Source organism: Streptomyces sp. NPDC049915 (genome assembly GCF_040656475.1).
In the GTDB taxonomy this organism is placed as follows: Bacteria; Actinomycetota; Actinomycetes; order Streptomycetales; family Streptomycetaceae; genus Streptomyces.
This window is the reverse complement of record NZ_JBFAMH010000002.1, coordinates 1-230,686: the sequence shown is the minus strand read 5'-3', so window position 1 is coordinate 230,686 and position 230,686 is coordinate 1. Positions and strand designations below refer to the sequence as shown.

General features: G+C 71.4%; 192 protein-coding genes, 2 pseudogenes and 1 riboswitch. Of the genes and pseudogenes, 107 read left to right on the top strand and 87 right to left on the bottom strand.

Features of this window, described 5'->3' with window-relative positions:
• The first annotated feature begins 138 nt into the window (after window positions 1-138).
• From AB0J12_RS03425 to AB0J12_RS03415, 3 genes are all read left to right on the top strand, one after another.
• A complete protein-coding gene (locus tag AB0J12_RS03425; protein WP_363262474.1) occupies window positions 139-987 on the top strand; it encodes a 3-hydroxyacyl-CoA dehydrogenase family protein in 849 nt (282 codons plus the stop codon).
• A 146-nt stretch (window positions 988-1,133) separates the two neighbouring features.
• Entirely contained in the window at window positions 1,134-1,457 is a 324-nt protein-coding gene (locus tag AB0J12_RS03420; protein WP_247463973.1) for an STAS domain-containing protein, read from the top strand.
• Window positions 1,458-1,709: 252 nt separating this feature from the next.
• A complete protein-coding gene (locus tag AB0J12_RS03415; protein ID WP_363262473.1) occupies window positions 1,710-4,232 on the top strand; it encodes an ATP-binding protein in 2,523 nt (840 codons plus the stop codon).
• 68 nt (window positions 4,233-4,300) lie between these two features.
• Here the strand turns inward: AB0J12_RS03415 and nucS are convergent, their stop codons facing one another.
• A complete protein-coding gene (gene nucS, locus AB0J12_RS03410; protein WP_363262472.1) occupies window positions 4,301-4,972 on the bottom strand; it encodes an endonuclease NucS in 672 nt (223 codons plus the stop codon).
• 274 nt (window positions 4,973-5,246) lie between these two features.
• Between nucS and AB0J12_RS03405 the strand changes: the two genes are divergently transcribed.
• On the top strand, window positions 5,247-5,639 hold the full coding sequence (locus tag AB0J12_RS03405; protein ID WP_363262471.1) for an SCO5389 family protein: 393 nt from the start codon (window positions 5,247-5,249) through the stop codon (window positions 5,637-5,639).
• A gap of 81 nt (window positions 5,640-5,720) precedes the next feature.
• Here AB0J12_RS03405 and AB0J12_RS03400 read toward each other — a convergent pair whose 3' ends face one another.
• Window positions 5,721-6,749 (bottom strand): LLM class flavin-dependent oxidoreductase, encoded by a 1,029-nt coding sequence (locus tag AB0J12_RS03400; protein ID WP_363262470.1) that lies wholly within the window; start codon window positions 6,747-6,749, stop codon window positions 5,721-5,723.
• A gap of 244 nt (window positions 6,750-6,993) precedes the next feature.
• On the opposite strand from AB0J12_RS03400, the gene AB0J12_RS03395 reads away from it, so the two are divergent.
• Complete coding sequence (locus tag AB0J12_RS03395) at window positions 6,994-7,326, top strand: ATP/GTP-binding protein (RefSeq protein WP_363262469.1); 333 nt, start codon at window positions 6,994-6,996, stop codon at window positions 7,324-7,326.
• 7 nt (window positions 7,327-7,333) lie between these two features.
• On the opposite strand, the gene AB0J12_RS03390 is transcribed toward AB0J12_RS03395, so the two are convergent.
• The 7 genes from AB0J12_RS03390 to mce all read right to left on the bottom strand — a co-directional run bounded on the left by AB0J12_RS03390 (window position 7,334) and on the right by mce (window position 17,490).
• Entirely contained in the window at window positions 7,334-8,197 is an 864-nt protein-coding gene (locus tag AB0J12_RS03390; RefSeq protein ID WP_363262468.1) for an ABC transporter permease subunit, read from the bottom strand.
• Entirely contained in the window at window positions 8,194-9,507 is a 1,314-nt protein-coding gene (locus tag AB0J12_RS03385) for an ABC transporter ATP-binding protein (RefSeq protein ID WP_363262467.1), read from the bottom strand. Before AB0J12_RS03385 ends, AB0J12_RS03390 begins: the two co-directional genes overlap by 4 nt.
• 102 nt (window positions 9,508-9,609) lie before the next feature.
• The gene (locus AB0J12_RS03380) at window positions 9,610-10,380 is read right to left on the bottom strand and encodes an ABC transporter permease (protein WP_363262466.1); all 771 of its coding nucleotides are present in this window, start codon (window positions 10,378-10,380) and stop codon (window positions 9,610-9,612) included.
• A gap of 3 nt (window positions 10,381-10,383) precedes the next feature.
• A complete protein-coding gene (locus tag AB0J12_RS03375; RefSeq protein WP_363262465.1) occupies window positions 10,384-11,343 on the bottom strand; it encodes an ABC transporter ATP-binding protein in 960 nt (319 codons plus the stop codon).
• A 96-nt stretch (window positions 11,344-11,439) separates the two neighbouring features.
• Entirely contained in the window at window positions 11,440-12,375 is a 936-nt protein-coding gene (locus AB0J12_RS03370; RefSeq protein WP_363262464.1) for a cellulose-binding protein, read from the bottom strand.
• 240 nt (window positions 12,376-12,615) lie between these two features.
• Window positions 12,616-16,815: a polarized growth protein Scy gene (gene scy / locus AB0J12_RS03365; RefSeq protein WP_363262463.1), complete on the bottom strand. Its 4,200-nt coding sequence runs from the start codon at window positions 16,813-16,815 to the stop codon at window positions 12,616-12,618.
• 234 nt (window positions 16,816-17,049) lie between these two features.
• Window positions 17,050-17,490 (bottom strand): methylmalonyl-CoA epimerase, encoded by a 441-nt coding sequence (mce, locus tag AB0J12_RS03360; protein WP_363262462.1) that lies wholly within the window; start codon window positions 17,488-17,490, stop codon window positions 17,050-17,052.
• Between the two features lie 149 nt (window positions 17,491-17,639).
• On the opposite strand from mce, the gene AB0J12_RS03355 reads away from it, so the two are divergent.
• Together AB0J12_RS03355 and meaB are read left to right on the top strand one after the other, a co-directional pair.
• Window positions 17,640-18,839 (top strand): acetyl-CoA C-acetyltransferase, encoded by a 1,200-nt coding sequence (locus AB0J12_RS03355; protein WP_363262461.1) that lies wholly within the window; start codon window positions 17,640-17,642, stop codon window positions 18,837-18,839.
• A 43-nt stretch (window positions 18,840-18,882) separates the two neighbouring features.
• Window positions 18,883-19,839: a methylmalonyl Co-A mutase-associated GTPase MeaB gene (meaB, locus tag AB0J12_RS03350; protein WP_363262460.1), complete on the top strand. Its 957-nt coding sequence runs from the start codon at window positions 18,883-18,885 to the stop codon at window positions 19,837-19,839.
• 129 nt (window positions 19,840-19,968) lie between these two features.
• Here the strand turns inward: meaB and AB0J12_RS03345 are convergent, their stop codons facing one another.
• The 4 genes from AB0J12_RS03345 to AB0J12_RS03330 form a co-directional block, all read right to left on the bottom strand.
• Window positions 19,969-20,445 (bottom strand): MarR family transcriptional regulator, encoded by a 477-nt coding sequence (locus AB0J12_RS03345; RefSeq protein WP_363262459.1) that lies wholly within the window; start codon window positions 20,443-20,445, stop codon window positions 19,969-19,971.
• 92 nt (window positions 20,446-20,537) lie between these two features.
• Complete coding sequence (locus AB0J12_RS03340) at window positions 20,538-21,335, bottom strand: AIM24 family protein (protein ID WP_363262458.1); 798 nt, start codon at window positions 21,333-21,335, stop codon at window positions 20,538-20,540.
• Window positions 21,332-21,982: an AIM24 family protein gene (locus AB0J12_RS03335; protein WP_363262740.1), complete on the bottom strand. Its 651-nt coding sequence runs from the start codon at window positions 21,980-21,982 to the stop codon at window positions 21,332-21,334. The genes AB0J12_RS03340 and AB0J12_RS03335 overlap by 4 nt, the downstream gene beginning before the upstream one ends.
• Before the next feature lies 1 nt (window position 21,983).
• Entirely contained in the window at window positions 21,984-22,616 is a 633-nt protein-coding gene (locus tag AB0J12_RS03330) for an AIM24 family protein (RefSeq protein ID WP_363262739.1), read from the bottom strand.
• 159 nt (window positions 22,617-22,775) lie between these two features.
• Here AB0J12_RS03330 and AB0J12_RS03325 point away from each other — a divergent pair, with 159 nt between their 5' ends.
• Both AB0J12_RS03325 and AB0J12_RS03320 read left to right on the top strand, forming a co-directional pair.
• Window positions 22,776-23,126: a DUF3817 domain-containing protein gene (locus tag AB0J12_RS03325; protein ID WP_363262457.1), complete on the top strand. Its 351-nt coding sequence runs from the start codon at window positions 22,776-22,778 to the stop codon at window positions 23,124-23,126.
• On the top strand, window positions 23,123-23,419 hold the full coding sequence (locus AB0J12_RS03320) for an MTH1187 family thiamine-binding protein (protein ID WP_363262456.1): 297 nt from the start codon (window positions 23,123-23,125) through the stop codon (window positions 23,417-23,419). The genes AB0J12_RS03325 and AB0J12_RS03320 overlap by 4 nt, the downstream gene beginning before the upstream one ends.
• 4 nt (window positions 23,420-23,423) lie before the next feature.
• Here AB0J12_RS03320 and AB0J12_RS03315 read toward each other — a convergent pair whose 3' ends face one another.
• Complete coding sequence (locus tag AB0J12_RS03315) at window positions 23,424-24,407, bottom strand: DUF5937 family protein (protein ID WP_363262455.1); 984 nt, start codon at window positions 24,405-24,407, stop codon at window positions 23,424-23,426.
• A gap of 72 nt (window positions 24,408-24,479) precedes the next feature.
• Between AB0J12_RS03315 and AB0J12_RS03310 the strand changes: the two genes are divergently transcribed.
• The 4 genes from AB0J12_RS03310 to AB0J12_RS03295 all read left to right on the top strand — a co-directional run bounded on the left by AB0J12_RS03310 (window position 24,480) and on the right by AB0J12_RS03295 (window position 28,521).
• On the top strand, window positions 24,480-25,760 hold the full coding sequence (locus AB0J12_RS03310; protein WP_363262454.1) for an MFS transporter: 1,281 nt from the start codon (window positions 24,480-24,482) through the stop codon (window positions 25,758-25,760).
• A gap of 11 nt (window positions 25,761-25,771) precedes the next feature.
• Entirely contained in the window at window positions 25,772-26,281 is a 510-nt protein-coding gene (locus AB0J12_RS03305) for a MarR family transcriptional regulator (protein ID WP_363262453.1), read from the top strand.
• 128 nt (window positions 26,282-26,409) lie between these two features.
• Window positions 26,410-26,748, top strand: a complete 339-nt coding sequence (locus AB0J12_RS03300) for a DUF3817 domain-containing protein (protein ID WP_363262452.1) — start codon at window positions 26,410-26,412, stop codon at window positions 26,746-26,748.
• Window positions 26,749-26,820: 72 nt separating this feature from the next.
• Entirely contained in the window at window positions 26,821-28,521 is a 1,701-nt protein-coding gene (locus AB0J12_RS03295) for a methylmalonyl-CoA mutase family protein (RefSeq protein ID WP_363262451.1), read from the top strand.
• 96 nt (window positions 28,522-28,617) lie between these two features.
• Here the strand turns inward: AB0J12_RS03295 and AB0J12_RS03290 are convergent, their stop codons facing one another.
• Entirely contained in the window at window positions 28,618-29,553 is a 936-nt protein-coding gene (locus AB0J12_RS03290) for a ScbA/BarX family gamma-butyrolactone biosynthesis protein (protein ID WP_363262450.1), read from the bottom strand.
• A 268-nt stretch (window positions 29,554-29,821) separates the two neighbouring features.
• Here AB0J12_RS03290 and AB0J12_RS03285 point away from each other — a divergent pair, with 268 nt between their 5' ends.
• The 5 genes from AB0J12_RS03285 (at window position 29,822) to AB0J12_RS03265 (ending at window position 33,705) form a co-directional block, all read left to right on the top strand.
• Window positions 29,822-30,448, top strand: coding sequence for a ScbR family autoregulator-binding transcription factor (locus AB0J12_RS03285; RefSeq protein ID WP_363262449.1), 627 nt, complete (start codon window positions 29,822-29,824; stop codon window positions 30,446-30,448).
• Complete coding sequence (locus AB0J12_RS03280) at window positions 30,445-31,371, top strand: NAD-dependent epimerase/dehydratase family protein (RefSeq protein WP_363262448.1); 927 nt, start codon at window positions 30,445-30,447, stop codon at window positions 31,369-31,371. Before AB0J12_RS03285 ends, AB0J12_RS03280 begins: the two co-directional genes overlap by 4 nt.
• A gap of 267 nt (window positions 31,372-31,638) precedes the next feature.
• Window positions 31,639-32,229 carry a TetR family transcriptional regulator gene (locus AB0J12_RS03275; protein ID WP_363262447.1) on the top strand — a complete coding sequence of 197 codons (591 nt, stop codon included), beginning with the start codon at window positions 31,639-31,641 and terminating at the stop codon, window positions 32,227-32,229.
• A gap of 191 nt (window positions 32,230-32,420) precedes the next feature.
• Window positions 32,421-33,038: an ATP-binding protein gene (locus AB0J12_RS03270; protein ID WP_363262446.1), complete on the top strand. Its 618-nt coding sequence runs from the start codon at window positions 32,421-32,423 to the stop codon at window positions 33,036-33,038.
• Window positions 33,031-33,705, top strand: a complete 675-nt coding sequence (locus tag AB0J12_RS03265) for a response regulator transcription factor (protein WP_363262445.1) — start codon at window positions 33,031-33,033, stop codon at window positions 33,703-33,705. The genes AB0J12_RS03270 and AB0J12_RS03265 overlap by 8 nt, the downstream gene beginning before the upstream one ends.
• Before the next feature lie 108 nt (window positions 33,706-33,813).
• Here AB0J12_RS03265 and AB0J12_RS03260 read toward each other — a convergent pair whose 3' ends face one another.
• On the bottom strand, window positions 33,814-35,385 hold the full coding sequence (locus tag AB0J12_RS03260) for an FAD-dependent monooxygenase (RefSeq protein ID WP_363262444.1): 1,572 nt from the start codon (window positions 35,383-35,385) through the stop codon (window positions 33,814-33,816).
• 267 nt (window positions 35,386-35,652) lie between these two features.
• On the opposite strand from AB0J12_RS03260, the gene AB0J12_RS03255 reads away from it, so the two are divergent.
• Both AB0J12_RS03255 and AB0J12_RS03250 read left to right on the top strand, forming a co-directional pair.
• Complete coding sequence (locus AB0J12_RS03255; RefSeq protein WP_363262443.1) at window positions 35,653-37,230, top strand: MFS transporter; 1,578 nt, start codon at window positions 35,653-35,655, stop codon at window positions 37,228-37,230.
• Between the two features lie 119 nt (window positions 37,231-37,349).
• Window positions 37,350-37,811, top strand: a complete 462-nt coding sequence (locus AB0J12_RS03250) for a nuclear transport factor 2 family protein (protein WP_363262442.1) — start codon at window positions 37,350-37,352, stop codon at window positions 37,809-37,811.
• Between the two features lie 84 nt (window positions 37,812-37,895).
• Here the strand turns inward: AB0J12_RS03250 and AB0J12_RS03245 are convergent, their stop codons facing one another.
• The 11 genes from AB0J12_RS03245 to dmpI all read right to left on the bottom strand — a co-directional run bounded on the left by AB0J12_RS03245 (window position 37,896) and on the right by dmpI (window position 49,747).
• Window positions 37,896-38,669: an SDR family oxidoreductase gene (locus tag AB0J12_RS03245; RefSeq protein ID WP_363262441.1), complete on the bottom strand. Its 774-nt coding sequence runs from the start codon at window positions 38,667-38,669 to the stop codon at window positions 37,896-37,898.
• Between the two features lie 340 nt (window positions 38,670-39,009).
• Complete coding sequence (locus AB0J12_RS03240) at window positions 39,010-39,816, bottom strand: SDR family oxidoreductase (protein ID WP_363262440.1); 807 nt, start codon at window positions 39,814-39,816, stop codon at window positions 39,010-39,012.
• A complete protein-coding gene (locus AB0J12_RS03235; protein ID WP_363262439.1) occupies window positions 39,813-40,841 on the bottom strand; it encodes a 3-oxoacyl-[acyl-carrier-protein] synthase III C-terminal domain-containing protein in 1,029 nt (342 codons plus the stop codon). Before AB0J12_RS03235 ends, AB0J12_RS03240 begins: the two co-directional genes overlap by 4 nt.
• Window positions 40,831-41,853, bottom strand: a complete 1,023-nt coding sequence (locus tag AB0J12_RS03230; protein ID WP_363262438.1) for an AfsA-related hotdog domain-containing protein — start codon at window positions 41,851-41,853, stop codon at window positions 40,831-40,833. The genes AB0J12_RS03235 and AB0J12_RS03230 overlap by 11 nt, the downstream gene beginning before the upstream one ends.
• A gap of 71 nt (window positions 41,854-41,924) precedes the next feature.
• Window positions 41,925-42,611, bottom strand: coding sequence for an HAD-IA family hydrolase (locus AB0J12_RS03225; RefSeq protein ID WP_363262437.1), 687 nt, complete (start codon window positions 42,609-42,611; stop codon window positions 41,925-41,927).
• Window positions 42,612-42,675: 64 nt separating this feature from the next.
• On the bottom strand, window positions 42,676-43,653 hold the full coding sequence (locus tag AB0J12_RS03220) for a ketoacyl-ACP synthase III (RefSeq protein ID WP_363262435.1): 978 nt from the start codon (window positions 43,651-43,653) through the stop codon (window positions 42,676-42,678).
• Between the two features lie 108 nt (window positions 43,654-43,761).
• Window positions 43,762-45,621 carry a CoA-transferase gene (locus AB0J12_RS03215; RefSeq protein ID WP_363262434.1) on the bottom strand — a complete coding sequence of 620 codons (1,860 nt, stop codon included), beginning with the start codon at window positions 45,619-45,621 and terminating at the stop codon, window positions 43,762-43,764.
• Window positions 45,618-46,940 (bottom strand): beta-ketoacyl-[acyl-carrier-protein] synthase family protein, encoded by a 1,323-nt coding sequence (locus AB0J12_RS03210; RefSeq protein ID WP_363262433.1) that lies wholly within the window; start codon window positions 46,938-46,940, stop codon window positions 45,618-45,620. The genes AB0J12_RS03215 and AB0J12_RS03210 overlap by 4 nt, the downstream gene beginning before the upstream one ends.
• A 177-nt stretch (window positions 46,941-47,117) precedes the next feature.
• Window positions 47,118-48,332 (bottom strand): acyl-CoA dehydrogenase family protein, encoded by a 1,215-nt coding sequence (locus AB0J12_RS03205; RefSeq protein ID WP_363262432.1) that lies wholly within the window; start codon window positions 48,330-48,332, stop codon window positions 47,118-47,120.
• 45 nt (window positions 48,333-48,377) lie between these two features.
• Complete coding sequence (locus tag AB0J12_RS03200) at window positions 48,378-49,430, bottom strand: phosphotransferase family protein (RefSeq protein WP_363262431.1); 1,053 nt, start codon at window positions 49,428-49,430, stop codon at window positions 48,378-48,380.
• 134 nt (window positions 49,431-49,564) lie between these two features.
• A complete protein-coding gene (dmpI, locus tag AB0J12_RS03195) occupies window positions 49,565-49,747 on the bottom strand; it encodes a 4-oxalocrotonate tautomerase DmpI (protein WP_363262430.1) in 183 nt (60 codons plus the stop codon).
• Window positions 49,748-49,949: 202 nt separating this feature from the next.
• On the opposite strand from dmpI, the gene fabG reads away from it, so the two are divergent.
• Complete coding sequence (gene fabG, locus AB0J12_RS03190; protein ID WP_363262428.1) at window positions 49,950-50,714, top strand: 3-oxoacyl-ACP reductase FabG; 765 nt, start codon at window positions 49,950-49,952, stop codon at window positions 50,712-50,714.
• A gap of 100 nt (window positions 50,715-50,814) precedes the next feature.
• Here fabG and AB0J12_RS03185 read toward each other — a convergent pair whose 3' ends face one another.
• Complete coding sequence (locus tag AB0J12_RS03185) at window positions 50,815-51,468, bottom strand: response regulator transcription factor (RefSeq protein ID WP_363262427.1); 654 nt, start codon at window positions 51,466-51,468, stop codon at window positions 50,815-50,817.
• A 302-nt stretch (window positions 51,469-51,770) separates the two neighbouring features.
• On the opposite strand from AB0J12_RS03185, the gene AB0J12_RS03180 reads away from it, so the two are divergent.
• The 3 genes from AB0J12_RS03180 to AB0J12_RS03170 all read left to right on the top strand — a co-directional run bounded on the left by AB0J12_RS03180 (window position 51,771) and on the right by AB0J12_RS03170 (window position 54,677).
• Window positions 51,771-53,315, top strand: a complete 1,545-nt coding sequence (locus AB0J12_RS03180; RefSeq protein WP_363262426.1) for an acyl-CoA carboxylase subunit beta — start codon at window positions 51,771-51,773, stop codon at window positions 53,313-53,315.
• Window positions 53,312-53,536, top strand: coding sequence for an acyl-CoA carboxylase epsilon subunit (locus AB0J12_RS03175; protein ID WP_363262425.1), 225 nt, complete (start codon window positions 53,312-53,314; stop codon window positions 53,534-53,536). The genes AB0J12_RS03180 and AB0J12_RS03175 overlap by 4 nt, the downstream gene beginning before the upstream one ends.
• A gap of 217 nt (window positions 53,537-53,753) precedes the next feature.
• Complete coding sequence (locus tag AB0J12_RS03170) at window positions 53,754-54,677, top strand: zinc-binding dehydrogenase (protein ID WP_363262738.1); 924 nt, start codon at window positions 53,754-53,756, stop codon at window positions 54,675-54,677.
• Window positions 54,678-54,785: 108 nt separating this feature from the next.
• Here the strand turns inward: AB0J12_RS03170 and AB0J12_RS03165 are convergent, their stop codons facing one another.
• Window positions 54,786-55,415, bottom strand: a complete 630-nt coding sequence (locus tag AB0J12_RS03165; protein ID WP_363262424.1) for a TetR/AcrR family transcriptional regulator — start codon at window positions 55,413-55,415, stop codon at window positions 54,786-54,788.
• 260 nt (window positions 55,416-55,675) lie between these two features.
• Here AB0J12_RS03165 and AB0J12_RS03160 point away from each other — a divergent pair, with 260 nt between their 5' ends.
• The 4 genes from AB0J12_RS03160 (at window position 55,676) to AB0J12_RS03145 (ending at window position 59,989) form a co-directional block, all read left to right on the top strand.
• Window positions 55,676-56,647, top strand: coding sequence for a tetratricopeptide repeat protein (locus tag AB0J12_RS03160; protein ID WP_363262423.1), 972 nt, complete (start codon window positions 55,676-55,678; stop codon window positions 56,645-56,647).
• A gap of 642 nt (window positions 56,648-57,289) precedes the next feature.
• Window positions 57,290-57,955, top strand: a complete 666-nt coding sequence (locus AB0J12_RS03155; RefSeq protein WP_363262422.1) for a DUF6230 family protein — start codon at window positions 57,290-57,292, stop codon at window positions 57,953-57,955.
• 131 nt (window positions 57,956-58,086) lie between these two features.
• Window positions 58,087-58,629, top strand: coding sequence for a DUF6114 domain-containing protein (locus AB0J12_RS03150; protein WP_363262421.1), 543 nt, complete (start codon window positions 58,087-58,089; stop codon window positions 58,627-58,629).
• Complete coding sequence (locus AB0J12_RS03145; RefSeq protein ID WP_363262420.1) at window positions 58,619-59,989, top strand: hypothetical protein; 1,371 nt, start codon at window positions 58,619-58,621, stop codon at window positions 59,987-59,989. Before AB0J12_RS03150 ends, AB0J12_RS03145 begins: the two co-directional genes overlap by 11 nt.
• A gap of 94 nt (window positions 59,990-60,083) precedes the next feature.
• Here the strand turns inward: AB0J12_RS03145 and pyk are convergent, their stop codons facing one another.
• From pyk to pta, 3 genes are all read right to left on the bottom strand, one after another.
• Window positions 60,084-61,514 carry a pyruvate kinase gene (gene pyk / locus AB0J12_RS03140; RefSeq protein WP_363262419.1) on the bottom strand — a complete coding sequence of 477 codons (1,431 nt, stop codon included), beginning with the start codon at window positions 61,512-61,514 and terminating at the stop codon, window positions 60,084-60,086.
• A gap of 83 nt (window positions 61,515-61,597) precedes the next feature.
• Window positions 61,598-62,833 carry an acetate kinase gene (locus AB0J12_RS03135; RefSeq protein ID WP_363262418.1) on the bottom strand — a complete coding sequence of 412 codons (1,236 nt, stop codon included), beginning with the start codon at window positions 62,831-62,833 and terminating at the stop codon, window positions 61,598-61,600.
• On the bottom strand, window positions 62,830-64,932 hold the full coding sequence (pta, locus tag AB0J12_RS03130) for a phosphate acetyltransferase (protein ID WP_363262417.1): 2,103 nt from the start codon (window positions 64,930-64,932) through the stop codon (window positions 62,830-62,832). The genes AB0J12_RS03135 and pta overlap by 4 nt, the downstream gene beginning before the upstream one ends.
• Before the next feature lie 217 nt (window positions 64,933-65,149).
• On the opposite strand from pta, the gene AB0J12_RS03125 reads away from it, so the two are divergent.
• Window positions 65,150-66,175 carry an ATP-dependent 6-phosphofructokinase gene (locus AB0J12_RS03125; RefSeq protein ID WP_363262416.1) on the top strand — a complete coding sequence of 342 codons (1,026 nt, stop codon included), beginning with the start codon at window positions 65,150-65,152 and terminating at the stop codon, window positions 66,173-66,175.
• Window positions 66,176-66,213: 38 nt separating this feature from the next.
• On the opposite strand, the gene AB0J12_RS03120 is transcribed toward AB0J12_RS03125, so the two are convergent.
• The 7 genes from AB0J12_RS03120 to AB0J12_RS03090 all read right to left on the bottom strand — a co-directional run bounded on the left by AB0J12_RS03120 (window position 66,214) and on the right by AB0J12_RS03090 (window position 73,529).
• Window positions 66,214-66,930 carry a helix-turn-helix transcriptional regulator gene (locus tag AB0J12_RS03120; protein ID WP_363262737.1) on the bottom strand — a complete coding sequence of 239 codons (717 nt, stop codon included), beginning with the start codon at window positions 66,928-66,930 and terminating at the stop codon, window positions 66,214-66,216.
• Window positions 66,931-67,027: 97 nt separating this feature from the next.
• On the bottom strand, window positions 67,028-67,933 hold the full coding sequence (locus tag AB0J12_RS03115) for a carbohydrate ABC transporter permease (RefSeq protein WP_363262415.1): 906 nt from the start codon (window positions 67,931-67,933) through the stop codon (window positions 67,028-67,030).
• 8 nt (window positions 67,934-67,941) lie between these two features.
• Window positions 67,942-68,802: a sugar ABC transporter permease gene (locus AB0J12_RS03110; RefSeq protein ID WP_363262414.1), complete on the bottom strand. Its 861-nt coding sequence runs from the start codon at window positions 68,800-68,802 to the stop codon at window positions 67,942-67,944.
• The gene (locus AB0J12_RS03105; RefSeq protein ID WP_363262413.1) at window positions 68,799-70,172 is read right to left on the bottom strand and encodes an extracellular solute-binding protein; all 1,374 of its coding nucleotides are present in this window, start codon (window positions 70,170-70,172) and stop codon (window positions 68,799-68,801) included. The genes AB0J12_RS03110 and AB0J12_RS03105 overlap by 4 nt, the downstream gene beginning before the upstream one ends.
• Window positions 70,173-70,247: 75 nt before the next feature.
• Window positions 70,248-71,153 (bottom strand): amidohydrolase family protein, encoded by a 906-nt coding sequence (locus AB0J12_RS03100; protein ID WP_363262412.1) that lies wholly within the window; start codon window positions 71,151-71,153, stop codon window positions 70,248-70,250.
• A 16-nt stretch (window positions 71,154-71,169) separates the two neighbouring features.
• Window positions 71,170-71,904, bottom strand: a complete 735-nt coding sequence (locus AB0J12_RS03095; RefSeq protein WP_363262411.1) for a response regulator — start codon at window positions 71,902-71,904, stop codon at window positions 71,170-71,172.
• Window positions 71,901-73,529 (bottom strand): sensor histidine kinase, encoded by a 1,629-nt coding sequence (locus AB0J12_RS03090; protein WP_363262410.1) that lies wholly within the window; start codon window positions 73,527-73,529, stop codon window positions 71,901-71,903. Before AB0J12_RS03090 ends, AB0J12_RS03095 begins: the two co-directional genes overlap by 4 nt.
• Before the next feature lie 142 nt (window positions 73,530-73,671).
• Between AB0J12_RS03090 and AB0J12_RS03085 the strand changes: the two genes are divergently transcribed.
• Window positions 73,672-75,066 (top strand): cation:dicarboxylase symporter family transporter, encoded by a 1,395-nt coding sequence (locus AB0J12_RS03085; protein WP_363262736.1) that lies wholly within the window; start codon window positions 73,672-73,674, stop codon window positions 75,064-75,066.
• Between the two features lie 172 nt (window positions 75,067-75,238).
• Here AB0J12_RS03085 and AB0J12_RS03080 read toward each other — a convergent pair whose 3' ends face one another.
• A complete protein-coding gene (locus tag AB0J12_RS03080; protein WP_363262409.1) occupies window positions 75,239-75,859 on the bottom strand; it encodes a TetR/AcrR family transcriptional regulator in 621 nt (206 codons plus the stop codon).
• Window positions 75,860-76,023: 164 nt separating this feature from the next.
• Between AB0J12_RS03080 and AB0J12_RS03075 the strand changes: the two genes are divergently transcribed.
• Both AB0J12_RS03075 and AB0J12_RS03070 read left to right on the top strand, forming a co-directional pair.
• Entirely contained in the window at window positions 76,024-77,697 is a 1,674-nt protein-coding gene (locus AB0J12_RS03075; RefSeq protein ID WP_363262408.1) for an MFS transporter, read from the top strand.
• 86 nt (window positions 77,698-77,783) lie between these two features.
• Window positions 77,784-78,557, top strand: a complete 774-nt coding sequence (locus tag AB0J12_RS03070; protein ID WP_363262407.1) for a DUF2127 domain-containing protein — start codon at window positions 77,784-77,786, stop codon at window positions 78,555-78,557.
• 157 nt (window positions 78,558-78,714) lie between these two features.
• Here AB0J12_RS03070 and AB0J12_RS03065 read toward each other — a convergent pair whose 3' ends face one another.
• Together AB0J12_RS03065 and AB0J12_RS03060 are read right to left on the bottom strand one after the other, a co-directional pair.
• Window positions 78,715-79,614: an aldo/keto reductase gene (locus AB0J12_RS03065; protein WP_363262406.1), complete on the bottom strand. Its 900-nt coding sequence runs from the start codon at window positions 79,612-79,614 to the stop codon at window positions 78,715-78,717.
• A 1-nt stretch (window position 79,615) separates the two neighbouring features.
• Window positions 79,616-80,515 (bottom strand): NAD-dependent epimerase/dehydratase family protein, encoded by a 900-nt coding sequence (locus tag AB0J12_RS03060; protein WP_363262405.1) that lies wholly within the window; start codon window positions 80,513-80,515, stop codon window positions 79,616-79,618.
• Between the two features lie 146 nt (window positions 80,516-80,661).
• Between AB0J12_RS03060 and AB0J12_RS03055 the strand changes: the two genes are divergently transcribed.
• The 4 genes from AB0J12_RS03055 (at window position 80,662) to AB0J12_RS03040 (ending at window position 84,314) form a co-directional block, all read left to right on the top strand.
• Window positions 80,662-81,114, top strand: coding sequence for an Lrp/AsnC family transcriptional regulator (locus AB0J12_RS03055; protein WP_363262404.1), 453 nt, complete (start codon window positions 80,662-80,664; stop codon window positions 81,112-81,114).
• 29 nt (window positions 81,115-81,143) lie between these two features.
• Window positions 81,144-81,572 carry a MerR family transcriptional regulator gene (locus AB0J12_RS03050; protein WP_363262403.1) on the top strand — a complete coding sequence of 143 codons (429 nt, stop codon included), beginning with the start codon at window positions 81,144-81,146 and terminating at the stop codon, window positions 81,570-81,572.
• Window positions 81,569-81,901: a thioredoxin domain-containing protein gene (locus AB0J12_RS03045; RefSeq protein ID WP_363262402.1), complete on the top strand. Its 333-nt coding sequence runs from the start codon at window positions 81,569-81,571 to the stop codon at window positions 81,899-81,901. Before AB0J12_RS03050 ends, AB0J12_RS03045 begins: the two co-directional genes overlap by 4 nt.
• Before the next feature lie 145 nt (window positions 81,902-82,046).
• Window positions 82,047-84,314: a UvrD-helicase domain-containing protein gene (locus AB0J12_RS03040; RefSeq protein ID WP_363262400.1), complete on the top strand. Its 2,268-nt coding sequence runs from the start codon at window positions 82,047-82,049 to the stop codon at window positions 84,312-84,314.
• On the opposite strand, the gene glgB is transcribed toward AB0J12_RS03040, so the two are convergent.
• From glgB to AB0J12_RS03020, 4 genes are all read right to left on the bottom strand, one after another.
• On the bottom strand, window positions 84,289-86,703 hold the full coding sequence (glgB, locus tag AB0J12_RS03035; protein ID WP_363262399.1) for a 1,4-alpha-glucan branching enzyme: 2,415 nt from the start codon (window positions 86,701-86,703) through the stop codon (window positions 84,289-84,291). The genes AB0J12_RS03040 and glgB overlap by 26 nt on opposite strands.
• 44 nt (window positions 86,704-86,747) lie before the next feature.
• The gene (locus AB0J12_RS03030; RefSeq protein WP_363262398.1) at window positions 86,748-88,160 is read right to left on the bottom strand and encodes a maltokinase; all 1,413 of its coding nucleotides are present in this window, start codon (window positions 88,158-88,160) and stop codon (window positions 86,748-86,750) included.
• 104 nt (window positions 88,161-88,264) lie between these two features.
• The gene (treS, locus tag AB0J12_RS03025; protein ID WP_363262397.1) at window positions 88,265-89,965 is read right to left on the bottom strand and encodes a maltose alpha-D-glucosyltransferase; all 1,701 of its coding nucleotides are present in this window, start codon (window positions 89,963-89,965) and stop codon (window positions 88,265-88,267) included.
• The gene (locus AB0J12_RS03020; RefSeq protein WP_363262396.1) at window positions 89,962-92,055 is read right to left on the bottom strand and encodes a maltotransferase domain-containing protein; all 2,094 of its coding nucleotides are present in this window, start codon (window positions 92,053-92,055) and stop codon (window positions 89,962-89,964) included. The genes treS and AB0J12_RS03020 overlap by 4 nt, the downstream gene beginning before the upstream one ends.
• 334 nt (window positions 92,056-92,389) lie before the next feature.
• Here AB0J12_RS03020 and AB0J12_RS03015 point away from each other — a divergent pair, with 334 nt between their 5' ends.
• Complete coding sequence (locus AB0J12_RS03015) at window positions 92,390-95,005, top strand: glycosyltransferase family 1 protein (RefSeq protein ID WP_363262395.1); 2,616 nt, start codon at window positions 92,390-92,392, stop codon at window positions 95,003-95,005.
• 82 nt (window positions 95,006-95,087) lie between these two features.
• On the opposite strand, the gene AB0J12_RS03010 is transcribed toward AB0J12_RS03015, so the two are convergent.
• From AB0J12_RS03010 to AB0J12_RS02985, 6 genes are all read right to left on the bottom strand, one after another.
• The gene (locus AB0J12_RS03010) at window positions 95,088-95,600 is read right to left on the bottom strand and encodes a DUF1990 domain-containing protein (RefSeq protein ID WP_363262394.1); all 513 of its coding nucleotides are present in this window, start codon (window positions 95,598-95,600) and stop codon (window positions 95,088-95,090) included.
• A gap of 59 nt (window positions 95,601-95,659) precedes the next feature.
• Entirely contained in the window at window positions 95,660-97,309 is a 1,650-nt protein-coding gene (locus AB0J12_RS03005; RefSeq protein WP_363262393.1) for a M4 family metallopeptidase, read from the bottom strand.
• Between the two features lie 231 nt (window positions 97,310-97,540).
• On the bottom strand, window positions 97,541-99,586 hold the full coding sequence (locus AB0J12_RS03000; RefSeq protein ID WP_363262392.1) for a M4 family metallopeptidase: 2,046 nt from the start codon (window positions 99,584-99,586) through the stop codon (window positions 97,541-97,543).
• Window positions 99,587-99,967: 381 nt separating this feature from the next.
• Complete coding sequence (locus tag AB0J12_RS02995) at window positions 99,968-101,272, bottom strand: MFS transporter (protein WP_363262391.1); 1,305 nt, start codon at window positions 101,270-101,272, stop codon at window positions 99,968-99,970.
• Window positions 101,269-103,125 carry an ABC transporter ATP-binding protein gene (locus AB0J12_RS02990; RefSeq protein WP_363262390.1) on the bottom strand — a complete coding sequence of 619 codons (1,857 nt, stop codon included), beginning with the start codon at window positions 103,123-103,125 and terminating at the stop codon, window positions 101,269-101,271. Before AB0J12_RS02990 ends, AB0J12_RS02995 begins: the two co-directional genes overlap by 4 nt.
• A complete protein-coding gene (locus AB0J12_RS02985) occupies window positions 103,122-104,903 on the bottom strand; it encodes an ABC transporter ATP-binding protein (protein ID WP_363262389.1) in 1,782 nt (593 codons plus the stop codon). The genes AB0J12_RS02990 and AB0J12_RS02985 overlap by 4 nt, the downstream gene beginning before the upstream one ends.
• 286 nt (window positions 104,904-105,189) lie before the next feature.
• On the opposite strand from AB0J12_RS02985, the gene AB0J12_RS02980 reads away from it, so the two are divergent.
• The 4 genes from AB0J12_RS02980 (at window position 105,190) to AB0J12_RS02965 (ending at window position 108,913) form a co-directional block, all read left to right on the top strand.
• Entirely contained in the window at window positions 105,190-106,092 is a 903-nt protein-coding gene (locus AB0J12_RS02980; RefSeq protein WP_363262735.1) for an ABC transporter ATP-binding protein, read from the top strand.
• The gene (locus AB0J12_RS02975; protein WP_363262388.1) at window positions 106,089-106,832 is read left to right on the top strand and encodes an ABC transporter permease; all 744 of its coding nucleotides are present in this window, start codon (window positions 106,089-106,091) and stop codon (window positions 106,830-106,832) included. Before AB0J12_RS02980 ends, AB0J12_RS02975 begins: the two co-directional genes overlap by 4 nt.
• A 166-nt stretch (window positions 106,833-106,998) precedes the next feature.
• Window positions 106,999-108,279, top strand: coding sequence for a sensor histidine kinase (locus AB0J12_RS02970; RefSeq protein WP_363262387.1), 1,281 nt, complete (start codon window positions 106,999-107,001; stop codon window positions 108,277-108,279).
• Window positions 108,269-108,913 (top strand): response regulator transcription factor, encoded by a 645-nt coding sequence (locus AB0J12_RS02965; protein ID WP_363262386.1) that lies wholly within the window; start codon window positions 108,269-108,271, stop codon window positions 108,911-108,913. Before AB0J12_RS02970 ends, AB0J12_RS02965 begins: the two co-directional genes overlap by 11 nt.
• A 179-nt stretch (window positions 108,914-109,092) precedes the next feature.
• Here AB0J12_RS02965 and AB0J12_RS02960 read toward each other — a convergent pair whose 3' ends face one another.
• Both AB0J12_RS02960 and AB0J12_RS02955 read right to left on the bottom strand, forming a co-directional pair.
• Window positions 109,093-109,560: a hypothetical protein gene (locus AB0J12_RS02960; protein ID WP_363262385.1), complete on the bottom strand. Its 468-nt coding sequence runs from the start codon at window positions 109,558-109,560 to the stop codon at window positions 109,093-109,095.
• Window positions 109,539-117,263 carry a ricin-type beta-trefoil lectin domain protein gene (locus AB0J12_RS02955; protein WP_363262734.1) on the bottom strand — a complete coding sequence of 2,575 codons (7,725 nt, stop codon included), beginning with the start codon at window positions 117,261-117,263 and terminating at the stop codon, window positions 109,539-109,541. Before AB0J12_RS02955 ends, AB0J12_RS02960 begins: the two co-directional genes overlap by 22 nt.
• A 539-nt stretch (window positions 117,264-117,802) precedes the next feature.
• Here AB0J12_RS02955 and AB0J12_RS02950 point away from each other — a divergent pair.
• Entirely contained in the window at window positions 117,803-120,964 is a 3,162-nt protein-coding gene (locus AB0J12_RS02950; RefSeq protein WP_363262384.1) for a DNRLRE domain-containing protein, read from the top strand.
• A gap of 99 nt (window positions 120,965-121,063) precedes the next feature.
• Here AB0J12_RS02950 and glgX read toward each other — a convergent pair whose 3' ends face one another.
• Window positions 121,064-123,295 carry a glycogen debranching protein GlgX gene (gene glgX / locus AB0J12_RS02945; RefSeq protein ID WP_363262383.1) on the bottom strand — a complete coding sequence of 744 codons (2,232 nt, stop codon included), beginning with the start codon at window positions 123,293-123,295 and terminating at the stop codon, window positions 121,064-121,066.
• 154 nt (window positions 123,296-123,449) lie between these two features.
• On the opposite strand from glgX, the gene AB0J12_RS02940 reads away from it, so the two are divergent.
• The 4 genes and pseudogenes from AB0J12_RS02940 to AB0J12_RS02925 all read left to right on the top strand — a co-directional run bounded on the left by AB0J12_RS02940 (window position 123,450) and on the right by AB0J12_RS02925 (window position 127,784).
• Window positions 123,450-124,694 (top strand): Ig-like domain-containing protein, encoded by a 1,245-nt coding sequence (locus tag AB0J12_RS02940; RefSeq protein ID WP_363262382.1) that lies wholly within the window; start codon window positions 123,450-123,452, stop codon window positions 124,692-124,694.
• Window positions 124,695-124,836: 142 nt separating this feature from the next.
• Window positions 124,837-126,069, top strand: a complete 1,233-nt coding sequence (locus AB0J12_RS02935; protein ID WP_363262380.1) for an Ig-like domain-containing protein — start codon at window positions 124,837-124,839, stop codon at window positions 126,067-126,069.
• Window positions 126,070-126,202: 133 nt separating this feature from the next.
• Window positions 126,203-126,970 carry an enoyl-CoA hydratase-related protein gene (locus AB0J12_RS02930; protein WP_363262379.1) on the top strand — a complete coding sequence of 256 codons (768 nt, stop codon included), beginning with the start codon at window positions 126,203-126,205 and terminating at the stop codon, window positions 126,968-126,970.
• A 205-nt stretch (window positions 126,971-127,175) separates the two neighbouring features.
• Window positions 127,176-127,784 (top strand): annotated as a pseudogene (locus AB0J12_RS02925) (ATP-binding protein).
• A gap of 553 nt (window positions 127,785-128,337) precedes the next feature.
• On the opposite strand, the gene AB0J12_RS02920 reads toward AB0J12_RS02925, so the two are convergent.
• From AB0J12_RS02920 to AB0J12_RS02910, 3 genes are read right to left on the bottom strand one after another with little or no spacing between them, the layout of a single operon-like run.
• Entirely contained in the window at window positions 128,338-128,913 is a 576-nt protein-coding gene (locus AB0J12_RS02920; protein ID WP_363262378.1) for a hypothetical protein, read from the bottom strand.
• Window positions 128,914-128,952: 39 nt separating this feature from the next.
• Window positions 128,953-133,395, bottom strand: a complete 4,443-nt coding sequence (locus AB0J12_RS02915) for a DUF6531 domain-containing protein (RefSeq protein WP_363262377.1) — start codon at window positions 133,393-133,395, stop codon at window positions 128,953-128,955.
• An 8-nt stretch (window positions 133,396-133,403) separates the two neighbouring features.
• Complete coding sequence (locus AB0J12_RS02910) at window positions 133,404-133,718, bottom strand: hypothetical protein (RefSeq protein ID WP_363262376.1); 315 nt, start codon at window positions 133,716-133,718, stop codon at window positions 133,404-133,406.
• A gap of 235 nt (window positions 133,719-133,953) precedes the next feature.
• On the opposite strand from AB0J12_RS02910, the gene AB0J12_RS02905 reads away from it, so the two are divergent.
• Both AB0J12_RS02905 and AB0J12_RS02900 read left to right on the top strand, forming a co-directional pair.
• Entirely contained in the window at window positions 133,954-134,724 is a 771-nt protein-coding gene (locus AB0J12_RS02905) for a polysaccharide deacetylase family protein (RefSeq protein ID WP_363262374.1), read from the top strand.
• Window positions 134,724-135,902, top strand: a complete 1,179-nt coding sequence (locus tag AB0J12_RS02900; RefSeq protein WP_363262373.1) for a YncE family protein — start codon at window positions 134,724-134,726, stop codon at window positions 135,900-135,902. The genes AB0J12_RS02905 and AB0J12_RS02900 overlap by 1 nt, the downstream gene beginning before the upstream one ends.
• A 7-nt stretch (window positions 135,903-135,909) precedes the next feature.
• On the opposite strand, the gene AB0J12_RS02895 is transcribed toward AB0J12_RS02900, so the two are convergent.
• Complete coding sequence (locus tag AB0J12_RS02895) at window positions 135,910-136,539, bottom strand: GNAT family N-acetyltransferase (RefSeq protein ID WP_363262372.1); 630 nt, start codon at window positions 136,537-136,539, stop codon at window positions 135,910-135,912.
• 49 nt (window positions 136,540-136,588) lie between these two features.
• Between AB0J12_RS02895 and AB0J12_RS02890 the strand changes: the two genes are divergently transcribed.
• Together AB0J12_RS02890 and AB0J12_RS02885 are read left to right on the top strand one after the other, a co-directional pair.
• Window positions 136,589-137,503, top strand: a complete 915-nt coding sequence (locus tag AB0J12_RS02890) for a MerR family transcriptional regulator (RefSeq protein WP_363262371.1) — start codon at window positions 136,589-136,591, stop codon at window positions 137,501-137,503.
• A gap of 58 nt (window positions 137,504-137,561) precedes the next feature.
• The gene (locus AB0J12_RS02885) at window positions 137,562-137,774 is read left to right on the top strand and encodes an EF-hand domain-containing protein (protein ID WP_363262370.1); all 213 of its coding nucleotides are present in this window, start codon (window positions 137,562-137,564) and stop codon (window positions 137,772-137,774) included.
• A 47-nt stretch (window positions 137,775-137,821) separates the two neighbouring features.
• Here AB0J12_RS02885 and AB0J12_RS02880 read toward each other — a convergent pair.
• Window positions 137,822-138,079 (bottom strand): annotated as a pseudogene (locus AB0J12_RS02880) (ABC transporter ATP-binding protein); the annotation flags it as partial.
• Here AB0J12_RS02880 and AB0J12_RS02875 point away from each other — a divergent pair.
• Window positions 138,035-138,223, top strand: a complete 189-nt coding sequence (locus AB0J12_RS02875; protein ID WP_363262761.1) for a hypothetical protein — start codon at window positions 138,035-138,037, stop codon at window positions 138,221-138,223. The pseudogene AB0J12_RS02880 and the gene AB0J12_RS02875 sit on opposite strands and share 45 nt — an antisense overlap.
• Here the strand turns inward: AB0J12_RS02875 and AB0J12_RS02870 are convergent.
• Window positions 138,220-139,146, bottom strand: coding sequence for an AraC family transcriptional regulator (locus tag AB0J12_RS02870; RefSeq protein WP_363262369.1), 927 nt, complete (start codon window positions 139,144-139,146; stop codon window positions 138,220-138,222). The two genes, AB0J12_RS02875 and AB0J12_RS02870, sit on opposite strands and share 4 nt — an antisense overlap.
• Before the next feature lie 103 nt (window positions 139,147-139,249).
• Between AB0J12_RS02870 and AB0J12_RS02865 the strand changes: the two genes are divergently transcribed.
• Window positions 139,250-140,242, top strand: coding sequence for a zinc-dependent alcohol dehydrogenase family protein (locus AB0J12_RS02865; RefSeq protein ID WP_363262368.1), 993 nt, complete (start codon window positions 139,250-139,252; stop codon window positions 140,240-140,242).
• Window positions 140,243-140,342: 100 nt separating this feature from the next.
• Entirely contained in the window at window positions 140,343-141,005 is a 663-nt protein-coding gene (locus tag AB0J12_RS02860; protein ID WP_363262367.1) for an NAD(P)-binding domain-containing protein, read from the top strand.
• Window positions 141,006-141,017: 12 nt separating this feature from the next.
• Here the strand turns inward: AB0J12_RS02860 and AB0J12_RS02855 are convergent, their stop codons facing one another.
• The 6 genes from AB0J12_RS02855 to AB0J12_RS02830 all read right to left on the bottom strand — a co-directional run bounded on the left by AB0J12_RS02855 (window position 141,018) and on the right by AB0J12_RS02830 (window position 146,354).
• Entirely contained in the window at window positions 141,018-141,560 is a 543-nt protein-coding gene (locus tag AB0J12_RS02855; protein ID WP_363262365.1) for an MOSC domain-containing protein, read from the bottom strand.
• Between the two features lie 10 nt (window positions 141,561-141,570).
• Window positions 141,571-142,125 carry a glycoside hydrolase family 25 protein gene (locus AB0J12_RS02850; protein WP_363262364.1) on the bottom strand — a complete coding sequence of 185 codons (555 nt, stop codon included), beginning with the start codon at window positions 142,123-142,125 and terminating at the stop codon, window positions 141,571-141,573.
• Between the two features lie 105 nt (window positions 142,126-142,230).
• Window positions 142,231-142,797: an ATP-binding protein gene (locus AB0J12_RS02845; protein WP_363262362.1), complete on the bottom strand. Its 567-nt coding sequence runs from the start codon at window positions 142,795-142,797 to the stop codon at window positions 142,231-142,233.
• A gap of 271 nt (window positions 142,798-143,068) precedes the next feature.
• The gene (locus tag AB0J12_RS02840; protein WP_363262361.1) at window positions 143,069-143,473 is read right to left on the bottom strand and encodes a DUF779 domain-containing protein; all 405 of its coding nucleotides are present in this window, start codon (window positions 143,471-143,473) and stop codon (window positions 143,069-143,071) included.
• Complete coding sequence (adh, locus tag AB0J12_RS02835; protein WP_363262360.1) at window positions 143,473-144,990, bottom strand: aldehyde dehydrogenase; 1,518 nt, start codon at window positions 144,988-144,990, stop codon at window positions 143,473-143,475. The genes AB0J12_RS02840 and adh overlap by 1 nt, the downstream gene beginning before the upstream one ends.
• Before the next feature lie 125 nt (window positions 144,991-145,115).
• On the bottom strand, window positions 145,116-146,354 hold the full coding sequence (locus AB0J12_RS02830) for a transcriptional regulator (protein ID WP_363262359.1): 1,239 nt from the start codon (window positions 146,352-146,354) through the stop codon (window positions 145,116-145,118).
• 225 nt (window positions 146,355-146,579) lie between these two features.
• Between AB0J12_RS02830 and AB0J12_RS02825 the strand changes: the two genes are divergently transcribed.
• From AB0J12_RS02825 to AB0J12_RS02815, 3 genes are read left to right on the top strand one after another with little or no spacing between them, the layout of a single operon-like run.
• The gene (locus AB0J12_RS02825) at window positions 146,580-147,854 is read left to right on the top strand and encodes an iron-containing alcohol dehydrogenase (protein ID WP_363262358.1); all 1,275 of its coding nucleotides are present in this window, start codon (window positions 146,580-146,582) and stop codon (window positions 147,852-147,854) included.
• Window positions 147,855-147,864: 10 nt separating this feature from the next.
• Window positions 147,865-149,238 carry a histidine kinase gene (locus AB0J12_RS02820; RefSeq protein WP_363262357.1) on the top strand — a complete coding sequence of 458 codons (1,374 nt, stop codon included), beginning with the start codon at window positions 147,865-147,867 and terminating at the stop codon, window positions 149,236-149,238.
• Window positions 149,228-149,893 carry a response regulator transcription factor gene (locus tag AB0J12_RS02815; protein WP_363262356.1) on the top strand — a complete coding sequence of 222 codons (666 nt, stop codon included), beginning with the start codon at window positions 149,228-149,230 and terminating at the stop codon, window positions 149,891-149,893. Before AB0J12_RS02820 ends, AB0J12_RS02815 begins: the two co-directional genes overlap by 11 nt.
• Before the next feature lie 53 nt (window positions 149,894-149,946).
• Here AB0J12_RS02815 and AB0J12_RS02810 read toward each other — a convergent pair whose 3' ends face one another.
• The 5 genes from AB0J12_RS02810 to mdo form a co-directional block, all read right to left on the bottom strand.
• Entirely contained in the window at window positions 149,947-150,600 is a 654-nt protein-coding gene (locus AB0J12_RS02810; RefSeq protein ID WP_363262355.1) for a GPR1/FUN34/YaaH family transporter, read from the bottom strand.
• A gap of 98 nt (window positions 150,601-150,698) precedes the next feature.
• Window positions 150,699-151,625 (bottom strand): mycofactocin oligosaccharide methyltransferase MftM, encoded by a 927-nt coding sequence (gene mftM / locus AB0J12_RS02805; protein ID WP_363262354.1) that lies wholly within the window; start codon window positions 151,623-151,625, stop codon window positions 150,699-150,701.
• Window positions 151,626-151,659: 34 nt separating this feature from the next.
• On the bottom strand, window positions 151,660-153,192 hold the full coding sequence (locus tag AB0J12_RS02800; protein ID WP_363262353.1) for a VWA domain-containing protein: 1,533 nt from the start codon (window positions 153,190-153,192) through the stop codon (window positions 151,660-151,662).
• A gap of 14 nt (window positions 153,193-153,206) precedes the next feature.
• A complete protein-coding gene (locus AB0J12_RS02795) occupies window positions 153,207-154,394 on the bottom strand; it encodes a MoxR family ATPase (RefSeq protein ID WP_363262352.1) in 1,188 nt (395 codons plus the stop codon).
• A gap of 79 nt (window positions 154,395-154,473) precedes the next feature.
• Window positions 154,474-155,766 (bottom strand): NDMA-dependent methanol dehydrogenase, encoded by a 1,293-nt coding sequence (gene mdo, locus AB0J12_RS02790; RefSeq protein ID WP_363262351.1) that lies wholly within the window; start codon window positions 155,764-155,766, stop codon window positions 154,474-154,476.
• A 392-nt stretch (window positions 155,767-156,158) separates the two neighbouring features.
• Between mdo and mftA the strand changes: the two genes are divergently transcribed.
• The 10 genes from mftA (at window position 156,159) to AB0J12_RS02740 (ending at window position 165,534) form a co-directional block, all read left to right on the top strand.
• Window positions 156,159-156,272: a mycofactocin precursor MftA gene (mftA, locus tag AB0J12_RS02785; RefSeq protein ID WP_363262350.1), complete on the top strand. Its 114-nt coding sequence runs from the start codon at window positions 156,159-156,161 to the stop codon at window positions 156,270-156,272.
• Between the two features lie 8 nt (window positions 156,273-156,280).
• Window positions 156,281-156,571, top strand: coding sequence for a mycofactocin biosynthesis chaperone MftB (gene mftB / locus AB0J12_RS02780; RefSeq protein ID WP_363262349.1), 291 nt, complete (start codon window positions 156,281-156,283; stop codon window positions 156,569-156,571).
• Window positions 156,571-157,794 carry a mycofactocin radical SAM maturase gene (gene mftC, locus AB0J12_RS02775; RefSeq protein ID WP_363262348.1) on the top strand — a complete coding sequence of 408 codons (1,224 nt, stop codon included), beginning with the start codon at window positions 156,571-156,573 and terminating at the stop codon, window positions 157,792-157,794. The genes mftB and mftC overlap by 1 nt, the downstream gene beginning before the upstream one ends.
• 62 nt (window positions 157,795-157,856) lie before the next feature.
• On the top strand, window positions 157,857-159,029 hold the full coding sequence (mftD, locus tag AB0J12_RS02770; RefSeq protein WP_363262733.1) for a pre-mycofactocin synthase MftD: 1,173 nt from the start codon (window positions 157,857-157,859) through the stop codon (window positions 159,027-159,029).
• Between the two features lies 1 nt (window position 159,030).
• Window positions 159,031-159,888: a mycofactocin biosynthesis peptidyl-dipeptidase MftE gene (mftE, locus tag AB0J12_RS02765; protein WP_363262347.1), complete on the top strand. Its 858-nt coding sequence runs from the start codon at window positions 159,031-159,033 to the stop codon at window positions 159,886-159,888.
• Window positions 159,885-160,670: a mycofactocin-coupled SDR family oxidoreductase gene (locus AB0J12_RS02760; RefSeq protein ID WP_363262346.1), complete on the top strand. Its 786-nt coding sequence runs from the start codon at window positions 159,885-159,887 to the stop codon at window positions 160,668-160,670. The genes mftE and AB0J12_RS02760 overlap by 4 nt, the downstream gene beginning before the upstream one ends.
• Window positions 160,667-162,145, top strand: a complete 1,479-nt coding sequence (gene mftF / locus AB0J12_RS02755) for a mycofactocin biosynthesis glycosyltransferase MftF (protein ID WP_363262345.1) — start codon at window positions 160,667-160,669, stop codon at window positions 162,143-162,145. The genes AB0J12_RS02760 and mftF overlap by 4 nt, the downstream gene beginning before the upstream one ends.
• A 123-nt stretch (window positions 162,146-162,268) precedes the next feature.
• Window positions 162,269-164,197 carry an acetate--CoA ligase gene (acs, locus tag AB0J12_RS02750; protein WP_363262344.1) on the top strand — a complete coding sequence of 643 codons (1,929 nt, stop codon included), beginning with the start codon at window positions 162,269-162,271 and terminating at the stop codon, window positions 164,195-164,197.
• A 26-nt stretch (window positions 164,198-164,223) separates the two neighbouring features.
• The gene (locus AB0J12_RS02745) at window positions 164,224-164,898 is read left to right on the top strand and encodes an SDR family NAD(P)-dependent oxidoreductase (RefSeq protein ID WP_363262343.1); all 675 of its coding nucleotides are present in this window, start codon (window positions 164,224-164,226) and stop codon (window positions 164,896-164,898) included.
• A 72-nt stretch (window positions 164,899-164,970) separates the two neighbouring features.
• A complete protein-coding gene (locus tag AB0J12_RS02740; protein ID WP_363262342.1) occupies window positions 164,971-165,534 on the top strand; it encodes an adenylate kinase in 564 nt (187 codons plus the stop codon).
• A 25-nt stretch (window positions 165,535-165,559) separates the two neighbouring features.
• Here AB0J12_RS02740 and AB0J12_RS02735 read toward each other — a convergent pair whose 3' ends face one another.
• From AB0J12_RS02735 to gcvT, 4 genes are all read right to left on the bottom strand, one after another.
• On the bottom strand, window positions 165,560-166,927 hold the full coding sequence (locus tag AB0J12_RS02735; RefSeq protein ID WP_363262341.1) for an L-serine ammonia-lyase: 1,368 nt from the start codon (window positions 166,925-166,927) through the stop codon (window positions 165,560-165,562).
• Window positions 166,928-167,018: 91 nt separating this feature from the next.
• Window positions 167,019-168,281, bottom strand: coding sequence for a serine hydroxymethyltransferase (gene glyA / locus AB0J12_RS02730; RefSeq protein ID WP_363262340.1), 1,263 nt, complete (start codon window positions 168,279-168,281; stop codon window positions 167,019-167,021).
• A 17-nt stretch (window positions 168,282-168,298) separates the two neighbouring features.
• Window positions 168,299-168,676, bottom strand: coding sequence for a glycine cleavage system protein GcvH (gene gcvH, locus AB0J12_RS02725; protein WP_361627946.1), 378 nt, complete (start codon window positions 168,674-168,676; stop codon window positions 168,299-168,301).
• A 109-nt stretch (window positions 168,677-168,785) separates the two neighbouring features.
• Window positions 168,786-169,904 (bottom strand): glycine cleavage system aminomethyltransferase GcvT, encoded by a 1,119-nt coding sequence (gene gcvT, locus AB0J12_RS02720; RefSeq protein ID WP_363262339.1) that lies wholly within the window; start codon window positions 169,902-169,904, stop codon window positions 168,786-168,788.
• Between the two features lie 149 nt (window positions 169,905-170,053).
• Window positions 170,054-170,148, bottom strand: a riboswitch (glycine riboswitch).
• A 170-nt stretch (window positions 170,149-170,318) separates the two neighbouring features.
• Between gcvT and AB0J12_RS02715 the strand changes: the two genes are divergently transcribed.
• The 9 genes from AB0J12_RS02715 (at window position 170,319) to AB0J12_RS02675 (ending at window position 180,480) form a co-directional block, all read left to right on the top strand.
• Entirely contained in the window at window positions 170,319-170,984 is a 666-nt protein-coding gene (locus AB0J12_RS02715) for an AAA family ATPase (RefSeq protein ID WP_363262338.1), read from the top strand.
• A 111-nt stretch (window positions 170,985-171,095) separates the two neighbouring features.
• Window positions 171,096-171,890: an enhanced serine sensitivity protein SseB gene (locus AB0J12_RS02710; RefSeq protein WP_363262337.1), complete on the top strand. Its 795-nt coding sequence runs from the start codon at window positions 171,096-171,098 to the stop codon at window positions 171,888-171,890.
• Window positions 171,891-171,981: 91 nt separating this feature from the next.
• A complete protein-coding gene (locus AB0J12_RS02705) occupies window positions 171,982-172,782 on the top strand; it encodes an enhanced serine sensitivity protein SseB C-terminal domain-containing protein (protein ID WP_363262336.1) in 801 nt (266 codons plus the stop codon).
• Window positions 172,783-173,100: 318 nt separating this feature from the next.
• Window positions 173,101-174,108, top strand: coding sequence for an ABC transporter permease (locus AB0J12_RS02700; protein ID WP_363262335.1), 1,008 nt, complete (start codon window positions 173,101-173,103; stop codon window positions 174,106-174,108).
• Between the two features lie 73 nt (window positions 174,109-174,181).
• A complete protein-coding gene (locus tag AB0J12_RS02695) occupies window positions 174,182-175,972 on the top strand; it encodes an ABC transporter substrate-binding protein (RefSeq protein ID WP_363262334.1) in 1,791 nt (596 codons plus the stop codon).
• A gap of 109 nt (window positions 175,973-176,081) precedes the next feature.
• A complete protein-coding gene (locus AB0J12_RS02690) occupies window positions 176,082-177,080 on the top strand; it encodes an ABC transporter permease (protein ID WP_363262333.1) in 999 nt (332 codons plus the stop codon).
• The gene (locus AB0J12_RS02685; RefSeq protein ID WP_363262332.1) at window positions 177,077-178,174 is read left to right on the top strand and encodes an ABC transporter ATP-binding protein; all 1,098 of its coding nucleotides are present in this window, start codon (window positions 177,077-177,079) and stop codon (window positions 178,172-178,174) included. Before AB0J12_RS02690 ends, AB0J12_RS02685 begins: the two co-directional genes overlap by 4 nt.
• Window positions 178,175-178,197: 23 nt before the next feature.
• Window positions 178,198-179,760, top strand: a complete 1,563-nt coding sequence (locus AB0J12_RS02680) for a dipeptide ABC transporter ATP-binding protein (protein ID WP_363262732.1) — start codon at window positions 178,198-178,200, stop codon at window positions 179,758-179,760.
• A gap of 63 nt (window positions 179,761-179,823) precedes the next feature.
• Window positions 179,824-180,480: a trimeric intracellular cation channel family protein gene (locus AB0J12_RS02675; protein WP_363262331.1), complete on the top strand. Its 657-nt coding sequence runs from the start codon at window positions 179,824-179,826 to the stop codon at window positions 180,478-180,480.
• A 123-nt stretch (window positions 180,481-180,603) separates the two neighbouring features.
• On the opposite strand, the gene AB0J12_RS02670 is transcribed toward AB0J12_RS02675, so the two are convergent.
• On the bottom strand, window positions 180,604-181,839 hold the full coding sequence (locus AB0J12_RS02670; protein WP_363262330.1) for an alpha/beta hydrolase-fold protein: 1,236 nt from the start codon (window positions 181,837-181,839) through the stop codon (window positions 180,604-180,606).
• Window positions 181,840-181,991: 152 nt separating this feature from the next.
• Between AB0J12_RS02670 and AB0J12_RS02665 the strand changes: the two genes are divergently transcribed.
• A complete protein-coding gene (locus AB0J12_RS02665) occupies window positions 181,992-182,852 on the top strand; it encodes a thioesterase family protein (protein WP_363262329.1) in 861 nt (286 codons plus the stop codon).
• Here the strand turns inward: AB0J12_RS02665 and AB0J12_RS02660 are convergent.
• A complete protein-coding gene (locus tag AB0J12_RS02660; RefSeq protein ID WP_363262328.1) occupies window positions 182,839-183,426 on the bottom strand; it encodes a TIGR03086 family metal-binding protein in 588 nt (195 codons plus the stop codon). The genes AB0J12_RS02665 and AB0J12_RS02660 overlap by 14 nt on opposite strands.
• A gap of 101 nt (window positions 183,427-183,527) precedes the next feature.
• On the opposite strand from AB0J12_RS02660, the gene AB0J12_RS02655 reads away from it, so the two are divergent.
• Entirely contained in the window at window positions 183,528-184,490 is a 963-nt protein-coding gene (locus AB0J12_RS02655; protein WP_363262327.1) for a YafY family protein, read from the top strand.
• A gap of 6 nt (window positions 184,491-184,496) precedes the next feature.
• Here the strand turns inward: AB0J12_RS02655 and AB0J12_RS02650 are convergent, their stop codons facing one another.
• The gene (locus AB0J12_RS02650; RefSeq protein ID WP_363262326.1) at window positions 184,497-185,123 is read right to left on the bottom strand and encodes a TetR family transcriptional regulator; all 627 of its coding nucleotides are present in this window, start codon (window positions 185,121-185,123) and stop codon (window positions 184,497-184,499) included.
• 132 nt (window positions 185,124-185,255) lie between these two features.
• On the opposite strand from AB0J12_RS02650, the gene AB0J12_RS02645 reads away from it, so the two are divergent.
• From AB0J12_RS02645 to AB0J12_RS02635, 3 genes are all read left to right on the top strand, one after another.
• Window positions 185,256-185,423 (top strand): hypothetical protein, encoded by a 168-nt coding sequence (locus AB0J12_RS02645; RefSeq protein ID WP_361627903.1) that lies wholly within the window; start codon window positions 185,256-185,258, stop codon window positions 185,421-185,423.
• 47 nt (window positions 185,424-185,470) lie between these two features.
• The gene (locus AB0J12_RS02640) at window positions 185,471-185,737 is read left to right on the top strand and encodes a DUF4190 domain-containing protein (protein WP_363262731.1); all 267 of its coding nucleotides are present in this window, start codon (window positions 185,471-185,473) and stop codon (window positions 185,735-185,737) included.
• A 120-nt stretch (window positions 185,738-185,857) separates the two neighbouring features.
• On the top strand, window positions 185,858-187,027 hold the full coding sequence (locus tag AB0J12_RS02635; RefSeq protein WP_363262325.1) for a cysteine desulfurase family protein: 1,170 nt from the start codon (window positions 185,858-185,860) through the stop codon (window positions 187,025-187,027).
• 297 nt (window positions 187,028-187,324) lie between these two features.
• Here AB0J12_RS02635 and AB0J12_RS02630 read toward each other — a convergent pair whose 3' ends face one another.
• Window positions 187,325-187,969, bottom strand: coding sequence for an N-acetylmuramoyl-L-alanine amidase (locus AB0J12_RS02630; protein ID WP_363262324.1), 645 nt, complete (start codon window positions 187,967-187,969; stop codon window positions 187,325-187,327).
• 60 nt (window positions 187,970-188,029) lie between these two features.
• On the opposite strand from AB0J12_RS02630, the gene mnmA reads away from it, so the two are divergent.
• Window positions 188,030-189,160 carry a tRNA 2-thiouridine(34) synthase MnmA gene (mnmA, locus tag AB0J12_RS02625; RefSeq protein ID WP_363262323.1) on the top strand — a complete coding sequence of 377 codons (1,131 nt, stop codon included), beginning with the start codon at window positions 188,030-188,032 and terminating at the stop codon, window positions 189,158-189,160.
• A gap of 12 nt (window positions 189,161-189,172) precedes the next feature.
• Here the strand turns inward: mnmA and AB0J12_RS02620 are convergent, their stop codons facing one another.
• Both AB0J12_RS02620 and AB0J12_RS02615 read right to left on the bottom strand, forming a co-directional pair.
• Window positions 189,173-189,985 carry an alpha/beta hydrolase gene (locus AB0J12_RS02620; protein ID WP_363262322.1) on the bottom strand — a complete coding sequence of 271 codons (813 nt, stop codon included), beginning with the start codon at window positions 189,983-189,985 and terminating at the stop codon, window positions 189,173-189,175.
• Window positions 189,986-190,022: 37 nt separating this feature from the next.
• Entirely contained in the window at window positions 190,023-190,346 is a 324-nt protein-coding gene (locus tag AB0J12_RS02615) for a DUF427 domain-containing protein (RefSeq protein WP_363262321.1), read from the bottom strand.
• A gap of 52 nt (window positions 190,347-190,398) precedes the next feature.
• On the opposite strand from AB0J12_RS02615, the gene AB0J12_RS02610 reads away from it, so the two are divergent.
• From AB0J12_RS02610 to AB0J12_RS02530, 17 genes are all read left to right on the top strand, one after another.
• The gene (locus AB0J12_RS02610) at window positions 190,399-190,938 is read left to right on the top strand and encodes a TIGR00730 family Rossman fold protein (protein WP_363262320.1); all 540 of its coding nucleotides are present in this window, start codon (window positions 190,399-190,401) and stop codon (window positions 190,936-190,938) included.
• Window positions 190,939-190,956: 18 nt separating this feature from the next.
• The gene (locus tag AB0J12_RS02605) at window positions 190,957-191,655 is read left to right on the top strand and encodes an SDR family oxidoreductase (RefSeq protein ID WP_363262319.1); all 699 of its coding nucleotides are present in this window, start codon (window positions 190,957-190,959) and stop codon (window positions 191,653-191,655) included.
• A gap of 82 nt (window positions 191,656-191,737) precedes the next feature.
• Window positions 191,738-192,745, top strand: a complete 1,008-nt coding sequence (locus AB0J12_RS02600) for a methionine synthase (protein ID WP_363262318.1) — start codon at window positions 191,738-191,740, stop codon at window positions 192,743-192,745.
• 15 nt (window positions 192,746-192,760) lie between these two features.
• The gene (gene ligA / locus AB0J12_RS02595) at window positions 192,761-194,956 is read left to right on the top strand and encodes an NAD-dependent DNA ligase LigA (RefSeq protein ID WP_363262317.1); all 2,196 of its coding nucleotides are present in this window, start codon (window positions 192,761-192,763) and stop codon (window positions 194,954-194,956) included.
• A gap of 259 nt (window positions 194,957-195,215) precedes the next feature.
• Window positions 195,216-197,570: a bifunctional diguanylate cyclase/phosphodiesterase gene (locus AB0J12_RS02590; RefSeq protein ID WP_363262315.1), complete on the top strand. Its 2,355-nt coding sequence runs from the start codon at window positions 195,216-195,218 to the stop codon at window positions 197,568-197,570.
• Window positions 197,571-198,174: 604 nt separating this feature from the next.
• Window positions 198,175-198,546: a DUF4267 domain-containing protein gene (locus AB0J12_RS02585; RefSeq protein ID WP_363262314.1), complete on the top strand. Its 372-nt coding sequence runs from the start codon at window positions 198,175-198,177 to the stop codon at window positions 198,544-198,546.
• A 49-nt stretch (window positions 198,547-198,595) separates the two neighbouring features.
• A complete protein-coding gene (locus tag AB0J12_RS02580) occupies window positions 198,596-199,090 on the top strand; it encodes a cupin domain-containing protein (RefSeq protein WP_363262312.1) in 495 nt (164 codons plus the stop codon).
• Between the two features lie 286 nt (window positions 199,091-199,376).
• Entirely contained in the window at window positions 199,377-199,673 is a 297-nt protein-coding gene (gene gatC / locus AB0J12_RS02575; RefSeq protein ID WP_004925108.1) for an Asp-tRNA(Asn)/Glu-tRNA(Gln) amidotransferase subunit GatC, read from the top strand.
• A 5-nt stretch (window positions 199,674-199,678) separates the two neighbouring features.
• Window positions 199,679-201,175, top strand: a complete 1,497-nt coding sequence (gene gatA / locus AB0J12_RS02570) for an Asp-tRNA(Asn)/Glu-tRNA(Gln) amidotransferase subunit GatA (protein WP_363262311.1) — start codon at window positions 199,679-199,681, stop codon at window positions 201,173-201,175.
• Window positions 201,172-201,411 carry a hypothetical protein gene (locus tag AB0J12_RS02565; protein WP_103782893.1) on the top strand — a complete coding sequence of 80 codons (240 nt, stop codon included), beginning with the start codon at window positions 201,172-201,174 and terminating at the stop codon, window positions 201,409-201,411. Before gatA ends, AB0J12_RS02565 begins: the two co-directional genes overlap by 4 nt.
• A gap of 15 nt (window positions 201,412-201,426) precedes the next feature.
• Window positions 201,427-202,941, top strand: a complete 1,515-nt coding sequence (gatB, locus tag AB0J12_RS02560) for an Asp-tRNA(Asn)/Glu-tRNA(Gln) amidotransferase subunit GatB (RefSeq protein ID WP_363262310.1) — start codon at window positions 201,427-201,429, stop codon at window positions 202,939-202,941.
• A 268-nt stretch (window positions 202,942-203,209) separates the two neighbouring features.
• The gene (locus AB0J12_RS02555) at window positions 203,210-205,453 is read left to right on the top strand and encodes an MMPL family transporter (RefSeq protein WP_363262309.1); all 2,244 of its coding nucleotides are present in this window, start codon (window positions 203,210-203,212) and stop codon (window positions 205,451-205,453) included.
• Window positions 205,431-205,985, top strand: coding sequence for a GNAT family protein (locus AB0J12_RS02550; protein ID WP_363262308.1), 555 nt, complete (start codon window positions 205,431-205,433; stop codon window positions 205,983-205,985). Before AB0J12_RS02555 ends, AB0J12_RS02550 begins: the two co-directional genes overlap by 23 nt.
• A gap of 65 nt (window positions 205,986-206,050) precedes the next feature.
• Entirely contained in the window at window positions 206,051-206,596 is a 546-nt protein-coding gene (locus tag AB0J12_RS02545) for a hypothetical protein (RefSeq protein ID WP_363262307.1), read from the top strand.
• 185 nt (window positions 206,597-206,781) lie between these two features.
• Window positions 206,782-206,967, top strand: a complete 186-nt coding sequence (locus tag AB0J12_RS02540; RefSeq protein ID WP_363262306.1) for a hypothetical protein — start codon at window positions 206,782-206,784, stop codon at window positions 206,965-206,967.
• 341 nt (window positions 206,968-207,308) lie between these two features.
• Window positions 207,309-210,350: an AAA family ATPase gene (locus AB0J12_RS02535; protein WP_363262730.1), complete on the top strand. Its 3,042-nt coding sequence runs from the start codon at window positions 207,309-207,311 to the stop codon at window positions 210,348-210,350.
• 37 nt (window positions 210,351-210,387) lie between these two features.
• A complete protein-coding gene (locus AB0J12_RS02530) occupies window positions 210,388-210,579 on the top strand; it encodes a DUF6191 domain-containing protein (protein WP_363262305.1) in 192 nt (63 codons plus the stop codon).
• Window positions 210,580-210,585: 6 nt separating this feature from the next.
• Here the strand turns inward: AB0J12_RS02530 and AB0J12_RS02525 are convergent, their stop codons facing one another.
• Both AB0J12_RS02525 and AB0J12_RS02520 read right to left on the bottom strand, forming a co-directional pair.
• Window positions 210,586-211,716, bottom strand: coding sequence for a PQQ-dependent sugar dehydrogenase (locus tag AB0J12_RS02525; RefSeq protein WP_363262729.1), 1,131 nt, complete (start codon window positions 211,714-211,716; stop codon window positions 210,586-210,588).
• Between the two features lie 594 nt (window positions 211,717-212,310).
• The gene (locus tag AB0J12_RS02520; protein WP_363262304.1) at window positions 212,311-213,315 is read right to left on the bottom strand and encodes an aldo/keto reductase; all 1,005 of its coding nucleotides are present in this window, start codon (window positions 213,313-213,315) and stop codon (window positions 212,311-212,313) included.
• A gap of 75 nt (window positions 213,316-213,390) precedes the next feature.
• Between AB0J12_RS02520 and AB0J12_RS02515 the strand changes: the two genes are divergently transcribed.
• From AB0J12_RS02515 to serA, 6 genes are all read left to right on the top strand, one after another.
• Window positions 213,391-214,356 carry a 2-hydroxyacid dehydrogenase gene (locus tag AB0J12_RS02515; RefSeq protein WP_363262303.1) on the top strand — a complete coding sequence of 322 codons (966 nt, stop codon included), beginning with the start codon at window positions 213,391-213,393 and terminating at the stop codon, window positions 214,354-214,356.
• 581 nt (window positions 214,357-214,937) lie between these two features.
• Window positions 214,938-218,198 carry an EAL domain-containing protein gene (locus AB0J12_RS02510; protein WP_363262302.1) on the top strand — a complete coding sequence of 1,087 codons (3,261 nt, stop codon included), beginning with the start codon at window positions 214,938-214,940 and terminating at the stop codon, window positions 218,196-218,198.
• A 213-nt stretch (window positions 218,199-218,411) separates the two neighbouring features.
• Window positions 218,412-220,268 carry an acetolactate synthase large subunit gene (locus AB0J12_RS02505; protein WP_363262301.1) on the top strand — a complete coding sequence of 619 codons (1,857 nt, stop codon included), beginning with the start codon at window positions 218,412-218,414 and terminating at the stop codon, window positions 220,266-220,268.
• 23 nt (window positions 220,269-220,291) lie between these two features.
• On the top strand, window positions 220,292-220,816 hold the full coding sequence (gene ilvN, locus AB0J12_RS02500) for an acetolactate synthase small subunit (protein WP_363262300.1): 525 nt from the start codon (window positions 220,292-220,294) through the stop codon (window positions 220,814-220,816).
• A 118-nt stretch (window positions 220,817-220,934) separates the two neighbouring features.
• Window positions 220,935-221,933: a ketol-acid reductoisomerase gene (ilvC, locus tag AB0J12_RS02495; protein ID WP_363262299.1), complete on the top strand. Its 999-nt coding sequence runs from the start codon at window positions 220,935-220,937 to the stop codon at window positions 221,931-221,933.
• A gap of 263 nt (window positions 221,934-222,196) precedes the next feature.
• Window positions 222,197-223,786 (top strand): phosphoglycerate dehydrogenase, encoded by a 1,590-nt coding sequence (gene serA / locus AB0J12_RS02490; RefSeq protein WP_363262298.1) that lies wholly within the window; start codon window positions 222,197-222,199, stop codon window positions 223,784-223,786.
• 64 nt (window positions 223,787-223,850) lie between these two features.
• On the opposite strand, the gene AB0J12_RS02485 is transcribed toward serA, so the two are convergent.
• Window positions 223,851-225,377, bottom strand: a complete 1,527-nt coding sequence (locus AB0J12_RS02485; RefSeq protein ID WP_363262297.1) for an MFS transporter — start codon at window positions 225,375-225,377, stop codon at window positions 223,851-223,853.
• 95 nt (window positions 225,378-225,472) lie between these two features.
• Here AB0J12_RS02485 and AB0J12_RS02480 point away from each other — a divergent pair, with 95 nt between their 5' ends.
• Entirely contained in the window at window positions 225,473-226,063 is a 591-nt protein-coding gene (locus AB0J12_RS02480; protein WP_363262296.1) for a TetR/AcrR family transcriptional regulator, read from the top strand.
• Between the two features lie 90 nt (window positions 226,064-226,153).
• Here AB0J12_RS02480 and AB0J12_RS02475 read toward each other — a convergent pair whose 3' ends face one another.
• The gene (locus AB0J12_RS02475; protein ID WP_363262728.1) at window positions 226,154-227,371 is read right to left on the bottom strand and encodes a helix-turn-helix domain-containing protein; all 1,218 of its coding nucleotides are present in this window, start codon (window positions 227,369-227,371) and stop codon (window positions 226,154-226,156) included.
• A gap of 162 nt (window positions 227,372-227,533) precedes the next feature.
• On the opposite strand from AB0J12_RS02475, the gene AB0J12_RS02470 reads away from it, so the two are divergent.
• Together AB0J12_RS02470 and pruA are read left to right on the top strand one after the other, a co-directional pair.
• The gene (locus AB0J12_RS02470) at window positions 227,534-228,460 is read left to right on the top strand and encodes a proline dehydrogenase family protein (RefSeq protein ID WP_363262295.1); all 927 of its coding nucleotides are present in this window, start codon (window positions 227,534-227,536) and stop codon (window positions 228,458-228,460) included.
• A 38-nt stretch (window positions 228,461-228,498) separates the two neighbouring features.
• Window positions 228,499-230,130 (top strand): L-glutamate gamma-semialdehyde dehydrogenase, encoded by a 1,632-nt coding sequence (gene pruA / locus AB0J12_RS02465; RefSeq protein ID WP_363262294.1) that lies wholly within the window; start codon window positions 228,499-228,501, stop codon window positions 230,128-230,130.
• 69 nt (window positions 230,131-230,199) lie between these two features.
• On the opposite strand, the gene AB0J12_RS02460 is transcribed toward pruA, so the two are convergent.
• On the bottom strand, window positions 230,200-230,406 hold the full coding sequence (locus AB0J12_RS02460; RefSeq protein ID WP_363262293.1) for a DUF5988 family protein: 207 nt from the start codon (window positions 230,404-230,406) through the stop codon (window positions 230,200-230,202).
• Between the last annotated feature and the right edge of the window lie 280 nt (window positions 230,407-230,686).

Genomic DNA, 230,686 nt, shown 5'->3' with positions numbered 1-230,686 from the left:
GTTGGCCCCTGCGCGACCCTCCCCCTGCCCGGTGGCGCCTCGGTGAGTACAGGCCCGAGGCGCCGGGCGCACCCTCCGAGCGGACGAGGGGACGGGACGCCGGGGCCTGACGACAGCGCGTATCAGGGGAGTCGCACAGTGGCACGGAAGCTCGCCGTCATCGGGGCCGGTCTCATGGGGTCCGGCATCGCCCAGGTCTCCGCGCAGGCGGGCTGGGACGTCGTCCTGCGCGACGTCACCGACGAGGCACTCACCCGCGGTACCGACGGCATCAAGGCGTCGTACGACAAGTTCGTGAGCAAGGGCAAACTGGCGGCCGAGGACGCCGAAGCCGCCCTCGCCCGGATCACGCCCACCACCGATCTGGACGCCGCCGCCGACGCCGACCTCGTCGTCGAGGCCGTCTTCGAGAAGCTCGAGGTCAAGCACGAGATCTTCCGAGCGCTCGACAAGATCGTGCGCCCGGAGGCCGTCCTCGCCTCCAACACCTCCGCCATCCCGATCACCAAGATCGCCGCGGCCACCGAGCGACCGGAGCGGGTCGTCGGCGTGCACTTCTTCTCGCCGGTGCCGATGATGCAGCTCGTCGAGCTGGTCCGCGGCTACAAGACCAGCGACGAAACCCTCGCCACCGCCCGCGAGTTCGCCGAGTCCGTCGGCAAGACCTGCATCGTCGTCAACCGCGACGTCGCCGGGTTCGTGACGACCCGTCTGATCTCCGCGCTCGTCGTCGAGGCCACCAAGCTGTACGAGTCCGGTGTCGCCACCGCCGAGGACATCGACATCGCCTGCAAGCTGGGCTTCGGCCACGCCATGGGCCCGCTCGCCACCGCCGACCTGACCGGGGTCGACATCCTGCTGCACGCCACCGGCAACATCTACACCGAGTCCCAGGACGAGAAGTTCGCCCCGCCGGAGCTGATGCGCCGGATGGTGGACGCCGGTGACATCGGGCGCAAGAGCGGGCAGGGCTTCTACACGTACTGATCACCGCACTCACCCCGGAGAGGTCACTCTCCGGGGTGAATCTGGTATCGGTTCGCTTACAGCCAGCAACCGCACCGCCGCCGGCGCAGTCAGACCTGGCACACCCACGTCATGGAGTAGCCACCGCACTCACCCGAGGAGCGCATATGCACATCAGGGGCGACCACGTCGAGCTGGTCGTCGGGGGCCGCCTCGACGTCCGCAGCGCGGCGGACGCCCGTACGGTCCTGCACTCGGCGGTCGACGACGGCGTCGGCGACCTCGTGCTCGACCTGTCAGAACTGGACTCCTGGGACGCCACCGGGCTGGGCGTCATCATGGGCGTCCACCGCCGGGCCGGCCGCTGCGGCCGCCGCCTGGTGCTGCGCGGCGTACCCCCGCAGATGCAGCGCCTGCTGGTGGCGACCCGCCTGCACCGCATCCTCGCGATCGAAGGCGGCCTCGCCGTGGACTCCCTGCCGCGGGTGTGACCCGGGCGCTCGGGGGCACCCGGCGCGGGGCCGAGACCGGCGAAACGCCCCTCGCGCCCAATCCTCACCGGACTGTGATGTCTCGGACGGCAAGGCACCCCGGGCTGTCGGAGATACTGAGCGAAGGTTTACGGTTCGTCTGCCCGCCGCCCGCAACCCTCGACCGGGCACCGGACCAGAAGCGACAGCGCAGTGTGCAGCAAGGCCGGGAGGGGCTACCGCCACACGACGCTTTTGGGGGGCTTGAAACCTATGGACCCGAACACCCAGGGGCCCGAGGAGCACGGCCGCGAGGGTGACGGCCACGCGCCGCGCCCGCGCCCGCCCAGGGATCCCCACACACCCGACCTCGGCCAGCACGGGCCCGCGCAGGCCCGCATGGTCCAGGTCGTCTCCGGCGACCTCCTGCTCACCGTCAACCCCGTCGACGGCAGCGAGATAGAGCCCTGCCCGCCCGCCGGACAGCCCGAACGTCCCGCCCGGCGCACCGCCGCCGAACGCGCCGACGCCGACCGTGCCGCCGCGCCGCCCGTCCCGCCCGGACCCGCCCGGCCCGCGCCGCCCCTGCTGGGCCGCGACGAGGAACGCGAACGCCTGGTCCGCCTCCTGGCCCGCGGCCGCTCCGTACGCCTCACCGGCCCCGCCGGCTCCGGCCGCACCAGCCTCCTCGACCTGGTCGCCGAGGACTGCGCGGACCTCGCCCCCGACGGCATCGTCCGCCTGAACGGCTTCCACCGCACCGCCGACGACCTGCTGCACGACCTCTTCCGCACCGTCCAGAGCGCGCCCCGGCACCGCCCGGCCCGCGACGAACTCCTGGAGTACGTCCGCGACATCGGCGCCGTCGTCGTCCTGGACGACCTGGAGTTCGGCGGGGCGGCGCTCGACGAGCTGCTCGACGCCACCCCCGAGTGCGCCTGGCTGCTCGCCGCCACCCCCGACGTGGCGGCTCCGTCCGCCGACTCCGCCGTCGAAGAGGTCTTCCTCAGCGGACTCGACCGGGCCGGCGGCGTCGACCTCATCGAGCAGTCCCTCGGCCGGGTCCTCACCGAGGACGAGGCCAACTGGGCGGGCGATCTGTGGTTCGAGTCCGAGGGCCTGCCGCTGAGGTTCGTCCAGGCCGGCGCCCTGCTGCGGCAGCGCGACCGGCTGCGCGCGGGCGCCGACGCCGTCGACGAGTACGGCGTCTTCGAGGACGCGGTGCCCCTCGACGCGGCCGTACCGGCCGAAGGGGAGGAGGACGTACCGCTGCCCTCCCTCGGCGAGGCCGCCGCGCCCGCCCCGCTGCTCGCGTCCCGCCTCAGCGCCTCCGCCCGCGCCACCCTGCGCTTCGCCGTCGCCCTCGGCGGCGAGGTGCCGCACCAGGCGCACCTGCCCGCCCTCGTCGGCGACACCCACGCCGACGCCGCGCTCGGCGAACTCGCCGCCTGCGGACTGGTCTCCCCGGTCGGCGCCCGCTACCGGCTCGCCGCCGGGGTGCAGACCCAGCTGGAGGCCGCCGGCTACGCCGACGACGCCACCGAGCAGGCCCGCACCGCCGGCCGGCACTACACCTGGTGGGCCGGACACCCCTCGGTCACCCCCGAACGCGTCTGCGCCGAGGCGGACGCCGTCCTCGCCGCCCTCACACCGCTGGTGTCCGCGGGCCCCGAGGAGGAGGACGGCGAGCACACGGCCGTCGCGCTCGCCCGCGCCGCCGCGCCCGCGTTCGCCGCGGGCCTGGAGTGGGGCGCCTGGGAGCGGGCCCTGCGCTCGGGCGCCGAGGCCTCACGGCTCGCCGGCGAGGTCGCCGAACAGGCCTACTTCCACCACGAACTGGGCGTCCTCGCGCTGTGCGCCGGCCGGCTCGACCGGGCCCGCGCCGAACTCGAGGCCTCCATCGGGCTGCGCGGGGCGGTCAGCGACAAGCGCGGTACCGTCGCGGGCCGCCGCGCTCTCGCCCTGGTCACCGACCGCGCGGGCGACGTGCCCGGCATCCCGGTGACGGCGGGGGAGGAGGTGACGGCCGCCCGCTCCGAGAAGTCCGCATCCCCGGCCGCCGGTGTGCTCGCGCCGATTCCGCCGCTGCCCCGGCCCGCCCCGGACGACGGCGTCACCCTCGTCACCCGCCAGGCCGCGCCGGCTCCCCACGGCACCGCCGCCAAGCCCCGCGGCGGCCTGAGGAACCTGGCCCGCCGCAACGTCGTCGCGGCCGGCGCCGGAGCGCTGCTCGTCGCCGTGCTCGGCACGGTGGTGACGCTGGGCGCCACCTCCGACAACGACGCGCACACGCCGTCCGACCAGGTCGGCGTCAACCCGTCCGCCAGCCAGGACATCGACGACGGCACCGTGGGCGCCGACACCCCGCAGAAGAACGCCGACGCCCCCCGCGGCGGCCCCGGCACCCCGACCAGCCACCCCACCGACCCGGGCCCCGACGGCACGTACGGCACGGCGGACGACCCGACTCCGACGGCGGCGGAGCCGTCCGACCGGCCGACGGGGACGCAGGAGACGGGGGGAGGGCCCACCACCCAGCCGTCGCACCCGGCGCCGCCGAACCCGCCGACGAAGACGTCCCCGAAGCCGACGACATCCCCGAAGCCGTCCACGTCCACCCCGTCGTCTCCCACGCCGACCGACCCGGGGACGACCACGCCGTCCGAACCGCCGACCGACACGTCGTCCCCCTCCACCTCCGACACCGCGAGCGGCCCCGCCTCCTCCAGCGCCCCCGCCAGCTCGGCGAGCGCGCCGCAGAGCGGCACGGCGAGCAGCACGGAGTCGGTGATCTGACCCCGCGTACGGCGAAGGGCCGGACCCCCACCGGGGCCCGGCCCTTCGCCGTCGTACGCCTGCGGGTGTCAGAACAGCCGCAGCTTGTCGTCCTCGATGCCGCGCAGGGCGTTGTAGTCCAGGACCTGGCAGCCGATGCCGCGGTCCGTGGCCAGGACGCGGGCCTGCGGCTTGATCTCCTGCGCCGCGAAGATGCCGCGCACCGGCGCGAGGTGCGGGTCGCGGTTGAGGAGCTCCAGGTAGCGGGTCAGCTGCTCGACGCCGTCGATCTCACCGCGCCGCTTGATCTCCACCGCGACGGTCTGGCCGTCGGCGTCCCGGCACAGGATGTCCACGGGGCCGATCGCGGTCATGTACTCCCGCCGGATGAGCGTGTAACCCTCGCCGAGGGTCTCGATGCGGTCGGCGAGCAGCTCCTGAAGGTGCGCTTCCACGCCGTCCTTGATCAGACCGGGGTCGACACCGAGCTCGTGCGAGGAGTCGTGGAGGATCTCCTCCATCGTGATGATCAGTTTCTCGCCCGCCTTGTTGACGACGGTCCAGACGCCTTCCTCCTCGCCCGTTCCCTCCTTCAGGGTGCACGGCGGCGACATCCAGTTCAGGGGCTTGTAGGCCCGGTCGTCGGCATGGATGGAGACGCTGCCGTCCGCCTTGACCAGGATCAGTCGGGGCGCGGAGGGCAGGTGGGCGGTGAGCCGGCCGGCGTAGTCCACGGAGCATCGGGCAATGACGAGACGCATGGTCGGCAACGCTACTCGACGGACACCCGTGCACGCGATTCGCCCTGTGAGCCGCCCCTAATCTCCCTGATTCCACCTGTTCCACGCTGGCCGATTGTGTGCCCAACTGGGCATTCCTATCTGCCCATTCGCCTGGTGCCGTCACGGTCTGTTGCCTACCGTAGAAACGGGAGGTCGCTATGCGTGTACTCACCGTGTTCGGTATTTCGGCATGGCGGGCTCCCCTTTCCGTGTCCGGCAACCCCTGCTGTGCGGGGGTGCGAGAGGAGAACCCATGTCGCTCGACGTCTCACCGGCCCTACTCGAACAGGCCGAGCGAGGCGAGGTCGACGAAGCAGCATTCGTCGACTGCGTCCGGACCTCCCTGCCCTACGCATGGGAGATGATCAGCTCCCTGGTGGCCCAGCTGAAGGTGGACGGTGGCGAGTTCGCCGACAACCAGACGCCCCCGCCGGACGAGCAGGCGCGCGGCCAGCTGCTGCGCGCGCTCGCCAGTGACGCGATACGCGGCGCGCTGCAGCGGCACTTCGGTGTACGGCTGGCCTTCCAGAACTGCCACCGCGTGGCGGTGTTCCCGCTGGATGCCTCGGTGGACGAGACGCTGGCGCGCTTCACCTCGATCCGCAACCAGCTGCTGAACCAGTCCCCGGAGCTGCGGGACTGCTGACGCAGTGAGCCACCCGCTTGCCGCTCCGCCCGTGGGAGGTGCAGACATCGAAACCGGAGCGGCAAGCTCCCCGGGACGCTCTCAGGACAGATGGGGGAGCACTTCGGCGCCCAGGCGCCGGACGTTCTCCTCCGTCGCCGCGAGGTCGCCCGAGCCCTCCACCAGCAGGGCGAACCGGGTAATGCCGGTCCGCTCGCTGGTCGCCGTGAGCCGGTCGACGGCGAGCCGCGGCGTGCCCACCGGGTGCAGCCCGCACAGCAGCTCGGTGTACGCCAGCGGGTCCCGCATCCGCCGCTGCCGGCCGTCGACGGTGACATGGGCGTCGAGCCCCTGCTTCAGCCAGCCCGGCATGGCCTTGGTCAGCGTCTCCACCGCGTCCGTGCGCCGGTCCGCGAGCTGGCAGACGCCGGCCGAGACATGCGCCGCCGACCGGATCTCGTCCTCGGCGCGGCCCGCCGCCCGCGCGGAGCGCCGCCACAGGGCGACCATCTCGGCCTTCTCCTCGTCCCCGGTGTGCATCCCGAGCAGCATCGGCAGGCCGCGCGCGGCCGCCATCCGCACACTCGACGGGGACGTGCACGCCACGATCACCTCAGGACCCGGGTCGTCCGTCAGCGCCTCCGAAGGCCGCGGCACGACGGGCACTTCGCGGAAGCGGAACCGCTCTCCGTCCGCCGACACCCGAGCGTCGCGCAGCCAGCGCGTCAGCAGATCGAGTGATTCCGGGAAGCCGTGCTCGTACGCCCCGAGGCCCGGTCCGAACACCTCGAGGTCCACCCACGGGCCGCCCCGCCCCACCCCCAGCGAGAACCGGCCGCCGCTCGTCAGATGCAGCAGCGCGGCCTGCTCGCCGAGCGCGACGGGATGCGTCGTCGGCAGCACGCTGACCGCCGTACCCACCCGCAGCCTGCGGGTACGGCCCAGCAGCAGCGCGGCCAGGGTGACGGCCGACGGACATGTGCCGTACGGCACGAAGTGGTGCTCGGCCAGCCAGGCTGTGTCGAGCCCCGCCTCCTCGGCGACCTCCGCGGAACGGACCGCGCGGTGCAGCGCCTCTCCCGGGCCCTGGCCGGGGAACTGGGCCGCCAACACGAAACTTCCAACGCGCATTGCTTTTCCTGCTTCCTCGGCTCCGACGCGGAGCTCCCCCACCCGGCATAACCGTCTGACACGTGCCGAGGACACGGCCTGACGGAGTAATTTGCGGATTGTCGGGAGAATCCCGGCGAACGCCGCGCCCCGCAGGGGGACTTGACGAGGCCCCTCACCCGCCCTGTAGCGGGGGAGTACCCCGGAGCGGGCCGCGTACGCTGGAAGCGGCCCGTGCTCCCTGTATAGCTCCGTGAGGTGTTCCGTGTCCCCGCGTCGCAACCGTCCCAAGGGCTCCGGTTCGCAAGGCCGCAGCGCCGAGGACGACCAGTCGAGCCGTTACGGCGGCTGGCAGTCGTCGGTCAGCTGGCAGGGCGAGGACTTCAGCGTGCGGCACGTGGCGGGCTCGAGCGCCCAGGGCAAGAGCTACCGCTGCCCGGGCTGCGACCAGCTGATCCCCGGCGGCGTTCCGCACGTCGTCGCCTGGCCCGAGCACATGGGCGTCGACGACCGCCGCCACTGGCACAAGGCCTGCTGGAACGCCAGAGACCGCCGCACCACGCGGGTGCAGCGGTCCCGTAACGCGCCCAGGTTCTAGTACGTCCCTACACGTCCCGCTTCTCCAGCAGTGCCCACGCGCCGGCGAACGCGGCGGCCGTCGCGCCGAGGGCGATCCACAGCGGGTCCCAGCCGGAGGGGCCGGACTCGCCGATGGACGCGGTGTAGAACACGCCGAGCTGGGTCGGGATCGAGTAGTCGAACAGGAACTCGCGGACCTTCTGCAGCGACTCCGTCACCATGAACAGGGCGATCACCAGCGGGGCCAGCACCAGGCCGATCATGATCGTGATGGCGCCGGCGGAGTGCCGGATGATCGACCCGATCAGCATGGAGAACAGGCCGAGCAGCGCCATGTAGAGCGAGATGCCGACGGTGGCCTTCAGCCACTCCCCGCCGGACGGCTCCGCCGCGTCGGAGAGGATACCGGTCAGCGCGAACGAGACGAACGCGGTCGACACCAGCGTGACCGCGAACACCACCGTGAACAGCACGACCGCCTTGGCCGTCAGCACCCGCGCGCGCGTCGGGCAGGCCACCGTCGTGGTGCGGATCATGCCGGTGCCGTACTCCGAGGCCGTGGTCAGCACGCCGAGGGTGATGACGCACACGCTGCCGAGCAGCACCCCGAAGAGGCCGTACGGCAGGGCGCTGGCCTCCTTCAGACTCTCCGGGGAGGCGTTGGCCGCGACCAGCGCGCCGGTCATCACTCCGATGCCGACGACGAGCAGCACGAACACGCCGAGCGTCCACAGCGTGGAGCGCACCGAGCGCAGCTTGGTCCACTCGGAGGCGATGGCGTGCCCGAGGTGCGTGCGCACGATGGGGATCGGCGAGGTGTAGGCGGGGGCGCCGGGCGCCGTCTGCCAGGTCGGCGCGGCCTGCGGCGTCGGGATCTGGGGCGAGCTCATCGGGCGTCCTCGGACTGGGCGGTGGTCGGTTCGGCGGAGGATGCGGCGGCGGACGCGGGCTGCTGGGCCTGCGGCGCGGCGGCCTGCGCGGGCTGGGCGGGGGCCTGCGGTGCCTGGGCCGGCGGGGCGACCGGCTGGGCGGGGGCCTGCTGCGGGGCCTGCTGGGCGTACGGGTTCACCGGGGCGCCCTGTGCCTGCGGGGCGCCGTACGGAGCCGGGCCCGGTGCCTGCGCCGCGCCGTACGGGCCCGGCCGGCCCTGGGGTGCCGGGAACGGCTGCCCGCCCTGCTGGGGCGGCGGCGGGGCGTACCAGCCGGGCTGGCCCTGCCCGGGTACCGGCATCGGCTGCTCGGCGCCCGGCGGCAGCGGCTGCTGCAGGCCGGCCTTCTGGTCGATCGTGGAGCGGTAGTCGACGGCGGCCTGCGTCATCCGCATGTACGCCTCCTCCAGCGAGGCCTGGTGCGGGCTCAGCTCCCACAGCCGTACGTCGTGCTCGTGGGCGATGCCGGAGATGCTCGGCAGCGCCAGCCCCGTCACCCGCAGCGCGCCGTCCTGCTCGGGCAGCACCTGGCCGCCCGCCTCGGTGAGCGCGGCCGTGAGCTTCTCGCGCTGCTGCGGCTCGGTGTCGGGGGTGCGCACGCGCGCGAAGCCCGCGGAGTTCGCCGCGATGAAGTCCTGCACGCTCATGTCGGCGAGCAGCTGCCCGCGCCCGATGACGATGAGGTGGTCGGCGGTGAGCGCCATCTCGCTCATCAGGTGCGAGGAGACGAACACCGTCCGCCCCTCGGCGGCCAGCGCCTTCATCAGGTTGCGCACCCACAGGATGCCCTCGGGGTCGAGGCCGTTGACCGGCTCGTCGAAGAGCAGTACCTGCGGGTCGCCGAGCAGGGCGGCGGCGATGCCGAGCCGCTGGCCCATGCCGAGCGAGAAGCCCTTGGAGCGCCGCTTCGCCACGTCCTGGAGGCCGACCACGCCGAGCACCTCGTCGACGCGGCGGGCCGGGATGCCGGACAGCTGCGCCAGGCTCAGCAGGTGGCTGCGGGCGGAGCGGCCGCCGTGCACGGCCTTGGCGTCCAGCAGGGCACCGACCTGGCGGGCGGCGTTGGGCAGCCGGCGGTAGGGGTGGCCGCAGATCGTGACCGACCCGGCGGTGGGGTTGTCCAGGCCGAGGATCATCCGCATGGTCGTCGACTTGCCCGAGCCGTTCGGCCCGAGGAAGCCGGTGACGGCGCCGGGCCGCACCTGGAAGGAGAGGTTGTACACAGCGGTCTTGTCGCCGTAGCGCTTCGTCAAGCCGACTGCTTCGATCATGCTCCGCACCCATCGCAAGGTTCAGGACAGCAGGGCACACGCCCCCGTAAGGGTTAGGAGGATATCCACGCGCTGACGGTTCCACCCAAGAGAAGGCAAAGGCTATGCGTCACGCCGCTTCAGCAGGACGTAACCGCCGGCCAGGACCGCCGCCACCCACGCCACCATGATCCCGAGGCCGCCCCAGGGACCGTACGGGGTGTCGTCGCCGACCGGGGTGACCACCTGCATGATCCTGCTGCCGGCCTGGTCGGGCAGGTACTGGCCGACCTTCTTCGTCGCGCTGACGTTGCCGAGGATGTTCGAGATCAGGAAGAAGAACGGCATCAGGATGCCGAGCGACAGCATCGGCGAGCGCAGCATCGCGGCGACGCCCATCGAGAACACCGCGATCAGGGTCATGTACAGACCACCGCCGACCACCGCACGCAGCACCCCCGGGTCGCCGATCGAGGCCCGGTGCTCGCCCAGCATCGCCTGCCCGAGGAAGAACGTCGCGAAGCTGGTGGCCATGCCCACCACCAGGGCGAGCCCGGCCGCGACGGCCACCTTGCCGAACAGGAACGTGCCGCGCCTGGGCACCGCGGCCAGCGAGGCACGGATCATGCCGGTGCTGTACTCGTTCGACACCACCAGCACCCCGAACACGATCATCGCGAGCTGGCCGAGGGTCATCCCGGCGAAGCTGATGAAGGTCGGATCGAAGGAGAGCCGGTCGCGCCGGCTCATGGTGTCGAACTCGTTCTTCGACAGCGCCGAGATCAGCATGCCGAGGGCGATGGTGACCACCACGGCGAGGGAGAGCGTCCAGAGGGTGGACGCCACCGACCGGATCTTGGTCCACTCCGAGCGGATGACCTGGACCGCCGCCATGGCTCAGCTTCCCTTCTGCCATTCGGCGCCCCACGGCTGCCGTGCCGCCGGGGGTGTGCCGTCGTGTGCGTGGTACTCCACCGTCTGCGCGGTCAGCTGCATGAACGCCTCCTCCAGCGAGGCCTGCTGACTGCTCAGCTCGTGCAGCACGATCTGGTGCTGTGCGGCCAGCTCGCCGATCTGCTCGCTCTTGCCGCCCTCCACCTCCAGCACCCCGCCGCCGGTCTCCACGACGGTGATGCCCGCCTGCTGCAGCACGTCCAGCAGCCGCTCGCGCTGCGGGGTGCGGATCCGGACGAAGGCGCGGGAGTTGCGGGCGATGAAGTCGGCCATCGAGGTGTCGGCCAGCAGCCGGCCCTGCCCGATGACGACCAGATGGTCGGCGGTGAGCGCCATCTCGCTCATCAGATGGGAGGAGACGAACACCGTCCGCCCCTGCGCCGCCAGAGACTTCATCAGGTTGCGGATCCAGTGGATGCCCTCCGGGTCGAGGCCGTTCACCGGCTCGTCGAACATCAGGATCCGCGGATCGCCGAGCAGCGCGGCCGCGATGCCGAGCCGCTGCCCCATGCCGAGCGAGAAGCCCTTGGTCTTCTTCTTCGCCACCGCCGTCAGACCGACGGCCTCGAGCACCTCACGCACCCGGGGGGCGGGGATGCCGTTGCTCTGCGCGAGGCACAGCAGGTGGTTGTAGGCGCTGCGCCCGCCGTGCCAGGCCTTCGCCTCCAGCAGCGCGCCGATGTACGTCAGCGGGTCCTTCAGCTGGTCGTAGTGGATGCCGTCGATCCGCACATCCCCGGCCGTGGGCCGGTCCAGGCCCAGGATCATCCGCATGGTGGTCGACTTGCCCGCGCCGTTGGGACCGAGGAAGCCGGTGACGATGCCGGGTCTGACGGTGAAGCTCAGATTGTTCACCGCCACCTTCTCGCCGTACCGCTTGGTCAGCCCCTCGAGCTCGATCATGCGGCCACGCTAAGACGGAACGAAGCCCTCCGCCAGTGCTGGCGGAGGGCTTCGTCAGGCGTTCGGACGCCGTGTCCCGGGCGTTGGCGAACGCGGTCAGCGCGACTGCTGCGCCGGCACCCCACGAGAAACCTGCTCGTCGTCACCGGGCGTGCCCGCGGCGGCGACCGCCGCACCGGTCAGCGTGGCGAGCATCTCGCGGACGTTCGTCAGCTGGGCGTTGATGGAGTCGCGGCGGTTGGTCAGCGCCGCGAGCTCGCGCTCGGATTCCGAGCGGATGCGGTCGGCCTTGGCGTTGGCGTCGGCCACGATGTCCTCGGCCTGGCGCTGGGCCGTCTCCACCGTCTGGCGGGCGCGGCGCTCGGCGTCCGTGCGCAGCTTCTCCGCCTCCAGGCGCAGCTGCTCCGCGCGGTGCTCGATCTCCGCGAGCCGCTTCTCGGCCTTGGCCTGACGGGAGGCCAGGTCGCGCTCGGACTGCTCGCGGCGCTTGGCGAGGTTCGTCTCGAAGTCGGCGGCGGCCTGCGCGGCCTTGGCGCGGGTCTCCTCGAAGAGGGCGTCCGCCTCCTCACGCTTGGACTGCGCGTCCTTCTGGGCCTCGCTGCGCAGCTGCGCCGCGTCGGTCTTGGCCTTCTCGACGATCCGGACGCCCTCGTCCTCGGCCTTCGCCTTGCGCTCGGAGGCGTAGGACTCCGCGTCGTTGCGCACCTGCTGGGCCGCCGACTCGGCGAGGTCGCGGTGCTGCTCGGCCGCGCGCCGCGCCTCCTCGCGCAGCTCCTTGGCCTCTTCCTCGGCAAGACGCAGGATCTTCTCGACGCGCGCGCCGAGCCCGGCGTAGGACGGCTCGGCGTCCGTCACCTGGGCCTGGGCGTTCTGCGTTTCGAGGTGCAGCTCCTCGATGCGCTTTTCCAGAGCGGTGATACGGGAGAGGGCCTGGTCACGGTCGGAGACGAGCTTGGAGATACGTTCGTCCACCTGAGCGCGGTCGTACCCACGCCGCACAAGCTCGAAGCCGTAGGGGGAAGTGTCGCTCATGGGGTTCCTGTCGAATGAGACCGGTGAGGTGATAGGTGGAATCCTAGGGGTCAGAACGGCGTGTCATCGAGCGGATACGCGTTTGAGCCGGAGAATGACACCCCTTTTGAGTGGCTGAACGGCGGACCACTTGCCAAGACACCGTCAAAGGCCCTGTCCAGGACCCTGGAACACCATCGCGTCACGTCCGCTTCCCCTTCGTGCCATTGGTCCAGGCTGACCCCTCAGGGCCCGCCGGCGCTAGCCGTCCGACGACTTGCCACCCGAACGAGGGGCGCCGATCGTCGCACCCGCCTTGACCGCGGAGTCCTTGCCCGGCGACGGTGCTTCGAAGGACTCCAGCGCCTCCAGGACGTCCTGGACGCGGGAGATCTCGGCGTTGATGTCCTCGCGGCGCCGCACCAGGATCTCCAGCTCGCGCTTGCCCTCCTCGACCGTGCGCCGTGCCTCGCGGACCGCCTCGGCCTTGAGCTCCTCGGCCTCCTTGACCAGCCTGGCCTTCTTCTGCTCGGCCTCCTTGAGCAGTCCCTCGGCCTTCTTCACGGCCGCGATACGGACCTTGCCGGCCTCGGAGTTGGCCTCCGAGACGATCTCCTTGGCCTTCGCCTCCGCCTTGGCCAGCTGCTCCTCGGCGGCCTTGATGAGCGCGTCGCAGCGGTCGCCCGTCGACTTCATCGTCTCGGCGGCCTCGCGGCGGGCCCGCTCGTGCAGCTCCTCGATCTCGGAGGTGATGCGGTCGCGCAGCTCCTCCGCCCGCTCCCTGATCTGCGTGGCGTCCCGGCGCGCGCCGACCAGCAGCTCGTCCGCGTCCGAACGCGCCTTCTCCACCATCTGGTTGCCCTCGATGGTCGACTCGGAGACGATCCGCTCGGCCTCCTTGCGCGCCGCGCCGACCATCGTGTCCGCCTGCGACTCGGCGTCCGCGGTCGTCTTCAGCGCCTGCTGCTGCGCCTCGGTGAGCAGCTTGTCCGCCTCGGCCGTGGTCTCCGTGATGAGCTTGTCGACCTGCTCGGCGGCCTCGCTGCGCCGCTTGTTGGCGTCCTTGCGGGCCTCGTCCAGGGTGCGCTCGGCCTCCTCGCGGGCCGCCGTGACCAGCCGCTCGGCGTGCTCGGCCGCCTCCGCCTTGACCCGCTCGGACTCGGTACGGATCCGCTCGGCGTGCTGCTGGGCGCTGCCCACCGTCTCGGCGGCCTCGGCACGCAGCCGCTCCGCCTCCGCCGTGGCGTCCCCGACCAGCTTCTCGGCCTTGGCGACCGACTCCGTACGGACCCGATCGGCATCCTCCAGCGCTTCGGTGCGGACGCGTTCGGCCTCGGCGACGGTCTCCGTGCGCAGCCGGTCGGTCTCCGCGATCGTCTCGGTGGTGAGGCGTTCCGCTTCGCTGCGGGCCTCGGTGATGAGGGTGTCGGCCTGCGCCGCGGCGTCCGAGCGGATGCGGTTGGCGTCCTCCCGGGCGTCCGCCCGCGTACGGGTCGCGTCCTGGTCGGCCTGGGCCCGGATGTCGGCGGCCTCGGTGCGCAGCCGGTCGGCCTCCTCCCGCCCCTGCGTGCGGACCCGATCGGCATCCTCCAGCGCTTCGGTGCGGACGCGTTCGGCCTCGGCGACGGTCTCCGTGCGCAGCCGGTCGGTCTCCGCGATCGTCTCGGTGGTGAGGCGTTCGGCCTCGCTGCGGGCCTCGGTGATGAGGGTGTCGGCCTGCGCCGCGGCGTCCGAGCGGATGCGGTTGGCGTCCTCCCGGGCGTCCGCCCGCGTACGGGCCGCCTGCTGGTCGGCCTGCGCGATGGTGTCCGACGCCTCCGTGCGCACCCGCTGGGCGTGCTCGGCGGCGTCCGAACGCACCCGCTCGGCCTCCGCGACGGCCTCCGCCACCGTGTGCTCGGCGAGCGCCTTGGCGGCCTGCGACTCCTCGTTCGCCTCCCGGCGCAGCCGCGAGGCGTCCTCGCCCGCCCGCTCCCGCTCGGCGTAGGCGTCGGTGCGGACCCGGTCGGCCTCCTCCTGGGCCTCGCGGCGGGTGCGCTCCGCCGCGTGCTCGGCGGCGCTGCGCAGCCCGGCGATCTCCTCCTGCGCCTGCTCGTGCAGCCCGGCCACGGAGTCCCGCACCTGCTGCGCGTGCTGCTCGGCCGCGGAGACCATCTCGGAGGCGCGCCGGTCGGCCTCCTCGACCAGCCGGGTCGCCTCGGTCTGCGCCTCCTCCACGCGCGTACGGGCCGCCGCCAGCAGCTCCTCGCTCTGCGCGCGGGCCCGCTCACGCTCCTGGTCGGCCTCCTGGCGCGCCGAGCCGAGGAGTTCCTCGGCCTCCCGGCGGCGGCGGGTGGCCTCCTCCTGTGCGGCGGCCAGCGTCTCCGACGCCTCCGCCGCCAGCCGCTCGGCCGCGGCCTGCGCCTCGGCGCGCAGCCGGTCGGCGCTCTCCTGCGCCTCCGACTTCAGCCGCTCCGCCTCGGCCGCCGCCTCCGAGCGCAGCCGTACGGCGACGGCCTCGCCCTCCGCACGGGAGGCGGAGGCGTCCGCGGCGGCCTCGGTGCGCAGCCGCTCGGCCTCGGCCTCGGCCTGCTGCTGGAGCGTACGGATCCGCTCGGCGGACTCGCCGCGCAGCCGCTCGGTCTCCTCGGCGGCCTCCCGGCGGATGCGGGCGGCCTCCTCGCGGGCGTCCGCGAGGGCCTGCTCGGCCGCGGCGAGCCGCTCCTGCGCCTCCGACTGAAGACGGGTCAGCTCCTCGGCGGCCTCCGCCTGCCGGGCGGCCATCGCCCGCTCGGTCTCCTCGCGCAGCTCCCGCGCGGCCCGCTCGGCGTCCGCCTTCAGCGCCTCGGCCTGCTCGGCGGCCTCCGAGCGGTGCCGTTCGGCCTCCGCACGGGTGCGCTCCAGGGCCTCCTCGGCCTGCCGGCGCAGCGTCGTGGCCCGCTCGATGGCCTCGGTGCGCACCTTCTCGCTGTCCGCGGTCGCGGTCTTGCGCAGCTCGTCGGCGTCCGCCTTGGCCTTGGCCAGCAGTTCCTCGGCGGTCTTGGCCGCCTCGTCGATCTGCTGGACGGCCTCCTTGCGGGCCTCGGCGCGGATCTTCTCGCCCTCGGACACCGCGCCGGCGCGCAGCTGCTCGGCCTCGCCGCGCAACCGGCGGGCCTCCTCCTGCAGCTCGACCGTCTTGGCCCGGTACTCCTCGGTGTCGTCCTTGGCCGCGCCCTTGAGGTGCTCGGCGATCTCGTGCGCCCGGGCGCGCAGCCGGTCCGCCTCGGCCTCGGCCTCGGTGCGGATGCGCTCGGCCTCCTCGGCCGCGGCCTTCCTGGTCTGCTTGGCGTCCTCGGACGCCTTGTTGAGCACGTCCTCGGCGGTCTTGGCCGCCTTGGACAGCTGGGTGGCGGCTTCCTCGGCGGTGACGCTGCGGGCCTTCTCCACCGCCTCGGCGAGCAGCTTCTCCGCCTCGGCGCGGGCGTCGGCGATGAGCTGCTCGGCCTCCGCCTTGGTGGACTCGGCCTCCTTGGTGGCCTCGCTGACCAGCCGGGCGACCTGCTCCTTGGCGGTGCGCGTGCGGGTCTCGTTGGCGGCCTCGGCGCCGGCCAGCGCCTTGGCGGCGGCCTCCTTGGCCTCGGCGAGCAGCTTCTCCGCCTCGGTGCGTGCCTCGCGCAGCGCGGTGTCGGCCTCCGCCATGCGGGCTTCCGCGGTGCGGCTGAGCTCCTGCGCCTGACGGCGCGCGGCCTCCGCCTCGCCGGCGGTGGAGGTGCGCAGCTGCTCGGCGTGGTCGGTGGCCTCCTGGGCCTGTGTGGAGGCGGCGTTGAGCAGCCGCTCGGCGTCCGCGCGGGCGCGGCGCAGGATCTGCTCGGCCTCGGCGCGGGCCGACTCGGCCTCGCTGGTGAGCCGCCGGCGGGCCTCGGTGGTCAGCCGTTCGGCCTCCGCGCGGGCGGTCGCCAGGGCCTGCTCGGCCTCGGTGCGGGACTCCTCCATGAGCCGGCGGGCCTGCGCCTCGGTGCGGGCGCGCAGCTGCTCGGCCCACGCGACGTTCTCGTTGACGTGCGACTCGACGGTCGCCCGGCGTTCGGCCAGCTCCTGGTCCAGCTGCTGGCGGCGGGTCACCGCCTCCTGGTGCAGCTCGGCCTGCAGCCGCGCGGCCTGCTCGGCGTGTTCCTGCAGGATGCGCTGGGTCTGGGCGCGGGCCTGGCTCAGCTCGCGCTCGGCGTCGGCGCGGATCTGGTCGGCCTGCATCTGGGCCTGGCGCAGCAACTGCTCGGCCTGGTAGCCGATGTCACCGCCGTCGAAGGCGGGCCGGGACATGATGGTGCGGCGCGCCTCGTGCAGCTTGGCGCGCAGCACCTCGACCTGGTAGCCGAGGTCCTCGGCGTGCTGGATCGCCTTTTCCCGCTCGGTCTTCAGCCGTTTCATCTCGGCTTCGAACCGAGTGAGGTGGTCGACGTCAGCCGCCGGCTCCCGCTCCTGGCTCTCGTAGCCCCGCACTGCGCGGTCCCATCCGTCCCCTGGTCGCAAGTCTCTCCAACGAGCACCGTCCATCCGCCGAACGGGGCCCCCGGGTGAATGGTGTCAGATGAACGGCGGAGCATGGGCTGCTGCCCCGTCGCTCGCCCCCCTGAACCGGACCCCCGGACTGGTCCCGCCGGTGAGGGAGGGACCGGGTCGCCGCAGGGTTGGGCGGCGACCGCACCCAACCCTACCGGCCCTTATGTACGAGGGTCAGTGCTCGTCCGACTCAGCAGGGGCCGAAGTGACCAGTTCTGTCAGCACGCCGTGGCAGTCCTTGGGGTGCAGGAAGGTGATCCGGGAGCCCATGGAGCCACGGCGCGGCTCGTCGTAGAGGACCCGGACGCCCTTGCCGCGGATGTCCTGCGCATCCGCGGCGACGTCCGCCGTGCCGAAGGCGATGTGGTGGACGCCCTCGCCGTTCTTCGCCAGCCACTTTCCGACCGCGGAGTCCTCGCGGGTCGGCTCCAGCAGCTGGAGGTAGGAGGCGCCGCCGTCCGACGTCTCGTTGATCTTGAGCATGGCCTCGCGCACGCCCTGCTCCTCGTTGACCTCGGTGTGGAACACCTCGAAGCCGTACGTCGCCCGGTAGAACTCGACGGTGGCGTCGAGGTCGTGGCAGGCGATCCCGATGTGGTCGATTCGCGTCAGCATGGTGTTAGTGGAGCGCTCCCCGCATGGTTACGCAACGTGCGCGCGATCACACCGACGGCCCGGTGACGGCACGGAGTGCCACTCAGTACATTCGAAGTAAACCCTCGTTCACTCCTCGGCCCTGCGGGCCGGTAAGGGGATCGCAGCTCATGGCAACTGCAACCAACAGCTCGGTGATCGTCGCGGGCGCGCGGACGCCCATGGGGCGACTGCTGGGCTCTTTGAAGTCCTTCTCCGGAGCCGACCTCGGCGGCTTCGCGATCAAGGCCGCCCTCGACCGTGCGGGGATCGGCGGCGACCAGGTGCAGTACGTGATCATGGGCCAGGTGCTCCAGGCCGGCGCGGGCCAGATCCCGGCGCGCCAGGCGGCCGTCAAGGCGGGCATCCCCATGAACGTCCCGGCGCTCACCATCAACAAGGTCTGTCTGTCCGGCCTGGACGCGATCGCGCTCGCGGACCAGTTGATCCGGGCCGGCGAGTTCGACATCGTCGTCGCCGGCGGTCAGGAGTCCATGACCAACGCCCCCCACCTGCTGCCGAAGTCCCGTGACGGCTTCAAGTACGGCGCGGTGCAGATGCTGGACGCGATGGCCCACGACGGCCTGACCGACCCGTGGGAGGCCGTCCCCATGGGCGAGTCCACGGAGAAGCACAACACCCGCCTCGGCATCGGGCGCGCCGAGCAGGACGAGATCGCCGCCCTGTCCCACCAGCGGGCCGCGGCCGCGCAGAAGAACGGCGTCTTCGAGGCCGAGATCACCCCGGTGGAGATCCCGCAGCGCAAGGGCGACCCGGTCCTGTTCAGCAAGGACGAGGGCATCCGCGCGGACACCACGGCCGAGTCCCTCGGCAAGCTGCGCCCGGCGTTCTCCAAGGACGGCACGATCACGGCCGGCACCTCCTCGCAGATCTCCGACGGCGCGGCCGCCGTGGTCGTCATGAGCAAGGCCAAGGCCGAGGAGCTGGGCCTGGACTGGATCGCCGAGATCGGCGCCCACGGCAATGTCGCCGGCCCGGACAACTCGTTGCAGTCGCAGCCGTCGAACGCGATCGCGCACGCCCTGAAGAAGGAGGGCCTGGAGGTCTCCGACCTCGACCTGATCGAGATCAACGAGGCCTTCGCGGCGGTCGCCGTGCAGTCGATGAAGGACCTCGGCGTGTCCACGGAAAAGGTGAACGTCAACGGCGGCGCGATCGCCCTCGGCCACCCGATCGGCATGTCCGGCGCCCGCCTGGTGCTGCACCTGGCGCTGGAGCTCAAGCGCCGGGGCGGCGGGGTCGGCGCGGCCGCGCTGTGCGGCGGTGGCGGCCAGGGTGACGCGCTGATCGTGCGGGTACCCAAGGCCTGAGCAGTCCGTATATTCGTACGATCTTGATCTGAACGGAGCTGTGATGCAGGACGTCTCCTCGCTGGTGGCCCAGGCCAGGGAAGGCCGGCCGCGTGCCGTGGCCCGGCTGATCTCCCTGGTGGAGGGGGCGTCCCCGCAGCTCAGGGAGGTCATGGCGGCGCTGGCCCCGCTGACCGGCAACGCCTACGTCGTCGGCCTCACCGGCTCGCCCGGCGTCGGCAAGTCCACCTCCACCTCCGCGCTGGTCACGGCGTACCGCAAGCAGGGCAAGCGGGTCGGCGTCCTGGCCGTCGACCCCTCGTCCCCCTTCTCGGGCGGCGCCCTGCTCGGCGACCGGGTGCGGATGTCGGAGCACGCCTCCGACCCCGGCGTCTACATCCGCTCCATGGCCACCCGGGGTCACCTGGGCGGCCTCGCCTGGGCCGCGCCGCAGGCGATCCGCGTGCTGGACGCGGCGGGCTGCGAGGTGATCCTCGTGGAGACGGTCGGGGTGGGCCAGTCGGAGGTGGAGATCGCCTCCCAGGCCGACACCTCCGTCGTCCTGCTGGCCCCCGGCATGGGCGACGGCATCCAGGCGGCGAAGGCCGGAATCCTGGAGATCGGCGACGTGTACGTCGTCAACAAGGCGGACCGGGACGGCGCCGACGCCACCGCGCGGGAGCTGAACCACATGCTGGGCCTCGGCGAGGCCCGCGCGCCGGGGGACTGGCGCCCGCCGATCGTCAAGACGGTGGCCGCGCGCGCGGAGGGGGTCGACGAGGTCGTGGAGGCCCTGGAGAAGCACCGTGCGTGGATGGAGGAGCACGGGGTGCTCGCGGAGCGCCGTCGGGCCCGTGCGGCCCGCGAGGTCGAGACCATCGCGGTGACGGCTTTGCGGGAGCGGATCGGTGACCTGCACGGGGACCGTCGGCTCAGCGCGCTGGCCGAGCGGATCGTCGGCGGCGAGCTGGATCCCTACCGGGCGGCCGACGAGCTGGTCGCGGGTCTCACCGAGGGCTGAGCAGGTTCGCCCACCAGTTCGGGCCATGACGTTTTCCGGCGCGTGCGGGTGGTAGGTGGCTGGTCGCGCGGTTCCCCGCGCCCCTTCGGGGCGCTTGGGGGACCTTGCGACCAGCCCCCTTGCGTTCGCTCAGGGGCGGCCGCGTTGCGTCCGCAAGTGGTCCGCGATCGGCCTGAGGGACTTGTCCAGTTCCGTCAGGGCCTCCGGGGCCAGCAGGTCGATGAAGTGGCGGCGCACCGAGTCCACGTGGTGGGGTGCGACCTTCTTCATCGTCTCCATGCCGTGCTCGGTGAGGACGGCATACAGCCCGCGCCGGTCGGACTCGCAGTTCTCCCGGCGCACGAGGTCGGCGTTCTCCATGCGCGTGATCTGGTGGGAGAGCCGGCTCTTGGACTGCAGCGTGGCGGAGGCGAGGTCACTCATCCGCATCCGCCGGTCCTCCGACTCGGAGAGATTCACCAGGATCTCGTAGTCGTTCATCGTCAGGCCGAACGGCTGCAGATCCTTTTCGAGCTGGTACGTCAGCAGCCTGTTGACCTCCAGATGGGTACGCCAGGCACACTGCTCCGCATCCGTCAGCCACCGCGTGGCCGTCTCGGTCTCCATGAATGAAGTCTACCTAAGAAGTTGAAAGGCGAACTACTGAGGGTGGTGTGACAGTGCGCACGCGTTCGACGTCACACTCCGCAGACTACCGCTCACAGCCCGAAGCGACGCTGGAGGTCCCCCAGCTGTCCGGGAAGGCGCGGTACCCCGGACTGCCCTCCGGCCGAACCGTGCGCCCCGCCTCCCCCGGGTACCCCGGGCTCCGGTGGAACCGCCCCCGTGACCTGCTCGGCCATGAGTGTTTCGGTCGACTGCAGAAGCACCGTTCCGGCGCCCACGAACTCGAACTGATGCTCCTCCCCGGAGACCCCGCCGAAGCCCGTCATCGCACGTAGACCGCCCAGTACGCCCGTCAGGTACCCGTGGTCGTAGTGATGGCACGGGGACGGGCAGTCGGCCCACCCGACGAGCGCCTGCGGGTCCACCCGGATCGGAGGTTCCATGAACACCACCGGCCCGTTAGATGCGGCCACGAACTTTCCGGTTCCGATGAGCGTCAGAAACCCCGGCACGATCGACTGCTTGAGCGACAGAGTTGGCTGAAAAGCGAGCAGATTGCCGGAGCGAATGGTCAGATTGCCGTCGTCCAGGTCGTAGGAGTTGACATCGAAGGCCCGGTCGGCGAGCAGCATCCTGCCCGAGCCCTCGGCCACCACCCAGTCGCTCGCGTGCAGAGGCGAATGGAACGACGTACGCACCAGACGCTCCAGCCGGCCGTGCCCGATGCCGTTGAAATCGATCGCCCCGTAGTAGGCGATCATCTTCCCCTTCTGCAGGAACCACTGGCTCCCCTTGAGCTCCACGCAGAAGGTGTAGGCGTTGACGTTGTCGTCGGCGGGCAGGGTCGACGGGTCGTGCACGACCGGCCCGGCGCCGTAGGGGGTGCTCACAGCTTCTCCTCCGAGGCCTGGACGTAGACCGCGCCGCTGCCGCTCAGCTCCAGCTGGAACGCCTCGCCGGAGCCGCGGCCCACCATGTCCCGCCAGCCGAGGGCGGTGGACAGCTTGTTGCGCACGTCGCCGTGGTGCGCGACGTAGGCCTGCGGGTCGACGTGCACCGGCCGCTGCGGGGTGATCGGGATCTCGAAGACGCCGCCGTGCGCCATGACGGCGACCGCGCCGTGTCCCTTGAGCGTCGTGGTGAACAGCCCCTGCCCGCTGACCTGGCCCCGGACCATGCCCATCACGCCGCCCTGCGCGCCCAGGAACACCGTGCCCTGCGTCAGGGTGCCCTCGAAGGCGAGCAGCCGGTCGGCCTCGACGTACAGCGTGTCGCCGGTGAGGCGGATGACCTGGACGTGGTGGCCGCCGTGCCCGAACAGCACGGTGCCGCTGCCCTCGACCGTCATCAGCGGGGTCGCCTCGTTCGCGAGCCGCCGCCCGATCATCGACATGACCCCGCCCTGGCCGCCCTGGACGTCGGGCGTGAAGCTCACGTCGCCTCTGCAGGCGAGCATCGCGCCGCGCTGGCTGTACAGCCGCTGTCCCGGCACCACGGCCGCCTCGACCATCTTGGAGTTGATCTCGCGGAAGGTCATCTCAGACATCCCCCGCGATCGTGTTGCGCTCGCTCGGCTGCACGTACACCAGCCCGTCCCCCTCGAAGCGGATCTGGAAAGCCTCACCGCCGCCCTCGCCCATGAGCGTGCGGAACGTCACACCGGACTGGAAGGACTGGCGCAGGTCGCCCTGGTGGGCGACATAGGCGCCCGGGTCGACGCTCAGCGGGTACTGCGGCGACACCCGCAGCACCACCGCCGGCCCGTCGGAGGTGATCGCCGCCTGCCCGTGCCCCTCGACCGTGGTCGTGAACAGCCCGTTGCCCTGGGAGGCCCCGCGCAGCCCGGTGAACGTCGTGCCCGTCCTGAGGCCAGCGTCGGTCGCGAGCAGATTGCTCGACTCGACATACAGCTTGTCCCCGTGGAGGGTCACCAGGTTGATCTCCGACGCGCGGTCGGCGAACCAGCAGGTCCCCTGCCCCCTCACCTCCATCACCGTCATCTGCTCACCGGTGAGCCGCCGGGTCACCATGCCCCGCAGACCCTCCCCGCCCCCCGAGAGCTTCTTGAACGCCATCTGCCCGTCGTACGCGACCATCGAGCCGTTCTTCGCCTTCACGGCGTCCCCGGTCATGTCGACGGCGAGCACCTTGCTGCCTTGCAGTCGGAACATCGCCACGCAAGGAAAGTAGCCGCCGGGCGCCGGCACCGGACAGGGCCCGTGGGGGGAGAGCGACCCTGAGCGGACCCTTACGGGCGCGGTTTGCCACAATGGGTGAACGCTTGTGCTTCCGTTCACAAATCGCAGTACGCCCACGACCGAAGGTGACCCGTGGACCTCAAGACAGCCTCCGCCATCCGCCGCCTCCGCCTGATCTCCGTACCGGAGGGCATCTCCTGGATCGTCCTCGCGGCCTGCACGATCATCAAGTACACGGTCGCTTCCGGCTTCGACGTCGCCCCGGTGCTGGGCCCGATCCACGGCGTGCTGTTCGTCCTGTACGTGCTCTTCTGGCTGGACGCCTGGAACCGCACAAAGTGGAACGGCGGGAAGGCCGCCCTCTACTTCGCCTACTCGATCATCCCCGGCGGCGGTTTCATCGCCGAGCGCAGGCTGCGGCGTGAGTCCGAGGACGCCGTCATCGCCGCCCGGGCGCGCCAGGAAGGCGTGGTGAACGCATGATCGTCGCCTTCTCCGTGACGCCCCTCGGCGTCGGCGAGGACGTGGGGGAGTACGTCGCCGACGCCGTCCGCGTGGTCCGCGAGTCCGGGCTGCCGAACCGCACCGACGCCATGTTCACCTCCGTCGAGGGCGAGTGGGACGAGGTCATGGACGTCGTCAAGCGCGCCGTCGCCGCCGTCGAAGCGCGCGCCCCGCGCGTCTCCGTGGTCCTCAAGGCGGACATCCGCCCCGGCGTCACCGACGGCCTCACCTCCAAGGTGGAGACGGTCGAGCGCCACCTCGCCGACGGCTGACGGCTCAGCCGCCGCCCGCCGCCAGCGCCATCCCCAGCGGGGTCCGCTCGTACAGCACCTGATGGCCGTAGCGCCGCGCCACCAGCAGACCGGCGTCGCGCAGCGTCGTCAGATGGGCGGAGACCGACGACGGGGCCAGGCCCAGGCGGTGGGCGAGCGCGGTCGTGGTCGCCGGGTCGTCCAGGGCCGCGAGGACGGCGGCCCGGCCCCGGCCGAGCAGCCGCGCCAGCGCCTCGGGCGCCCGGCCGTCCGGCTCCGCCCACAGACCGCCGATTCCCCGCGCGGGGTAGACCAGCGTCGGCTGCCACGGGGGCTCGAAGGTGCTGACCACGTCCGGCCAGCCGAAGACGCTCGGCATCAGCACCAGGCCCTGCCCGCCCAGATGCCGTTCGTGCTCGCCGTGGTAGTCCACGGTGAGCGTCCCGGCGTGCCACCCGAAGCGCCGGTTGATCTCCGGCAGCAGCCCGCCCAGGCCCACCTCGGCCAGCCGCCGGGAGTGGAAGGCGATGTCCGCCTCCAGCAGCGCCCGCAGCCGTGGCCAGTCCGGCGCCACCAGGGTGCGCCACACCTCCTCCATGGCGTCCGCCAGCTCCCGCACCATCCGCTCCGGATCCGCGAGCCAGGCCCGGCCGCGCTCCGACTCCAGCGCGCCCGGGGTGTCCGCGAGCGAACGGGCCGTGTCGGCGCGGGCGGCCACGGGATCGGCCGCGCGCACCGCGGCGATCTCCTCCTCGAAGCCGGCCGCGGGTCCGGCGGGCGGCGGGCACAGCCAGTCGGGGGAGTGGCCGCGCCGCGGCATGAGCAGCCACAGCCCGCTCAGATCCAGCCCGTCGGCCGCCGCGCGGATCCGGCGCAGCCACCGGGCGTGGTAGCCGTGCCGCTCGGTCCGCTTGAGCGTGCGGACGACCTCCTGCGTCTCCCACAGCGGCGACAGGGCGAACCGGCAGCGCAGGAAGTCGTCCTCCCCGAAGTGCAGACGGGACGGCACGGGCACCTCCGCAAGATTCGGCCGGAGCCGAAAGCCTAGGGCGGCCACGGCCGCACGGCGACCCTGCTGTCCATGTCCGAACAGTCCCCGGCCGCCGCCGCGCCCGTCGGCTACCGCCACCTCTTCGCCGTACGCGAGTTCCGTGCCGTCTTCGCCGCGCACGCCCTGTCCCTGCTGGGACTCGTCACAGCCGAGATCGCGCTGTCCGTCCTGGTCTACGACCGGACCGGCTCGCCCCTGCTCAGCGCGCTCACCTTCGCGTTCGGGTTCCTGCCCTACCTCGTCGGCGGGACGCTGCTCGCCTCCCTCGCCGACCGCCACCCCGCCCGGCGGGTGCTGGTGGTGTGCGACCTGGTGTGCGCGGCCTGTGTGGCCCCGATGGCGGCGCCCGGCACCGGGATCGCCGTGCTGCTGGGGCTGCGCTGCGCCCTCGCCGTCGTCGCGCCGGTCTTCCAGGGCACCCGGATGGCCACGCTCGCCGACATCCTGGGCGAGGGCGACCTGTTTGTGCTGGGCCGCTCCCTGCTGCGGATCGTCTCGCAGAGCGCCCTGCTCGCCGGGTTCGGCGTCGGCGGCGTCCTGCTCACCGCCGTATCGCCCCGGCACGCGCTGCTCATCACGGTCGCCACCTTCCTCGGCTCCGCGCTCCTGCTGCGCCTCGGCACGCGACGGCGGCCCGCGCGGGCGCGCACCGGCGGGGCGCTGGTCGCCGACTCGCTGCGCGGCGCGCGGCAGGTGCTCGCGCACCGCGGGGTGCGCCTCCTGCTGCTCCTGTTCTGGCTCCCGCCGCTGTTCGCCGTCGCACCGGAGGCGCTGGCCGCGCCCTACGCCGCCGAACTGGGCGCCGGCTCGGCGGGCCTCGGCCTGCTGATGTGCGCGCTGCCGGTCGGCACGATCGCCGGTGAGGTCTTCGCCGGCGCACGGCTGCGCCCCGCCGTGCGCGAGCGGATCGCGCTGCCGCTGGTCTGCGTGACCCTGCTGCCGTACGCCGGATACGCCCTGCACCCGGGCCTCGCCGTCTCCCTGCTGTTGCTGGTGGCCTCCGGGGCCGGCGCCGCGTACACCCTGGGCCTGGACCAGTGGCTGGTGCGGGACGTGCCCGAGGAACTGCGCGGGCGGGCGATGACCCTGCTCACGGCGGGGCTGATGACCGTGCAGGGCGTGGGCATGGCGCTGGCCGGGGTGGTGGCTCAGTTCGCCGGGGTCACGGCGACCGTCGCGGGCGCGGGTGTCGTGGGTAGCGCGGTCTGCGCCCTGCCGGCGGCCGCGGCCCGCCGGACGCGCCGGGCGGACGCCCGCAGCCGGACGACCGAAAGGCGAGACGGGGCTGACCGCCATATGACCGGCGGGTAGGGTCTGATGACGTGCCCAAGCCTCTCAGCCTTCCGTTCGACCCCATCGCCCGCGCCGACGAGCTGTGGAAGCAGCGCTGGGGCAGCGTGCCGGCCATGGCCGCGATCACGTCCATCATGCGCGCGCACCAGATCCTGCTCGCCGAGGTGGACGCGGTGGTCAAGCCGTACGGGCTGACGTTCGCGCGCTACGAGGCGCTGGTCCTGCTCACCTTCTCCAAGGAGGGCGAGCTGCCGATGTCCAAGATCGGCGAGCGTCTCATGGTGCACCCCACGTCCGTGACGAACACGGTGGACCGGCTGGTCAGGTCCGGTCTGGTGGCCAAGCGGCCCAACCCCAACGACGGCCGCGGCACCCTCGCCTCCATCACCGGCAAGGGCCGCGAGGTCGTCGAGGCCGCCACGCGCGACCTGATGGCGATGGACTTCGGCCTCGGCGCGTACGACGCGGAGGAGTGCGGCGAGATCTTCGCCCTGCTGCGCCCGCTGCGGATCGCGGCGAAGGACTTCGCGGACGAGTAGGGTTCTGCGGGTCAGTGCGCTGCTCTCCGCCGCGGCGGAGGTGTCCCGAAGAGGGTGCTTGCCCGATACCGGGTGATGGAGAGGTCCCCGCTGCAGCGGGGGTTTTTCGGGCGGTTACGCTCATATGCATGAAACGAAGCGTGCTGACCCGCTACCGCGTCATGGCCTACGTCACGGGCGTGCTGCTGGTCCTGCTGACCCTCGGCTGCATCGCCAAGTACGGCATCGACATCGACGGCGCGGACAGCTTCGTCAAGGTCGTCGGTATCGCGCACGGCTGGCTGTACGTCGTGTACCTGATCTTCGCGTTCGACCTCGGCTCCAAGGCGAAGTGGCCGGTCGGCAAGCAGCTGTGGGTGCTGATCGCCGGCACCATCCCGACGGCCGCCTTCTTCGTCGAGCGCAAGGTCAGCCGCGAGCTGGAGGCCAAGGCCACCGACCCGGCTCCCGCGGTCGCCGAGGCGTAATCCTCACCGCCGTACACCTGTGCGGCGGTTTGCCATCGACATTTACTAGGACGTCCTAGTAAATTCGAGGGTATGGACGCTGACGCCATCGAGGAGGGCCGCCGACGCTGGCAGGCCCGGTACGACGCCGCACGCAAGCGCGACGCTGACTTCACCACGCTCTCCGGCGATCCCGTGGAGCCGGTGTACGGCCCCCGGCCGGGGGACACGTACGAGGGCTTCGAGCGGATCGGCTGGCCCGGGGAGTACCCCTTCACGCGCGGGCTGTACCCGACCGGCTACCGAGGGCGGACGTGGACCATCCGGCAGTTCGCCGGATTCGGCAACGCCGAGCAGACCAACGAGCGCTACAAGATGATCCTCGGCAACGGCGGCGGGGGCCTGTCCGTCGCCTTCGACATGCCGACGCTCATGGGCCGCGACTCCGACGACCCGCGCTCGCTCGGCGAGGTCGGGCACTGCGGCGTCGCCATCGACTCCGCGGCCGACATGGAGGTGCTGTTCAAGGACATCCCGCTCGGGGACGTCACCACCTCCATGACCATCAGCGGGCCCGCCGTTCCCGTCTTCTGCATGTACCTGGTCGCCGCCGAGCGGCAGGGCGTGGACCCGGGGGTGCTCAACGGCACGCTCCAGACCGACATCTTCAAGGAGTACATCGCCCAGAAGGAGTGGCTCTTCCAGCCCGAGCCGCACCTGCGCCTCATCGGCGACCTGATGGAGTACACCAGCGCGAAGATCCCCGCCTACAAGCCGCTGTCCGTCTCGGGCTACCACATCCGTGAGGCGGGCGCGACGGCCGCGCAGGAGCTGGCGTACACGCTGGCGGACGGTTTCGGGTACGTGGAGCTGGGGCTGTCGCGCGGGCTCGACGTGGACGTGTTCGCGCCCGGTCTGTCCTTCTTCTTCGACGCGCACGTCGACTTCTTCGAGGAGATCGCCAAGTTCCGCGCGGCGCGCCGGATCTGGGCGCGCTGGATGCGGGACGTCTACGGCGCGCAGAGCGAGAAGTCCCAGTGGCTGCGCTTCCACACGCAGACCGCCGGTGTCTCGCTGACCGCCCAGCAGCCGTACAACAATGTCGTGCGGACGGCCGTGGAGGCGCTCGCCGCGGTCCTCGGCGGCACCAACTCGCTGCACACCAACGCTCTCGACGAGACCCTCGCGCTGCCGAGCGAGCAGGCGGCGGAGATCGCGCTGCGTACGCAGCAGGTGCTGATGGAGGAGACCGGGGTCGCCAACGTGGCGGACCCGCTGGGCGGTTCGTGGTACGTCGAGCAGCTCACCGACCGGATCGAGGCCGACGCCGAGAGGATCTTCGAGCAGATCAAGGAGCGGGGACTGCGCGCGCACCCGGACGGGCAGCACCCGATCGGGCCGATCACCTCCGGCATCCTGCGCGGGATCGAGGACGGCTGGTTCACCGGGGAGATCGCGGAGTCCGCCTTCCGCTACCAGCAGGCGCTGGAGAAGGGCGAGAAGCGGGTGGTGGGCGTCAACGTCCACACGGGGTCCGTGACAGGGGACCTGGAGATCCTGCGGGTGAGCCACGAGGTGGAGCGCGAGCAGGTGCGCTCGCTCGCCGGGCGGAAGGCGGCGCGGGACGAGTCCGCGGTGCGTGCGGCGCTGGACGCCATGCTCGCCGCTGCCCGCTCCGGCACGAACATGATCGAGCCGATGCTGGACGCCGTGCGCGCCGAGGCGACCCTGGGCGAGATCTGCGGCGTACTGCGGGACGAGTGGGGGGTGTACACGGAGCCGGCGGGTTTCTAGCCGTACCGGTGACGTCGACGCCGCACGCCCCGGGAACCTGTGTGGTTCCCGGGGCGTGCGGCGTTGCGCGCCCGTGCAAGGCGGCGCGCCGGGTGGTCAGTTGTGCGGGAGGCTCAGGAGCGTGATGATGCTGGAGAAGACACAGACGTCGTTCTGTACGGCGGTGATCAGGACCCGGTGCTGGCCGGGCTGGTTCGTCGGGTACGCGTCGGTGTGGATCCAGCAGGGTGCGTCGAGTTCGGCGTAACGGGCGAAGACCACGTCCATGGCGAGCGTCGCGGTCGGCTGCTGCACCGCCGTGTGGCTGGCCTGGCGCGCCGCTTCGAGGAGCAGCATGCCGGGGGCGTGGTCGACCGGGTGGTCGAAGAGGACCGGGTGATTCAGGTCGACGCGCATCTGGTGGCGGCGGGGCGAGTCGGTCGGCGAGAGGACGACGTCGGCGAAGTCACCGCGGGAGACCTGGGCGGGCGCGGCCGGCGGAGGCAGCGGCAGCGCGCGGGCGATGGCGTGGTCGAGGTCGGCGTAGGTGCCCCGCAGCCGCCGGTAGACCGCTGGGGCGTGGTTCGCGAAACGGGTGTGGGCGGTGCCGACCTGGATCCCGTCGCGCAGCACGTCGACCTTCATCAGCATGGAGGCCAGCCGGCCCATGCGCCGGACGACGTCCTTGCAGGTGACGCGCAGTTCGAACGAGGTCGCGCCGATGGTGGTGGCCAGGGCGGCGGGGGTCAGCGCGAAGCTGAAGTGGCTCCACGACTGGCGGTGCCCCGCCGGGGCGTCGTAGGCGGCGTGGCTGAGCAGCGGTATGCACTGGCGGATCGACTCGGGCAGCAGCATGGGGTCGTGCAGGCCGTGCTGCGTTCCGTAGAAGCCGTGGTCCTGCGGCCATTCGGCGTGGACGGTGAAGACGTCGTTTCCGTTCTGGCACCACTCGGTCAGCAGTACTTCGGAGGCGGTGAGCTTGTGCACCTGCTCCTGGGCCACCGGCACCCAGGCCGGGACGGTGGTGTGGACGTGCTCGATGGTGCTGGACATACGGAATCCCCCTGAGACGTATGTGAGCGCTGCGGCTGGCAGCCGCAGCTCCCCAAACATAAAGAGTGCTCTGTTTTTTTGGACTCAAAGGTGAGTAAAGGGTCGCTCATGGAGCGATCAAGCCATGCGGGGTGACGCCTTCCGGATCAGGGAACTTGGCGTCGGCGCCGGGGCGTGGATCGACGTCCTGGACACCGGGAGGGCCCGTGCGTACCCTGGTGCACGTATCAACAGAGAGAGTGCTCTTTTTATTTGACAGGGAGGCCCAGTGGCGCAGGCTCAGCAGGAGCGTGCCGTACGGACACGGGCGGCTCTCATCAGGGCGGCCGCCGAGGAGTTCGATCTCGCGGGCTACGCCGGTACCAGCACCACGAAGATCATCAAGCGGGCCGGGTCCACCATGGGAGCGCTGTACTTCCACTTCGGCTCGAAGGAGGGCGTGGCCAGGGCGGTCATGAACGAACAGGGCGCGGACCTGCCGGAGCCGGCCGGCCGCAGCGGACTCCAGCACCTGATCGACTTCACCCTCGAACTGGCCCGGGAGCTGCGGAGCAACGTGCTGCTGCGGGCCGGTGTGCGGCTGGCGGTCGAGCAGGGCGCCTTCGGCATACAGGACGACACCGCCTACCAGTTGTGGATCACCCGCTTCAAGGAGGAGCTCATCGTCGCCGACGCGCTCGGCGAGCTGCGCGAGGGTGTGGACCCCGCCGGGTTCGCCCGGGTGCTGGTGGGCGCCTACAGCGGGACCCAGCTGTTGTCCCGGATCAGCGCCGGTCACGAGGATCTCCAGGACAGGATCGCCGACCTGTGGCGGTACTTCCTGCCCGCGATCGCCCGTCCCGAGGTGATCGAGAAGCTCGAGTTCGGGACGCGGGGACCGGGGACGGGCAGGTGAGGCCGCGCACCGTCGCGGTGACCGGCTCCACGGGGTTCATCGGCTCCGCGGTGGTGCGGCGGCTGGCCGGGTGTGCGCACATCGGTGGGGAGCCGGTGCGGGTGCGTGCCCTGGCGCGCGGCGGGGCCGTCGAGGTGCCGGGTGGCGGTGCGGTCGAGCGGGTCCGGGCGGACGTCACCGACCCGGCGTCACTTCACCGTGCCTTACAGGGCGCGGACGCCGTCGTGCATGCCGTCTCCTATGTGGGGAGCGATGCCGGGCGGTCCTGGTCCGTGAATCTGGAGGGCACCACCGCCGTCATATCGGCCGCCCGGGAGGCCGGGGTCGAGCGGATCGTCCACTTCTCCACGGCCGCCGTCTACGGCGCCGGTCCGCACCGTGGCATCGATGTCGACGAGGTCGTCGCGGAGCCGGTGTCCGAGGCCAGTCGCAGCCGCCTCGCCGCGGAGGGTCCGGCCCTGGCGGCCGGGGCGCTCGTGCTGCGGCCGAATCTGGTGGTCGGTGCGGGGGACCGGTGGGTCGGCCCGGCGTTCGCCGAGCTCACCGCGAGGGTCGCGCCCGGGTGGGCCGGCGGTACGGGGCTGCTGTCCCTGGTGGACGTGGACGATCTGGCGCGGCTGGCGGCGGCCGCCGTCACCGTGGGCACCCCGGTGCGGGGAGTGCATCACGCCGCTCATTCCGTGCCGGTGGCCAGCGGGCGCCTCAGACAGGTGCTGGCCGCACAGGGCCTTGCCGAGCCCGCGCGCGGGGACGCCGACTGGGAACAGTGCGTGGCGCTGCTCGCGCGTACGCGGGGCCGGTTCGGGCGGCGGCAGTTGGAGCTGCTGGGCAGGGATCACCACTACCGCAGCGACCTGATCTGGAAGCTGCTGGGCGTCGACCCCGGTACCGGTCCGCTGGAGCGGCTCGTGAGCCTGCCGTAGCCGTTCGGCGTCCGGTTGCGGTGCGGCCGGACGCGCCCCCGCGGCCACGCCCGCACACCGCTACGGCCCCGGACCCCCATCGGGTGCCGCCGGGCCGCCGACTTCTCCGGGCTCCCTGTCTCGCCGAGGCAGGGGGCCCGTTCTCTGTTTCCGGGCCTTGCGCGCGATGGCTCGTTCCGGCTGGTTGCGAAGCTGTCCCCGGCGGCAGAATAATATAGAGAGATCTCTTTTATTTACGCCGGTCGGCCTCAGAACTTCGGAGGATGCATGGCAATGCAGGCCAGGGCGGAGCGCACGCGCGAAGCTCTCATCAGGGCCGCGGCCGATGTCGTGGACGACAACGGCTACCACGGGGCCACCCTGGTCGCGATCAGCAGGTGCGCCCGCGTCTCCATGGGGGCGCTCACCTTTCACTTCGCGAGCAAGAGCGAGCTGGCCGAGGCTCTGGTCGAGCGTGCCGCGCGCATCGCCGGCGAGCGGGCCGCGGGTGCCGTGGCGGGGCAGGTGTCCCCGTTGCGGGCCGTCGGGGAGCTGTTGCAGGTGCTCGCCCGGCTGCTGGACGAGGACGTCGTCGTGCGCGCCGGCTCGCTGCTGGCGCGGGAGCGGCCGGACATCGTTCCGCCCTGGCACTCCTCGTGGACGCCGACGCTGTGCCGGCTGCTCAAGGAGGCGGAGGCGGCGGGGGAGTTGCGGCGCGGCGCCCGGCCGTCCGCGGTGGCGGGGCTGGTGATGTACCTGCTCACGGCTGTCGAGGTGCAGCCGCGCACCGACCCGGGGCAGGAGTTCCGCGGGGCGGCGGGCGCCATGTCGCGGCTGTGGCCCTTCGTCTGTCACGGCATCGCCGCGGTGCCCGCCTGAGGGGTCCGAGGTAAAGGTACGGCCGCCTTTTCTTTGCCATCTGCGTACTCGACCGGGTACCGGATCTGGCTAGAAAAAAAGAGAGCTCTCTGTATTCTTCTCGGCGTAGGGCCTACTCGGCCAGGGACTGTACGGGGGAGAGTGAGGACCCGGTGAGGGATACAGGCACAGCACAGACGGACGTCTGCAAGGTGCTGGCACGTGAGGTGCACGACCGGATCGGCGGCGCACTGGCGCTGGCGCTGCGCCGGCTGGACATGCTGGAGACCACGGCGATGGGGTCCGACCCGGACGCGGCCGCCCGTCTGCAGCAGGTGAGGGCCGCCGTCGTTGACGTCCTGTGCGCGACCCGTCAGGTGACCTCGGCGCTGCGGGACTCGCCGCCGGCGCTCGCGCCGTTCTCGATGGAGGACGCGCTGCGCGGCTTCGTCCAGGCGATGGAGATCAGCGAGCCGCGTGTGGACCTGCGGGTCGACGGCATGGACGGGCTGCTGCCGGCCGCCGTCGCGGACGCCGTGTTCCTCGCGGTCCGCGAGGCCATGCGCAACGCAGTGGCCCACGCGAACGCCCGGCACGTCGCCGTCCACATCGCCTGGGACGGCGAAGAGCTGCATGCCTCGGTGGCCGACGACGGGGACGGCTTCGACCCCGCCACGGTCGGCCGAAGCGGTTCCACCAACGGCCTGCTCGGCATGCGGGAGCGGATCCAGGCGGCCGGCGGCGTCACCACCGTCACCAGCGCCCCCCGGCGCGGCACCCGGATCACGCTCTGGGTCCCCGTCAAGGAGAGGAACACCCGCCATGTCTGACACCCCGACCCGCATCCTCGTCGCCGACGACCACACCCTGCTGCGCGAGGCGATGGTCGAACTCCTGCGCAGCGAGCCCGACCTCGACGTGGTCGCGGAGGTCGGTGATGCCCGGGCGGCCGTGCGTGCCGCGGCGGAACTGCGGCCCGATGTCGCGCTGCTCGACGTGCAGATGCCGTACAACGAGGACCCCGGAGCCACCGTGCGCCGGCTGCTGGAGCGGCGGCCGGGACTGCGCATCATCGTCCTGAGCATGGACGACCACCCGGCGCTGGTACGGCAGTTGCTCGCCCTCGGCGTGCGCGGCTATCTCCACAAGAGCGCCAGCCGCCAGTCGTTGCTCGCGGCGATCCGGGAGCGGCCGGGCAGCGGGCGGGCCATGGTCACGGTGTCGATGCCACCGCTCGCCGCGCCCGGCCAGGGACCCGCCCCGCGAGCCGCGACGATCTCCGAGCGCGAGACGGAGGTGCTGACCCTGGTGGCGCAGGCCCTGAGCAACCGGCAGATCGGAGCCCGCCTCGGTATCACCGAGGGCACCGTCAAGCGTCATCTGCGGAAGATCTTCGACAAGCTCGACGCGGTCTCCCGGCTCGACGCGGTGAACAAGGCGACCGCGCTCCAGCTCATCCGCCCGCACGGCAAGCACTTCCTGCCGATGGCCGGTTGAGCCGTCGAACCACCGTTTTGCTGCGGCCCCCGCCGGTTTGTGTGGCGGGGGCCGCCTGTGTGCCGGGGGCCGCCGCCCCGCGAGCCGGCGGCCCCTGGGCGGTGAGGGTCAGGCCGGGCCACCGTCGGGCAGTGCCTCTCGGCGGGCCCGCTCGAGGGCGGTGAGCACCGTGCGGGCGCCGAGGTCGGTCAGGGCCGTGTACAGGTGGCCGTCGGGGCGGACGATCGCCGCCGTGGGGCGGCGGCCGAGGGCCGTGGCGAGGGGGCCCTCCGGGCGGCTGGGCGCCTCGACCACCTCGGCCGCCTCGCCCACGGCCGCGCGGATCGCCGCACAGGTGCCGCGCCAGTCGGCGGGCCTGGTGCGGCCGGCGTGCAGGAGTACGGCGTAGGAGCGGCCGGTGATGCGGGGCCAGGGGGCGCCGCTGAGGACCGGTTCCTCGCCGAGGAGGAGCGGCAGACGGTCTCCCGGGGCGGCCTTCGGGCCCGTGAGGGAGGTCCGGCGGGCGGTGGGGGCGCGATAGCCCGAGGTGAGCTGGCCGATGGCCGGGGCCAGGGCCCGCTGCAGGACGCCGGTGCGGCCCGCGGCCCGTACCGCCGTGTCGCGCAGGGCGAGCTGGGCCGGCTTGGTCAGGGCGCCCCAGCGGGTCTGCAGCGACGTGGACCGGGTCACCGTGTGCACCGCGGGGCGCCGCTCGGCGTCGTAACTGCCGAGGATGGCCTCGTCGAGGGTGCCGCGCAGGACGCCCGCCAGCTTCCAGCCCAGGTTCGCGGCGTCCAGCAGGCCGGTGTTCATGCCCTGGCCGCCCGCGGGGCTCATCAGGTGGGCGGCGTCGCCCGCCAGGAAGGCCCGGCCGTGACGGAAGCTCGACGCGCTGCGGACGTGGACCTGGAAGACCGTACTGAAGCGCAGTTCGCCCACCTCGACACCGCCGGGGGCGCGGTCGGCCACCACCTGCTGGAAGAAGCCGCGGGTGGGCGTGGTGGCGGCCATGTCGGGCGGCACCGCCACGGCGATGCGGTGGACGCCGGGCGAGACCGGGGCGAGGCCGAGGCCGCCCGCGGCCGTGTAGCAGTAGCTCACCAGGTCCGCCGGTATCTCCCCGGACAACTCGGCGTCGGTGATGGCGAAGTTGATCGGCAGCTTGGAGCCCTCGAACGTGAGGCCCAGCTCCTTGCGCACCGTGCTGTGCGCGCCGTCCGCGCCGACGACCCAGTCCGCCTCGACCTCCTCGGTGAGGCCGTCCGGCAGGGCGAGGACCGCCCGGGCGCGCGGCCCGCCGGCGTCGAGCGTGCGCAGCCGCACCCCGCGCTCGACCTTGCCGCCGAGCTCCGCCAGACGCTGCTCCAGCAGCTCCTCGGTGCGGTCCTGGGGCAGGCCGACGGCGAAGGGATAGGGGGTGTCGGCCAGGCGGTTCAGCCAGGCCGTCGCGAGATGACGGCGGTCCGAGTAGTACGCCACACCCTGGATGCGGTGCCCGTTCTCCACCAAGCGGTCGGCGACGCCGATCCGGCGCAGGAGCTCGAGCGGGCGTGGCCAGATGGTGGTGGCCCGGGAGTGGGCCGAGTGGTCGCGTTCGGCGTCGACGATCCGGACGGGTACGCCCTGACCGAGCAGCTCACAGGCGATGACCAGGCCGATCGGCCCGGCGCCGACCACCAGAACGGGGTTGACCTTGGACATGTGCGCTCTCCCAGCATTTTGGATACTCGCACCGGCCGGCGGGCACGGGCAATTCCGGACTTTAGTTCCGCGCTGCGGAAAAGGGCGCGGATATTCCACTGACGTGCCGCCGTGACGAACCGAAAGTAGCAGCCTGAGCTGGACGGACGGCCGGGAGTGTCACCAAGGAAACACGCGCCGGACCACAAGGGGAATATACGGACCCGGTTCCCGGTCCCTAGCGTGGAATTGCCATGGACACCGGCAGTTCTCTGGAGGAAAAGAATCATGAGGGATCATCCGTCCCGGAATACATCCCGTAATCCCGTCGTCTCTCTTGTCACCGTGGTGCTCGCATCGCTGCTGCTGCCGATCTCACTGACCGGCGCGTCCGTGGCCATCCCAGGTGTCGCCGCCGACTTCCACAGCAGCCTGGCCGCCGACGAGTGGATCGTGAACGGCTACGACCTCACTTTCGCCGGCTTCATGCTCGCCTCCGGCGCCTTCGCCGACCGGTTCGGCCGCCGCAAGGTCTTCGTGCTGGGCACCGTCGTCTTCACCGTGTGCTCGCTGGTCTCGGCGCTCAGCGGCAACATCGCGCTGCTGGACGCCTCGCGGGTCATCGCCGGCATCGGCGCCGCCGCGATGCTGACCTCCGGCAGCGCCACGCTCGCCCAGGTCTTCGACGGGCCCGCGCGGGCCAAGGCCTTCGCCGTCTTCGGCACCACCGTCGGCGTCGGCATGGCCTTCGGGCCGTTCATCGCCGGCACCCTGTCGACCACCTTCGGCTGGCGGTCCGTCTTTCTGGTCCCCGCGATCGCGGGAGCCCTGGTGCTCGTCCTCGCCACCCGGCTGCCCGAGTCCCGCGACCCGCAGGCCGGCCGCGTCGACTGGGCCGGCACCATCACCTTCAGCGGCGCCCTCACCGCGCTGATCGCCGCCCTGATCGAGGGCTCCGCGCTCGGCTGGGCCTCCGCCTTCAACCTGGCCATGTACGTCGCCTGCGCCGTGCTCTTCACCCTGTTCGTCGTGGTGGAGAAGCGGCAGGAGCGGCCGATGTTCGACCTCGGCCTGTTCAAGCAGCCGCAGTTCGTCTCGCTGTGCGTCGGCGTGGTCGCCCTGGTCCTCGCCTTCACCCCGCTGCTGGTCTACCTGCCCAGCTACCTCACCGCCGTCAACGGCCAGACCACCATGCACGCCGGCGTCGACATGCTGATGCTCACCGTGCCGACCATCTTCTTCCCGCTGATCACCGGATACCTGCTGCGCTGGATCCCGGTGCGCCACATGGTCACCGCCTCGGTGGGCCTGACCGCGATCGGCACGGCCTGGCTGACGGTCCTGCACCCCGGCATCGGCAACTGGGCCGCCCTCGGCCCCTTCGCGGTGATCGGCATCGGGATCGGCGTCTCCTTCGGCGTGATGGACGGCGCCGCCGTCTCCAGCGTCGAGCCCGAGCGGGCCGGCATGGCCGCGGGCATGTTCAACACCATGCGGCTCGCGGGCGAGGCCACCGGTATCGCGGTGGTCGGCTCGCTGCTCGTCAGCTTCACCCGGGTGGAACTCGGCACCAAGCTCGACGCCTTCACCGGCCCGTACGGCGGCAAGCCGACCGAGCTGGCCAACGCCCTGAACCAGGGGCAGTTGTCCGGCCCGCAGTCCACCGTGCCGGCGAACGCCCGCGAGGCCTTCCACCAGGTCGCCACCTCCGCCTACACCGGCGGCCTGCACACCGCCCTGTGGATCATGGCCGGCTTCTGCGCCGCCGCGACGGTGCTGGTCGCCGCCGTCGGCGCCAGGGCCGGCAAGGCGGCGCCCGTGGCCGAGGCCGCACCGCAGGCCGAGCCGGAGAAGGTCGCGGCCTGAACCACGCACAGCGCGCCGGGGCGGCTGCCGTGACAGCCGGCCGCCCCGGCATCCGCTTGTGCCCACCACCCGCAACACGACGCAACACACCGGTAGAACGACGAACAAGGGAGAACACCGTGAGCGCGCTGACCGTCGAGCGAGTCCGTGAGGCCTTCGGGGCCCTGGCGTCCGGGGACCGCCGGACCATGCTCGAGTACTGGGACGAGGACGTCAGGTTCGAGATCCCCGGCAACCACGCGCACGCCGGCTGGCACGAGGGACTGGACAGCTTCCTCGGCTTCCTCAAGACCGTGGGCGAGCTGTCCGGCGGCACCTACACCGCCGAGAACGTGACCATCATGGTCAACGCCGAGGACGGCTGCTCGGTCGACGTCAACACCAACCGTGCGCTGCGGGCCGGAGCGCCGCAGGACAGCACCTCGCCGTACGACCTGCTCGATGTGACGGCGCTGCACTTCCTGCGCTGGCGGGACGGCCGCATCGTGGAAGGCCGTGGCGTCATCCTCGGCGACGGCTGCTCGACCTCGGCCCTGTGGTGGTCGCCGCTGAACCCGGACGGCACCCGCCGCGGGGTCTGATCCGGTAACCACCGCACCCGCACACACGACTTCGGGCCTTCCCCACGCGGGGAAGGCCCGAAGTCGTATGCGACGCAGCCCGGTTCAGATGCCGCCGCCCACCGTGGTCAGGCCGCCGTCGACGACCAGGGTCTGGCCGGTCACCCAGGAGGCGTCGTCCGAGGCCAGGTAGGCGACCGCGGCGGCGATGTCCTCGGGGGTCCCCAGGCGCCGCAGCGCGTAGTCCTCGGTGAGCCGCTGCTCGCGGTCCTCGTAGAGCTTCGACGCGAAGCGGGTCTTGACCACGGCCGGCGCCACCGAGTTGACGCGGATGCGCGGGCCGAGCTCCTGGCCCAGTTGCTCGGTGAGGTGGATCAGTGCGGCCTTGCTGGCGCCGTACACGCCGATACCGGTGGCCGGCTTCAGCCCCGCCACGGCTGTCATGTTCACCACGCTGCCGCCGTGCTCGCCCATCCACGCCTCGCGGGCGCGCCGCAGCCAGCCCAGTGCCGCCAGGACGTTGACGTCGAACACCTTGCGCCAGGCGGACTCCTCCAGGTCGAGGACCGGACCGAACACCGGGTTGATCCCCGTGTTGTTGACCAGGACGTCCAGCCGTCCGAACGCCGCCAGCGTCCGCTCGACGGCCTCGGCCCGGTGTCCGTCGTCGTCCGTCCTGCCGGCGACGGCCACAGCGTGCTCCGGCCCGCCCAGACGCTCGACCGCCTGCGCCAGCGGCTCCGGCGAGCGGGCGGTGAGGCAGACCCGGGCGCCCTCGGCGACCAGGCGTTCGGCGACGGCGTACCCGATGCCCCGGCTGGCGCCGGTGACCAGGGCGACCCGGCCTCGGAAACGAGCGGGGGAGACGGATGTGCTCACGATGGTGCCCTCCAGAAACGGCGAACAGACGGGTGATGACGAACGAACAGGTGAGACGGGTAAGGGCGAACAGACAGGTGACGACCGCGCGGCAGTCGCCGGCGGTCGTCGTCGTAAGGCGCGGGCAGGGGAGGCGGCCGGCCTGCGGCCGCCCGGGCGGGGGAGGAACGGGCGGCGGCACGAACCCGGAAGCACAACCGGGTGGCCGGACCGCGAGCAATCCCCTGCCCGCGCTTTGTCGATGCTACGTATATGCGAGCTGACCAGGACATTCCCTCTTGGAGGACTGCCCCATGCCTCCGAAGCGGCATGGGGCGGCGTCCCTCGGGCCTTGCCGCGGTCACAGGGCCAGATAGCCGCCGTCCACGGGCACGGCCGCTCCCGTGATGTAGGAGCCGGCGTCCGAGGCGAGCAGCAGCAGCGCGCCGTTGAGTTCACCGAGCCGGCCGGCGCGGCGCATCGGGGTACGGCGCTCCACCCACGCCCGCCCCTTCTCGCTGCCGAGCATCGACTCGGTCATCTCCGACCAGAACCAGCCCGGGCACAGCGCGTTGACGCGCACCCCCCGCCCGCTCCACTCGGCGGCCAGCTCGCGGGTCAGGTTCACCACCCCGCCCTTGGACGCGGCGTACGCGGCCTGCGGAAGGCTGCCGCTGGCCACCAGCCCGTAGATGGAGGCGATGTTGATGACCGAGCCCCGGCCGCGCTCCAGCATGCCCGTGCCGACCGCCTGGCTCAGCGCGAACACCGCCGTCAGATTCAGCGCCACGATGGAGCTGAAGCTCTCCACGGACTGTGTCTCCGCGGGCACGGTCTCCGACAGGCCCGCGTTGTTGACCAGGATGTCGATCGGGCCGAGTTCCTCGGTGACCGTGCGCACCAGACGCGCACGGTCCTCGGCCGACGTCACGTCGCAGGGCACGGCGAGTGAGCCGGGCAGCTCGGCGGCGAGTTCCTTCAGCGGGCCCTCACGGCGCGCGGCCAGGGCCACCCGGGCGCCCGCGGCGCCGAGCAGCCGGGCCGTGTGCGCGCCGATGCCGCTGGAGGCACCGGTGACCACGGCCACCCGGCCGTCCACCCGGAACAGCGCGGTCGGGTCCTCGGCGGGGGCGGTTGCCTCCTCGGCGCGGACGGCGGGATGCGTCACGGCTGATTCACCTCCACGATCGCGGCGGACCAAGTGAACCCGGCGCCGGCACTGAGCAGGACGAGCAGATCCCCGGGGCGTACGTCGTCCCGGTCGAGCAGGTCGGACAGGTTGGCGACGGCGTCTCCGGCGCCCAAGTGGCCGGTGTCCGAGCCGAGCCGGACGACGGGCGCGGCGCACACCTCGCGGAAGGCGGGCTCGTAGGCGTCCGCGATGACGTGCCGGGCGAGCCGGGGCAGCGCCGCGGCCCGCAGCCGTGCGTCGTCGGGGCCGACCCCCGCGTCGCGCAGGGCCCGCGCCACCACGGAGGTGACCGCGTCGTGCGCGATCGGACCGAAGGGCAGGGCCGGGTTGGCGGTGAGGAACTCCTTCTTGGCGAGCTTCGGAAGCAGCGTCTTGACGCCGCTGGTGGGCGCCGGGCTGAACGGCGCGTCGCCGCGGTGCATGCCCTCCAGTACCGGCGCCGCCACGGTCGCCGCCGACAGCAGGCGCACGGAACGGCCGCGCGGGGCGCGGTCGACCAGCACCGAGGTGGCGCCGTCGCCGTAGCAGACGCCGTAGTCGCCGCCCCAGCGGTCGAAGCCGGGCTGCGGGAAGCAGTCCGCCGTGGTGACCAGGGCCGGGCCGGCGCCGGTGGCGAGCAGCCGGCAGGCGGCCTGCACGATGGCGGCCAGCCCGCCGTTGCACATCTGCTGGATCCCGACGGGCTCCGCGGCCACCGCGCCGACGCGCTGGGCCAGATAGTGCGCCGGGGACCAGAACTCGTGGCCCTGGTGGTACGTCCACGCGTGCAGCAGTTGGGTGATGCGCTCCGGCGGGGTCCCGGAGGCGTCGAGGGAGGTGGCTGCGGCGAGCGCGGCGAGCTCGACCGGGGCGAGGGCGCTGGTGCGCAGGGCCGTGTAGGCGTACCGCTCGGCGTTCTCCCCGTCGATCAGCAGGCCGGCGACCGCGTCCGAGACGGGCTGGGCGTGCTCGCCCAGCGCGTGGGCGGGGGCGTTGAGATGGACGGGGGCGTCAAACCGCATCGTCGGCTCCGCCGGTGTGGGCCTCGGCGAGGCGGACGCGCATCCGGGCGACGGTCTCGTCCTGCTGGACGAAGGCGGTCTCGGTCCACTGGCCGTTGTCCACCGGTTCGGGCAGCCGGCGGGTGACGACGGTGATGTCGCTGTCCAGCTCCGCGAAGCGCAGGTACTCGGCGCCGACGTACCGAAGGCAGAACCCGGCCGGCGACCCGCCCGGTGAGCCGGAAGCGAGCAGCAGTGCGGCCTGCCGGGCGGCCTCCATCATCACCGGCCCCGGCACATGGTCCTGGGCGTGCTCGAACATGCTGGGGTGCGCAGCGGGCACCCGCAGTCGCGCGGATACGGCGTCGTCCGTGACGTCGGCGTTCTCCAGAACCACGTTCTCCGCCTGCTCGCGGCCCACCCGCCAGGGCGCCGGGGCGACGCCGCCGGTGTCCGCGGGCAGGGTGTCGGACAAGGGCGGCGGTGTGGCGCGGTGGCTCATCCGCAGCTTCTGGTAGACGGGGTCGGGTCGCTGCGCGGTGTCGACGGTGATGACGCCCACCTGCCGGCCGCCGACCATCACCCGCACCCGGTGCACCACGCGGGCGACGGTGTCCTGGTACATCTTGGCGAGCTCCACGTCGCCGAGCAGCAGCAGGTCCAGCGCGCCGCCGGCCCGGAGCGGCTCGGGGTCGGTGATCTCCAGGGACGCGGTCGCGGTGATCGACTTGGTGTCGTGGCCCGCGTCGTGCTGGAGGTGCATCGCGCACAGCAGCATCTGGCGCACGCTCTCGAACACCGCGAGCGGATCGTGCGTCGCGGGGCGGGCGGTGTGGTCGCCGTAGTAGAAGTGGCGCGGCGGGAGTTGGGCCGCCGCCCGGAAGGTGTTCTCGTCGACGGACTGGAAGTCGGTGAGGAACACCTCGGAGATCGCCGAGCGGTGCACCAGCCGGCGGGACAGCGTGCGCTGGGTGGACAGGGTCTGGGCCGCTTCGGCGGCCTCGGCCGGGTCGACCAGCCTCAGTACGGACATGACGGGCTCCTGTGCGGTGCGTCGGGGCGGGTGCCGGGGATGGGGAGATCTGCGGGCCGGGGGGCCGGGGCTCAGACGGCGACCGGGGCGGACGCGTCGAGGAGGCGGGAGACCTGGCGGGCGGCCTGGTCGGCGTCGTGGAAGTGCACGGCCTGCCAGCCGGCGGCGATCGCGCCGGAGACGTTCTTCTCCAGGTCGTCCACGAGCACGCACTGGTGCGGTTCGAGCCCGGCCCGCTTCGCTGCGAGTTCGAAGATCTCGGGCTCGGGCTTGCGGCTGCCCACCGCGTGGGAGAGGACGATGCCGTCGAAGTGCGAGTCGCCGATCATGAAGCGGCGGTGGCGCTCCCAGGAGGGCGGCAGGTTGGAGAGCAGTCCGACGAAGGCGCCCCGGGCCCTGAAGCCGTCCAGGTGCGCGGCCCAGGCCCGGTTGGCGGGGCGCCCGGCGAACCAGCGGTCACCGAAGTGCTGGAGGTCGGCGACGACTCCGAAGGTGCCGCCGAGGACGTCCTCCAGCTCGTCGGACCAGGCGGCCTCGTCGATCAGCGGGATGTCTATCGGCCCCATCGGGTCCGTGCCGTACTTCTCCCCGACCAGGCGCATCGACTCCTTCAGCGCCCACAGGGGGACGCCGACGCGGTCGGCGAACTCGTTGAAGGTGACGTCGACCGGCGGGGTCAGTACGCCGCCGAAGTCGGTCCATACGGCCAGGGACGGGGTGGGGGAGGGGGTGGGTCCGGTGGGGTGCGTGAGGCTCATGACGGTCCTTCGATGAGTAAGTGGAGTGCGAGCAGGGCGGGTTGGGGCTCGTACGGCGGCGAGGTCACAGGCGGTACAGGAGCCCGCCGTAGTACCAGCCGGAGCCGACCGCCGTGGACAGGACCAGGTCGCCGCGCTTGACGACACCCTGTTCGGAGAACTCCGACAGCGCGATCGGGATCGAGGCGCAGCCGGTATTGCCGCGCTCGGCGAAGTTGGTGAGGAACCGCGCGGGTTCCAGGTCGAGGCCGTCGCGTACGCCCGCGTGGATGGCGTTGTTGCCGGGGTGCGGGACCAGCCAGTCGATGTCCGAGGTCTTCAGGTCGTTGCGGGTCAGGACGGTGTCGGCGACCTTCAGGCTGGAGCGCACGGCCAGGTCGATGAGCTCCGGCTTCGGGCGCAGGAAGCCCTCGGGGGCGCGGGCGGCGACGGTGTCCGCCTCCGAGGCATCGCAGTCCAGGACCGAGTCGATCAGGCCGCTCGGGTCGTCCGGGTCGCCCTTCTCCAGGACGACAGCGCCGGCCGCGTCGCCGAAGACCAGCTGGCCGCGGGTGCCGGGGCGGGCGCGGCGGGTGAAGCGGTCGGCCGCGACCACCACGGCGCGCTTCCAGCCCGGGTGCGCGGTGAGCATGGCGGCAGCGGTCTGCACGCCGTGCACGAAGCCGGTGCAGGCGCCGCAGACGTCGAAGGCGAGGGCGCCGTGCGCGCCGAGGGCGGCGGCGACGCCCGGGGCTATCTCCGGTATCCACTGGCGGTCGGTCCAGTTGGCGAGGACGACCAGGTCCAGGTCGTCGGGTTCGCGGCCGGCGTTCGCCAGGGCCGAGGTGGCGGCCTGGACGGCCATGAACTCCAGCGTTTCGTCCTCGTCGGCCACGTGGAGGGCGCGGACGCCGAGTTCCTGCGCGGCATCGGGAGGGTAGGTGCGGCCACCGACGGTGACCTCGCCGTCGTGGGTGCGGTGGTGGCGGGGGAAGTAGTGGCCGAGGCCGGAGAACTTCAGGCCGGTGCCGGTCCAGGTGCGCGCTTCGGTACGGGTGTGCATGGTGGGGCTCCTTGTGAGTCCGGGTGGGTGAGGGTGTGCGGGTGCAGCTCAGCGGGAGCGGGGGTGTGGCGGGTGCCGCTCAGCGGGAGCGGGGGTGCGTGATGCCGCTCAGCGGAAGCGGCCCTGTGGGTCGAGGGCGCGCAGGGCGGCCAACTCCTCCTCCGTCACCGGCTTTTCGGCGGCCACATGGGAGGCGTCGGCGCCCCAGGAGGTACGGCTCGCCACGGCCTCGGCCGCCTGGCGGGAGAGCTCCCGCGGGCCGTCCGCGGCGCCGGCGGCGGGGTCCGCGGCGTCGTCGGCCGGGAGGTAGGTGGCGAGGCGGAACGGGCTCGCGGCGCCGTCGCGGACGAAGCGGCCGAAGTCGCTGACCACCTCGCGGACGCGGTGGCCGGGACTGGTGCGGTAGGTGACCTCCGGCACGTAGCGGCGGCGGGAGGACGGGGCGATCACCACGCAGTCGGTGCTGGACGCGATGTCGTTGGCGCCGCCCGAGCCGGTCAGCCAGCGGCCGTCCGCGCCGCGGCTGGTGTTGATCGTGCCGCTCTCGTCGATCTCGGCGGCGGCCAGGACGCCCAGCGCCCGGGGGTTGGCGGCGACCATACCGCCGAGGATCTCCGGGATGCCGGCCAGCATCTCGCTGCGGGCGGCGTGCAGCAGGCTGAAGAGGAAGGTGTCCCCGCCCTCGGGGCTGAAGCCGTACATGCCGAGCTCGGCCACCACCTTGACGTCCTGTCCGCCCGCCCGCAGCAGCTCGGCCGCCAGCCAGGCCGCCATGTGCGAGGTGCCGATCCCGGCGAGCAGGGTGTCGTAGCCGTGTGCGCGGACCTGCTCGGCGACGGCCCGGGCGCCGAGCACGATCAGGCGTTCTAGACGGGTGGCGGGCGCGGGGAGCGGGACATCGGCCGGCGAGGCGGGTTCGGCGGGCCGGGCGGCGAGGGGTGCGGTGGCGGCGGCGGATGCGGATCCCGCCCTGGTCACGGCCTCCTTCTCGCTGCGGTGGCTCTCCGCCCAGGTTTCGGTCTCGGCGTCGTAGTCGTCGTCCGCGGCGGTGGCGGACGGGATGCGCAGGGCGGTGCGGCGGTGGGCTCCCAGGCGGCGTACGTACTCCTCGTGGGAGCCGGGGCCGGTGACCCAGGTGTCGTACCAGTCCCGGCCGCGGTGCTCGCCGTGGCAGGAGGCGACTATCTCCTCCAGGAAGGCGTAGTCGTCCAAGTAGCCGTCCACGCCGGCCAGCCGGTCGGTGCGCAGGGCCTGGGGGTGGGCTCCCAGACGGGCCTCGGTCAGGCCCAGGACGCGCTGGCCGGGGATGACCACACGGTCGTTGAGTTCGCGCAGTTCCTCACGGCTGACGATTGTCTCGACCGAGGCGATGACACCGCGCCCGGCGGCGTACGCGGCCCAGGCGCCCTCGCCGAGCGGCGGGACCAGGGCGATGTTGCCGTCCTCGTCGGCGGCCACGCCGTGCACGAGGGTGACGTCGGGGCGCAGGGGCGACAGCAGGGTGATCTCCTCGCCCGGGCGCGCGGGGTCGGGTACGCGGTGCAGCACGTCCGGCTTGCCCTCGGCGAGGTCGGTGCCGGCAAGGGAGCCGGTGACGGCGTACGGGCTTCCCTGGGCGCCGGCGATCAGCCGCTGGACGTAACTGAGCAGCGACCACGCCTCGAAGACGAACGGTTCGCCCTTGTCCAGGTCCGCGTAGAGGGGGTTGGGGCGGGGCGAGGGGTAGGTGTCCCCGGCGAAACCGGCGATGACCTTGTCGGCGACGCCGGACAGCGCGAGCGCGTGGGCCGAGGAGTGCACGGCGGTGGTGGAGACCGTGAGGTGGCCGTCGGCGCCGAAGACCCGGCACAGGGCGTAGGTGAGGGCGTTGGGGCGCGACGGGGTGCCGGCCAGGTGGACGTGGTCGCCCGGGCGTACCAGGGCGCGGACCAGTGCGTCGACGTCGGCGGCGATCAGGGGGCGGCTCATGACGGGGCTCCCAGCGCGACGACCGCGGTCTGGCTGCCGAAGGCGAACGACATGGACACCGCGAGGCCGACCTCGGCCGCACGCGGTCCCTCGAAGACGTGGTCGTGGTCGCACTCGGGGTCGGGCGTGGTGAAGTTGATGGTGGGCGCGATGGTCCGGTGGTGGATCATCAGGCCGGTCGCGGCGACGTTGATGATGCCCGCCAGGCCGAACGTGTGGCCGTAGATGGGCTTGTTGGAGCTCAGCGGCGGCAGGGCGGCGGCGGTGCGCTCCGGGTAGAGCGCGCGCAGCGCGCGCGACTCGGCGATGTCGTTGTAGCGGGTGGCGGTGCCGTGCGCGCAGAAGTAGTCGACGTCGTCCGCGCAGCGGCCCGCGTCGGCCAGCGCGTCCTCGATGACCGAGGCGGTGACCTTGCCGGTCAGGTCCATGGTGGTGGGGTGGGCGGCCTCGTTGAGGGAGACGGCCGAGAGGATCTCGCAGTAGACCCGGGCGCCGCGCTGCCGGGCGACCGACTCCCGCTCCAGGCACAGCACGACGGAGCCCTCGCCGAGCGCGAAGCCCTCGCGGTCGTCGCTGTAGGGGCGCACCGCACGGCTCGGGTCCTCGCGTTCGGAGGAGAGCACGCCATGGCCCATCGCCCGGTAGCAGGCGGCGACCTCGGGCACGATCGGGAACTCGTGGCCGCCGACCAGCATGGCGTCCGCGGCGCCGGAGCGCAGCTCCCGCAGCGCCAGCTGGACGGCCTGGTGGCCGCCGACGCAGGCGTTGGAGACGGTGGTGACCAGGCCCTGGGCGCCGGTGTAGACGGCGGACAGGGAGGCCGGGCAGCCGGGCAGGCCGCGGAACATCGCGCCCTTGTCGCCGAAGGCGCCCGGGTCGGCGCCGGTGAGGACGTCGCGCCACCAGCTGAACGGGCCGCGGGAGGAGGACATGACGATGCCGAGCCGGCGCGGGTCCAGTGCGTCCCGACCGAGCCCCGCGTCGCGACGGGCCTCGGTGAGGGCCGACATGGTGATGAGGATCTCCCGGGAGTACTTGGCCGCGTGCGCGTCCGTCAGCTCCGGGAGGAAGGGGCGGTGGTCGAAGTCGTCGATCTCGGCCGCCGCGTACACCGGAAGGCCGGCCTGCTGCGCGTCGAAGCGGGTGAGCCGGCCCACCTGGGACCTGCCGCCCGAGATGTTCGCCCAGAACTGGTCGACGGAGAGGGTGCCCGGGAGGACGACACCGATTCCCGTGACGACGATGCGTTCGTTGTTCGGCGCCATGAGGGATGACGCCGAACTCGCTGATGCGGGTATCTCGAATTCACTGTTCGTCATACGGAAAACGATAGGTGGGGCCGGTTATTCGGCCATGGGCCGCCGGGTACTCTTTCCAGGGGAAAGCAGTACTCGCGGTACCGTCCGGGTATTCGCTCGCACCTTCGGCCAGGCATTCATGGAAAACCAGAAAGCCGCCCTTCCGGAAAGGAAGGGCGGCTTTGCGGTGAACAAGGGTCAGGTGTTCTGGTAGCGGCGCAGTTCGCGGCGGGCCAGCGAGGCGCGGTGGACCTCGTCGGGGCCGTCGGCCAGACGCAGGGTACGGGCGTGTGCCCACAGTTCGGCGAGCGGGAAGTCCTGCGAGACCCCACCGGCGCCGTGCGTCTGGATGGCCTTGTCGAGGACCCACTCGGTCATCGCCGGCACCGCGATCTTGATGGCCTGGATCTCGGTGTGAGCGCCCTTGTTGCCGATCGTGTCCATCAGATACGCGGTCTTCAGCACCAGCAGCCGGGCCTGTTCGATGCGCACCCGCGCCTCCGCGATCCACTCGCGCACCACGCCCTGTTCGGCGAGCGGCTTGCCGAAGGCGACCCGGCTGCCGGCCCGCTCGCACATCAGGTCGAAGGCGCGCTCGGCCATGCCGATCAGCCGCATGCAGTGGTGGATGCGGCCGGGGCCCAGCCGGGCCTGCGCGATGGCGAAGCCGTCGCCCTCACCGGCGACGATGTTCTCGGCCGGCACCCGGACCTGGTCGAAGACGACCTCGCCGTGCCCGCCGTGCGGGCCGTCGGTGTAGCCGAAGACGTGCACACCGCGCTCGACGCGCACCCCGGGGGTGTCGCGCGGTACCAGGATCATCGACTGCTGCCGGTGGCGGGGCCCGTCCGGGTCGGTCTTGCCCATCACGATCAGCAGTTCGCACTCCGGCGCCAGCGCACCCGACGACCACCATTTGCGGCCGTTGACGACATAGCTGTCACCGTCGCGTTCGATACGGGTGGTGATGTTCGCGGCGTCCGAGGAGGCGACCTCCGGCTCCGTCATGCAGAAGGCCGAGCGGATCGCCCCGTCGAGCAGCGGCTTCAGCCAGCGGTCCTGCTGTGCGGGGGTGCCGAAGAGGGCCAGGACCTCCATGTTGCCGGTGTCGGGGGCCGCGCAGTTGACGGCCTCCGGCGCGATGAAGGGGCTGCGTCCGGTGATCTCGGCGAGCGGGGCGTACTGCAGGTTGGTCAGCCCCGCGCCGAACCGGTCGTCCGGCAGGAAGAGGTTCCACAGGCCCTGGCGGCGCGCCTCGTCCTTGAGGTCCCGGAGCACCGGTGGCCGGCCCCAGGGGTGCGAGGCGGCGTGCTGGGCGTGGAAGACGGGCTCGGCGGGCAGCACATGCTCGTCCAGGAAGGCACGCATCCTGGTGCGCAGGTCCTCGGTCCGGGCGTCGTAGGAAAAGTCCATCAGGGCAACTCCGTTGCAGTCGTCGAAGGGCTGTGCCGACGGGGGTCAGCCGGCGGTGCGCAGGGCGTCGTGGCCGCGGGCCACCAGCAGCGGGACGGCGTCGGCCAGGTTCGCGGACTCCTCGCCGACGGTGAGGCCCTGCAAGGAGCGGCAGCGGATGCCCTCGAGGATCGCGGCGAGCTTGTAGAAGGCGAACGCGCTGTACCAGTCGAGGTGTTCGAGACCTGCCGTGCTGTGCGCCGCGTACCGTTCCACCAGCGCCTCTCGGCCGGGCCAGCCGGGCAGGGTCCCGGGGGAGGCGACCGGTGGGCGGTCGACGCCGGCGAAGCCGTCCCAGTACATGCAGAGCATGCCGAGGTCGGCCAGGGGATCACCGAGCGTGGCCATCTCCCAGTCGAGCACCGCGGTGACCCGGCCCGGGTCGGCCCGGTCGAACAGCACGTTGTCCAGCTTGTAGTCGCCGTGGACGACCGCCACCGCGCCGGAGGGCGGACAGGTCGCCGCCAGGCGGTCGTTGAGCCGGTCGGCGCCGTCCACCTCCCGGGTGCGCGAGGCGTCCCACTGGCGGCGCCAGCGCCGCACCTGCCGGGCCATGAAGCCTTCGGGCCGGCCGAAGTCGCCGAGGCCCGCGCGGTGCGGGTCCACGGAGTGCAGCAGGGCCAGCGTGTCGACCAGCGCATGGGTGATGCGCCGCGCCGACCGCGCTCCCAGCGGGGCGAGTTCCGCGTCGCCGCGGTAGGTGATGCCCTCGGCGAACCCCATGACGTAGAAGGGGGCGCCGAGCACGTCCTCGTCCCGGCACAGCGCGTACGCCGGAGGTACGGGCACGCCGGCCGGGCCGAGCGCGCTCAGCACCCGGTACTCGCGCGCCATGTCGTGGGCGGTGGCCAGGACATGCCCCAGCGGCGGCCGGCGCAGCACGAAGGTGCGGCCGCTCCAGGAGATGCGGTACGTCAGGTTGGACCGCCCGCCGGCCAGCGGGGCCACGCCCTCCAGCGGCCCGCTGCCCGGCAGCCGGCTCTCGAGCCAGTGCGCGAGACGCCCGGCGTCGATGCCGTCGAGGGCACCGGGCGCCGTCGAGGTGGTCGGTGTCTTCACGGTGCTCTCCGTTTCCGGTGGTGCGGGGTGTGCGGTGCGGTGATGCGGCTCCGCGGTGACACGGCACGGTCCCGGCCGCCGACGAAGGCGGCCGGGACCGTGCCGTGGGGAGGGGGAGGAAGGGGGGGCAGGTGTCAGCTGTCGGCGATGAGCTTGCCCGCGGCGCCCCAGCTGTCCGCCGGGACCTCCTGGATCCACACCTGGACCGTCTCCGCCGGAATCTTGTACGCGTCGACGAAGGCGTCCGTGATACGGGCGACCAAGTCACGCTTGAGCTCGATGTCACGCGGACCCTGCTGAACGGTCACGATCGGCATTTCAACCTCCTGAGGAGTTTTTCGCTGGGTATCTTTCGCAATTCCGCTCGCCGGGTTTTTCCGGCGGCGGCCTCTGCATGACCAGAACGTTAGGCAAGGCCCGGGAACGCTTTCAAGGAGAATGACTCCTAGGGGGCCGTGCGGTGTTCCGTAGGAGACACCGCCCCGAAGTGAAGGGCGTGAGCCGCATAAATTCCCGGACATGACACAGACAGTTCCCCAGCGCATCGCCGTGGTGACCGGAGCGGCCCGCGGCATCGGAGCGGCCACCGCCGGGCGTCTCGCCGCCGACGGACTCGCCGTCGCCGTACTCGACCTGGACGGGCCGGCCGCCGCCGCGACCGCCGAACGCATCACCGCCAGCGGCGGCCGGGCGCTGGCCGTCACGGCGGACGTCACCGACGAGGCGCAGGTCACCGCCGCCGTCGCACGCGTGACCGAGGAGCTCGGCGCGCCGGCCGTCCTCGTCAACAACGCGGGCGTGCTCCGCGACAACCTGCTGTTCAAGATGAGCGCCGCGGACTGGGACACCGTCATGGACGTCCATCTGCGCGGTGCCTTCCTGATGTCCCGCGCGGTCCAGAAGCACATGGTCGACGCGGGCTTCGGCCGGATCGTGAACCTGTCCTCGTCCTCCGCGCTCGGCAACCGCGGCCAGGCCAACTACGCCGCCGCCAAGGCCGGTCTGCAGGGCTTCACCAAGGCACTCGCCCTGGAGCTCGGCAAGTTCGGCATCACCGCCAACGCCGTCGCCCCCGGGTTCGTCGCGACCGACATGACCGCCGCGACGGCCGCCCGGCTGGGCCTCACCTTCGAGCAGTTCAAGGAGAGCTGCGCCGCCGAGATCCCGGTGCGGCGGGTGGGCGAGCCCGAGGACGTGGCCGAGGCGGTCTCGTTCTTCGCCGGCGAGCGGTCGGGGTTCGTCTCGGGGCAGGTGCTGTACGTGGCGGGCGGACCGCTGTGCTGAACGCGTAGCCGTACGCGGCACACGCGCGCAAACGGGGAATGAGCAGGACGGCCACCGTCCTGCTCATTCCCTTTGCTTTCTCGCCTTCAGTACGGTCCTTTCAAAGAGCCGCCACGAGAGGATCCCGGCGGGCCAGCAGTTCGCGTCGGTTGGCCACGCCGAGTTTGGTGAGCACATTGCTGACGTGGTTCTTGACCGTCTGCCGGGCCAGATGGAGTTCGGCCGCTATCTCGTCGTTCGAGTACCGGCCCAGCAGCAGTCCCAGTATCTGCTGTTCGCGTGCGGTCATTCCGGGCACCCGCGGCTGTGTTCCCGGTTCCGGGACAAGACCGGCGTGCTCGCGCAGATACCAGACCGACCGCCCCGCCGCGAGGGTCTCCACGGCCCTCACCAGCCGCTCGGGCGAGGCCGAGCGGTGGACGAAACCGTCGGCCCCGCCGGCCAGACACGCGGCGACCACCGCGGGGTCGTCCGCGCCGGTGAACATCAGGACGGTCGGCGGCCGGGCGAGCTTCTTGACCTGCCTGACCAGCTGCACCCCGTCGCCCCGGCCCGCCAGATCGACCTCGGTGACCAGCATGTCGGCCCGCAGCCGGCGTACCAGATCCAGAGCGCCCTGCCCGCTCTCCGCCTCCTGCGCCTCGTCGACCGCGCCGGAGTGGCGCAGCAGTGAGGCCACCGCGGCACGGGAGATCGGATACGGGTCGGCGATCACGACGATATGGCGGGCCGAGAGAGTCTTCTCCTCGCTCATGTTCTGTCTCCAGGTAGAGAGGGACGGTGAAAGGACGGCTCCTTCCCCCGGGCGGGGGAAACGGGCGGGGGAGACCAAAGATAACGGCCGGAAAAGGGAGTTGGAATCCTCATGCCACCTCCGTGCACGGGAACACTCCGAGAGTTCCGGCCGGGTGGTGCCGGAAAACGCCGTACGGGGCAACGGGGTTGTCACCAAGGAATCCCCGGGTCGCCCTTTCGGCACGGCTATCCCCTCGGCCGGCCAGGCGTTTGTCTAACGTGGGAGGACAGGTCATTCCGGTGCGCAGAAAGGAGTTCTCCATGCGTGAACGCCTGGCCGAACTTGCCGCCCTTCGAAGCGAGATACTGACCGGGCCCGATCCGGCGGCCACCGAGCGCCAGCACGCCCGGGGCAAGCTCACCGTCCGCGAGCGCCTCGGCCTCCTGCTGGACAAGGGCTCGTTCACCGAGGTCGAGGGGTTGCGCCGGCATCGCGCCACCGGCTTCGGCCTGGAGGCGAAGAGACCCCACGGCGACGGTGTCGTCAGCGGCTGGGGCACCGTCGACGGACGGCAGGTGTTCGTCTACGGGCACGACTTCACCATCTTCGGCGGGGCGCTCGGCGAGGCCCATGCCCAGAAGATCCACAAGATCATGGACATGGCCGAGGCGGCCGGGGCACCGCTGATCGCACTCAGCGACGGGGCGGGCGCCCGTATCCAGGAGGGGGTGACCGCACTCGCCGGGTACGGCGGCATCTTCACCCGCAATGTGCGCTGCTCCGGGGTGATCCCGCAGATCAGCGTGATCCTCGGGCCGTGTGCCGGGGGCGCCGCGTACTCGCCGGCCCTCACCGACTTCGTGTTCATGGTGCGCGGTACCGCGCAGATGTACATCACCGGACCCGACGTGGTGCAGGCCGTCACCGGCGAGCGGGTCAGCCACGACGAACTCGGCGGCGCCGACGTCCACTCGGCGCGCTCGGGCGTCTCCACCTTCCTGCACGACGACGAGGAGACCTGCCTGCAGGATGTACGCCATCTGCTGTCGATGCTGCCCGCCAACAACCGCGAGCTACCGCCCGACGCGATCAGCGACGACCCCGTCGACCGCCCCGGCGACGCCCTGCTCGACCTCGTGCCGGCCGACCCGCAGCGGGTCTACGACATCCGCCGGGTCATCGAGGAGGTCGTCGACGACGGTGACTGGTTCGAGCTGCACGAGCTGTGGGCGCCCAACCTGGTCGTCGCCCTGGCCCGGCTGGGCGGCCAGGTCGTCGGCATCGTCGCCAACCAGCCGCTCGCGGGCGCCGGCGCGCTGGACATCGCCGCCTCCGAGAAGGGCGCGCGGTTCGTGCAGTTCTGCGACTCCTTCAACATCCCTCTGGTGACCCTGGTCGACGTGCCCGGCTTCCTGCCCGGCACCGGCCAGGAGCACGACGGCATCATCCGGCGCGGCGCCAAACTGCTCTACGCCTACTGCAACGCCACGGTGCCACGCGTCCAGGTCATCCTGCGCAAGGCGTACGGCGGCGCCTACATCGTCATGGACTCCCGCTCCATCGGCTGCGACCTGTCCTTCGCCTGGCCCACCAACGAGATCGCCGTCATGGGCGCGGAGGGCGCGGCGGGGGTCGTCTTCCGCCGGGAGATCGCCGCGGCCGACGACCCCGAACTGGCCCGGGCACGGCGCGTGGCCGAGTACAAGGAGGAACTCATGCACCCCTATTACGCCGCCGAGCGCGGCCTGGTCGACGACGTCATCGATCCCCGGCGCACCCGGGAGGTGCTGATCAGGTCGCTGCGGATGCTGCGCGCGAAACACGCGCAGCTGCCGGAGCGCAAGCACGGGAACCAGCCGGTATGAGCGCCGGAGCCCCCCGTCCCACCCCCACCGTGCGGCTGGTGCGCGGAAGCGCCGACGCCGACGAACTCGCCGCGGTCCTCGCGGTGCTGCACGCCGTGGCCGCGCGCCGCGCCGCCGCCCCGGTCCACCCGCCCGCCCCGGCCAGGGCGGCCTGGGCGAGGCCCCGCCGGCATCCGGCAGCCACCACCTGGCGGACCGGCCCGGCGACGCCGCCGCGCTGAAGCGCGGCGCGGGCACTGCCCGCCCATGTCACCTTCGGAGCACCCCGGGCGCACTTGCGCAGCACAGGCGTTGAGCCGCGCCGAAGCCCGCGCCTAGCGTGCTGGACACCGGCCCCGGAGCGCTCGGCGCACGGGCCGCACCCCCTCACGAAGCACCCCTCGACACAGCAAACAGGAGTCAGCCATGCCCGCAGCCGCGCCCGCAGGAGGCCACCCGATGAAGGCCCTGCTGCCCACCGGACGACCCGAGGAGATGGTCGAGCTCGGCGAGGCCGAGACGCCGAAGCCGGCGGCGGACGAGGCCCTCGTCGAGATACGGGCGTTCTCCGTCAACCGCGGCGAGGTCTTCCAGCTCCACGGACCGCTGCGCCTCGGCGGCCGGCCCGGCAAGGACGTCGCCGGCGTCGTGGTGCAGGCGGCGGCGGACGGTTCCGGACCCGCCGTCGGCACCCGTGTCGTCGGCCACCCGCCGGCCGACGGCTGGGCCCAGTACGCCGCCGTGCCCACCCACTCCCTGGCCGCACTTCCCGACACCGTCTCCTTCGAGACCGCTGCCGCGCTGCCCTTGGCCGGCCTCACCGCCCTGCGCCTGCTGCGCGTGGCGGGCTCCGTCGGCGGCCGGCGCGTCCTGCTCACCGGCGCGTCCGGAGGCGTCGGCCACTACGTCACCGAGCTCGCCCTGGGCCAGGGCGCCGAGGTCACCGCGGTCACCGCGACCCCCGAACGGGGGAAGCTTCTCGCCGAGTTCGGCGCCACCGTCGTACAGGATCTCGACGAGGCCGTCGGCCCCTTCGACGTCGTCCTGGAGTCCGTGGGTGACACCACCACCCCGCGCGCCCTCGCCCTGCTGCGCGAGCGCGGGCAGCTGATCTGGTTCGGGCAGGCCTCCCGGCAGCCCGCCGAGCTCAGCTTCTTCGCGTTCTTCAAGGGGCCCCGCTCGGCCACCGTGCGCCACTTCCACTACGAGCACTTCGACGAGCCGTTCGGCACCGACCTGGCCGCCCTGGTCCGGCTCGTCGACAGCGGTCGCCTGCACCCGCAGATCGGTCGCCAGGAGGACTGGCGGCACACCGCCACCGTCCTCGGCGACCTGCGCGACCGGCGGATCACCGCCAACGCCGTACTCACCGTGACCCCGTAGCGAAGAGCCCGGAAAAGGGGCGGCAGGTCGGGCAGCCCTCTGGCCGGGGCTGCCCGGCCGGATCCGGCCGGCGCTCCCGCACGGCCACCGCACGCCGTCGCGCGCTGATCAGGCGTGGTCGTCCCGCGCCCCGGTCAGTCCGAAAAGCAGCACCTGGGTGAGGCTGTGCACCCACTGAGCGTCCACTTGTTCCGCACTGACCAGGGACCGGTGCACCACCGCGCCGGCGATCATGTCGAAGATGAGGTCGGCCGTGCGCGCCGACTCCTGCGAGTCCGGCTCGGCCGGCAGCTCGCCGCGGGACTGGGCGCGGGTCTTGCCCTCCACGACGAGCCGTTTCTGGCGTTCCACGATGGACTCGCGGATGCGGTCGCGCAGGGCCGCGTCCCGCGTCGACTCCGCCACCGCGGCCATCAGGCCGCTCTTGGCCTCCGGTCGGGCGAGGATCGCGGCGAACTGGAGCACAACGCCCTCGATGTCCGTGGCCAGGCTGCCGCTGTCCGGCAGTTCGAGCTCGTCGAAGAGTTCCGCCACCGCGTCGACCACCAGCTCGTTCTTGCCCGACCAGCGGCGGTACAGGGTCGTTTTCGCAACCCCGGCGCGGGTCGCGACGTCTCCCAGGGTGAGTTTGGACCAGCCCAGTTCGACCAGTGCCTCCCGCGTCGCCGCCAGGATCGCGGCGTCCGCGGTGGCACTGCGCGGACGCCCGGGGCGGGCGGCGGGGGAGCGGCTGGGCATACGTCGACCATATCCGGCCGTTCCGGCGCCGTCGTGAGGGAGATCACCGGGGCGTGGTGTCGCGCGGACCCCCGATGGCATTACGCTACGAGTCGTAGCGAAAGCTCGTGAGGGACGTACACGGGCGACGCACACCGGCGCGTGGGTGGGGACCCGGCGCCGACCAGGAGACATCCGCCGGCCCGGCTCGGTGCACATCGGGCGGGCCCGGCTTTTCACATCGTTTTCACGCAGGCACCTGGACGGGGGAGGATAGACGCATGCAGCCACGGAACATGTCCATGAGCGGCGTCGTCGACCTCGCCGCGGTGAAGGCGGCCCAGGAGGCCAAGGCCAAGGCCGAGCAGGCGCGCGCGGAAGCGGCGCGGCACGGCGGGGCGGGTGCCGTCTCCCCGGCCGACCTCGTCTTCGACGTCGATGAGGCCGGATTCGAGCGTGATGTCGTACAGCGGTCGGCCGAGGTGCCGGTCGTCATCGATTTCTGGGCCGAGTGGTGCCAGCCCTGCAAGCAGCTGAGCCCGCTGCTGGAGCGGCTGGTCGTCGAGTACGACGGGCGGGTCGTGCTCGCCAAGATCGATGTCGACGCCAACCAGATGCTGATGCAGCAGTTCGGCATCCAGGGAATCCCGGCCGTCTTCGCCGTCGTCGCCGGCCAGGCGCTGCCGCTCTTCCAGGGAGCGGCCGGCGAGGAGCAGATCCGCCAGACCTTCGACCAGCTGGTGGCCGTCGCCGAGCAGCGCTTCGGCATCACCGGCCTGACCGTCGACCCCGAGGCCGAGCCGGGCGGCGCGGCCGTCGAGGCACCGGCCGAGGGGCCCTACGACGCCGCGCTGAACGCCGCCGCGCTGGCGCTGGACGCGGGCGACATGGCCGGGGCGATCCGGGCGTACCAGAACGTACTGGCCGACGACCCGGCCCACCCGGAGGCCAAACTGGGGCTGGCCCAGGCCGAGTTGCTCCAGCGGGTGCAGCACCTCGACCCGCAGCAGGTCCGCAAGGACGCCGCCGAGAAGCCGGCCGACGTGCAGGCGCAGATCGCCGCCGCCGACCTGGACCTGGTGGGCGGTCACGTCGAGGACGCCTTCGCCCGCCTGGTCGACACGGTGCGGCGCACGGTGGGTGACGACCGCGAGGCCGCACGGCTGCGGCTGCTGGAGCTGTTCGAGATCGTCGGTGCCGACGATCCGCGGGTCGCAGCGGCGCGGCGGGCGCTGGCGCGGGCGCTGTTCTGAGCCGCGCGGGGGCCCTCGCCCCGACCAGTCGCTAAACGCCCGGGCATGTGACGCCCGGGTGAAAAGTTCGCCGAGACGCCTCCATCGCGGCCGCGCTTTACCAAATCTTGGTAATCGCGGCCGCTGTTACTGCGAGTAAGTCCAGGCGGTGGATCTGTCAGATTCTGTCCAGCGATCAATTGTTTTGTCACCGCACCCTGAGACACCCTGTGTCGCCGCCCGAGATCTCTGGGTCGCCGAGTGGTGATCGGGCCGTTACTAGCGAGTAACGAACCCCCTTGTGTCGGCGGCGAGAATGCACCACGATCGGCCACGCTCGGTCCATTCCCGCAGCCCGACAGCCAATCGGGTCACGGGGTTTCCTGGGTCCCCACCGAGCAGAGCCGGCGGCAGTGGCGCCGGTTCTTGGACAGGGGGGTCTTCGCCTCGGCGAAGCCTGTCCAGCAAGGTTGTGCGTGATGCGTGTCAGGCGCGACCAGTGGTTGTCGCTCGGGGGTGATCGCCGGTGATTCGGGCGCGTTCCAGCGCCACCGAGCGCGGGCGCTCCTTCCCGAGGACGTAGCACTTCTCCCATCCCTGCCCGGTGAGCCGCCGTTTTGGGGGCCAGGTGGTCAGGAGATGTACGTCCGAGAAGGAGGAAATATGGAGTCCCAGGTGCGTGGCGGGACCAGATGGAAGCGGTTCGCCGTGGTCATGGTGCCCAGCGTGGCCGCCACGGCTGCCATAGGCGTCGCCCTGGCACAGGGCGCGCTGGCCGCGTCGTTCAGTGTGTCGGGGCAGTCGTTCAAGGTCACCGCTGACGAGCTGCACGGCAAGGGTTTCGAGCAGTACGGCGCGATCGACTCCGGGTACACCCTCAGTGGTGAGAAGACGATGCACCCGGTGGCGGTGTCGGGCTTCAAGTCCGCGACCATCAAGAACCTGTGCCAGTCCGTCGTCACGCCGAACATCCCGCTGCTCGGGTCGGTCACCCTGACCCTGTCGGCGGGCAACAGCGACGACGAGAAGAAGCAGGTCTCGGCGGACCGCCTGTACATCGACGTCGCCGACCTCGAGACCACCGGCGGTGCCAAGTTCACCGGCATCGACATCGGTGTCCCGGCGGGCGAGACCGGTGCCGACAAGGGCGGCAAGGGCCCCGGCATGAAGGGCGGCAAGGAGCAGTCCAACCCGTACGGGTTCGCCCAGCAGGCCGAGCAGGCCGACCTGTACGGCGTGCAGCAGACGGCGTGGGCGACCACGGCCGGAACCTTCACGCTGCCCGGTCTGAAGATGAAGCTTCAGTCGGGCACTCACGAGTGCTACTAGGCGCCGGGTGATGGGCGGGGGGAGCCTTCAGGCGCCTCCCGCCCCTCCGCTCTGAGGCCTTGTTCACCACACCCCCCACACTCGCACCACATCCCCACCACAGCGATGCCGCACCAGGGAGCTGTTTTCCTATGAGCGCCGAGACTTCTGCCGTACCCGGCCAGTTCACCCGCCGGAGGCTGCAGTTCCGCGCCTGGCGGGGCACCCGGCCGTTCTGGGCCGGACTGTTCGTCATGCTCGGTGGCTTTCCGATCATGTACTTCCCGTACGCACACCTGCAGGTCGGCCACCTGACCCTGGCCATGGCCACCACCGCCGGGGCCGGCTCGCTGATCATCGGTGTGCTGCTGGTCGTCCTGGGCATCAGCCTGTGGTTCCAGAAGCACATCCGCGTCTTCGCCGGTGTCGCCTCGATCCTGCTGGCGCTGGTGTCGATCCCCGTGTCCAACTTCGGCGGCTTCGTCGTGGGCTTCCTGCTCGCGCTGATCGGCGGGGCCATGGCCGTGTCGTGGGCACCGGGCGCACCGCGCAAGAGGGGGCGGGCCGCGGACGCCGGTACCGACGGTGCTCCCGGGGACGCCCTCGACCAGACGCCGCACGGGGCGGGCGAACTGAACGATCTGTCAGGAACGAGCCCGGCCAACGGGGCGAACGGGAGGCACAGTGCCGGCTGACGAGGTGACCCGCGGAACTGACGCCGAGGCGTTCCATGGGAGAACCGGTCCACGTCATGCGGCCCCCAAGAAGCCGCTGTTCACCAGATTCCACATGCCGGCCGGCCGGGCGATAGCCAGCGTGGCGATGCCCACCGCGGTCCTGATGGGCATGGGGTTCACGGCGTCCCTCGCCGTGGCCGACAACAACCCCTCCTCGTCGAAGATGGCCGACGAGTACAAGGACTGCGTCGCCGCCCTCCAGCAGGACGGCAAGGACGCCTCGGGCAGCCCGTCGCCCTCCGCCTCCGGGAGCCAGGACGCGACCGGCGGCGCGCAGGACGGCAAGGACGGGGCGACCCCGCAGCCGTCGGCCACCGGGGCATCCTCCGGCTCGTCCGACTCCGCCGACCCGGCCAAGGACACGACCTCTTCGCCGGATTCAGGTTCCGGCGACAAGGCCGAGCCCACGCCGTCGGCCTCCGCCTCCACGGCCCCGAAGAGCGGGTCCACCGCCTCGGCGCCCACCCCGTCGCCGTCCGCCACGGACAAGAACCTGCTGCAGGACATCGGCGACGCGCTCGACGGTCTGCTCGGCGGCGGACAGAAGAACTCGCCCTCGCCCACCGCCACCGCCACGCCGTCCGCCTCCCCGTCGCCCTCCGCCGACAAGGCGACCGGCACCGCCGGGGACACCACGGACAAGGTGACCGGCACCGTCAAGGACACGACCGACAAGGTCGCCGGGACGGTCCAGGACACCGCGGACAAGGCGGCCGGCACGGTCAAGGACACCACCGACAAGGTCACCGACGCCGCCAAGGACGCCACCGACGCGGCACAGAAGGCGGCCGACCAGGCCACCGCGTCGCCGAGTCCCTCGGCCGGCTCCACGACCGACCCCGCGGACTGCAAGGCCGCCACCGACGCCCAGGGCGGCGTCGACAACAAGGCGGCCGTGGCCGACGACCCCTGGTACCTCCAGGCCAGCTCGCTGCTGCTGAAGAGCGCGGACTACCAGGGCGTCGTCGAGGTGAAGACCGCCTCGGGCACCACCAAGAAGGTGCTGAAGTACGTCATCTCCGGCGGCACCGACATCGGCGACCTGCACCAGACGGTGAAGGACAAGCTGTCCGGCAAGACCTACCACGTCCAGGCAGGCAAGGGCACCACGTCCACGATCCGCGACGGCGACACGGTGATGTACACCGAGTCGATCTCCGGCAACCTCTTCGGCCTGATCCCGATCACGTTCACGCCGGACAACCCGCCGCCGCTGAACATCCCGCTGATCTACTTCACCAACGTGAAGGTCGTCCAGGCCGCCCAGTTCGGCGGCACCCTCACTGTCCCCGGCATGCGGGTGTACACCACGGACTGACCGACCTCGATCCCACCCGGGAGCCGCACAGACGCCGAGGGCGCCCCCTGCGACAGGGGGCGCCCTCGGCGTTCGTGCAGCGGCTCGCGCGGGGTCAGTCGCGGTCGGTCTCGCCCAGGTGGTGGACGCGGACCATGTTGGTGGTGCCGGGGACGCCGGGCGGGGAGCCGGCCGTGATGACGACGACGTCGCCCTCGTTGAAGCGGCCGAGCTTGACCACTTCCTGGTCGACCAGCTCGACCATCTCGTCGGTGCTGCCCACGAACGGCACCACGTGCGGCTCCACGCCCCAGCTCAGCGTCAGCTGGTTGCGGGTGTTCTCGTCCGTGGTGAACGCGATGATCGGCTGGCTCGCGCGGTAGCGGCACAGGCGGCGGGCGGTGTCGCCGGACTGGGTGAAGGCGATCAGGCCCTTGCCGCCGAGGAAGTCGGCGATCTCGCAGGCCGCGCGGGCCACCGAACCGCCCTGCGTGCGCGGCTTCTTGCCCGGCACCAGCGGCTGCAGGCCCTTGCTCAGCAGCTCCTGCTCGGCCGCCGCGACGATCTTCGACATCGTCTTGACGGTCTCGATCGGGTACGCGCCCACGCTCGACTCCGCCGACAGCATGACCGCGTCCGCGCCGTCCAGGATCGCGTTGGCCACGTCGGAGGCCTCGGCGCGGGTCGGACGGGAGTTGGTGATCATCGACTCCATCATCTGGGTCGCCACGATCACCGGCTTGGCGTTGCGCCGGCACAGCTCGATCAGGCGCTTCTGCACCATGGGGACCTGCTCGAGCGGGTACTCGACGGCCAGGTCACCACGGGCCACCATCACGGCGTCGAACGCCGCGACGACGTCCTCCATGTTCTGCACCGCCTGCGGCTTCTCCACCTTGGCGATGACGGGGACCCGGCGGCCCTCCTCGTCCATGATGCGGTGGACGTCGCTGACGTCCTTGGCGTCGCGGACGAAGGACAGCGCGACCAGGTCGCAGCCCATGCGCAGTGCGAAGCGCAGGTCCTCGATGTCCTTCTCGCTCAGCGCGGGCACGTTCACGGCCGCGCCGGGCAGGTTGATGCCCTTGTGGTCCGAGACGACGCCGCCCTCGATGACGATCGTCCGCACCCGCGGACCCTCGACCTCGACGACCTTCAGCTCGACGTTGCCGTCGTTGATCAGGATCTGGTCGCCCTTGGTCACGTCGCCGGGCAGGCCCTTGTAGGTGGTGCCGCAGATCTGCTTGTCGCCCGGGACGTCCTCGGTCGTGATGACGAACTCGTCACCGCGCTCCAGCTCGACCGGACCCTCGGCGAAGGTCTCCAGACGGATCTTCGGGCCCTGCAGGTCGGCGAGGACGCCGATGGCCCGGCCGGTCTCCTTCTGCGCGGCACGCAGCCGGTCGTACCGGCCCTGGTGCTCGGCGTGGGTGCCGTGGCTGAAGTTGAAGCGGGCCACGTTCATGCCGGCTTCGATCAGCGCTACGAGCTGCTCGTGGGAGTCGACCGCGGGGCCGAGAGTACAGACGATTTTCGAACGGCGCATGGGGCGATCCTATCGGTTTGTTTTGCTGCGGAATATTCCGTCTGGCGGAAAGTACAAATGAGTGCCCGAATGCTCAGGTGCGCTCAGTTGCCACGTGGCGGAGGCGCAATTCGATACCGCTCGACCAGTGCGTAGGTCTGCGTCGCGATCTCCAGTTCTTCATCCGTCGGCACCACCGCGACCGCCACCCGTGCGTCCTTCGGGGAGATCAGCCGCGGCACGTCGCCGCGGACCTCGTTGTGGCCGGGATCGAGGGCCAGGCCCAGGCTCTCGAGGCCCTCGATCGCCGCCTGCCGCACCGGCGCCGCGTTCTCCCCGACGCCCGCGGTGAAGGCGACCGCGTCGACCGTGCCGAGCACGGCGTAATAGGCGCCGATGTACTTCTTCAGACGGTGAATGTAAATGTCGAAGGCGAGTCGCGCCTCCTCGTCGCCCTCGTCGATCCGGCGCCGGATCTCCCGCATGTCGTTGTCACCGCACAGCCCGAACAGACCGCTCCTCTTGTTGAGGAGAGTGTCGATCTCATCCATGGACATTCCGCCGACACGAGCCAAATGGAAGATGACGGCCGGGTCGAGATCACCGGAACGCGTACCCATCACCAGCCCCTCCAAAGGCGTCAGCCCCATGGAGGTGTCCACGCACCGACCGCCCCGCACGGCCGACGCCGACGCGCCGTTGCCCAGGTGCAGCACGATCACGTTCACCTCTTCGGGTGCCTTGCCCAGCAGCCTCGCCGTCGCCCGGGAGACGTACGCGTGCGAGGTGCCGTGGAAGCCGTAGCGGCGGATGCGGTGCCGGTCGGCGATCTTCGGGTCGATCGCGTACCGCGCGGCGGACTCCGGCATGCTCGTGTGGAACGCCGTGTCGAACACGGCGACCTGCGGCAGGTCCGGGCGCAGCGCCCGCGCGGTGCGGATGCCGGTCAGGTTGGCCGGATTGTGCAGCGGCGCGACCGGGATCAGCCGCTCGATCTCGGCGATCACCTCTTCCTCGATGAGGGTGGGCTCGGTGAAGAACATCCCGCCGTGCACCACCCGGTGCCCGATCGCCGCCAGTTCCGGGGAGTCGATGCCCAGGCCGTCCTTGGACAGCTCCTCCGCGACGGCCTTCAGCGCGGCGTCGTGGTCGGCGATCGGGCCGTTGAACTCGCGGCCGACGCCGCCGCCGGTCAGCGGGGTGTGCTTGAGCCGGGAGGTCTGCTCGCCGATGCGCTCGACCAGGCCCACGGCCAGCCGGCTCTCGTCGCGCATGTCGAGCAGCTGGTACTTCACCGACGAGGAGCCGGAGTTCAGGACGAGGATGCGGGTGCCGGTCACTGCTGGGGAGCCTTTTCGACGGGGGACAGGGCGGGGGACTGGGCCTGGATCGCCGTGATGGCGACGGTGTTGACGATGTCCTGGACGAGCGCGCCCCGGGACAGGTCGTTGACGGGCTTGTTCAGACCCTGCAGCACCGGGCCGACCGCGATCGCGCCGGCCGAACGCTGCACGGCCTTGTAGGTGTTGTTGCCGGTGTTGAGGTCGGGGAAGATCAGCACGCTGGCCTGCCCGGCGACCTCGGAGCCGGGCAGCTTGGTCGCGGCGACCGACGGCTCCACGGCGGCGTCGTACTGGATCGGCCCCTCGATCTTCAGATCGGGGCGGCGCAGCCGGGCCAGCTCGGTCGCCTCGCGCACCTTGTCGACGTCGGCGCCGAAGCCGGAGGTGCCGGTGGAGTACGACAGCATCGCGATCCGCGGCTCGACGCCGAACCGCGCGGCCGTGGTCGCCGACTGCATCGCGATGTCGGCGAGCTGCTCGGCGTTCGGATCGGGGTTGACCGCGCAGTCGCCGTAGACGAGCACCTTGTCGGCCAGACACATGAAGAACACCGACGACACGATCGAGGCGTCCTGCCTGGTCTTGATGATCTCGAAGGCGGGCCGGATGGTGGCCGCCGTCGAGTGCACCGAGCCCGACACCATGCCGTCGGCCAGGCCCTCCGCCACCATCAGCGTGCCGAAGTAGTTCACGTCGGAGACGACGTCGTAGGCCAGCTCCACGGTGACGCCCTTGTGGGCGCGCAGGGCCGCGTACTTCTCGGCGAAGGAGTCGCGCAGCTCGCTGGTGGCCGGGTCGATCACCTGGGTGTCGCCGAGGTCGACACCGAGGTCGGCGCACTTCTTGCGGATCTGGTCGACGGGCCCGAGCAGCGTCAGGTCGCAGACGCCCCGGCGCAGCAGCACCTCGGCGGCGTGCAGCACGCGCTCCTCGGTGCCCTCCGGCAGCACCACCCGGCGCTTGTCGGCGCGCGCCTGCTCCAGCAGCTTGTGCTCGAACATCATCGGGGTGACGCGGTCGCTGCTGGGCGCCGAGACCCGCTTGTTGAGGCCGGCGGTGTCGACGTACCGCTCGAACAGGCCGAGCGCCCGCTCCGCCTTGCGCGGGGTGGCCGCGTTCAGCTTGCCCTCCAGGGAGAACAGCCGGGCCGCGGTCGGGAAGCTGTTGCCGGTCACCGACAGCACCGGGGTACCCGGGGCGAGGCGGGCCGCGAGGGTGAGGATGTCCTCGCCGGGGACCTCGTCGAGGGTGAGCAGCATGCCGGCTATCGGCGGGGTGCCGGCGCTGTGCGCGGCGAGCGAGCCGACGACCAGGTCGGCGCGGTCGCCGGGGGTGACGACCAGGCAGCCCGGGGTCAGGGCGGCGAGGAAGTTCGGCAGCATCGCCCCGCCGAAGACGAAGTCCAGCGCGTCACGGGCGAGCCCCGAGTCGTCGCCCAGCAGCACCTTCGCGCCGAGCGCGTGGGCGATCTGGGACACCGTCGGCGCCGACAGTGCCACGTCGTCGGGGACGACGTAGCAGGGCACCGGCAGCCGCCCGGAGAGCCGTTCGGCGATCGCGTCGCGCTCCTCGGGGGCGACCCGGTTGGTGACCATCGCGAGCACGTCGCAGCCCAGGCCGTCGTAGGCCCGGTAGGCGTTGCGGGTCTCGGCCAGCACCGACTCCGCGGCCTGCTTGCGGCCGCCCACGACCGGGATCACGGAGGCGCCGAACTCGTTCGCCAGGCGCGCGTTCAGCGACAGTTCGTCGGGCAGCTGGGTGTCGGCGAAGTCGGTGCCGAGGACCAGGACGACGTCGTAGTCGCGGGCGACCAGGTGGAAACGGTCGACGAGCGCGGCGACCAGTTCGTCGGTGCCGCGCTCGGCCTGCAGCGCGGACGCCTCGTCGTAGACCATGCCGTAGACGGTCGCCGGGTCCTGGGAGAGCCGGTAGCGGGCGCGCAGCAGCTCGAAGAGCCGGTCCGGCCCGTCGTGGACGAGCGGGCGGAAGACGCCGACCCGGTCGACCTGCCGGGTCAGGAGTTCCATCACCCCCAGCTCCACGACCTGGCGGCCGTCGCCGCGGTCGATACCGGTCACGTACACGCTGCGCGTCACGCGTGCTCTCCGTTTCATCCGTGAGGGTGTCGTCTGTCGGGGCTGCATCCCCTGTACACCACCGTGTACAAAAATCGCCCACGGAGGTGAGCGGAACCCTCTTGACAATACCCCTGGGCACAGATAAGGCGCCCGTCAAGACATTCCACCGGTCGGCGACGTGGAACAATCGGGGGGAAGCTCACAGGTACCCACAGCGAGCAGGAGACACAGCACGATGCGCATCGGAGTTCTCACCGCAGGCGGCGACTGCCCCGGCCTGAACGCCGTCATCCGATCGGTCGTGCACCGGGCGGTGGACAACTACGGCGACGAGGTCATCGGCTTCGAGGACGGCTACGCCGGCCTCCTCGACGGCCGCTACCGCGGCCTCGACCTGAACGCGGTCAGCGGCATCCTCGCCCGCGGCGGCACGATCCTCGGCTCCTCCCGCCTCGAGCGCGACCGGCTGCGCGAGGCCTGCGAGAACGCGGCGGACATCGTCAGCGACTTCGGCATCGACGCCCTCATCCCGATCGGCGGCGAGGGCACGCTGACCGCGGCGCGCATGCTCAGCGACGCGGGCCTGCCCGTCGTGGGCGTGCCGAAGACGATCGACAACGACATCTCCTCCACCGACCGCACGTTCGGCTTCGACACCGCCGTCGGCGTCGCCACCGAGGCGATGGACCGCCTGAAGAGCACCGCCGAGTCCCACCAGCGGGTGATGGTCGTCGAGGTCATGGGCCGGCACGCCGGCTGGATCGCCCTGGAGTCCGGCATGGCCGCCGGCGCCCACGGCATCTGCCTGCCCGAGCGCCCCTTCGACCCCGCCGACCTGGCCAAGATGGTCGAGGAGCGCTTCGCCCGCGGCAAGAAGTTCGCCGTCGTCTGCGTCGCCGAGGGCGCCCACCCGGCCGACGGCACCATGGACTACGGCAAGGGCGAGATCGACCAGTTCGGCCACGAGCGCTTCCAGGGCATCGGCACCGCCCTCGCGCACGAGCTGGAGCGGCGCCTGGGCAAGGAGGCCCGGCCGGTCATCCTCGGCCACGTCCAGCGCGGCGGCACCCCGACGGCGTACGACCGGGTGCTCGCCACCCGCTTCGGCTGGCACGCGGTCGAGGCCGCGCACCGCGGCGAGTTCGGCAACATGACCGCGCTGCGCGGCACCGACATCGTCATGGTGCCGCTGGCCGAGGCGGTGACCGAGCTGAAGACGGTCCCGACGTACCGGATGGACGAGGCGGAGTCGGTCTTCTAGCCCTGAGTCCGGGCTCGCCCGCGGACCGTACCCGTCCGCTAGCCGGTTCTCTTGCGCACCGCGGTCCAGAAGTTGTCCACGATGTCGTCCAGGAAGGCGCGGCCCGAGTCGCTGGAGCCGCTGCTGCCGCCACCCCAGCTGAGGGTGGCGGCCATGTGGCCCTGGTAGTCCTCGTGCAGCTCCTGCAGGACCTCCTCCAGAATGCCCTTCTCCAGCGGCGCTATCTTCCCGACCGGGCGCACGTACCCCTGCCAGCGGGTGCTCGCCGCGCTGCGCAGCAGTTCGGCGAGGCGCTGCTCGCGCCCCGTGACGGCCACGAAGTCCGGCAGCGACAGCCGCAGCGCGTCGGCGAGCGCCACCGACTGGCGCTCGTTGCCGCGCCAGTCCCCGCTCTCCTCCATCCGCAGGTACGAGCGCAGATCGAGGCCCACCTCCCGGGCGACGTCCTCCGGGGCGATGCCGCGGGCCATGCGGTGCTCGCGCAGGGTGCGCGGCCGGGCGATGAGTTCGCCCGGCGCACACCACAGCACGCCCGCCAGCGCGGTCAGCTCAGCACTGCTGGGAGGGGAGATGCCGCGTTCCCAGGCGATCACGAGGTCCGGGGTGACGTACGGCAGCCCGTAGGACACCCGCATGCCGTGGGCGACATGCTCGGGCCCCATGCCGAGGGCGGCGCGCAGCCGGCGGGCGGCCGGCGCGTCGAACGGGGGGCCGGGCTGGTTCGAGGGAGCAGAGGGATGGCGCACCCGCCACAACATAGAGCGGCGCTCTAGGTGTGACTACGGTGGGTTCGGCCAGGATCACGGATTGTAGGAACCTACGTTTCCGTAGGTTTACCTTTTACGGCACGTGTCACCCCTTGACCGCCCCCGCGAGGGCGAAACCGCCGCCCATGCGGCGCGCGATCAGCACGTAGAGCAGGATCACCGGCGTCGAGTACACCACCGAGAACGCGGCCAGCTGGCCGTAGGCGACCATGCCCCGGTTGCCGAAGAACTCGTTGATGCTCACCGACGCCGGCATCTGCTCCGGCGTGAGCAGCAGCATGAACGGCACGAAGAAGTTGCCCCACATCATCACGAACGAAAACACGGTCACCACACCGAGTCCGGGGCCCATCAGCGGCAGCACGATCCGGACGAGGGACTGCGCGGAGGACGCCCCGTCCGTCCAGGCGGCCTCCTCCAGCTCCTTCGGCACGCCGTCCATGAAGTTCTTCATCAGCCAGATGGCGAAGGGGAGCTGGGAGGCGGCGAAGAAGAGAATCGTGCCCTGCAGGGTGTCGATCAGGTCGACCTGCACGAACAGCGCGTACACCGGCACCATCACGGCCGTGATCGGCAGGCTGGTGGCGAACAGGATCGACAGCAGGAACGGCCGGTTGAACCGGGAGCGGAACCGGGACAGCGGATAGGCGGCGAGCGCGGCGCACGCCACGGTCAGCGCGGTCGCGCCGCCGCACAGGATCAGGCTGTTCAGCAGCGGGGTGAAGGTGATGTCCGCGGTGAGGATCGCGTCGAAGTTGCCGAAGGTGACACCGTCCGGCGCCTTCACCCGCAGACCGGCGTGCGGATCGACGCAGGACAGCACGACCCAGGCCAGCGGCAGACAGAAGGCGGCGGCCACGACGAGCAGAGCGAGATCGGCGGCGAGCCGGCGGGCGGCGCGGCGGGAGGCGAGGGTGCGGGTGGGTGCGGCACGGCGGGAGGCGAGGGTGCGGGGCGGGGCGGCAGGGCGGGAGGCGGCGGTCCGGGGCATCGCGGTCCTCACACCTCCGTCCGCAGCAGCCGCAGATACACGAGCGAGAACAGCGAGCCGACGACGAGCAGCAGCAGGGCGACGGCCGTGCCGTAGCCGATCATGCTGTTCTGGAACGCCTGCTCGTACATGAACAGCGGCAGCGTCTCGCTGCGGCCGCCGGGCCCGCCGCGGGTCATCACCCAGATCAGCCCGAACACGGACAGCGTCTGCAGGGTGTTGAGCATCAGATTGGTCCCGATGGACCGCCGGATCATCGGCAGCGTGATGTGCCACAGGCGGCGCCGGCCACTCGCCCCGTCGACCTCGGCGGCCTCGGTGATCTCCTGCGGGATCTCGGCGAGGGCGGCGGAGTACACCAGCATGGAGAACGCCGTACCGCGCCAGACGTTGGCGAAGGACACGGCGAGGATGGGCAGCGTGAACAGCCAGTCTCGGGACGGCAGATGCAGCGCGTCCAGGATGGCGTTGAGCGTGCCCTCCTTGCGGAAGAAGGCGTACAGCAGGAAGCCGGCCACCACCTCCGGCAGCACCCACGCCGTGACCACGATCCCCCCGGTGAGCGTGCGCACCGGCTTCGACGCCCGCCGCATCAGCGCGGCCAGCGCCAGCCCGAGCGTGTTCTGCCCGAGCAGCGACGACACCACGGTGAAGACGAGCGTCAGCCATACGGCGTTGAGGAACTCCTCGTCGTGGAAGGCGCGGCGGAAGTTGTCGAGGCCGACGAAGGAGGAGTGGGCCTGGCCGGTGAGCTGGAGGTCGGTGAAGGCGATGTACGCGCAGTAGGCGATGGGCCCGGCGAGAAAGAGCAGCAGCAGGGCCAGGGCCGGGACGAGGGGCAGCGTGCGCGGAAGGAACCGCGCCGTCATTTCTCGACCACGTGGTTGCCGGTGATGTCCTTCAGGGCGTCGTCGTAGGCGGCCGCGGCCTTCTCCACGCTCGCGTCACCGGTCGTCACGGACTCCATCGCCTCCTGGATCGCCGTCGACACCTTCGGGTACGCCGGGTAGGCGGGCCGGTAGTGGGTGGAGGCGACGAGGTCGGTGAAGAACTTGATGCCGGGCTGGGCGCCGGCGTACGCGGGATCGCTCGCGACGTCCCCCCGCACCGCGATGCCGGAGTTGGCGACGTACCACTTCTGCGCGTTCGCCTTGGTCTGCATCGTCTTCACGAACTCGAAGGCGAGATCGGGGTTGCCGGCCTTGGCCGGGACGGCCCAGGTCCATCCGCCGGACATGCTCACCTTGCCGGGCGCCTGCCCCCTCTGTGTGGGCATGGCGGCGAGCCCCAGCTTCCGCGACCACTCGGGCCACTCGTGCCCGGCCCCGGGCAGCCAGTCCTGCGGCAGCCAGGACCCGTCCAGGTCGATGCCCAGCTTGCCCTTGGGCAGCAGCTCACCGCGCACGATGGTCTGGATGTTGGGATCGAGGGCGGTGGAGACGTCCGGACCGAGCTTCTCCCGGTACACGGTCTCGACGAAGGAGAGCGCGTCCTTGAACCCCTGGCCGCCGGCGACCCACTTCCTGCTGCCCGCGTCGTACAGCGGGTCGGCGCGGCCGTCGCCGGTGCCGTACAGCAGCATCTCGAACCCCTGCATCGTGGCGGCCTCACCGGCGGGTTTGCCGGTGTAGACGTTCAGCGGGGTGACGCCGGGGACCTTCTCCTTGATGGCGCGGGCGGCGGCGAGCACGTCGTCCCACGTCTTCGGCTGCCAGGGGACGGGAAGGCCGGCCTTGGCGAAGATGCCCTTGTCGTACCAGAGCCCCCGGGTGTCGGTCCCGTCCGGGACGCCGTACGTCTTGCCGTCCTCTCCCCTGGCGGCGGCCTTGGCGGTGTCCATGAACTGCCGCCAGTCCGGCCACTTGGCCAGATAGGCGTCCAGCGGCTTCAAGTACCCGCTGGTGATGTCCGAGTTGATGAGAAACGTGTCCTCGTAGACCAGGTCGGGTGCGGTCTTCGGCGAACGGAGCATCTGCTGGAGCTTGGTGTAGTACTCCGAGTCGGGTGCCTTGACGGGGACGAGCCGGACCTTCTTGCCGGGGTGGCTCTGCTCGAACTGCTTCTTGACGTCGGCGAGATAGTCGTCCATCACGTGGACGGAGTTGTCGGTCGACTGCTTGAAGGAGACCTTGACGGTGTCGGGGCTGCTGCCCGACCCGCCCCCGCACGCCGTGAGCGCGGTGGCGGCGAGAACGGTGGTCACAAGCGAACAGACGGCGGCGGTGGGGCGCACGGGCATGACCTCCAGCGGGCTCACGAGGCTGTGACGCGGAGATTGCTGCGGTGCGAACGTAAGTTGAGTGGTCTAGTCAGGTCAATGCGTGTGCGGGGGTTTGCCGCCGGGCAGTCCGAACAGGGCGGCCGCGTTGTCGTGGCACACCGCCCGCAGCCAGTCCCCGCCGAGGCCCAGGCGTTCCAGGGCCCGGAGCTGGTGCGCGTAGGAGTAGGGAATGTTCGGGAAGTCCGAGCCGAGCAGGACGCGGTCGCCGAGGGCGGCCAGGCGGGGCAGGGCACGCCGGGGGAACGGCATGAACCGTTCGGTGAAGTCGGTGAACGCCATCGTCGTGTCCAGCCGCACCTGCCCGTACCGTTCGGCGAGGCCGAGGAACTCCTCGTACTCGGGCATCCCCAGGTGCGCGACGATCAGCCGCAGCGACGGGTGGCGGGCCAGGACGCGCGCGATGGGGCCGGGCCCGGTGTGCTTGCCGGGCGCGGGACCGGACCCGCAGTGGATCACCACGGGGACGCCGGCCTCGGCCAGCAGCCCCCAGGCGCGGTCGAGCAGGTCGTCCGCCGGGTCGTAGTTCCCCACCTGGACATGGGCCTTGAACACCCGCGCGCCCGCCTCCACGGCCTCGCGGACATAGGTCTCGACGCCCGGCTCGGGATGGAGGGTGGCGGTGTGCAGGCAGTCGGGGGTCCGGGCGGCGAAGTCGGCCGCCCACCCGTTCAGCCACCGGGCCATGCCCGGCTTGTGCGGATAGAGCATCGAGGTGAACGCCCGCACCCCGAACTCCCGCAGCAGCAAGGCCCGTTCCTCCTCTCGCGCGCGGTAGGTGATCGGCCACGCGAGCCCCCCGGTCAGCGGTCCCTGCGCGTCGAAGTACGCCCAGACCTTGTGCAGGACCCGCTCGGGCATGAAATGCGTGTGCACGTCGACCAGCCCGGGAAGACCCAGCCCTGCCCAGAAACGCCGTACCTCTCCGGACCCCTCACTCATGTACGGCTCCCTGCCCTCACCGCGGTTCGCTTCGCACCCACTGGTACACCAACTCCGGCCGCCCCACCGTCCCGTACTGCGGTCTGCGTTCCGCGCGGCCGGTGTCCACCAGGTGTTCCAGGTAGCGGCGGGCGGTGATCCGGGAGATGCCGACCGCCTCGGCGAGGGTGGTCGCCGTCAGGCCCTCGGTGCCGCCGCGCAGGGCCACCGTCACCCGCTCCAGCGTCGGGCCGCTCAGGCCCTTGGGCAGGGACGCCGGGCCCGGTGCGCGCAGGACCGCCAGGGCGCGGTCCACCTCGTCCTGACCGCTCGCCTCGCCCGCCGCCGAGTGGAACTCGGCGTAGCGCACCAGGCGGTCGCGCAGGGTGGCGAAGGTGAACGGCTTCAGGACGTACTGCACCACGCCGAGCGAGACGCCCTCACGCACGACCGCCAGGTCCCGCGCCGACGTCACCGCGATGACGTCCGCGTGATGGCCGGCCGCGCGCAGGGTGCGGGCCAGCTGGAGCCCGTGCACGTCCGGCAGGTGCAGGTCCAGCAGGAGCAGGTCCACCGGGGCGCGGTCCAGGAAGCGGCGGGCCTCGGCGCCGGTGTGCGCCTTGCCGACGGCGACGAAGCCTGGCACCCGGCCGACGTACATCACGTGCGCGTCCGCGGCGACCGGGTCGTCCTCGACGACCAGCACCCGGATCGGCGGCCGCGCGGCTCCTGCCACGCCGCCGGTCGTACCGCTGCCCGCGCCCTCGCTCATGCCTCGCCTCCCGTCGCCGCGCCCACCCGCAGCGGCAGCCGTGCCTCGAACTGGGCGCCGCCGCCCGGAGCCTCGCGCACGGTCAGCGTGCCGTCGTGCCGGTGCACGGTCTGGCGCACCAGCGCCAGGCCCAGGCCGCGGCCGCCCGGGCCGGACGGCTTCGTGGAGAAGCCGCGCTGGAAGACCAGCTCGGCGTGGGCGGGGTCCACCCCGGGGCCGGTGTCCGCCACGCGCAGAACCAGCTCGCAGCCGCCGGCCGCGTCGGAGTACGCCGTCACCGTCACCCGCGGCGCCACCCCGCCCTGCGCCGCGTCCACCGCGTTGTCGATCAGGTTGCCGAGGATCGTCACCAGGTCCCGCGCGGACAGGGAAGGAGGCAGCAGACCGTCGTCCAGCCGGCTGTCCGGCGACACCACCAGCTCCACGCCCCGCTCGTTCGCCTGGGCCGTCTTGCCCAGCAGCAGCGCGGCCAGCACCGGTTCGCTCACCGCGGCCACCACCTGGTCGGTCAGGGCCTGCGCCAGCTCCAGCTCCGCGGTGGCGAAGTCCACCGCCTCCTGCGCCCGGCCCAGTTCGATCAGCGACACGACGGTGTGCAGACGGTTCGCCGCCTCGTGCGCCTGGGAGCGCAGCGCCTGTGTGAAGCCCCGCTCGGAGTCCAGCTCGCCCATCAGCGACTGGAGTTCCGTGACGTCCCGCAGCGTCACTATCGTGCCGCGGCGCTCGCCGCCCGACACCGGCGAGGTGTTCACGACGATCACCCGCTCCGCCGTCAGATGCACCTCGTCCACCCGCGGCTCGGACGCCAGCAGCGCGCCCGTGAGCGGCGCGGGCAGCCCCAGCTCCGTCACCGGCCGGCCCACCACGTCCCCGCTCACTCCCAGCAGCTCCCGTCCGCCGTCGTTGACCAGCGCCACACGGTACTGCCCGTCGAGCAGCAGCAACCCCTCGCGTACGGCGTGCAGCGCGGCCTCGTGGTAGGCGTGCATGCGGCTCAGCTCGGCCGCGTTCATCCCGTGGGTGTGGCGGCGCAGCCGGGCGTTGATCACGTATGTGCCGATCGCGCCGAGCGCCAGCACCCCGGCCGCGACGCCGAGCAGCGCCGTCACCTGGTCCTGCACCCGTGCGCTGATCGCCTCCACCCGGATCCCGGCGCTGACCAGGGCGATGATCCGCTTGTCGTCGTCCTCGACGGGGGTGACCGCGCGGACGGAGGGGCCGAGGGTGCCGGTGTAGGTCTCGGTGAACGTCTCGCCGTGCAGGGCGGGGGCGGTGTTGCCGAGGAAGCGCCTGCCGATCTGGTTCGGATCGGGGTGGGTCCAGCGGATGCCCTGCGGGTTCATGATCGTGACGAAGTCGACGTCGGTGTCCCGCATGATCCGCAGCGCGAACGGCTGGAGCTCGGCCGTCGGGTCGGGGCCGCGGACCGCGGAGCGCACCGACGGCGCGTCGGCCACCGACCGCGCCACCGCCGTGGCCTGCCGGCCGGCCGCCTCTTCGGCCTGGCTGCGGTCGCTGACGTAGGTGAACAGCGCGTACCCGGCCACCACGAGCGCGAGCAGCACGGCCTGCATGGCGAACAGCTGGCCGGCCAGGCTGCGGGGTCTCGGCAGGGTGAGGCGCATGCCGTCAGTCTGCCTCTCGGCCCGGCGGTGAACTAAACGATCCGACGGTGAACTAAATGAACGGAAGGGTGACCGCTCTCACAGGAGCGGGAGATAGTCACGGCAATCCCCAAAACGCCCGGACGTGAGCCGCACGCCGGTGATGCCGACGAAGACGTCAAGGAGGGCAGCCGTGGCCGCCAGCACATCCCCAACGGCACCTGCCGCGCCCGCTGTGAAGCGGGACCGCACCCACTACCTGTACATCGCGGTGATCGTCGCGGTCGCCCTCGGCATCGTCGTGGGGCTGGCCGCGCCCGACTTCGCGGTCGAGCTGAAGCCCATCGGGACGGGCTTCGTGAACCTGATCAAGATGATGATCTCGCCGATCATCTTCTGCACGATCGTGCTCGGCATCGGCTCGGTCCGCAAGGCGGCCAAGGTCGGCGCGGTGGGCGGCATCGCCCTCGCCTACTTCCTGGTGATGTCGCTGGTGGCCCTCGCGATCGGCCTGGTCGTCGGCAACATCCTCGAGCCCGGCTCGAGCCTCGCGGTCACCGACGCGGTCAAGAGCGTCGGGCACGCGCAGGTCGACGCCGAGGCCAAGGACACCACCACGTTCCTGCTCGGGATCATCCCGACCACGATCGTCTCCGCCTTCACCGAGGGCGAGGTCCTGCAGACCCTGCTGGTGGCGCTGCTGTGCGGGTTCGCGCTGCAGGCCATGGGCACGGCCGGGCAGCCGGTGCTGCGCGGCATCGAGCACATCCAGCGGCTCGTCTTCCGCGTCCTGGCGATGGTCATGTGGGCGGCGCCGATCGGCGCGTTCGGCGCGATGGCCGCGGTCGTCGGCTCGGCCGGCGTGGACGCGCTGAAGTCCCTGGCCGTGCTGATGCTCGGCTTCTACGTCACCTGCGCGCTGTTCATCTTCGTCGTGCTCGGGGCGCTGCTGCGGATCGTGGCGGGGCTCAACGTCTTCACGTTCTTCAAGTACCTGGGCCGGGAGTTCCTGCTGATCCTGTCCACCTCCTCCTCCGAGTCGGCGCTGCCGCGGCTGATCGCGAAGATGGAGCATCTGGGCGTCAGCAAGCCCGTCGTCGGCATCACCGTCCCGACCGGGTACTCCTTCAACCTCGACGGCACCATGATCTACATGACCATGGCATCGCTGTTCATCGCCGACGCCATGGGCACGCCGATGTCGGTCGGCGAGCAGATCCCGCTGCTGCTGTTCCTGCTGGTCGCCTCCAAGGGCGCGGCGGGCGTCACCGGCGCGGGCCTGGCCACGCTGGCCGGTGGCCTCCAGTCGCACAAGCCGGCGCTGGTGGACGGCATCGGCCTGATCGTCGGCATCGACCGCTTCATGAGCGAGGCCCGGGCGCTGACCAACTTCGCGGGCAACGCGGTGGCGACGGTGCTGGTGGGGACGTGGACGAAGGAGATCGACACGGTGCGCGTCCGCGCGGTGCTGGCGGGGGAGATCCCGTTCGACGAGAAGACGTTGCTCGATGACTCCGAGACCGAGGTGGCACCGGAGAAGCAGTTGGCCACTGCCTAGCGCCGTGGGGGCGCGGGTCGTTGTGCGGGTGCCGGTCCGTTGTGGCTGGTCGCGCCCACGCGGCGGAGCCGCAGATGGAAACCGCCCCGCGCCCCTGGGTGGGCTGCGCTCCCGCCTCCGACCAGGGCACCCGGCATTGCCTGAACCTTTGCCGGGTGCCCCTTTTCGTTGTTCAGGACTCCGCCGACAGCTTTCCCACCAGGTCGGCCGCCCGTTCCGCCGGGACCCCTGCCGCCGTCAGGACCGTGACCGCTGCCGAGCGGCCCGCCTCCGACGGGGGGACCAGGCCGTCGTTCACCGCTTCCATCAGGGCGAAGAGGATCTGCTCGTGGACGTAGGCCAGGGCCGGGGCCGGTAGCGGCGAGGCGAAGGCGCCCTCGTCCAGACCCTGCTGGAGCAGCCGGACGCTGTTCTCGCGGACCGGAGTGAGGCGTTCGCGGATGCCCTGCATGGTGACCGTGCGCTGGGCGAGGGCGACGAGCAGCCGGTAGCGGTCGGCGATCTCCCACACCGCGAGCACCGAGCGGGCCACGGCCTCGGCCGGGTCGTCCACGCCCTCGCGGCCCCCGGCGTGCGCGGCCGCCAGCGCCTGCACCGCCTGGTCCACCAGCGTGCCGATCAGCGCCTCCCGGCTCGGGAAATGCCCGTACACCGTCCGCCGTACGACACCGGCGGCGCGCGCGATCTGGTCCATGGAGGCGTCGGGGTCGCGCAGCAGCTCCGCGAGGGCGACGTCGAGGATGCGGCGCCGGTTGGCGTCGGCGCGGCTGTTACCCGTGGTCATGGCAGTCATTCTGCCCTCCTCCCGTACGCGGGCTTCCCGGCGACTTCCCCAGCGGTGCCGCACCGGATCGCCCATCGATTTGCACAGCGGTGTGCAAGGGACGTACATTGCACATGGTTGTGCAACTGCACGCCACTGTGCAAGTTTCGACGTCGAGGAAGGCGATCCCTGCCATGCGACTCGTCATGAACGAACCGGTCGAGAGGATGGAGGGCCCCTACCGCCGGCGCTGGTGGGCACTCCTCGTCCTCTGTCTGAGCCTGCTGATCATCGTGATGGCGAACACCGCCCTCACGGTCGCCGCGCCCGACATGACCCGTGACCTGGGACTGTCCAGCGCCGACCTGCAGTGGGTCATCGACGGCTACACCGTCCCGTACGCCGCGCTGATGCTGCTGCTCGGCGCGATCGGCGACAAGTACAGCCGGCGCGGTGCGCTGGTGCTCGGCCTCGTCGTCTTCGGCGGCGGCGCCGTCGCCGGGTACCTCGCCGACAGCTCCACGGCGGTCATCGCGGCCCGTGCCGTGATGGGGGTCGGGGCGGCGCTGATCATGCCCGCCACGCTGTCGCTGCTGGCCGCGACCTTCCCGCGGGCGGAGCGGGCCAAGGCGATCACACTGTGGACCGCCACCGCCGGGCTCGCCATCGCCGCCGGACCGGTCGTCGCGGGCGCACTGCTGCGCGACCACGGCTGGTCCTCGACGTTCCTGATCAACGTGCCCATCGCGGCCGTCGCGATCGTCGCCGCCCTCGTCCTGGTCCCGCCATCCAGGGCCGGGCACCACGACCGGATCGACTACGTCGGCGGTCTGCTGTCGGTGATCTGGACCGGCGCGCTCATCTACATGATCATCGAAGGTCCGCACTTCGGCTGGGGCACCAAGGCCGTGACCGCCGCCGTCGTGGCCGGGGTCGCCCTCGTCGCCTTCGTCCTGTGGGAGCTGCGCCACCCGCGCCCCATCCTGGACGTGCGCCGCTTCACCGAGCGCCGCTTCGCCGGCTCCAACCTCGCCGTCGCCCTGTTCTTCCTGGCCGTCTTCGGCGCCTTCTACTACCTCACCCAGCACCTGCAGTTCGTCCTCGGCTACGACGCCCTCGACACCGGCGTGCGCATGCTGCCGCTGGCCGGTGCGGTCTTCGTCGGCTCGGCGCTGACCGGGTACCTGACCCCGCGGGTCGGCATGAAGTGGACGGTGAGCGCGGGCATGGTCGGCGGCACCGCCGCGCTGGCGCTGCTGACCCGGGTCGACGCGGGATCGTCGTACGGCGACTTCGTGGCACCGCTGATCATTCTCGGCCTGGCGATCGGCCTCGCCCTCTCGCCCTGCACGGACGCCATCATGGGCTCCTTCCCGGAGGCGGAACTGGGCGTGGGCGGCGCGGTGAACGACACCTCGCTGGAGCTGGGCGGCTCGCTCGGCATCGCGATCCTCGGCTCGCTGCTCGCCACGTCGTACTCCGACCACCTCGCGGACGCCACCAAGGGCGGCAAGCTGCCCGCGGACGCCCTCGCCACGGCGCAGGACTCCGTCGGCGCCGGGTACGCCGTCGCGCAGGGCATCGGCGACAAGGCCCGCGCGCTCGCCGAGCAGGCGGCGCACGCGAACAGCCCGGAGCAGGCCGCACAGCTCAAGGCGCAGGCGCAGCAACTCGCCGAGGGCGCCGGCCGGATGAGCCACGCCGTCGGCTCCTCGTTCGCCGACGCGGTCGCCCACACCAGCCTGGTCGGCGCGGTGATCCTCGGCGTCGGCACGGTGCTCGTCGCGGTGCTGCTGCCGCGTCGGGACAAGGCGCAGGACGAGCAGCCGGCCGAGGAGAAGGAGCCGCAGCTCAGCCAGGCCGGCTGACTCTCACCGAACTCTTAACCGCGTCCACTAGCGTGCCGTGCCGATCACCAGGCGCGGCACGCCGCGCAGTACGGGAGGCCCGGGGGATGAAGATGGACTGGAACCGTCGGACGTGCGCGAGGCGCGGCCACGTGACGTACGCGCCGGACGACCCCCGGCTGCGGATAAGGCTGCACGCCGAGACCGCGCTCGGCGAGGTGTGGCGGTGCCTGCGCTGCGGGGACTTCGTGCTCGGCGAGCCGCACGGCTCCGGGCCGGCAGACGACGCTCCTCTGGTGCCGCGCGGCAAGGTGCTGCGGGACCTGTTCATCCTGCGCTTCCTCGCGATCGAGCGGGTGCTGCGCGGGGTGTTCATCGTGCTGGTCGCGGCGGCCGTGTGGAAGTTCTCCAACAGCCAGGACGCGGTGCGCCGGCTCTTCGACGAGAACCTCGACGTCTTCCGGCCGGTCTTCCGGCACTTCCACTACGACCTCGACCACTCACCGGTCGTCGGCTCCCTCCAGAAGGCCTTCGGCTACAAGCACTCCACCCTGCTGGTCGTCGCCGGGCTGCTCCTCGTCTACGCCCTCATCGAGATCGTCGAGGCCGTCGGTCTGTGGTACGCCAAGCGCTGGGCGGAGTACCTGACGGTGGTCGCCACCGCGGCGTTCCTCCCGCTGGAGATCTACGAACTGACCGAGCACGTCAGCGCGCTGAAGATCGCCACGCTGGTCCTGAACATCCTCGCCGTCCTCTACATCGCCCTGGCCAAGCGCCTGTTCGGCCTGCGCGGCGGCCGGCACGCCTTCGAGGAGGAACGCCACAGCGAGTCCCTGCTGGAGGTGGAGGAGGCGGCGGAGCTCGCGGTGCGGGCGTCCTAAGCAGTGCCTCGCCAGGGCCCCGGCGGCCCTGGCGACGGTCCAGACGGTGCCGTACGGCGTCGGCAGGGACGGTGGGCCGCCACCGAGGGCCCACGCCGTGCACAGGTCGCGAACGCGTCCGGCGCGCCCCGGCGAACCGGCCGCGGACGCGTCCCGCTCACCCCCCTGCACCGGCCGCGGACGCCTCCAGCCGTGTCAGTTCTTCGTCGCTCAGTGCCAGCTCCGCCGCGGCCGCCGAGTCCCGGATGGTCCGGGGACGGCTCGCGCCCGGGATCGGGACGACGGACGGGGAGCGGGCCAGCAGCCACGCCAGGCAGACCTGCTGCGGGCTGACCCCCTGCTCTCGGGCCACCTCGTGGAACGCGGCGAAGCGCTCCCCGGCCTCGAGCCGAGACGGCCCGTCCAGCGAGCTGCGGGCGATGCCGCCGAGCGGGCTCCACGGCAGGAACGCCAGGCCCAGCTCCGTACACAGCCGCAGCTCCGGCTCGCTGTCGCGCACGGCGGGGGAGTAGCGGTTCTGCACCGACACCAGCCGCTCGCCGAGGATCGCGCGGGCCTGGCGGATCTGCTCGGCGGTGACGTTGGAGATCCCGGCCAGCCGGATCTTGCCCTCGTCGAGCAGCTCGCGCAGGGCGCCCACCGACTCGGCGAAGGGGACGGCCGGGTCCGGCTTGTGCAGCTGGTACAGAGCGATCACTTCGACGCCGAGCCGCCGCAGGGACGCCTCGGCGGCGGACTTCAGGTGGCGCGGCGAGCCGTCCACCGTCCAGCTGCCGTCGGCCGGCCGCCCCCGTCCGCCCTTCGTCGCCACCAGCACGTCGGAGGTGTCACCGCCGTAGGCCGCCAGCGCCCGCGCGACCAGCAGCTCGTTGTGGCCGGGCGCGGCGCCGGGCAGGTGGTAGGAGTCCGCGGTGTCGATCAGGGTCACGCCCGCGTCCAGCGCCGCGTGCACGGTGGCCACGGCGCGCGCCTCGTCGGGGCGGCCCTCCAGGGACAGCGGCATCGCACCGAGTCCGATCGCACTCACCTTCAGCGCGCCGAGCTGTCGTATCCGCATGTCAGGCGTCCTTTCCGAGGGTCTCGGCGACCGCGTGCGGCAGCCACTGCCGTACGTGCGAGAAGGGAAAACCGAGCCGGACGGCCCGGGAGTTGTCCATGCCGTAGAAGCGGGCGAAGGAGAAGGGGGAGACCTGGCCGACCTCCACCGGCCGGAACACCGTCCTGCCCTGCGGCAGGTGCTCCTCCACCGCCGCGCACAGGTCCTGCGTGGTCAGCAGTCCGTGGGAGGCCGCGTTGACCGGGCCCGTGAAGTCCTGGCCCACCGTCCAGAACAGGAAGTCGGCGATCTCCTCGACATGGATGTACGTCGCCGGGTGGCCGGCCGGCGCCACGGCGATCGGCTCGCCGGCCGTGATCCGGTTCGCGTAGTGGGTGAGGCGGCCGGTGAAGTCGTCGGCGCCGCCCAGCACATGGGCCACCCGCACCGACGTCCACGGCAGTCCCGCCGCCGCGAACACCGCCTCCGCCTGCCGCTTGCCCTCGCCGTAGTGGGACTCCACGAAGGCCGCGTCGTCCCAGGGGAGTTCGAGGTCCACGGCCACCGTGTGCGGATCGACGGCGTCCTCCCGTACGGGTGCGACGGAGTCCTCGTACTCGTACACCTCGACCGTCGACGTCATCACGTACCGGCCGGTGCGGCCCGTGAACACCCGGCGCGCGGTCTGCGCCTGGCGCGGGGTGTAGCAGACCTGGTCGACGACGGCGTCGAAGTCCGCCGCACCCAGCGCGCTCCGCAGGGCCGTCTCGTCGTCGCGGTCGGCGACGAGATGGCGGGCGCCCGGCGGGGCCGGGGAGGAGCCCCGGTTGAGCACCGTCACCCGGTCCCCGGCGGCCAGCAACCGGCCGATGAGCCGCTTGCCGAAGTAGCGGTTGCCGCCGACGACCAGAACCTCACGCATTTTTCGTCCCCCTGGAGCAGCCGGAGTGGATCAACGCCCATAATTCTTTCGGCACATACGTCCGCACTGAAGGGGGAAGCGTGGGAGTTCCGGCCGCCGCACCAAAAGAACCTCGGTATCTGCGTACTGCCGCCAACGAAACGTCGGTGGCCCTGGATGTGCTCGACCGGCAGATCCTCGACCTGCTCCAGACCGACGGGCGGATCAAGCTCAGCGAGCTGGGCCGACGGGTCCGGCTGAGCCCCGCCGCGGTGACCGAGAGGGTCCGGCGGCTGGAGGCGGCCGGGGTAGTCACCGGCTACGGCGCCCGCGTGGCCCCCGCCCGCCTCGGCTACGGCATCCAGGCCTTCGTCAGGGTCGACCCGCACGGCGGCTACACCCTCACCCACCCGAGGACCCTGGAGCTGACCGCCCGCCCGGAGATCACCGAGGTGCACCACGTCGTCGGCGAGGACTGCTGGATCCTCAAGGTCGCCGTCGAGGACACCGGCCATCTGGAGGAGGTGCTGGCGCAGATCTCGGCCCTCGGGCGGACCACCACGTCGATCGTGCTGTCCTCCCCGGTGACGCACAAGCCGCTCCTGCCGCGCTTGCCTTGACGTCGGCGTCAAGGCATACGGTCGCGGACATGCGAATCGGCGAGCTGGCCGCACGGGCCGGGACCACCACGCGCACGCTGCGGTACTACGAGGCGCGCGGGCTGCTGCCCGCGCGCCGGGACGAGCACGGCCACCGCAGCTACGACGAGGACGACCTGCGGCTGCTGGAGCAGATCCGGACGCTGCAGGACTTCGGATTCGAGCTGGAGGAGACCCGGCCGTTCGTGGAGTGCCTGCGCGCCGGGCACCCCGAGGGGGACTCGTGCCCGGCGTCGGTCGCGGTCTACCGGCGCAAGCTGGCCGAGCTGGACGCGCTGATCGGCGAGCTGAGCGGGGTCCGGGCGACGGTCGCCGCGCAGCTGGGCAGGGCCGAGCGGGCTCTGGGCGAGCTGGCCGCCGAGGCGCTGGTTCCGGGGGGTCCGGAGCCGCGGTGCGAGCTGGGAGGGCAGGAGAAATGATCAAGGTCGACGGTGTGACCGACGTGACCGACGCGGATTTCGCGAGCGAGGTGCTGGGGGCCGGGCGGCCGGTGCTGGTGCAGTTCACCGCCGAGTGGTGCGGGCCCTGCCGGCAGCTCGCTCCGGTACTGCGCGCCATCGCCGCCGAGGAGGGTGAGCGGATCAAGATCGTGCAGATCGACGTGGACCGCAATCCGCAGACCACGATCGGATACGGCGTGATGGCCACGCCCACGCTGATGGTCTTCTCCGGCGGTGAGCCGGTGAAGTCGATGGTGGGCGCCCGGCCGAAGCGGCGGCTGCTGGAGGAGCTGGCCGACGTGCTCTGAGCGGGCGCGGCCCCCCGTATACGAGGAAATCCCCCGGGCAATTGTGCTCGGGGGATTTCTTTCGCTATATTCGTTCATTCGCGACTTACCATGGGAAAGTCGCGGAGAAGCTTAGTGAGCACAGTATATCCGGGCGGGAGCGGAATTGTCAAACACCGAATTTCCGGACGATGAATTGCGGCACGAGCAGGAATTCATCGACGGGCTGTACGCGCGCGTGGACGCGCTGCGCGGGGACACCGAGGCCGCCGTCCAGGACGCGCTCGCGCAGGGCGACAAGCCCATGCAGGCCCGCCTGGAGCGGGACATCCTCGTCGCCGAGCGCTCGGGGCTGCTCGCCGCGCTGAACGCGGTGGACGGCTCGCTGTGCTTCGGCCGGATCGACCTCACCGACGGCACGAGCCACCACATCGGCCGGATCGGGCTGCGGGAGAGCGACACCGAGCGCACCCCGGTCCTGATCGACTGGCGCGCCGAAGTGGCCCGGCCCTTCTACCTGGCCACCGGCCACACCCCGATGGGCCTGCGCCGCCGCCGGCACATCTCCACCGAGGGCCGGAGCGTCACCGACCTGCACGACGAGTTCCTCGACGTCGGCGACCGGGAGCGCACCGGCCACGAGGATCCCACCGGCGACGCCGTGCTGCTGGCCGCGCTGAACTCCGCGCGCACCGGCCGGATGAGCGACATCGTGCAGACCATCCAGGCCGAGCAGGACGAGATCATCCGGGCGCCCCACCGCGGGGTCCTGGTCGTCGAGGGCGGCCCCGGCACCGGCAAGACGGCCGTCGCCCTGCACCGGGCCGCCTATCTCCTCTACGAGCACCGTGAGCTGCTCGCTAAGCGGGCCGTGCTGATCGTCGGCCCGAACCCGGCCTTCCTCGGCTACATCGGCGAGGTGCTGCCCTCCCTCGGGGAGACCGGTGTGCTGCTCGCCACGGTCGGTGAGCTGTTCCCCGGGGTGAAGGCCACGGCCACGGACACCCCCGAAGCGGCCGCGGTCAAGGGCCGTACCGAGATGGCCGGTGTGCTGGCCGCCGTCGTACGCGACCGGCAGGCGCTGCCCGACCCGGTCATCGCGATCGAGCACGACCGCGAGGTCCTCATGCTCGACGACGGCCTGGTGAACGTCGCCCGGGAGAAGACCCGCGCCGCCAAGCTGCCGCACAACGCGGCCCGCGAGTACTTCGAGGGCCACATCCTCAACACCCTCACCGAGCTGTACGCCGAGCGCGTCGGCACCGACCCCTACGACGGCTCCAGCCTGCTCGACGCCGCCGACATCACCCAGATCCGCGACGAGCTCGCCGGGAACCCCGAGGTCTGGTCGGCCATCGACCGGCTGTGGCCGCGGCTGACCCCGCAGCGGCTGGTCGCCGGCTTCCTCGCCGAGCCCGAGGGATACGTCGGCGACGAGGACGCGGCCGCCATCCGCCGTCCGGTCACCCGGGCGTGGACCACCGCCGACGTGCCGCTGCTGGACGAGGCCGCCGAACTCCTCGGCGAGGACGACCGGATCGCCCGCGCCCGAGCCGAGCGGGAACGCGAGACGCAGATCGCCTACGCGCAGGGCGTCCTCGACGTCTCCTACGCCTCCCGGACGTACGAGTTCGAGGACAAGGAGGAGGACGACCCGGAGTCCTCGGAGGTGCTGTCCGCGCACGACATCATCGACGCCGAGCGGTTCGCCGAACGCCACGAGGAGGCCGACCACCGCTCCGCCGCCGACCGCGCCGCGGCCGACCGCACCTGGGCGTTCGGGCACATCATCGTCGACGAGGCGCAGGAGCTGTCCCCGATGGCGTGGCGGCTGCTGATGCGCCGCAGCCCGACCCGCTCGATGACCCTGGTCGGCGACCCGGTGCAGACCGCGGAGGCGGCCGGCGTCGGCTCCTGGGAGGGCATCCTCGCGCCCTACGTGGAGGACCGCTGGGAACACACCCGCCTCGGCGTCAACTACCGCACACCGGCGGAGATCATGGAGCTGGCGGCGGCGGTCGTGCGCGCCGGGCACCCCGGCTTCGAGCCCCCGCAGTCCGTGCGCTCCACAGGCGTGCGGCCGTGGGTGCGCGGCACCGACGACCTGCCCGGAGCCGTCGAGAAGGCCGTCGCCGAACTCACTCCGGCGGAGGGCCGGCTCGCCGTCATCGCGCCGCGCGCACTGCACCGCCGTCTCGCCGCCCGGCTGGACGGCGTGACGGCCGGCGCCGAGCCCGACCTGACGCGGACCGTCGTCCTGCTCGACCCGCGCCAGGCCAAGGGCCTGGAGTTCGACTCCGTCCTGGTCGTCGAGCCCGGCCACTACGGCACGAGCGACCTGTACGTCGCCCTGACCCGCGCCACCCAGCGCCTCGGCGTCCTGCACACCGGGGAGCTGCCGGAAGGGCTCAGGCAGGCCGCAGCCACACCGTAGCCAGCGGCGGGAGGGTCAGCCGGATGCTCGCGGGGCGGCCGTGGCAGCCCTGCGGCTCCGGCTTGACCGGGTCGGGGCCGGTGACGTCGCTGCCGCCGTAGCGGGCCGCGTCGGTGTTGATCACCTCGTGCCAGGCGGGGATGTCGTCGGGCACGCCGAGGCGGTAGTCCGGGCGCACGACGGGGGCGAAGTTGGACACCGCGAGCAGGGGACCGCCGTCGGCGTCGTAGCGCAGGAAGGCGAAGACGTTGTCCTCGGCGGCGTCGCCGGCGATCCACTGGAAGCCGTCGGGGTGGATGTCGCGCTGCCACAGCGCCGGGGTCGCCCGGTAGCGGGCGTTCAGGTCGCGGACCAGGTCCAGCACGCCCCGGTGGTCGGGCTCGGCGCCGTAGGACGGGTCGAGCAGCCACCAGTCCGGGCCGCGCTCCTCGGACCACTCCGAGCCCTGCGCGAACTCCTGGCCCATGAACAGCAGTTGCTTGCCCGGATGGGCCCACATGAAGGCCAGGTAGGCGCGCAGGTTGGCGCGCTGCTGCCACCAGTCGCCCGGCATCTTCGACACCAGCGACCGCTTGCCGTGGACCACCTCGTCATGGCTGATCGGCAGCACGTAGTTCTCGCTGTAGGCGTACACCATCGAGAACGTCATCTCGTGGTGGTGGAACTTGCGGTGGATGGGGTCATGGCTCACGTACTGCAGCGAGTCGTGCATCCAGCCCATGTTCCACTTCAGCCCGAAGCCGAGCCCGCCGAAGCCGCTCGGGCCCTTGTGGTGCGTGGCCCGGGTGACCCCGTCCCAGGCCGTGGACTCCTCCGCTACGGTCACCACGCCCGGCACCCGCCGGTACAGGGTCGCGTTCATCTCCTGCAGGAACGCCACCGCGTCCAGGTTCTCCCGGCCGCCGTACTGGTTCGGCGTCCACTGGCCCGACTCGCGCGAGTAGTCCAGGTAGAGCATCGAGGCCACGGCGTCCACGCGCAGGCCGTCGATGTGGAACTCCTCGCACCAGTACACCGCGTTGGCCACCAGGAAGTTGCGCACCTCGTTGCGGCCGTAGTCGAACTCCAGCGTCCCCCAGTCCGGGTGGGCGGCCCGCAGCGGATCGGAGTGCTCGTACAGCGGCCGCCCGTCGAACTCCGCCAGCGCCCAGTCGTCGCGCGGGAAGTGCGCCGGCACCCAGTCCATGATCACCCCGATGCCGGCCTGGTGCAGTTTGTCCACCAGGTACCGGAAGTCGTCCGGGGTGCCGAGCCGGGACGTCGGCGCGTAGAAGCCGGTGACCTGGTAGCCCCACGAACCGCCGAAGGGGTGCTCGGCGACCGGCATCAGCTCCACGTGCGTGAACCCGAGATCCCTCACGTACGCCGGCAGCTGCTCGGCGAGCTCACGGTACGTCAGCCCCGGGCGCCAGGACGCCAGGTGGACCTCGTACACCGAGAACGGGGCCTCGTGCGCGGGCACCTCCGGCCGGCGCGCCAGCCACTCCTCGTCGTTCCACTCGTAGTCCGAGGAGGTGATGATCGACGCCGTCTCCGGCGGGACCTGGGTGCGCCGGGCCAGCGGGTCCGCGCGCAGGGTCTTCGAGCCGTCCGGCCGGGTGATCTCGAACTTGTACAGCTCGCCCTCGCCGACACCGGGCACGAACAGCTCCCACACCCCGGTCGAGCCCAGCGAGCGCATCGGGAAGGCGGTGCCGTCCCAGAAGTTGAAGGTGCCGGCCACCCGCACCGCGCGCGCGTTCGGCGCCCACACCGAGAAGCGGGTGCCGGTCACGCCCTCGTGGGTCATCGGGTGCGCGCCGAGCACGTCCCACAGCTGCTCGTGCCGGCCCTCGCCGATGAGGTGCAGGTCCAGGTCGCCGAGCGCGGGCAGGAAGCGGTAGGCGTCCTCGGTGTCCAGGACGGTGTCCCGGTACGCCACCAGCAACCGGTACGCCGGGACCTCCCGCAGCGGCAGCAGGCCCGAGAAGAAGCCGTTCCCGTCGGGGTGCAGCTCGGCGCGCACACCGTCGGCCATCACGGTGACGGACAGGGCGTAGGGCCGCAGCGCCCGCACCACCACGCCGTCCTCCGCCGGGTGGGCGCCGAGCACCGCGTGCGGGTCGTGGTGCGTCCCGGCGAGCAGCCGCTCACGGTCGCCGTCGTCCAGGGCGGGAGCGGCGGGGACGGGAACGGCGACCTCCGGGCCGGGAACGCGGGACGCGGCCTCCGGCTGCGGCACCTCGACGGCGGGGGCGGCCGGCGCGGCCGGGCCCTCGGCCGGGGCGGTCTGCCGCACGCTCTCCTGGGCCGGGGCCGTCTTCTTCACCGCCTTCTCGGCCGCGGTCTTCTTGGCGGCCTTCTTGGCCTTCTTCGGATCCGAACCGCTGGACTGTCGACGGGGGGTCACGGGGGAGCCTCCTGGAAGGGGACGTCGGTCGGACGGCGGGCCGGTCAGCTCGGGTCGGGCACGGCGGCGAGGTGCTCGATCGCCGCCATCGGCACCGGCAGCCAGTCGGGGCGGTGCCGGGCTTCGTAGACGACCTCGTAGATCGCCTTGTCGGTCTCGAAGGCGCGCAGCAGCACCGGGTCGGTGCGCGGGTCGAAGCCGCTCGCCTCGGCGTATCCGGTGCAGTACGCGGCGCGGCAGGTCCGCGCCCACTGCGGCGCCGGGGGGTTCGCCGAGTGCGCGGCGTAGTCGAAGGAGCGCAGCATGCCCGCCACGTCCCGCACCACCGGCTGCGGCATCCGCCGCTCGGCCAGCGGCCGGGCCGGCTCCCCCTCGAAGTCGATCAGGGACCAGGCCCCGGCGGGCGAGCGCAGGCACTGCCCCAGGTGCAGATCACCGTGCGCGCGCTGCGCGGTCCAGGTGTGCCCCTCGGCGGCCAGCTCCGCCAGCGCCTCGAACGCGGTCCGCAGCCCCGGCGCGTACGGGCCGAGCACCGGCACCTGCTGTACGGCGCTCTCCAGCCGCTCGATCATGCCGTGGACCAGCGGCTCCAGCTGCGCGTGACCGAGCGTGACGGTGGGCAGCGCGTGGGCCAGCGCCATGTGCACCTCGGCCGTGGCGCGTCCCAGATCGCGCGCCTCGGCGGCGAAGTCCTCGCCCTTGGCCAGCTGCCGCAGCGCCAGTTCCCAGCCGTCGGCCGCGCCCTGCACGAACGGCTGGAGCACACCGAGGACGTACGGCTCGCCGGCCTGGTCCGTGGTGTCCTGGGGGTCCGCCTCGATCCACGCCACCGGCGCGGGCACCCGGGCGCAGCCCTCGCGGGCCAGGGCCAGCGGCAGCTCCAGATCGGGATTGACGCCGGGGACGACCCGGCGCAGTACTTTCAGGATGAAAGCGTCGCCGTAGACGACGGACGAGTTCGACTGCTCGGCCGTCATCACGCGAGGCACCAGGCCGGACCGTATCTCCGGCTGCGGGGCCCGCTCGAAACGCAGCCCGCCGATGCGGGCCTGGGAGCGCAGGGCCTCCAGGAGCACATCGGCGGGCCGGGGGTCGTACAGGGCGTCGTACACCGTGCGTCCGGTGAGCGGGCCGGCGGTGACGTGGCCTATCAGCGCGGGCGCCAGCCGGGGCGGCAGCGCCTCGCGCGCGCCTATGAGGAGCTGGTAGCAGTCCCCGGGGTGGGTGTCGGCGGCGCCGAGGGTGAGCGGCTGGTGGGCGCGCACCAGCAGGTGGTACAGGCCCAGGCGGCCCGCGGCCGGGAGCAGCTCGGTGGCCGCGACCAGCGAGAATCCGGTGACCGGGCGCCCCTTCCCGGCGAACCAGCGCTGCCTCGGCAGCCAGTCGCGCAACAGTGGATCCAGTGACGCGAGCAGGCCGGGGCTGGTGGTTCCCGAGACGGTGACCGTTTCCGCCATGGCGTCACGTCCTTTCCCCGGGGGGATGGGGGTGGGCGGGGGCTTACTGTTGCGTGCCCCGGGCGGGGCGGGAGAAACCGCCCCGCCCCGGGTTCTCCGGGCGTCTAGGCGCCCTCCTTGCGCAGCCGGAACCAGTAGAAGCCGTGGCCTGCGAGGGTGAGCAAGTACGGCAGCTCGCCGATGGCCGGAAAGCGCACCCCGCCGAACAGCTCCACCGGGTGCCGCCCCTCGAACCTCTGCAGGTCCAGCTCGGTGGGCTGGGCGAAGCGGGAGAAGTTGTTCACGCAGAGCACCAGGTCGTCCTCGTACTCGCGCAGGAACGCCAGCACCGCCGGGTTCGACGACGGCAGCTCGGTGTAGGACCCCAGTCCGAAGGCGGTGTTCTGCTTGCGGATCTCGATCATCCGGCGGGTCCAGTGCAGCAGCGACGACGGCGACGCCATGGACGCCTCGACGTTGGTGACCTGGTAGCCGTAGACCGGGTCCATGATCGTGGGCAGGAACAGCCGCCCCGGGTCGCTGGAGGAGAACCCGGCGTTGCGGTCCGGCGTCCACTGCATGGGCGTGCGCACGCTGTCGCGGTCGCCGAGCCAGATGTTGTCGCCCATGCCGATCTCGTCGCCGTAGTACAGGATCGGCGAGCCCGGCAGGGACAGCAGCAGGGCGGTGAACAGCTCGATCTGATTGCGGTCGTTGTCCAGCAGTGGCGCGAGCCGGCGGCGGATGCCGATGTTGGCCCGCATGCGCGGGTCCTTCGCGTACTCCGCCCACATGTAGTCGCGCTCTTCGTCCGTCACCATCTCGAGCGTCAGCTCGTCGTGGTTGCGCAGGAAGATGCCCCACTGGCAGCCGTCCGGGATCGGCGGGGTCTTGGCGAGGATCTCGGAGACCGGATAGCGGGACTCGCGGCGCACCGCCATGAAGATGCGCGGCATGACCGGGAAGTGGAAGGCCATGTGGCACTCGTCGCCGCCGACGGAGTAGTCGCCGAAGTAGTCGACCACATCCTCCGGCCACTGGTTGGCCTCCGCCAGCAGCACCGTGTCCGGGTACTGGGCGTCGATCTCCTTGCGCACCCGCTTCAGGAACTCGTGCGTGGCGGGCAGGTTCTCGCAGTTCGTGCCCTCCTCCGCATAGAGATACGGCACCGCGTCCAGCCGGAAGCCGTCGATGCCGAGGTCCAGCCAGAACCGCAGCGCGGAGATCATCTCCTCCTGCACGGCCGGGTTCTCGTAGTTCAGATCCGGCTGGTGGGAGAAGAACCGGTGGAAGAAGTACTGCTTGCGCACCGGATCGAAGGTCCAGTTCGACACCTCGGTGTCGACGAAGATGATCCGCGCGTCCTGGTACTGCTTGTCGTCGTCGGCCCACATGTAGTAGTCGCCGTAGGGCCCGTCGGGGTTGTTGCGCGACTCCTGGAACCACGGGTGCTGGTCGCTGGTGTGGTTCATCACGAAGTCGATGACCACGCGCATGCCGCGCTGGTGGGCGGCGTCCACGAACTCCACGAAGTCGGCCAGGTCACCGAACTCGGGCAGGACCGAGGTGTAGTCGGCGACGTCGTAGCCGCCGTCCCGCAGCGGTGACTTGAAGAAGGGCGGCAGCCACAGGCAGTCCACACCCAGCCACTGCAGATAGTCGAGTTTGGCGGTCAGGCCCTTGAGGTCGCCGACGCCGTCGCCGTTGCTGTCCTGGAAGGAGCGGACGAGGACCTCGTAGAACACGGCGCGCTTGAACCAGTCGGGGTCCCGGTCCTTCGCCGGGGTGTCCTCGAATTTGTCCGGGACGGGCTCGTTGACGATCATTGTGTGGGTGACCCTCCGGTCTGCGGGATGGACGGTCGCAGGACGGTGAAGACATGCGCGGGCCTCAAGCCCGGTTCGAGTCGCACGTAGTTGGCCCTGCCCCAGTGATAGGTCTCGCCGGTGAGCTCATCGCGCACCAGCGTCATCTCGTGCCAGTCCAGGCCGAGTTGCGGCATGTCCAACGAGACGGTGGCCTCCTGGGTGTGGTGGGCATCGAGGTTCGCCACCACCAGAACCGTGTTCGAACCGCTCCGCTTCGAGTACGCGATGACCGCGTCCTGGTCGACGTGGTGGAAGTGCACGTCACGCAGCTGCCGCAGGGCCGGGCTGCGGCGCCGGATGTCGTTCAGACGGGTGATCAGCGGGGCGATGGTGCGGCCCTCGCGCTCGGCGGCCTCCCAGTCACGGGGCCTGAGCTGGTACTTCTCGGAATCCAGATACTCCTCGCTGCCCTCCTTCAGCGGGGTGTTCTCACACAGCTCGTAACCGGAGTAGATGCCCCAGGTGGGGGAGAGGGTCGCCGCGAGCACCGCACGCACCTCGAAGGCGGGCCGTCCGCCGTGCTGGAGGTAGCCCGGCAGGATGTCCGGGGTGTTGGCGAAGAAGTTCGGCCGCATGTAGGAGGCGGCCTCACCGGACAGCTCGGTGAGGTACTCCGTCAGCTCCTCCTTGTCGTTGCGCCAGGTGAAGTACGTGTACGACTGCTGGAAGCCGATCTGGGCCAGGGTGTGCATCATCGCCGGGCGGGTGAACGCCTCGGCCAGGAAGATCACGTCCGGGTCGGAGGCGTTGATGTCCGCGATCACCCGCTCCCAGAAGACCACCGGCTTGGTGTGCGGGTTGTCCACGCGGAAGATCCGCACCCCGTGGTCCATCCAGTACCGCAGCACCCGCAGGGTTTCGGCCACCAGGCCGTCCATGTCGGCGTCGAACGCGATCGGATAGATGTCCTGGTACTTCTTCGGCGGGTTCTCGGCGTAGGCGATCGTCCCGTCGGCGCGGTGGTGGAACCACTCCGGGTGTTTCTGCACCCACGGATGGTCCGGGGAGCACTGGAGCGCGAAGTCGAGGGCGACCTCCAGACCGTGCGAGCGGGCCTGCTCCACGAACCAGTCGAAGTCCTCGATCGTCCCCAGCCGGGGGTGCACCGCGTCGTGCCCGCCCTCCGGAGAGCCGATCGCCCACGGCACGCCCACGTCGTCCGGCCCGGCGGTGAGGGTGTTGTTCTTCCCCTTGCGGAAGGTCGTGCCGATCGGATGGATGGGCGGCAGGTAGACGACGTCGAAGCCCATCGCGGCGATCTTCGGCAGCCGCCGGGCGGCGGTGCGGAACGTGCCGTGCGGCTGCTCGGGTGTCCCCTCCGAGCGCGGGAAGAACTCGTACCAGGACCCGAACAGCGCCCGCTCCCGCTCCACCAGCAACGGCAGCGGGTCGGAGGCGGTGACCAGATCGCGCAGCGGATGCGCGGCCAGCACCGCGTCCACCTCCGGCGTCAGCGCGGCGGCCAGCCGGGAGGCCGAGGGACGGGCCTCGTCGCGCAGGGCGGCCACCGCGTCCAGCAGCACCTGCCGCTGCTCCTTGCCCAGGGGCTCGGCGGCCCGCTCGTACAGCCGCGCGCCCTCCTCCAGGACCAGCTCGGTGTCCATGCCGGCCGGGATCTTGATCTTCGCGTGGTGGCGCCAGGTGGTGACCGGGTCGCTCCATGCCTCCACGGTGTACGACCACCGGCCGGGCGTCCCGGCGGTCACCGTGGCCCCCCAGCGGTCCGTGCCGGGTGTCCGCTCCCGCATCGGCGTCCAGGGGCCCGCGCGGCCCTCGGGGTCCCTCAGGACGACGTTGGCGGCGACGGCGTCATGGCCCTCGCGGAACACGGTGGCCGAGATCTCGAACGACTCGCCGGTCACCGCCTTGGCCGGACGGCGGCCGTGCTGGACGACCGGGCGGACGTCCAGGACGGGTATCCGGCCGACGGCCGTGGCCGGCGCGGCAGCCGAGGCCGCCACGGGACGCGGGGGTGTGTCCGCGGGTGACTTCGGTGGTGCGGCGGTGCTCTGGGTCGGGGGTGCTGACGAGTGGTGCGTGGCGGGCATGACCGCTCCTGTCCGCGTCAACGTGGGTGGGCGGATGGCTGTGGGGAGGCCTGGTCTGCAGTTGTGCCTGGAGGGGTACCCCGGTTACTACCGGAGGAGCCTTCCCACACTCTTCTGGTGGGCAATCCGGCACTTTGTTAACTACTCGCGCGTATGTCTACGCACATGACCGGATCGTTTCCAGCCGGATGTCCACACACCGGGCCGATTCAGGCCGAACGGGGGTCAGCGGGCCCGGTACCCCGCGAGGCGGGCGTCCGCGCCGGTACCGTCGTAAGGGACGAGCCGGCACATCCCGGTGTGCCGGCGGCAGCCACTCGCGCCGAGGTGACTTGTGAAGGCGATCCGTCGATTCACCGTCCGACCCGTCCTCCCCGAACCCCTCAGTCCACTCAGCGACCTGGCGCGCAATCTGCGCTGGTCATGGCATACGGAGACGCGTGACCTGTTCCAGTCGGTGGACCCGGAGCAGTGGGCCGCATCCGGTGGCGACCCGGTCCGGCTGCTGGGCAGCGTGCGAACCGCCCGGCTGGCGGAGCTGGCCGAGGACCGCCGCTTCCTGCGCCGCCTCACCGCGGTCGCCGGCGATCTGCACGACTATATGAGCGGCGAGCGCTGGTACCAGGCCCAGTCCGGGGACCTGCCCGCCGCGATCGCCTACTTCTCGCCCGAATTCGGTATCACCGCCGCGCTGCCGCAGTACTCCGGCGGTCTCGGCATCCTGGCCGGCGACCACCTCAAGGCAGCCAGCGACCTCGGCGTTCCGCTGATCGGGGTGGGGCTGCTGTACCGGCACGGCTACTTCCGGCAGTCCCTGTCCCGGGAGGGCTGGCAGCAGGAGCACTACCCGGTGCTCGACCCCAACGAGCTGCCCGTCACGCTCCTGGAGGAGGCCGACGGCACCCCCGCGCAGGTCGCGCTCGCCCTGCCCGGCGGCCGCTCGCTGCTCGCCCGGATCTGGGTCGCCCAGGTCGGCCGGGTGCCGCTGCTGATGCTGGACTCCGACGTCGAGGAGAACGACCTCGGCGAGCGCGGGGTGACCGACCGGCTCTACGGCGGCGGCAGCGAGCACCGGCTGCTGCAGGAGATGCTGCTCGGCATAGGGGGTGTCCGGGCGGTACGGACGTACTGCCGGCTGACCGGGCACGCCGACCCGGAGGTCTTCCACACCAACGAGGGGCACGCCGGGTTCCTCGGCCTGGAGCGCATCGCCGAGCTGTGCGACACCGGGCTGGACTTCGACTCCGCCCTGGAGTCGGTGCGGGCGGGCACGGTCTTCACCACGCACACCCCCGTCCCGGCCGGCATCGACCGCTTCGACCGGGAACTCCTCGCCCGGCACTTCGGGCCCGACGCCGAGCTGCCGCGCATCGACCTCGACCGGGTGCTGCGGCTCGGCATGGAGACGTACCCGGGCGGCGAGCCGAACCTGTTCAACATGGCCGTGATGGGGCTGCGCCTCGCCCAGCGCGCCAACGGCGTGTCGCTGCTGCACGGCCGCGTGAGCCGGGAGATGTTCTCCGGATTGTGGCCGGGATTCGACCCCGAGGAGGTGCCGATCACCTCCGTGACCAACGGGGTGCACGCGCCGACCTGGGTCGCCCCCGAGGTGTTCCGGCTCGGCGCCCGGCAGATCGGCGCACAGCGCACCGAGGACGCGCTGACCGTGGGCGGCTCGGACCGCTGGGACTCCGTCGCGGAGATCTCCGACCAGGAGGTCTGGGACCTGCGCCGGGATCTGCGCGAGCAGCTGGTGACCGAGGTGCGGCAGCGGCTGTGGGCCTCGTGGCGGCAGCGGGGTGCGGGCGCGGCGGAGCTGGGCTGGATCGACGGCGTCCTCGACCCGGACGTGCTGACCATCGGGTTCGCGCGGCGCGTGCCGTCGTACAAGCGGCTGACGCTGATGCTGCGGGACCGGGACCGGCTGATGGAGCTGCTGCTGCATGCCGAGCGGCCGATCCAGATCGTCGTCGCGGGCAAGGCGCATCCGGCCGACGACGGGGGCAAGCGGCTCGTGCAGGAGCTGGTGCGGTTCGCGGACGATCCGCGGGTGCGGCACCGTCTGGTGTTCCTGCCGGACTACGGCATGGCGATGGCGCAGAAGCTGTATCCCGGGTGCGACGTGTGGCTGAACAACCCGCTGCGGCCGCTGGAGGCCTGCGGCACGTCGGGGATGAAGGCCGCGCTGAACGGGTGCCTGAACCTGTCCGTGCTGGACGGGTGGTGGGACGAGTGGTTCCAGCCCGACTTCGGCTGGGCCGTTCCGACCGCGGACGGTGTCGGTACCGATGCCGATCGGCGGGACGACCTGGAGGCGGCCGCGCTGTACGAGCTGCTGGAGCAGCGGGTCGCTCCGCGGTTCTACGAGCGGGGGCGCGGCGGGCTGCCGGACCGGTGGATCGAGATGGTGCGGCAGACGCTGACGCATCTCGGGCCCAAGGTGCTGGCCGGGCGCATGGTGCGGGAGTACGTGGAGCGGCTGTACGCACCGGCCGCGCAGGCGCACCGGGTGCTGCGGCCGGATGTGGCGCGGGAGCTGGCGGAGTGGAAGGCGCGCGTGCGGGGGGCCTGGCCGGCCGTGTCCGTGGATCATGTGGAGACGTCGGCGACCAGTGCCACGGCGGAGCTGGGGACGACGCTGACCCTGCGCGTGCGGGTGCGGCTCGGTGATCTCGGGCCGGACGACGTGGAGGTGCAGGCCGTCTCCGGGCGGGTGGACGCGGAGGACCGCATCACCGGGGGGACGGCCGTTCCGCTGAAACCGGTGGGCGGGCCGGACATGGAGGGCCGCTGGAGTTACGAGGGGCCGCTGTCCCTGGAGCGGACCGGGCCCTACGGGTACACCGTGCGGATCCTGCCGTCGCATCGGCTGCTGGCGGCCGGGGCGGAGCTGGGGCTGGTCTCGTTGCCGGCGGAGGAGATGGGGGAGGGCGGGGTGTTGCTTCGGTAGTCGTCTTCGTCTGCGACCGGTGCCTGGGGCGGGGCCGGAGCGGGGGGTGTCCGTCCTCGGTCCGGCCGGCTGCCGTACGGAGCTACGACTCGTCCTCGGGAGCGCAGAGTTTGCGGAGCACCGCTCCGCAGCGGTGGGCGTAGGCGTGCTGGAAGGCTCGGGTGGCCGCGCCGCCCGCCTTGGCGTACCACTTGGCCGGGCGGCTGAAGGCGGCCACCGTCAGCCAGACCGTGCCGTCGCCCGTGCGGTCGACGATGAAGGCCTCCTCGCCGCATTCGGGGTGGCCGGGCAGGGTGCCGTAGGCCCAGCCGGCGCGGCGGGGCTCCTCCGTCGTCCAGACGATGCGGCAGGGGGCCTTGATCATGCCGGCCAGGGTCACGGTGACGTCGACGCCCTCGGCGGCGCGGTCCGCGCTCGCGTCGATGCCCACGCCCAGCCCCCGGTGCATCTCCCAGGTGAGGACCGCGTCGGCGGCCCGGCGGAAGACCGCCTCGCCCTCGCCGAGGCGGGTGCGCACGTGCAGGGGGCGGAAGCCGGGCGGGCAGGCGGCGAGGTCCTCGCGGGTCGCGCCGACCGCCTCGTACGTGAAGGACATGGGGCCCAAGCGTACGGCGGCACCCGGAACGTTTCGGTTCCGGGTGCCGCCGGGGTGCGCTAGCTGACGTTGACCGCCGTCCAGGCGGCGGCGACCGCCTTGTACTCGGCGCTGGTGGAGCCGTACAGCGCCGACGCCGCGCTCAGGGTCGCCGTGCGGGCGGCCTTGTAGTTGGTCGTGGACGTCATGTACGTGGTGAGCGCCTTGTACCAGATCTGCAGCGCCTTGGCGCGGCCGATGCCGGTGACCGCGGCGCCGTTGTACGTCGGCGAGTTGTAGCTCACGCCGTTGATCGTCTTCGCGCCGCTGCCCTCCGACAGCAGGTAGAAGAAGTGGTTCGCGACGCCGGACGAGTAGTGGACGTCCAGGTTGCCGACGGTGGAGGACCAGTTGTCCGCCGAGCCGCCGTCCTTGCTGGGCTTGTCCATGTAGCGCAGCGGGGTACCGTCGCCGTTGATGTTGATCTTCTCGCCGATGAGGTAGTCACCGGGGTCGGAGGCGTTGTTCGCGAAGAACTCCACGCCGGTGCCGAAGATGTCGGAGGTGGCCTCGTTCAGGCCGCCCGACTCGCCGGAGTAGTTCAGGCCCGCGGTGTTGGCGGTGACGCCGTGGCTCATCTCGTGGCCCGCGACGTCCAGCGAGGTCAGCGGGTCGGCGTTGCCGGAGCCGTCGCCGTAGGTCATGCAGAAGCAGCTGTCGTCCCAGAACGCGTTGACGTACGCGTTGCCGTAGTGGACGCGGGAGTAGGCGCCGACGCCGTTGTTCTTGATGCCGTTGCGCCCGAAGGTGCTCTTGTAGAAGTCCCAGGTCTCCGCCGCACCGTAGGCGGCGTCGGCGGCCGCGGTCTGGTCGGAGGAGGAGGTGGAGGCGGTGCCGGTGCCGAAGACGTTGGTCGAGCTGGCCACCAGGGTGCCCGTGCCGGACGTCTTGCGCGCCAGGTTGTACGTCTTGTGGTTGCCCCGCGCGCTGTCGGTGAGCTGGTACGTCGAGCCCGACTGCACGGAGTTCAGGGTGACCGTGCCGGAGTACAGCGTCTTGCCGGTCGCGTTCTCGATGCCCTGGAACTCGTAGAGCTTCTTGCCGGTGGCCGCGTCGGTGATGACGTGCAGCTGGTTCGGGGTGCCGTCGTCCTGCAGGCCGCCGACGACCGTCTCGTAGGCCAGGACCGGCTTGCCGGTGGCCGCCCAGATCACCTTGCGGGAGGAGTCCGCGGCGGTCTTCTGCGAGCCGGCCGCCTGCGCGGCGGTCAGCGCCTGCTTCTCGGCCTTGGCCGGGGCCAGGGCGGGGGTGAGCGAGGCGACCTTGAGGGTGGCGTTGAAGGCCTTGGTGACGCCCTTGGCCGCACCGGACGCCGCCTGGTGCACGATGAGGTCGCCGCCGAGCACCGGCAGACCGGCGTAGGTGCGCTCGTAGCGGGTGTGCGTGGTGCCGTCGGCGTCTCTGACGACGTCCTTGACGACCAGCTTCTCCTGGGCGCCGAGGCCTATCTGCCGGGCGGTGCCGGCGGCGTCGGCCTGCTTCTCCTGGATGAGGGAGGTGCGGGCGGACGCGGACAGCTGCACCGGGGCGGCCGCGAGCGGGGTGGCCCCCGCCGTGGTCTGGGCAGCTGCGGAACCGGTGGTCAGACCGGTGGTGAGGAGGGCTCCGGCCGCGACGGCGGTGGCGATGGCCAGAGTGGTGCGCTTGTGACGCGCGAAGGGGCTGGACACACAAGCTCCTTGTGGGGGAGACCGGCCGGTTGTGGGGCAACCGGCCGAGGTGGTCGTGAGGTTGTGCGGCGGGTGAGGGAAGACTGGCACCTAGGGCGCGTACATGTCATGACCCCAAGGTGATGTTGGCCGAAAATTGACTGTCCGGTAAACGTTTCTGAAATGTAAAAAGCGGGCGCCGCCCCGGGAGTTGCACCACCGGGGCGGAACCCTGCTCCATGGGACGACGGTTTACGGGAAGGTCAGCTTCCAGCCGTCGATGTAGCCGGTGTCATAGGTCGCCACGTCCTGGACCCGCAGCTTCCAGGTGCCGTTGGCCACCTCGGAGGAGGCGTTGACCGTGTACGTCGCGTGCACGTCGTCCGCCGAGTCCGAACCGCTGGAGTTCTTCAGGCGGTACGCCGTGCCGTCGGGTGCCACCAGGTCGATCACCAGGTCACCGCGCCAGGTGTGCACGATGTCGACCGTCACCTGGAGGTTGGACGGGGCGTTGCCGGTCCGCCCGGTGACGTTGATGGACGACGTGACGGCCGGGCCGTTGTCCGGTATCGACACGTTGCCGGTGTTCTCGAAGACGGTGCCGCCACCGCCGCCGCCACCGCCCGAGCGGGAGCCGACCGCGACGGCCGCCCACGCGTCCTGCACCGCCTTGTACTCGGCGGAGGTGGTGCCGTACAGCTCCCCGGCCGCCGCGAGCGTGCCGGTGCGGGCGGCCGCGTAGTTGGTGGTGGAGGTGAACTTCGTGGTCAGCGCCCGGTACCAGATCTGCAGCGCCTTGTCCCGGCCGATGCCGGTGACCGGAAGCCCGTCCGCGGTGGGCGAGTTGTAGCTGACGCCGTTGATGACCTTGGCGCCGCTGCCCTCCGACAGGAGGTAGAAGAAGTGGTTGGCGACGCCGGACGAGTAGTGGACGTCCAGGTTGCCGACGCCCGAGTACCAGGAGTCGGCCGAGCCGCCGTCCTTGCTGGGCTTGTCCATGTAGCGCAGCGGGGTGCCGTCGCCGTTGATGTTGATCTTCTCGCCGATGAGGTAGTCACCGACGTCCGTGCTGTTGGCCGCGTAGAACTCCACGCCGGTGCCGAAGATGTCGGAGGTGGCCTCGTTCAGGCCGCCCGACTCGCCGGAGTAGTTCAGGCCGGCCGTGGCGGCGGTGACGCCGTGGCTCATCTCGTGGCCGGCCACGTCCAGCGAGGTCAGCGGGTCGGCGTTGCCGGTGCCGTCGCCGTACGTCATGCAGAAGCAGCTGTCGTCCCAGAACGCGTTGACGTACGCGTTGCCGTAGTGCACCCGGGAGTAGGCGCCGACGCCGTCGTTGCGGATGCCGGAGCGGCCGAAGGTGTTCTTGTAGAAGTCCCAGGTGGTCGCGGCGCCGTAGTGCGCGTCGGCGCCCGCGGTCGCGGCGTTCGACGTGGTGCCGTTGCCCCAGGTGTTGCTCGTCTGCGAGAACAGCGTGCCGGTGCCGGACGTGCCGTGGTTCAGGTTGTACGTCTTGTGGCCGCCGCGGTCGCCGTCGTTGAGCGTGTACGTCGAACCCGACAGGGTCGTCGTCAGCGAGACGGTGCCGCTGTACTGGGTGTTGCCGGTGCCGGTCGCGTTCTCGATGCCCTGGTACTCGTACAGCTTGGCGCCGGTGGCCGCGTCGGTGATGACGTGCAACTGGTTCGGGGTGCCGTCGTCCTGCAGACCGCCGACGACCGTCTCGTAGGCCAGGACCGGCTTGCCGGTCGCCGCCCAGATCACCTTGCGGGAGGAGTCGGCCGCCGTCCTGGAGGAGCCGAGGGCCTTGGCGCGCTGCACGGCCCGCTGCTCGGCGGTCGCCCGGGCGACCTTACCGGTGAGGTCGGCGACCTTCAGCTGGGCGTTCGTCGCCTTGATGACGCGCTGCGTCTGCCCCTTGGCGCTGTCCACGACCAGGTCGCCGCCGAGGACGGGCAGGCCGGCGTAGGTGCGCTCGTAGCGGGTGTGCAGCGTGCCGTCCGCGTCCTTGACCACGTCACGGACGACGAGCTTCTCCTGCGCGCCGAGACCGACCCGCGCGGCGGTCTGCGTCTTGGCGGCGTCGGCGTCGCGCAGCAACTCGGCGCGCTGCGACGCGGAGAGCTTCACGGCCATGTGGGCGGGGTTCGCCTTGCCGGCCACCGGCGCGGCCGGGGCGGCGCTCGCGGCACCCGACTGGACGGCGGCGGCGAGCAGGGCGGAGACGCCGACGAGGGCGACACCGGCCGCCCGGCGGGGCAGGGTGTGGGAGGTGCGTCTGCGCGAGGAACTGCTTCTCAACACTGACTCCTTCTGCGTGGCCACGGATCGCGCGGCCAGGGGAGACCGGGCGGCCGATCGAGCCGTCCGGGCAGAACTGGGAGGTGCGTGAACACACGTGCGGCAGTGCGTCGGCGACGGCACAGCGAGGAGGGTCTGTGGGGTTGCTGTGCAGTGGCCGTGGGAAGAGTGGCAGGAGATCTCGACTCCTGTCAGGAGCGCGTCAGGAAGTTGGCTGGAAATCGTCCGTTGACCGGATGTTCATGTTCGGTATGCGGACTGTTGGTCTTAAGGCCGAACGCCCGGTGGCAGGCCGAAGGCGCCGACACCGGGGGGCGAAGACGCGGACAGGGCGCGATGACGCCGACCCGGGCGGCGAACGCTCCGGTGCGGGCCGGAGGGTCAGACCTCCCACTCCGCGGGCAGCCTGCGGTGCCGGGCCAGCGGAGACAGCAGGAGCAGCAGCAGGGGTACGGCCATGACCAGCGCGCCCGTCCACAGGGCCGCCCCGGTGGACCAGTGCCCGGCGACCAGCCCGCCGGCCAGCGCCCCCAGCGGCGTCGCCCCCTGCGTGACCACGCTGTAGGCGGCCGTCACCCGTCCCAGGTAGGCGTCCGGCGTCACCCGCGCCCGCAGCCCCGCGGTGGACACCGCCCGGCCCACGACCGCCACGCTGATCAGCACCTCCGCCAGCACCATCAACGGCACCGCCGCACCCCGGAAGTCCCCGGCGAGCGGCGCCGCGACGACGGCGAGCGGGGCCAGCGCGCCGAACGCGAGCGTCATCCGGATCTCCCCGAACCGGCGCCGCAGCCGGGGCGCCAGCAGGGACGTGGCGAACCCCGCCACCGCGCCGAGCGTCGACAGCAGGCCGAACAGCCATGCGGACAGGCCCAGTTCGTCCAGCAGGAACACCGGCAGCATGGCCAGAACGACACCCGCGCCCAGATTGTTCAGCGCCGCCTGCTGCAACAGCAGCCGCAGCAGCGGCTGGCGGAAGAGCATGCGCAGACCGTCGGCGATCTCACGGCGGAACCGGCGCCCGGCCGCGTCCCGGCCGTGGGCCACGTCGCCCTCCGGCTCCAGCCGCCGCAGGAGCAGGATCGACGCCAGATGGCACAGCGCGGCGACGGCGTACAGCAAAGGGGCGGCCACGCTCTGCGTGAGCACGCCCGCGAGCCCGGGGGACACCGCCCGCAGCGCCGTCTCGGACGACTGCAGGCGGGCGTTGCCGTCCGCCACCCTCCGGCGCGGCAGCACCTGCGGCAGCACACTGCTGTGCGCCACGTCGAAGAAGACCCCGGCGAGGCTCACCACCAGGGCCGCCACCGCCAGCTGGGCCACCGTCAGGACCCCCAGGACATGCGCCACGGGGATGCTGCCGAAGGCTGCGGCGTACGCCACGTCCGCCCCGATCAGCACCGGCTTCTTGCGCATCCGGTCGATCCACACGCCCGCGGGCAGGCCCACGGTCAGATAGCCGGCGCGGCTGCACACGAAGATCAAGCTCATCGCGAGCGGCGACGCGTGCAGCAGCACCAGCGCGGTGACGGGCAGCGCGAACCCGGCCACCTCCGACGCCGCGAACCGGAAGTTGTTGGCGGACCACAGACGCCGGAAGCCCGGCACCCGCAGGACCTCGGTGTCGTCCCCGACGGGTAACGGCCCCGTGGGCGTCGCGCCGGAGCGCCGCTGCGTGTCCGTCATGCCAGGCTCTCCCGCCACGCCCGGTGCAGATCAGAGAACCGGCCCGTGCCCGCGATCAGATCGGCCGGAGTGCCGTCCTCCACGATCCGGCCGTGCTCCATCACCAGCACCCGGTCGGCGATCTCCACCGTCGACAGCCGGTGCGCGATCACCACCGCGGTACGCCCCTGCAGCACCGTCGCCATCGCCCGCTGCACCGCCCGCTCGCCGGGGATGTCCAGCGAACTGGTCGCCTCGTCCAGGATCAGCACGGACGGGTCGGCCAGCAACGCCCGTGCGAACGCGACCAGTTGCCGCTGCCCCGCGGAGATACGGCCACCCCGCTTGCGTACGTCCGTGTCGTAGCCGTCGGGCAGCGCGCTGATGAACTCGTGCGCGCCGATCGCCTTCGCGGCCTGCTCGATCTCCTCCCGGCTCGCCTCCGGGCGGCCGATGGCGATGTTCTCGGCGACCGTGCCGGAGAACAGGAACGCCTCCTGCGTCACCATCACCACCCCGCGCCGCAGCTCCGGCACGGACAGCTCGCGCAGATCCACGCCGTCGAGCAGCACCCGCCCCTCGGTCGGGTCGTAGAACCGGGCGAGCAGCTTGGCCAGCGTCGACTTGCCGGCGCCGGTGGAGCCGACGACGGCGACCGTCTGCCCGGCCGGCAGGGTCAGCTCGAAGCGGGGCAGCACCTCGCCGCCGGTGCGGTAGGCGAAGCGCACGGAGTCGAAGACGACCTCGCGGCCGGGCTGCTCGCTCTGCAGCGGCGGCAGCTCCCTCGGCTGCGACGGCTCGGGCACGGTCGGCGTCTGGGCGAGCAGCCCGGCGATCTTCTCCAGGGACGCGGCCGCCGACTGGTAGGAGTTCAGGAACATCCCGAGCCGGTCGATCGGGTCGTACAGCCGCCGCAGATACAGTACGGCCGCCGCGAGGATCCCCAGCTCCAGCGAGCCGTCGGCCACCCGGTAGGCGCCCCACAGCACGATGCCGGCCACCGCCGTGTTGGCCACCAGACGGGAGCCGACGACATAGCGGGCCATCTCCAGCAGCGCGTCGCCGTTGGTGCGCTCGTGGCGGCGGTTCAGGACCCGGAACTCGGCGTCGTTGGCCGCCTCGCGGCGGAAGGCGCGCACCGGGCGGATGCCGTTCATCGTCTCCACGAACTTCACGATCACCGAGGCGATCGCCGTCGACCGCTGCCGGTACACCTCGCCCGCCCGCCGCTGGTAGAGGCGCACCAGCAGGTACAGCGGCACGAAGGAGGCCACCGCGACCGCGCCGAGGCCGAGATCCAGCCACAGCAGCATGGCCGAGATGTACACGAACGACAGGACGACCGTCACCAGCTCCTGCAGCCCCTCGCTCAGCAGCTCCCGCAGCGACTCCACGTCCGTGGTGGCACGGGAGATGAGCCGGCCCGAGGTGTAGCGCTCGTGGAAGTCGATGCTGAGCGCCTGGGCGTGCCGGAAGATCCGGCCGCGCAGATCCAGCAGCACGTCCTGGTTGACCCGCGCCGAGGCGGCGATGAACACGAACTGCAGCGCCCCGGACGTGGCCGCGCACAGCAGATACCCGACGGCGACCGCGATCAGCGGGCCGTGCCGGTCGTCGCGGAACGCCGGTACGGCGCTGTCGATGGCGTACGCCACCAGCAGCGGACCCGCCTGCACCGCCGCCTGCTGGAGCAGCAGCACCAGCGTGGTCAGCGCGACCCGCGCCTTCATCGGCGCGAGCAGGGAGCGCAGCAGCGCGGCGGTGGCGCCCGGCGGGGAGGGCAGGACGTCCCGGTCGAAGGGATCGCCGCCGCTGCCGGGGCGGGGTGGCTCGTCCTCGTCGGCGGTGGGGACGGACGTCGTGGGGGCCGTCATCTCTCGTCCTCCTCCGGGCGGTCCAGGCCCGACATCAGGTGCGCGTACTCGGCGTTGGTGTGCAGCAGTTCCTGGTGGGTGCCGACGGCGGCGATCCGGCCGCCCGACAGCAGCGCGACGCGGTCGGCGAGCAGCACCGTGGAGGGCCGGTGCGCGACGATCAGGGCCGTGGTGTCGGCGAGCACCCGGCGCAGCGCGGCCTCCACGGCGGCCTCCGTGTGCACGTCCAGCGCGGACAGCGGGTCGTCCAGGACGAGGAAGCGCGGCCGGCCGACGACCGCGCGGGCCAGCGCGAGACGCTGGCGCTGGCCGCCGGACAGGCTCAGCCCCTGCTCGCCGACCTGGGTGTCACTGCCCTGCGGCAGGGCGTGCACGAAGTCCGCCTGGGCGACGGCGAGGGCGCGCTCCAGCTCCGGCGCGCCGGCCTGCTCCCCGGCGCCCATCAGGACGTTCTCGCCGACGCTCGCCGAGAACAGGGTGGGCTCCTCGAAGGCGACGGCCACCTTCGCGCGCAGCTCCTCGCGGGGCATGGCCGTGATGTCCTCGCCGTCCAGCGTGATCCTGCCGGAGGTCACCTCGTGCAGACGCGGGATGAGCGCGGTCAGGGTCGTCTTGCCGCTGCCCGTGCCGCCGACGAGGGCCATGGACTCGCCGGGCCGGATGTGCAGATCGACCCGGTCGAGCACGGGCGGGGCGTCGGGGGGTGCGTCGGGGTAGCGGAAGGTGACCTGGTGCAGCCGCAGCCCCTCCTCGTCGTACCGCGACCGCGCGGGCACCCGGGACGACTCCGGTACCTCGTCCATCACCTCGAAGTACCGCTCGGTCGCCGTCGCCGCCTCCTGGCTCATCGCCAGCAGGAAGCCGATCGACTCCACCGGCCAGCGCAGCGCCAGTGCCGTCGACAGGAAGGCCACCAGCGTGCCCGTGGACAGATCACCGTCCGCGACCTGCACCGCCCCCACCACCAGCGCCGCCCCGATCGCCACCTCCGGCAGCGTCACGATGACCGCCCAGATCACCGCCAGCAGCCGCGCCTTGCGCAGCTCCGTGCCCCGCAGGGTGTGCGACAGCTCCCGAAAGGCGCGCGCCTGGCTGCGGTGGCGGCCGAAGCCCTTGATGATCCGGATGCCGAGCACGCTCTCCTCGACCACCGTCGTCAGATCGCCGACCTGGTCCTGCGCGAGGCGCGCCACATCGGCGTACCGTCTCTCGAAGATCATGCACATCACGATCATCGGCACCACCGGACCGAGGATCACCAGCCCGAGCGTCCAGTCCTGAGCCAGCATGATCAGTACGCCGACGACGATCGTCACCGCGTTGACCAGCAGGAACGTCAGCGGGAAGGCGAGGAACATGCGCAGCAGCATCAGATCCGTGGTGCCGCGCGAGAGCATCTGGCCGGACGCCCACCGGTCGTGGAAGGCCACCGGCAGCCGCTGCAGATGCCGGTACAGATCCGCCCGCATCTCCGCCTCGACGTGCGACAGCGGCCGGGCGACCAGCCACCGCCGCAGCCCGAACAGCAGCGCCTCCGCGAGACCGAGCAGCAGCAGGTACAGCGCGCCGAGCCACACCCCGGCCGGGTCCCGGTCGGCGACCGGACCGTCCACCATCCACTTGAGGACGAGCGGGATCACCAGCCCCGCCAAGGAGGCGACGATCGCGACGAACGCCGCGCTGGACAGCCGCGCCCGCACGGGCCGCACATACGGCCACAGGCGCAGCAACGTCCGTACGGCGGACCGGTCCCGGGTGGTTGCACGTGTCGTGGGCATCAGCAGCGAGCCTACGGATCGCCACTGACATCGCCCACCGAGTTTCGGACGGGGAGGGCTCCGCCGCTGGTCCTACGACCACGGCACGGCGGCGGCCCCGCACCCACGCGGGCGGCGGCCCGGCACCCGCGCGGGCGGCGGCCCCGTCCCCGCCCGGTAGGCGGCCCGGCACCCGCCCGAGAGGCGACGTCGTACAGCCGCATCAACCGATCGGCTGATGCGGGTTCGAGCGCGACGGCCGATGCCGCGCACCGGGCCGCGCCGGGACGCTGGTGCCATGACCGACATCCCTGTCATCGAAGTCACCGATCTGCGCAAGTCCTACGGCGGCCGCGCGGTCGTCGACGGCGTCTCGTTCACCGTCCGGGAGGGCGAGATCTTCGGGATCCTCGGCCCGAACGGCGCCGGCAAGACCACCACCGTCGAGTGCGTCGAGGGCCTGCGCGTCCCCGACGCCGGGCGGGTCCGGGTCACCGGCCTCGACCCGGTCGCCGACCGCGAGCAGGTCGCCCGGGTGCTCGGCGCCCAGCTCCAGCAGAGCGAACTGCAACCCAAACTCACCGTCCGCGAGGCGCTGGAGCTGTACGCCGCCTTCTACGACCGCCCGCTCGACTGGCGGCCGCTCGCCGAACGGCTCGGACTGACGGAGAAGCTCACCACCCGCTTCGCGACCCTGTCCGGCGGGCAGAAGCAGCGGCTGTTCATCGCGCTCGCCCTGATCGGCAACCCCCGGGTCGTCGTCCTCGACGAGCTGACCACGGGCCTGGATCCGCGTTCGCGCCGCGACACCTGGCAGCTGATCGAGGACGTGAGGGCGAGCGGGGTCACCGTCCTGCTGGTCACCCACTTCATGGAGGAGGCCCAGCGGCTGTGCGACCGCGTCGCGGTGATCGACCGGGGCCGCGTCGCCGCCCTCGACACCCCCGAAGGGCTGATCCGCCGTTCGGCCGGCGCCACCGTCATCAGCTTCACCCCGTCCGCGCCGCTCGACGAGAGCACCCTCGCCGCGCTGCCCGCGCTCGCCCGCGTCGAGCACAAGGACGGCCGCGTCACGCTCTCCGGCACCGACGAGACCGTCAACGCCGTGATCACGCTCCTCGCCCGCCACCACATCACCGCCCACCAGCTGCGCGTCACCGACGCCACGCTCGACGACGCGTTCCTGGACCTGACGGAGGCCGCCCGATGAACGCCCTCAACCCCGCCGTGCTGCGCACCGAGATCCGGCTGTTCCGCCGCGAACCCGCCGCGCTCTTCTGGATCCTGCTCTTCCCGGCCCTGCTGCTGGCGATCCTCGGCTCCATCCCGTCCTTCCGGCACCCCGACGCCTCCCTGGGCGGCCTGCGCACGGTGGACGTCTACGTGCCGGTGGCGGTGCTGCTCGGCCTGATCGTCGGCGGTGTGCAGAGCCTGCCGCAGACCGTCACCGGCTACCGCGAGCGCGGCATCCTGCGCCGCATGTCGGCCACGCCCGTCCGACCCTCCGCCCTGCTCGCCGCCCACATGCTGGTGTACGGCGGCGCAGCCCTGCTCTCCGCGCTGCTCGCGCTCGCCGTCGGCCGGATCGCCTTCGACGTGCCCCTGCCCCGGCAGGCCGCCGGATACCTGCTCGCCCTGCTGCTGGCCACCACGGCCGGTCTCGCGCTGGGCGCGGTGGTGACCGCGCTGTCGCGCACCACGAAGATCGCGGGCGCCATCGGCTCGGCGGTGTTCTTCCCGATGATGTTCTGCGCCGGCGTGTGGGTGCCGGTGCAGGCCATGCCGGACCTCCTCGCCCGGATCGTCGGCTGGACCCCGTTCGGCGCCGCGGCACAGGCCCTGAACCAGGCCGCCGCCGGCCACTGGCCTGGCTGGGGCCACCTCGGGGTGCTCGCCGCCTGGACGGTGCTGCTGACAGGCGCGGCCGTGCGCTGGTTCCGCTGGGAGTAGGCGACGGCATGCGCGAGCGAGCGGGCGGTCGTGATCGAGGGGAGACAGCGGTCGTATGCCGGGACGAGCGGGCGGTCGTATGCCGGGACGAGCGGGCGGTCGTGTGCCAGGACGAGCGGGCGGTCGTATGCCGGGACGTGGGAACGGTCGTATGCAGACTGGGGGCATGGTCGCCAAGGACACGCAGCTCGAACAGCGGTGGGACCAGTTCCACCGCTGGGGCCCGTACGGAATGCTCGGCATCGCCACGCTCATCGCGGTGGCCACCCAGGACATCATGGCCGGGCCGGGCCGGCGGTACGCGGCCGCCGCACTCGTCGGCGTGGCGCTGCTGCTGCACCTGTACTGGGACCTGCGCCCGCACACCCCCGCCACCGGAACCGGGCGCCGCCGCAGGACGCCCTCCCGCGCGGGCACGGTGTTCTACGCGGTGCGCTGGGCGATCGCCTTCGCGCTCACCTGGCTCAACCCCTTCTTCGCGCTGTACGCCGTCACCGGATACTTCGACGCCGACGAGCTGATCCCGGGACGGCGCCGGCACCGCATCGGCCTGTTCGCCACGTCCGTCACCCTGGCCGGTTCGCAGTCCGGCGGGATGCCTCCGAAGAACGCCTCGCAGTGGGGTGTGTTCTTCGGGATGCTGGTGGTCAACAACGTGCTGTGGATGGTCGTCGGCCACCTCACCCACCAGGAGGAGGAACGCTCCCGGGCCCGCGCCGACACCATCGTCGAACTGGAACGCACCAACACCGCGCTCCAGCAGGCCCTCGACGAGAACGCCGCCCTGCACGCCCAGCTGCTCGTCCAGGCCCGCGAGGCCGGCGTCGCCGACGAGCGCCGCCGGCTGGCCGCCGAGATCCACGACACCCTCGCGCAGGGCCTGACCGGCATCATCGCCCAGCTCCAGGTCGTCGTGAACACCCCCGACCCGGACCTGGCCCGCGACCACACGGTCCGCGCGATGGACCTGGCCCGGCACAGCCTGGGCGAGGCCCGCCGCTCCGTGCACAACCTCGCCCCGGCCGCCCTGGACCGCGACGAACTGCCCGAGGCGCTGAAGAAGACGGTCGCCGCCTGGGGCGAACGCACCGGCGTACGCGCCGACTTCACCGTCACCGGAACCGCCGAGCAACTGCACGCCGAGGTCTCCGCCACGCTGCTGCGCATCGCCGAGGAAGCCCTCTCCAACACCGCCCGGCACGCGGACGCGACCCGCGCCGGAGTCACCCTGTCCTTCATGGGCGACGAGGTCGTCCTCGACATCCGCGACGACGGCCGAGGCTTCGACCCGCTCGCCCTGCCCGAGCGCAGCGACACCGGAGGCTTCGGACTCGGCGGCATGCGCGCCCGCGCGGAACGCATCGCCGGCTCCCTCACGGTGGAGTCCGAACCGGGGTACGGCACGGCCCTGTCGGCTCGCGTACCGTTGGTGCGCCATGACCGATGAGACGTCCATTTCGCTGCTGATCGTCGACGACCATCCCGTCGTACGGGACGGACTGCGCGGCATGTTCGCCTCTGCCCCCGGTTTCACCGTCCTCGGGGAGGCCGCGAACGGGGTGCAGGCCGTCGAACGGGCGGCCGCCCTCGACCCCGACGTGATCCTGATGGACCTCAGGATGCCGGGCGGCGGCGGGGTGGACGCCATCCGGGAGCTGACCCGGCGCGGCGCCCGAGCCCGCGTGCTGGTGCTGACGACGTACGACACCGACTCCGACACACTGCCCGCGATCGAGGCGGGCGCGACGGGCTATCTGCTCAAGGACGCGCCCCGCGAGGAGCTGTTCACCGCGGTCCGGGCCGCGGCCGAGGGCCGCACGGTGCTGTCCCCGGCCGTGGCCTCCCGCCTGGTCTCGGCGGTCCGCGCCCCCAGGACCCCCGGCAACGAGCCGCTGTCCGCCCGCGAGCGGGAGGTGCTGGCACTGGTCGCCAAGGGCACCTCCAACAAGGAGATCGCCCGCGAGCTGTTCATCAGCGAGGCCACGGTGAAGACCCACCTCACCCACCTGTACGCCAAACTCGGCGTCAACGACCGCGCGGCAGCGGTGGCGGTGGGGTACGACCGGGGGATCCTCGGCTGAACCGAAAGGCTGGGCCGAGGGGTACGGCAGCAGGGTCGCGTCCGTCTTCTCCCAGGCCGCCTTCACTTCGACGAGCGACTGCGGCCGGTCCGCTGCCAGATCGGCCTGATATTCCCAAGTGCTCGGACGCGAGTGGCCCCGTCAGGAATTCTCCTGACGGGGCCACTGCAGTACTGCCCTTACGCGGACGGAATGTCGGCGACTGTCACCTGGCCGTCCATCTGGCATTCGATGAGTACCGAACCGCCCAGCGGATGCACCCAGAAGACGGGAGCGACCTCCAGGAACTCCTGGGCGTGTCGCACGGCGACGTCTGCGGGCATGACCACCGTGGGGACGGCGAGATTGCCCCAGAAGACGGCGACCCGCTCTCCGCGCGCCACGGCGGAGGACAGCAGGTCCGCCATCAGCCTTCCCCAGCCCGCCTCGTCGTCCCACCACCGCTGGTTCGTGTACGCCGCGGAGTCCCAGTCAAGCCCCGCACCCTTGGCCGGGAACCTGTTCAGACTCAGGGCCTCCAGCGCACGGCTCGCGGCGTGGTCCAGTTGCTCCACCTGGCGGGCGTCCTCGTCCTGCCGACCGGTGATGAAGGCCGGCAGGTATTCCGGATGCGTTCCGTAAGGGGTCACGTGTTCCGCCTCAGCCATGGGGTGACGCTGCTACCGGGCCATCTGATCGCATACTTGCGCACCGATGCTCCCTTACCCGTCATGACGTTGATGTGAGTGCCCTTCTTCTCATCCACATCCAGCCGGAACTCCCGGTACTCCCCACCGCTGCGCCCGGTGAACCCGGTCTTCCGCCCGAAGGTTTCGACCGCCGCCTCGAGCCGACCGATGAGGTCCTTCCTCGACCCCATGTCCAGGGGCCCGACGATCTCCAGGCCGAGGTTACGGGCCTGCTCGAACGAGTCGGTGTCCAGGGTCACCTCGCTCTGCGGCTTCTCCGGGTTGCACTCGCATGTCTCGCCATGGCCCTCGACCTTGGGATACTCGCCGCAGTTGTGGACGAGTACGGACGCGGCGCCTGCCAGCACGTAGTACGTGTGGACGTCACCGACGGTGAGGTTGTGGACGGTCGCCCCGGGGCTTGTCCACCGCTCCACTCCGGTCACCTGGACGTACGTACCGGTGCTGGTACGCAGCCACTGGCCCGCCGTCAGGTCGGTGGCCTTGATCCACGCGTGCAGCTCGGGGACCCAGAAGGGGTGTCCGTCAGTGGCGGTGATCCGGGCGGTCTTGGTGCCCTTGCCGCCGTCGGTGTCGATGGTGACCTTGACGAGGTGCTTCAGGCCGTGGCCCTTGATCTCGGCCGTGACCGTCTCGATGCGGGTCTCGCCGGTCTTCGGGTCGGTGGCGACGACCTTGTCGCCGGTCTTGACCTGCTCGATCGGCTTGGTGGTGCCGTCGGCCATGAGGACCTTGGTGCCGGGCACGAAGCTGTTGTTGATCGGGCAGGAGCCACCGCTGCCACCGCCGCCGCCCTCGGCCTTGCCGGAGCCGCCGCTGCCGCTGGTTCCTCCGTTGCTCTTGGAGGAGCCGCCGGACTTGCCGCCGGGCTTGGAGCCGCCGCCCTTGCCGCCGCCACCACCGCCGGAGCCGTGGGAGTGGGACGACACCTTCGGCGCCGCCTTGGCCTGGGCCGCCTTGTGGCGGGGGTTACCTGTCTTCTTGGCTGCCTCCAGGGCCTTGTCGGCGGTTCTCTTGGCTGCTTCGGCCGCCTTCTTCTTGGCCCGTTGCGCGGCCAGCTTCTTCGCTCGCTCGATCGCCAGCTTCTTGGCCCGTAGCGCTGCGGCTTCTGCTGCCTTGGCCGCCTTGAGGACGATCTCGGCTGCCTTCTTGGCCGCCTTGAAGGACTCGACGGCCTTGATGGTGCGCTTGACGGCCTTGATGACGGACGGGATCTTGCCCAGCTTGGACCACGGGATGGCGTCGACCGCGATGCTGATGCAGGACCACATGTCGCCGCCGAAGCACGCCATCGCGTCGTTGATGCCTATGAAGTCCTTCAGCGTCTCCCACGCCACGGCCAGGATCACCGAGGTCATCGACTTGCCCTGCATCGCCTGCGCCTGCGCGACCTGCGCCGCGGACAGACCCGCGCCCGCGAGGGCCGCGGCCCGCTCGGAAGCGGTCAGTGCGATCGCCAGACCCGTCGGGTCGGACATCGTCACAGGGTTGTTGTGCGCGTAGGTGTACCCGTTGGACTGCAGGACGTCGTTGAGGTCCAGCACCGGGTCGGCGGACAGGAAGCGTCCCACCACGGGGTCGTACAGGCGAGCACCCAGTTGCTGGTAACCGGACGCACTGTCCTCGGTTGCGCCGAGGAACCCGCTGTGCGTCTGCATGTTGACGCCGGCCGTGTCGGTGCCGCGCTCGTTGCCGAACGGGTCCTGCTTACGGATCCGCACCGCCATACCGCCGTCGAGAGCGACCTCGGCATAAGTGCTGCCCTGATGGTCAGCGGTGATGGCGACCAGCTTGTCGGCGCCGGTTCCGTAGGCGTAGCGCATGACGGCACCGCCAGGGGCGTCATAGGTGCGCTGCGTATGGACGAGGACGCCGCCCTTCTGGACGGTGACCTCAGCCTCGCCCAGGTCCAGGGTGGCCTGCTTGCCCTTGATGGTGAGCAGACGCGTGCCGTCGGGGCCGTAGATGTAGCGGGTGTCGTTCTGCGGCGACCACAGCTGTTCGGCCTTCGTACCGTCACAGGTGGCGAGCACGATCGGGGTCGAGTTCGCCGAGTTAGCAGCCTGCACCGAGAGGCAGAGCCCGGAGGCGACGTGGGTGAGCTGGCCGGAGGCGTTGCGCTTGAGCTCCTGTCCGGCCGAGCCGTCGCACTTCTGGAGCTGGACGGCGGACCCTGCGGTGTTGGCGGCGGGCTGGACGCACCAGTTGTCGTAGACGTTCAGCGTGCCCTGGTCGGGGTTGGTCCCGCCCGGGGTCTGGCTGAAGCGCCAGTTCTGCGCCGGGGAGGCGTTGCAGCCGTAGAGCTGGATCGCCGTACCGGCGACCGCGAGTCCGCCCTTGAGGTCCAGGCACTTGTCGGCGAGACCCACGTACGGGGTCTTGCCACCGGTGCCCGCACCGGTGATGCGGTCGATCTGACCGTCCCAGGTCCAGGACAGGGACTGCTTGTCGCCGTTCTGGATCGAGGTGACGGTCTTGGTGTCGCCGGTGAGCTCGTACAGACGCTCCGCCTCGGCCTTGACCTGCGCGCCCTGCGGGGTGGTGTAGGTCTTGGACACCTTGGTCAGCGTGTGCGGCTGGGTGCCGTCGGCCTTGCCGTAGGCGTAGGTGGTCGTGGCGTCCTTGGCGGTGTTGCCGGTGAGGTCCTTCTCGGTCAGCTTGGTGCGGTTGCCGAGCAGGTCGTACTCGTACTCCTGCCAGTAGCCGGACTTGTCGGTGCCGGCGGCCACGTTCAGCGAGCCGTCGGTGTTCTTCGGAGCGGTGCAGGTGGACTGGTCCTTGGAGGTCCAGGCCGTCTTCAGCTCGCCCAGCGGGTTGTAGGCGAAGCACTGGCGCTCGTCGATGCCGGTGGCGGCCTCCTGGATGGAGGTGACGTTGCCGGACGGGTCGTAGGTGTACGACCGCTTGGAGACGAGGTTGCCGCTGACCAGGGACTTGTCGTCGCTCTTCTCGCGGTAGACCTGCTGGTCCTTGAGCTCACCGCTGGACTCGTCGAACGTGTTCTGCGTCCAGACCCGGTAGGGCTGGGCGCCGAGCGTGGAGCGCAGCACCTGGCCGTAGGGGTCGTAGACCGTCTCGGCGCCGTACCAGTCCTTGCCGGAGATGGAGAGCGGCTTGCCGTCCTCGTTGTAGCGGACGACCAGCTTCTCCTCGGCAAGCTTACCGACCTTGGGCAGCGTGGACTCTTCCAGCATGCCGTTGTCGGCGTACTTGTAGGAGTAGGTGTACGCCGAGTCCAGGCCCCAGGTGGAGGCCAGGGTGGTGGGCAGGGTCAGCGTGGTCGAGGTCGGCTGGTAGTCCTTGTTGTAGCCGTTGACCTGCTGGGTGTAGGCCTCACCGTCGGTGTAGCGGGTGGCGGTGTAGGGCATGCCCTTGCCGCCCGGCGCCAGGTCGTAGGTGAGGTTGGACAGGAGCGGACCGTCCGCGGCGTTCAGGTGTTGCTGCGTGGGCCGCGAAAGCTGGTCGTAGCTGCTCCAGACCTCGAGGCCGCGTGCGTTCTTGGTGTGCAGCACGCGGTCGTGGCTGTCGTACCACGTCCAGGTGGTGCCCGTGTCCGGGTCGGTGGCGGACTCCTGACGACCCCGGTGATCGTACGTCCACGACCACGGGTGAGCGGAATCGGCGGAGTTGGTCGCCTTCACCACCTGATCGCTGCCGTTGTACTCGTAGCGCATCGACGTGAAGCCGCCGGGTGCGTCCGGGTTGAAGGTGTCCACCCGCTGGGTCCGGCCTTGCGCGTCGGTGTAGACGCGGTAGTCGGAGGTGCCCTGCGGGTTGTCGACCTTGGACCAGTCCAGGCCGTACTCGTACTTGGTGGCCCGCTCCGGGACCTCCTTCGAGGATGCCTCGCCTGTCAGCGGGTCCACGACCTTGAGGACCGGCATCTCCTGCAGCACGCGGCCGGAGCCGTCGTAGGTGTAGCGGGTGATGTTGGGGACCTGCGTGTCGGCTTCCGGGGAGAACAGCTCGCCGGGCTTGGACTCGTAGGTCAGGTAGGCGTTGTTGGTCTGCCAGACCTCACCGGAGCTGTTGTACAGCGTGTCGGTGATCAGCCAGCCGCCGCCGTCCGCCTGCTCCTGCTGCTGGCGCTCGCGGCCGAGGCCGTCGTAGAGGGTGACGGAGGTGTCGATCTTGTCGTTGTAGCCGCGGGAGTAGGTGGTGACGTAGGACGGCTTGCGGTCCTCGCCCTCCACGTACTGCGGGACGGTGTAGACGGCCCGGAAGTCCGGCACCGCCGTGTCGGAGGGGGCGCGGTCCGCCGCCCAGGCCTTCTCCAGCCGGCCCAGCGGGTCGAACTCGGCCTGCGTGACGTGACCGTTGGCGTCGACCGTCTTGGTCGTGGTGCCACGGCCCGGCTCGATCTCACGGCTCTCGGAGTGACCGACGGCGTTGGTCTCGGTCACCTTGAAGACCTGGCCGATGGCCGGCTCGTAGGTGATCAGACCGGTCGTCTTGTGGTCCTCGTCGGTGGTGCGGGTGACGCGGCCGATGGCGTCGAATTCGGTGGTGCCGTCGGACTGCCAGCCGGTGCCGGTGCCGTTGACCGACCACGTCTCGGAGGCCTCGCCCTTGGTGGTGTCGGCGAGCGCCACGCCGTAGCCCTGGCCGTCGTAAGCAGTGCGAGTGCCGCCGCTCAGCGTCGACAGGTTGGTGAAGTCCGCGGCCGCGCAGCTGGTCGGGGCGATCAGCACCTGCTTGGTCAGCCCGATGATGTTCTTGTTGGTGTTGTGGATGTACTCGGACTTGGTACAGGTCTCGTCGCCGGTCTTGCCGGTGTCACCCAGCGACTCCACCTGGATGGGCAGGCCGTAGGTCGGCTCGTAGGTGGTGTGGGTCTTGACGATCCGCTCGGTGCGGGTGTCGTCGCTGTTGCTGCCGGAAGACTTGGTGTAGGCGATCTCGTCGGGCTCGGTGACGCGCCAGGCGCGCAGCGGGTCCAGGCCGTCGTCGCGGTCGCGGTGGGCCAGCTCGGTGGCCTCCGGGACGGTGATCGAACGCGACACCCAGGCGGTGTCCGCGTCGTCGGCGTTGTCGTAGTCCAGTTCCTCGGCGATGCGGCCGGCGAACGCTTCGCGGTCCTTGGCGATCTCGGTGCCGGTGATGTCCTTCACGGACACGGTGTCACCCATGCCACGGAAGTACCGCGTCACCGCCTTGGAGCGCTTGGAACCGATCGTCGCGTCGTCGGTGCCGGTGATGACGGTGGTCTGCTCGACGCCCGCGAACTGCGAATAGGTCCGGGTGGACTTCTTCGTGAACTCCTGGTCGGCGAGCTTCCAGCCCGGGTTCTTGTAGAGGTAGGCCGTCTTCGTGGCGAACGCGCCGTCGACGTTGGGGAGTTCCTCGATGGAGTCCACGACGTACTTGTGGAACCAGTCGATGTCCTCGACCTCGGGGTCCGGCGCCCAGAACGACGGGTAACACAGGCGGGTGTTCGCCTTCAGCCCGGCGGTGTCCTTCTTGTCCGGCAGATTCGTGCCGGTGGCGCAGTCACCCTCGGGCTTCTTGTACGTGACGACGGTCTCGCCGCCGTACTCGTTGATGACGCGCGCGATGCGCAGCCGGGAGAAACCCGGGCGGGGGTCGTTGGGGCGCATCACCCGGTTGGGCATGTCCTCGGCGTTGGACTCGAAACGCACCGCGTTCATGGTGACGCTCTTGTCCGTGCTGCCGTTGCGGGCATAACCGGTGCGCTGCACCGACTCCAGCCACAAAGCCGTGTTCGGGCCGGTCTTCAGCACCGGGAAGCTCTGCGTGAGCGTGTAGCGGTCCACGACCTGGCGGGCGGTGGTGTCCGTGCGGCGCTGCGCGGAGGTCTGGATCTGCGTCAGCCGCTTACGGCTCCAGAAGGAGGGGCCCGCGTTCCAGCACTTCGTCTTGTAGGTGGAGGTGACCTGCTTGCAGTTCAGGTCGGCCGGGGTGTCGTACCAGATGCGGTACTTGCCCGGGTCCTTGTCCTCGAAGTTGGCGTCCGAGCAGGTCAGGGTGCCCTCGGGCAGGCAGCGCTCGGCGACGGTGAAGTTCACCCGCGCCGGAGCCGTCGCCGAGAAGAGGGTGTCCTTGCGCTGGCCGTAGTCGATGTGGTCGAGCCAGCCGTCACGGTCGTAGACGACCGGCGCCTTGAAGTCGAAGTTGCGGGCGTAGTAGTTCTGCGCCTTCTTCCACCACAGGGACATCGCGTTGCCGTGGATGTCCTCGACGTAGTCGAGGTTCCAGCGCCAGCCCTGGGTGCACCACGAGTGGGCCCAGTCACCGGCCTTGTAGCAGTCCTCGCCCTCGTGGTTGCCGTAGACGGGGACGTTGAGCACCGAGTCGGTGGTCGCCTGTCCCGACGCCCAGCCCGGCAGCTTGTTCATGCCGAAGTAGTAGCGGGTGCCGTCGCGGGTGGTGACGACCCAGTACTCGCCGTTGCGGGCACCGTTGCCGTTGTCCGTGTCGGTCAGCCGCTCGATCTTCGAACCGTCACCGTTGGCGGTGAACCACTTGCCCTGGGTCTTGTCCCAGACCAGCTCCGTGGTCATCCCGCCCAGCGACAGCGTCGCATTGTCCGAACCCCAGCACAGATCCGCGGTGCGGTGCGTCTTGTTGTTCGAGCCGTCCTTCTTGGAGTCCTCACGGCAGTTGGCGTACGTCCGGGTGATCGAACCCGGGTTGTAGTCCCAGCCGTCACCGACCCACGAAGCCTGGTTGTTCGTCGCGGACGTACGACCGTCCACCGACTGCGAGGAGTAGCCGAGAGAGATCTTCGGCATCAGACCACCGGCGGTCTCCGGCACCTGCACGTCATAGGAGTACGTGAACGCACCAGACGAGGAGCCGGCCGCCCAGGAACCGGAGGACAGCAACGGGCTCGCGGTGAAGTCGCCGGAAGCCGAAGCGCCGGTGTCCATCGCGCCGATGACCTGCGGGCCCGAAGCGTCCACCACAGGAAGCACATCGGAGCTCTTGTACGACGCGGTCCGGGCCGAAGCGCCCGACGTGGTCGTACCCGCGTTGCCGCCGAGCAGGTTCCCGACCGGCACCGAGCCGGTGAGGATCTTCCGCTTGGACGCCTTCTTCGCCGACTTGGTCTTCGTCGGCGCCTTGTCCGCCGCGACGACCTTCACCGACGAACGAAGGCGCTCCGGCTGCACGTCGGTCTTGCCCGACATGGTGGTGGTGCCCGCGTCGGTGGCGCAGTCACCCGTGTCCGGGGCGTCCATGACGCAGTTCGGCAGCAGCACCAGGCCGAAGCGGTCGGCGGCCTGCGGACCGTACAGGTCGGCGAAGCCGGTGGTGTCGACGGCGATGGAGACCTGCGCGGTCGGGTCGGCGTCGGCCGGCGGCGTGACCTTCATGATCATGCCGGAGACGTTCGCGTCCTGCGACGCCGTCGGCGCGGCCAGATCGACCTTCCAGGTCCCGTCGATCGCCGCCGGATCAGTGCCCGTAGGCACGCCCACCGCGATCGGCAGGTCCTCGACCGGGACCGTGGTGCCCGGCGTGGCGTCCGCCGCCAGCGTGGCGACACCACTGTCCTGCGCCCACGGCGTGACCGCCGTCGGAGCATACGGATCGATGGGCACCTCGGGCGCGGTGGTGAGGTTCTTCTCCGCTTCTTCGTCCGCGTTCAGCGCGGTCGGTTTCGGCAGATCGGGGAGCTTGACCTCCTCCCGGTTCATGCCGGGGCCGGGTATCGCCCACGCCTCCGTACCGAGACTGCTCACCAACAAAGCCGTGGACAACAAAAGGACGGTCGCCGCGCGGCTTTGCCGGCGGCGCCGTCGTTGTGACTCCGTCATCGCCGGGCGCCAACGCCCCAGCCACGACGGTGGACTATCAGCGCGCATACGCGTCGACCCCACCAAGGCATGCAAGAAAAACGACAGATGGAATCCGCACCCTCTGTCATGACCCCCACACGCTTCAACAGCGATCCGCGAAGGTTCCCGCAGCCGAAGTGATCTACGACACGGGATAAGAGCTGACGTGACGTCAGCTTCGGGTGGCAAGTCGACAAAGAACTGAAAGCCGTCCATACGGTCACACTCGAGGCGGCCAAAAGCCACACATGACGCATCGTCAAGTAATCGTCTAGACTCTCCCATCTGATCGTCACAACTTCATAAATACTTCATGCGTGGACTGGGTGTGCCGAACGTGTGATCGTGTGCGCGCCCATGCCCATTCCGCCTGGTCCACACGGGAGTAGATCGCCGCCGTGTCCGCGCCGCATCGTTTTCTCAGCCCCTTCGTGCGCACGCGCACCAGGCTGGCTGTCACCCTCGGCCTCGTATTGGCCGCTCTGACCGCAGCCCTGTTGCCCTGGTGGCAACCCGACGACGCTCCACCACCCGAAGCCGGTAGAGCCACCGATGCACGGCCGGCCTCGACGGGTCCGCGGGACGAGAAGTCCGCGCAGGCCGAGGCCAGGCGCACCGGCAAGCAGGTCCTGATCGACACCGCGACCACCGCGACGTCGCAGACCTGGGCGCTCCCCAACGGCAAGCTGCGCACGCGGATGACCGCGACGCCGACCCGGGCGAAGACCGCGTCGGGCACGTGGGCGCCGATCGACAACCGGCTGCGCCGGGTGAACAACGCCCCGCGCAACCTGGGTGTCCAGCCCGTCAACGCCGCCCAGCCGATCCGTTTCTCCAGCGGCACCAAGGCCGCGCATGCGGACCGTTCCTTCGCCCGCAGCCCGCTGGCCGAGGGCCCGAAGGACACGGTGCTGGCCGAGGTCGACATCGCCGGGCACACCGTCGCCTACACCTGGCCCGGCACCCTGCCCGAGCCCGTCCTCGACGGCCCCCGCGCCCTCTACCCCGAAGTCCTCCCCGGCGTCGACCTGTTGCTGGTCGCCCGTGAAGAGGGCGGCTTCGCCCAGCTGCTGATCGTCAAGAACAAGGAAGCCGCGCAGTCCAAGGCGCTGGCCACCCTCTCCTACGGTCTGCGTTCCGCCACGGCCGTCTTCCACCACGACCCGGCCGCCGGCCGCATCCTCGTGCAGGACAAGGCGGGCAAGGAACTCGGCTCCATCCCGACCCCGTTCGCCTGGGACTCCGCCGGCCGCGACCCGGAACTGGACGAGGGCAAGGGCAGCCCCCGCACCTCCACGGCCACCGCCTCGGACGTGCTCAAGCTCTCCGGCCTGACCGGAATCGAGCCCGGCGCCCACAGCGCGCCGATGCCCGTGAAGCTCGACGGTGACGGCACCGGCACCACCGAGCTCGACCTGAACGCCGCCGAGACGGGTCTGTTCACGAAGGCGGACACGAAGTACCCGGTGTTCGTCGACCCCACCCTCAACAGCGCCTGGCTGGCCTGGACGGTGGCCTACAAGCCGTACCCGAACTCTTCCTTCTGGAACGGCACGAACTTCTCCTCCGGGACCTCCGACGCCCGCGTCGGCTACGAGAGCGAGACCGGTGGCACCGCCCGCTCGTTCTGGCGGATGAACTACAGCACCAGCCTCAAGGGCGCGACGATCTCCTCCGCCAGCTTCAAGGTGCTCAACAACCACTCGTGGTCCTGCACCACGCGTGAGTTCCAGTTCGCCATCACCGGCGCGATCTCCTCCGGCACCACGTGGAACAAGCAGCCCAGCTGGTCCACCGTGCAGCAGAAGAAGTCCTTCGCCCACGGATGGTCCTCCACCTCCTGCCCGGACGAGTACGAGGACTTCAACGTCAAGGACGCCGCCCAGAAGGGCGCCGACAGCGGCTGGTCGAACATCACCTTCGGCCTGCGCGCCACCAGCGAGTCCGACGTCCAGACCTGGCGCAAGTTCAAGGCGACGTCCGCCACCATGGAGGTCGTCTACAACCGGCCGCCCTCCGAGCCCACCGGCGGCAAGACGACGCCCGGCGGCACCTGCTCCGTCGGCGGTTCCGGCCCCACGGTCGGCAAGACCAACATCGTGCTCTCGGCCAACGCCAAGGACGCCGACGGCAACCTGAGCAAGCTGCGCTTCCGCTTCTGGAAGACCGGCGGCACCGTCCCGGCCGGCACCCTGGTCAGCCCGTCCTCCACCGGCACCGCTACCCTCACGATCCCCGCCACGTTCCCGCTGGAGGACAAGGCGACCTACTCGTGGGACGTGCGCGCGGAAGACTCCGGCGGCCTGGTCTCCTCCTACTACCCGCCCGGCACCGACCCCTGCCGCCTCAACGTCGACGCCAGCGCCCCGCCGCAGCCCACCGTCGACAGCGACGTCTTCCCCGAAGCCACCCCCGACGGCCAGACCTGGGCCACCGTCAAGTTCGGCGGCAAGGGCCCGGTGACGTTCACCTCCGAAGGCGCCGCGAAGTTCCGCTGGTCGATCGAGGGCAACAACCCCGTCGACGTGACCGCCACGAACAACACCGTCACGCTGAGCACGTTCACCCCGGCGCACGCGGGCCCCAACACCCTCCAGGTGTATGCGTACGACGCCTCGGGCAACGCCAGCAAGCGCACCGACTACACCTTCTACGTCCCCCCGCGCGACCAGGCCGACGGCCCGATGGACGCCACCGGTGACGCCAAGCCGGACCTGATGATCGTCAACGCGGACGGCAACCTGCGCAACTGCGTCGGCGGCGACGACGGGGACCTGTACAACTGCCTCACCGCCTCCTACGACGCCGACAAGAAGACCGACCCGGCCGGCCACTGGTTCGACCCCGCCACCGGCAAGGCCGCCCTGATCACGCACTACCAGGACACCTACCCCGGCGACGGTTCCACCGACCTGTTCTCGGTCTCCCCCGACGGCCACTTCTACCTCTACCCCGGCGACGGCTACGGCAGCTTCGACGTCACCCAGCGCCTCGAAGTCCGCCTCCCGTCCAACGCCCCCGCGCCCTCCACCTGGACCCAGATCAAGGCCGTCGGCGACATCACCGGCGACAAGCTGCCCGACCTCGTCCTGCGGGCCGGCGCCGAGTTCTGGACCCTGTCCGGCTACACCGGCGCCACCTTCCAGACCGCCACGCAGATGAACGCCGACGCCTGGGCCCGCCGCGAGATCGTCAACGTCGCCGACATCAACGGCGACAACACACCCGACCTGCTCTGGCGCAACCTCGACAACGGCAACATGTACGACCGCCAGGGCAAGCCCGGCTCGGTCGCCGGCAGCGTCGACCTGGAGTCGCTGAAACTGGCCGCCAACTCCCTCACCGGCAAGGACGAGGCGTACGGCACCAGCTGGACCGACGTCAACGTGCCCACCGTCATCGGCATCCCCGACGTCAACAACGACGGCATCCCCGACATCTGGGCCCGCCTCGCCTCCGACGGCTACACCCGCATCTACCACCCCTCACGCACCAACACCAACGCACCCGTCCGCGTGGTGCTGTCCGTGAACTGGAACACGGTCAAGGCCTTCGGCTGATCCAGGGCTGAGCCACCCGCACCGACCACCGGGCCCCGGCCACCCCTCCAAGGGGTGGCCGGGGCCCGGCCGTCCGGCCGGCGCGGGGAGCCGCGCCGCTCAGTGCACCCGCAGCAGCAGCACCGACCGGCCCGGCACCGTGATCGCCGTGCCCGCCGGGTGTGTCACCTCCGGCGCGTGCGCCTGCTCCTCCCGCGCGGTGTCCACGACCACCTCGTACCGCTCCGCCCACGGCGGCCCCGGCAGCACGAACTCCACCGGGCCCTCCCCGGCGTGCAGCACCGCGAGGAAGCTGTCGTCGAGGATCGGCGCGCCCCGCTCGTCGCGGCCCGGGATGTCCCGCCCCGAGAGGTACATGCCGAGGGTCGCGGCCGGCGCGTACCAGTCCCGCTCGGTCATCTCGGTGCCGCGCGCGGTGAACCAGGCCAGGTCCCGCAGCCCGTCCGCCGCCTGCGGCCGGCCGGAGAAGAAGGCACGGCGGCGCAGCACCGGATGCCGGTGGCGCAGGGCGATCAGGCGTGAGGTGAGGTCGAACAGCGCCTTCCAGCCGGGTTCGTCCAGCAGCCGCCAGTCCACCCAGCCCAGCTCGCTGTCCTGGCAGTAGGCGTTGTTGTTGCCGCGCTGGGTGCGGCCCATCTCGTCGCCCGCGACCAGCATGGGCACACCGGTGGACAGCAGCAGTGTGGTCAGCAGGTTGCGCAGCTGCCGTCTGCGGAGGGCGAGGATGCGGGGGTCGTCGGTCTCGCCCTCCGCCCCGCAGTTCCAGGAGCGGTTGTCGTCGCTGCCGTCCCGGTTGCCCTCGCCGTTGGCCTCGTTGTGCTTGCGCTCGTAACTGACCAGGTCGCGCAGCGTGAAACCGTCGTGCGCGGTGATGTAGTTGACCGAGGCGTACGGCCGCCGCCCCCCCCAGGCGTACAGGTCGCTGGAGCCGGACAGCCGGTAGCCCATCTCGCGCACGTCGGGCAGGGCGTGCCGCCAGAAGTCCCGCACAGCGTTGCGGTAGCGGTCGTTCCACTCCGTCCACAGCGGTGGGAAGGCGCCCACCTGGTAGCCGCCTGAGCCCACGTCCCACGGCTCGGCGATCAGTTTCACGCGTCGCAGGACCGGGTCCTGGGCGATGACCGCGAGGAAGGGGGACAGCATGTCGACGTCGTGCATCGAGCGGGCGAGGGCGGCGGCGAGGTCGAAGCGGAAGCCGTCCACGCCCATCTCGGTGACCCAGTAGCGCAGCGAGTCGGTGATCAGGCGCAGCACATGCGGCTGCACGACGTGCAGGGTGTTGCCGCAGCCGGTGTAGTCGGCGTACCGGCGCGCGTCGGACTGGAGGCGGTAGTAGCCGCGGTTGTCGATGCCCTTCAGGGAGAGCGTCGGGCCGTACTCGCCGGCCTCGGCGGTGTGGTTGTAGACCACGTCGAGGATGACCTCGATCCCGGCCGCGTGCAGCGCGCGCACCATCCGTTTGAACTCGCCGACCTGCTGACCGGTGGTGCCGGAGGCGGCGTAGGCGGCGTGCGGGGCGAAGTAGCCGATGGAGTTGTAGCCCCAGTAGTTGCGCAGGCCCCGCCGGAGCAGATGGTCCTCGTGGGCGAACTGGTGCACCGGCAGCAGCTCCACCGCGGTCACGCCGAGCCGCGTCAGATGCTCGATCGCGGCCGGGTGCGCGAGCCCCGCGTAGGTGCCGCGCAGCTCCTCGGGGATGCCCGGGTGCAGTTTCGTGAAGCCGCGCACGTGCAGCTCGTAGATCACCGAGTCGGCCCACGGCGTCTTCGGGCGCCGGTCGTCGGACCAGTCGTCGTCATCGTGGACGACGACCCCCTTCGGGACGTACGGCGCCGAGTCCCTCTCGTCGCGGACGGTGTCGGCGACGTGCTGGTCCGGCCAGTCGCGCACGTGCCCGTACACCTCCGGCGGCAGCGGGAACTCTCCGTCCACCGCCCGGGCGTACGGATCGAGCAGCAGCTTCGCCGGGTTCCAGCGGCCGCCGGTCCAGGGGTCCCAGCGGCCGTGCACCCGGAAGCCGTAGCGCTGCCCGGGCAGCACGCCCGGCACGAAACCGTGCCAGATCTCGTGCGTCAGCTCGGTCAGCTTCAGCCGCGTCTCGACGCCGTCGTCGTCGAAGAGGCACAGCTCGACGCCCTCAGCGCCGCCCGCCCACAGGGCGAAGTTCGTCCCGGCCACCCCGTCCGGGCCGACCCGGACGCGGGCGCCCAGCGGCGTGGGCGCACCCGGCCACACGGGCAGGCGCTGCACCCCGTTCACAGCGGCTGCCGGGCGCCCCTGCTCAGCGGCGCGCCCTGCCGTCACCGCCTCCTGCTCGGCTGCGCTGGACACCGTTCAGCCTCCCGCGGCTCATGGCGAGACCCGTTCAGGGCGTACGGCGTCCCGCACCGTGCTCCCCGTCGTGTCGTCGTCCTCCCCACAGTTCTGCCCAGACCGTGGCTCGCACTCACGTTTCCCCGGGGCGGCCCCGCTCGTTGTCCTGCTCGTGAGGCACGTACACGGGCGCGCGCGGCGCGCGGGGGCCGCGCTGGCCGCCGTATTGACATGGGCAGGACTGCTGGCCGGGGCCACCGGCTGCACGTCGGACGGCTCCGGCGGTCCCGGCGGGATCTTCGGTAAACCCGGCGCGTCGGAGGACGCCATCCGCATCACGCCGGACGACGGCAGCAAGGAGGTACGGCCCGAGCGGAAGCTGCGCGTCACGGTGCCCGACGGCCGGCTGGAGTCGGTCAAGGTGGTGGCCTCCCAGGACGCCCAGGACACCCCGGTGCCCGGCCGCGTCTCGGCCGACGGCCTGACGTGGCGCCCCGACGACGACCGGCTCGCCCTCGCCGCCCGCTACACCGTCGACGCGGTCGCCGTCGACGGCGACGGGGACCGCTCCGCCCGCCACGCCACGTTCACCACCTACGTCCCCGGCGAGCGCTTCATCGGCTACGTCACCCCGGAGAACCGCTCGGTCGTCGGCACCGGGATGATCGTGTCGATCCAGTTCAGCCGGGAGCTGGAGAACCGGGCCGCCGTCGAGCGGGCCATCCGGGTGCGCGCCGAGCCGGGCGTCGAGATCCGCCCGCACTGGTTCGGCAAGGACCGCGTCGACTTCCGCCCCGAGCGCTACTGGCAGCCCGGCACCAAGGTCACCGTCGACCTGGCGCTGCGGGACGTGCAGGGCGCGCGCGGGGTGTACGGGCTGCAGTCCAAGTCGTTCTCCTTCACCATCGGCCGCAGCCAGATGTCGCTGGTGGACGCCGCCGACCACACCATGGAGGTACGCCGGGACGGCGAGCTGCTGGCCACCGTGCCGATCACCGCGGGGTCGCCGAAGAACACCACCTACAACGGGAAGATGGTGGTGATGGAGATGCTCGAGGTCACCCGCATGAACGGGGCCACGGTCGGCTTCAAGAAAGACGACGGCAAGGGCGAGTACGACATCCCGGACGTGCCGCACGCCATGCGACTGACCGACTCGGGCACCTTCCTGCACGGCAACTACTGGGCGGACGAGGACGTCTTCGGCCGGACCAACGTCAGCCACGGCTGTGTGGGCCTGCGCGACGCCAAGGGCGGCGGCTCCGACACCCCGGCAGGCTGGTTCTTCGACCGCAGCCTGATCGGGGACGTCGTCGAGGTGGTCAACAGCAAGGACAAGACGGTGGCTCCCGACAACGGCCTGGGCGGCTGGAACCTGGGCTGGACCGAGTGGAAGGCGGGTGGCGCGGTGCGCTGAGCGCGCCCGGCCGGGAGTTGGGACGGAACGGTGACATTCCGAGCCCGTCGGCGCTCCTGACCGGGCAGTTAATATGCGCCGTATGCGCGCACGACGCGCGGGGCGTGTGGGCCTGACAGGGCCCGGGGGAGGGAGAAACAACTTGAACATCCGGCCGATATCGGGGGCATCGGTTGCGGGGCGCGGGCGGGGTCGCGCGGGGCTTGCGCTGACCGCGGGCGCCCTGCTGTTCGCCGTCACGGCGTGCGGCGGGGGCGGGGGCTCGGACACGGAGGACGGCAAGGGGGGTGACGCCTCGGCCGCCGCGAGCAAGCAGTCCGAGGCGGTCGTCACCGTCGCGCCCAAGGACGGCGCCACGGCCGTCGACACCAGCGGGGCCCTGAAGGTCAGCGCGGCCAAGGGCAAGCTGACGGAGGTCATGGTCAAGGACGCCAAGGGGACGAAGGTCGACGGGGCGATATCCGCCGACGGCTCCTCCTGGACACCCGCCACGCACCTGGCCGCCGCCACCCGCTACCAGGTGCACGCGGTCGCCAAGGACACCGAGGGCCGTACGGCGGCCGAGGACTCCGCGTTCACCACGCTGACCCCGAAGAACACCTTCACCGGCACCTTCACTCCGGAGGACGGCTCCACGGTCGGGGTCGGCATGCCGTTCTCGCTGCGTTTCTCGCGGGGCATCACGCACCCGCAGGACGTGGAGAAGGCCATCAAGATCAAGACCGAGCCGGCGGTCGACGTGCAGGGCCACTGGTTCGGCAACGACCGCCTGGACTTCCGTCCCGAGCACTACTGGAAGTCGGGCACCAAGGTCACCGTCACGCTGAACCTGGACGGCGTCGAGGGCCGCGCCGGCGTCTACGGCAAGCAGAAGAAGACGGTGTCCTTCACCATCGGCCGCAACCAGGTCTCCTACGTGGACGCCAAGAAGCACACCATGCAGGTCACCCAGGACGGCAAGGTCGTCAAGACCCTGCCCGTCACCACCGGCAAGCCCGGCTACGACACCTGGAACGGCCAGATGGTCATCAGCGAGAAGCTGACCGTGACCCGGATGAACGGCGAGACGGTCGGCTACGGCGGCGAGTACGACATCAAGGACGTCCCGCACGCCCTGCGCCTGACCACTTCCGGCACCTTCCTGCACGGCAACTACTGGGGCGGCGACGCCTTCGGCAACTACAACGCCAGCCACGGCTGCGTCGGCCTGCGCGACGTGCGCGGTGGCTACGACAGCTCGGTGCCGGCGGCCTGGTTCTTCAACCACTCGCTCATCGGCGACGTGGTGGTCGTGAAGAACTCCCACGACGCGACGGTCGCCCCCGACAACGGCCTCAACGGCTGGAACATGCCGTGGGCGGAGTGGACCAAGTAGTTCCGCGGACGAAGCGGGCCCGGTGCTGTGACCCCACGGCACCGGGCCCGATGTCGTTGGCGGACCAGGGCCCCGGCCGGGTGTGAGCGACCGCACCCCGCCCGTTGCCGTTAGTCCCCGTTAACCTGCTGGCATGACCGTACATCTCGAAGTCGCCGAAGGCGTCGGCACGCTGCGCCTCGACCGCCCGCCGATGAACGCGCTGGACGTCGCCACGCAGGACAGGCTCAAGGAACTCGCCGAGGAGGCCGGCCGCCGCGACGACGTGCGCGCGGTCGTCGTGTACGGCGGCGAGAAGGTGTTCGCGGCGGGCGCGGACATCAAGGAGATGCAGGCCATGGACCACACGGCGATGGTCCTGCGCGCCCGCGCCCTGCAGGACGCCTTCACCGCCGTCGCCCGCATCCCCAAGCCGGTCGTCGCCGCGGTCACCGGCTACGCACTCGGCGGCGGCTGCGAGCTGGCCCTGTGCGCCGACTACCGCATCGCCGGCGAGAACGCCAAGCTCGGCCAGCCGGAGATCCTGCTCGGCCTGATCCCCGGCGCCGGCGGCACCCAGCGACTGTCCCGGCTGATCGGCCCGTCCAAGGCCAAGGACCTCATCTTCACGGGCCGCATGGTGAAGGCCGACGAGGCGCTGACGCTCGGCCTGGTCGACCGGGTGGTGCCGGCCGCCGACGTGTACACCGAGGCGCACGCGTGGGCGGCGAAGCTGGCCCAGGGCCCGGCCATCGCGCTGCGCGCGGCGAAGGAGTCCATCGACACCGGTCTGGAGACGGACATCGACACGGGCCTGGCCGTGGAACGCAACTGGTTCGCGGGCCTGTTCGCCACCGAGGACCGCGAGCGGGGCATGAAGAGCTTCGTTGAGGAGGGCCCGGGCAAGGCGAAGTTCCTCTGAACACACCGAGGCCCGGACAAGTCGGAGTGCTGCTGAACACACCGTCAAGCACTTGCAATTGACGTCGCGTCTGATCCGGGGTCCCTCGATGGGGCGGTTTATGGGAACCTTTGGGCAACCTTAAGCCTGCCTTGTCGAGGGAGCCTGTCGATTGCCTCCGGTCGAGCCGTCGCCGCAGGTCAGCAGGGGTGCGGCGAACCCCGAAATGCCCAGCGCATATGCCGGTCGCAAGTAGTGGAACGGGAGCGTCCGGGGGGCGTATTCCAGCAGAACGGCCCCCGACGCCCCCTGGGGCGGCCATGATGGGGGCATGGCGGGGCTGGAGGGCATCGAACAGCCGCGGGGACACGGCCGTGCTGTGGCGGCGCGCTGGTCGCCTGCGGTGGAGGACGAACGGGCGCTGAAGGCACTGGAGTTGTTCGGCAACCCGGCGGAACACGATGTGCCGCTGCCGTCCCGCCCCGAGTCCGCGGCCACCGCGCGCCGGCTGACCCAGGTGGTGATCCTGCGCCACTGGGGTCTGACCCCCAAGCTCGCCGAGGACGCCGTCCTGCTCGTCTCCGAACTCGTCGGCAACGCGGTCCGGCACACCGGCGCCCGCGTCTTCGGTCTGCGCATGCGCCGGCTGCGCGGCCGTATCCGCGTCGAGGTCCGCGACCCCTCCCGCGGCCTGCCCTGCCTGATGCCCGTCCGCGAGACCGACGTCAGCGGCCGCGGCCTGTTCCTGGTCGACAAGATCGCCGACCGCTGGGGCGTGGACCTGCTGCCCCGGGGCAAGACGACGTGGTTCGAGATGAGGGTGGGGGACCGCTGACGAGGACGCGACCCCGTGCCCTGTGCCCTTCAGGGAGTGACGGCGGCCTGTCACTCGGCGGACCGCACCAGGGTGGGGCCGCGGACGTCCCGCGGCGCCCGGGACATAGGCGAGCCAGCGCCGTTCGTCGCACGCGCAGAAGGTCTCGCCCCAGGTGTCCACCCAGATCCTGACGTCGTGATCACCGGTTCGTGTCAGGCCCCCGGCCCAGCCGCGGAGTTCGGACTCGGGATCGAACCGGTAGAGCCACTCCTGAAGCTCCCACGAGCCTCCGCCGATGTGGGCCCTGCACCGCTCCACGCCCCGTTCGGCGAAGCCGGGGAGTGGCACGGGCGAGTCGTGTCCGCAAGCAATCGCGAACCATCTCCGAGTCCCCGTCAGCTCCCGTTCGACGGTGTGGGGAACGACGTCCTGGGCGCGGGGGCAGCCCAACCTCTACACCGCTGCGCTGGCGAAGTATCCGGGCCGAGTGCTCCAGGGATGCCTCGACGAGGCGACGGGCAGACTTTTGCGGGTCTGTCGCGCGCGTTCGGAGATGTCACCGTTCCAGGAGTCAAGCAGCAGTCCATGCGAGCCAGCGCTCCACCGCTTCACGTGTGGGCGGAGTGATGGACGTGTTTTCGAGCAGGCTGACACCCATCGCTCTGAACGAGGAAATACGGTGGGGATTCCGTAGTGCGACGACGTCTGTCCATTCCTGCCCTTGTGTGCCCTGAACTACGACATCACCCGTTCGCGACAGCATCAGGAACTCGGGGTGCCCCCACCCATGCCCCGTCACGTGTGCTGCCGCTCCTGATCCAGCCAGATCCCATTCGGCACCCAAGGCCACGCGCGCCCACCAAGTGTCGCCATGTCGGTCGGGGTCGGGAACCGCCAGAAGGAACTCGGGGCGCCCCGTCTCGAACAGGCCTTGGTGCGCACTCAGCATGTACCACTCGTGGTTCACCCGCTGCTGGAAGTCCTGCGCATTGTTCTCCACACTGACGGCCCACTCGTCTCCATCCGCTGCCGTCGAACTGGCATAGGCCGCAAGGCGGGGCGGCAAAAGGCAGGCATCGCGGTCCGCCGTTCCCAGGTACTCCAGTCCCGCGTTTGCCAGTGCCCGGGTCAGCTCTGCTTCAGTCATGTCGTGTCCTGTTTCCCTGGTGGTGGGCGGCGGGGCAGCTCACGTCCTCTTCGCCCAAGGGTAGGGGATGACCTGGTCATAGTTATGAGAGCCGTCCGCGCGACGGCCGAAGTAGGCAATGTTGCCGTTGCCGTCGACCATGACGCGAAGCTGACTGAACGGGTCCCCGTTGTCATAGATGGGAGATCCCGCCCAGCGTCGACCGGCCCGGGAGTTCCCACCACGGTATACATCAGGAACTCGCGCCCGAGCAGGTCCGGTCATCCGCTGAGGATAGTTCGGATTTCGCGCCAATTCGTTCACCAGATCATGAACGTCCTGTGGTGTTTCGAGCCATGCTTTACGGTCCGCATTGCCCTTTATGCGGTCGTTAATTGCCTCCGGTGAATAATTCTCATCGGGCACCCAGTTGCTCGGCGTCGGCTCCACTTCGCCGCATTGCGGCGCCAGACCGAACGGATCACTCCAGGTGCTGGGATTGTGAGGATAGCTGAAAGGGTTGTCCGCAGGTGCCAGACCAAGTGGGTCCTGCGAGCAATATCTGCCCGTATCCGGATCGTAGTATCTGAAGTAGTTTTGATGCAGGCCGGTTTCTGGATCAAAATACTGTCCAGGAAAACGAAGCGGTGTGTATGCGGTGCTGTCGGAGGCCCAAGCCGTCGTGCCCCACAGGGTGGAACGCATGCGCCAGGCGATGTGGCCGTCTTCGTCCACCAGTTCCGTCGGTGTCCCGATGAGATCGGTGACGATGGCGTAGAAGCGCTCGTCCATCTGCTCTTGCGAGGCGTGTGCCACGCCCATGCGTTCGGTCTGGGCCAGCGGACGCCCGTCAGAGTGATCCCATGTCACTGTCACAGGAGCGGTATGCGCACCGCCCCGGCTCGTCTGTTCGCAGAGTGTGGCGTTGTCCCAGGCGAAGTCCACCCGCTCGACGACTGTTGTTCCGTCGTCGGCCAATCGCTCCTTGGCGATGCGCCGTCCCAGCGGGTCGTACCGGTAACGCCATTCCGTTCCATCCGGAGTGATGACGGAAGTCAGACGGTCCTCAGCGTCCCAGTTGTATCGCCAGGTCTCGGGCTTACGGGACAAGCGCTTCTTCTGGCGCAGAACGAGGCGCCCGGCTGTGTCGTGCTCGTAGCGTATGCCGCCGGCTCTGATCACTTGCATGCCGAGGTAGTGCCGCGCCCCCTGCGCTTCCGGAACCGGATGAGTAGCCGGCCAGGACGCGTCCGTCTGGTTTCCGGCCGAGTCGTAGGCGTACCGCTCGCACCATCCCTGAGCCTGCACGCCCGTGACCCGGCCGGCAGCGTCCAGCTGGAACTCCTTGACGCGACCGTTCCCCAGAGTCTCGTGGGTTAGGTATCCGTCGCCGCGGTAGCGGTAGCCACGCTCCCGGATCAGTTGGTCCTGCGGCCCTGTGACGATCTGACACTCAATACGCCCGAGCCGGTCATAAGTGGAGCTGAAGGTGATGTTGTCGCCGACCCTGCGCGTCACTTCTCGCCCGACGGCGTCGTACTCAAAACGGAGCGTGCGCCCGGCAGTCCTGAGAGTGACGCCTCTCCCGGTCACGTCGTAATCCCAGGTGGTCACTGCACCGGACGGAGTGGCGCGACGTGTCCGACGGCCGAGCCGGTCGTAGGCATTGCTGATTGAACGGGCATCTGCACCCTCGACGCTGAGCGACTCGGACACGAGACGTCCGTTGGCGTCCCACGTGCGTTCAAGGACAGTCTCGGGAGTAGCCGCGCGAGTCACACGTCCGGCAGCGTCGTAAGTGAAGTGCGTGATCCGTCCGGCGGCGGTCTTGCATGTCACTCTGCCGAGCTGATCGCAGTCGTAACGAATCACCTCTCCCAGAGGGGTCAGACGCTGTACCAACTGCCCTGCGGCGTCATGCTCATAACGACAGGTGCGATCATCGAAGTCGGACTCGGCGATCAGGCGTCCGACCGCGTCGTATGTGTAGTTCCAGGTCAGTCCCTGCGGATTGCCGACCTGAATGAGACGGAGTTCGCTGTCGTACGAGAAGTCCAGGCGCATGCCGTCGGGACCGGTACGCGCGGACATGAGGTCGAAGTGTGTGTACTCGACCCGAGAAACGCCTCCGTTGGCGTCTGTGTGCTGGACGCAGTTCCCCTCACCGTCGTAGCTCCAGGTTTCGTGCGAGCCGTCGGCGGCGACACGGCGAATCGGCTTTCCTTCGACCGTCCATTCCCAGTGGGTCACTGCGCCGACCGCATCCGTTACGACGGTTGGGCGCCCGAAAATGTCGCGTTCGCACGCCGTGACCGTCGCCCCGCAGGAGTCTGTCACCACCATGGGAAGCCCCGCCGGGTTGTTGCGCACCCGGGTGTCCCGACCGAGAGGATCGGTGAAGCAGTTGACCGCACCGGTCCCGTCGTGGGCGAAGACTTTGGTGAGGCCATTGTGGTCGGTGCTCTTCACCAGCCTGCCGTGTGCGTCGTATTCGTGCGTCCATCGCGACCCGTCCGGATCTGTCACCTGAGCAGGGAGACCTGAGGGGTCATATTCGCAATGGGTTGTCTCGCCGTCCGGACGGACAACAGTCCTCACACGGCCTTGTTCGTCGTACGTGTAGCGGGTCACCCGCCCCAGGGGATCTCTGAGAGCCGTGAGTTGAACGTTCTCATCCCATTCCTGGGTGGTGGCGTTGCCGAGCGGGTCGGTTTCGCGGATCAGGCGCAGGTGTTCGTTGTGTTCGTAGACGCGGGTGTGGCCGAGGGAGTCGGTGACGCGGGTGGTGCGGGTGGTGGCGTCGTAGTCGAGGGTGGAGGCGAGGGCGTTGCCGGTGCCGCCGGTGGCGATGACGCGGCCGTGGGCGTCGTAGGCGTACCAGTACGTGGTGTTGTTGCGGTCGGTCCAGGAGGTGATGCGGCCTTCGGTGTCGTAGGTGTAGCGCAGGGGCAGGCCGGAGGAGTTGATTTCCTCGGTCAGGTGGCCGTGCTCGTCGTAGCCGAAGGTGAGGATCGTGGTGCCGGGGCGGTCCGGGTGGGCGGGGTCGAGCAGGCGCAGGCCGGTGATCCGGGGCTGGGTGGGGTGGTGGTCGAGGGCGATGTGGTAGCCGCCGGAGTGGACGACAGCGGTGGGGATGTCGCCGCCGCCGTCGGCGTAGCGGATGGTGATGCGGTTGCCGTTGCGGTCCTCGATGTGCTGCAGGGGGAGGTCGACCGCGGTGTCGCCGGCGGCGGGGACGGGGCTGTGGAAGACGTGGGCCAGGCCGGTGTCGGGGTCGGTGACGCGGATCGCGCCGTCCACGTCGGTGTCCCAGGTGAGGGTGAGGCGGGAGCCGGGGGTCAGGGGACGGACGGGGGTGTTGGTCTCGGTGTCGGGGATGGGGAAGCAGAGGCGGGCGCCGTCGGCGGTGGCGTAGACGAGGCCCTTGTCGTCGGCCTGGATGCGCTGGTCGAGGGTGGAGGCCCAGGTGGGGCCGAACCAGCCTCCGTGGCGGTACGACGACAGGTGCGTGCGTTCCAGGACGAGCGGCAGGACGCCGGGCAGGGTGAGGTCGGTGCGGGTCAGGGCCATGTCGCCGGTGGCCACGTCGATCGGGTCCCGGACGAACTTCTTGACCATGTTGCGCACCGAGGCGGGCAGCTTGTCGAAGCCCGGGTTGAGTTTGAGGCGCTCGAAGGCGGCGCAGTTCAGCTTCAGTCCCTTGGCCAGCTTCGCCAGTTCGCCGGGCTTGAGGGCTTTCAGGCCCTTGCCGAGTGCCTTGCCGAGCACGCCGAGGCCGACGCCCATCACGGCGCCCTCGGCGAGGATGCCGGCCAGTTTCTCCGGGTCCTTGAACGCGCCCGGGTCCTCCAGCATCGTGGTGAAGGCGGAGAACTTCGCACCTTCCTTGGCCATCTTCGCCACCGCCGCGACGCCGCGGATCTCCTTGAGCGCCTTCAGCGCCCGCTCCACAGCCCGGATGACCTCCATCACGCCGCGCACCGCCGAGGCCAGGGCCGTGCCCTCGGTCTCGATCCGTCCGATCAGCGCCACGACCTTCGCCGCACGCTCGGTCGCCATCAAAGTCGCCGCCACCGAGGACGCCCCCAGCGACAGCACGTCCAGTGCCAGGCCCGCGAGTTCGTACTCGGCGATCTCCGCCAGGATCACACCGATCTCGGACAGCAGCTCGTGCGCCTTGTCCGCGAACGTGTCCAGCGCCTTGGCGCCCTCACGCAGCGCGTGGGCCATGTCCGTGGCCTGCTTACGGGCCGCCTTCGCCCGCTTGTTGAAGGCCTTGGCGGACTCGCCCTCCCACTGCACGCCGGTCATCGCGGTGCCCGCCGCGCCGGCCGCGCCCTCCAGACCGGTCGCCAGGTGCCGCCACTTCTTGGCGATCTCGCGGATGCCGTCCGGGTCCACCGCCGGATCGGAGATGCCGAGGAACTCCAGGCCGCTGGCGATCGTGTCGCCGAACATGTGGTTGAACTTGTTGATGTAGTGCAGCGGATTGAGGTCGACCACGGCCCGGCTCAGCCCTTCTTGCCGGACTTGCCGGCTGCGGCCAGCAGCACGTCCAGCAGATCGAAGGCGTCGGAGACCTCGCCCATGAACTTGGCCTCCGCCTCCCACTCCTCGTGCAGGTCCTGCGTCAGCTTCGCGAGGGTGGTCATGCCCTTCTCGATCTCGCCCTTCGCACCAAGGAGCGAGCCCAGCGCGCCGAGCGCGCTCAGGTCGTGCGAGGCGGCCTTGAACTCCTGCAACGGCTTCGCCGTGTGATGCCCCGTCCCCCGCAAACCCGACGCCGCCGTATGCAGCGACAGCGCTTCCTTCTTCAGATCCGACATGTCCCCCGGCCCCGACTTTCATTCAGTGCACATGCCAACTGGAAAACATTAGTCGGAGCGGTTCTGGTGGTGGCAATGCGTCGCCCACGAGTAGGCAAAGGGGTATTCGCTTTAGGCCGAAGACGCTCGCGGCATGGCATCGCTCCTCGTTTCGCCCTGCCGAGCGCGACCCGCGCTGCCTGTGCCGACCGGGTGAATAGCCTGATTTGCAGCACTTCGCCCTTTAAATGGTCGGGTGACTGCACCCGACCGCCGCACGGCCCTGCGCGCCGGTACCGGCCTCCTTGCCGGCGCCGCACTCACCCCCGCCTGCTCCCCGCCCGGCGGCGCAGTCCGGCCCGCCGCGGCCCGCCCCGCACCCCACTCGTCACCGGCCGTGGCCCCCGCCCCGCGCCGCTACCCCGGCGTGCCCGACCAGATCACCCACGGCCCCCGCACCCGCCCCCGCGTCGCCCTCACCTTCCACGGCCAGGGCGATCCCGCGATCGCCCGCGCCCTGCTCACCGAGGCGGAACGGCACGGGGCCCACGTCACCGTCCTCGCCGTCGGCACCTGGCTCGACGAGCACCCCGAGATGGCCCGCCGCGTCCTCGACGGCGGGCATGACCTCGGCAACCACACCCAGCGCCACCTGGGCATCAACGCGATGCCCGAGGCCGAGGCCCGTGCCGAGATCACCGCCTGCGCCGACCGGCTGAAGAGGCTCACCGGTTCCATCGGCACCTGGTTCCGCCCCTCGCGCGCCCCCCGCGCCTCCGCGCTCGTCGCCCGCCTCGCCGCCGAGGCCGGCTACCCGCACGTCCTGTCCTACGACGTCGACTCCCTCGACTTCACCGCGCCCGGCGCCGCCGCCGTCACCCGCAAGGTCCTCGGCGAGATCCGCGACGGATCCGTGGTGAGCCTGCACTTCGGCTACCACGACACGGTCGCCGCGCTCCCCGCCGTCCTCGAAGAACTCGACCGCCGCGGTCTGCACGCGGTCACCACCACGGAGCTGATCGGCTGATGCACCTGAAGCGAACGACCCGCACCCTGCTCGCCGGCGCCACCCTCGCCGCGCTCGCCGCCTGCGGCAGCCCGGGCGCCGGCCACGGCGCCGCCGAGACCACCAAGGCGGCCCTGCCCGCCCCGGCGAAGAAGCAGAACACCGTGCCCGGCCTGCCCGGCATGCCGCCCGTCCTCGACCCCAAGGACGTCTACGCTGCCGACCGCCCGAACAAGCTCTCCCCGGTCGTCAAGGACTTCCCGTCCCGGGTGTACGTGCCCAACACCGAGTCCAACACGGTCACCGTCATCGACCCGAAGACGTACCAGGTGATCGACACGATCCCGGTCGGCCGCCAGCCGCAGCACGTCGTGCCGTCCTGGGACCTGAAGACGCTGTGGGTCAACAACGACCGGGGCAACACCCTCACCCCCATCGACCCGCGCACCGGCAAGGCGGGCAAGACGGTCGACGTGCACGACCCGTACAACCTCTACTTCACGCCCGACGGCAGGTACGCCGTCGTCATGGCCTCCCTCGACCGGGAACTGGTCTTCCGCGACCCGCACACCATGAAACGGCTGAAGACCGTCCCCGTCTCCTGCTACGGCGTCAACCACGCCGACTTCTCCCTCGACGGCCGCTACTTCATCGTCTCCTGCGAGTTCAGCGGCGAACTGCTCAAGGTCGACACGGCGTCGATGAAGGTCGTCGGCCAGCAGAAGCTGCCGTTCCGCGGCGCCATGCCGCAGGACGTCAAGATCTCGCCCGACGGCAAGCGGTTCTACATCGCCGACATGATGGCCGACGGCATGTGGGTCCTCGACGGGGACAAGTTCACCAAGCCCACCCTGCTGCCCACCGGCAAGGGCGCCCACGGCCTGTACGTCAGCCGCGACTCCCGCGAGATGTACGTCTCCAACCGCGGCGAGGGCACCATCTCCGTCTTCGACTTCCGGCAGAACAAGCTCACCAAGAAGTGGCGCCTGCCCCAGGGCGGCAGCCCCGACATGGGCGGCGTCTCCTCCGACGGCAAGGTGCTGTGGCTCTCCGGCCGCTACAACGCCGAGGTGTACGCCCTCGACACCCGCACCGGCGAACAGCTCGCGCGGATCAAGGTCGGCAGCGGCCCGCACGGCCTCGCCGTCTACCCGCAGCCCGGCCGCTACTCGCTCGGCCACACGGGCATCTTCCGCTGACCCCCGCTCACCGGGCCCGCAGCAGCGCCTCCGCACCCACCTGCCGGTAGCCCGCCGCCTGGAACGCCCGCGCACTGCGGGCGTTCCCCGGCGCGACCTGCGCCCACAGCGGCTCCCCGGCCAGCTGCCGCGCCGCCGTCACCAGGGCCCGGCCCAGCCCCCGGTGGCGCAGGCCCTCGTCGATCTCCACGGACACCTCCAGCCGTCCGGCCACGCCCCGGCCCAGTACGAGCACCCCGCCGTCCGCCGCCCAGGCGCGTACGTCGTCGCGGCGCCGGCGGGCGTAGGCGATGCGGGGGTGCTCGCCGGCCATCTCCTTCAGCGCGATCTCCGGCTCGCCCGGCAGCGGGGTGCCGACCAGGAGCGCGTCGACCGTCTCCGTCGTGCGACCGGTGCGGTCGAGGAAGGCGGCTAGGAAACGGGGGTTCAGCGACGCGGCGAGCGTGTCGCAGTCCAGGGCGTGGAGGGTGTCGTACACCCACGCCGGGTCCTCGTCGGTGAAGACCACCGAGTGCGCGGTGAAGGAGAGCACCCCGGCGTCCCGCGCGCTCTCCTGCGGTACGACCGTGGTGCCGCCGTCCGCCGGCGGGAAGACACCCCGCGCCGCCGCGTCGAGGATGTCCCGCAGGGTTCCCATCACCGTGCTCCTTGAGTCTCCACCCGCTGGAAGGCCCAGACTCCCAGACATGATCGAAGACGGCACCGGTCTTTTCACCATCGGCGAGCTGGCCCGCGCCACCGGCCTGACCGTGCGCACCATCCGTTACTGGTCCGACGAGGGCGTCCTGATCCCGGTGACCCGCTCGTCCGGGGGCTACCGGCTCTACGATGCCGGGTCCGCCGCCCGCCTGGAGCTGATCCGCACCCTGCGCGAGCTGGGCCTCGGCCTGGACGACGTGCGCACGGTGCTGGCCGGGGAGCGGACGGTCGCTCAGGTGGCTGCCGCGCACGTGGCGGCGCTGGACGCGCAGATCCGGTCGCTGAAGGTGACCCGTGCGGTGCTGTCGAGTGTGGCACGACGTGGCTCGACGGCGAAGGAGACCACCCTGATGAACAAGCTGGCGCGGCTGTCGGCGGCGGAGCGGCAGCGGATCGTGAACGACTTCATGGCGGAGGTCTTCGAGGGGATCGACACGGCCGACCCCGATCTGCGAAACCGCCTCCGTTTCGCGGCGGCCACCCTGCCGGACGACCCGACGCCCGAGCAGGTCGACGCCTGGGTGGAGCTCGCCGAGCTGATCCAGGACCCGGAGTTCCGCGCGCTGATGCGCAGGATGATCGAGTTCAACGCGGCGGACCGCGGACCCGGCGTACCGGCCGGGTCGTCGCTGTGGTTCATGAGCCGGCTGGTCCAGCTCGCCGGCGAGGCGCTGCGGGCAGGCATCGCGCCCGAGGCGCCACAGGCCGGGGAGGTGCTGCGGGGGCTGCTCGGCGACGCCGACCCGGTGGCGGTCCTGGAGCGGTTGACGGCGGCCTCCAACGCCCGGGTCGCCCGGTACCGCGAACTCTCGGCCCTCGTGAACGGGCTGGACCCCCAGCCGACCCACGCGGAGGAGTTCGCCTGGGTGGTCGCCGCACTGCGTGCGCGCGCGGGCCGTTAATCTGACCTGCGGCACTACGCCGACACGAGTAAGAAACGCGACAAAAAGGGGCGGATCGGTGGCGGACATCGAGGAAGCACGCAAGCAGTTCCAGCGGATCGACGCGGACGGTGACGGTTTCATCACCGCCGCCGAGTTCAAGAGCGCCCTCGCCCAGCAGGGTGACTGGAACGTCACCGAATCGGTCGCCGAGGCCATCATCAAGTCCCGTGACCTCAACGGTGACAAGGTGCTGTCCTTCGACGAGTTCTGGGCCCACCTGAACAAGTGACGTGCGGCACGAGGGGCGCCCGCCGGTCACCGGCAGGCGCCCCTTCGTCATGCCCGGCGCCTGATGCGTACGCTCCACCGGCCGTCGTGCCGCTCCAGCGCCAGCGGCAGGCCGAAGCACATGCCCAGCCGGTCGCCGGTCAGGACGTCGGCGGCCGGCCCCTGGGCGAGAGGGCGGCCGTCGCGCAGCAGCAGGGCGTGCGTGGTGTGCCCGGGCAGCTCCTCCAGATGGTGGGTGACCAGCACCGTCGCCAGCCGCGGATGCTCCCGGCGCAGGGCGTCCAGGGCCTGACCGAACTCCTGGCGCTGAGCGGCCTGCGCGACGACGATCCGAACACCGCGGACGACGCCCACGAGGCGATCGTGCGGGCCATCACCGACGCGGACGCGGAGACCGCGGTGGCGGTGGTCACCAAGGAACTGGAGAACCCCTTTCCACCGGCCGCCTAGGACGCCTGCTTGCGGTACTGCCCCGGCGCCACCCCGTACTCCCGTTTGAACGCCTTGGCGAACGCGAACTCCGAGGTGTAGCCCGTCCGTTGGGCTACCTGGCGCAGCGGGAGGTCCTCCTCGGCGCGCAGCAGCCGGCCCGCCGTCGTCATCCGCCACCAGGTCAGGTACGCGAGCGGCGGGGTGCCGACCAGCGCGGTGAACCGGCGCGCGAACGCCGCCCGCGACAGGCCGCCCTCGGCGCCCAGCTCCGCCACCGTCCACGAGCGGGCCGGGTCGGTGTGCAGCGCGTGCAGGGCGGCGGAGACGGCCGGGTCGGCGAGCGCGGCCGCCCAGCCACCCCGCCGGCCGGCGTCCCGCGGCTCGCTCTCCCACCAGGCGCGCAGGATGTACAGCAGCAGGGTGTCCAGCAGCGAGGCGATGACGGTGTACGAGCCGGGCCGGCACTCCGCCAGCTCCTGACCCAGCAGTTCCACCGCCGCCCGCAGCCCGCTGTGGGCGCCGACCCGGGCGGGGAGGTGCACCACCTCCGGCAGCTCGGTGAGCAGGGGGTGGGCACGGCTGCGGTCCAGCAGATAGGCGCCGCACAGCATGACCGTGTGCGGCTCGGGCGCTCCCGGCGGGGGCGGCGGCGGATCGGGCCAGCGGCCGTCCGCGTCCAGACCGAGGTCGTCCAGGGGCACGTCCAGCGAGCCGGCCAGCGCGTGTCCGTGGCCATGGGCGAGGAAGACCACATCGCCCGGGCCGAGCGCGACCGGTTCCCCCTGCGCCGGCAGCAGCCACGCCGACCCGCGCAGCACCACGTGGAATCCGGCTCCGTCCGTGGCCTGGAAGCGACTCCCCCAGGGACCGTACTTGTGCCGCAGGCCGGAGTGCGGCCGCCCGGTGCGCATCGCGGTGACGGCGTCGCTGAGTACGTCCATGTCCCGCACCGTAGCGCCGGGCGGCCGGGAGCGAGACGCACGGACAGAAAGCCGAGACAGACAGGCATGGATCGTCTCGCCGTGCGGCCATAGCGTCGACGGCATGCCAACTTCCGCACACAGCGTGCTCTTTCACGAGACCGGCGGCCCCGACGTCCTGACCGTCGAGGAGACCGAACTGCCCGACCCCGGCCCCGGCGAGGTCCTCGTCCGTGTCGCCGCGATCGCCCTCAACCGCGCGGAGGCCCTCCTGCGCTCGGGCGGCTACTTCTACCAGCCCACCCTGCCCGCCGCCCGCAACGGCTACGAGGCCGCCGGCACCGTCGAGGCGGTCGGCGACGGCGTCACCGCCTTCGCACCCGGTGACCCGGTGCTGAGCGCGGCCAACTTCAGGCTCGACACCCACGGCGTCTACGGCGACCGCGTCCTCATGCCGGAGCACACCCTCGTCCCGCGCCCCGACGGCGTCGACGAGGTCACGGCCGCCGCGGCCTGGCTGACGTACACGACGGCATACGGCGCGCTGGTCGAGCGGGCCCGGATGGCGCCCGGCGACCACGTCCTGATCACCGGTGCGTCCAGTGGCGTCGGCACGGCCGCGATCCAGGTCGCCCGGCGGGCCGGCGCGGTGCCCATCGCCACCACCCGGACCGAGGCCAAGCGGCAGCGGCTGCTCGACCTGGGCGCGCAGCACGTGATCGTCTCCGACGACGAGGACGTGGTGAAGGAGACCCGGCGGCTCACCGGCGGCAACGGCGCCGGGATCGTCCTCGACGCGATCGGCGGCCCCGGCTTCGCGACCCTCGGCGAGGCGGCGGCCGAGGACGGCTACCTGATCTGTTACGGCTGGCTTCAGGGGCAGCCCACCGTCCTGCCGATGCGGTGGCCCCTCACCGTCCACGGCTACAGCAACTTCACCCTCACCGGTACCGCCGAAGGGCGCCGCCGCGCCGCCCACTACCTGGGTTCCGGCCTCGCCGACGGCACGCTGCGCCCGGTGATCGGCGAGGTACTCGACGGCCTGGAACGCATCCGGGACGCCCACCGGCTGATGGAGTCCAACCAGCACACCGGCAAGATCGTGGTACGGATCTGACCCCGCCACCCGTTCGGCCCCAGAACGGGAATAGCCGGACAGACCGCCGGGTTGTCGCCCGCAAACCGGACCATGCGCAGCGAACCTGAAGGGCTGAGCCATGAAGATCGGCATCATCGGCGCGGGCAACATCGGCGGCAACCTGACCCGGAGGCTCAGCGCGCTCGGCCACGACGTCTCCGTCGCCAACTCGCGCGGCCCGCAGACGCTCACCGAGCTGGCCGCGGAGACCGGGGCGACGCCGGTGCGGGTGGAGGAGGCCGCACGCAACGCCGAGATCGTCATCGTCACGGTCCCCCTCAAGGCGGTCCCCGACCTGCCGAAGGGCCTGTTCGACGAGGCCGCCGAGGGGGCCGTGGTCATCGACACCGGCAACTACTACCCGCAGCAGCGTGACGGCCGGATCGCGGCGATCGAGGACGAGGGCGTGACCGAGAGCCGCTGGTCCGAGCGGCAGCTCGGCCACCCGGTGATCAAGGCCTTCAACGCCACCTTCGCCCAGGACCTCCTGGAACGCCCGCGGCCGGACGGCGACCCCGACCGTATGGCGCTGTCGGTCGCCGGGGACGACGAGGCGGCCAAGGCGAAGGTACGGGCCCTCATCGACGAGCTGGGCTTCGACACCGTCGACACCGGCGGCCTCGACGACTCCTGGCGCCAGCAGCCCGGCACCCCGGTCTACGGCATGCGCGGCGACGTGGAGGCCGTGACGAGGGCGCTCGAGGCGGCGACCCCGGAGCGCCCGGCGGACTTCCGCGGCTGAGAGCCGTCCGCCTCAGACGATCTCCAGGGGCAGGTGCGGCCCGTCCGGCAGCTCGACCTCGACGCTGTCGCCGGGCCGCACCACACCACCGGCGACGACGACGCTCATGATCCCGGATCTGAAGCGCGGCCGCCCGTCGGCTCCCCGTGCGACGACCTCCTTCAGCAATCCCTTGTGAAACCCGTCGATCTGCGCACACGGATTGCGCAGCCCGGTCACCTCGACGACGGCCTCGTCCCCGAGCAGCAGCCGTGCCCCCGTGGGCAGCCCGAGCAGATCGATCCCGCGGGTGGTGACGTTCTCCCCGAGCTGTCCGGCCGCCACCTCGAACCCGGCCGCCCGCAGCTCGTCGAACAGCTCCTCGTGCATCAGATGCACCTGCCGCAGATTGGGCTGCGAGGGATCCTTGGCCATCCGGAACCGATGCTTCACCGTCGCCCCGCCGTGCACGTCCCCCTCCACCCCGAACCCGGCGAGCAGCCGGATGCTCTCGCGGTTGGGCTTGGTGAAGGAGTACACGCCGTTGCTGCTGACCGCGGTGATGGTGCCGTCCATGCCGGTCACCCTAGGGCGTGGCCCAATCCCGCAGCGCCGCGCGGCTGGTGAAGTTGGCCACGTCCGTGTCGTGCGGGTCGTCGGTGTACTGGTGGAACCGCCACGCCGCCTTGATGCGCGGCTTGCCGGCGGTCACGTAGTCGGCGATCCAGAGGCCGTCGCCGGCGTACGAGGTCGTGTCCACTGTCAACCAGAAGTGACGGTTGCAGTAGAGCACGACCCGGTTGTGCGGGCGCATCTGCTTCAGCATGCGGAGGAAACGGTCCTTCTCCGCGTTGCTCGCGTGGGTGCCCTCGCCCGTCGTCTCCCAGTCGACGGCCAGGATGTCGCCCGTGCGTTCCGGGGTCTTGCTCAGGAAGTACTCGGCCTGGGCCGTGAGGTTGCCCGGCCACAGGAAGTGGTAGAAGCCGACGACCAGGCCCGCGTCGCGGCCGTGCTTGGTCTGGGCGGCGAGTTTCGGGTTGACGTACGAACGTCCCTCGGTCGCCTTGATGAAGACGAAGGAGAGGCCGTCCGTGCCGTAGGAGGAGGACTGGTAGGCGCTCACGTCGATGCCGCGCAGCATGGGGGCTCCCGACAGGTGTGGGGGACGGGAGGGGATGATGCCCCGGATCGGGGTCCGGTCAACCGCCTGGGCGAACCGGTCAACCGTCCGAACGACACAGCCCGTTCAGCGCTCGGCGATGTTCATGGCGAGGCCGCGGCGGGATGCGTGTTCCGTGCTCGTCACGGGGAGGGCGACGTCGACCCGCCGCCCGAGGGAGCTTTGGTGGACGAGGACCTGCCGGGCCAGGAGTTCGACGATGGCGAGCCCTCGGCCGTGCACGTCGGGGTCGGCGTCTTCGCCGGGCCGCGGCCGGGCCGGGGCGCCGGAGTCCGTCACCGAGATCCACAGGACGCCGGCGTGCAGGGACACCCGGACGGTCATGTCGTGGTGGCCGTGCTCCGCGGCGTTCGCGGCGAGTTCGCCGACGATGAGCTCGGCGGTCTCCCGGTCGGCGGACGGGATGCGCCACTGGGCCAGGACGGCCACGATGCAGTGGCGGGCCACCGGAACCCAGCCGACCTCCGCCGGCAGGGCCACGACGGCCTCCTGGTGGCGTGCCGCCCCGCCACGTGGGGGAGGACCGGACGGCGTCGTCCGGTGCGGGGAGCCGGGCGGCTGAGCGGTGGACCGCTGGCGCGCGGGGGATGCGGCGAGCGGCCCGCTCGTCTCGTCGAGGGTTGTGGTGTACATGGTCGACCCCGAATCTGGCGGGAGAGGGCGACGTGGTGGGTCCTGTCGGGGGGATCCGCCTGTTTCTCAGGCCATCTCCGACGCTACGCAGTGGTCCGTCGCTCCATAGCTGGGCGAAGGGGTGCAACCACCCCCTCCGGATGGAGGGGGCACCCCGGGCCGGACGAGAGGCGGGGGGCCGGACACCACGGGTGTCCGGCCCCCCACCGTTGCCACCGCCTGCGCCGGCGCGGTGGTCGTCGCCCGCCCGGTGTGCGGGGCGGTCGCCGGGTCAGTCGAGCGTGTCCGCGCCGGTCGGGAGCGGTGGCTCCGCCTCGATGCGTTCCCACTCCTCGTCGGTGAGAACCCGGGACCGGAGCAGGAAGCGCACGCCCTCGGGTGCTTCGAGGGAGAAGCCGCTGCCCCGGCCCGGAACCACGTCGACGGTGAGGTGGGTGTGCCGCCAGTACGCGTACTGGTCGGCGCTCATCCAGAAGGGGGTGTCACCGGCGACCCGGCCGAGGAGCACGTCCTGGGCGCCGACCCGGAACTCGCCGCGCGGATAGCACATGGGCGCGCTGCCGTCGCAGCAGCCACCGGACTGGTGGAACATCACCGGCCCGTGCGTCCCGGTGAGCCGCCGCACCAGGTCCTCGGCGGCCGGTGTCAGCTCGACGCGCCTGGTGCGGGCGTCCATCAGAAGAACCCGAGCTTCTGGCCGGAGTAGCTGACCAGCAGGTTCTTGGTCTGCTGGTAGTGGTCGAGCATCATCTTGTGGGTCTCGCGGCCGATGCCGGACTTCTTGTAGCCGCCGAAGGCCGCGTGGGCCGGGTAGGCGTGGTAGCAGTTCGTCCAGACGCGGCCGGCCTTGATCTCGCGGCCCAGGCGGTAGGCGGTGTTGCCGTCCCGGGTCCACACGCCGGCGCCGAGGCCGTACAGCGTGTCGTTGGCGATCTTCAGGGCCTCGTCGACGGAGTCGTACGTCGTCACCGACACCACCGGGCCGAAGATCTCCTCCTGGAAGATCCGCATGTCGTTGGTGCCGCGGAAGATGGTCGGCTCGATGTAGTAGCCGCCCTCCAGACCGGCCACGGCGCGGGGGTTGCCGCCGGTGAGGAGTTCGGCGCCCTCCTGCTTGCCGATGTCGATGTAGGAGAGGATCTTCTCGTACTGGTCGTTGCTGGCCTGGGCGCCGATCATGGTCGCCGGGTCCAGCGGGTCGCCGCTGACGATGGCCTTGGTGCGCTCCACGCAGCGGGCCATGAACTCGTCGTAGATGGAGGAGTGGATCAGGGCGCGGGAGGGGCAGGTGCACACCTCGCCCTGGTTGAGGGCGAACATCACGAAGCCCTCGACGGCCTTGTCCAGGAAGTCGTCGTCGGCGGCCATGACGTCGGGCAGGAAGATGTTCGGGCTCTTGCCGCCCAGCTCAAGCGTGACCGGGATGATGTTCTCGCTCACGTACTGCATGATCAGCCGGCCGGTCGTGGTCTCGCCGGTGAAGGCGACCTTGGCGATGCGCGGGCTGGAGGCGAGCGGCTTGCCGGCCTCGACGCCGAAGCCGTTGACGACGTTGAGCACGCCGGGCGGGAGCAGGTCGGCGATCAGGTCGACGACGTACAGCAGGCTGGCCGGGGTCTGCTCGGCGGGCTTGATGATGACGCAGTTTCCGGCGGCGAGGGCCGGGGCGAGCTTCCAGGCGGCCATCAGGATGGGGAAATTCCACGGGATGATCTGGCCGACCACGCCGAGCGGCTCGTGGAAGTGGTAGGCGACCGTGTCCGCGTCGATCTCCGCGATGCTGCCCTCCTGGGCGCGCACCACGCCGGCGAAGTAGCGGAAGTGGTCGATCGCCAGCGGGATGTCGGCGGCCAGCGTCTCGCGCACCGGCTTGCCGTTCTCCCAGCTCTCCGCGACGGCGATCTTCTCCAGGTTCGCCTCGAGGCGGTCGGCGATCCGGTTCAGGATGTTCGCCCGCTCGGTCGTGGAGGTGCGGCCCCACTTCGGGGCGGCCGAGTGGGCCGCGTCCAGGGCGAGTTCGACGTCGGCGGCGGAGGAGCGGGCCACCTCGCAGAAGGTCTTGCCGGTCACCGGCGTCGTGTTCTCGAAGTACCGGCCCTCCACGGGGGCGACCCAGTCGCCACCGATGAAGTTGTCGTATCGCGGGGCGAAGCTGACGATGCTGCCGTCCGTTCCCGGCTGCGCGTACACCATGGCGGCTCTCCTCGGGGGGATGGTGAGTGCGGTCCGACGGCTCACGCCGTCGTGATGCGGTTCACTGTGAGGTCCCGAGGTTGGCGCGAGGTTGGCGCCGTACGCGCCCCGCGCCGGGCCGGGTGTCAGTGGCGCAGGGCCGAGGTGAGGCGGCCGGCCGCGAGGGCGCGGCGGGTGTCGCGCGGGCCGAGCAGACGCAGCGCGTGCTCGTGCACCTCCACGTCGTACGGGACCCGTTCGCCGTACCGCAGCGCGTGCTCGGGACGGGCGCTGGTGAGCACCGCCTCGCGCACCGCCACCTCCAGGTGGGTGCGCCACTCCTCGATGCCCGGCGCCTCGGAACGGGGCAGCAGGGGGCCGCGGTACAGGCGCAGGGCGGTGTCCGCGTCCCCGTTCCGCAGCGCGCGCAGCACGTCGGCGGCGTCGCAGGACACCGGCGTGGTCAGCGCGTAACGGCGGGTGGTGACCCCGCCGTCCAGGGCGCGGCGCAGATGGGAGATCTCCGCCTTGAACGTGGACGCGGTGACCGCCCGGTCCCCGTACACGGCCTCGCGCAGCCGCTCGGGCGCGTAGCCGTCCGGTTCCAGCGCGAGCAGGGTCAGGATCTCCAGCTGCCGGGGCCGCAGCTGAAGGGGGGCGCCGTTGCGTACGGCCTGTTCGGCACCGAGGCAGGTGAGGCGCACGGGGTCGGAGTTCGTACGCGGAATCAGCTGCGGCTCGGTCCGCAGCCGGGCCTCGACGGTGGCCACCAGGGAGCGCACGGTGGACATGGCGAGGGGGTTCGAACGGTCCCAGGTGGTGGACATGTCCAGCACCCCCAGGACGCGTCCGTCCGGCCCGTGGACGGGCGCGCAGTAGCAGACCCATCCGTGCAGGGCCGTCACCAGGTGTTCGGCCGAGAACACGGAATGGGGGCGGCCGGTGCGCAGCGCCAGGGAGAGGGCGTTGGTGCCCATGGCCTGCTCGTCCCACCGGCCGCCGGGCGCGAAGTTGACGCGCTCGGCCCGCCGACGCATCGTGCGCCCGCCGCACGTCCACAGGATGGTGCCGGACTCGTCGGTGACCGCGGTGACGAACCCGGCGTCCTCCGCGATGCTGCGCAGCTCGTCGGCGAGGTCGTCGACCGGCCGGCGCAGCGGTGAGCCGATCCAGCGGTGGTGGACCGCGCCCTCGTCGCTGACCGGGGCACTGTCCCGGCCCGGGTCGACGCTGCTCAGCGAGCGCACCCAGGACTCGGTCACGTCCTGGCGCAGCGCCTCGGCACCGCACGGCCGCGACCCTGCGGTCCGCATCTGCGGCACCAGGCGGGACCACTCGCTCTCCAGCGTGGCCCTGCGCCGCCGGAGGTCACTGCTCTGTGACATCTGCATTTCCCCTGCCGTCGAACGGGGACGACCGATTATTGTCCCTCGGGACCGCGTCGGCACACCCCCCCGACCGGTCCGTCCACCCTGTCCGATCGGACAGGTGCCGCATCCGGGCGCGCGCGCCTAGCGTGGTCTTCGGTCTGAGAACAGTGTTATCGGCCAACCGGGCAGTAAAATCAAGGTTGCCTGTGCGTTGCGGGCTCGACGCCCTTGGGAGGTCGCATGTCGACCAGGTCGGATGTCATGGTGGCGGGCGGTAACGATCCGAGTGCGGACTGGAGCCGTGACGAGCGCCAGGGCGAGCTGCTGGGGCCGCAGCGGACCGGCACGGACGCCGTACGGCAGTCCGCCCGGCTCGCCAAGTTCCATGTGCCGGAGGTGGTGTTCGGGCCCGGTTCGCTCGCGGAGCTCGGGCACTGCGCGCTCCGCCTCGGCGGTCGCCGCCCCTTCCTGGTCACCGATCCCGGGCTGATGGAGGCGGGCTGGGCGGACGAGGCGGTGGGCCACCTGCGCCGGGTCGGGCTGCGGCCCGTGGTGTGGAGCGATGTGACGCCCAACCCCAAGGACGTCGAGATCCAGGCCGGCTTCGAACGCTACGCGGCCAGCGGCTGCGACGTCATCGTGGGAGTCGGCGGCGGCTCCGTCATCGACGCGGCCAAGGGCGTGGCGATCCTGTCGGGCAATGGCGGGCACATCCTCGACTACGAGGGAGTGGACCAGGTGGTTCAGCCCATCCCGCCGACCGTGATGGTGCCCTCGACGTCGGGCACCGGGGCGGACGTCTCCCAGTTCGCCGTGGTCACCGACACCTCCCACCACATCAAGATCACCATTGTGAGCCGCACCCTGGTCCCCGAGATCTCGGTGATCGACCCGCGGCTGCTGACCACCATGCCGGACTGGCTCAACGCGGCCACCGGCCTGGACGCCCTGACGCACGCCATCGAGGCGTTCGTGTCCCGGGCGCACAACCCGCTGACGGACATCCACGCCCTGCACGCGGTCGAGCTGATCACCGCGAACCTGGTGCGCACCCAGGTCCGTCCCAGGGACTTCGGCGCCCGTCTCGCCATGGCCCAGGCCTCCCTGGAAGCCGGCATGGCCTTCACCAACGCCATCCTCGGCGCGACGCACGCCATGAGCCATCAGGTCGGCGGCCTGCTGGACGCCCCGCACGGTGTGGTCAACGGCGTGCTCCTGCCGCACGTCATCCGCTTCAACGCCGAGACATGGCCGGAGCGTTTCGTCGCGCTGGGCGCGGCGGCCGGGCTTCCGGTCGCCGGTGTGCCGCCGCACGAGGTGGCCGAACAGCTCGCGGACCTGGTGCGCGCGCTGGCGGACGACGTCGGCGTCCCGAAGGGGCTGGCCAGTCTCGGGGTCGCGGAGCGCGACCTGCCGGTGCTGGCCCGCACGACGCTCAAGGACGCCTGCATGGCCACCAACCCCCGGGACGTCGACGTGCGGGACGTGGAGACACTGTTCCGCGAGGCTCTGTGAGGCGATCCACGTGTACGACCCCGAACGCTCGTCGCAGGCCCCCGACTTGGGAGTGCTCACCGGACTGCGGTCCGGCAAGCGGTCGTTCTACCCCGCGTACGTGCGCTCCACCGAGCGGCTGGAGCGGACGGTGGAGGCGCTCGACGGGATCTCCCGCGCCCTGGTGCGTACGGCGGAGGGGCCGCGCGCCCTGGTCGAGGCCGTCGTACGGACCGCCGCCGAGCACTTGCGCGCCCGCTGGCTGCTGCTGGCCGTCGCCGACGGCGCGCTGCGCGCCGCCCGGCCGCGCTTCCTGCTGTACACCGACGACGTGTTCATCGACGACGAGACCCGCATACCCGCCGAGGTGCGCGAGCACCTTCGGCTGCTGCGCACCCGCCCCTGGGAGGCCCAGGAGCCCCACCGGGGCCAGGGCTGGGTGCGCGCGCCGATGACCTTGGACGACGAACCGGTCGGCGGGATCGCCGCACAGCCCGGCGCCGGTGTCGAGGTCGCCGACACCGACCTGGCCATTCTGCGCGTCCTCGCCAACCAGGCGGCCGTGGCGCTGCACCACACGTTCCTGTTCCACGCCGCGACCACCCTGCGCGGACGTGCCGAGGAGCTGTCCGAGGCGGCGGAGCGGCAGGCCCGGGACCTGGCCGCGCGCAACGCCGAGCTGGCCGAGACCCAGGCGCGGCTGCTCGACGCGATGCAGCGGCAGGCGCTGGACGACGAACGGCGCCGCATCGCGCGCGAACTGCACGACAGCGTCTCCCAGTACGTACTCAGCGCGGGGATGACGGTGGAGGTGTGCCGGGCCGAGCTGGCGGGCCTGGGCGGTGAGGCCGCCGGGATCGCCGAGCGGCTCGCCGACGCCAAGGACCTCAACCGGCAGGCCGTGGAGCGGCTGCGCGCCGCGATCTACGCGCTCCACCACACCTCGCAGGAGCCGGCGGGGCCGCTCCCGGTGCTGCTGGAGCGGCTGTCCACGGTGCACCTGCCCACGGACCTGGACGTACGGGTGCAGGTGGCGGGCCGGCCGGAGCCGCTGCCGCCCGAGGCCGAGCGGTCGATCCTGCGGATCACCGGCGAGGCCCTGTTCAACTCCGCCACCCACGGCAAGGCCGGCCGGGCGCTGGTCCGGCTGCGGTATCAGCCGCAGACGGTGGTGCTGACCGTGTCCGACGACGGCGGCGGCGACCCGGCGCAACTGCGCCGGGCCCTGCGGATGTCCCGGGCCACCGATCTCGCCGGACGCCACCGCGGGCTGGCGAACATGGTCGCCCGTGCGGAGGAGCTCGGCGGCCGGCTGTCCATCCGCCGGTCGGGGATGGGAGGCGTCCTGCTGCGGGTCGACGTCCCGCTGCCGGTGAAGCGCTCGGGAGGCGGCGATGACGACTGAACAGCGGGCCGAGGCGCCCGCACAGGTCCTGCGGATCGTGCTGGTCGACGACCACGCGATCGTGCGGCACGGGCTGAGGTCGATCCTGGAACGCGAGAGCGACCTGGAGGTGGTCGGCGAGGCGAGTACGGCCGCCGAGGCCGACGCCGTCGTCGAGCGGACGCGTCCGGCGATCGTGCTGCTCGACCTGAAGCTGTCCACGGCGGCCGACACCGAGGGCCTGGACCTGTGCGCCGAGCTGACGCGGCGCCACCCGGACCTGGCGGTGCTGGTGCTCACCACGTTCCTCGACGACTCGCTGGTCGTGGAGGCGATCCAGCACGGTGCGCGCGGTTACGTCGTCAAGGACGTGGACACCACCGAACTGCTGCGTTCCATCCGCGCGGTGGCCCGTAACGAGAGCGCCTTCGACTCGCACGCGGCGGCTGCGATGGTGCGCTCGATGCGCGTGCAGCCCGAGCGGCCGAAGTTCACCGAACGGGAGCTGAGGGTCCTCCAGTTGCTCGCCCGCGGGCTGAGCAACCGGGAGATCGGCGCCGAGCTGTACATCTCGGAGACCACGGTGAAGTTCCACGTCCGCAACATCATGCGCAAGATGGACGCGGGGAGCAGGGCGGAAGTCGTGTACGAGGCCAGCAAGTCGGGCGTCATCTGACGGCAGGGAGCGGGGACCGCCCGCCGGCGCTCCCCGCTCCCTCCCTCAGGTCGTCAGCCCACGGCCGGGCGCCCGAGCGGCAGCCCGCGGCCTCCGGTGGCCAGCGAGGTCACGTGCAGGAAGAGGTAGAACCCGACCGCGACGAAGGCGAAGACGGCGTAGCCGCCCGCCGTCTGCAGCGTGCCGGAACCCTTCAGGGTGGCGCACAGCACCAGCGCGAGGGCCAGGTCGATCAGCGTGAACAGCACGGTGAAGGCGGCCGGCAGCCGTAGCGTGCCCACGGTCAGCAGCACGATGGTGACCAGCCAGGAGATCAGGAACAGTGCCTGGGTCCTGGTCGCGGCGGCCTCGGCGATGGCGAACCAGCCGTGGGTGAGCCCGAGCACCAGGACCGCATAGCTGAGCCAGAACCCCGTGACGACACCGAAGATCGCCGCGACGGCGCTCTGCCCGAGCGCGGCCGCCCAGACCGCGGCGATCAGCTGGCCGAGCGCCGTGGCCGCGAGGATGATCGCGAGCGGTGCTCCGGCGGTGCCCGCCGGCACATAGCCGACCAGGGTGAGACCGAGGGCGATCGAACCCACGATGAACGTGGGCACGCCGATCAGCGCCGGATCCCCGTCCAGCGGTCCCGGCTTGGCCTGCGGCCGGGGTGTCGCGTGCGGTGCGGCGGCGGAACCCGCCGCGTCCGTTTCCGAGAGGGCCATGGAACGCTCCTTTGCGTTGCGGTGTTTCTTCTTCGGGGCGGCGCAGTTCGTGGGTCTTTCGCTCAGCCGGGGTCTTCCGGTCAGCCGGGGACTTCCGCTCAGCCGGCGTCGACGACCAGCCAGCCGCCGTGGAAGGCGTCGACGCGGAACGGGTGTCCGGCGCGGCGGCCCAGGCCGGCGAGCTGCTCGGGGGAGAAGCACCGGACGTGCCCGTAGGCGGCGGTCGGCTCGTCCTCGTACGGCACGGCCACCACCACCCGGCGCCGGGCCAGCCGCAGCGCTTCCGCTACGACGGCGTCGCCGTGCTCGGGGTCCAGGTGCTCCAGGACGTGGATGACGGTGACGGTGTCCACCGAGCCGTCGGGCAGCGGCACCCGGGACGCGTCGCAGACCAGCGCGTCGAGCGCGAGGCCCCGGGCCCGGGCCACCATGCCCAGCAGGCGCATGGTGCCCGGGGAGAGGTCGGAGGCGATCACCGTCTGCCGCTCCCGCTCGGCCAGCAGCAGCGGCAGGAAGCCGAAGCAGGAGCCGAGGTCCAGCACGACTCCCGGGGGGACCAGGTCGAGGGTGCGCCGGTAGACGGGGGCGAACCCGGCGATCGACGAGTGCTCGGCCGGCTCGGGGGCCTGCCAGTACTTCTGGATGCGGGCCAGGGTGTTGTCGTAGAAGGTGGTCCAGGCGGGCAGGGGGCCGTCCACGCAGGAGCGCACCACCCCGGTGAAGACCCGCTCGAAGACGTCGCTGCCGGACAGCCACCCGGGGGCGAACAGCTCATCGGCGAGCAGTCCGGCCAGGTCGTTGTCCAGCTGCTCGGGGAGCAGCGAGTGGCCCAGCTCGACGCGGCGGCCGCGGCGGCGCAGGGTGAAGTGCTCGGTACGGACGATGGGCTCGACACTGCCGCTGCCGGCGCCGGGGCTGTCGCGGACCACGCGCACCAGGTGGTCGGCGTACAGGCCGGGCGCGCTCGGCGCCAGCGGGTCGATGCGGCGCGCGGCGATCGCGCTGCGCAGACTCGGGACACTCACGGTGACGGCTCCCCCAGACGGTGTGCGGTGGTGTTCATCGGCCGGTCGCCTCCCCCGCCATCCGCAGGGCGGTGCGCTCCAGCCCGGCGAGGTCGGCGACCACCTGCACGCGGTCGCAGTACTCGGCGTAGCGGGGCAGGTCGCAGGCGCCCAGGCCCCAGGAGTAACGCGGCTCCGGGGTCAGCCAGATGGTCCGGCGCACCCGGCGGGTGATCTCCGCGAAGGCCTCGGTCCGCGGCGGGTTGCCGTTGCCGCGGCCGTCGCCGAGCACCAGGAGGGTGGTACGGCGGCCCAGCGCCGGGGAGTGCTCGGTCAGCAGCGTCTCGAAGGTCCGGCCGTAGTCGGAGGTGGTGTCCACGTCCAGCAGACCGCCGGCCGGCAGCCCGTCGAAGACCAGCCCCAGCGCCCGCTCCAGCGGGTGCTCGGCGAACAGCTCGGTGATCTCGGTGGGTTCGTCGACGAAGGCGTAACTGCGGACCTGCCCGAACAGGGACTGCAGCCCGTGCACCAGGTGCAGGGTGAAGCGGGCGGTGGCCCGCACGGACGGGGAGACGTCGGCGAGGACCAGCAGTCGCGGTCTGTCCTCGGCGCGGGTGACGGTGACCGGCCGGAACGGCACGCCGTCGTAGCGCATGTTGCGGCGCATGGTGCGGCCCGGATGGACCCGGCCCGCCGGGGTGTTGCGCTTGCGGCTGGTCAGGGCGCCCTGCACGGAGCGGCCCACCCGGCGCAGCGCCTCCTCCAGCTGCCCGCGCTCCTCCTCGTCGACCGCTTCGAGGCGGGCGCGTTCGGCGATCCGGGCCGACTCGACGGCCACCGACTGCAGTTCGGCCAGCCGGTCGAGATGCCGTTTCAGCAGTTCGGGCAGGTTCTCGATGACACCCGCCAACTGCCGTCGTAGCGAGTCGAGTTCCTGGTCGCCGGGATCGTCCTGCTGCGCGAGCCGGCCGAGCAGGGCGTCCTGCTGGGCGACGGTCAGGGTCGTGTCGATCGGCTGCCCGGCCGCCGGAGCGAGCCGTCCGGGGATCCCGGCGCCGTGCAGCCGCTCGGTCTCCAGCTGGACGGACGGGCTGTCGTCGCGCGTGCCGCGCGCGCCGTCCTTGGACAGGACGATCTCGTCGGTCATCGAGGCGAGGTCGATCTTGTTGGCCTCCTGGTGCAGGTTGTACTGCTGGGCCAGGTCCTGCTGGTCGAAGAAGTCGCGGATGTCGGACGGCTTGCCGTGGCTGTGACCCTGCTGCGGGGTCTCGGAGGGCTCGTCGGAGACGGTGTACGACTCCAGCTCACCCGTGTCGGACAGATCGTCGTGCGCATGACTGTGCCCGTGGCCATCGGTGCCGCCGTCCACCGGGCGCAGTGAGAAGAACGCGGTGAACAGGTCGTCGAACAGCGGGTGGTCGCGGCGGTCCTTGACCAGCGTCATGCGCAGCGCCTCACGCAGCGTCTCGCGCTCGCCGAGCACGCCGGGCTGGGCCGCCCCGCGCATCGCGTCCATGGCCTCCGACACGGAGATGCGCAGGCCGAACAGGCGCAGCACGCGGACGAATCGGTGCACACCGGCTTCCATGCATGCCTCCGGGTTCAGTCGGTGCGGCGCCGCGCGATGGCGGCGAACGAGCGGGCGCCCTGGCCGGCGCCGGGGGTGGTGCGGTGCGTCGGTCCGGCACCGGGCGCGCCGTAGTAGTTCTCGTCGTGCCGGCCCTGCTGGTCCATGGCGGCCCGGACCGCACGGCCGTCCACATCGCCGTGCTCGCCGTGGTCGTGGTGGTGATCGGCGTGGGGGTGGCCGGTGTGGTGCGGGTGCCCGTGGTGGTGGCCGGGTTCGGGCAGCGTGCGGTTGGGGTCGGCCAGGCGCGGCAGCACCTCCAGTGCGCGGTGCAGGTCCCGCTCGTACTTGAGGACGACGTTGGCGGTGTCGGCGAGGACCGCTGGGTCGAGTTCGTCGACGCCCAGCACGGCGAGGGTGCGGGCCCAGTCGACGGTCTCGGAGATGCTCGGGCTCTTGCGCAGCGGCAGCGCGCGCAGGCCCCGCACGACGTCCACCAGATGGCGGGCGGCGGCCTCCGGCAGCCCGGTGTCCTTGGACCGCACGATCTCCAACTCCCGCTCCGCCTCCGGGTATTCGAGGAAGAGGTGCAGGCAGCGGCGCTTCAGCGCGGCCGACAGGTCACGGGTGTTGTTGGAGGTCAGGACGACGTACGGGGGGATCTTCGCGGTGTATGTGCCGATCTCCGGAACCGACACCTGGTACTCGGCCAGGCACTCCAGGAGCACCGCCTCCAGGGCCTCGTCCGCCCGGTCGACCTCGTCGATCAGCAGGACGGCCGGCTGCTCGCCGCGCACGGCGTCCAGCAGCGGGCGGGGGGCGAGGAACCGGTCGGAGAAGAAGACGCTGTCCTGCTCCTCGATCCGGAGCACGGCGGAGGCCAGGTCGGGGGCGTCGGCCGTGAGGTCGCCGATCTTGTCCCGGAGCATCTGGGTGTACAGCAGCTGCTTGCCGTAGTCCCACTCGTACAGGGCGCGGCTCTCGTCCTGGCCCTCGTAACACTGCAGGCGCAGCAGCCGGCGGCCGGTGGCGGCGGCCAGTGCCTTGGCCAGCTCGGTCTTGCCGACGCCGGCCGGGCCTTCGAGCAGCAGCGGCTTGTCGAGTCGGGTCTGCAGGAACACGGTGGTGGCGAGGCGCCGGTCGGCGATGTAGCCGTGGGCGGCGAACCGCTCGGCGACGTCCTCGACCGAGCCGAACGCGGGGTTGTCGGGTGTGGCGGGCACGGTGTCTCCGTCCGGTGGGGCGGGAGCGGGGGGGGGTGACCTCCCACGGTGCGACCCCCCGCTCCCGGGCATGAGGTACTCAGCCGAGCAGGTCGTCCAGGTCGCCGTTCATGCAGTGGTCGACGACGGGCCGGACGGTGTCGAACGTGCACTCCTTGGCGTTGCCCGGGGTGCAGGCGTCGCCGAGGACGTGGTGGGTGATGCGGTCCACGTCGGCCGCGTCACCCTTGATCACCTTGGCCTGCTCGTAGAACTTCGTCGGGCCCTGCCCGAGGCGGTTCTTGGAGTAGGTGTTCTGCTCGACGTCCGTGAACTTCTCCGGGATGCCGACGTCGCGCAGCAGCCGGATGCCCGCGGCGAGGGCGGCCTCGGCGGCCTGCACCTTCGTCATGCCGTGCGTGTCCACGCCCATCGCCTCCGCGATGTCGGCGAACCGCTCGTAGTGGGCCGGCATGTTGAACGCCCAGACACGGGGCAGCGCGATGGCGTTGTTGAGCCCGTGGTGGGTGTCGTAGAAGGCGCTGACGGCGTGCGAGATGGAGTGGATGATGCCCAGGCCACCGGAGTTGAACGCCTGCGCCGCGATGTACTGGGCGTACATCATGCCCTCACGTCCGGCCAGGTCCTGGCCGTTCCACACCGCCTGGCGCAGATGGCGGGCGGTCAGCCGGATGGCGTGCAGCGCGTTGCCCAGCGACGGCTGGAAGTCGAGCCGGGAGACGTACGGCTCGGAGGCGTGGGCGAGGACGTCGAAGCCGCACTGCGCGGTGTAGTCGAGCGGGCAGTCGTAGTAGAGCGTGGGGTCGTCGATGGCGAGGCTGGCCACGGAGGCGTCGTCGAAGGCGACGTACTTGTGCGGGTTGTCCGGGTCGGTGGTCGTGTCGGTGATGACGTACGCCCACGAGGTCTCCGAACCGGTGCCGGCGGTGGTGGAGACGGCGATGTGCGGCGGGTTCTTCGGGTTCTCGGATTTGTTGAAGCCCTCGAAGTCATTGACGCTGCGCCCGTCGTGGGCGACGGAGATGCGGGCGCCCTTGCACGCGTCGTGCGACGAGCCGCCGCCGATCGACACGAACGAGTCGCACTTGTTCTCCTGGTACAGCGCCACGGCGTCCATGACGTTGTAGTCCTTGGGGTTCGACTCGACCTTGTCGTACAGGACGACCTCGAGCCCGTGGTACTTCAACGACTCGACGATCTTGTGCACGGTGTCACTGCCGCGCAGACCGGTGGTCATCACCAGCGTGCGCCTGAAACCCAGCTTCTTGGCCTCCGGACCGATCAGCTCATGGGCGCCCGGGCCCATCAGCGCCCGGGGGAAGGGGTGGAACTCCTTGATCGGGAACGGCTTGAGAAGTTCTTCGACCTGCATGATCGCGACTGTCCTCTCCGCGCGGGTGGGCCGCGCGTCCTGCGTCGAGTGCTCTCCCGGGCCTGCCGGCCGGCGGCGCTGATGTCCGGGGTGGCGCACGAAACGTGCCGGAGTTGGTGGCGTGACTCACCCTCCGGGAACGCGGCGCGGGGCGACACCGGCCGCTCGGACGGCAGCGCGGCGCCGGACGGAGAGGGCGCGACCTGACCGATCGGACGGGGCACCGGCCGGCACCGGCCCCGGTGCGGGCACACCTGTCCGACCGGACAGGGTGAGGGCGGCCGGAAGCAGGGCGAGCGGCGCGGGGAGGCGCCCGTAGCGTCGAGAACGGCCCGGTCACCGCGGGGCGGAGCCGGCCGCACCCCATCCCCTTTCCCTTCGTGAGGTATGCCGTGAACGAGGAACAGCTCGGGTTCGAGCAGGACACCGTCAACGCCGTCGACGAGCTCGTCGAGGAGGTCCTCGTCGAAGAGGTCTCGATCGACGGCATGTGCGGCGTCTACTAGGGCCCGCCGTGACGTCCCCGGCGTTCGACGTGGCACGCCCCTACCGGCTGAACCCCTCCGTCGCACTGCGCCCCGAGCCGTTCGGGGCGCTCGCCTACCACTTCGGCAACCGCCGGCTGTCCTTCCTGAAGGCGCCGGAACTCGTCGAACTGGTCCGGGAGCTCGGCCGCCACCCCAGCGTCGGGGACGCCCTCGCCGGCGTGCCCGACGCCCGGCGGGGCGCCTTCCTGCGCGCGCTGGCCTCCCTGGCCGCCGCCGACATGATCATTCCCCAGCGCAGTGGAACCGGAGCGCGGTGATGACCACCCTTCACGACCCCCCACCCACCGAGCGCGTGCCCGCCCTCGTCGAGCAGTTCAAGGGCGGGCTCCACGCCCCGATCTGCCTGACCTGGGAATGGACCTACGCGTGCAACCTGTCCTGCGCGCACTGCCTGTCCTCCTCCGGACGGCGCGACCCGCTGGAGCTGTCCACGGACGAGATCAAGTCCGTGATCGACGAGCTCCAGCGCATGCAGGTCTTCTACGTCAACGTCGGCGGCGGCGAACCCACGGTCCGCCCCGACTTCTGGGAGCTGCTGGACTACGCCATCGCCCACCAGGTCGGCGTGAAGTTCTCCACCAACGGGCTGCGCCTGACCCCCGAACGCGCCCGGCGGCTGGCCGCCACCGACTACGTCGACGTGCAGATCTCCCTGGACGGCGCCACCCGCGAGGTCAACGACGCGGTCCGCGGCCCCGGTTCCTACGACATGGCGATCCGGGCCATGGAGAACCTCGCCGCGGCGGGTTTCCGGGACTTCAAGATCTCCGTGGTGATGACCCGTCAGAACATCTCCCAGCTCGACGACTTCGCCGCGATCGCCGACCGCTACGGCGCCCAGCTGCGCATCACCCGGCTCAGGCCGTCCGGGCGCGGCGCGGACGTGTGGGACGACCTGCATCCCACCGCCGACCAGCAGTACGCCCTCTACTCCTGGCTGGTCGGGCACGGCGAGCGAGTGCTCACCGGTGACTCCTTCTTCCACCTCAACGCGCTCGGCTCGGAGCCGATCCCCGGCCTGAACCTGTGCGGGGCGGGACGGGTGGTGTGCCTGATCGACCCGGTCGGCGACGTGTACGCCTGCCCGTTCGCCATCCACGACGCGTTCAAGGCGGGCAACGTGCGCTCGCCGGGCGGCTTCGACCGGGTGTGGCGGGAGTCGGCGCTCTTCACCGAGCTGCGCAGGCCCTCCACCGGGGGTGCCTGCTCGGGCTGTCCCGCCTACGACAGCTGCCAGGGCGGCTGCATGGCGGCGAAGTTCTTCACCGGCCTTCCGCTGGACGGCCCCGACCCGGAGTGCGTCAAGGGCCATGGCGCCGCCGCGCTGTCGGCCGTGGACCGGGACGCGCTCCCGCGCCAGGGCAACGACCACTCGCACCGGACGGTCCCGCTGGGCATGCCCGCCGTACGGACCAGCCGCCCGGACCGCTTCTGCGACGAGAGCCCGCTGGCCGGGCCGCCGGCGAACCCGCCCGCGTGATCACGCCCGCCCGACCACGCCCGCACGACGACGAACAAGGAACCAGGACAAGGAGATTCATGATGAGCGGCTGGTTCGAGACGGTCGCCGAGGCCCAGCGAAGGGCCGGCAAGCGACTGCCGAAGTCGGTCTACAGCGCACTGCTGGCCGGTTCCGAGAAGGGCACCTCCTACGACGACAACACCAGGGCGTTCGCCGAGCTGGGCTTCGCGCCCCATGTGGCCGGGCTGTCGGCCAAGCGGGACCAGTCGACGACGGTCCTGGGCGAGCAGATAGCCCTCCCGGTGATCATCTCCCCGACCGGCGTGCAGGCCGTGCACCCCGACGGCGAGGTCGCCGTCGCCCGCGCGGCCGCCGCCCGCGGTACTGCGATGGGGCTCAGCTCGTTCGCGAGCAAGCCGCTGAGAGACGTCGTGGCCGCCAACCCGCAGACGTTCTTCCAGATGTACTGGATGGGCTCCAAGGACGCGATGCTGCAACGCATCGAGCACGCCTGCACCTTCGGCGCGAAGGCGCTGATCGTCACCCTCGACTGGTCCTTCTCGCACGGCCGCGACTGGGGCAGCCCCAAGATCCCGGAGCGGCTGGACCTCAAGGCCATGGCACGGTTCGCCCCGGAGGCCGTGACGCGGCCCCGCTGGCTGCTGGACTTCCTCAAGTCCGGTCGCCTCCCCGACCTCACGGCGCCGAACCTCGCCGACCCGGGCGGGGACGCGCCCACCTTCTTCGGCGCCTACGGCGAGTGGATGCAGACCCCGCCCCCGTCCTGGGACGACGTGCGCTGGCTGCGCGAGCAGTGGGACGGGCCGTTCCTGCTCAAGGGGATCTGCCGGGTGGACGACGCGCTGCGGGCCGTCGACGCGGGCGTCAGCGCGATCTCGGTCTCCAACCACGGCGGGAACAACCTCGACAGCACCCCGGCCCCGATCCGCGCCCTGCCCGCCGTCGCGGACGCCGTGGGCGATCAGGTCGAGGTCCTGCTGGACAGCGGCATCCGCCGGGGCAGCGACGTGGTCAAGGCGCTGGCGCTCGGCGCGAAGGCCGTGATGATCGGCCGCGCCTACCTGTGGGGCCTGGCCGCGGGCGGGCAGACCGGTGTGGAGAACGTCCTCGACATCCTGCGCGGCGGCATCGACTCCGCCCTGCTGGGCCTCGGCCGTTCCTCCGTCCACGAGCTGAGCCGCGACGACCTGGTCATCCCGCCGGGCTTCACCCGCACCCTGGGCGCGGTCTGAGATGCCGGCCGAACCCGCCCCGGCCGCGGTGGCCGATGTGCGGCGGCTGACGGTGGCCCGTACGCCGGTGACGGCCACGACGAAGCCGCGGGGGACGACCGGTCCGGCGACCCGCCTCGCCGACCTCGCCTGGCCGGACCTCGCCGAGCGAGGCGGCCCCCTGGTGCTGCTGCCCCTCGGCTCCTGCGAGCAGCACGGCCCTCACCTCCCCCTGGACACCGACACCGCCGTGGCCGCGGCGGTCGCCGCGCGGGCCGCCGGCCGGCTGCGGGGCGAGGTGGACGTGCTGGTCGCGCCGGCCCAGCCGTACGGGGCCAGCGGCGAGCACGAGGGGTTCCCCGGCACGGTCTCCGTCGGCCACGACGCGCTGCGCCTGCTCGTCACGGAGATCGGCCGCTCGATGCTGCGCTGGGCGGGCCGCCTGCTCGTGGTCAACGGGCACGGCGGCAACCTGGTGAGCCTGGTGGACGCGGTGACCGGGCTGCGCGGCGAGAGCCGGGACGTCGCCTGGTGGCCGTGTCTGCCACCGGGTTCGGACGCCCACGCGGGCCGCACCGAGACCTCGATGATGCTGCGGCTGCGGCGCTCGGCCGTCCGGGGCGAGCGGGCGGTCGCCGGGCCGACCGACCCCGTCGAGCGGCTGATGGACCGGCTGGTCAGCGAATCCGTTCGCGGGGTCAGCCCGTCCGGAGTCCTGGGCGACCCCGCCGGAGCCCGCGCGAGCGAGGGAGAGCGGCTCCTCGACGTCATGGCGGACCGCCTCGCCGCCGACATCCGGGCCTGGCGGGTCTCCGGGCGGGGCCGGCTCGGCCAGGCCGAACTGCGGCCGGTCGGCGCCCCGGCGGGAGCGGGGCGATGACCGGCCCCAGGGTCGCGGTGGTCACGGGCGCCGCCCGGGGCATCGGGGCGGCGACCGTCCGCAGGCTGGCCCGCGAGGGCTGGGCCGTCGTCGCCGCGGACCGCTGCGAGGACGACCCCGACGTGCCCTACCCGCTGGCCGGCCCGGAACAACTGGAGGCCCTGGGCCGGGAGTTCCCGCTGGTGCGCACGGTCCGAGCGGACGTACGCGACCCGGACGCCCTGGCGGCCGCCGTACAGGCGGCCGAGCGCGAGTTCGGCGGTCTCGACGCCGCCGTGGCCGCGGCGGCCGTCATGCTCGGCGGCGGCCCGGTGTGGGAACAGACCGACGCGCAGTGGCGGACCCTGCTCGACGTGGACGTCCTGGGCGTCGCCCACCTCGCCCGCGCCGCCGTACCCGCCCTGCTGCGCAGACCGCGCCCGCGCACCGGCCGGTTCGTCGCCCTCGCCTCGGCCGCCGCACACCGCGGACTGTGGCGGCTCGGCGCCTACTGTGCCGCCAAGCACGCAGTGGTCGGACTGGTCCGCGGCCTGGCCTGCGACCTGCGCGACACCGGCGTGAACGCGCTCGCCGTGTCACCCGGCTCGACCCGCACGGACATGCTGCGCGCCACGGCCGGCCTCTACGAGCTGCCCGACGTCGACAAGCTCGCCGAACAGCAGCTCACCGGACGCCCCCTGGAACCCGAGGAGGTGGCCGCCGTGGTCACCTGGGCCTGCTCGGCCGACTCCTTCGCCGTCACCGGCTCCGTACTCCACGCGGACGGAGGCTTCACCGCATGACACTCCTGCGCCCGCATCCGCTCGCCGCCCGGCTGCCGTCGCCGTCCGACACCACGCTGCCGCACGGTTTCACGGTCGAACTCGCCCCCGGCACCCACCGGTCCCGCGACGGACGGCTCCTGGTCGGCGGTTCACCGCTGCGGCTGGTCAGACTGACCGACGCGGCGGTCCGCCGGCTCGGCGAGGGCCGGTTCACCGTCACGGACGTGACGAGCGCGGCGCTCGCCCGGCGGCTCCTGGACGCCGGCCTCGTACACCCGCGCCCCGCCCCCGTGCCGGTCGCCGACACCACGATCGTGGTCCCCGTCCGCGACCGCGCCGGCCGGCTCGACCACCTGCTGAGCGCCCTGCGCGCCGACGGGGCGACCGCGGACCTGCCCGTGCTGGTCGTGGACGACGGCTCCGAGGACCCCGCCGCCCTGGCCGAGGTGGCCCGCCGGCACGGTGCCCGGCTGCTGGTCCACCCCTACAACCGGGGCCCGGCCGCGGCCCGGAACACCGGGCTGCGCCACGCCCGTACCGCATACGTCGCGTTCTGCGACTCCGACGTGGTGCCGGAACCGGGCTGGCCGGCACCGCTGCTGGCACAGTTCACCGACCCGGCGGTGGCGCTGGCCGCACCCCGGGTGGTCGCGCTGCCGGTCCCCGATCCCGGGCTGCTCGACCGGTACGAGGAACTGCGCTCGCCGCTGGACATGGGCGCGACGGAAGGACCGGTCGTGCCCGTGTCCGCGCTCTCCTACGTGCCCAGCGCGACCATCGTGGTCCGCCGCGAGGCCCTCGGCCCCGGCTTCGACGAGACCCTGCGCGTCGGCGAGGACGTCGACCTGTGCATGCGGCTGCACCAGGCCGGCTGGCGGCTGCGCTACGTCCCCACCGCCCGCGTGGGCCACCGGCACCGCACCGACCTGCGCAGCTGGCTCGCCCAACGGGCCGGATACGGCACCGGCGCCGCCGACCTGGCACTGCGCCACCCCGGCCAGGTGCCGCCGCTGTACGCCGCCCCCTGGTCGCTGGCCGCCTGCGCCCTGCTGCTGCGCGGCAGGCCGGCCCCGGCGGCACTGGCGGCTGCCCTGACGGGCCTGACCGCGCTGCGCGTGGCCCGCAGGATGCCCGACGCCGACCACCCGGCCCGCGCCGGCGCCCTGCTCTCGCTCGCCGCGCTGCGCGGCACCGCCGAACAACTCCTGCGCTGTGCCACCCGGCACCACTGGCCGCTCGCGGTCGCCGCGGCCGCCGTCGACCGCCGCGCCCGGCACCTGCTGATCGCCGCGGCCGTCGCCGAGGGGCTGGTGGACCACCGCCGCTCGGGCACCTCGCTCTCCGCGCCGGCGTACACGGTGCTGCGCCGCCTGGACGACCTGGCCTACGGCTGGGGCGTCTGGCAGGGCGCCGTACGCCGTAGGACCGCGGCACCGCTGAAGCCGCGCCTCGCCCTGCGCGCGGTGAGCCGCTGGACCGCCGCACGTCCGTAGCCGCACGCCGCGTCCGCCACCGCCAACCTCACGCCAACCCTGTCCGGCCACTGTGGCCACCCGCGGACGGGTCCGCCCCGCCCCCGCCCCGTCCCCGGCACCCACACCCACTGGAGGATCCACATGTCTGCGCGCTCCGACGACCGCGTCCGCCCCGAGAGCCCGAGCACCGCGTCCGTACCGCCGGACGGGGCCGAACGTCTGGCGTTCTGGGCGGAGCAGGCGGGACGGCTGCACTGGGACACCGAGTGGAACCAGGTGCTGGACTGGTCGGACGCGCCCTACGCCCGCTGGTTCACCGGAGGCCGGCTGAACGTGGCGTACAACTGCGTGGACCGGCATGTCGAGGCCGGCTACGGCGAGCAGGTCGCCTTCCACTGGGAGGGCGAGCCGGGCGACACCCGCACGATCACCTACGCCGACCTGAGGCGTGAGGTCTGCAAGGCGGCCAACGCCCTGCTCTGCCTGGGCCTGCGGGCCGGGGACCGGGTCGCGATCCAGCTGCCGATGATCCCCGAGGCCGTGTTCGCCATGCTGGCCTGCGCGCGGCTCGGGCTGCCGCACAGCGTGGTGTTCGGCGGGTTCTCCCCGGCCGCGCTCCAGTCCCGTATCGAGGACGCCGAAGCCCGGCTGCTGATCACCTCGGACGGCCAGTACCGCCGGGGCAGGGCGGAGCCGATGAAGGCGCACACGGACGAGGCGACCGCGGCCACGTCCTGTGTCGAGCATGTCCTGGTGGTCCGCCGCACCGGCATCGACGTGCCCTGGACCGAGGGCCGCGACCTGTGGTGGCACGAGGTGGTGGACGCCCGGTCCGACCGGCACACCGCCGAGGACTTCGACGCCGAGCACCCGCTGTTCATCCTCTACACCTCGGGCACGACCGGCAGGCCGAAGGGCATCCTGCACACCTCCGGCGGCTACCTCACCCAGGCCGCCTCCACCCACAGCACGGTCTTCGGCCTCGATCCCGACACCGACGTCTACTGGTGCACGGCCGACATCGGCTGGATCACCGGGCACTCGTACATCGTGTACGGGCCGCTCGCCAACCGTACGACGTCCGTGATGTACGAGGGCACGCCCAACACCCCGCACGAGGGACGGCACTTCGAGATCATCGAGAAGTACGGGGTCTCCGTCTACTACACGGCCCCCACTCTCATCCGCACCTTCATGAAGTGGGGCGAGGACATCCCGGCCCGCTGCGACCTGTCGTCGATCCGTGTGCTCGGCAGCGTCGGCGAGCCCATCAACCCCGAGGCGTGGCGCTGGTACCGCAAGCACATCGGTTACGACCGGGCGCCGGTGGTGGACACCTGGTGGCAGACCGAGACCGGAGCGGTCATGATCGCGCCCCTGCCCGGCGGCCCGGCAGCGAAGCCCGGTTCGGCGCAGACCCCGCTGCCGGGGATCTCCGCCAAGGTGGTCGACGACCGGGGCGTGGAGGTCGGCAAGGGCGAGAGCGGCTACCTGGTCCTCGACCAGCCGTGGCCGTCCATGCTGCGCGGCGTCTGGGGCGACGACGCCCGCTACCGGGAGACGTACTGGTCCCGCTTCGCGGACCGCGGCTACTACTTCGCCGGTGACGGCGCCCGCTATGACGAGGACGGCGACATCTGGCTGCTAGGCCGGGTCGACGACGTCATGAACGTCTCCGGGCACCGCATCTCCACCGCCGAGGTCGAGTCCGCGCTCGTGTCCCACCCCGCCGTGGCCGAGGCCGCCGTGGTCGGTGCGTCCGACGCGACGACCGGACAGGCCATCGTCGCCTTCGTCATCCTGCGCGGCGGCACGGTGTGGTCAGCGGGCGAGGTCACCGGTGCGCTGCGCGAGCACGTGGCCCAGGAGATCGGTCCCATCGCCAAGCCCCGGCAGATCATGGTCGTCCCCGAGCTGCCCAAGACCCGCTCCGGGAAGATCATGCGCCGGCTGCTGCGCGACGTCGCGGAGAACCGTGAGGTCGGCGATGTCACCACCCTCGCGGACGCCTCGGTGATGGACCTGATCAACGCCGGTCTGCCCGACGCCTCTTCCTCCCAGGCCGGCTGACCGGCGCACCACGAGGGGAGCCGGACATGGGACCCACCAGCACCTCGACCGACCGGGTCGTGCTCGTCACCGGCGGGGGCGACCTTGCCGCCGACATGACGGAAAGCCTCCTGGAGCACGGCGCCCGGGTGGCCCTGGCCGGCCCCTGCGCCGACGAGGTCCGCCTCGCGATGCCACCCGGATCGGCGGTGCTCGCGCTGCCCTGCGGCCGCGACGACCTCGTCGGCCCGGGCCGGGCCGTCGACACCGTCGTCGAACGGCTCGGCCGCCTCGACCACCTGGTGAACGTGGTCGCGGCCCGCCCCCGGCCCGGTCCGCTGATGGAACTGGACCCACTGGACCTGCGCGATGTCCTGCACGGCGACCTCATGACGCCGCTGGCCTGCGTGCAGCATGCCTACCGGCGCTGGATGGCCGCGCACGGCGGCTCGGTGGTCAACGTGGTCGCGGCCACGCCACGCGGTGGGCCACGGGACGTCGCCCTGGCCGGCCTGACCGAGCTCACCGAGTGGCTGGCCGCCGAACTGGCACCCCGGATCGACGTCCACACCCTGCTGCCCAGCCCGTCCCTGAGCCCGGACGCCTACCGGGCGGGCGTGGCCGAGGAGGTGTGCGAGCTCCTGACCCGCCGGACGAATGCCGCGCACGGGCCGGTGCTCGTGCTCAGCGAGGAACCCGCCTGCCCCTCCCGCGCCGCCTGACCGCGCCGTACGACGACGCCGCGGTCCCCAACGAGCAGACCCGACACCGAACATGAAAGGTGCGCAGCACTGATGCGACTCGTCCTCATCGGCCCTCCCGGAGCGGGCAAGGGCACCCAGGCGGCCGTGCTCAGCGAACGGCTCGGCGTCCCCCACATCTCCACCGGGGACCTCTTCCGGGAACACGTGACGCGCCGGACCCCGCTCGGACGGGAGGCGAAGCGCTACCTCGACACCGGCGAACTCGTCCCCGACCACGTCACGTCCGGCATGGTCCGGGAACGGCTCGCGCAGCCGGATGCCCGGCACGGCTTCCTCCTCGACGGATTCCCCCGCACGGTGCCGCAGGCGCGGGAACTCGCCACCGTGCTGGGCGCCGCGGGCTCCGCACTGGACGCGGTGCTGGAGTTCACCGCTCCCGAAGAGGTCGTCGTGGCACGCCTGTCGGGCCGTGGCCGCCCGGACGACACCGAGGAGGTCATCCGGCACCGGCAGCGGGTGTACCAGCGCCGGACGGCACCCCTCCTCGCCCACTACAAGGCCATCCTGCTGACGGTCGACGCCGTCGGCCCGGTCGAGGAGATCACGGCGCGGGCCATCGAAGGCCTGTCGGACGCCGAGCGACGGGCCGGATGACCGACAGCGGCCGAGGGCCGTCTCGCTAGCACTCGATGATGTTCACCGCGAGACCGCCCCGGGCCGTCTCCTTGTACTTCACGCTCATGTCCGCACCGGTGTCCTTCATGGTCTTGATGACCTTGTCCAGGGACACCTTGTGCGAGCCGTCGCCGCGCAGCGCCATCCGCGCGGCGGTGACCGCCTTGACCGCGGCCATGCCGTTGCGCTCGATGCACGGGATCTGGACCAGGCCGCCGACCGGGTCGCAGGTCAGGCCGAGGTTGTGCTCCATGCCGATCTCGGCGGCGTTCTCCACCTGCTCCGGCGAACCGCCCATGACCTCCGCGAGCGCGCCCGCCGCCATCGAGCAGGCCGAGCCGACCTCGCCCTGGCAGCCGACCTCGGCGCCGGAGATCGAGGCGTTCTCCTTGAAGAGCATGCCGATCGCGCCCGCGGCCAGCAGGAAGCGGACCACGCCGTCCTCGTCGGCGCCGGGGATGAAGTTGATGTAGTAGTGCAGGACGGCCGGGATGATGCCGGCCGCGCCGTTGGTCGGGGCGGTGACGACCCGGCCTCCGGCGGCGTTCTCCTCGTTCACGGCCATCGCGTAGAGCGTGATCCACTCCATCGCCAGGGCCTTCGCGTCCCCCTCGGAGCGCAGCTTGCGCGCGGTGGTCGCCGCCCGGCGGCGCACCTTCAGCCCGCCCGGCAGGATGCCCTCGCGGGTCATGCCGCGCTCCACGCACTCCCGCATCACCCGCCAGATCTCCAGCAGCCCTGCACGGATCTCGTCCTCGGTGCGCCAGGCCCGCTCGTTCTCCAGCATGAGGGCGGAGATCGACAGGCCGGTCTCCTTCGTCAGGCGCAGCAGCTCGTCGCCGGTGCGGAAGGGGTACTTCAGCACCGTGTCGTCCAGCTTGATCCGGTCCGCGCCGACCGCGTCCTCGTCGACGACGAACCCGCCGCCGACCGAGTAGTACGTCTTGGTCAGCAGCTCGGCGCCCTGCGCGTCGTACGCCCACAGGGTCATGCCGTTGGCGTGGTAGGGGAGGGCCTTGCGGCGGTGCAGGACCAGGTCGTCGTCGAAGGAGAAGGCGATCTCGCGCTCGCCGAGCACGTTCAGACGGCCGGCCTCCTTGATCGCCTCCACCCTCTCGTCGGCCGTCTCGACGTCCACCGTGCGCGGCGAGTCGCCCTCCAGGCCGAGCAGGACGGCCTTCGGGGTGCCGTGGCCGTGTCCGGTCGCGCCGAGCGAGCCGTACAGCTCGCAGCGCACGGAGGCGACCGAGCCGAGCACGTCCTCGTTGCGCAGACGGCGGGCGAACATGCGGGCCGCGCGCATCGGGCCCACCGTGTGGGAGCTGGACGGGCCGATGCCGATCGAGAACAGGTCGAAGACCGAGATGGCCACGGGGGAACTCCTCAGAACGGGGGTGGTGCGGGGGTGCGGGCACCGCGCACGCCGGTACTCCCAGTGTGCGCGGTGCCCCGCGGAGCGTGACTTACTTGTTCAGACCCGGGTAGAGCGGGTGCTTCTCCACCAGCGCCCGGACCCGGCCCTTGAGCGCCTCGGCGTCGTAGGACGGCTTCAGCGCCTCGGCGATCACGTCCGCGACCTCGGCGAAGTCCTCGGCCGTGAAGCCGCGGGTCGCCAGGGCCGGCGTGCCGATGCGCAGGCCCGAGGTGACCATCGGCGGGCGGGGGTCGTTGGGGACCGCGTTGCGGTTGACCGTGATGCCCACCTCGTGGAGGCGGTCCTCGGCCTGCTGACCGTCCAGCTCGCTGTCGCGCAGGTCGACCAGGACCAGGTGCACGTCGGTGCCGCCGGTCAGGACGCTGATCCCGGCCTCACGGGCGTCCGGCGAGGTCAGCCGCTCGGCGAGGATGCGGGCGCCCTCCAGGGTACGACGCTGGCGCTCCTTGAAGTCCTCGGAGGCCGCCAGCCTGAAGGAGACCGCCTTGGCCGCGATCACGTGCTCCAGGGGGCCGCCCTGGAAGCCCGGGAAGACGGAGGAGTTCAGCTTCTTGGCGAAGTCCTGCTTGGCGAGGATGATGCCGCCGCGCGGGCCGCCGAGCGTCTTGTGCGTGGTGGAGGTCACCACGTCCGCGAACGGCACCGGGTTGGGGTGCAGCCCGGCCGCGACCAGACCGGCGAAGTGCGCCATGTCGACCCACAGGTACGCCTCGACCTCGTCGGCGATCCGGCGGAAGGCCGCGAAGTCGAGCTGACGCGGGTACGCCGACCAGCCGGCGATGATCACCTTGGGGCGGTGCTCCTTGGCGAGCCGCTCGACCTCGGCCATGTCGACCAGGCCGTCGTCGTCGACGTGGTACGGGACGACGTTGAACTGCTTGCCGGAGAAGTTCAGCCGCATCCCGTGGGTGAGGTGGCCGCCGTGCGCCAGGTTCAGCCCCAGGATGGTGTCGCCGGGCTGGGCCAGCGCGAACAGCGCGGCCTGGTTGGCGGAGGCGCCGGAGTGGGGCTGGACATTGGCGTACTCGGCGCCGAACAGCTCCTTGACCCGGTCGATGGCGATCTGCTCGGTGACGTCGACGTGCTCGCAGCCGCCGTAGTAGCGGCGGCCGGGGTAGCCCTCGGCGTACTTGTTGGTCAGCACCGAGCCCTGGGCCTCGAGGACCGCCACGGGGGCGAAGTTCTCGGAGGCGATCATCTCCAGGGTGGACTGCTGGCGGTCGAGCTCGGCGTCGACCGCGGCGGCCACGTCCGGGTCGAGCTCGTGCAGGGGCGTGTTCAGAAGCGACATGGGATTCCTGCGACCTCTCAGCCGGCGATGAAGGCGTCGTACTCGGCGGCGGAGAGCAGGTCGTCCGGCTCACCCGTGACGCGGACCTTGAACAGCCAGCCGCCCTCGAAGGGGGCCGAGTTCACCAGGGACGGGTCGTTGACGACGTCCTCGTTGACCTCGGTGATCTCACCGTTGACGGGGGAGTACAGCTCCGAGACGGACTTGGTCGACTCCAGCTCGCCGCAGGACTCGCCCGCGGTCACCGTGTCGCCGACCTCCGGGAGCTGGACGAACACGACGTCACCGAGCGCGTTGGCCGCGTGCTCCGTGATGCCGACCGTCGAGACGCCGTCCTCGGCGCCCGACAGCCACTCGTGCTCCTTGCTGTAGCGCAGCTGCTGGGGGTTGCTCATGGCCTGAATTCTCCTGTACGCGGGTCGGTGCTGATGAATGGGGGACTGCGAAGACACGCGTGACCAGGGGCGATGTGCCCCATGTCACGTCGGAGGGCTTACGCCAGTGTCACTTCTGCCGCTTGTAGAACGGCAGCGCCACGACCGCGTACGGCTCATGCGTGCCGCGGATGTCCACGCCGACGCCCGGCGTGCCCGGCGCCGCGTGCGCGGCGTCCACGTAGGCCATGGCGATCGGCTTGCCCAGCGTGGGGGAGGGGGCGCCCGAGGTCACCTCGCCGATGACCGTGCCGTCCGCGACGACCTGGTACCCGGCGCGCGGGACCCGGCGGCCCTCGGCGACCAGGCCGACCAGTACGCGCGGCGGGTCGGACTCGGCGCGCTCGGCGGCCGCGGCGAGCGCCTCGCGCCCGACGAAGTCGCCCTCCTTGTCGAACTTGACCACCCGGCCGAGCCCGGCGTCGAAGGGGGTCAGCTCGGCGGTCAGCTCATGCCCGTACAGCGGCATGCCCGCCTCCAGGCGCAGCGTGTCCCGGCAGGACAGGCCGCACGGGGTCAGGCCGACGCCCTCGCCGGCCTTGGTCAGCGCCTGCCACAGCTCGACGGCGTGCTCCGGCTTCACGAACAGCTCGAAGCCGTCCTCGCCGGTGTAGCCGGTGCGCGCGATCAGCGCGGGCACCCCGGCCACGGTGCCGGGCAGCCCGGCGTAGTACTTCAGGCCGTCCAGGTCGGCGTCGGTGAGGCTCTTGAGGATGCCCGGCGACTCGGGGCCCTGCACGGCGAGCAGCGCGTAGGCGTCGCGGTCGTCGCGCACCTCGGCGTCGAAGCCGGCGGCGCGCTCGGTCAGCGCGTCGAGGACGACCTGGGCGTTGGAGGCGTTCGCGACGACCATGAACTCGGTCTCGGCGAGCCGGTAGACGATCAGGTCGTCCAGGATGCCGCCGTCGGCCTGGCAGATCATGGTGTAGCGGGCGCGGCCGGGCTTGACCGCGCCGATGTTGCCGACCAGCGCGTGGTCGAGGAGGGCGGCGGCCTGCGGGCCGGTGACGGTGATCTCGCCCATGTGGGAGAGGTCGAAGAGCCCGGCCTTCGTGCGGACGGCGTTGTGCTCGTCGCGCTCGGAGCCGTAGCGCAGCGGCATGTCCCAGCCGGCGAAGTCGGTCATCGTCGCGCCGAGCGAGCGATGAAGGGCATCGAGCGCGGTGTGACGGAGTTCGGTACTGCTCATCGGTCGGTCGTCTCCCAGGGGAAGGACAGGGCGAGGAAGTTCCTCCCCATCTGTCATCGGAACCTGAGAGGTTCGCCATGACCGCGCGCGGTCATGGCTTGCACCTTGGGTGGGGCCGCCGACGTGGACGGCCCGCTTTTCAGATGTGCCTCGCCCGCGCGGTAACGGGGCCTGAGAGATTCAAGGGAGGGACTTGCTCCTTCGGCGCCCCAGCCAGGGCTGGGAACTCTCCCGCGCGGATTCAAACGGCCGGTATGCAGTTGGCGGGCTCATCATTGCACGCCTCGCCCCGATCGCGGCAGGCCGCATCTGTAACCGGGTTGTGGCGGTACGCACACGAAAACACGAGACATCCGGCATTACCTTCTCTTTACCTACGTTGGGCAGGTCTTCACCTGACCCCAGGGGAGGACCATGACGGTGGACAGGATCACGGCGTACGTGACGACCCCGGGCCTCGCGCTGCCCTCGCAGCCGGCGGCGCCCGCTCTGGAGACACGGCCCGGCCCGGTGGTGCGGGACCTGCGCGAGCGGGCCGGCCGCAGCCCGCGCGCCCTGCTCTTCGGCCCGCGCGATGTGGTCGTGGTGACCGGGCTGCCCGGCAGCGGCAAGTCCACGCTGATGCGCCGCGCGGTGCCCGGCCTGCGCGTCGACTCCCAGGACACCCGCGACCGCTACGACGCCCGCCTGCCCCGTCCGCTGCCCTACGCGCTCTACCGCCCCCTGGTCCGCCTCGCCCACTACGCCGCCCTGCGCCGCGCCCTGGCGAGCGGCGAGGGCGTCGTCGTGCACGACTGCGGCACGCAGTCCTGGGTGCGCGGCTGGCTGGCCCGCGCGGCCCGCCGCCGCGGCGGCGCCCTGCACCTGCTGCTGCTCGACGTCGCCCCGGACACCGCGCTGACCGGCCAGCGCGAACGCGGCCGCGGCGTCTCCCGCTTCGCCTTCCACCGCCACCGCCGTGCCACGGCCCGCCTGCTGTCCGCCGTCCAGCGGGGCGGGCTGCCCGCCGGCTGCGACTCGGCGATCCTGCTGGACCGCCCGGCGGCGGACACACTGCGCCGCATCACCTTCGGCGGCTGAACGCCCGGCCGCGGCCGAGGGTGTCCCGGCCGCCGGACGGGCCGGACCGGCCGCCGGCCGCAGCGGTTAGCCTTTGGGCCACAGCAGCGGTTCGAAGCAGATGGTGGAGAGATGGACTTCCCGGCCGACCTTCCGGCGGACTTCCCGGCGCAGGCGCACCCCCATCCGCACGGCGGATGGCCCGGCAACGAGCTGGAGGAGGTGCTGTCGGCCTCCCTCGGCGTACCGTCGGCCGGCGGCCGGATCGTGGAGGTGCTCGGCCGCAGCTTCCTGTGGATCCCCCTGCCCAACGGCGGCGGCCCGCACAGCGGTCCCCTCGACCTGCCCACCACGCAGATCGACGGCCAGGCCTACGTCCCCGTCTTCAGCTCCGAGGAACAGTTCCGTCAGGTCACCGGCTCCCACATGTCGTACACCGTCGCGCCCGCCGTGGAGTTCGCGCGCGGACTGCCGGCGCAGGTCGGCATCGCCGTGAACCCCGGTGGCGTGGTCGGCGTCCCGCTGCCGCCCGACGCGGTGGCCGAGCTGTGCCGGGCCGGGCGCAGCCCGCTGGACGGCCCCGCGAGCGGCGGCCGGGTCCGCCTGTACGAGCCGGACTGGCAGGACGACCCCGTCGACTTCCTCTCCACGGCCTCCGCCGAGTTCGAGGCCACCGGTACCGTCCTGACGGCCCGCCGCTGCCTCGCCGTCATCGAGACGGCGGACCCGGTGATGTTCGTCGGCGTCGAACTCTCCCAATGGGAGGGCGAGCTGCGCAACGCCCCCCTGGACGCCCTGGGCCGGGCCCTGGGTGCCACCCCGGCGCCCTGGCCGGTCAACCTGATCCTGCTGGACCTGGCGGGCGACGACCCGGTGGCGATCTGGCTGAGGGAGAAGGTCCGGCCCTTCTACACACGGGCGGGCTGACCCGCCCAGGGCTCTCCCGGGTCCTCCCCCCGCACGACTTAACCTGGTTTCATAGCTCGGTCGAGGGTGTTGTACGAAAGGGCGATTCGAAGTGAGCGCGAGCGGCACGGCCGCGACCGGCCAGGTCGAGCACATGCTGCGCCAGGTGACGCCCGGGCGGTACGACGCCTACGAGGCGCTCCTGCGCGCGCTCGCGACCCCCGCCACCGGCCAGATCTGGATGCTGCTGTGGCACGGTCAGGCCGGTTCCCCGGACGCCCAGTACGGCACGATGGAGGTCGGCGGGCACGGCTACGCCCCCTGCGTCACCTCCGCCCAGGAGTTGAGCGCCAGCGGCTGGAACCGCTCGTACGAGGTGACCGACGGCCTGGACGTGGCCCGGGCCCTCTACCCCGGCCACCACGGGCTGTGGCTCAACCCGCACGCCCCCGGCGGCGGCGTCGGCATTCCCTGGCTCGACCTGCGCCGGATCGCCACCGGCCTGGACCGCCAGCCCGCCGGCCCCCTGCGGCTGGCGGAACCGGCCATCGAGATCCCGCAGTTCTACGCCCTGCTCGCGCAGAACGCGCACCGCACCCCGCCGCTGCGCGCCCTGCGCCGCGCCTGGGTGCAGCCGGCGCTCGGCGCGCCGTACCTCGCCATCGGCCTGGACGTCTACGACACCTCGCCGGCCGCCGTCGACGCCGTACGGGCGATGATGCAGCAGTCCCTCGGCGCGGTGCCGGACGGGCTGCCGGTGTCGACCGTGGCGATGAGCGACGACCACGATCCGGTCGTGCTGTGGATGCGTGCCAACGCGCGTCCGTTCTACGACCGTGAGGCGCACGCGGCCGTCGCTCCCCAGGCGCCGGCGTCCGGCTACGGCTACCCGCCCGCCCCGGGCCGGTACTGACGCCGGCACAGTTCGCCGCGCCCCCGGCACACTTCTTCGCGCGTAGATCACGGCGAATGGCCCTGGTCTGTCCGCATCGTCCCGACTGGTTCCCGTCCGACCCGCGCCACCCGCTGTCCGGATAACGGAAGTCCCCAGACCGCATCACGTTTACGCATCCATTCATCACCAAGTCTGGCAACTTCTCGCCAATGCGTTGAAGACTCCCGCTCCAAGGGGCCAGTCGCCCCTGTGTACGACTTCGTACGACGGACTGACCATGCCGCCACAGCGGCAAGTGCGGGCCGGCTACCGCCGGTTGAGAGGGGTCCCTGCCAGATGACGGCACCATTGCACGAGCCGACCGCGGAAGCGGCCCCGAGCGCGGCCGAGGAAGCGGCGGTTGCGACCACCGGCGCCAAGGCCGTCCAGGGCCGGTCCCTGGGACGGATCGCCTGGGAGCGCCTGAAGCGGGACAAGCTCGCCCTCGCGGGCGGCGTCGTCGTGCTGCTCCTCATCGTCGTCGCCCTGCTCGCCCCCGTGATCACCGGCGCGGTCGGGCAGGACCCGAACGACTATCACGAGAACCTCATCGACCCGCTGTTCGGCACCCCCAAGGGGGCGCTGGGCGGCGTGAGCGGTGAGCACTGGCTGGGCGTCGAGCCCGTCAACGGCCGTGACATCTTCGCCCGCATCCTCTACGGTGCGCAGATCTCCCTGCTGGTCGGCTTCCTGTCCGCGATCGTCGCCGTCGTCCTCGGCACGGTCCTCGGTATCCTGGCCGGCTTCTTCGGCGGCTGGGTCGACTCGCTGATCAGCCGCGTGATGGACGGCCTGCTGGCCTTCCCCCAGCTGCTGTTCACCATCGCCCTGGTCTCCGTCATGCCGAACAACATGCTGGGCCTGTCCGGCACCGGCGTGCGCGTGTTCATGATGGTCGTGGTCATCGGCTTCTTCGGCTGGCCCTACATCGGACGCGTGGTGCGCGGCCAGACGCTCTCGCTGCGTGAGCGCGAGTACGTCGAGGCCGCCCGATCGCTGGGCGCCGGACGGCTGTACATCCTGTTCAAGGAACTGCTGCCCAATCTCGTGGCGCCGATCATCGTCTACACGACGATGATGATCCCCACCAACATCCTCACCGAGGCGGCACTCAGCTTCCTGGGCGTGGGCGTCAAGCCGCCCACGGCCTCCTGGGGCCAGATGCTCTCGAGCGCGATCGACTACTACGACTCGGACCCCATGTACATGGTGGTCCCCGGCGTGGCGATCTTCATCACCGTTCTTGCCTTCAATCTCTTCGGCGACGGCGTGCGCGACGCGCTCGATCCCAAGGGCTCCCGCTGAAGTGCCGTACCCCAAGCGACCCGTGGCAGCACCTGGCACGGGGTCTCTCATCAAATCCGGAGGATCCGAGATCGTGACTACGCAACGCACCTCAGGGCGGCACAAGCAGGCCATGGCCGCCGCCTTCGTGGTCGCCGGGCTGCTGACCACGGCGGCGTGCGGCGGCGGCAGCGGCGACGGGGACTCGAAGTCGGGTGCCGCCGGCTTCGACGCCGCCAACAAGAAGGTCGCCCAGGCCTCGCTGGCCAAGAAGGGCGGCACGCTGAGGTTCGGCGCCGCCCAGGACGCCGACTCGTGGGACACCACGCGCGGCTACTACGGCTTCATGTGGAACTTCTCCCGCTACTACAGCCGCCAGCTCGTCACGAACAAGCCGGCCCCGGGCAAGGAAGGCGCCACGCTCACCCCGGACCTCGCCTCCGGCCTGGCCAAGGTCAGCGACGACGGCAAGACCTACACCTACACGCTGCGCGACGGGATCACCTGGGAGGACGGCAAGCCGATCACCTCCAAGGACCTCAAGTACGGCATCGAGCGCATCTGGGCGCAGGACGTCCTCTCCGGCGGCCCGACCTACCTGAAGGACGTGCTCGACCCCAAGAGCGAGTACAAGGGCCCCTACAAGGACGCCTCCGCGGACCACCTGGGCCTGAAGGCGATCGACACGCCGGACGACAAGACCATCGTCTTCCACCTGCCGAAGGCCAACTCGGACTTCCAGGAGATGCTGGCCCTCACCTCGGCCTCGCCGGTCCGCCAGGACATGGACACCAAGTCCAAGTACGGTCTGAAGCCGTTCTCCTCGGGCCCGTACAAGTTCCAGTCGTACAACCCGGGCAAGGACCTCACCCTCGTCCGCAACGCCAACTGGAAGCAGGCCTCGGACCCGGTCCGCAAGGCGTACCCGGACAAGATCACGGTCACGTTCTTCTCCAACGCCAACGAGCTGGACCAGCGCCTGATCAACGGCGACCTGGACCTGGACATCAACCAGACCGGCATGTCGCCGCAGGGCCGCCAGACGGCGCTGAAGCAGCACAAGGGCAACCTGGACAACCCGACGTCCGGCTACATCCGTTACGCGGTCTTCCCGCAGAGCGTGAAGCCGTTCGACAACATCCACTGCCGCCTCGCCGTGATCTACGGCGCCGACCACGTCTCCCTGCAGACCGCGCGCGGCGGCCCCCTGGCCGGCGGTGACATCGGCACCAACATGCTCCCGCCGAACGTCGCGGGTGGCGAGGGCCAGAAGTACGACCCGTACCAGCTCGCCGGCGCCAACAAGAACGGCAACGCCGCCAAGGCCAAGGAAGAGCTGAAGGCCTGCGGTCAGCCGAACGGCTTCAAGACCACCATCGCCGTGCGCAACAACAAGCCGGTCGAGGTGGCCACCGCCCAGTCCCTGCAGGCGTCGCTGAAGAAGGTCGGCATCAACGTCGACATCGACCAGTACGACGGCTCGCAGACCACCGGCATCATCGGCAGCCCCTCGAACGTGCAGAAGAAGGGCTACGGCATCATCATCATGGGCTGGGGCCCGGACTTCCCGTCCGTGCAGGGCTTCGGTCTGCCGCTGTGGGACAGCAAGTACATCCAGCAGAGCGGTAACAACAACTACGCCCTGATCAAGGACAAGACGATCGACGGGCTGTTCGACAGCTACGTGAACACGCTGGACGACGCCGGCAAAACCAAGATCGCCACGGACATCAACCACAAGGTGATGGAGGGCGGCTACTACCTGCCCTTCGTCTTCGAGAAGTTCATCAACTGGCGCAGCGACAACCTGGCGAACGTCTACACCACCGACGGCTACAGCGGTATGTACGACTTCGTCAACCTCGGTCTGAAGAACTCGAAGTAACCCGGCACACCCGCCGTACGGCACGAAAGGCAGGTGAAGGCCGGCGCGGCGTGACCGCGGGCCCCCGGACGACCTCCGGGGCCCGCGGTCCCGCGGCGGGCCGTAAGCTGTGCTCGCTTACCTCATCAGGCGGTTGTTCGCCGCCGCAGCGATGCTCGTGGTCATCATCCTGGCCGTGTTCTGCATCTTCTTCCTGATCCCCAAGTGGGCGGGCGTCGACATCGCCCTGAGCTTCGTGGGCAAGCAGGCCGACCCGGCGGCCGTGGAGGGCGTGCGGGAGAAGCTCGGCCTCGGCGACCCGATCTACCTCCAGGTCTGGGACTTCTTCAAGGGCATCTTCGCCGGCCGCACCTACTCCGGCGGCGGCGACGTGATCCACTGCTCTGCGCCGTGCTTCGGCTACTCCTTCCGCAGTGAGCAGGCCATCTGGCCGGTCCTCACCGACCGTTTCCCGGTCACCCTGCAGCTCGCGATCGGCGCGGCCGTGCTGTGGCTGGTCTTCGGCATCGCGGCCGGTGTGCTCTCCGCGCTCAAGCGGGGCAGCCTGTGGGACCGCGGCGCCATGGTCGTCGCCCTCGCGGGTGTGTCCCTGCCGATCTACTTCACCGGTCTGCTCAGCCTCGCGATCTTCGCCTTCGGGCTCCACTGGATCGACGCCAAGTACGTGCCGATCAGCGAGAGTTTCACCGGCTGGCTCGACGGCATGATCCTGCCCTGGATCACCCTGGCCTTCCTGTACGCGGCCATGTACGCCCGTATCACCCGCGCCACCATGCTGGAGGTGCTGGGCGAGGACTACATCCGCACCGCCCGCGCCAAGGGCCTGGGCGAGCCGGCCGTCATCGGCAAGCACGCCATGCGCTCCACGATGACGCCCATCCTGACCATGCTCGGCATGGACCTCGGCGCCCTCATCGGCGGCGCGATCCTCACCGAGTCCACGTTCAACCTGCCCGGCCTCGGGCGGGCCGTACTCGACGCGATCCGCAACGTCGACCTGCCGATCATCCTCGGAGTCGTCCTGATCACGTCCCTCGCGGTGCTGATCGCCAACCTCGTGGTCGACGTCCTGTACGCCGTGATCGACCCCCGAGTGAGGCTCTCATGACCGAACTGAGCAAGACCGGGGCGGCCGTGGGTGAGCCCACCCCCGCCTCGACGCCGCCGTCGGCCTTCCTCGAAGTGCGCGACCTGAAGGTGCACTTCCCGACCGACGACGGCCTGGTCAAGTCCGTCGACGGGCTCAGCTTCCAGCTGGAGAAGGGCAAGACCCTCGGCATCGTCGGCGAGTCGGGCTCCGGCAAGTCGGTGACCTCGCTCGGCATCATGGGCCTGCACACCGCCGGCCAGTACGGCAAGCGCAAGGCGCGGATATCCGGCGAGATCTGGCTGGACGGCACCGAGCTGCTCTCCGCCGACCCCGACCACGTGCGCAAGCTGCGCGGCCGGCAGATGGCGATGATCTTCCAGGACCCGCTGTCCGCGCTGCACCCGTACTTCACGATCGGTCAGCAGATCGTGGAGGCCTACCGGATCCACCACGACGTCGACAAGAAGACCGCCCGCAAGCGCGCGATCGAGATGCTCGACCGGGTCGGCATCCCGCAGCCGGACAAGCGCGTCGACAACTACCCGCACGAGTTCTCCGGCGGTATGCGCCAGCGCGCGATGATCGCGATGTCGCTGGTCAACAACCCCGAGCTGCTCATCGCGGACGAGCCGACCACCGCCCTGGACGTCACCGTCCAGGCGCAGATCCTGGACCTGATCCGCGATCTGCAGAAGGAGTTCGGCTCCGCGGTCGTCATCATCACCCACGACCTGGGCGTCGTCGCCGAACTGGCCGACGACATCCTGGTGATGTACGGCGGCCGCTGCGTCGAGCGCGGACCCGCCGAGAAGGTGTTCTACGAGCCCCGCCACCCCTACACCTGGGGTCTGCTCGGCTCGATGCCCCGCCTGGACCGCGAGGAGCAGGAACGCCTGATCCCGGTCAAGGGCTCCCCGCCCTCCCTCATCAACATCCCGTCCGGCTGCGCCTTCAACCCGCGCTGCCCGTACGCCGACGTCCCCAAGGACAACGTCACCCGCACGGTCCGCCCCGAGCTCGCCGAGGTCGGCAGCCGGCACTGGGCCGCCTGTCATATGACCAGGGAGCAGCGGGAGCGTATCTGGACCGAAGAGATTGCGCCGAAGCTGTGAGCGAGAACTCCAAGGACACGGACGTGACCCTGCCCGCGCAGAGCGACGGCACCGAGCCGAGGGCCGCAGGCGCGGCCACCCTCACCAAGGACGCCGGGCACGGTGACGTCCTGCTGAAGGTGACCGGGCTGCAGAAGCACTTCCCGATCAAGAAGGGCCTCTTGCAGCGGCAGGTCGGCGCGGTCCACGCGGTCGACGGCATCGACTTCGAGGTGCGCCGCGGCGAAACCCTCGGTGTCGTGGGCGAGTCGGGCTGCGGCAAGTCGACCATGGGCCGGCTGATCACCCGGCTGCTCGAACCGACCGGCGGAAAGGTCGAGTTCGAGGGCAAGGACATCACGCACCTCGGAGTGACGGGCATGCGCCCGATGCGCCGCGACGTGCAGATGATCTTCCAGGACCCGTACTCGTCGCTGAACCCGCGCCACACCATCGGCACCATCGTCGGCGCCCCCTTCAAGCTCCAGGGCGTCACGCCCGAGGGCGGCATCAAGAAGGAGGTGCAGCGGCTGCTGTCGGTGGTCGGACTCAACCCCGAGCACTACAACCGCTACCCGCACGAGTTCTCCGGCGGTCAGCGCCAGCGCATCGGCATCGCCCGCGCGCTCGCGCTCAGCCCCAAGCTCGTGGTGGCCGACGAGCCGGTCTCCGCGCTGGACGTGTCGATCCAGGCCCAGGTGGTGAACCTGCTGGACGACCTCCAGGAGGAGCTGGGCCTGACGTATGTGATCATCGCGCACGACCTGTCGGTCGTCCGGCACGTCTCGGACCGGATCGCGGTGATGTACCTCGGCAAGATCGTGGAGCTGGCCGACCGCGAGCAGCTCTACCGGACGCCGATGCACCCGTACACCAAAGCCCTGATGTCGGCCGTGCCGATCCCGGACCCGCGGCGCAGACACGCCAAGAGCGAGCGCATCCTGCTCAAGGGCGACGTGCCCTCGCCGATCTCGCCGCCGAGCGGCTGCCGCTTCCACACGCGGTGCTGGAAGGCGACGCAGATCTGCGCGACGACCGAGCCGCCGCTGGCCGAGCTGCGGCCGGGGCAGCGGGTGGCCTGCCACCACCCGGAGAACTTCGAGGACCAGCAGCCGCAGGACACGGTCCTGCTGACCGTCGCCAAGGAGGCGGCGGAGCTGGTGGCCGACGAAGTCCTCGCGGAGTCGGCGGAGACGTCGGCGGCGGTGGCGGCGGAGGTCGCGTCCGCTCAGGCATCTGCCGAAGGCGCGGAGGGGGCGTCCGCCGGGGGCGCGGAGGCGTCTGCCGACAGCGCGGAGGCTTCCGCCGAAGCCGAAGCCGAAGCCGAAGCCGGACCCGAAGCCGGACCCGGAGCCGGACCCGAAGCTGAGGCCGAAGCCGGACCCGGAGCCGGACCCGAAGCTGAGGCCGAAGCCGGACCCGAAGCCGGACCCGAAGCTGAGGCCGAAGCCGAGGCCGAGGCCGAGGAGGAGGCCGTAGGCGTGGGCGCGGAGGCTTCTGCCGAGAGCGTGGACGTGGCGTCTGCCGACAGCGCGGCGGGGGAGGAGCCGGCGGAGGCGTCGGCCGCCGCGGAGGCGGAGGACTCCCCGAAGAGCCCGGAGAAGTAGCGTCTCGGGTGGCGTGGCCTGGCTTTGCCAGGTGCACGCCCCCCGAGCCGTCAGAATGTTCGGGTGATCCCCCAGCTCTTCAGCCCCTCCGTCCAGCACACGCTCGACCTGGTCGGCATCTTCGTCTTCGCGATCTCCGGCGCGCTGCTGGCCGTGCGCAAGAACTTCGACGTCTTCGGCATCGCCGTCCTCGCCGAGGTCACCGCGCTGGGCGGGGGGCTGTTCCGGGACCTGATCATCGGGGCGGTGCCGCCCGCCGCCTTCACGGACCTCGGCTACTTCGTCACGCCGATGCTCGCCGCTCTCGTGGTCGTCTTCCTGCATCCGCACGTCGAACGCATCCAGGCCGCGGTCCTCGTCTTCGACGCCGCCGGCCTCGGTCTGTTCTGCGTCGCCGGGACGACGAAGGCGTACGCCTACGGGCTCGGACTGACCGCTTCGGCCACTCTCGGCCTGGCGACGGCGGTCGGCGGCGGCGTCCTGCGTGACGTACTCGCCAACGAGGTCCCGTCGCTGCTGCGCTGGGACCGCGACCTGTACGCGGTCCCGGCGATCGTCGGCTCCACCATGGTCGCCCTGTGCATCCGCTACGACACGCTCACCCCGCTGGCCAGCGCCCTCGCCGCGCTGACGGCTTTCGTCCTGCGGCTGCTCGCGATGCGGTTCCACTGGCGGGCCCCGCGGGCCTGGAACCGACGTTCGACGGTGCGGGAGGAGTAGCCCTCCCGGCCCGCCCTGGCGCTGCCCGGTGCGGTCCCGGCCTGTCAGGCCCGCACCCTGGTCCCGCCTCCCGCCTCCCGCCTCCCGCCGAAACGATCCGCTGCGGTCAGGCCCGCCGCGGGCTCACTGCTTGCGGCTGGCGGCGGCTCCCGACGGGGCGCCGCTGGCCAGCTCGGCGCGGGTGGAACCCGCCTTCCGCGTGGCCGGAGGCGCGGACGCGGTGGGGTCCTTGACGCCGTGCTTGCCCATCTGCACCGACAGCCAGCGGAAGATCGTGTCGACCTGCGGCTTCCACAGGGCCATCGTGTGACCGCCCGCGGTGCGCGGCAGATAGACCACGTGGACGGTGGTGGGCGCCTTGGCCGCCTGCTTCAGGGCCATGGCCGCCTCGTAGCCGTCGCGCGGCTGGCCGGAGAGGTAGAGGGCGATCTGCGGCGGCACCTTGGCCTTGCGCAGCAGCATGTACGGGTTGTTCGCGGCGCGCAGGGCGGGGGTCTGCGCGGCGAGGGAGTTGCTCTCGCCGATCGGGTCGTTGTACCCGGACAGGCTCACGGCGGCGCGGTAGCGGTCGGGGTGGGCGACGGCGAGCTTGGCCGCGCAGTGCGCGCCGGCGGAGTAGCCGGCGACCGCCCAGCCGCCCGGCGCGGGCTGGGCGTGGAAGTTGTCCATGACCATCTTCGGCACGTCGACGCTCAGCCAGGTGTCGGCGTTGACCGTCCCGGGGATGTTGGCGCAGCCCGTGTCCACGCCGGCCAGCAGATTGGTGCGCGGCGCGACCAGGATGAACGGCGCGACCTCGCCGGAGCGCATCAGCGGCAGCAGCTGCTCGTGCGCCTTCATCGACCCGAACCAGGCCTTCGCCGAGCCGGGGTAGCCCGGCAGCACCTCGACGACCGGGAACTTGTAGTGCCGCCAGCCGGGCAGGTGGTACTGCGGCGGCAGCCAGACGTAGACCTCGGCGTCCACCCCGGACACCTGCCCCTTGAGCTGGGTGACCTGCACGCCACCGGCGGCGCGCATGCCGGGCCCGGTCGCCGGGCTGAACGTCTGCTTGACCTTGGGCAGCTTGTCCAGCGCGATGTTGCCGGTGCCGTTCGCACCGAGGTCGGCGGCCTGGTGGACGTGGTCGCCGGTGCCGAGCAGGTCGTCCCAGTTGTCGTACAGGTTGTTGGCGTTGTTGACCAGGACGAACACCAGGGCGACGGCGGTGCCCTGGGCGAACAGCAGCATCAGCAGCCGGGCCGCGGCGCGCAGGGTCTTCGGTCCGCGCAGCCGTGACCACAGGACCAGAGGAACGAGCACGGCCACGACGGCCAGCACGATCAAGAGGTAGAGGAACGGAGTCCCGGTGAGGCTCATATCCCTAGAGAGGGCGATAACGTCCAGAAGGTTTACGGAGCGATACGGACACTTACCGTTTAATTGCCGAAGCCTCACCTGGGCGGCGGTGCGCGCGGGGTCACAGACGAGAAAAGCTACCGCTTAGTAGTTACCTGTTGTACCGTTCAGTCATGCCAGAAGCAGCTTCCGCAGCGGCCCGCCGGGCCATGATCGGCGACAGCGAGTTCGACCGCGACACCGCCGTCACCCGGCGCGCCCCCGGTGTCTACGACATCGACCTCTCGGCCGGCTGGACGATCATCAACGCCGTCAACGGCGGCTACCTGCTGGCCGTCCTCGGCCGCGCCCTGGCGGACGCCCTGCCGCACCCCGACCCGTTCACCGTCTCGGCACATTACCTCACCGCCTCCCAGCCGGGCCCCGCGGTGATCCGCACCGACGTCGTGCGCACCGGCCGCACCCTCTCCACCGGCCAGGCCTCCCTCATCCAGTACGACGACGAGGGCAACGAGGTCGAGCGGATCCGCGTCCTCGCCTCCTACGGCGACCTGGCCGCGCTCCCCGACGACGTGCGCACCACGGCGAAGCCGCCGGCCATCCCGCCGATGGAGCAGTGCTTCGGGCCGCAGGACAGCCCCGCCCCCATCCCCGGCAGCTCCGCCATCACCGACCGGCTGATGCTGAAGCTCGACCCGGCCACCCTGGGCTGGGCGCTCGGACAGCCCTCCGGCAACGGCGAGATGCGGGCCTGGTTCGGCCTCGCCGACGGCCGCGACGCCGATCCGCTCTCCTTGCTGCTCGCCGTGGACGCCCTGCCGCCCACCGCCTTCGAGCTGGGCCTGACCGGCTGGGTGCCCACGGTCGAACTGACCGCGCACGTGCGCGCCCGCCCGGCCGCCGGCCCGCTGCGCGTGGCCATCACCACGCGCAACCTCGCCGGCGGCTTCCTCGAGGAGGACGCCGAGGTCTGGGACAGCGAGGACCGCCTGGTGGCCCAGTCCCGGCAGCTGGCCCGCGTCAGGCTCGGCTGAGGGGTTCCCGGCCCAGCCAGGCCGCGAGCCGGGTGTAGCCGTCCGCCCCCTCGGGGGAGGGCTGCACCCGCTCGAACGGCGTGTCCCCGCCGCGAGGGTTGGCGGGCAGCACCCGCTCGGCGGTGGCCAGCGCGAACTCGGCCAGCTCGGCATCGAGGGGGAGCGGGCGGCCGAGCGCCTCGGACAGGTCCCAGGTGTGCGTGACGATCTCCATGACGTAGCCGGAGAGCGCCTGCCATCCGGGCACCTCGCCCCACGGGACCCGCACCGGCGCCGTCATCCGCGCCTCGGACTCCCACGCCTTCAGCACGCGCGTCCTGACCTCGTCGTACGCCTCCGGCCAGCCGGCATCCTCCACACCCTGCGCGAACGGCTCCACGGCCATGCCGTCGCCGCCCTCGCCGACCACCGCGATCCGCAGCGTGCCGCCGACCATGTGACTCAGCAGCCGCCGTACGTCGAACTCGGCGCACGGGGTGGGCCCGTCCAGCTGCCCGGGCCGCACGGTCCGGATCAGGGCGGCGGCCTGCTCGGTGGCGCGGGCGTAGACGGGGCGCGGGTCGATGGTGTTCATCTGGTACCTCTCTCTCGGTCGGTACGCCGATGCTCGGCCCATAACCTGACAGTTTCCGTCAACATTTGCCTCCGGCTCTGCAGTGGCGGGATTCTGATGCCGTGAAATCCGACCGCCTGCTGTCGATCCTGCTGCTGTTGCAGACCCGCGGCCGTGTGCCCGCGCACGAACTCGCCGAGCGGCTCGAGGTGTCGGTGCGCACCATCTACCGCGACATCGAGGCCCTGTCCGCCTCGGGCGTCCCCGTCTACGCCGAACGCGGCCGGCACGGCGGCATCCAGCTCCTCGCCGGATTCCGCACCGATGTGACGGGCCTGACCGCCGACGAGTCCCGGGCCCTGTTCATCCTGGCCGCCGAAGGGGCGCACGCCGCGCTGGGGCTGGACGCCGCGCTGGGCTCGGCGCTGCGCAAGGTGATGGCCGCGCTGCCCGCGCCGCACCGCCCGGCCGCGGAGGTGACCAGCCGGCGCATCCTGGTCGACGCCACCCGCTGGCGCGGCGGCCCCCAGCAGGCCGTCGACCTGGAGGTGCTGCAGGACGCCGTCTTCGCCGACCGCCGCCTGAAGCTGCGCTACCGGCACAGCGGTGAGCACGAGCCGCGCACCTACACCGTCGACCCCTACGGCCTGCTCTCCAAGGCGGGCGTCTGGTACCTCGTCGCCGACCGGCGCGGCCGGCCCCGGCTCTTCCGCGCCGACCGGGTGCGCTCGGCGAAACTGCTCGACGACCCGGTGCGGCGCCGGCCCGGCGTCGAACTCGCCGACGCCTGGGAGGTGCTGCGCCGTCAGGTGGAGGAGCGGCCGGGCGGTCTGGAGGTGGTGGTGCGGGTCCGGCGCGACCGGCTCGACATGTTCCGGCGCATGATGGCCTCCACGCTCGTCGGGCTCCCCGACGACGACGGGCACGGCGAGTGGGTGACCGCCAGGCTGTCGTACCGCGTCGTCGCCGAGGCCCGCCAACTGCTCGCGTTCTCCGACCGGGTCGAGGTGCTCTCCCCGCCCTCGGTGCGCGAGGAACTGGCCCGTGCGGCCGCGTCGGTCACGCGGCTGTACGCGTCCGAATGAGACGGCTCAGTCGAGCCAGTGGCGGCGGCCGATGGTGATCAGCCGCATCTGGCGGGTCGCCACCTGAGCGGCCCGCTCCCGCTCCGCCCCCGGCGCCTCCAGGGACTCCAGGAAGAGCGAGGCGGTGATGAGCATCTGATCGACGTAGAGCGTGGCGAGCATCAGCAGGTCGTCCTCGCTCCAGCCCGCGGAGACCGGGTCCTTGGCCAGCTCGGCCTTCACCTCGTCACCGAACCGGGCCAGCTGCTCGCGGATCGCCTCCCGCACCGGCTGGACCCCGCCATGTCGCTCGCGGGCGATGAAACGGACATGAGCGGGGTACGCGTCCACGTGACGGGCGATCAGTTCGACGGCGCGCACGATGCGTTCCTCGTGGTCGCCCGCCGTGGACACCGTCGTCCTGATCATCGGGTGCAGGCTGCCCAGCGCCTCCTCGACCAGCGCCACGCCCAGATCCTCGATGGAGCGGAAGTGGCGGTAGAAGGCGGTCGGGGCGACGCCGACCGCGCGGGTGACCTCGCGCAGACCCAGGCTGCTCAGGCTCTGCCCCTCCAGCAGGCCGAGCGCCGCGTCCAGGAGGGCTTGGCGGGTCTTCAGTTTCTGGGCCTGCCGGACGCCGAGGATGTGACTCATACCATGCAGTTAACAACTGTTCTCCGGAATTGAAAAGCCGTGGAGCGCGCTAGACTGGGTAGTCAGTGAACAAGTGTTACTACAAGCGTTCACCGAAACTTCACGAGAGCATCTCGGAGGGGGCTTCATCCCATGCTCTTCCTCGTCGCCGCACTTCTGCTTCTCGGTGTCGTCATGGGCACCGTGGCCCACGCGCCGCTGTCCTTCACCGCGATCGCGGCCGTGGTCATCGCCGTCTGGCTGGCCGTCTTCGCCGTCCGCGAGCGCCACGCCCGCCGGCGCGGCACGCCGGCCCGGTGACCGTCCGCACGTCCCACCACGACTTCGACTGTCGGGAGCTGACCCTCATGCAACTGACCGCACCGGCCACCCGCCGCACCGGCACCCGCGACACCGACGGCATGGCCGTCGCCTCGTTCATCCTGGGCCTGCTGGGCCTGCTCGTCCTCAACCTCTTCCTCGGCCCGATCTCCATCGCCCTGGCCTGCGTCGCCCTGTGGCGCGGCACGGCCCGCCGCGGCCGCGCGTACCTGGGCCTGGCGCTGGGCGTGGCCGACCTGGTCGTCCTGTTCGCGTTCATGCAGGCGGACAACTCGGTGTCCTGGAGCTTCTGAGGGATACGACCGAGCCGTGGAGCCGGGGTCGGGTGCCGCGATCGCCGTGAACGCACGTGAGGCAGCCCGGCCGCCCTGGAGCCGAGGCCGCCCGCACGGGCCCCGTAGAATCGGCACACCATGGCTTACCTCGACCACGCCGCGACCACCCCGATGCTCCCGGAGGCGGCAGAGGCCCTGACCGCCCAGCTGAGCAGCACGGGCAACGCCTCGTCCCTCCACGCATCCGGCCGCAGGGCGCGCCGCACCGTCGAGGAGGCCCGCGAGACCCTCGCCGAAGCACTCGGCGCCCGCCCCAGCGAGGTGGTCCTCACCTCCGGCGGCACCGAGGCCGACAACCTGGCGGTCAAGGGCCTGTACTGGTCCCGCCGCGACGCCGACCCGGCCCGCACCCGGGTCCTGGCCAGCCCCGTCGAGCACCACGCCGTCCTGGACGCCGTCCACTGGCTCGGCGAGCACGAGGGCGCCACCGTCGAGTACCTCCCCGTGGACAGCCACGGCCGGGTCCATCCCGACGCCCTGCGCGAGGCGATCGCCCGCGACCCCGACGGCGTCGCGCTGGCCACCGTCATGTGGGCGAACAACGAGATCGGCACCCTGCAGCCGGTCCGCGAACTCGCCGACGTCGCCGCCGAGTTCGGCGTCCCGCTGCACTCCGACGCGGTCCAGGCCTTCGGTCAGGTCCCGGTCGACTTCGCCGCCTCCGGCCTCGCCGCGATGACCGTCTCCGGCCACAAGATCGGCGGCCCCTACGGCATCGGCGCCCTGCTCCTCGGCCGCGAGTACAGCCCCGTACCCGTCCTGCACGGCGGAGGCCAGGAGCGCCACGTCCGCTCCGGCACCCTCGACGTCCCCGCGATCGCCTCCTTCGCCGTCGCCGGCCGCCTCGCCGCGCAGCAGCGCGCGTGGTTCGCCCGCGAGATCGGCGCCCTGCGCGACCAGCTCATCGACGCAGTCCGTACGGCCGTGCCGGACGCGATCCTCGGCGGCGACCCCGCACCGGAGGGCCGGCTGCCGGCCAACGCGCACTTCACGTTCCCCGGCTGCGAGGGCGACTCCCTGCTGCTCCTGCTGGACGCCCAGGGCATCGAGTGCTCCACCGGCTCCGCCTGCACCGCGGGCGTCGCCCAGCCCAGCCACGTCCTGCTCGCCACCGGCGCCGACCCCGACCTGGCCCGCGGCACCCTGCGCTTCTCCCTCGGTCACACCTCCACCGAGGCCGACGTCGAGGCGCTGGCCAAGGCCATCGGCCCAGCCGTCGAACGGGCCCGCGCGGCGGGACTGACGTAGGACGGACGGCCTTCGGGCAGGCGGAGGGGCACGCGAAGGCGGGGGCACAGAGGGGGGCACGCGAAAGGACCTACGAAGCGGGTTCCCTTCGCCGGCATGGTCCGGATCAGGTGCTGGGGGTCGCCTTCCGGTCGTGAACCGTCCGGCCTCTCAGCCCGACCGTCGACGTCGGCCTCAGCGGAAGCCGGGGCTTCTCGCTCAAGTCGGCTACTCCGGTCGAACTCCCTCACTCGCCTCGTAGGCCTGAAACCAGGATAGAACGGCCTCGGCGTAAAGAAAGGGGGTAAGGGGTAATTTTTACGCCCGCCGCACCAGGGCCAGATAGCGCCCCCAGTTCCAGTGCGGCCCCGGGTCGGTGTGGTCCGTGCCCGGCACCTCGGCATGGCCGATGATGTGCTCCCGGTCGACGGGTATGCCGTACCGCCGGCAGATCCCGGCCGTCAGCCGCGCCGAGGCGGCGTACATCGCGGCGGTGAAGTCGCCCGGCCGGTCCACGAACCCCTCGTGCTCGATGCCGACACTGCGCTCGTTGTACTCCCGGTTGCCCGCGTGGAAGGCCACGTCCAGCTCGCGGATCAGCTGCGTGACGTGCCCGTCCTGGCGGACGATGTAGTGGGCCGCCGCCTTGTGGCCCGGGTCCTGGAACACCTTCACCGCGCTGCGGTAGCTGCCCTGCGTGACATGGACGACCACCCGGTCGATCGGATAGTCGTCGGGCCGGTCGGCCAGGCGGTAGTTCGCCGTCGACGCCGCCACCCACTGCGCGCCCCGGAAGTCGACCGCGCCCGCCACCCGCTCCTTCTCCACCCCCGGCAGCCGCCACCACAGATGCGCCAGCTCGTCGCGGGCCAGCACCGCCGTGCCCGCGGCGGCCGCCGCACCGCCGAGCAGCAGTGCGCGCCGCCCGATCCGCCGGTCCCCATCGCTCTTCGCATCCCCCATGTGGTCGTCAACGCATATCCGGCACTCCCGGTTCCCGCGCCCCCGTACCCTGGAAGGGCTATGACTGACACCCTGCAGCGCTCCCGTCCCCTCCGCGTCCTCGCCGCCATGTCGGGCGGCGTCGACTCCGCCGTCGCCGCGGCCCGCGCCGCCGAGGCGGGCCACGACGTGACCGGCGTCCACCTCGCGCTCTCCGCGAACCCCCAGTCCTTCCGCACGGGCGCGCGGGGCTGCTGCACCATCGAGGACTCCCGGGACGCCCGCCGCGCCGCGGACGTCATCGGCATCCCGTTCTACGTGTGGGACCTCGCCGACCGCTTCCGCGAGGACGTCGTCGAGGACTTCGTCGCCGAGTACGAGGCCGGCCGCACTCCGAACCCCTGCCTGCGCTGCAACGAGAAGATCAAGTTCGCCGCGCTGCTCGACAAGGCGCTCGCCCTCGGCTTCGACGCGGTCTGCACCGGCCACTACGCCCAGGTGATCGTCCGCGAGGACGGCTCCCGCGAACTGCACCGCGCCTCCGACATGGCCAAGGACCAGTCGTACGTCCTCGGCGTGCTGGACGAGCAGCAGCTCGCGCACGCGATGTTCCCCCTCGGTGACACGGTCACCACCAAGGAGGAGATCCGCGCGGAGGCCGAGCGGCGCGGTCTCGCCGTCGCCAAGAAGCCCGACTCGCACGACATCTGCTTCATCGCCGACGGCGACACCCAGGGCTTCCTCGCCCGGCGCCTCGGCAAGGCGGAGGGCGACATCGTCGACGAGGCCGGCAACCGGATCGGCACCCACGAGGGCGCGTACGGCTTCACCATCGGCCAGCGCAAGGGCCTGCGCATCGGCACCCCGGCCCCCGACGGCAAGCCCCGCTACGTCCTCGACATCTCCCCGGTGAACAACACCGTCACCGTAGGCCCGGCCGCCGCCCTGGACGTGACCGCCCTGACCGCGATCAAGCCGCGCTGGTGCGGCACGGCCCCGGCGGGCCCCGGCACCTACACCGCCCAGCTGCGCGCCCACGGCGACGAGACCGAGGTCACCGCCCATCTGGCCGACGGCGAGCTGCGCGTGACCTTCACCGAGCCGGTCCGCGGCGTTGCCCCCGGCCAGGCGATTGTCCTGTACGACGGCACGCGCGTGGTGGGCTCGGCGACGATCGCGACGACCACGCGCGCGACGGCCGGCGTGGCCTGATCCGAGCCGGCCTCACCCGCAGAAGACGTCCGTCAGCACCGGGCCCAGCACGCCCGGCTCCACCATGTGGGTCTGGTCCTGCAGGATCCGGTGGTCGCTGCGGGGCGCCGCCTCGGCGAGCGCCCGGTTCGCGGCCAGCATCCACGCCGGGCTCGCCCCGCCGGCCACCACCAACAGGGGCACGGGGAGCGCGGCGACCCGCTCGCGGGGCAGCAGGCCGTCACCCATCACCGCGGCGTCGTGCGCCAGGCTGGGGGCGACCGCCTCCATACCGGCCCACATGGGGGACTGGCGCGCGCCCCGGATCACCTCCTCGCCGAGCCCGGTCAGGCGCAGGAACAGCTCCACCGCGTCCCCGCGCCGGTCCTCGGCGAGCGCCGCGGTCAGGTTCCGCGCGTAGGCGGCCTGCTGCTCGGCGCCGCCCTCGAGGAAGTCCGCGTACGGCACCTCGTACACACCCGCCTGACGGACCGGCAGCCCGCTCGCCGCCGCCTCGATGACCAGCGCGCCGCCCGAGGAGACACCGAACAGGGCCGCCTCATCGCCCACCGCGTCGATCAGCGCGGCCAGGTCCTCGACCTCCCGCTCCACCGCGTACGGCGCCGTGTCACCGCTCTCGCCGCGGCCCCGTCGGTCGTACACCACAGCCGTGCAGTGCCCGGCCAGCCGCTCGGCCAGCGGGGCCAGCGTGCCCCCGGTGGACATCGCACCGCTCACCAGGATCACGGGCGGGCCGTCGCCCTGGCGCTCACCGGCGATGCGGGTGCCGTCCCGCGACACCACCGTCAGCCTGTGCTTACCGTCCTGCTTCTCCTGCTTCTCCATGGCAGAGCAGACTGCCGCAGATGACGCGACTGAGCGGTCACGACACTTCCACCTCGTAGAAGCAGAGGTGGTTCTCGATCTGCGCCACGTCCGGTTTCGGGTCCGGGTACGACCACACCAGGTCGGGGGCGCCGGGCAGCGACCAGTAGGACGCCGTGCCCTTGAACGGGCAGTGGGTGCGGGTGTCGGAAGGGGTGAGCAGCTCCAGCCGGACGTCCTCGGCGGGCAGGTAGTACCGCGGCGGACAGCCGGTCTCGTGCAGGACGAGCGGGCGGTCGCTCTCGGCCAGGACCTGGCCGTCGTGCACCACGCGCACGTGCCGGTCGCTTCGCTCGACGGTGATGGTGTGTCCTCGGGTCATGTCAAGAACAGCGCTTTCCGGGCGCCGGTTCTTCCCGCGTACGGTGGGCCTCATGCGTATCTGTGTCTTCCTCTCCGCCGCCGACCTCGACGACCGCTACACCCGTCCGGCGCGCGAGTTCGCCGAACTGCTGGGCAAGGGCGGCCACACGCTCGTGTGGGGCGGCTCGGACGTCGGCCTGATGAAGGTCGTCGCGGACGGCGTGCAGGAGGCCGGCGGACGGCTGTGCGGGGTCTCGGTGGATTTCCTGGCGGCCAAGGTCCGGCCGGGCGTCGACGACATGGTGATCGCCAAGGACCTCGCCGAGCGTAAGAGGCTGCTGCTGGAGAAGGCCGACGCGGTGGTGATCATGGTGGGCGGCACCGGCACGCTCGACGAGGCCACCGAGATCCTGGAGCTGAAGAAGCACGGCCACACCGACAAGCCGGTGGTGCTGCTGAACACCGCGGGCTTCTACGACGGCCTCAAGGAGCAGTTCCGGCGCATGGACGACGAGGGCTTCCTGCCCCGCCCGCTCACCGACCTGGTGTTCTTCGCCGAGGAGCCGGTGGGCGCGCTGGCCTACCTGGAGGAGAGCCAGGGCATTGTCTGAGCCGGCGGTGATGCGAGCATGGCGGGCATGGCTACACATGTGATCACCGGAGCCGGTTCCGGGATAGGCGCGGCCGTCGCCCGCCGTCTGCACGCGCGCGGGGACGACCTCGTGCTGCACGCGCGCGACGCGGGCCGGGCGAAGGAGCTGGCCGCCGCGTTCCCCGGCGCGCAGACCCTGGTCGGCGATCTCGCCGACCCCGACAAGCTGTCCTGGGCGCTGTCCCATCAGTCGCTGCCGGACCGCGTGGACTCGCTGCTGCACATCGCGGGCGTCGTCGACCTCGGCCGGGTCGGCGACCTGACCCCGAAGTCCTGGCGCCACCAGCTCAACGTCAACCTGATCGCGCCCGCCGAACTGACCCGCCTGCTGCTGCCCCAGCTGCGCGCCGCCCGCGGCCACGTGGTGTTCGTCAACTCCGGCGCCGGCCTGAACGCGCACGCCGAGTGGTCGGCGTACGCGGCCTCCAAGCACGGCCTGAAGGCCCTCGCCGACTCCCTGCGCCAGGAGGAGCACGGCAGCGGCGTCCGCGTCACCTCCGTCTACCCCGGCCGCACGGCCAGCCCCATGCAGGCCAAGGTCCACCAGCAGGAGGGCAAGGAGTACGACCCGTCCCGCTGGATCGACCCCGAGTCGGTCGCCACGGCGATCCTGATGGCGATCGACCTGCCGGGCGACGCGGAGGTCAACGACCTGTCGGTGCGGCCGGGGCGCTGATCCCACGCGGGCACGGCGCCGGGCCGCCCGGCCACAGGCAGTCGGCGAAGAACCCTCGGTGACGCTTACGTAGGCTTCAGGCGTGAGTGAAAACAGCCAGTTCAGGTTCGGGGGCGCCACCGGGGTCGGGTCGATGCCCGGGGGCGATGCCCGCGAGGCCGTCAAGACCGTCACCGGGTCCTTCGAGGACTTCCCGTTTCTGCCGGAGCTGCCCGGCCGCGGCCCCGGCGCGGACATGATCGGCCGGACCGCGGGGATGCTCGTCGAGCTGTACGCGCGCGTGGAGCCCAGCGGCTGGCGGCTCGGCGACCGGCCGGGCCGCGACACCAAGCGGGCCCGGTCCTGGCTCGTCGAGGACCTCGACGCGCTGGAGGAGTTCACGCAGGGCTACACCGGGCCGCTGAAGGTGCAGGCGGTCGGGCCGTGGACGCTCGCCGCGAGCCTGGAGCTGAGGAACGGCGAGGCCGCCCTCTCCGACCCGGGCGCCTGCCGCGACCTCGCCGCCTCCCTCACCGAGGGGCTGCGGCTCCACCTCGCCGAGGTCCGGCGGCGCGTCCCCGGCGGGCAGCTCGTCCTCCAGCTCGACGAGCCGTCCCTCACCCCGGTCCTGCGCGGCCAGGTGAGAACGGCCAGCGGCTACCGCACCCACCGCGCCGTCGACCGGCAGGTCATCGAGGCCACCCTCCGCGACACCGTCGCGGTGCACACCGGCGGGCCCGTCGTGGTCCACTCCTGCGCCCCCGACGTGCCCTTCGCCCTGCTGCGCCGGACCGGCGTGGCGGCCGTCTCCTTCGACTTCTCCCTCCTCACCGAGCGTGACGACGAGGCGATCGGTGAGGCGGTCGAGGGCGGCACCCGGCTGTTCGCCGGTGTCGTGCCGGGCACGGACGGCCCGTTGTCAGACCCTGCCGGTAGCGTCATGGGTGTCAGGACGCTGTGGCGCAGGCTGGGCCTGCACCCGGGGCTGCTCGCCCAGGCGGTCACGGTGACGCCGGCGTGCGGGCTCGCGGGCGCCTCACCGGCGTACGCGCGCCAGGCGCTCGCCCACTGCGTCCGGGCGGCGAGATCCCTCGCGGACAACCCAGAGTAACGGGAGGACAACACGGTGGCCGGCGACAAGCAGCAGGCGGAGACGGCAGTGCCCGCCGAGGCACGTGAGAAGCACGCCCAGCTCGCTGAGCAGATCGAGGAGCACCGCTTCCGGTACTACGTGAACGACGCTCCGGTCATCAGCGACGCCGATTTCGACAAGCTCCTGAAGACGCTGGAGGCGCTGGAGGAGCAGTATCCGGAGCTGCGGACGCCGGACTCGCCGACCCAGAAGGTCGCGGGTTCCTACGCGACGGACTTCACCTCCGTCGAGCATCGCTCCCGCATGCTCTCCCTCGACAACACCTTCAACGACGACGAGCTCGCCGCCTGGGCCGACCGCATCGCGCGCGAACTGGGCGACCAGGAGTACCACTTCCTGTGCGAGCTGAAGGTCGACGGCCTCGCCGTGAACCTCACCTACGAGCACGGCCGCCTCGTCCGCGCGGCGACCCGCGGCGACGGGCGCACCGGTGAGGACATCACCCCCAACGTCCGCACGATCGCCGAGATCCCGGACCGCCTCGACGGGGAGGAGGTCCCCGACCTCGTGGAGATCCGCGGTGAGGTCTACTTCCCGGGAGAGAAGTTCGAGGAGCTGAACGCCCGCCTGGTCGAGGCGGGGGACAAGCCCTTCGCCAACCCGCGCAACGCCGCCGCCGGTTCGCTGCGCCAGAAGGACCCGCGCGTCACCGCCACCCGCCCGCTGCACATGGTGGTCCACGGCATCGGCGTCCTGGAGGGCTACTCGGGGATGACCCGGCTCTCCCAGGCCTACGACCTGCTGAAGACCTGGGGCCTGCCCACCTCCCGGCACAACAAGGTGGTCGACGGCCTCGACGGCGTCCGCGAGTTCATCGCCTACTTCGGCGAGAACCGGCACTCGGTGGAGCACGAGATCGACGGCGTCGTCGTCAAGCTCGACGAGATCCGCCTCCAGGGCCGCCTCGGCTCCACCGCGCGGGCGCCGCGCTGGGCGATCGCGTACAAGTACGCGCCGGAGGAGGTCAACACCAAGCTCGTCAACATCCGCGTCGGCGTCGGCCGCACCGGCCGTGTCACGCCGTACGCGCAGGTCGAGCCGGTGACGGTGGCCGGCTCGGAGGTCGAGTTCGCCACGCTGCACAACCAGGACGTCGTCAAGGCCAAGGGCGTCCTCATCGGTGACACGGTGGTGCTGCGCAAGGCCGGCGACGTCATCCCCGAGATCCTCGGCCCCGTGGTCGACCTGCGCGACGGCAGCGAGCGCGAGTTCGTGATGCCGAGCGAGTGCCCCGAGTGCGGCACGCCGCTGCGGCCCATGAAGGAGGGCGACGTCGACCTGCGCTGCCCCAACGCCCGCGCTTGCCCGGCCCAGCTGCGTGAGCGCCTGTTCTACCTCGCGGGCCGCAAGGCCCTGGACATCGAGCACTTCGGGTACGTCGCCGCGGCCGCCCTCACCAAGCCGCTGGAGCCGGCGGACCCGCCGCTGAAGGACGAGGGCGACCTGTTCGACCTGACCGTCGAGCAGCTGCTGCCCATCAGGGCGTACGTCCTGGATCAGGACAGCGGTCTGCCCAAGCGGGACCCGAAGACCGGCGAGGAGAAGATCGCCACCGTCTTCGCCAACCAGCAGGGCGAGCCGAAGAAGAACGCCCTGGCCATGCTGGAGAACATCGCGGCGGCCAAGCAGCGCCCGCTCGCCCGCATCCTCACCGGGCTGTCGATCCGGCACGTCGGCCCGGTCGCCGCCGAGGCGCTCGCCCGGGAGTTCCGCTCCATCGACCGCATCGAACAGGCCAGCGAGCTGGAGCTGGCGAACACCGACGGCGTGGGTGCGATCATCGCCGCCTCCCTCAAGGAGTGGTTCGCCGAGGAGTGGCACCAGGAGATCCTGCGCAAGTGGAGGGCCGCCGGCGTCCGCATGGAGGAGGAGAGCACCGGCGAGGACGAGGGACCCCGCCCGCTGGAAGGGCTTACCGTCGTCGTCACCGGCACCCTGGAGCACTTCACCCGGGACGGGGCCAAGGACGCGCTGCAGAGCCGCGGGGCCAAGGTGACCGGTTCGGTGTCGAAGAAGACCGCGTTCGTCGTTGTGGGGGACAACCCCGGATCGAAGTACGACAAGGCGATGCAACTCAAGGTGCCCGTCCTGAACGAAGAGGGCTTCAACGTCCTGCTCGACCAGGGCCCGGAGGCCGCGGCGGACGTCGCTCTTTCGGCCGAGGAGTAGCGGTTGAAGGCCACCCGATCGGCGCATATCAGTTGCATAGGGGTGGCCGGGGCGCATTCGGGCAACCGTCGGCGACCGCTGCCCGAGGAAGGCGTCCGCGGCCTACTGTTGAGATATGCGCCTGCCGTGCCCAGTTGCGGTCGGGGCATCCTCACGCTCGTGATGAGCGAGGGGAAGGGTTTTCCAACGCGGAGCCGTTGAGGGAAGTCGGGCATCGGGCCGCGAGGCGTGGGCACCGCCGGTTGTGAGAGGGACGGGAATGGAACCGACCGAGAGCACCGCCCCCGGCTCACGGCTGCGCCGTGTGGCGGGCGCGTGGCGGGGGAGCCGGTGGGTGACACGCGCCATGGGGCGCGGCGGCGCACGCGAGCGCGCCGCCCCCGCATACCCGGGCGCCGACGGCATGTCCTCCGCCCGGCTCGGCGCCGGCCTGACGGCCGCCGACGGGCGCGACGCCACCACCCGGCTCAGCGCCACCCGGCTCCGCGTCGGCCGGGCCCGCCCCCGCAGGCTCGATCCCTCCCGCCCCGCCGCGGCCCTGCCCGGCGCCGACCACGAACGCCACCTGTCCTGGCCTCCGCTGCCCGTCGCGGTCGTCACGGCCGCCGGGTTCGTGCTGGGCGCCGGCTTCTACCGTGCTTTCACCGGCGGCCACGCCCTCTTCCCGTCCGGCGCGGTCGGCTGGTCGCTGGCGCTGCTGACCGGCATCATCGTCGGCCACCTGGTCATGCTGGGGCGCGCCCGCTGGTGGGGCGGCACCGGTTCCGGCGCCGCCCTCACCCTCGCCGTCCTGCTGCTCTACGGCTGGGTGCCGGCCGGCATGGTCAGCCTCACCGTCGTCGTCCTGGTCGGCATAGCCCGCCGCCACCGCTGGCGGCAGGGGGTGCTGCACGGCGCGGTGGACCTGCTCGGCATCGGCGCCGGCGCGCTGGTGCTGGCCGCCTTCGGCGCCGTACCGACCGTTGAGGCGCCCTCGGACCCCGACGCGTGGACCTTCTACACCGCCCCCGAGGTGGTGCTCGTCGCGGTCGCCTACCTCGCCGTGACCCGGATCCTGCTGTGGTACCTGCACGCGCCGCGCTCCGGCGGACTGCCCACGGTCGCGCGCACCGCGCTGGTCAGGCAGGGCCTGGTCGCCGTGGCCCTGCTCGGCATAGCCCCGCTGGTGTGCGTGGTGGCCAGCACCAAGCCGGTGCTGCTGCCGCTGTTCTCCATCCCGCTGATCGCCCTGGACTCCACCCTGTGGATAGCCCGGGCCCGGGCGGAGGAGCAGCTGCGCGACCCGCTCACCGGGCTGCCCAACCGCCAGTGGCTGCTGGAACGCATCTGGACCGCACTGGACGACGCCGAGCGCATCGGCGCCCGCGCCGCCCTCGTGCTGATCGACCTGGACCGTTTTCGATCGGTCAACGACACCCTCGGTCATCTGGCCGGGGACCGGCTGCTGCTCCAGATAGCCGACCGGCTGCGGCTGGCCCTGCCGCGCGGCGCCGAGGTGGCGCGGCTCGGCGGTGACGAGTTCGCCGTGTTACTGCCGGTCGCCGACTCCACGACCTCGGCGATGCGCGTCGCCCGCGGCCTGGTCGCCGACCTCAGCTCACCGCTCGATCTCGACGGACTCACGCTCGTGCTGGAGGCCAGCGCCGGCGTCGCCGTCTTCCCCGACCACGCGCTGGAGGCCGAGGGCCTGCTGCGCCGCGCCGACGTGGCGATGTACCAGGCGAAGCGCGACCGCACCGGCGTCGAGGTCTACGAGTCCAAGCGCGACTCCAACACCCCCGACCGGCTCGGACTCCTCGGCGATCTGCGCCGGGCGCTGGACGCCCACGAGGTCCAGCTGCACTACCAGCCCAAGGTCCGCTTCGACGGCCAGGTGGCCGGCCTCGAGGCACTCGTGCGCTGGGTGCATCCCGAGCGCGGGAAGGTGCCGCCGGACGAGTTCATAGCGATCGCCGAGTCCTCCGGCCTGATGCCGCACCTCACCGAGTACGTCCTGGACACCGCGCTCGCCCAGGTCGCCGAGTGGCGCTCGCAGGGCCTGTTCGTCCCGGTCGCCGTCAACGTCTCCCCGCGCGACGTGCACACCCCCGGCTTCGCCGGTTCCGTCGCCGCCCGGCTGGCCCGGCACGGAGTCCCGGCCGGGTCGCTACAGCTGGAGATAACGGAACACGTGCTGCTGGAGGACCCGCAGCGCGCCGCCGACACCCTCGCCGGGCTCACCGGCCACGGCGTGAAGATGTCCCTGGACGACTTCGGCACCGGCTACTCCTCCCTGGTGCACCTGCGCCGGCTGCCGGTCAGCGAGCTGAAGATCGACCGCTCCTTCGTGGCCCGGCTCGCGGTGGACGCCGAGGACGCCGCGATCGTGCGCTGCACCGTCGACCTCGCCCACTCCTTGGGCCTGCTGGTCGTCGCCGAGGGCGTCGAGGACGACGAGACCTGGGAGCGACTGCGCGACCTGGGCTGCGACGCCGTCCAGGGCTGGCTGGTCGCCGCCGCGATGCCACCGGAGGAGACGACCGCCTGGCTGCGCGCCCGCGGCTCCCGCGGCTGGCAGCGCCCCGCGGCAGCGCTCCCCGCCGCCACGGTGGACGACCCGGGCCGAGTCAGCTGACGGCGCGAGTCCCGGCGCAGCGACCTCGCGGCGAGCGGCCGGGTGTCGTCCCGCTGCGGTGAGACGGGCGGGTTCCGGCAACCTGCGGTGAAGCGGGCGGGTCGCCATCCGCCGCAGTGAACTGGGCGGGTCCCTCGACCCGCTGTAAAGCGGGCGGGCTCCCTCAACCAGTTGCCAGGCGGCGAGGGCGTCCTCACGCCGCCGTGGAGTGAACCGGGGTGTCTTTTGCGCCGCGTCAAGCGGCGGGCCTCTCCACCCCCGCCGCGCATCGGCCGGGCTCGTCACGCCGCGATGAAGGGGCCGGCGTGGCTCCACGCCGTGGTGAAGCGGGCGGGCTTCTCCGCCCTGCGGTGCCGCGGCCGGGCGTCGCCACGCCGCCGCCGTGAAAGGTCCGTCCCCCGGTCACCGGGCTCAAGCAGCGCGCCTCCTCACCCCGCCGCGCCTCCCGCGCCCCGCTCGCCGCCCAGCGGGCGGCGCGCAGTCGCGCTCTCGGCGCCACTGGATCGACACGGCAGAAATTCTAGCGGCGCTAGCCAATCTGTCGGGCTTGCGTTAGCGTGGCTCCTGTTCCTAGCGTTGCTAGAAAATCATCACAGGGGGACCCATGACCGTCACCGCCTACACCCTGGCCGTCCTGCTCGACCTGTTCTGCCTGTTCCTCGGATACCGCTTCTGGTTCCAGCCCGCCCCCGCCGCCGCCGGCTACGGCGTCCCGGCCGACCCGCGCGGCGACGCCCGCGCCTACCTGTCGGTCAAGGGACTCAGGGACGGCACCTTCGGTCTGCTGGGCCTCGCCCTGCTCGCCTTCGTGGGAGCCCGCGCCGAGGCCTGGTTCATGGTCTGCGTGGCACTCGTCCCGTTCCTCGACACGCTGATCGTGCTGCGCAACGGCGGCACGAAAGCCGTCGCTTTCGGGATCCACTTCGCCACCGCGTGCGTTGTACTGATCAGTGCCGGACTGCTCTTCGCGGTCTGACCGCAGTGCTGACCGCGGTCTGGCCGCAGAGAAACGAGGGGGATACGTCATGTCGCTGTTCGTACCGAAGTTCGACGAGACCGTGCTGGTCCGGGACGCCGAGGCGGAGGTCGTCGGCGGCGACCCCGTCGCCGTCAAGCTGCTGGCCGACAGCAGCGCCGGCGGCGGCGCGCTGTCCACCGTGCGCGTGACGCTCGCCGAGGGCGCCGACGGCGCCAAGCCGCACGTGCACCACCACTCCGCGGAGATGTTCTACCTGCTCGACGGTGCCGCCGACGTCCTGTCCGGCGACGACGTCGTCACCGCCGAGCGCGGCGACCTGATCATCGTCCCGCCGGACCGCCCGCACGCCTTCGCCGCCGTCCCCGGAGCCTCGGCGGACCTGCTGATCGTCATCACCCCGGGCGTCGAGCGCTTCGAGTACTTCCGCCACTTGCAGCGCATCCGGCTCGGCCAGGCCGCCCCCGAGAGCCTCCTCGACGTACAGGAGCTGTACGACAATCACTTCCTGCACAGCGAGGCCTGGGAGAAGCGCCGCGGCTGACCCCGGACCGGGCCGCCCGCGAGGCCCCCGGCAAACCGTTTAACAGGCACGGGCCCCCGCCCCATAGGATTGGGCACTGGCGTCACATTTCCGCCTGCCGCACGACGCCTGGCACGCACGCTCGCCGCGTTGCCGAACCGCCCACGTGGCTTCCGCCACGAGGGCGCTCCGGCGCCTTGCGATCGCACGCACCAAACGCCGCGCGGCCCGCCCCTCGGCCGGACGGCGGAAGCGAGACGTCAGCCCCCGGCCCGAACCACACACACTCACCCCAGAGGATCGCTGCATGCCTGGCATCACGCGCGAGGAGGTCGCCCACCTCGCCCGGCTGGCGCGTCTGGAGCTGAAGCCCGAAGAGCTCGACCACTTCGCGGGACAGCTGGACGACATCATCGGCGCGGTGGCCCGCGTCAGCGAGGTCGCCGACCAAGACGTACCGCCGACCTCGCACCCGCTCCCGCTGACCAACGTCATGCGGCCGGACGAGGTCCGTCCCTCGCTCACCCCCGAGCAGGCGCTCTCCGGCGCCCCCGCCCAGGAGCAGCAGCGTTTCAAGGTGCCGCAGATCCTGGGGGAGGAGTGACCACCATGACGGACAACATCATCAAGCTCACGGCCGCGCAGATCGCCGAGAAGATCGCCTCCGGCGAACTCACGGCCGTCCAGGTCACCGAGGCCCACCTGGCCCGGATCGAGGCCGTCGACGAGAAGGTGCACGCCTTCCTGCACATCGACCGCGAGGGCGCGCTCGCCCAGGCGCGTGCCGTGGACGCCAAGCGCGAGCGCGGCGAGAAGCTCGGCCCGCTGGCCGGCGTCCCGCTCGCGCTGAAGGACATCTTCACCACCGAGGGCGTGCCCACGACCGTCGGCTCGAAGATCCTCGAGGGCTGGATCCCGCCGTACGACGCGACCGTCACGCGCAAGCTGAAGGCCGCAGACGTCGTCATCCTCGGCAAGACCAACATGGACGAGTTCGCCATGGGGTCCTCCACCGAGAACAGCGCCTACGGCCCGACCGGCAACCCGTGGGACCTCACCAAGATCCCCGGCGGCTCCGGCGGCGGTTCCTCCGCCGCGCTCGCCGCCTTCGAGGCCCCGCTGGCCATCGGCACCGACACCGGCGGCTCCATCCGCCAGCCGGCCGCCGTCACCGGCACGGTCGGCGTGAAGCCGACCTACGGCGCGGTCTCCCGCTACGGCATGGTCGCCTTCTCCTCCTCCCTCGACCAGGGCGGCCCCTGCGCCCGCACGGTCCTGGACGCGGCCCTGCTGCACGAGGTGATCGCCGGCCACGACCCGCTGGACTCCACCTCCATCGACGCCCCGGTCCCGCCGGTCGTCGAGGCCGCCCGCAGCGGCAGCGTCGAGGGCATGCGCGTCGGCGTCGTCAAGCAGTTCCGCGGCGAGGGCTACCAGGCCGGCGTCATCCAGCGCTTCGACGAGTCCGTCGCGCTGCTGAAGGAGCTGGGCGCCGAGATCGTCGAGCTGGACTGCCCGTCCTTCGACCTCGCGCTGTCGGCGTACTACCTGATCGCGCCGTCCGAGTGCTCCTCGAACCTGGCCCGCTTCGACGGCCTGCGCTACGGCCTGCGCACCGGCGACGACGGCAGCCACTCGGCGGAGGAGGTCACCTCCTTCACCCGCGAGGCCGGCTTCGGCCCCGAGGTCAAGCGCCGCATCATGCTCGGCACGTATGCCCTTTCGAGCGGCTACTACGACGCGTACTACGGCTCCGCGCAGAAGGTCCGCACGCTGATCAAGCAGGACTTCGACAAGGCCTTCGAGCAGGTCGACGTGATCGTCTCCCCGACGACCCCGACCACCGCCTTCGCGATCGGCGAGCGCGCCGACGACCCGATGGCGATGTACCTCGCGGACCTGTGCACCATCCCGACCAACCTGGCGGGCAACGCGGCCATGTCCCTGCCCTGCGGTCTCGCCCCGGAGGACAACCTCCCGGTCGGCCTGCAGATCATCGCCCCGGTGATGAAGGACGAGCGCCTGTACAAGGTGGGCGCCGCCGTCGAGGCCGCCTTCGTGGAAAAGTGGGGGCACCCGCTCCTGGAGGAGGCTCCGTCGCTGTGAGCAAGCTGTCCAAGGCCAAGGACTTCAAGAAGTCCAAGTCCGGCACGTACCTGTCGATGGCCACCACCGCGTTCGGCGCGCTCGGTGTCGCCAAGCAGATCAAGAAGGCCCGCGCCGAGCAGGACACGCTGCGGCTGATCGACGCCACCGTCTCCGCGGTCGCGATCGTCACCGGCCTCGCCATCCTGTACCGCGAGCTGAAGCGACTGGGCGACGACGACGTCCTGCTGGGCTGAGAGGGAAGTTTCACCGTGACCACCACGACCGACCTGGTGTCGTACGAGGACGCACTCGCGTCGTACGACCCCGTCATGGGCCTCGAGGTCCATGTCGAACTCGGCACCAAGACCAAGATGTTCTGCGGCTGCTCGACCTCGCTCGGCGCCGACCCGAACAGCCAGACCTGCCCGGTCTGCCTCGGTCTGCCCGGCGCGCTCCCGGTCGTCAACGCGACCGGCGTCGAGTCCGCCATCAAGATCGGCCTCGCGCTGAACTGCGAGATCGCCGAATGGTGCCGATTCGCCCGGAAGAACTACTTCTATCCGGACATGCCGAAGAACTTCCAGACCTCCCAGTACGACGAGCCGATCGCCTTCAACGGCTACCTCGACGTGCAGCTGGAGGACGGCGAGACCTTCCGCGTGGAGATCGAGCGCGCCCACATGGAGGAGGACACCGGCAAGTCGACGCACGTCGGCGGCGCCACCGGCCGTATCCACGGCGCGTCCCACTCCCTGCTGGACTACAACCGCGCCGGCATCCCGCTCATCGAGATCGTCACCAAGCCGATCGTCGGCGCCGGCGAACGCGCGCCCGAGGTGGCGAAGGCGTACGTCCGTGAGCTGCGCGAGGTCATCCGTGCCCTCGGCGTGTCCGAGGCCCGCATGGAGATGGGCCAGATGCGCTGCGACGTGAACCTGTCGCTGCGCCCCAACGGCACCGAGAAGTTCGGCACCCGCAGCGAGACCAAGAACGTCAACTCGCTGCGCTCGGTGGAGCGTGCGGCCCGGTTCGAGATCATGCGCCACGCGGCCGTGCTCTCCTCCGGCGGCACGATCATCCAGGAGACCCGCCACTTCCACGAGGACACCGGGTCCACGACCGCGGGCCGCGTGAAGGAGGAGGCCGAGGACTACCGGTACTTCCCGGAGCCCGACCTGGTGCCGGTCGCGCCCTCCCGCGCGTGGGTCGAGGAGATCCGCGCGGCCCTGCCCGAGATGCCGCTGGCCCGCCGCACCCGTCTGCTCACCGAGTGGGGCATCTCCGCCACCGACATGCAGGCGATCCTCAACGCCGGTGCGCTGGACCTGATCGTCGCCACCATCGACGCCGGTGCCGACGCGGCCTCCGCCCGCAAGTGGTGGATGGGTGAGCTGGCCCGCAGCGCCAACGAGTCCGGCACCTCGCTGGACGAGCTGGCGATCACGCCGCAGCAGGTGGCCCGGGTGACCGAGCTGGTCGCCAAGGGCGACCTGAACGACAAGCTGGCCCGCCAGGTCATCGAGGGCGTCCTCGCCGGCGAAGGCACGCCGGACGAGGTCGTCGACAAGCGCGGCCTGAAGGTCGTCTCCGACGAGGGCGCGCTCACCGCCGCCGTCGAGGAGGCCATCACCGGCAACCCGGCCATCGCGGACAAGATCCGCGGCGGCAAGGTGGCCGCCGCCGGCGCCCTGGTCGGCGCCGTCATGAAGGCCACGCGCGGCCAGGCCGACGCGGCCCGGGTCAAGGAGCTGATCCTCGACAAGCTGGGCGTCAGCGAGGGCTGAGCAGCACCCACGCGCACGGCAGGCCCCGGGGACACGGTCCCCGGGGCCTGCCGCATGTGAGTGGCGCCACAAAAGGTGACAGAGTTCCGATGATTGTCCTGTGACCTGACTCCCAACACCTGTGAACAAGGCCACGAAAGCCGCAAACGATCACTTCCGCCTGTAAGAGTGACTAGGCATTGCTCATGCGTTCTTTGCGGGCTGTTCGGTTGATGGACCACTGTTCCCGGTCAAAGATCCACAATTCAGTCACTCTGGGAGCAGGTACGTGGCAGCCCTTGCACGCTGGTGTGTTCGACGGCGCCTGATCGCCGTTCTGCTGTGGCTCCTCGCCTTCGGCGGGGTCACCGCTGCCGCCGCCGTGGCCGGCTCCGCCTACTCCAACGACTACGACGTCCCCGGCACCCAGGCCGGCCACGCCACCGAGCTGCTCGCAGAGGGTTTCCCCGGCATGAGCGGCGACAGCGACACCGTCGTCTGGCACACCACGTCCGGCACCGTCCGCGCCGCCGACGTCGAGCAGACCATGACCCGCACGCTGGAGAAGATCGACGACCTGCCCGGCGTGGTGGCCGTCAGCGGCCCGTACAGCGGCCAGGGCGCGGGCCGGATCAGCGCCGACGGGCACACCGCCTACGCCACCGTGACCTTCGCCGACACCGTCGAGCACCTCACCGCCGCCGAGGCACAGGCCGTGGTGCACACCGCCAAGGCCGCCGAGGGCGACGGGCTCCAGGTCGAGCTGGGCGGTAGCGCCATCGGGCTGACCAAGACCTCCGGCGGACACCTGGCCGAGGTCGTCGGCGTGGCCGTCGCCGCGCTCGTGCTCCTCCTCGCCTTCGGCTCGCTCGCCGCCTCGCTGCTGCCCATCGCCACCGCCCTCATCGGGGTCGGCACCGCCTACGCCGGGATCGAACTGCTCGGGCACGCCATGACCGTCGCCGACTTCGCGCCCATGCTCGGCATGCTCATCGGGCTCGGCGTCGGCATCGACTACGCGCTGTTCATCGTCACCCGCCACCGACGCGGACTCAAACGCGGGCTGAGCGTCACCGAGGCCGCCACCAACGCCGTCGCCACCACCGGACGCGCCGTCGTCTTCGCGGGTGCGACCGTGTGCATCGCCCTGCTCGGCATGCTCATCCTGCGGCTTCGCTTCCTCAACGGCGTCGCCATCGCCGCCTCGCTGACCGTGGTGCTCACCGTCGCCGCCTCCGTCACCCTGCTGCCCGCCCTGCTGTCGTTCATCGGCATGCGCGCCCTCAGCCGCCGCGAACGGCGCAGGCTGACCGAGCACGGGCCGCAGCCGGAGCTGCCGACCGGGTTCGCGGCCCGCTGGTCGGCGTTCGTCGAGCGCCACCCCAAGAAGCTCGGCGGCCTCGCCGCCGCCGTCATCGCCCTGCTCGCGCTGCCCACGCTCTCCCTCCACCTGGGCACCTCCGACCAGGGCAACGACCCGCAGACCACGACCACCCGCAAGGCCTACGACCTCCTCGCGGACGGCTTCGGGCCGGGCGTCAACGGCCCGCTCACCCTGGTGACGCGCGTAGACGGCGCCCAGGACAAGCTCGCCCTCGACAATCTCGACACCACCCTGCGCGGTACCCGCGGTGTCGCCTCCGTGACCCCGGTGACCTACGGCCCCGGCGGCGACACCGCGTACCTCACCGTCGTCCCCGAGTCCGCGCCGCAGTCGCAGGCCACCAGCGACCTCGTCGACCGGCTGCGCACCGACGTGCTGCCCCGCGCCGAGGCCGGCACCTCCCTCGACGTGTACGTCGGCGGCGTCACGGCCTCCTACGACGACTTCGCCGGCGTCATCGTCGGCAAGCTGCCCCTCTTCGTCGGCGTGGTCATCGGCCTGGGCTGTCTGCTGCTCCTGCTCGCCTTCCGGTCCGTCGGCATCCCGCTCAAGGCGGCCGTGATGAACATCGCCGCCGTCGCCGCCGCGTTCGGCGTCGTCGTCACGATCTTCCAGTGGGGCTGGGGCAGCGAACTGCTCGGACTGGGCCGCGCGGGCCCCATCGAGCCCTTCCTCCCCGTGATCATGGTCTCGGTTCTCTTCGGGCTCTCCATGGACTACCAGGTCTTCCTGGTCAGCCGGATGTACGAGGAGTGGCTGGAGACCGGCGACAACCGGCGCGCCATACGCATAGGGCTCGCCGAGACCAGCCGGGTGATCAACTCCGCGGCGGTCATCATGATCTCCGTCTTCCTCGCCTTCGTCCTCAGCGGCGACCGGGTCATCGCCATGTTCGGCATAGCGCTGGCCTCCGCCGTCGCCCTGGACGCCTTCGTCCTGCGCACCCTGCTGGTGCCCGCCCTGATGCACCTGCTCGGCGCCGCCAACTGGTGGCTGCCGCGGAGCCTGGACCGCGTCCTGCCCCGCATCAGCATCGAGCCGCCCGAGTGCCGCGCCGCCCATGAGAGGCTGGCCGCTGCGACGGACGCCGAGGTGGCGGACGTACTGGCGAAGGAGCGGCAGCAGGATGTACGCGATATCCCTGGGTGACGACGGAGCCCAGCTGCGGCCGCTGGAGCCCTGGCACGCCGAGGAGTTCCTGGCGCACCTTGAGCGGGGACGCGCGTTCATCAACCAGTACGTCCCCTTCGGCTCCAAGGCCGTCGACATCCCCACGGCGCGCGAGGCACTCCGGCGCTACGCCGACATGCGCGCCGCCGGCACCGCCTCGCTGCACGGACTGTGGCTGGACGGCACGCTCGTCGGCGGCGTGCTCACGCTGAACTTCGACGCCGAGAACGGCACCTGCGAGGTCGGCTGCTGGCTGGAACCGGCGGCGACCGGGCGCGGGCTGATCACCCGGGCGATGCGGGTGCTCATCGACTGGGCCGTCGAGGAGCGCGGCATTTACCGCGTCGAGTGGGTCGCCTCCGCCGGCAACGTTCCCAGCATCAACGTCGCCCGCCGCCTCGGCATGACCCGTGACGGGGTGCGGCGCGCGGCCCACCTCCACCACGGCGAACGGCACGACATGGAGGTCTGGTCGGTGCTCGCCCCCGAATGGCGCGCGGCACGCGCGTGACGCGCGCCGACGGCCGGTGACGATCATTAAGGCGCCTCTCAGACTCCGTCCGTACGGTGCGGAGCATGGCTACCAAGACTGAGCACGAGGCCGCGGCGACGCCGGCCGACGAGGCGACCGAGACCGAGAAGGAGACGCAGACCGACCACGAGACGCGGACCGACCAGGAGACGCCCGAAGCGCAAGCGCGGGAAGCCGAGCAGCAGGAAGGCGGTCCCTCCGGGGTCGGCCAGGGCGCCGGCGCCGTCGTCGCCGCCGCCCTGGGTGTCGTCTCGCTCACCGGCGGCTGGACGGGCACCGTGGCCTCCGCGCGCGAGTCGCTCATCGGCCAGCTGCACACCTCGTCGTCCTCCAGCGTCGCGACGATGGTCAAGGAGGGCTACGGCGACGCCTGGCAGGCCACCGCGCTGTGGGCCGGCCTGTTCGCGCTGGCGGCGCTGGTCGTGGGCGCGGTCGTGCTCGCCCGGCCCGCGTTCGGCGCACCCGGCCGGCCGCAGGCGCCGTGGATCAAGTCGGTCGCCTGGGCGGGTGTCTCGCTCGGCGTGATCGGTCTGCTCCTGGCGGTCCTGAAGTACACGGACGTACTCCTGGGCCTGCCCGCCACGAGCTGACGCCGTCGGTGGTCTTAGGTCCGCCGCAGTGCCTTACGGCGGCCCTGAGTCCCCTTGCCCGCGTCTAAGGCCCCGCGCGGCGCGCAAGATGCGGAACTCTCCCGATGTGGCGGACCCCCCTGGGAGACGAGAGTTGAGGCATCGCAGAAAGCGAAGCACCGACTCTCTTCCCGCAGGGGGACCACATGTACGAGTACGACGTCCAGCAGGCCCGAGCCGCCGAGCTGATCCGCCGGGCCGACCAGGAGCGCCTGGCCCGTGAGGCCGTCCGCGCCGGCCGCGCCGCCCGCCGTGATGTGGCCGCACGCACCAGCGAGGCCGAGGCGCATACCGGCCGCCCGCGCCGCCGCTGGTCCACCCGGGCCGCGTGAGCGGCCCGACGCCGGGTGCGGGGAACGGCCGTACGGGGGTCGGCCGCCCGCACCCGGCGAGACCCACGCCGACAGATCCGCCCAGCACCACCGACACCGGCCTCCCGACGGGGCCGGTGTCCGGCTTTTCGGCGGCGACGGGGGCGAAGTTCCCAGGGCCGGCGGTTCGGGCGTCCGGATCGGTGCCGGTGGCCGGGTCCGTCGGGGTCCCCCGGTCGCCGGCCGAGGACACGGCGGGCCCCTCTGCCGGCGCGGCCGCCGCCGCGTCGACCGGTCGTGGCGGCCCGGCGGCCGCTCTGCCCCCGGCGAAAACCGGTGCCCCGTTGTCAGAGCCCCGTGCGATGCTCTCCGGCGTGGAGACCAGGTCCGTCAGTCCGGTGTTCGTCGGTCGTGCCGACGAGTTGGAGGCGTTGCACGACGCGCTCGCCCGCGCCGCCACGGGCGAGCCGCAGGCGTTGCTCATCGCGGGGGAGGCCGGCGTCGGCAAGACGCGGCTGGTGGAGGAGTTCGTCACCGCCGCCTGCCGTGAGGGCGCCGTCGTCGCGCTCGGCGGCTGCGTCGAGATCGGCGCCGACGGCCTGCCGTTCGCCCCGTTCTCCGCCGCCCTGCGCGCCCTGCGCCGCGAACTGCCCGCCGACGTCGCCGCAGCGGCCGCAGGCCAGGAGGACGAACTGGCCCGGCTGCTGCCCGAGCTGGGCGAGACCAGCCCCGGCCGGCACGACGAGGAGGGCATGGCCCGACTCTTCGAACTCACCGCCCGCCTGCTCCAGCAGATCGCCGCCGAGCGGACCGTCGTCGTCGCCCTGGAGGACCTGCACTGGGCCGACGCCTCCACCCGCCACCTCCTCGCCTACCTGCTGCGCACCCTGCGCTCCGGCCGCCTCGTCGTCCTCGGCACCTACCGCTCCGACGACATCCACCGCCGCCACCCCCTGCGCCCCCTCCTCGCCGAACTCGACCGGCTGCGCACCGTCCGCCGCCTCGACATCGCCCGCTTCACCCGCGAAGAGGTCTGCCGCCAGGTCGCCGGCATCATCGCCGGTGAACCCGACCCCGACCAGGTCGACGACATCTTCGAACGCTCCGACGGCAACGCCTTCTTCGTCGAGGAACTCGCCGTCGCCGCCCACGCGGGCTGCTGTACCGGCCTCACGGACACCCTGCGCGACCTGCTCCTGGTCCGCGTCGAGGCGCTGCCCGAGAGCGCCCAGCGGGTCGTCCGGGTCGTCGCCGAAGGCGGCTCCACCGTCGAGTACCGGCTGATCGCCGCCGTCGCCTCCCTCGCAGAGGACGACCTCATCGAGGCCCTGCGCGCCGCCGTCAACGCCAGCATCCTCATCCCCACCCCCGCCGGCGACGGCTACCGCTTCCGCCACTCCCTGGTCCGCGAAGCCGTCAGCGACGACCTGCTCCCCGGCGAGCGCTCCCGCCTCAACCGCCGTTACGCCGAGGCCCTGGAGAGCGACCCCACCCTCGTCCCGGCCGACCAGCGCGTCATGCGCCTGGCCAGCTACTGGTACCACGCACACGACCCCGCCAAGGCGCTGCCCACCGTCCTGGACGCCTCGGTCACCGCCCGCCGCCGGCACGCCTACAGCGAGCAACTCGGCCTGCTGGAGCGGGCGATGGAACTGTGGGACGCCGTCCCCGAGGACGTACGGGCGCGCCTGCGGCCGCACGACCACGCCGAGGCCTATCCGGCCTGCGGCTGCGACACCACCACCACGCCCCTGCGCTACCTCGACCTGATGGCCGAAGCGGCCGTGGCCGGACGCCTCTCCATGGAACGCGAACGCGCCCTGAAGATCACCAAGCGGGCGCTGCGACTGCTGGAGGACGACCCCGACCCGCTGCGCGCCGCTTGGTTCTGGAGCCAGCGCTCCCGCCTGGTGCAGTCCCTCGCCCGCGGCGACGGCTGGGCCGAACTGGCCACCGCGCAGGAGCTGGTGCGCGGCCTGCCGCCGTCCACCGTGCACGCCGAGGTGCTCACCGCCGTCGCCGGCTGGTCGATGCTGCACCAGCCGGGCGCCGAGGCGCTCGCGGCCGCCGAGAGGGCGGTGGAGTACGCGCGCATGGTGGACGCCCGGTCCATCGAGCTGAACGCCCGGCTGACCCTCGGCGGGCTCATGGTCGACTCCGGTGCCGTCGACGAAGGCCTCGCCGAGATGCGCCAGGTCATGGAGCAGGCGATCCAGGAGGGCGTACCGCCCGTCGCCGGCCGCGCGTACATCAACCTGCCCTCCGAACTGGAGTCGGTCGGCCGCTCCCGGGAAGCCGCCGCCGTACTGCGCGAAGGAGCCGCCTACGCCCGCAAGTTCGGACTGCTCGACTCCGAGTCGTGGGTGTGGGGCAACCTCTCCGACTCGCTGTACTCGCTGGGGGAGTGGGACGGCGCCGCGCAGGCCGCGGAGAACGCCCTGCGCCGCGGGCAGAGCGCCAAGCCGCAGGGCACGGGCGCGCTGTGTCTGGCCCACCTCGCCCTCGCCCGAGGCGATCTGGCCGAGTCGGAACGCCAACTGGGCGCCTCACGCGAGCACTTCGGCTCACACGACCCGATGCCCCAGCAGCGGCTGCCGCTGGCCCGCATCGCCGTCGGCGTGGCCGCCGCCCAGGGCCGCCTCCTCGACGCCCGCGCGGAACTGGAGCGCGCCCTGGACGCCGGGACACCGCCCGGCACCCACCGCTACGCCTGGCCCCTGCTGCTGGCGGCCGCCACCGCCGAAGCGGACGCGCTCACCTCGCCCACGGCCGAGCAGGACCGCGAGCGGATCCTCGCCCGCATCCTCCAGACCGTCAAACAACTCACCACGGCCGCCCCGATCTGGCACGCCCACGAACAGTGGGTCCGCGCCGAAGTCCTGCGCGCCGAGGACCGGGCCACCCCCGGCACCTGGTCACCGGTCGTCACCGCCTTCGAGGCCCTGGAACGCCCCTACGACCTCGCCCGCGTCCGCCACCGCCTCGCCGAAGCCCTTGTCACCGTCGGCGGCGACGACGAGCGCGCCCGCGCCACCGAGCTGCTCCGCCTGTCCCATGCCGTCGCCGACCACCTGGGAGCCCGCCCGCTGGCCGACGCCACCGCCCTGCTCGCCCGCCGCGCCCGGCTGACCCTGACCGGCCCCGCACAGCCGGACCCGGCCGCCGCCGACCCGGCCGAGGCCCTCGGCCTCACCCTCCGCGAACGGGACGTGCTGCGCCTGGTCTCCGCCGGCCGCACCAACCGCCAGATAGCCGAGGAGCTGTTCATCTCCCCGAAGACCGCCAGCGTCCATGTGTCCAACATCCTGGCCAAGCTGGGCGTCTCCGGCCGCGGAGAGGCGGCGGCCGTGGCCCACCGGCTGGGCCTGTACGCCGAGGCTCTCCCTGTGCGGGCCGCACGCTGAGACGTAGGGTGGAGGGAACCGGCAGCGGGGAGGGGCGATGTTCAACGTCTTCGAGGAAGTGTTCGCGCCCGGCCGCAAGCACACCCGCGACGAGCAGAACCGGCTGGAACTGACCCGGGAGGACGTCGGCGACGGCGACCCCGGGCGCGGCCCGATAGACCTGGCGTCCGGCAAGGTGGTCGTACGGCCGCCGGGCCCGGAGCAGGACGAGGACGACCCCCCGGAGTGAGCGCCCTCAGCGGACCCGCACTTCCAGGATCCGGTCGTCCCCGCCCTTCGGCTCACCCCGTCCGTCGGTGTTGCTGGTACTGACCCAGAGCCTGTCCCCACCGGCCGCGACCACCGTGCGCAGCCGCCCGTACTCGCCCCGCAGGAAGTCCTGCGGCGCGGCGGACGCCTGCGTGCCCCTGAGGGGAATCCGCCACAACCGCTGCCCCTTGAGCGAGGCCATCCACACACAGCCGCCGGCGTAGGCGATACCGCTGGGCGAGGCGTCGTCCGTGTGCCACTGAGCGACCGGATCGACATACGCGCTGTCACCGGACCGCCCCTCGGCATCCGGCCACCCGTAATTGCCTCCGGGCTTGATCGCATTCAGCTCGTCCCAGGTGTCCTGCCCGAACTCCGAGGCGAACAGCCGCTGCTTGCCGTCCCAGGCGAGCCCCTGCACGTTCCGGTGCCCGTAGGAGTACACGGGGGAGTCCGGGAACGGGTTCCCCGGCGCCGGTTCGCCCTCCGCCGTGAGCCGCAGGATCTTCCCGCCGAGCGACTTCCTGTCCTGCGCGAGCCCCCGCTCCCCGGTCTCGCCCGTGCCGGCGTACAGCATCCGGTCCGGCCCGAAGGCGATCCGCCCGCCGTTGTGGATCACGCCCTTGGGAATGCCCCTGAACACCGTGTCGGGAGCGCCCAGCTGCTCGCCCGCCGGCTTCCGGGCGTCGTAGATCATGCGGGCGATGCGGTTGTCCGAGGCGGAGGTGAAGTACGCGTAGATCATGTGGTCCGAGGCGTAGTCCGGGGACAGCGCGATGCCCAGCAGCCCGCCCTCGCCGTCCGCCGCGACCCCGGACACCTCTCCCAGCTCGGTCTTCTTCCCCGTCCTGTCGTCGACACGGGTGATCGTGCCCTTGTCCCGCGACGCCACCAGCAGACCACCGTCCGGCAGCGGAGCGAGGCCCCACGGCGAGTCCAGCCCGGTCGCGACGGTACGCACCACCGTCACGGTGCCCTTCGCCGCCGGCGCGGACTCCGTGGGCGACACGGAAGCCGTCGGCGACTCCGCACGACTCGCCGAGGCGCCGGCCCGCTCCGGCGATCCCCCGCCGGAGGAACACCCGGCCGCCACCACGAGCACGACCGCGCCCAACAGAGCCACCCCAACTCGCCGCCGCCGCCGCCGCACGCTCCGCTCCCTTCACCGCCCCCTAGTTCATACGCCCCCCACGCCTCCAAGGTTCCCGCCCCCCAAAAAACCCGACGCACGGCATGGGCTGCGCCCGGCGTCGATGCTGGCCGGAGGTGGGACGCGCAGCCCGGCGCTGACGGGGCGCCGCCCGCGCCCACCCGTGCCGCCCTGGGGGTCCCCCTGCTCGAAGAGCTTGGGGGAGGCACGCATGCCCGCGGCTTGGCAGGACGAGCCGTCCGCTCGCAGCCGCGCAGGTTGGCGCCTGCCCCCGTGTGGCGACCCGCCGCCAAGCCGACGACGGCCGGCAGCCGCCCGCGGCGAGAAGGGGACGGGGTGGGGGGGGGTCCGCCCGCAGCGGCCGGCACCGGGCAACGGTGCCCTTCTGAGATGCGGGCGGCCGGACCGAGGACGGACACCCCCCGCCCCGGCCCCGACCCACAGACAACGCAAGGCGCTACCGCAACCGGCCACCGGACAGCAACGGGCCGCCGCAGGCCCATAAGGGGCGCGGGGAACTGCGCGACCAGCCACCACGCACCCCGCAGACGAACGACGATCTCAGTCCCAAGACCCCCGCGCCCCCGGCAACCCACCCAACTCCCGCAAATCCGCGGAGCGCAACCGCACGCCCACCGCCCCCGCGTTCTCCGAAACCCACCGCTCCCGCTTGGCCCCGGGCACCGGCACCACATGCCGCCCCTGCGCCAACACCCACGCCAACGCCACCTGCGCAGGCGTCACGGACGACCCGTGCCGCCGCGCCACCCGCCGCAGCCCCGCCACGATCGGCTGGTTGGCGGCCATCATCTCCGCCGTGAACCGCGGATGCCGCGCCCGCATGTCGTCCGGCTCGAACCCCTCACCCGGCGTCAACGTGCCGGTCAGGAACCCGTTCCCCAACGGCATCGCCGCCAGAAAACCCACCCCCCGCGCCTCACACCACGGCAGCAGCGTCCGCGCCGCCTCCGGCGACCACACCGACAGCTCCGCCTCGACCGCGCTCACCGGAAACACCTGCTGCACCCGCTGCAACTGCCGCAGCGTCCCCTCGTACAGCCCGCGCCGCCCCCCGGCCCGCCGCCCGCCGCGCACCCCCACCGCGCACAGCCCCAGCGCCCGCACCTTCCCGGCCTGCACCAGCTCCGCCATCGCGCCCCATGTCTCCTCGACGGGTACCTCGGGGTCGGCACGATGCAGCTGGTAAAGATCGATCACATCCGTCTGCAGCCGCCGCAGCGACGCGTCACACGCCCGCTTCACATACCCCGGCCGCCCGTTCGCCACGATGTGCTGATCACCCACCAGCAGCCCGACCTTCGTCGACACGAACGCGTCCGTCCGCCGCTCCTTCAGCACCCGCCCCAGCAGCAACTCGTTGGTGAACGGCCCGTACATGTCCGCGGTGTCCAGCAGCGTCGAGCCCAGATCGAGCGCCCGGTGCACCGCCCTGAGCGACTCGTCGCCCCGCTGCCGAGACCGGCTGTACGCCCAGCTCATCGGCATGCACCCGAGTCCGACGGCTCCCACGGAGAGTGCCGCCGCCCCGATCGTCCTGCGCTCCACCTGCTCGTGACCCTCCCTCTCCTGGCGTCCCAACCTAACCTCTGCACCTGCGAGGACCTGACATAGCCTCCACTCATGACTGCTGACGTGACCGCCGATGTGTGGCTGCCCCTCCCACCCGACGAGATCGAGGGTCTTCCCGCGGGCCCGACGTACCGTTTCTGGAACGGCGAGCCGGAGTTCCCCGCCGACCCGGCCGACTGCGCCTTCTACGTCGTGCCGTACATGAAGCCGAGCGGCGTCGGCGTGCGCCCGCTGCCCGAGATGCGCGGGGTCCAGGTCGTCCAGACGCTCTCCGCCGGCATCGACCACGTCCAGCCCGGTCTGCACCACCTCCGCCCCGGCGTCCGCCTGTGCAACGCCCGCGGCGTGCACGAGGCGAGCACCGCCGAACTGACCCTGACCCTCATCCTGTCCTCCCTGCGCGGCATCCCCGACTTCGTGAAGGCGCAGGAACGAGGCGAGTGGCTCGGCGGTTTCCGTCCCGCCCTCGCCGACAAGACCGTCCTCATCGTCGGCTACGGCTCGATCGGCGCCGCGATCGAGGACCGGCTCGCGCCGTTCGAGCTCGCGCGGGTGGTGCGCGTCGCACGCTCCGCGCGCACCACGGAGCGCGGCCTTGTGCACCCGCTCACCGATCTGCCCGCCCTGCTGTCCGAGGCGGACGTCGTCGTGCTGTCCACCCCGCTCACCGACGCCACCCGGCATCTCGTCGACGGCGAGTTCCTGGCCCGGATGAAGGACGGCGCCCTGCTCGTCAACGTCGCGCGCGGCCCCGTCGTCGACACCAAGGCGCTGCTCGCCGAACTGGAGAGCGGCCGTATCACCGCCGCCCTGGACGTCACCGACCCCGAGCCGCTGCCGCGCGATCACCCCCTGTGGCGTGCACCCGGCGTGCTCATCAGCCCGCATGTCGGAGGCCCCACGTCCGCCTTCCTGCCGCGCGCCGAGCGGCTGCTCGTGGACCAGTTGACCCGTTTCGTGAACCGCGAGCCGCTGCGCAACGTGATTCTTACGACGGGGGAGGACGGCGGCGCGTAACCCGGTCGAGGAGCCGCACGGCAACCGTCGGGTCCGGTTCGGGTACCCTCCGCAGTCCCCCGGATGCGGCCTGTACCCGCGTTCCCGCTGGTCGTCACGGAGCGTAGAGGAACTATGTCCCTGAGTGACGAGACTGGTGTATCGTCCCGACAGGGGCTGCGCCGCGCGCCGTTCGGCGCCGGGGAGGACATTTCAGAGTTGTGAGGGGGGCGACGGGCGATGTACGGCCTTTGGACCGACGATCCGACGCTGTCGGACCGCCGACGACGACCCTGGCGCACGGCGGCACGCACACGCGGCCACCACGCCGGCAGCGCGCACAAGAGCCGAACCGGCCACATCAGTCACAACGGCCAATACCACGGCGGCCATCCGCACCACAGCGGTCAGAGCCACGGCGGTCAGGGCCACAGCGGTCAGGGCCACGGCGGTCACCCCGCCCACGGCAGCCGGCGCAGCCATCGCAGCCACCACAGTCAGCACACCCCGCACTCCCGCAGGCCCGGCGCCCGCAGGAGGAACGCCCACCCACCGCACCGGGATCCCAGGGACCCGGGAACCGCGCGGACCGGGAGGCCACGGTGAGCTCGCCCCCGTCCTCCGTGACCACCCTGGACGGCGCGCTGCGTACGCCGCCGCCCGTCCCCGCGCCGCTGCCGCGCCCGCAGGCCGGTGACGGCCGGCGCAACCTCGTCCACCAGTTGCTCCTGGCCCTCGTCTGCGCGGCCTACGCCGTCGGCTCCTCGTTCGACTGGGGCTCGCGGGAAGTCGCTCTGATCATGGGCGACTTCGGGCTCGCCGTCGCCGCGGGCGCCGCGTCGGTCTCCTGCTTCTTCTACGCGCGCATCCGCCGGGTCCACTTCCGCCCCGCCTGGATGCTGTTCGCCGTCTCCTCGGCCATGGCGGCCCTCGGCAATGGCGTCTGGGGCTGGTACGAGGTCGTGCTGGACCGGCCGGTGCCCAGCCCGTCCATCGCCGACCTGTTCTTCCTGTGCTTCGCGCCGCCCGCCATCGTCGGCCTGCTGGTGCTGGCCAAGCGGCCGGTGACGAAGGCCGGTTGGGTGTGCCTGGCGCTGGACGCCTGGCTGATCGCCGGCTCGCTGCTCACGCTGGCCTGGAGCCTCGCGCTCGCCCAGGCGGCGAAGTTCGACGGCCCCAGCGTCACCCACGCAGCCCTGTCGCTGGCGTACCCGCTGCTGGACATCGCGCTGGTCAGCATGGTGCTCGTGCTGCACTTTGGGCGTTCGGCGGTGAACCGCACGGCCGTCAACACGGCGATCGGGGCGCTCGCCCTCACGGTGATGTGCGACGCGCTGTTCACCTCGCCGCTGCTGCACAACAGCTACCGCTCGGGCCAACTGCTCGACGCGGGCTGGTTCGCGGGCTCGCTGCTGCTCGCCTACGCCCCCTGGGCCGCGCCCCGGCACCCGCGCGTGGGCCCCGCCCGCGGGCACACACGCGTGGTGCACGAGCACCTGCCCGGCAGCCGGCGCGGCGAGCCCCACCACCCCGAAAACCGGCGCGGCGAGCCCCACCACCCCGAAAACCGGCGCGGCGAGCCCCTCAGCCCCGAAGTGCCACGCGGCGAGCACCTTCGCCCCGAAATCCGACGCGGCGAGCACCCGCACCTCGAAAGCCCACGTGGCGAGCACCACCGCCCCGAAAGCCCACGCGGTGACCATCACACCGGCGGCCGGCGCGGCGGTCACCACCCGGTGCCCGATCTCCATGCGCCCGCCTCCACGGTGACGGCCCCCATCCCCGCCGCCATGCCGCCCGCGCAGGGACCGGCCGCGGCCGGCGACTCCGGCCGGTACCCGGCCACCCGGCCCATCACCGGCTCCCTCGCCGCCCTCACGCCGTACCTGGCCGCCGCGGTCTGCACACTGGGGATCCTCTACAACGTCCTCAACGGCCACAGCGTCTCGCGCGTGGTGCTGCTGACCGGCGGCACGGTCGTGCTCGCGCTCGTGACCCGCCAGGGCATCATGCTGCTGGACAACATCACCCTCACCCAGGAACTGGCGCAGAAGGAGAACCACTTCCGCTCCCTGGTGCAGGGCTCCAGCGACGTCATCATGATCGCCGCGCCCAGCGGCGTCCTCCGCTACGTCTCCCCGGCCGCCGCCGGCGTCTACGGATGCCCCGCCGAGGACCTGGTGGGGACGGAACTGGCCAACCTGATCCACCCCGAGGACCTGGGGTGCGTCGTGCACGAGGTGCGCCGCTTCCTCGCCGCCAACCCGCAGGAGGAACCCACCACCCGCATCGAGTGCCGCTTCCGCTCCGGCGACGGCGGCTGGCTCAACGTCGAGTCGACCGTCAACCGGCACCAGGGCGGCCTGATCTTCAACAGCCGGGACGTGACCGAAAGAGTGCGGCTGCAGGCGCAGCTCCAGCACAACGCCGAGCACGACCCGCTCACCGACCTGCCCAACCGCTCGCTGTTCACCCGGCGTGTGCAGCAGGCGCTGTCCGGCCGCCGGGCCAGCGACCGCGGGCTCGCGCTGCACAACACCGCGGTGCTCTTCATCGACCTCGACGGCTTCAAGGCCGTCAACGACACCATCGGCCATCAGGCCGGTGACGAGCTGCTCGTGCAGGCCGCCCGCAGACTGCAGGACGCCGTCCGGCAGGGGGACACCGCGTCCCGGCTCGGCGGCGACGAGTTCGCGGCGCTGATCGCCGGCGACAACACCCGCGACCGCACCGAGCGAGAGCGCCACATCCTGGAGCTCGCCGACCGCCTCAGGCTCACGCTCTCGCAGCCGTACGAGATCGGCGGCAACGACGTCCGGGTCGCCGCCTCCATCGGTGTCGCCTTCGCCGAACCGGGCCTCGGCGCCGGTGAGCTGCTGCGCAACGCCGATCTCGCGATGTACCGAGCCAAGGCGGGGGGCAAGGGCCGGGTCGAGCTGTACCGGCCGCAGATGCAGCAGGACGTCGTGCGCAAGGCGGAGCTGGCCGGCCGGCTCAGGGCGGCACTGCACGACGGCGAGTTCTGTCTGCTGCACCAGCCGGTGGTGCGGCTGGAGGACGGCCGGATCACGGCGGTGTCCGCGCAGGCGCGCTGGCGTTCCTCGCAGGGCGTGCTGTTCACGCCCGCCGAGTTCCTGCGGGTCGCGGAGGACAGTGACAAGACCGCGGAGCTGGGCCGCTGGATGCTCCAGGAGGCCGTCGAGCAGGCCGCCGAGCGCACCGGTTCCGGCCGCGCCGTACCGGTCGCCGTACGGGTCTCGGCGCGGCGGCTGCTGGACCGGTCGATGCCGCCCGGCTCGATCGAGGCCCTGCTGACCCGGCACGGGCTGCCCTCCAGGGCCCTGGTGATCGAGCTGGCCGATCTGGACCCGCGGGTGCCGCTGGAGGAGCTGGAGCGGCGTCTGGCGGCCCTCAGACGGCTCGGTGTGCGCATCGCCCTGGACGGCTTCGGCAGCGGCTACGCGGCCATCACGGCGCTTCGGCGCCTGCCCGTCGACGTACTGAAGCTGGACCGAAGCCTGGTCGAGGGGATCGTGGAGTCCGCCCGCCTGCACAAGATCACCGGCGGGCTGCTGCGGATCGCCGCCGACCTGGGACTGCCGTCCGTCGCCGAGGGCGTGGACCTGCCCGAACAGGTCGTCGCCCTGCGCGCGATGGGCTGCACCCACGGCCAGGGCATGGCCTTCGCCGGACCGCTCGACGAGTACCGGCTGCGCAGAGCGCTCACTTCCGGCCACTGCCCGGTGCCGCAGGGCCCCGCCGAGCCGGCGTTCGCGGGCGGATATCGCGCAGGTGTTCCGGCCGTTCTGGGAGGCAGGACGACTTTGCGCTCACATGATGAGACTCCCGTCCCACCCACTTGACACCGGGTGTGTGCCGGGGGGAGGGTCAGTGCCATGCGCACCCGAATTCTCGTACTTGGACAGCGCGTCGGCTGACGCTGAGCCCCGATCGCTCAGCGACCTCCACCCGGCGCGCTCCCCTCGCTTGCCTTACGGCACGAGGGGTTTTTTGTTGCACAGGCAGCAATCAGACTTCGCCCAAACTTCGCAAAAACCCTCAGCATCGAGAAGAGAATGCCGATGACCGAGCAGGCCACCGGGGCCCATCCGCAGCCGCGGCCCCGATCCGGAGGACAGCAGTCCGCCCCCGTCGAGCACGTCACGGGTGCGCAGTCCCTCATCCGCTCCCTCGAGGAGGTCGGCGCTGACACGGTATTCGGCATTCCGGGCGGTGCGATCCTGCCGGCCTACGACCCGCTGATGGACTCGACGCGGGTGCGCCACGTCCTGGTCCGCCACGAGCAGGGCGCCGGCCACGCGGCCACCGGCTACGCGCAGGCCACCGGCAAGGTCGGCGTCTGCATGGCCACCTCCGGCCCCGGCGCCACCAACCTGGTCACCCCGATCGCCGACGCGCACATGGACTCCGTGCCGATGGTCGCGATCACCGGCCAGGTCGCCTCCAGCTCGATCGGCACGGACGCCTTCCAGGAGGCGGACATCGTCGGCATCACCATGCCGATCACCAAGCACAACTTCCTCGTCACCAAGGCCGAGGACATCCCGCGGGTCATCGCGCAGGCGTTCCACATCGCCTCCACCGGCCGCCCGGGCCCGGTCCTGGTCGACATCGCCAAGGACGCCCTCCAGGCGAAGACCACCTTCACCTGGCCGCCCACCATGGACCTGCCCGGCTACCGCCCGGTGACCAAGCCGCACGCCAAGCAGATCCGCGAGGCCGCGAAGCTCATCACCGCCGCGAAGCGCCCCGTCCTCTACGTCGGCGGCGGCGTGCTGAAGGCCAAGGCCACCGCCGAGCTGAAGGTCCTCGCCGAACTGACCGGAGCGCCCGTCACCACCACCCTGATGGCGCTCGGCGCGTTCCCCGACAGCCACCCGCAGCACGTGGGAATGCCGGGCATGCACGGTGCGGTCACCGCCGTCACCGCGCTGCAGAAGGCCGACCTGATCGTCGCCCTCGGCGCCCGCTTCGACGACCGTGTCACCGGCAAGCTGGACAGCTTCGCGCCGTACGCGAAGATCGTCCACGCCGACATCGACCCGGCCGAGATCGGCAAGAACCGCGCCGCGGACGTGCCGATCGTCGGGGACGCCCGCGAGGTCATCGCCGACCTGATCCAAGCCGTGCAGAAGGAGCACAGCGAGGGCAACCAGGGCGACTACACCGCCTGGTGGAAGGACCTCAGCCGCTGGCGCGAGACCTACCCGCTCGGCTACGACCAGCCCGACGACGGCTCGCTGTCCCCGCAGCAGGTCATCGAGCGGATCGGGCAGCTCGCCCCCGAGGGCACGATCTTCGCCGCGGGCGTCGGCCAGCACCAGATGTGGGCCGCGCACTTCGTCAAGTACGAGAAGCCGGCGACCTGGCTGAACTCCGGCGGCGCCGGAACCATGGGCTACGCCGTCCCGGCCGCCATGGGCGCCAAGGCCGGCGCGCCCGACCAGACGGTGTGGGCGATCGACGGCGACGGCTGCTTCCAGATGACCAATCAGGAGCTGACCACCTGCGCCCTGAACGGCATCCCGATCAAGGTCGCCGTCATCAACAACGGCGCCCTCGGCATGGTCCGCCAGTGGCAGACGCTGTTCTACAACCAGCGGTACTCCAACACCGTCCTGCACTCCGGTCCGGAGCACGACGGCAAGGCGCCCGCCCAGGGCACCCGCGTCCCCGACTTCGTCAAGCTGTCGGAGGCCATGGGCTGCCACGCGATCCGCTGCGAGGACCCCGCCGACCTCGACAAGGTCATCGAGGAGGCGAACGCCATCAACGACCGCCCGGTCGTCATCGACTTCATCGTCCACCAGGACGCCATGGTCTGGCCGATGGTCGCCGCCGGCACCTCCAACGACGAGATCATGGCCGCCCGGGACGTCCGCCCCGACTTCGGCGACAACGAAGACGACTGAGCGAGAGAGACGTAGAAAAGACCATGTCCAAGCACACGCTCTCCGTCCTGGTGGAGAACACGCCCGGCATCCTCGCCCGGATCGCCGCCCTGTTCTCCCGGCGCGGCTTCAACATCGACTCGCTCGCGGTCGGCGTCACCGAGCACCCCGACATCTCCCGCATCACCATCGTGGTCGGCGTCGAGGACCTCCCGCTGGAGCAAGTGACCAAGCAGCTCAACAAGCTGGTCAACGTCCTCAAGATCGTCGAGCTGGAGCCGGCGCAGGCCGTGCAGCGCGAACTCGTCCTGGTGAAGGTGCGCGCCGACAACGAGACGCGCTCGCAGATCGTCGAGATCGTCCAGCTCTTCCGCGCCAAGACCGTGGACGTCTCCCCGGACGCCGTCACGATCGAGGCGACCGGCTCGAGCGACAAGCTGTCCGCGATGCTGAAGATGCTCGAGCCGTACGGCATCAAGGAACTGGTGCAGTCCGGCACGATCGCCATCGGCCGCGGCGCCCGTTCGATCACGGACCGGTCGCTGCGCGCCCTGGACCGGTCGGCGTAACGACGGATTCGGGCGGCCGGGTGACACCGGCCGCCCGTATACCGAGACCCCGAAACTTCCCCTCCCCCCGCCGTCATACGGTGGGACGCAACACCCGTACACAAGGAGAGAACCCAAAGTGGCCGAGCTGTTCTACGACGCCGACGCCGACCTGTCCATCATCCAGGGCCGCAAGGTCGCGGTCATCGGTTACGGCAGCCAGGGCCACGCCCACGCGCTGTCGCTGCGTGACTCGGGTGTCGACGTGCGTGTCGGTCTGCACGAGGGCTCCAAGTCCAAGGCCAAGGCCGAGGAGCAGGGTCTGCGCGTCGTGACCCCGGCCGAGGCCGCCGCCGAGGCCGACGTCATCATGATCCTGATCCCGGACCCGATCCAGGCCCAGGTCTACGAGGAGTCCATCGCCCCCAACCTGTCGGACGGCAAGGCGCTGTTCTTCGCCCACGGCTTCAACATCCGCTTCGGCTTCATCAAGCCCCCGGCCGGCGTGGACGTCGCCCTGGTCGCCCCGAAGGGCCCGGGCCACCTGGTCCGCCGCCAGTACGAGGAGGGCCGCGGCGTCCCCGCGATCGCCGCCGTCGAGCAGGACGCCACCGGCAACGCCTTCCCGCTGGCCCTGTCGTACGCGAAGGCCATCGGCGGCACCCGCGCCGGCGTCATCAAGACGACCTTCACCGAGGAGACCGAGACCGACCTGTTCGGTGAGCAGGCCGTGCTGTGCGGTGGCACCGCCGCCCTGGTCAAGGCCGGCTTCGAGACCCTGGTCGAGGCGGGCTACCAGCCGGAGATCGCCTACTTCGAGTGCCTGCACGAGCTGAAGCTGATCGTGGACCTCATGTACGAGGGCGGCCTGGAGAAGATGCGCTGGTCCGTCTCCGAGACCGCCGAGTGGGGCGACTACGTCACCGGCCCGCGCATCATCACCGACGCCACCAAGGCCGAGATGAAGCAGGTCCTCACCGAGATCCAGGACGGCACCTTCGCCCAGACCTGGATGGACGAGTACCACGGCGGTCTGAAGAAGTACAACGAGTACAAGCAGCAGGACGCCGAGCACCTGCTGGAGACCACCGGCAAGCAGCTGCGCAAGCTGATGAGCTGGGTGAACGAGGAGGCGTAAGCCTCATGCCGAGGGGCCGGAGCGAGACCGTTCCGGCCCCTTCGGCGAACCTCGGGTAACGTCGGTAGTAGGGGCGTTGTCCACCCCGTCCAGCCACGGACGGGTGATCCTTCCGCGGAGGCGCAATACGGCCCCCGCCACGCCACTAGACTGCTGAACAACACGCGTCAGGCCCACAGCGTCGTGCGTCTTCCGCGGCTAGCCCCCCTCCACCGCCTGCGGCCGTCGGGACGGCCGTCCGCATCGCACATGTGAGGACTCACGTGAGCTCGAAACCTGTCGTACTCATCGCTGAAGAGCTGTCGCCCGCCACTGTCGACGCCCTCGGTCCGGACTTCGAGATCCGGCACTGCAACGGCGCGGACCGCGCCGAACTGCTGCCGGCCATCGCCGAGGTGGACGCGATCCTGATCCGGTCGGCCACCAAGGTCGACGCCGAGGCCGTCGCCGCGGCGCGCAAGCTCAAGGTCGTCGCCCGCGCCGGCGTCGGCCTGGACAACGTCGACGTCTCCGCCGCCACCAAGGCCGGCGTGATGGTCGTCAACGCCCCCACCTCCAACATCGTGACCGCCGCCGAGCTGGCGTGCGGTCTGATCGTCGCCACCGCCCGCCACATCCCGCAGGCCAACGCCGCGCTGAAGAACGGCGAGTGGAAGCGCAGCAAGTACACGGGCGTGGAGCTGGCCGAGAAGACCCTCGGTGTCGTCGGCCTCGGCCGCATCGGCGCGCTGGTCGCCCAGCGCATGTCCGGCTTCGGCATGAAGGTCGTCGCCTACGACCCCTACGTGCAGCCCGCTCGCGCCGCGCAGATGGGCGTGAAGGTCCTCTCCCTGGACGAGCTGCTCGAGGTCTCCGACTTCATCACCGTCCACCTGCCCAAGACCCCCGAGACGCTCGGCCTGATCGGCGACGAGGCCCTGCGCAAGGTCAAGCCGAGCGTGCGGATCATCAACGCCGCGCGCGGTGGCATCGTCGACGAGCAGGCCCTGTACTCCGCCCTCAAGGAGGGCCGGGTCGCCGGTGCCGGTCTCGACGTGTACGCCAAGGAGCCCTGCACGGACTCCCCGCTGTTCGAGTTCGACCAGGTCGTGTGCACCCCGCACCTCGGCGCGTCCACGGACGAGGCGCAGGAGAAGGCCGGCATCGCCGTCGCCAGGTCGGTGCGCCTCGCGCTCGCCGGTGAGCTGGTGCCGGACGCCGTCAACGTCCAGGGCGGCGTCATCGCCGAGGACGTCAAGCCGGGCCTGCCGCTGGCCGAGCGCCTCGGCCGTATCTTCACCGCGCTGGCGGGCGAGGTCGCGGTCCGCCTCGACGTCGAGGTGTACGGCGAGATCACCCAGCACGACGTGAAGGTGCTGGAGCTGTCCGCGCTCAAGGGCGTCTTCGAGGACGTCGTCGACGAGACGGTCTCCTACGTCAACGCCCCGCTGTTCGCGCAGGAGCGCGGCGTCGAGGTCCGCCTGACCACCTCTTCGGAGTCGGCCGACCACCGCAACGTCGTCACCGTGCGCGGCACGCTCGGCACCGGCGAGGAGGTGTCGGTCTCCGGCACGCTGGCCGGCCCCAAGCACGTCCAGAAGATCGTCGCCGTCGGTGACTACGACGTGGATCTGGCGCTCGCCGAGCACATGGTGGTGCTGAAGTACGAGGACCGTCCCGGTGTGGTCGGCACCGTCGGCCGCATCCTCGGCGAGGCGGGCATCAACATCGCCGGTATGCAGGTCGCCCGTGCGGCGGTCGGCGGCGAGGCGCTCGCCGTTCTGACCGTCGACGACACGGTGCCGGCGGGTGTGCTGACCGAGGTCGCCGCGGAGATCGGCGCCACGTCGGCCCGCTCCGTGAACCTGGTCTGATCCACCGCCACAACGCCGGGTGGGGCTGAGGGAAACCTCAGCCCCACCCGGCGTTCGTGCGTCGTCAGGCAGCGATCTCGACCTCCGCCTGCTCCCGCACCCGTACGCCCCGCAGAGTGACGGCCGCCGCGACGGCCGCCCCCGCGAGCAGCACCGCACCCGCGATCGCCGCGCCCTGCATCCCGCTGGTGAACGCCTCCCGCGCCACCACCGCCAGCCCGGGCACCTTCCCGGCGAGGGCCAGCGCGCCGCCCAGGGTCTCGCGGGCCGCGTCCGGCGCCGAGGCCGGGATGTCGTGGCGGTAGATCGCCGTCCCGATGGAGCCGAGCACCGCCATCCCCAGCGCACCGCCGAACTCGGCGCCGGTCTCCAGCAGGGAGGAGGCGGAGCCCGCCCGTTCGGCCGGGGCGGTGCCCAGCGCCAGGTCGGTCATCTGCGAGATCACCATGACGATCCCGGAGGCCAGCACTCCGCACGCGGTCAGCACGAGCCACATCGAATCGGTGCCGGCGAGGGCCAGCATGCCGTACCCGGCGGCGGCGATGAGGAAGCCCGCCGTGACGACGTACGCCCGCTCGACACCCTTCTGCACCAGGGCCGCCGCCAGCGGCGCCGCCAAGCCGATCGGCACCGACGGCAGCAGCGCCCACAGGGCCGCCTCCATCGCGCTCTTGCCGAGCACCGACTGCAGGTACTGGGTGGTGAAGAAGGCCGACCCCATCATGGCGAACGACGAGACCAGGTTCAGTACGACGGCCGGCGCGAAGCCCCGCCCGCGGAACAGCTCCGGCGAGATCATCGGAGAGGCCGCGGTGCGCTGGCGGTGGACGAAGCAGGCGGCGAAGACCAGACCGATGGCGATCGAGACGACGTGGCCCGCGTGCCAGCCCTGCGACGCGATCTCCTTCAGGCCGTAGATCACCGGCAGCACCGCGGCCATGGACAGCGGCACGCTCACCCAGTCGAAGCGGCCGGGCTCGGGGTTCTTCGACTCGGGCAGCAGGACCGGGCCGAGGACCAGCAGCAGCGCCATCGCGGGCAGGTTGACCAGGAAGACCGAGCCCCACCAGAAGTACTGGACGAGGACACCGCTGAGCACCGAGCCCAGCGCGATGCCGCCGGTCATCACGCCGGACCACATCCCGATCGCCTTCGCGCGCTGCGCGGGGTCGGTGAACATCGTGCGGACCATCGCCATGGTGGACGGCATCAGCGTGGCGCCGCCGATGCCGAGGACCGCGCGGGCCGCGATCAGGGTCTCGGCGCTGTTCGCGTACGCGGCGACCAGTGAGGCCGCGCCGAACGCGGCCGCGCCGATCAGCAGCAGCCGGCGGCGGCCGATGCGGTCGCCCAGCGAGCCCATCGTCATCAGCAGACCGGCCAGCACGAACGCGTAGATGTCGAAGATCCACAGCTGCTGGGTGCCGCTCGGCTCCAGGTCGGCGCTGATCGCGGGGATCGCGAAATACAGCACCGAGACGTCCATCGAGACCAGCAGCAGCGGAAGCATCAGCACACCGAGCGCGGTCCATTCACGGCGTCCGGCCCGGGCGGCGGGGAGCGGGGTGGTGCTCGTCGGGTTCGTCGTCATGCCCATGAATGTACGGGCGTATTAAACGCTTGTCTAGAACGCTCGTATAATTCATCTGTATGGGACGCCTGTATGAATCCGGGTAGGGTGAGGGCATGGGACACCGTGAGGACCTGCTCGAGGGCGCCAAGCGCTGCCTGCTGCAGAAGGGCTTCCTGCGCACCACCGCGCGCGACATCGTCAAGGAGTCGGGGACCAACCTGGCCTCGATCGGCTACCACTACGGCTCGAAGGACGCCCTGCTCGTGCAGGCGTACGTCGAACTGATCGAGAGCGTCGGCGACGACTTCGACCCCGGCTGGGGCGCGAGCGGCCAGGTGGACGCGCCACCGGGCTCGCTGGAGCGGTTCCAGGAGGTGTGGACGGGCATCATCCGGTCGGTGCCCGCCTCACGGGCGATCTGGCTGCTCAGCTTCGAACTGCTCTTCCAGGGCGACCGGCTCCCCGAGGTCCGCAAGCTCCTGGCGGAGGCACAGGTGGAGGGACGCAAGGGCATCCTGACGCTGTTCAACGGCATCCCTGAGGCCGAGCTGGACGACGAGAGCGTCGACACCGAGGGCCGCCTCTACCAGACCCTGCTCAACGGCCTGATGGTCCAGTGGCTCTTCGACCCCGACTCGGCGACCACCGCCGACCAGCTCACCGAGGGTTTGCGCCGGGTCGTCAGGGGCGCTGCGCCGAACTGACACCGGTGAGGGAAGCCCACCAAGGGGCGCGGGGAACTGCGTGAGCCATCAAACGAACCGGCAGCCGAAAACCGGCCCAAGCGCCGCAGGCTAGAGCCGCGCCGCCTTCAACGCCATGTGCAGCAGCAGCCGGTCCTCCCCGTCGTCCAGGTCCAGGCCCGTCAGCTGCTCGACCCGGGACAGCCGGTAGTACAGGGTCTGCCGGTGGATGCCCAGCAGGGCCGCCGTGCGCCCCGCCTGGCCCGCGCAGTCGAGGAACACTTCCGCGGTGCGGGCCAGCTCGCGGTGGGCGGCGGTGAGCAGCGGGGCCACCACCGGATCCGCGGCCGCCGCGGGCGGCAGCGAGGTGAGCAGACGGTACGGCCCGATGCCGGACCACTCGGCGACGGGAGAGAAACGCGGGTCGGCCAGGGCCGCGCGCGCCGCCGCCGACGCCTCGTGCCAGGCCGCGCCCAGCTCGGCGAGCCCGGTACGGGCCGCGGCGATCCCGGCCACCGCGCCCGCGGCGCCCGACCCGGCGGCACCGAGACCCGCCCCCGCCCGCTCCCGCAGCCGCGTCGCCACCGACACCGCCGGCGTCACGGTCTGCGTCGAGCGCAGCCGCACCAGCACCGCCAGACAGTGCTCCGTCGCCCCCCACGGCACCGTGCACAGCGCCGTCGCGCCCGGCAGGGTGCGCACCGAGGGGGCCTCAGCAGGGTCGGCCGAGGGCCAGGGCGCCACGCACACCACCGTGTGCGGGCCGTCCGCGCGCACCCCCAGCGCGGTGCGCAGCTCCGCCACCGCCGCGTCCCGCTGCCAGCCCGGCTCCGAGGCCAGCACAGCCCGCAGCTCCCGGGTCAGATCGGCGCCGTGCTGCGCCTCGTCCGCGAGCAGCGCGCCGATGCGGGCCGTCACCTCCATGGCGGCGGCCAGCTGGGCGTCGCTCGGTCCGGGTTCGCCGTCCAGCAGCCAGACGTATCCCAGGACGACCCCGCGATGGCGCACCGGCAGGCAGATGCGGCCCCGGTAGACCCCGGCGTCCGGGGTCGGCGGGATGCGGACCGGGCCGCTCGCCCGGGTGATGCCGAAGCCCTCGAACCAGGCGCGGACGGCGGCCGTGGAGCGCCGGGTGAGGATCGAGCGGGTGCGCACCGGGTCCAGCACCGTCGGATCGAGGTCGCCGTCGTCGTCGTAGGCACCGAAGGCGATCAGTTCGAAGTCCCGGTTCTCCAGCGTTGCCGGAGCGCCGAGCAGCTCCGAGATCTCGTCCACGAGTTCCTGGTAGTCACCCCTGTGTTCCGCCGCCACCCGGGCATTCTCCCGCATCTCGCCCCGGTCTTCATACATGTGTCTGAGATCCCGGGCACGGATGCGTGACAGCTGTCGATGGCTGACGATCGGGGGGATCCTTAGATTTCACGGTGGTTCTCCGTGCCGTACCCGGATCGTGGGTTTTCGGCCTGGTTTTGTTCGTAGTGGAGGTGCCCCGTGCTGGGTCCCGTGATTCTCGCCGCGTCGCGCAGCGACCGGATGCGACGCCTGATCTCGGCGGCCCCGGTGACCAAGCAGGTCGTCGACCGCTTCATCCCCGGGGAGACGGTCGACGACATCGTCCCGATCATCGAGGACCTCACGGCCAAGGGTCTGGAGCTGACGATGGACGTCGTCGGCGAGGACATCACCACGCCGGAGCAGGCGACCCACGCCCGGGACGCCTACCTGGCCCTGATCGACCACCTCAAGGACCTCCGGCTCGGCGAGCGCGTGGAGATGTCGGTGAAGCTGTCCATGTTCGGGCAGGCGCTGGCAGGCGGCCACGAGCTGGCCCTGGCCAACGTGCGCCCGGTCGTCGAGGCCGCCGCCGCGATCGGTACGACCGTGACGCTCGACGCCGAGGACCACACCACCCTCGACTCGATGTTCGCCATCCACGAGGAGCTGCGGAAGGACTTCCCGCAGACCGGCTGCGTCATCCAGGCCTACCTCTTCCGCACCGAGGCCGACGCCCGCCGGCTCGCCGCCGCGGGCAGCCGGGTGCGCCTGGTCAAGGGCGCCTACAAGGAGCCCGCGTCCGTCGCGTACCAGGACAAGCACGAGATCGACAAGGCCTACGTCCGCATCCTGCGGATCCTGATGGAGGGCGAGGGTTACCCGATGATCGGGTCCCACGACCCGCGCCTGATCGCCATCGCCCAGGAGCTCGCCCACCGCGCCGGGCGCAAGCTGGACGAGTACGAGTTCCAGATGCTGTACGGCATCCGCGGCGAGGAGCACCTGCGGCTGGCCGCCGAGGGCCACCGCATGCGCGTCTACACCGCCTACGGCACCGACTGGTACGGCTACTTCATGCGGCGCCTCGCGGAGAAGCCGGCCAACCTGCGCTTCTTCGCCCGCTCGATGCTCACCAAGGGCTGAGACCGAAACACCGCTCACCTCAAGGAGTTACGGAAAACATGGACGCTGTGACCCAGGTCCCCACCCCCGTCAACGAGCCGGTGCACGGCTACGCCCCCGGCTCGCCCGAGCGTGCCCGGCTGGAGGCCAAGCTCAAGGAGCTGGCCGAGAACCCGATCGACCTGCCCTGCACCATCGGCGGTGAGCAGCGGATGGGCGGCGGCGAGCCGTTCCAGGTCGTGCAGCCGCACAACCACAAGGCCGTCCTGGGCACCTTCCGCCACGCCACGAAGGCGGACGCACAGGACGCCATCGACGCGGCCCTCGCGGCCGCCCCCGCCTGGCGCGCGCTGTCCTTCGACGACCGCGCCGCGATCTTCCTGCGCGCCGCCGAACTGCTGTCCGGCCCGTGGCGCGAGACGCTGGCCGCCTCCACGATGCTCGGCCAGTCCAAGACCGCCCAGCAGGCCGAGATCGACACCCCCTGCGAGCTGGTCGACTTCTGGCGGTTCAACGTCCACTACGCCCGCCAGATCCTGGCCGAGCAGCCCCCGGCCAACTCCCCGGGCGTGTGGAACCGACTCGACCACCGCCCGCTGGAGGGCTTCGTCTACGCGATCACGCCGTTCAACTTCACGGCCATCGCCGGCAACCTGCCCACCGCGCCCGCCCTCATGGGCAACGTCGTGGTGTGGAAGCCGTCCCCGACGCAGACGCACGCCGCCGTGCTGCTGATGCGGCTGCTGGAGGAGGCGGGCCTGCCCAAGGGTGTCATCAACCTGCTCACCGGTGACGGCATCGAGGTCTCCGAGGTCGCCCTGAACCACCGCGACCTGGCCGGCATCCACTTCACCGGTTCGACCAAGACCTTCCAGTACCTGTGGAAGACGGTCGGCGCCAACATCGAGAAGTACCGCTCCTACCCGCGTCTCGTCGGCGAGACCGGCGGCAAGGACTTCGTCGTCGCCCACCCGTCGGCCGACCGCGCGGTGCTCAAGACCGCGCTGACGCGTGGCGCCTTCGAGTACCAGGGCCAGAAGTGCTCGGCGACCTCCCGGGCGTACATCCCGGCGTCGATCTGGAACGACGGCTTCAAGGAGGAGTTCGCGGCCGAGATCGACGGCATCGCCATGGGTGACGTCACCGACCTGACGAACTTCATCGGCGCCGTCATCGACGAGCGGGCCTTCGCCAAGAACAAGGCCGCGATCGACCGGGCCGCGTCCGACCCGGCGTGCACGATCGTCGCGGGCGGCTCCTGCGACGACTCGGTCGGCTACTTCGTCCGGCCGACCGTCATCGAGTGCACCGACCCGGAGAACGAGGTGTTCACCACCGAGTACTTCGGCCCGGTCCTCGCGGTGCACGTCTACGAGGACGACAAGTACGACGAGATGCTCGAGCAGATGGAGTCCGTCTCCGACTACGCGCTGACCGGCTCGGTCATCGCCAACGACCGCGCGGCTGCCGCGTACACGATGGAGAAGCTGCGGTACGCGGCCGGCAACTTCTACATCAACGACAAGTCGACCGGTGCCGTGGTCGGGCAGCAGCCCTTCGGTGGCGGGCGGGCCTCCGGGACCAACGACAAGGCCGGTGCGCCGCAGAACCTGCAGCGGTGGACGCTGACCCGCGCCATCAAGGAGACGCTGGTGCCGCCGACCGAGTACGGCTACCCGCACATGGGCTGACGGCCCTTTTGCGGGTACGCCGACGGGCCGGGTCTTCCGCACGGGACCCGGCCCGTCGGCGTACCCCGGCTACTCCGCGATCTCGGTGCGCTCCCACCACTCGTACACCGGTAGCCGGCCCTGGTCCGTGTCCTGGTGCCGTGGGGTGGACCGGAAGTGCTCGTATCCGCCCCGGTGGGGGATCTTCAGCTCCGTGCCGGGCGGAGTGATCGGGACGATCCGCTCCGACAGGTCCTCGGGGCCGCCTTCCAGTACTGCTTTGGCCGCGTTGGTCATGGAGGCATCGTTCCCGGGGTTGTGCGGGGTGTCCCGGACGGGGGTGAGGATCAGCCGTCCGGGGGAGCCGGGTGCGTTGTCGTCTGCGGGTGCGTTGTGGTTGCTCGCGCAGTTCCGCGCGCCCCTTATATGCCTGCGGCGGCCCGTCGCGGTGCGTGGGTGGCTGGTGTAGCGCGCTGTGTCGGTGGGTGGGTCGGGGCCGGGGTGGGGGGTGTCCGTCCTCGGTCCGGCCGCCCGTTTTCCGACTAGGGCACCCTTGCCCGGTGCCGGCCGCTGCGGG

Bases quoted from the DNA above. Each gene is read 5' to 3' on its own strand.
- AB0J12_RS03420 (WP_247463973.1), top strand. From the start codon at position 1,134: ATGCACATCAGGGGCGACCACGTCGAGCTGGTCGTCGGGGGCCGCCTC.
- AB0J12_RS03415 (WP_363262473.1), top strand. From the start codon at position 1,710: ATGGACCCGAACACCCAGGGGCCCGAGGAGCACGGCCGCGAGGGTGAC.
- nucS (WP_363262472.1), bottom strand. From the start codon at position 4,972: ATGCGTCTCGTCATTGCCCGATGCTCCGTGGACTACGCCGGCCGGCTC.
- AB0J12_RS03405 (WP_363262471.1), top strand. From the start codon at position 5,247: ATGTCGCTCGACGTCTCACCGGCCCTACTCGAACAGGCCGAGCGAGGC.
- AB0J12_RS03400 (WP_363262470.1), bottom strand. From the start codon at position 6,749: ATGCGCGTTGGAAGTTTCGTGTTGGCGGCCCAGTTCCCCGGCCAGGGC.
- AB0J12_RS03390 (WP_363262468.1), bottom strand. From the start codon at position 8,197: ATGAGCTCGCCCCAGATCCCGACGCCGCAGGCCGCGCCGACCTGGCAG.
- AB0J12_RS03385 (WP_363262467.1), bottom strand. From the start codon at position 9,507: ATGATCGAAGCAGTCGGCTTGACGAAGCGCTACGGCGACAAGACCGCT.
- AB0J12_RS03380 (WP_363262466.1), bottom strand. From the start codon at position 10,380: ATGGCGGCGGTCCAGGTCATCCGCTCGGAGTGGACCAAGATCCGGTCG.
- AB0J12_RS03375 (WP_363262465.1), bottom strand. From the start codon at position 11,343: ATGATCGAGCTCGAGGGGCTGACCAAGCGGTACGGCGAGAAGGTGGCG.
- AB0J12_RS03370 (WP_363262464.1), bottom strand. From the start codon at position 12,375: ATGAGCGACACTTCCCCCTACGGCTTCGAGCTTGTGCGGCGTGGGTAC.
- mce (WP_363262462.1), bottom strand. From the start codon at position 17,490: ATGCTGACGCGAATCGACCACATCGGGATCGCCTGCCACGACCTCGAC.
- AB0J12_RS03355 (WP_363262461.1), top strand. From the start codon at position 17,640: ATGGCAACTGCAACCAACAGCTCGGTGATCGTCGCGGGCGCGCGGACG.
- meaB (WP_363262460.1), top strand. From the start codon at position 18,883: ATGCAGGACGTCTCCTCGCTGGTGGCCCAGGCCAGGGAAGGCCGGCCG.
- AB0J12_RS03345 (WP_363262459.1), bottom strand. From the start codon at position 20,445: ATGGAGACCGAGACGGCCACGCGGTGGCTGACGGATGCGGAGCAGTGT.
- AB0J12_RS03335 (WP_363262740.1), bottom strand. From the start codon at position 21,982: ATGACCTTCCGCGAGATCAACTCCAAGATGGTCGAGGCGGCCGTGGTG.
- AB0J12_RS03330 (WP_363262739.1), bottom strand. From the start codon at position 22,616: ATGTTCCGACTGCAAGGCAGCAAGGTGCTCGCCGTCGACATGACCGGG.
- AB0J12_RS03320 (WP_363262456.1), top strand. From the start codon at position 23,123: ATGATCGTCGCCTTCTCCGTGACGCCCCTCGGCGTCGGCGAGGACGTG.
- AB0J12_RS03310 (WP_363262454.1), top strand. From the start codon at position 24,480: ATGTCCGAACAGTCCCCGGCCGCCGCCGCGCCCGTCGGCTACCGCCAC.
- AB0J12_RS03300 (WP_363262452.1), top strand. From the start codon at position 26,410: ATGAAACGAAGCGTGCTGACCCGCTACCGCGTCATGGCCTACGTCACG.
- AB0J12_RS03295 (WP_363262451.1), top strand. From the start codon at position 26,821: ATGGACGCTGACGCCATCGAGGAGGGCCGCCGACGCTGGCAGGCCCGG.
- AB0J12_RS03290 (WP_363262450.1), bottom strand. From the start codon at position 29,553: ATGTCCAGCACCATCGAGCACGTCCACACCACCGTCCCGGCCTGGGTG.
- AB0J12_RS03275 (WP_363262447.1), top strand. From the start codon at position 31,639: ATGGCAATGCAGGCCAGGGCGGAGCGCACGCGCGAAGCTCTCATCAGG.
- AB0J12_RS03265 (WP_363262445.1), top strand. From the start codon at position 33,031: ATGTCTGACACCCCGACCCGCATCCTCGTCGCCGACGACCACACCCTG.
- AB0J12_RS03260 (WP_363262444.1), bottom strand. From the start codon at position 35,385: ATGTCCAAGGTCAACCCCGTTCTGGTGGTCGGCGCCGGGCCGATCGGC.
- AB0J12_RS03255 (WP_363262443.1), top strand. From the start codon at position 35,653: ATGAGGGATCATCCGTCCCGGAATACATCCCGTAATCCCGTCGTCTCT.
- AB0J12_RS03235 (WP_363262439.1), bottom strand. From the start codon at position 40,841: ATGCGGTTTGACGCCCCCGTCCATCTCAACGCCCCCGCCCACGCGCTG.
- AB0J12_RS03230 (WP_363262438.1), bottom strand. From the start codon at position 41,853: ATGTCCGTACTGAGGCTGGTCGACCCGGCCGAGGCCGCCGAAGCGGCC.
- AB0J12_RS03225 (WP_363262437.1), bottom strand. From the start codon at position 42,611: ATGAGCCTCACGCACCCCACCGGACCCACCCCCTCCCCCACCCCGTCC.
- AB0J12_RS03220 (WP_363262435.1), bottom strand. From the start codon at position 43,653: ATGCACACCCGTACCGAAGCGCGCACCTGGACCGGCACCGGCCTGAAG.
- AB0J12_RS03215 (WP_363262434.1), bottom strand. From the start codon at position 45,621: ATGAGCCGCCCCCTGATCGCCGCCGACGTCGACGCACTGGTCCGCGCC.
- AB0J12_RS03210 (WP_363262433.1), bottom strand. From the start codon at position 46,940: ATGACGAACAGTGAATTCGAGATACCCGCATCAGCGAGTTCGGCGTCA.
- AB0J12_RS03205 (WP_363262432.1), bottom strand. From the start codon at position 48,332: ATGGACTTTTCCTACGACGCCCGGACCGAGGACCTGCGCACCAGGATG.
- dmpI (WP_363262430.1), bottom strand. From the start codon at position 49,747: ATGCCGATCGTGACCGTTCAGCAGGGTCCGCGTGACATCGAGCTCAAG.
- fabG (WP_363262428.1), top strand. From the start codon at position 49,950: ATGACACAGACAGTTCCCCAGCGCATCGCCGTGGTGACCGGAGCGGCC.
- AB0J12_RS03185 (WP_363262427.1), bottom strand. From the start codon at position 51,468: ATGAGCGAGGAGAAGACTCTCTCGGCCCGCCATATCGTCGTGATCGCC.
- AB0J12_RS03180 (WP_363262426.1), top strand. From the start codon at position 51,771: ATGCGTGAACGCCTGGCCGAACTTGCCGCCCTTCGAAGCGAGATACTG.
- AB0J12_RS03175 (WP_363262425.1), top strand. From the start codon at position 53,312: ATGAGCGCCGGAGCCCCCCGTCCCACCCCCACCGTGCGGCTGGTGCGC.
- AB0J12_RS03170 (WP_363262738.1), top strand. From the start codon at position 53,754: ATGAAGGCCCTGCTGCCCACCGGACGACCCGAGGAGATGGTCGAGCTC.
- AB0J12_RS03165 (WP_363262424.1), bottom strand. From the start codon at position 55,415: ATGCCCAGCCGCTCCCCCGCCGCCCGCCCCGGGCGTCCGCGCAGTGCC.
- AB0J12_RS03160 (WP_363262423.1), top strand. From the start codon at position 55,676: ATGCAGCCACGGAACATGTCCATGAGCGGCGTCGTCGACCTCGCCGCG.
- AB0J12_RS03155 (WP_363262422.1), top strand. From the start codon at position 57,290: ATGGAGTCCCAGGTGCGTGGCGGGACCAGATGGAAGCGGTTCGCCGTG.
- AB0J12_RS03150 (WP_363262421.1), top strand. From the start codon at position 58,087: ATGAGCGCCGAGACTTCTGCCGTACCCGGCCAGTTCACCCGCCGGAGG.
- pyk (WP_363262419.1), bottom strand. From the start codon at position 61,514: ATGCGCCGTTCGAAAATCGTCTGTACTCTCGGCCCCGCGGTCGACTCC.
- AB0J12_RS03125 (WP_363262416.1), top strand. From the start codon at position 65,150: ATGCGCATCGGAGTTCTCACCGCAGGCGGCGACTGCCCCGGCCTGAAC.
- AB0J12_RS03115 (WP_363262415.1), bottom strand. From the start codon at position 67,933: ATGCCCCGGACCGCCGCCTCCCGCCCTGCCGCCCCGCCCCGCACCCTC.
- AB0J12_RS03110 (WP_363262414.1), bottom strand. From the start codon at position 68,802: ATGACGGCGCGGTTCCTTCCGCGCACGCTGCCCCTCGTCCCGGCCCTG.
- AB0J12_RS03105 (WP_363262413.1), bottom strand. From the start codon at position 70,172: ATGCCCGTGCGCCCCACCGCCGCCGTCTGTTCGCTTGTGACCACCGTT.
- AB0J12_RS03100 (WP_363262412.1), bottom strand. From the start codon at position 71,153: ATGAGTGAGGGGTCCGGAGAGGTACGGCGTTTCTGGGCAGGGCTGGGT.
- AB0J12_RS03095 (WP_363262411.1), bottom strand. From the start codon at position 71,904: ATGAGCGAGGGCGCGGGCAGCGGTACGACCGGCGGCGTGGCAGGAGCC.
- AB0J12_RS03090 (WP_363262410.1), bottom strand. From the start codon at position 73,529: ATGCGCCTCACCCTGCCGAGACCCCGCAGCCTGGCCGGCCAGCTGTTC.
- AB0J12_RS03085 (WP_363262736.1), top strand. From the start codon at position 73,672: ATGCCGACGAAGACGTCAAGGAGGGCAGCCGTGGCCGCCAGCACATCC.
- AB0J12_RS03080 (WP_363262409.1), bottom strand. From the start codon at position 75,859: ATGACTGCCATGACCACGGGTAACAGCCGCGCCGACGCCAACCGGCGC.
- AB0J12_RS03075 (WP_363262408.1), top strand. From the start codon at position 76,024: ATGCGACTCGTCATGAACGAACCGGTCGAGAGGATGGAGGGCCCCTAC.
- AB0J12_RS03070 (WP_363262407.1), top strand. From the start codon at position 77,784: ATGAAGATGGACTGGAACCGTCGGACGTGCGCGAGGCGCGGCCACGTG.
- AB0J12_RS03065 (WP_363262406.1), bottom strand. From the start codon at position 79,614: ATGCGGATACGACAGCTCGGCGCGCTGAAGGTGAGTGCGATCGGACTC.
- AB0J12_RS03060 (WP_363262405.1), bottom strand. From the start codon at position 80,515: ATGCGTGAGGTTCTGGTCGTCGGCGGCAACCGCTACTTCGGCAAGCGG.
- AB0J12_RS03050 (WP_363262403.1), top strand. From the start codon at position 81,144: ATGCGAATCGGCGAGCTGGCCGCACGGGCCGGGACCACCACGCGCACG.
- AB0J12_RS03045 (WP_363262402.1), top strand. From the start codon at position 81,569: ATGATCAAGGTCGACGGTGTGACCGACGTGACCGACGCGGATTTCGCG.
- AB0J12_RS03030 (WP_363262398.1), bottom strand. From the start codon at position 88,160: ATGGCGGAAACGGTCACCGTCTCGGGAACCACCAGCCCCGGCCTGCTC.
- treS (WP_363262397.1), bottom strand. From the start codon at position 89,965: ATGATCGTCAACGAGCCCGTCCCGGACAAATTCGAGGACACCCCGGCG.
- AB0J12_RS03020 (WP_363262396.1), bottom strand. From the start codon at position 92,055: ATGCCCGCCACGCACCACTCGTCAGCACCCCCGACCCAGAGCACCGCC.
- AB0J12_RS03010 (WP_363262394.1), bottom strand. From the start codon at position 95,600: ATGTCCTTCACGTACGAGGCGGTCGGCGCGACCCGCGAGGACCTCGCC.
- AB0J12_RS02995 (WP_363262391.1), bottom strand. From the start codon at position 101,272: ATGACGGACACGCAGCGGCGCTCCGGCGCGACGCCCACGGGGCCGTTA.
- AB0J12_RS02990 (WP_363262390.1), bottom strand. From the start codon at position 103,125: ATGACGGCCCCCACGACGTCCGTCCCCACCGCCGACGAGGACGAGCCA.
- AB0J12_RS02985 (WP_363262389.1), bottom strand. From the start codon at position 104,903: ATGCCCACGACACGTGCAACCACCCGGGACCGGTCCGCCGTACGGACG.
- AB0J12_RS02975 (WP_363262388.1), top strand. From the start codon at position 106,089: ATGAACGCCCTCAACCCCGCCGTGCTGCGCACCGAGATCCGGCTGTTC.
- AB0J12_RS02970 (WP_363262387.1), top strand. From the start codon at position 106,999: ATGGTCGCCAAGGACACGCAGCTCGAACAGCGGTGGGACCAGTTCCAC.
- AB0J12_RS02965 (WP_363262386.1), top strand. From the start codon at position 108,269: ATGACCGATGAGACGTCCATTTCGCTGCTGATCGTCGACGACCATCCC.
- AB0J12_RS02960 (WP_363262385.1), bottom strand. From the start codon at position 109,560: ATGGCTGAGGCGGAACACGTGACCCCTTACGGAACGCATCCGGAATAC.
- AB0J12_RS02955 (WP_363262734.1), bottom strand. From the start codon at position 117,263: ATGAACCGGGAGGAGGTCAAGCTCCCCGATCTGCCGAAACCGACCGCG.
- AB0J12_RS02930 (WP_363262379.1), top strand. From the start codon at position 126,203: ATGACCGTACATCTCGAAGTCGCCGAAGGCGTCGGCACGCTGCGCCTC.
- AB0J12_RS02920 (WP_363262378.1), bottom strand. From the start codon at position 128,913: ATGACTGAAGCAGAGCTGACCCGGGCACTGGCAAACGCGGGACTGGAG.
- AB0J12_RS02910 (WP_363262376.1), bottom strand. From the start codon at position 133,718: ATGTCGGATCTGAAGAAGGAAGCGCTGTCGCTGCATACGGCGGCGTCG.
- AB0J12_RS02900 (WP_363262373.1), top strand. From the start codon at position 134,724: ATGCACCTGAAGCGAACGACCCGCACCCTGCTCGCCGGCGCCACCCTC.
- AB0J12_RS02895 (WP_363262372.1), bottom strand. From the start codon at position 136,539: ATGGGAACCCTGCGGGACATCCTCGACGCGGCGGCGCGGGGTGTCTTC.
- AB0J12_RS02890 (WP_363262371.1), top strand. From the start codon at position 136,589: ATGATCGAAGACGGCACCGGTCTTTTCACCATCGGCGAGCTGGCCCGC.
- AB0J12_RS02875 (WP_363262761.1), top strand. From the start codon at position 138,035: ATGCTCCCGGCGCAGGGCGTCCAGGGCCTGACCGAACTCCTGGCGCTG.
- AB0J12_RS02870 (WP_363262369.1), bottom strand. From the start codon at position 139,146: ATGGACGTACTCAGCGACGCCGTCACCGCGATGCGCACCGGGCGGCCG.
- AB0J12_RS02865 (WP_363262368.1), top strand. From the start codon at position 139,250: ATGCCAACTTCCGCACACAGCGTGCTCTTTCACGAGACCGGCGGCCCC.
- AB0J12_RS02860 (WP_363262367.1), top strand. From the start codon at position 140,343: ATGAAGATCGGCATCATCGGCGCGGGCAACATCGGCGGCAACCTGACC.
- AB0J12_RS02855 (WP_363262365.1), bottom strand. From the start codon at position 141,560: ATGGACGGCACCATCACCGCGGTCAGCAGCAACGGCGTGTACTCCTTC.
- AB0J12_RS02850 (WP_363262364.1), bottom strand. From the start codon at position 142,125: ATGCTGCGCGGCATCGACGTGAGCGCCTACCAGTCCTCCTCCTACGGC.
- AB0J12_RS02845 (WP_363262362.1), bottom strand. From the start codon at position 142,797: ATGTACACCACAACCCTCGACGAGACGAGCGGGCCGCTCGCCGCATCC.
- AB0J12_RS02840 (WP_363262361.1), bottom strand. From the start codon at position 143,473: ATGGACGCCCGCACCAGGCGCGTCGAGCTGACACCGGCCGCCGAGGAC.
- adh (WP_363262360.1), bottom strand. From the start codon at position 144,990: ATGGTGTACGCGCAGCCGGGAACGGACGGCAGCATCGTCAGCTTCGCC.
- AB0J12_RS02830 (WP_363262359.1), bottom strand. From the start codon at position 146,354: ATGTCACAGAGCAGTGACCTCCGGCGGCGCAGGGCCACGCTGGAGAGC.
- AB0J12_RS02825 (WP_363262358.1), top strand. From the start codon at position 146,580: ATGTCGACCAGGTCGGATGTCATGGTGGCGGGCGGTAACGATCCGAGT.
- AB0J12_RS02815 (WP_363262356.1), top strand. From the start codon at position 149,228: ATGACGACTGAACAGCGGGCCGAGGCGCCCGCACAGGTCCTGCGGATC.
- AB0J12_RS02810 (WP_363262355.1), bottom strand. From the start codon at position 150,600: ATGGCCCTCTCGGAAACGGACGCGGCGGGTTCCGCCGCCGCACCGCAC.
- AB0J12_RS02800 (WP_363262353.1), bottom strand. From the start codon at position 153,192: ATGGAAGCCGGTGTGCACCGATTCGTCCGCGTGCTGCGCCTGTTCGGC.
- mdo (WP_363262351.1), bottom strand. From the start codon at position 155,766: ATGCAGGTCGAAGAACTTCTCAAGCCGTTCCCGATCAAGGAGTTCCAC.
- mftC (WP_363262348.1), top strand. From the start codon at position 156,571: ATGACCACCCTTCACGACCCCCCACCCACCGAGCGCGTGCCCGCCCTC.
- mftD (WP_363262733.1), top strand. From the start codon at position 157,857: ATGAGCGGCTGGTTCGAGACGGTCGCCGAGGCCCAGCGAAGGGCCGGC.
- mftE (WP_363262347.1), top strand. From the start codon at position 159,031: ATGCCGGCCGAACCCGCCCCGGCCGCGGTGGCCGATGTGCGGCGGCTG.
- AB0J12_RS02760 (WP_363262346.1), top strand. From the start codon at position 159,885: ATGACCGGCCCCAGGGTCGCGGTGGTCACGGGCGCCGCCCGGGGCATC.
- mftF (WP_363262345.1), top strand. From the start codon at position 160,667: ATGACACTCCTGCGCCCGCATCCGCTCGCCGCCCGGCTGCCGTCGCCG.
- acs (WP_363262344.1), top strand. From the start codon at position 162,269: ATGTCTGCGCGCTCCGACGACCGCGTCCGCCCCGAGAGCCCGAGCACC.
- AB0J12_RS02745 (WP_363262343.1), top strand. From the start codon at position 164,224: ATGGGACCCACCAGCACCTCGACCGACCGGGTCGTGCTCGTCACCGGC.
- AB0J12_RS02740 (WP_363262342.1), top strand. From the start codon at position 164,971: ATGCGACTCGTCCTCATCGGCCCTCCCGGAGCGGGCAAGGGCACCCAG.
- glyA (WP_363262340.1), bottom strand. From the start codon at position 168,281: ATGTCGCTTCTGAACACGCCCCTGCACGAGCTCGACCCGGACGTGGCC.
- gcvH (WP_361627946.1), bottom strand. From the start codon at position 168,676: ATGAGCAACCCCCAGCAGCTGCGCTACAGCAAGGAGCACGAGTGGCTG.
- gcvT (WP_363262339.1), bottom strand. From the start codon at position 169,904: ATGAGCAGTACCGAACTCCGTCACACCGCGCTCGATGCCCTTCATCGC.
- AB0J12_RS02715 (WP_363262338.1), top strand. From the start codon at position 170,319: ATGACGGTGGACAGGATCACGGCGTACGTGACGACCCCGGGCCTCGCG.
- AB0J12_RS02710 (WP_363262337.1), top strand. From the start codon at position 171,096: ATGGACTTCCCGGCCGACCTTCCGGCGGACTTCCCGGCGCAGGCGCAC.
- AB0J12_RS02700 (WP_363262335.1), top strand. From the start codon at position 173,101: ATGACGGCACCATTGCACGAGCCGACCGCGGAAGCGGCCCCGAGCGCG.
- AB0J12_RS02685 (WP_363262332.1), top strand. From the start codon at position 177,077: ATGACCGAACTGAGCAAGACCGGGGCGGCCGTGGGTGAGCCCACCCCC.
- AB0J12_RS02670 (WP_363262330.1), bottom strand. From the start codon at position 181,839: ATGAGCCTCACCGGGACTCCGTTCCTCTACCTCTTGATCGTGCTGGCC.
- AB0J12_RS02665 (WP_363262329.1), top strand. From the start codon at position 181,992: ATGCCAGAAGCAGCTTCCGCAGCGGCCCGCCGGGCCATGATCGGCGAC.
- AB0J12_RS02660 (WP_363262328.1), bottom strand. From the start codon at position 183,426: ATGAACACCATCGACCCGCGCCCCGTCTACGCCCGCGCCACCGAGCAG.
- AB0J12_RS02650 (WP_363262326.1), bottom strand. From the start codon at position 185,123: ATGAGTCACATCCTCGGCGTCCGGCAGGCCCAGAAACTGAAGACCCGC.
- AB0J12_RS02645 (WP_361627903.1), top strand. From the start codon at position 185,256: ATGCTCTTCCTCGTCGCCGCACTTCTGCTTCTCGGTGTCGTCATGGGC.
- AB0J12_RS02640 (WP_363262731.1), top strand. From the start codon at position 185,471: ATGCAACTGACCGCACCGGCCACCCGCCGCACCGGCACCCGCGACACC.
- AB0J12_RS02635 (WP_363262325.1), top strand. From the start codon at position 185,858: ATGGCTTACCTCGACCACGCCGCGACCACCCCGATGCTCCCGGAGGCG.
- AB0J12_RS02630 (WP_363262324.1), bottom strand. From the start codon at position 187,969: ATGGGGGATGCGAAGAGCGATGGGGACCGGCGGATCGGGCGGCGCGCA.
- mnmA (WP_363262323.1), top strand. From the start codon at position 188,030: ATGACTGACACCCTGCAGCGCTCCCGTCCCCTCCGCGTCCTCGCCGCC.
- AB0J12_RS02620 (WP_363262322.1), bottom strand. From the start codon at position 189,985: ATGGAGAAGCAGGAGAAGCAGGACGGTAAGCACAGGCTGACGGTGGTG.
- AB0J12_RS02615 (WP_363262321.1), bottom strand. From the start codon at position 190,346: ATGACCCGAGGACACACCATCACCGTCGAGCGAAGCGACCGGCACGTG.
- AB0J12_RS02610 (WP_363262320.1), top strand. From the start codon at position 190,399: ATGCGTATCTGTGTCTTCCTCTCCGCCGCCGACCTCGACGACCGCTAC.
- AB0J12_RS02605 (WP_363262319.1), top strand. From the start codon at position 190,957: ATGGCGGGCATGGCTACACATGTGATCACCGGAGCCGGTTCCGGGATA.
- AB0J12_RS02590 (WP_363262315.1), top strand. From the start codon at position 195,216: ATGGAACCGACCGAGAGCACCGCCCCCGGCTCACGGCTGCGCCGTGTG.
- AB0J12_RS02585 (WP_363262314.1), top strand. From the start codon at position 198,175: ATGACCGTCACCGCCTACACCCTGGCCGTCCTGCTCGACCTGTTCTGC.
- AB0J12_RS02580 (WP_363262312.1), top strand. From the start codon at position 198,596: ATGTCGCTGTTCGTACCGAAGTTCGACGAGACCGTGCTGGTCCGGGAC.
- gatC (WP_004925108.1), top strand. From the start codon at position 199,377: ATGCCTGGCATCACGCGCGAGGAGGTCGCCCACCTCGCCCGGCTGGCG.
- gatA (WP_363262311.1), top strand. From the start codon at position 199,679: ATGACGGACAACATCATCAAGCTCACGGCCGCGCAGATCGCCGAGAAG.
- AB0J12_RS02550 (WP_363262308.1), top strand. From the start codon at position 205,431: ATGTACGCGATATCCCTGGGTGACGACGGAGCCCAGCTGCGGCCGCTG.
- AB0J12_RS02545 (WP_363262307.1), top strand. From the start codon at position 206,051: ATGGCTACCAAGACTGAGCACGAGGCCGCGGCGACGCCGGCCGACGAG.
- AB0J12_RS02540 (WP_363262306.1), top strand. From the start codon at position 206,782: ATGTACGAGTACGACGTCCAGCAGGCCCGAGCCGCCGAGCTGATCCGC.
- AB0J12_RS02535 (WP_363262730.1), top strand. From the start codon at position 207,309: ATGCTCTCCGGCGTGGAGACCAGGTCCGTCAGTCCGGTGTTCGTCGGT.
- AB0J12_RS02530 (WP_363262305.1), top strand. From the start codon at position 210,388: ATGTTCAACGTCTTCGAGGAAGTGTTCGCGCCCGGCCGCAAGCACACC.
- AB0J12_RS02515 (WP_363262303.1), top strand. From the start codon at position 213,391: ATGACTGCTGACGTGACCGCCGATGTGTGGCTGCCCCTCCCACCCGAC.
- AB0J12_RS02505 (WP_363262301.1), top strand. From the start codon at position 218,412: ATGCCGATGACCGAGCAGGCCACCGGGGCCCATCCGCAGCCGCGGCCC.
- ilvN (WP_363262300.1), top strand. From the start codon at position 220,292: ATGTCCAAGCACACGCTCTCCGTCCTGGTGGAGAACACGCCCGGCATC.
- AB0J12_RS02485 (WP_363262297.1), bottom strand. From the start codon at position 225,377: ATGACGACGAACCCGACGAGCACCACCCCGCTCCCCGCCGCCCGGGCC.
- AB0J12_RS02480 (WP_363262296.1), top strand. From the start codon at position 225,473: ATGGGACACCGTGAGGACCTGCTCGAGGGCGCCAAGCGCTGCCTGCTG.
- AB0J12_RS02475 (WP_363262728.1), bottom strand. From the start codon at position 227,371: ATGCGGGAGAATGCCCGGGTGGCGGCGGAACACAGGGGTGACTACCAG.
- pruA (WP_363262294.1), top strand. From the start codon at position 228,499: ATGGACGCTGTGACCCAGGTCCCCACCCCCGTCAACGAGCCGGTGCAC.
- AB0J12_RS02460 (WP_363262293.1), bottom strand. From the start codon at position 230,406: ATGACCAACGCGGCCAAAGCAGTACTGGAAGGCGGCCCCGAGGACCTG.